Consider the following 225,595-nt stretch of genomic DNA (forward strand, 5'->3'; position numbering starts at 1 on the left):
GGACGAGCTCTCCAAGATCAAGCGCGTCGTCGAGAAGCAGTCGCCGATCGCCGAGGTGCTCCTCGTCCTCGACGCGACCACCGGCCAGAACGGGCTCGCCCAGGCCGAGGCGTTCCTCGAGCACGCGGGCGTCACCGGCCTGGTGCTCACCAAGCTCGACGGCTCGGCGAAGGGCGGCTTCGTGCTCGCGGTGCAGGAGCGCACCGGCATCCCGATCAAGCTGGTCGGCCAGGGCGAGGGCATCAACGACCTGACCGGCTTCACCCCGCACGTCTTCGCGCAGCAGCTGGTCGGATAGGGGCGGCGACATGGCGATCGAGCACGACTTCTTCGGCATCATCGACGAGACCGCGAGCGGCGGCCTCGCCTGGGACGACACCGTGGAGCTGGGCGATCAGGCCGTCGAGGTCGAGCTGCTGGCCGACGACGAGAGCGCCGTGCCGGAGTTCGCGGTGGATGCGGCGGCCGCGCTCATCCAGGCGCTCGAGGGCTTCGATGCCCGCGCCCGGGATGCGCTGGTCGCCGAGCTGAGCTCGCGGCAGTCGGCGACGACCAGCTACATCGACGAGCACGTCGACAAGCTGGGGGAGAGCCTCCTCGACCTGCTGGTCTACAACTCGGGCGACATCGCGATCGACGTGCTGCGTTCGCTCCAGCTGCTCACCGTCGTCATCCAGGTGGACCACTCCGACGAGGACGAGGTCTTCGCGACGTTCGATTACTCGATCGCGCCGGACGAGTCGGATGCGCTGCTCACCGTGTCGTTCGACGTGCGCGGCGACGTCGTCTCGGTCGAGACATCCGGCGACTGAGCACGTTCACGGCGGCCGGCCGACGTCGCCCGATAGAATAAGCGCATCATGGCTACTTTCGGCTCGCTCTCCGACCGTCTTGCGGACACCTTCAAGAACCTGCGCACCAAGGGCAAGCTGTCGCCGGCCGACGTCGACGGCACCGTGCGCGAGATCCGGCGCGCGCTGCTCGACGCCGACGTCGCCCTTCCGGTCGTCAAGGACTTCACCGCGAAGGTGCGCGAGCGCGCGCTCAGCGACGAGGTCAACAAGGCCCTGAACCCGGCTCAGCAGGTCGTGCAGATCGTCAACGAAGAGCTCGTCGCCATCCTGGGCGGCCAGCAGCGCCGTCTGCAGTTCGCGAAGCGCCCGCCGACGGTGATCATGCTCGCGGGCCTGCAGGGCGCCGGAAAGACCACGCTCGCCGGCAAGCTCGGCAAGTGGCTGGTGAAGGACGGCCACACGCCGCTCCTGGTCGCCGCCGACCTCCAGCGCCCGAACGCCGTGACCCAGCTCCAGATCGTCGGTGAGCAGGCCGGTGTCCCGGTGTTCGCGCCGGAGCCCGGCAACGGCGTCGGCAACCCGGTGAAGGTCGCGAAGGATGCGCTGAAATTCGCCGAGACCAAGCAGTACGACACGGTCGTCATCGACACCGCCGGCCGTCTCGGCGTCGACGCCGAGCTGATGAAGCAGGCGGCCGACATCCGCAAGGCGACGGACCCCGACGAGGTGCTGTTCGTCATCGACGCCATGATCGGTCAGGACGCCGTCGCGACCGCCAAGGCGTTCCAGGACGGCGTCGACTTCACCGGTGTGGTCCTCTCCAAGCTCGACGGCGACGCGCGCGGTGGCGCGGCCCTCTCGGTCGCCTCGGTGACCGGCCGCCCGATCATCTTCGCGTCCACCGGTGAGAACCTCGACGACTTCGAGCCGTTTTACCCGGACCGCATGGCGTCGCGCATCCTCGACCTCGGCGACATCCTGACTCTCATCGAGCAGGCCCAGGAGGCCTTCGACGAGGAGGAGGCGCGCAAGGTCGCCGAGAAGTTCGCGACCGACAGCTTCACGCTCGACGACTTCCTCAAGCAGATGCAGCAGCTGCGCAACATGGGCTCCATCAAGAAGATGATGGGCATGCTGCCGGGCGCCGGCCAGATGAAGCAGCAGCTGGACAACTTCGACGAGCGGGAGATCGTCCGCACCGAGGCGATCATCCAGTCGATGACGAAGGCGGAGCGCACCAACCCGAAGCTGCTCAACGGCTCGCGGCGGCTGCGCATCGCCAAGGGCTCCGGCACAACGGTCACCGAGGTGAACCAGCTGGTCACCCGGTTCGAGCAGGCGGCCAAGATGATGAAGACGGTCGCGAAGGGCGGCGTTCCGAACGTGCCAGGGATGGGCCCGATCCCCGGTGCGTCCTACGCCGGCCGCAAGCAGCAGAAGAACAAGAAGAAGAGCGGTTCGCGCTCGGGCAACCCGGCGAAGCGTGCGGCGGAGAACGCCGCCCTCGCCGCGGGGGTCAAGCCCGGCGCCGGCGCGCAGGGGGGCGGCAGCGGCTTCGGTCTCGGCGGGGGAGCTGCAGCTCCCCAGGGCGGGCCCTCCGAGGAGGAGATGGCCGCGCTGCAGAAGCTCCTCGGCCGCTGACGCTCGGCGCCCGCGTTCCTGGAGCGCGGACCGTCGACGTCAGAGGGCGAGGTTGAGCGGGCGCAGCTTCGACTCGATCGTCTGCGCGACGACCTTCTGACCGGCCGCGTTGGGGTGGATGCCGTCCGCCTGGACCAGCTGCGTGCGCCCGACGAGCGGGAAGCCGATGTCCAGCCATGTGCCGCCGACGTCGCGCACGGCGTCGCCGACGATCTCGTCGACGTGCGTCATGGTGGCCGGGGGCTGGTCCGATCCCCAAATGCCCGTGACGCCGATGATAGTGGCGTGCGGGAAGCGCTCGCGCAGCTCGCGCAGCATCCGGTCGGCGTTCGCCGTCACCGCTGCCGGGTCCTGGTCGCGGTCGTTGCGGGTGGCGGCGAGGAGGATGACCTGCGGCTGCAGCCGCAGTGCGGCGTCGACCTGCTGCCGGTACGTGGTGCCGTTCCAGCCGGGCTTCACGAAGCCGGAGCCGGAGACGGCGAGGTCGGTGAGCTTCCAGCCATGCGAGGCGGACACGAGGGCCGGCCACGCCTGATCCGGTGTGACGCCCTTTCCGAAGGCGATGGAGTCACCGATCGCGACGGCATCGACGGTGCCTGTCGTCCCCTGACGGGCGGTCGTCCCGGCCGCCGCGACAGCGGTGGGCCGAGTGCCCTGGGCGGGCTGCACCTGCCCGGCCGCCGGCCGCACGGAGGGGAGCGCGGCGCATCCCGCGAGGGCCAGCAGCGCCGCCGCCACGGCCGCGGGCGCGACGAGCGCGAGGCGGGTGCGGAGGCGTCGGGTGTGGATGCGCACGGGTGCGAGGCTAAACGGTCGAAGCTCCGAACCGGCTGTGAGTCCCTTCCGGGCGTGTCTGCGCAGTGGTAACTCGGGCGCCGGACGACGCGGACTGGCGGTGCCTCAGCGCGGGAACGTCTGCTGGGCGATGCTGTTCGCGATCATCGTGGCGAGCATCCGCTGACCGGCGACGGTGGGGTGGACGTGGTCTGCGAGCACCAGGTCGTCGTGCCCGCTGAACGGCTGGCCCAGCGAGACCCAGGAACCGCCGACGTCGAGCACGGCGTCCCGGACCGTCGCCGAGATGACCGCCACCTGCGCCGGCGCGGGCTCGGCGCCCCACAGCGCGCTGACGCCGATGATCCGGGCGTCCGGGAGCGCGGTGCGCAGCCGCCTCAGGGCCGCCGTGGCATCCGCCTTCAGGGTGGTGGTCGGCGCGAAGAGGTCGTTCCGCGTCGCGCCGATGAGCACCACGTCGGGATGCAGGCGGATGACGGCGCTGACCTGGTCGTCGAAGGTGTGCGTGTTGAGGCCGGGCACGGTGAAGCCCGCTGCGCTCTCGCCGAAGTCGCTCAGCGTCCACCCGAACCGCTGCGCGACCAGCAGCGGCCACGCGTCCTCGGCGGGGACGCCGTTGCCGATCGCGATCGAGTCGCCGATCGCAGCGGCGATCACCGGGCGCGGCGTCGATGTCGGGCTGGGCACGGGGGCGGGCTCGGCCGTCGGCGCGGCCCGCGTCGCGGCCATGCACCCGACGAGTGAGACGCCCAGGAGGGCGGCGGCCAGGAGGGCAGCGAAGGAAGCGAGGAGTGAGCGTCGGGTCGTCACGTGATCAACGATAGGAGAAGCTGCCTGGGCGGAAGCTCACGCCCCGAGCCTGGTCTCGACCACTGCGGCGATCGCCTGCTGGCCGGGAAGGGTCGGGTGCTCGCCGTCGTCCTGCACCAGACCCGCGCCGTCCCGGTACGGCTGGCCGAGGTCGAGCCAGGTGCCGCCGACGCCCTCCACAGCCTTCTGGAGCGCGTCGTCGAAGGGGGCCAGTTCGTCGTCGCCGGCCTCGCCGGAGAGGGCGTTGAACCCGACGATGTGCGCATCCGGGAGCGACGAGTGGAGGCGGTCGACCTGCTTCTCCATCGCGTCCGCGACCTGGGAGACCCCGGTTCCGAGGTCGTTGTCGGAGGCGCCGATCAGCACCAGGTCGGCGTTGGAGGCGATGGCGCCGTCGACCTGGGCGGAGAAGTCCGCGCCGTTGGAGCCCTGCGCGACGAAGCCGGCCCCGGGGACGCTCAGGTTGTCGAGCCGCCAGCCCCGGTCCGCCGCCACGAGGGCCGGCCAGGCCTCCTGGGGCTCGAGCCCGAGACCGGATTCGATCGAGTCGCCGATCACCGCGACATGCGTACCCGACGCCGTCGTCGTGCGGCCGGCGACCGCGCCGGCTCCGCCCGCGCCGGCGGCAGCCCCGATACCGGCGCTCGCGCAACCGGAGAGGGCGCTGAGTGCCAGCAGCGCGGCGGTCAAGGCCGTCGCGGCGGTCGCGAGGGGACGGCGGGCGAGCATGCTCATACGGTACGCGCGCATCCTATGGATGGGCTCTGGCCGCGATGAGGATGAGCCGAGCCGGTCAGCGGCCGAGACCGCTCCGCAGTTCGTGCGTGAGCGAGCTCACGACGGCCTGGAGGCTGCCGCCGTTCGCCTCCGCCACGGCCAGCTGGCGCTGGTAGCTGCCGCCGGTGTCGAGGATGGTGAGCACGGTCGCCAGCTCGTCCGTGCATCCCAGCCGCTCGGCTTCGGGCTGGAGCTCGCCGACCAGCTCGCGCAGGGAGTCGGACACGAGTCGCTCGCTGCCGTCCGGCGCCACGATGATCTCCGCATCCAGCCCGTACCGTGCGGCACGCCACTTGTTCTCGCGCACGAACCACGGCTGCAGCGTCACCGGCTCGGCCCCCTCGTCCAGCTGCCCGGACATCCGGTCGGTGAGGCAGTGGATCAGCGCCGAGACCGCGCCGACCTCGTCCGCCGTCGACAGCCCGTCGCAGGCGCGCATCTCGACCGTTCCCCATTTCGGCGACGGGCGGATGTCCCAGCGCACCTCCGAGTGGTCCTCGACGACGCCCGTGGTCACGAGATCCTGCACGTACTCCTCGTAATTGGCCCAGGTCCCGAACTGCCAGGGCAGCCCCGCCGTCGGGAGCTGCTGGAACATCAGCGCGCGGTTGGAGGCGTAGCCTGTCCGCGCTCCCGCCCAGAACGGGCTGGAGGCGCTGAGGGCCTGAAGGTGCGGGTAATAGGTGAGCAGCCCGTTCACGATCGGCAGCGCCTTGTCGACCGAGTCGATGCCGACGTGGACGTGCACGCCCCAGATCATCATCTGCCGTCCCCACCACTGCGTGCGGTCGAGAAGCCGGTCGTATCGCTCGTTCGGCGTGACCTTCTGGTCGAACCACTGGGCGAAGGGATGCGTCCCCGCGCACATCAGCTCCACGCCGAGCGGGTCCGTCACTCCGCGGACCAGCCCGATCAGCTCCTGCAGGTCGGCGATCGCGGCGGGCACCGTGTTGTGGACGCGGCTGACCAGCTCGACGGTGTTCAGGAGCAGCTCGTGCGTGATCTGCGGATGCTCCCGGCCGTCCGGCGTGCCGAGCTCGCGGAGCACCTCGTCGGCGAGCTGGACCAGGTCGCCGGTGGACGCATCCACGAGCGCGAGCTCCCACTCGATGCCGACAGTGGAGCGCTCGGACTCCGCGAAATCGATCTGCATGCGGTCGTCCCGTCCGTCCGATTGTTCAAAGCAGCGCAGTATCTGACAGAATAGCTAGTTGAGTTCGACGTGCCCGACCCTCTATCCGGTGCGTGGGACGAACATTAGACCTCCTGCCGAGTGTGCCCCCACGCCCACGGCAGTCAGTTCGACACAACTCATCCACTCACACAGGAGAATCGTGGCCGTCAAAATCCGTCTGAAGCGCCTGGGCAAGATCCGCGCTCCGTACTACCGCATCGTCGTCGCCGACTCGCGCACCAAGCGCGATGGTCGCGTCATCGAGGAGATCGGTCTGTACCACCCGACCGAGGAGCCCTCGCGCATCGAGGTCGACTCCGACCGTGCGCAGTACTGGCTCGGCGTCGGCGCCCAGCCGACCGAGCAGGTCCGCGCTCTGCTCAAGCTGACCGGCGACTGGGGTCGCTACAAGGGCGACAAGAACGCCGTGAGCACCGTCAAGGTCGCCGAGGGCAAGGCGGAGTTCGTCGCCGACGACACGAAGAAGCCGGTCCTCAAGCCCAAGGCCGAGAAGCCTGCTGCCGTCGCCGCCGAGGCGGAGGCCGTCGTCGAGGCCGAGGTCGAGCGCGAGGAGGCCGCCGAGGCCAACGTGGTCGCCGAGGCCGAGGCGATCGCCGACGACGCGTCCGACGAGAAGGCCTGACGTCTTGCTCGCACCCGCGCTCACGCACCTGGTCAAGGGGATCGTCGATCACCCTGACGACGTCCACGTCGTGGCCAAGAGCTCCCCGCGTGGCGAGGTCCTCGAGATTCGCGTGAATCCCGAGGACCTCGGCCGGGTGATCGGCCGCTCCGGCCGCACGGCGAAGGCCCTCCGCACGCTCGTGGCCGCGCTGGCCGACGGCCGGCGCGTCCGTGTCGACGTCGTCGACGACTGAGGTGGCCGACCACAAACTGCCCCGCAAGGAGGTCGCCCCCCGGCCCGGTCAGACCGAGCTGCGGGTCGGGCGCCTGACCAAGGCGCACGGCCTCAAGGGCGCGCTCAAGCTGGAACTGTTCACGGACGAGCCGGAGAAGAGGTTCGTCCCGGGCGCGGTGTTCACCCTGCAGGTGCCCACCGCCTCCAAGTGGCACGGCAGGACTCTGGAGCTCCGTGAGCTCCGCTGGTACAACGGCCACCCGGTCGGGTTCTTCGAGGGGGTCGACGACCGCACCGAGGCCGAGACGCTCGTCAAGGCGATCCTCTGGGTCAGCCAGGACCTGAAAGAGCTGCCCGAGGAGGAGGACGCCTGGTACGACCACCAGCTGGTCGGACTCGACGCGGTCCGGGACGGCGTCACGGTCGGGCGGGTCGCCCGCGTCGACCATCTCCCGGCGCAGGATCTGCTGGCCGTGGCCACCGCCGAGGGCGAGGTTCTCGTGCCGTTCGTCAAGGCGATCGTCCCGGAGGTCGACCTCGCCGCGGGGACCGTCACGCTGACGCCCCCGGCCGGCCTCTTCGAGGACCTGCCGGACGACGATCCGGAGCCGGCGGCCGAGACGGAGACGCTGCCGGAACCGGAGTCGGAGACGCAGCCGGAGCCGGGGACGCAGTCGCAGCCGGACGCCGAGACCCCTGCGGCACCCTCCGACGAGGACTGACCGCATCGCTCTATGCGTACGAAGGGCGATCCGATCGGGTCGCCCTTCTCCGCGTCTGCGGACGATTCCGTGCGTCAGGACACGATCGCCAGCCCGCGGCCGCGCAGGCTGCGCGCCTGCGCATCCAGAGCGGTGACCAGGCCGTCGTGGGTCGCGACGATGTGGTGATGGATGAGCTCCGCGGCGTCGTCCGGACGGCGCGCTGCAAGCGCACGCACGATCTCCCGGTGCTCCTGCCACGCCTCCTCGCTCCGGGCGACCAGCCAGCGGGCGCGCGCCAGCCGTGTCATGGCCGCATCCACCGCATCCGCGAAGAAGTGGTTGCCCGACAGCGCGGCGAGGCGCACATGGAAGTCGGTGCCGGCTCGCACCGCCTCGTCGGCGGGGAGGGCGGTGTCGTAGGCGTCGAGCTCGTCCGCGAGCGCGGCGATCTCGTCGTCCGTCGCGCGGGCGCTGCTGAGACGGACAGCACCGGTCTCCAGCGCGTCGCGGAGTTCGCTCAGCCGTGCGATCTCCCCGAGGTCGATGGGGGAGACCTCCCACGCCCGGCCGTCGCGCACGACCAGTCCCTCGGACTCCAGGCGCATGAGCGCTGCTCGGAGCGGGGTCCGGGAGGCGCCGAGTTCCGTCTCGAGGCCGCGCTCGGTGAGGCGCGAGCCGGGGACGCGGTCCAGATCGAGGATCTGCGCGCGCAGTGTGGCGTAGACCTGCGGCTGCTCGGGCATGGATCCTCCTTTGGTATACCGCGGTGGTATACCGCTAGGGTATACCCATGGATCGCCGAATCGCCCGCCGTCCTCATCCGTGGTGGATGCTCAGCTTCGGCGTGCTCGCGCAAGCCAGCTCCACCGTGTTCGTCTCCACCCCGGCGTTCCTCATCCCGCTGCTGCACGCCGAGCGCGGGCTCAGCCTCGCCCAGGCCGGACTTCTCGCTTCCGCGCCGACCCTGGGACTCGTGCTGACCCTGATCGCCTGGGGCGCGCTGAGCGACCGGATCGGGGAGCGCTGGGTGATCGCCTCCGGCCTCGCCGTCACCGCGGCGGCCGCGGTGGGAGCGATGTTCGTCGACTCGTACCTGGCCCTCGGCGCGCTGTTCCTGGTGGGCGGCATGGCCTCGGCCAGCCCCAACGCGGCGAGCGGACGGGTGGTGATCGGCTGGTTCCCTAAGGAGCGTCGCGGTCTGGCCATGGGCATCCGTCAGATGTGCCAGCCGCTCGGCGTGGCGATCGCCGCCCTGAGCATCCCGCTGCTGGCCGCGAACGGGGGAGTGGCCGCGGCCCTCGTCGTGCCCGCTGTGCTGTGCGGCGTGTCCGCCGTCGTCTGCGCGATCGGGATCGTCGATCCTCCGCGTCCGCAGCGCAGCGCGGCCGACGGCGCCGAGGCGCATCCTCAGGCCGTCTGGCGGCCGTACCGCGAGACGTCGCTGCTGTGGCGCATCCACGGCGTCTCGATGCTCCTGGTGGTGCCGCAGTTCACGGTGTCGACGTTCGGGCTGGTGTGGCTCGTGGCCGAACTCCACTTCACGTCGCTAGCCGCCGGGATCGTCATCGGCGTCAGCCAGTTCGCCGGCGCCATCGGACGGATCGGGATCGGCGTGCTCAGCGACCGCGTCGGCAGTCACCTGCGTCCCCTCCGCTGGGTGTCGCTGTGCGCGGTGGGTGTGATGCTGCTGATGGCGGCCGCGTCGGCGCTCGGCTCGGCCGCCGCCGCGGTCATCCTGATCGTCGCGGCGATCGTCACCGTGGCCGACAACGGGCTGGCCTATACCTCGGTCGCCGAGATCGCGGGCCCGTTCTGGTCGGGACGTGCGCTCGGCGCCCAGAACACCGGGCAGTTCCTCGCCGCCTCGGTGGTCGGGCCGGCCGTGGGTGCGCTGATCGGATGGGTCGGATACCCGGCCGCCTTCGCCGTCGTCGCCCTCTGCCCGGCTGTCGCCACGCCGCTGGTGCCCCGCGACCGGGAGCTCGCCGTCGTCCCCGCCTGAGGAGCACCTCCTAGAATTCAGGGATGCGCATCGACATCGTCACGATCTTCCCGACCTTCTTCGATGTGCTCGACATCTCTCTTCTCGGCAAGGCCCGGCAGTCCGGCCTCATCGAGCTGGGCGTGCACGATCTGCGCGCCTTCACCCACGATCGGCACCGGACGGTCGACGACACGCCCTATGGAGGCGGCGCCGGCATGGTCATGAAGCCGGAGCCGTGGGGGAGGCGCTGGACGCCATCCTCGACGGCGCCGACGATCCGGTCGTCGTCTTCCCGTCGCCCGCGGGCGAGGTCTTCACCCAGCGCACGGCTCGCGAGCTCGCGCAGGAGCAGCACCTCGTGTTCGGCTGCGGCCGCTACGAGGGCATCGACCAGCGCGTCTTCGACCACGTGGCGAGCCGCGCGCGTGTGCGCTTGATCAGCATCGGCGACTACGTGCTGAACGGCGGCGAGGTGGCGACGATGGCGATGATCGAGGCGATCGGCCGGCTGATCCCGGGAGTGGTGGGCAATCCGGAGAGCCTGGTGCAGGAGTCCCACGAGGATGGTCTGCTCGAGTACCCGAGCTACACCAAGCCGGCGGTCTGGCGCGGGCTGGAGGTGCCCCCGGTGCTGCTGTCGGGCAACCACGGTGCTGTGGACGCGTGGCGGCACGATCAGCAGCTCGAGCGGACGCGCGCCGTCCGTCCCGACCTGCTGTCCTGAAGGCGTCCGCTACGGGGCGGTGAGGACGAGCGGCCCGTCCTCGGTGATCGCCACGGTGTGCTCGGAGTGCGCGCCGCGCGAGCCGTCCGCGCTGCGCAGCGTCCAGCCGTCCCGGTCGGTGTAGATCTCGTCCGTCGTCTCCAGGAACCACGGCTCGATCGCGATGACGAGTCCCGGTCGCAGGGGGTAGCCGCGTCCGGCGCGCCCGTCGTTCGAGATGTGCGGGTCCCCGTGCATCGTCCGTCCGACGCCGTGCCCGCCGAACTGCGTATTGATCGGGTACCCCTCGGCGTGCGCGACAGCGGCGATCGCGGCCGAGATGTCCCCGATCCTGCCCCCGGGCCGAGCCGCCTGGATGCCCGCCGCCAGCGCCCGGCGGGTCGTGTCGATGAGACGGAGGTCCTCGTCGCGCGGTGTGCCGACCACGAGGCTCACCGCGGAGTCGGCGACCCAGCCGTCCACCGCGGCGGCGAAGTCGAGGGTCAGCAGGTCGCCGTCCTGCAGGCGGTAGTCGTGCGGGAGACCGTGCAGCACGGCGTCGTTCACCGAGGTGCAGATGACCTTGCCGAACGGGCTCGCGCCGAAGGAGGGGTGGTAGTCGATGTAGCAGGATTCGGCGCCCCGGCGGCGGATGAGCTCGTGTGCGAGCGCGTCGAGCTCCAGCAGATTGACGCCGACGCGTGCGGCCGCGGCCGTCGCGGCCAGCACCTCCGCGACGAACGCGCCGGCCGGGCGCATCTGCTCGATCTCGGCGGGCGTCCTCAGCTCGATCACGGGATCTCCTTCCAGGTCGTACCGCTCCAGTCTCGCAGGTGTGTGTGGAGCAAACCCGCAGCCGCGGCACAGGCGCGCGCGAGTACGCTGATGCCGTGATCATCCGCAAGGCGTTCTACTGGTGGCTCTTCCCGTCCGCCGTGGTGCTCCCCGTGTGGGTGCTGATCGGCTGGGCCGCCTTCCACGAGGGCAGCGGCTGGTCGTTCCTCGGCCTGCTGGTGCTCTGCCCCATCCTCTTCATCGCGATGCTCGTCGTCGGCGGTATCGTCATGGCGCGTCGCAGCGTGCGCGAGCGCCGGGCCGTGTCCTGGTGGGATGCGGGGCTCTTCGCCCTCTGGCACCTCTCGATCATCGGTTTCGGCTTCTTCCCGCCCGGCGCCACCGGGTGGCTCGCCGTGCTCGGCGTGCTGCTCTTCCTCGCGATCTTCTGGGTCACGATCTGGGAGCTGCTCACCGAGACTCGTGCGCGGGTGCAGCAGACCTTCGCCGCCTACGAGCGGATCGCGCAGCCGCGCCCGGCCGAGAGCGCGCCGCGCGACGTGGCCGACGACGGCGAGTACATCGTCATCGAGGAGCGCCGCGACCGGGAGTGAACCGGCTGCGGAGGAGGCCGCTTTGGTAAAGCGGGCCGCCGCATGGCAGAATTGATCCTTGTGCCGCGGCCACGCTCTGCCACAGGGGAGCCAGCACTTCTCGCGACACCCACTTATCGAACCCAGACGGCCGACGCTCCGGATCGGAGCCGGCCCCGAGTCCGTTCCCGACCTGTGGCGGGTACAGAGAGCGAACAGCCATGCACATCCTCGACCAGGTCGACGCCGCGTCCCTCAAGCAGGACATCCCCGACTTCCGCGCCGGCGACACCGTCAAGGTGCACGTGAACATCATCGAGGGCAACCGCTCTCGTATCCAGGTCTTCCAGGGCGTCGTGATCGGCCGCTCCGGCGAAGGCGTCCGCGAGACCTTCACAGTCCGCAAGGTCAGCTTCCAGGTCGGCGTCGAGCGCACGTTCCCGGTCCACTCCCCGGTCATCGACAAGATCGAGGTCGTCACCCGCGGTGACGTCCGTCGCGCCAAGCTCTACTACCTGCGCGAACTGCGCGGCAAGAAGGCGAAGATCAAGGAGAAGCGCGAGAGCTGAGCGTCTCCGCGCCCCACGGCTTCACGAGCTCCCGGTCCGTTCTCGGACCGGGAGCTCTGCCGTTTCGTGGACGTCGCGGCGGGTGCGAGCGCTTATCCTGGGACGGTCGGAGAGTTCGGCGCGGAGGAGTGAAGAGCGGATGATGACCCCGGTGTCGCCGTCGCTGCGGTTCGAGAAGGCGCTCTACCGCGAGGGAGTCACCTCCATCGTCGCCGTGGACGAGGTCGGTCGCGGTGCGCTCGCCGGCCCGGTGGCGGTCGGGATGGTCGTGATCGACACCGCCGTGAAGCGCATCCCGCCCGGGCTGCGGGACTCCAAGCTGCTGCCGGAGCCCGTCCGCGAATCCCTCGACCCGCTCTGCCGCAAATGGGCGATGCACCACGCAGTCGGCCTCGCGACCGCCGCAGAGGTCGACTCCTTGGGGATCATGCGCTGCCTCGGACTCGCGGGCGCCCGCGCGCTCGCGCAGCTGGAGGAGCAGGGAGCGCTCGTCCACGAGAGCACCCTCATCCTGGACGGCAACTACGACTACCTGAACCCGGCGCTCATGCGGCCGGCCAAGGTGGTGACGCGGATCAAAGCCGACCGTGACTGCGCCTCGGTCGCCGCGGCGTCGGTCATCGCGAAAGTCCACCGCGACCGGATGATGATCGCGCACGACCTCGAGTACCCGGGATACGGCTGGGCGAGCAACAAGGGCTACTCCTCGCCCGAGCACTTCGCGGCGATCGCGGAGCTCGGGCCGAGCGCCCTGCACCGGCTGACCTGGCTCAAACAGCCCGCCCTGCTCGACCTCGGCGAGTAGGCCGACCGGCCGTCGGTGCGGCCGGGTTCGACCGCACCGGAGCGCGCGCGTCCCATCCGGCATAGACTTGACGGACGATGGATGAAGACGAGTTCGACGACTACGACCGCGAGGTCGAGTTGGCTTTGTATCGCGAGTACCGGGACGTCGTCTCGCAGTTCAAGTACGTGATCGAGACGGAGCGCCGTTTCTATCTCGCGAACGAGGTGGAGTTTCGTGCGCCGGGACACCGAGCACGACTTCTACTTCGAGCTGACGATGAACGACGTCTGGGTGTGGGACGTGTACCGGGCCGACCGGTTCGTGAAGTCCGTGCGCGTCCTGACGTTCAAGGACGTCAACATCGAGGAGCTCTCCTCCAAGGAGTTCGAGCTGCCCAAGGAACTCGCCCTCGACGAATAGCGCGGCCGAATAGCGCGGCCGAGTAGAGCGGCCGAGTGCCCGATCGTCGGAGATTCGCCGCCGATCGACGGAAATTCCCGGGTTTCCGGTCGATATCTCCATCCGCAGAGCGCTGCGTCGGAGATCTGAGGCACGTTCTCCGAAGATAGGAGGAACGACGCCTCACCTCGAGGAGCGCGGCCGACGTTCGCACTCCGGGCGTCGCCGATCCCAGCCGGTGCTCGTCTACGCCGATTCCTTCACAGGGCACGGGCTCTGCTGCTTCTCCACAGATTCGCCGCCCGCCGTCTCTCCGTTGCGCCGCCCCACGAGGCTGGACGCGGAGGTAGACATGGCACTGAAAGACGAATTGGGCAGGCGCGGCGAGCAGGTGGCCGCCGACTGGTTGCAGGAGCGCGGCTACACGCTGGTGGACCGCAACTGGCGGTGCCCGTCGGGTGAACTCGACCTGATCCTGCGGGACGGGTCGACGATGGTCTTCGCCGAGGTGAAGACGCGTTCCTCGCTCGAGTTCGGGCATCCCTTCGAGGCGATCACCGCCCGCAAGGCGGCTCGGCTCCGACGACTCGCTGCGGCCTGGTGCCGAGAACGCGAACCCGGGTCCAGCGGGGTGCGCATCGACGCGGTCGCGGTCACCGACGCGTGGAGCGAGTGCCCGGTGGTCGAGCACCTGACCGGGATCGCCTGATGGCACTCGCGCGCACGTTCGCGATCGCGCTCGACGGAGTCCGCGGCCACGTCGTCGAGGTGGAAGCCGACATCTCGGCGGGATTGCCGTCGTTCGTGCTGATCGGGCTTCCGGACACCGCCCTCGGCGAATCCCGTAAGCGCGTGGGCGCCGCGGCCGTCAACGCCGGGTGCCCGCTGACGCAGAAGAAGCTCACCGTGAACCTGTCGCCCGCGGCGCTGCCGAAGCAGGGCTTCGGCTTCGACCTGGCGATCGCGATCGCCGCGCTCGCTGCGGCAGGCGCGGTCCCTGGCGGCGCGGCAGCGAGCGCCGTGCATCTCGGAGAACTCGGCCTCGACGGCCGCGTCCGTCCGGTCCCCGGCATCCTTCCCGCCGTGCTCGCCGCCCGGGATGCGGGCTTCGCCACCGTGCTGGTGCCCGCGGGCAACCTCGACGAGGCGCGTCTGGTCGACGGCGTGGAGGTGGTCGGTGTCGCGAGCCTGAGGGCCGCGGCGATCCGGCACGGAGCCGACCTCGACCCGGTGGACGAGGAACCGGTGGCCGCGAAGGCTCCCGCCGTGACGGAGGCGCTCGAGCCCGATATGGCCGAGGTGGCCGGCAACGACGAGGCGGTGGAGGCGCTGGTCGCCGCCGCGGCAGGCGGCCATCACCTGTCGATGGTGGGGCCGCCGGGAGCGGGGAAGACCATGCTCGCGAAACGCCTGCCCTCGCTGCTGCCCGACCTCTCGGACGACGCGGCGCTGGAGGCGACCTGCATCCGATCCCTGGCCGGTCCCGGAGCGGCGGGGCGGCTCGTTCGCCGTCCGCCGTTCGAGGCGCCCCATCACACGGCGTCGGCGGTTGCACTGGTGGGCGGCGGGAGCGGCCGGATCACGCCGGGCGCGATCGTCCGGGCCACCCACGGGGTGCTGTTCCTCGACGAGGCGGCCGAGTTCCCGCCCTCGGTGCTCGACGCGCTGCGTCAGCCGCTCGAGAACGGCAGCATCACCATCCACCGGGCGAGCGGCGCGGCGTCCTTTCCGGCGCGGTTCCAGCTCGTCCTGGCGTCGAACCCGTGCCCGTGCGGGCATTACGGATCGTCGGATGCCGAGTGCACGTGTTCGCCGATGGCCCGCCGTCGCTACCTCGCACGGCTGTCCGGTCCGCTGCTCGATCGCGTCGACATCCGGCTCACGGTCCGCACGATGGGGCTGGCAGCGCTGCGGTCGGCGTCCGACGCGCGAGCGACCGGGCGGACGAGTGCCGAGCTGCGAAGACGCGTCGAGTCCGCGCGGGCACGCGCCGCCGAACGGCTGCGCGGGACGGAGTGGTCGCGGAACGCCGAGGTGGCGGGCAGCTGGCTGCGTGCCGGACAGCGCCGGCTCGGCGTCACCGCCATCGCGCCGCTCGACCGCGCCCTGGAACGGGGCGCGATCACGATGCGCGGGTACGACCGAACCCTACGCCTGGCGTGGACGCTGGCCGACCTGGATGCGGCGTCATCGCCCGACGTCGACCACGTCGGGCGGGCGCTCTTCCTGCGACGGGGGATCGGCGCATGAGCGGCGGGTGCGAGGAGTGCGCGGTGGCGGAGCACGTGCACGCAGGTGCTCCGGAAACTCCGCGGGCAGCCGCCCCCGGCGCGGCGTCGGCGGCGCATGCGTCGGCAAAGGCGGTTCGCCGCGACGCCTGGTCCGGCATCCCTGGGATCGGAACCTCGGAGCTCGCGCGCCTGGTGGGTTCCGTGCAAGGCGGACCGGACGCGGACGACGAAGGGCTCGATAGCGGTGCCCTGGTCGAGCGGTTCGCCCGTGCGGCGCTGAGCACGGCGATCGAGCCCGGCGACCTCGACGCGGGACGGGCGATCGACGCGATCGGTGCCCTCGGGCTGCTCCGGGCGATCGTCGACCGGGACGAGGCTCGCACGCTGCTCGACCGAATGCACGGCTCGGGTGCTGCGTCAGTCGGGGGAGGAGCAGAAGACGCCTGGAATGTTCCGTTCGCCGGGGGGCGCGCGTCAGGTGCGACGAGGCTCGACGCTCTCGAACGGCGGATGGCGGAGTCGCTGGAGCGCTGGCGTCCGCGGCTGTCCCTCGACGAAGCCCGGCGGGCGCTGGAGCGCGCACAGCACATCGGTGCTCGACTGGTCACGCCCGGCTCGCCGCTCTGGCCGGACGGCTTCGACGCGCTCGACGACGGACCGCCCATCGCCGTCTGGGTGCGAGGCGACCCCCGGCGGCTGCGGACGCTCGACCGGTCGATCGCCCTGGTGGGCGCTCGCGCCTCCACCCAGTACGGAGAGCATGTCGCCATGGAGAGCGCGTCCGGACTCGCCGACCGCGGGTTCGCCGTCGTCTCGGGCGGCGCCTACGGGATCGACGCCGCCGCGCACCGGGCGGCGCTTCTCAGCGGAGGTGTCACGGTCGCCTTTCTCGCCGGCGGGGCCGATCGGCTCTACCCCGCCGGCAACAGCGAGCTGCTGCGCCGAATCGCAGCGGAGGGACTGCTGATCGCCGAGCTGCCCCCCGGCTCGGCCCCCACCCGCTGGCGGTTCCTGATGCGCAACAGGTTGATCGCCGCCGCAGCCGGGGCGACCGTCGTCGTCGAGGCGGGGCACCGTTCGGGGTCGTTGAACACGGCCGGTCACGCCGCTCAGATGGGAAGGCCGCTCGGAGCTGTTCCGGGCAGCATCCTCTCGCCCGCGTCGGCGGGATGCCACCGGCTGATCCGCGAGTACGCCGCGACCTGCGTGACGACGGTGGAGGAGATGGCCGAACTGACGGACCCACTGGGCACGGGCCTCGACGACCCGGTGGCCGGCCCGTCCGCGGTCGACGATGCATCCGACGGTCAGGAGGGAGCGATCGTCGCGCACCTGTCGCGGACGCGTTGCGCTTCGGCCGACGAGATCGCTGCGCGGGCGTCCCTTCCGTTCACCACGGTTGCCGCGGTCCTCGGCCGCCTGGACCTCGCCGGGCGAGCCCGGGAGAGCGCCGGTGGCTGGATGCTGGTGGGGGAGAGGCGCGGGTGAGGGCGTCGGGGTGCGGGCCGATGAAGGGTCGCGGGTCGGTCGTGAGGCCGTGGAGAGTGTCGAGCGCGTCTGCACCCGGCGGGTCACCGCCCGCGCGTCGCTACCCTGCACCGCGGACGGGAGGGCGAAGCTTGAACGGTGAACCTGTTCGACGCGATCGACGCCTACGAGCGCCACCTCCGGGTGGAGCGCGGCTACTCGCCTCAGACGGTCCGGGCCTATCGCGCCGACCTGACGGCGCTCGCCGGGTTCGCCGGGACGCGGGGCGTCTCCTCGCCGGACGGCCTCACGCTCGACCTCTACCGCGACTGGCTCTGGGAGGGGTCGCAGCGCGGACTGGCCAAGGCGACGCTCGCGCGGCGGTCGGCATCCGCGCGGGGCTTCAGCGCGTGGTTGGCGCGGTTGGGGGGCGATGCCGGGACGACCGAGAGCCCCGCGGGAGCGGACGCCGCGGCGCGGTTGCGGGCGCCGAAAGCGGACAAGACGCTTCCCCGGGTGATCACACGGGAACAGATGGACGGCATCCTCGAACAGCTGGCGGCACGGGCGGACGACGGTGAACCCGGCGCCGTTCGCGACGTCGCCGTGATCGAGCTGCTGTACGCGGCGGGGATCCGCGTGTCCGAGCTGACTGGTCTCGACGTCGACGACGTCGACCTCGAACGGCTGACGCTCCGCGTGGTCGGCAAGGGGTCCAAGGAACGGGTGGTGCCCTTCGGGGTGCCGGCGCTGCGCGCGGTGCGGGCATGGCTCGACGGCGGCCGGCCGCGCCTCGCCGCGCCGGGGTCGGGGCCGGCCCTCTTCCTCGGCAGTCGAGGCTCCCGGCTCGGCAGCCGTGCCGTCTACCAGCTCGTCGCCGGGCTGCTGGCGGACGTACCCGGCAGGGGGCCGTCCGGTCCCCACGCGCTCCGGCACACGGCGGCGACCCACCTGCTGGACGGGGGAGCAGACCTCCGTGCGGTCCAAGAACTCCTCGGCCACGCCAGCCTCGGCACCACCCAGATCTACACGCACGTCTCCACCGAGCGCCTCAAAGAGGCCTACCGCATCGCCCACCCGCGCGCCTGACCACGCTCCCGCGCGCCTGACCACGCTCCCGCGCGCCTGTCCACGCTCCGGCGAGCCTGACCACGCTCCCGCGCGCCTGACCACGCTCCCGTGCGCCTGACCGCCCACCGCGGCGCCTTACCGGCCGGCCCGGGGGTCCGACCACTCACCCGCCCGCGACCACCCGCCGCTCACGGTCCTCCGAGCGGGAGCAGGACGGCGGGCGGAACCCGGGCGAAGAAGAGCAGCGGCGACACGTAGTCGCCGTCCACCCGGACACCGACGTGAAGACACGAGTCGGCACAGTGACCACCCGCCGTCACCCTCCCGACGATCGCACCGCGGGCGACCGTGGTGCCCGCGGCGAGCTCGGAGGCGACGGGCTCGTAGCTGGACAGCACGCCGCCGCCATGGTCCAGCGTCAGCACTGGGCGGTCCACCACGACACCGGAGAACCGCACCACAGCGTCGGCCGGCGCCGTCACCACGACGCCCGCCGACGCTTCCAGGTCGATGCCCCGGTGCCCGGCCGCGTACCGCGAGGCCGGCGCGGCATACGGGCCGGTCACCGCGTGCTCGACGAGCGGCCAGGACCACGCGGCGCCGACGCGCCCCGAGGCACGGCCGGCACCCACGACAGCGTCCGCCGCACCTGCCGCACGATCGACGCCCCCGAGAAGGAGCGCCACCACCACACAACCCAGAGCACCCATCCGCCGCCGCACGCTCGCCCGTCGGCAACGGGCCTGGTCGCCCACCGCATCCCTCTTCCACTCACCGTTCGACATCGCCCCTCCGCGTTCGCGCCGGGCATCTCCCGGCCACCCCGACTCTCCCGGCCCGCGGCGCCCAGGAGCGACGCGCGGACCAGATCTGTGGACAACGCGCACATGCGTGCAGGTGTGGCCGCACGAGACGCCGACGGTTCTGCGCGGGCGATTCGGGGCGTACCGTGAGTTCCGCCCTCGCGCCCTCCCCGGACGGCGCGGACAGCGAGGCCACGACAACCGAAAAGGGATGACATGTCTGAACAACGAAGGAACGCAGGCACCACGAGCGACGAGAACGTGCCGCAGCCCACCGCGAAGATGCGGCGGAGGGTCACCGGTCTGGCCATCGCGGCCGCGGTCGGCGGGTTCCTCTTCGGTTTCGACTCCTCGGTGATCAACGGCGCCGTCGACTCCATCCAGCACAACTTCGCACTCAACGCCTTCATCACCGGCTTCATCGTCGCCATCGCGCTGCTCGGCTGCGCCGTCGGCGCCTTCATCGCGGGCCGGCTCGCCGACCGTTGGGGACGGCTCAAGGTGATGCTGCTGGGCGCCGTCCTCTTCCTCGCCAGCTCGATCGGTGCAGGACTCGCGTTCTCCGCCTGGGATCTGGGCTTCTGGCGGGTGATCGGCGGTCTCGGCATCGGCATCGCCTCCGTCGTGGCCCCGGCGTACATCGCCGAGATCTCGCCGCGCCAGTCGCGAGGCCGCCTGGCGTCGCTGCAGCAGCTCGCCATCACCATCGGCATCTTCGTCGCGCTGCTCTCCGACGCACTGCTCGCCGGCATCGCGGGGTCCGCGTCCAAGGAGCTGTGGCTCGGCCTCGAGGCGTGGCGGTGGATGTTCCTGGTCGGCGTCATCCCGTCGGTCGTCTACGGCGTCCTCGCCCTGACGCTGCCCGAGTCGCCCCGCTACCTGCTGGCGAACGGCCGCCGCGACGAAGCCCGGGCGATCTTCGCGACGCTCGTCCCCGAAGGGGACCTCGACCGTCAGATCGGCGACATCGAGAACGCCATCAAGGAGGACCGCGAAGGCGCGAAGGCGACGCTCGCAGGCAACCGCTTCGGCCTCAAACCGATCGTCTGGATCGGCATCATCCTGTCGGTGTTCCAGCAGTTCGTCGGCATCAACGTGATCTTCTACTACTCGACCACCCTCTGGCAGGCTGTCGGATTCACCGAGAAGAACTCGCTGCTCATCACGGTCATCACCTCGGTCACGAACGTCGTCGTGACCATCGTCGCGATCCTTCTGGTCGATCGGGTGGGCCGTCGGCCGATCCTGCTCACGGGCTCCGTCGGAATGGCGCTGTCGCTCGGGGTGATGGCGCTGGCGTTCACCTTCGCGGTCAAGCACGACGGCGCCGTCAGCCTGCCGAACCCGTGGGGTCCGATCGCCCTTGTCGCCGCGAACATCTTCGTGGTGTGCTTCGGCGCCTCCTGGGGTCCGCTCGTCTGGGTTCTCCTCGGCGAGATCTTCCCGAGCCGGATCCGCGGCAAGGCCCTGGGCGTCGCGGCCGCGGCGCAGTGGATCGCCAACTTCCTGGTGACCATCTCGTTCCCGCCGATGGCCGACTTCTCGCTGCCGTTCACGTACGGTATGTACGCCCTCTTCGCCGCCCTGTCGTTCTTCTTCGTCTTCTTCAAGATCCCGGAGACGAACGGCATGGCGCTCGAGCAGGCGGAGACCCTGTTCAAGAACGCGGGAGGCCGCGGCCGCGGCGTCCAGGTGCGCTCCACCGGAGACTCCGCCTAGTCCCGGTTGCTGCTAGACTCTTTGGAGCACTCCGCTCGTCGGGGTGACTACGCGTGCCCGCAATCCTGAGCAGGAACCAACCCTGCACCGGACGCTCTCGCAGAGGGCGGCACGCGCATCCACTGGTCTCCCATCTCCCTCCACGGCAGCGCCGCGCGAGCGGGACGGGTGCGGATGCGCGCGGGGCACCAGGAGTGGCGGCCGCCGGCCGTCGCAGACAACCGCAACCAAAGGAGAACGGCAATGGCCGTCGTCACCATGCGCCAGCTGCTCGACAGCGGCGTCCACTTCGGACACCAGACCCGTCGCTGGAACCCGAAGATGAAGCGCTTCATCCTCACCGAGCGCTCGGGCAGCTACATCATCGACCTGCAGCAGTCGCTCGCGTACATCGACAAGACGTACGACTTCGTCCGCGAGACCGTCGCCCACGGCGGCACCATCCTCTTCGTCGGCACCAAGAAGCAGGCCCAGCAGGCGATCGCCGAGCAGGCGACCCGCGTCGGCCAGCCCTACGTGAACCAGCGCTGGCTGGGTGGTCTGCTGACCAACTTCCAGACCGTGTCCAAGCGCCTCGCCCGCATGAAGGAGCTCGAGGAGCTCGACTTCGAGGGCACCACCAGTGGCTTCACCAAGAAGGAGCTGCTGATCAAGAAGCGCGAGCTGGACAAGCTCCACAAGTCGCTGGGCGGCATCCGCAACCTGTCGAAGACCCCGAGCGCGCTCTGGGTGGTCGACACCAAGAAGGAGCACCTCGCGATCGACGAGGCCAAGAAGCTGGGCATCCCGGTCATCGGCATCCTCGACACGAACTGCGACCCCGACGAGGTCCAGTACCCGATCCCGGGCAACGACGACGCGATCCGCTCCGTCACGCTGCTGACCCGTATCGTGGCCGACGCGGCCGCCGAGGGCCTGATCCAGCGTCACCAGAAGCCCGAGGAGGGCGCCGAGCCGGCCGAGCCGCTCGCCGAGTGGGAGCAGGAGCTGCTGCAGACCTCGTCCGACGAGGTCCAGTCCAGCGCCGAGACCACCAAGGCCGCTGACGCCGACCTGGCCGACGCCAAGGCCGACTCGGCCGAGGTCGTCGCCGAGGGCGAGTCCGACGCGGAGGCCGCGGAGGCCGCCGCGACGACCGAGTCCGAGTAATCCTCCCCACCAGAAGTCTTCGAGAAGAAGAAGGTTCCAGTCAGAACATGGCAAACATCAGCATCGCCGACATCAAGGCTCTGCGTGAGCAGCTCGGCACCGGCATGGTCGACACCAAGAAGGCGCTCGAGGAGGCCGATGGCGACATCGAGAAGGCCACCGAGATCCTGCGCCTGAAGGGTGCGAAGGGCAACGCCAAGCGCGCCGACCGCTCCACCAGCGAGGGCCTCGTCGCCGCCAAGGAGAACGGCAACGGCACCGCCACGATGATCGAGCTCGCGTGCGAGACCGACTTCGTGGCGAAGGGCGACAAGTTCATCGCCCTCGCCGAGAAGGTGCTCGACGCGGCCGCTGCGGCCGGCGCGACCACCGTCGAGGAGGCCCTCGCGGCCCCCGCCGGCAGCCAGACCGTCGCCGAGCTCATCGGTGACGAGGCCGCCATCCTCGGCGAGAAGGTCGAGCTCCGCCGCATCGCCGTCGTGAACGGCGAGAACTTCGCGATCTACCTGCACAAGACCTCCAAGGACCTGCCCCCGCAGGTCGGTGTCGTGCTCGGCTACGCCGGCGACGACGCGGAGACCGCCCGCAGCATCGCGCAGCACATCTCGTTCGCGAACCCGACCTACCTCGACCGCTCGGACGTCCCGGCCGACGAGGTCGAGAACGAGCGTCGCATCGTCGAGGAGATCTCGCGCAACGAGGGGAAGCCCGAGGCCGCGCTCCCGAAGATCATCGAGGGTCGCCTCGGCGCCTACTTCAAGCAGGTCGCCCTGCTCGAGCAGGAGTACGCCCGCGACAACAAGCTGACCATCAGCCAGGTGCTGAAGGATGCGGGTCTCACCGTGTCCGGCTTCGCCCGGTTCAAGGTCGGCGCGTAGCAGACCATGAAGGAGTCCGGATCGTGACAACGATCCGGACTCCTTTTCTGTGCGCGGCACCCACTAGCTTCAACCAGAACCACAGACGGAAGGACGTTGATCACGCATGTCGGCAGCCACTCAGAGACATCCTTCACAGCGGCGCAGAGTCCTTCTGAAGCTCTCCGGCGAGGCCTTCGGCGGCGGCCAGCTGGGAGTCAACCCGGACATCGTCAGCAGCATCGCGCGTGAGATCGCGCAGGCCGCGGAGGACGTCGAGATCGCGATCGTCGTCGGCGGCGGCAACTTCTTCCGCGGCGCCGAGCTGTCGCAGCGCGGCATGGACCGCGGCCGGGCCGACTACATGGGCATGCTCGGGACGGTCATGAACTCGCTCGCGCTGCAGGACTTCCTGGAGCAGGCGGGCGCCGAGACGCGCGTCCAGTCGGCGATCTCGATGACCCAGGTGGCGGAGCCGTACATCCCGCGCCGGGCGGAGCGGCACCTCGAGAAGGGCCGCGTCGTCATCTTCGGCGCCGGCGCCGGCCTGCCGTACTTCTCCACCGACACCGTGGCCGCCCAGCGGGCGCTGGAGATCAGCGCGGATGTCGTGCTGGTCGCGAAGAACGGCGTCGACGGTATGTACGACGACGACCCGCGCACGAACCCGGACGCGAGGAAGATCGACCAGATCAGCCATCAGGAGGCGCTGCAGCAGAACCTCAAGGCGGTCGACTCGACGGCGCTCAGCCTGTGCATGGACAACGGGATGCCGATGCGCATCTTCGGGATCGAGCCGGCCGGCAACGTGACGGCTGCCCTCCTCGGCGCGGAGATCGGGACACTGCTCGGCTGACGCCGGGTGGCCGCGCAATAGACTAGAGACCGACCCACCTACGTATAAGGAGACACCGTGATCGCGGATGTGATTTCCGATGCCCGCCAGCGCATGAGCAAGACTGTGGACGCGGCGAGGGACGACTTCGGCACGGTGAGCGCGGGGCGCGCCAACCCCGCTCTGTTCCAGAAGGTGCTGGTCGACTACTACGGGTCTCCGACCCCGCTGGCCCAGCTGGCCGGCCTCCAGAACCCCGAGGCCCGCGTCCTGCTGGTCACGCCGTACGACAAGTCGGCGCTCAAGGACATCGAGAAGGCCATCGTCAACATGCCGAACCTGTCGGCCAACGTCGGAAACGACGGCGAGATCGTGCGCGTCACGCTCCCGGAGCTCACCGAGGACCGCCGCAAGGAGTTCGTCAAGATCGTCCGCAGCAAGGGCGAGGACGCCAAGGTCGCGCTCCGCAACATCCGCCGCAAGGCCAAGGACGACCTCGACGCGCTCAAGGGCGAGGTCGGGGACGACGAGGTGGCGCGCGGCGAGAAGGAGCTCGAGTCGCTGACCCGCACGCACGTGGACGCGGTCGACGAGGCTCTGAAGCGCAAGGAAGCCGAGCTGCTCGAGGTCTAGCCGATGAGCGACGACAGCAGTCCCGGCTCGCCGGACCCGGTCCCGCGCGGGAAGGCGCGATCCCGGGAGGAGTTCCGGGCGCAGGTGCAGGCCACCCGCGCCGACTTCGAGCGCCAGGTGCAGGCCCGAAAAGCGCAGCTCGACGCGACCCAGGAGCGGATCGCGGAGCGCACCGGCCGCAACCTGATCCTGGCGATCGTCATCGGCCTGGGCGTGGGCGCGCTCGTCCTCGTCAGCCTGATCTTCATCAAGGAGCTGTTCCTGGTGTTCGGTGTGGCGATGGCCGGCTTCGCCAGCTTCGAACTGGTTCAGGCATTCCGTGTCTCCGGGCGCCGCGTGCCGCGCATCCCCTCGATCGTGGCGGCTGCCGGCATCGTCCCGGTCTCGTTCTTCCTCCACTCGTGGGGCCAGCTGGTGTCGCTGTCCGCGGGCATCATGCTGGTCGTCGTCTGGCGGTTGATCGAGGAGGCCGCTGTCCCCGCCGCGCGACGGGGGTCGGCCGCACTCGGACGTGACCTGCTCTGGTCGGTGTTCGTGCAGCTCTACATCACCCTGCTCGCCAGCTTCGTGATCCTGCTGCTGGCGGAGTCCGGCGGCGAATGGTGGGTGCTGGCCTTCCTGATCCTGGTGGTGTCGGTCGACACGGGCGCCTACGTCAGCGGTCTCTCATGGGGCAAGCACCCGATGGCGCCCACGATCAGCCCGAAGAAGACGTGGGAGGGATTCGCCGGAGCGGCCGCGGCCGCCATCCTCGCCGGCATCCTGCTCTCGGTCTTCATGCTCGGGGAGCCCTGGTGGTTCGGCGTGGTGTTCGGCGTCGTGCTGCTCCTGACGGCGACCGCCGGCGACCTCGCCGAATCCCTGATCAAGCGGGATCTCGGCATCAAGGACATGAGCTCGTGGCTCCCGGGGCACGGCGGGTTCCTCGACCGGCTCGACTCGATCCTCCCGTCCGCAGCGGCCACCTACGTCCTGTTCCTCGTCTTCCGATGACAGAATGGGGGAGTGAGCACCTTCCCCCGCACCCCCAAGTCGAAGCCGGGGTACGACGTCGAGCAGGTGGACGAGTTCCTCGCGACCGCGCGCCGTGCCTACGACGGCGATGCGTCGGCGCCGGACCTGACCGCGGCTGACATCCGGCACACCGCCTTCGCGATGACGAAGGGCGGCTACTCCACGACCCACGTGGATGCGGCGCTCGAGCGGCTCGAGGACGCGTTCTCGGCGCGTGAGCGCGAGGCGGCGCGAGCGCGCCAGGGCGACGCCGCGTGGTTCGAGGAGGCGCGCACGACCGCGCAGGTCGTCCTCAACCGGCTCGACCGGCCCCTCGGGCGCCGTTTCGACCGGGTGAGCCTGCTCACGCTGGGGTACAACCGCAACGACGTCGACCGTTTCGCCAACCGGCTGGTGCGCTATTTCCAGGACGGGCGGCCGATGAGCGTCGAGGAGGTGCGCACCGTGACATTCCGCGAGCAGCGGGGCGGATACCGCGAGGTGCAGGTCGATCTGCTGCTCGACAGCGTGACCGACGTGATGCTGGCGGTTCGCTGAGTGCGGGGGCGGAATCTTGGGTTTTCCGCCGATCTCCGTTATCGTTCTGTGATCGTGGGTAGACGAGAAGCAGCAGCAGCAGAGATCGTGCCGCTGACTCCGGCCAACCCGGTCGGCGTCGCATTCAAGCGGTCCCGCCGTCCGCACATCCGGTCGCGAGCAGCCGTGTGGGGTTTCGCGTTCAGCGCGGCCGTCGGTTTCGCGCTCGTGAACGTGGTCGATCCCTTCTCCGGGGCGACGACGACGCCGGCCTATGCGGAGTCGCTGCAACAGATCCCCACGACCGAGCGCTACGACGGTGCTCCCGCCCAGAACCTCACGGCACCGGATTCCGCGGCCCTCACCATCGTCCGCGACGCGGTGACGGTGAAGGAGAAGCCGAAGCCCGCTCCGACGCCGACCCCGGCGCCCACGGCGTCCAAGAAGTCGTCCAGCGGCGGCGGCGCGCCGTCGGCGCCCATCCCGTCGCCGGGCACCGCCCAGGCGATCGCCTATCAGATGGTGCACGAGCGCGGCTGGGGCGACGACCAGTACGGATGCCTGGTCCAGCTGTGGAACCACGAGTCCGGCTGGCGTGTCAACGCCTCCAACCCGAGCGGCGCGTACGGGATCCCGCAGGCGCTCCCGGGCAGCAAGATGGGGCCGGGCTGGCAGACCGACGCGTCGGTGCAGATCTCGTGGGGCCTCGGCTACGTGTCCGGCCGCTACGGAACCCCCTGCGGCGCGTGGGGCGTCTGGCAGTCCCAGGGCTGGTACTGACCGCACTCCGGGCCGCCCCGCTTAGACTTGTGGCATGCCGCGCTCCAACCGTCCCCGAGGCCGCTCCGGCGGCCGGCCGGCGGAGGAGCCGGACAGCCTGGAGCGTCTGCTCTCCGGCTGGCGGCGGACGGAGACGCGCCGCGGCGTGACCTGGAACGTGCAGCCGGTGTCGGCCGCACAGGCCCAGAAGACGTACGTCTGCCCCGGCTGCGGCCGTGACATCCCGCCGGGGACGTCGCACCTTGTCGCCTGGCGCGCCGACGGCGTGCTCGGCGACGCCGCCGACCTGGCCGCACGACGGCACTGGCACGAGTCCTGCTGGAGGATCGCATGACGAGCGAGGGTACGACCATCGAGATCCGGGGCGGTGTCGAGCTCCCCGCCCGTCGCGAGGACGTCGAGTTCCGGACGCAGGACGGGCTCACACTGGTCGGCGAGCTGGCCACCCCGCTCGACCGTGCGCCGGTGGCGACCCTGGTGACGCTGCACCCGCTGCCCACCGCGGGCGGCTTCATGGATTCGCACATCCTGCGCAAGGCGGCTGCCCGCCTGCCCGCTCTCGCCGGGATCGCCGTGCTGCGGTTCAACACCCGGGGCACCGCGTCGCCGCGCGGACGGAGCGAGGGGTCGTTCGGCGACGGAGTGGGGGAGCGCTACGACCTGGAGGCGGCGATGGCCTTCGTCGGCGACCGCGGCCTGCCGCACCCGTGGCTCGTGGGCTGGTCGTTCGGCACGGAGCTGGCCCTGATGTACGGCCGCTCGTGCCCGGTCGACGGCGTCATCCTGCTCTCGCCGCCTCTCCACCGCGCCAAGCCGGAGCACCTGGAGGCCTGGGCGGGCGACGAACGACCGGTGGTGGCGCTCATCCCGGAGCACGACGACTTCCTCCGGCCGTCCGCGGCGGCGGAGAAGTTCGCCCCGCTGCCGCAGATCGAGCTGGTGACCGTCGAGGGCGGCAAGCACCTCTGGGTGGGGGAGAACCAGACCCGGCGCGTGCTCACGGAGATCGTGCAGCGCGTGAACCCGTCGGCGCTCCCGCTGCCGACGGAGTGGCCCGCGGGGGCTTAGCCAGCCGCTGAGCGCCTCTCAGAGCTCGTTCTGGCGCGGGATGACGACCTGCTTGACGATGAGCAGGATGGCCGCGGCGAACGGGATGGCGACCAGCGCGCCCAGGATGCCGAGCAGCGTGCCGCCGGCGAGAGCGGCGACGACCACGAGAGCCCCCGGGACGGACACGGCCCGGTTCATGATGCGCGGGCTGAGCACGTACGCCTCCACCTGCATGTAGATCAGGTAGTAGATGGCGGCGGCGATGGCCGTCGGCGGTCCGGAGAGGAAGCAGACCGCGACGATGATCACCGAGCCGGTGATCGTGCCGACGAGCGGGATCAGTGAGAAGAAGAAGGCGATCGATGCGAGCAGGATCGGGAACTTCGCCCCGATCACCGTCAGGAAGATCGCGCTGAGGACGCCGTTGACGAGGGCGAGGGACACCTGACCCATGACGTACTTGCCGACCGAGTCGGTGATCTGGTCGCCCAGGTCCGCGAACCGCGCACGGCGTGAGGCAGGGACGAGCTGGTAGGCGGAGCGCTTGATGCTGGGGAGGGACGCCGTGAAGTAGATCGTCAGGATGACGACGATGATCACGCCGAACGCGCCCTGGATGATGCCGACACCGGTCTGCAGCACCTTCGACGTGATGTCGGGGAGGTTCTTCTGCAGCCACTGGGTGACGGCGTCGATGTTCTGCTGGTTGATGATCGACGGGAACTGGTGCTGCAGGCTGAGGAACCACTTCTCGGCGGCGCCGCTGTTCACCCAGGAGATCGTGTTCTGCACGAGCTGCGAGGCCTGGTCGACCGCGATCGGCACGATCGCCCAGATCAGTCCGATGAAGGCGCCGATGATCACGACGAGCGCGACCACCAGGGCCAGCCAGCGCGGGAACCGGCGCCGCTCGAGGAACGAGATGAGGGGTTCGATGCCGAGGGCCAGGAACAGCGCGGCGCCGATGTAGGTGATGATCGTCGCCAGGCTGGTGACGGCGCTGAGGATGAGGATCCCGAGCCCGACGCCCAGGGTGCCGATGAGACCGAGGCGGAACGGATTCTGGATCTTCACGTGTCCCCCTGGGATCAGTCGCGGTCGGCGGTCACCTTCTCGGCCTGCTGGAGGACGCCTCGGAGGTTCTCGAAGTACCCGGCCACGGCCTCGCGCTCAATCCTAATCTGCGCCAGTCGCTGCTCCGCGTCCGCCACGAGCCGTTCCGTGCGCTCCTCGGTCTCGGCCAGGAGGGCGGCTGCGCGCTCCTCGGCGTCGCGGATGACGGCGGAGGCGGTGTCCTCGGCTTCCTTGCGCGCCTCGGTGACGGTGCGGCGCGCCTCCAGCTCGAAGGCCTCCGCCTCGGAGCGCGCCTGGGCGGTGCGCTTGACGGCGTCGGCGAGCTGGAGGTTCGCCTCGTCGAGGTACTTCTGGGTCTGAGCGACCGCCTCCTGATGCCGGGAGAGGTACTCCTTCTCCGCCTCGTCGCGGCGGGCGCGGAGCTCGACGTCGAGGTCGATGCGCGCCTGCTCCACCTCGCGCGTCCGGTTCTCGACCTCCTCGAGCGTGGTGTTGCGCAGTTCGGTGAGCTCCGCCTCCAGTGCCGCGCGGGCGGTCGCCGCCTGCTGTTCGAACGCGGCCAGCTTCTCGGCCAGCTCGGCATCCAGGGCGGTGCGCGCCTCGGCGACCTCGCGGGCGAGCTCGGCGCGCGCCTCCGCGGTCTCCTTCTCCAGCGCGGCACGCGTCTGCTGCGCCTCGTCGGCCAGAGCCACGCGCGTCCGTTCGGCCTCGCGCTCGAGTTCAAGTCGCTGCTGCTCGCGGTGGTCGGCCAGCTCGTTCGCGGTGGACTCCCGCTGGTCCGCGAGTTCGGCCGCGGTGCTGCGGACGTCTTCGGCGAGCCGGCTGCGGGTCTGCTCCTTCTCAGCCGTGAGGGCGCTGGTGGTCTGTTCGACCTCGGCGGCGAGGGCCTTCTTGGTCTGCGCAACTTCTGCCGCGAGAGCGGACTTCGTGGTGGCGACCTCGGTCTCCAGGGCCGATTTCGTCTGCTCGACCTCGGCGGCCAGCTCGCTGGTGGTCTGCTCGACCTCGGCGGCGAGTCCGGCGCGCGTCCGCTCGACCTCGTCGGCCAGGGCGGCCTTCGTGGTGGCGACCTCGGTCTCCAGCTCCTTCTTGGTCTGCTCGACCTCGGCGGCCAGGGAGGCCTTCGTGGTGGTGACCTCGGTCTCGAGGGCCGACTTCGTCTGCTCGACCTCGGCGGCCAGCGCGGATGTCGTGGTCTCGACCTCGGCCGCCAGCCGCGCCCGCTCGGAGGCGAGCTCGGCCTGCTGAGCGCTGCGTTCCCGGCTGAGCTCGTCGGCGAGCGCGGTGCGCGCGGCGTCGACCTCGGCGGCCAGGTCGGCGCGCAGCTCCGCCGCCTCGGCGTCGAGCTCGCGGCGGCGCCGCTCGGTCTCGGCGGCCAGGCGGGCCCGGGTCTGCTCGACCTCGGCGGCCAGCTCGCTGGCGGTCTGCTCGCGGTCCGCCGCGAGACGGGCGGCCGTCTCGGCGCGATCGGCCTCGAGCGCGGCACGGGTCTCGGTGGTCTCCTTCTCGAGGGTGGTGCGGGTCTGCAGCCGATCGTCCTCCAGCTGCTTCGTGGTGCGCTGCACCTCCTCGGCGAGGGCGGACTTCGTGGTCGTGACCTCGTTCTCGAGCGCGGCGCGGGTCGAGGTCACGTCGTTCTCGAGGGTCGAGCGGGTGGTGGTGACCTGCGTCTCGAGCTCCGAGCGGGTGCGCGTGACCTCCTCGTTCAGAGCCGAGCGGGTGCGGGTGACCTCGTCGGCCAGCTCGGCCTTGGTGCGCTCGACCTCGTCGGCGAGAGCGCTGCGGGTGGAGGTGACCTCCGCGTCGAGCGCCGAGCGGGCCTGCTCGAGATCCGCGGCGAGGCCGGCCTTGGTCTGCTCGACCTCGGCGGCGAGGGCCTTCGTCGTCTGCTCCACCTCGGTCGCGAGCGCGAGCCGGCGCGTCTTCTCCTCGTGCTCCAGGTCGGCCCGGGTCTGCGCGACGGACGCGGCGAGCTCGGCGCGCTGCTCCTCGACCTCGCCGGCCAGGTCGGCGCGGGCCTGTGCGGCCTCGGCGGCGAGCGCGTTCCGGGTCTCGGTCTCCTCGGCGGCCAGACGGTCGGCCGTCTCGGCGACGCGGCGGTCGAGCTCCAGGCGGGTCTGGGCGGACTCGCGCTCGAAGGCGGCGCGGTCCTCGGCGAGGGCGGTCTCGAGCTCGGAGCGGCGGGCCGCGATGGTGCGGTCGAGCTCGGCGGCCTCGGCGCGGGCGCGCTCGGCCTCGCGCGAGGCGACGGCCTTGAGCTCCGCGGCCTCCCGGTCGGCTTCTGCGCGCACGGCGGCGGCCTCGCGCTTGCTGGTGGCGCGCAGCTCGGCGGCTTCCGTCGCCACGGCGCCGCGGATCGCCGCAGCCTCGCGCATGGCGTCGTTGAGCAGGGTCTCCTTGTCGGCGCGGGTCTTCGTGAGCAGTTCGCCGGACTCGATCTGGGCGTCCTCGAGCAGCGTTGTCGCCCGGGCCTGGGCGTCGGCCAGGATGCGCTCGGCCTGCGCGGACGCCGCCTTCTTCATCTTGTCGATCTCGGCGGCGACACCCGCACGCAGCTTCTCGGCGTCGATGTCGGCCTGCGCGATCAGCCGCGTGGACTGCTCCTCGGCCACCCGCAGGGTGTTCTCGAGCTTGGTCCCGAGGCCCGAGTACGTCGGGCTGCCCACCTCTTCGATCTCGGCGTTGAGGTCGTCGATGCGCGCCTGGAGCCGCTTGACCTCCTTCGCCGAGTCGGCCGCCTGGGTGTTCGACTTGATCAGTTCGCGCCGCAGCTCCTGGAGTGCCTTGTCGACCTCGTCTTTGTCGTAGCCGCGGAAGACTTGGGTGAAGGTGGAATCGTCGGTGGCCACTGTCATTGCTCCTGGGGGATTCGGGTGGACCCGCTGCGCGCGTGCCGGAACGATCCTACAATTCAGTTGTCTGCGCCCGCACGGGGGGCTGCGCGAGCGTCCAGACAAGGGTTAGCTGCCTTTCAGGCACGTCCGGTATCGTCAGGTCACTGTGCCTGCCCCCGAATCGGCACATGAGGAGCCCTGTTTGCGTTTCGTACTCGCCATCGTCGCGTTCGTCGTCGCCGCGGTCATGATCGTGGCCGGCATCGCGCAGCGGACCGTCTTCGCCCCGCCGAGCCGCATCCAGGCCGCCGCCACCGTGTCCGGCGACCCCCGCTACGTGGTCATCGACGGCTCGGTGCTCAACGCGCATCCCGGACAGCAGACGCTGACCGTGACCGGCGCCCCCGACTCCTCGAAGCAGGTCGTCGCTTACGGCCGGACAGCGGACGTGAAGGCCTGGCTCGGCGGCCAGAAGTACGTCGCGGTCGGTTATCAGAAGGCCACAGGAAAGCTCTCCACCAAGGCCGTCACCGCGAAGCCGGCGATCCCGTCCGGCAGCGGTTCGGGCTCGACGGCGACACCGACCCCGTCGCCCACGCCGTCTCCCGCCGCATCGGGCGAGACCGACTCCACCCAGACCGACTCCACCAAGACCACTGCGTCGCCCACGGGCCCGGATCCGGCGGGCAGCGACCTCTGGCTCGAGGAGTTCGACGGCGACGCCGCCCAGGTCACGCGGATGAACATCCCGGACGACGTGAGCGTCATCGTCGCCTCGGACGGCCAGAAGTCCGCCCCGTCGCGCGTCAGCGTCACCTGGCCGGTCGACTCGAGCACGCCGTGGGCGTTCCCGCTGATCATCGGCGGCCTCGTCCTGCTGGTGATCGGCATCGGCCTCTACCTCTGGGGCCTCTACACCCACCGCCGCTCGCGCGGCCCCCGCCGGAAGAGCGGACCGAAGATGCCCAAGCTGCCCAAGGCGCCGAAGTACAAGCCCACCGCCATGGTCGAGGCCACGCCCCGCGGACGCCGCTCCAGCCGTCGTGCGCGCGTCATCCTCCCCGTCGCCCTGGCAGGAGCCCTGGCCCTGACGGGCTGCACCGCCGGAACGGACGCCGCGACCACGCCGTCCAAGACCGCGACACCGCTGGCCACGGAGGCGCCGGACCCGCAGGACCAGCTCCCGCCCGCCGTGACCGTTCCGCAGCTGGAGCGCATCGTGAAGCGCATCTCCGAGTCGGCCGCCCAGGCGGACGCGAAGGCCAGCGCGGACCTCGCCAAGGTGCGGTTCGTCGGTCCGGCCCTCCAGCTCCGCGAGGCCAACTACGCCATCCGCGCCCACAAGTCGGACGAGCCGGCGCTTCCGGCCATCCCGGCAAGCCCGATCGTGCTCTCGCTGCCGCAGGCGACGGACACCTGGCCGCGGACCGTCGCGGCCGTGATCCAGAGCCCGAAGGATGCGAAGGGCAACGCGCAGGCGCCGATCGCGCTCACGATGGTGCAGGAGACGCCGCGCGACAACTACCAGGTCGAGTACGCGGTCTCGCTGGAGCCCAAGGCGAAGGTCCCGAACCTCGCGCCCGCCAGCATCGGGGCCGCCGTCGTGCCGCCCGACTCGAAGCTGCTCGCGCTCCCGCCGCAGAAGGTGTCCGCCGCCTACGGCGACATCCTGATGAACGGCGACAAGAGCCAGTACGCCTCGCTCTTCAACGCCGACGGCGACACGCTGCGCACCCAGGTGGGGGCGGACTGGAAGGCGAAGCAGAAGGCCGCCGTCCCGGCGACCGCGTCGCTCGCGTTCACGACCGCTCCGGGGAAGGGGGCGGATGTCGCGATGGCGACGAACGACTCGGGCGCCATCGTCTGGACCGACCTCCAGGAGTCGCAGGTGCTCAAGGTCGTGGAGGCCGGCGCCGAGGTCAGCGCGGGCAACACGGCCGCCGCGCTGAGCGGCGTCGCGTCGTCGAAGACGGGTATCGAGTCGACCTTCGGGTATCAGCTCGCGTTCTACGTCCCGCCGGCGGGGTCGAACCAGAAGATCACGCTGCTCGGGTTCGCCCAGGGCATGATCGCCGCCAAGCAGATCCCGTAGTCCCCGGACGCTTCGCGAGTATCCTTGATTCTCGTGCCGCAGCACGCACGTCAGGAGGATCAATGAGCAACGTCCCGCCCCCGCCCACCAACCTGCGCGGGGCCGTCGACCTGAGTTCCCTCGTCAACCGGCCCGCGCCGTCGGCCGACGGAGGCACGTCCGGCCAGCCGGCCGCGGGAGCCGCTCTCACGCTGCCGAGCCTCTACTTCGAGGGGACCGACGCGAACTTCAACGACTTCATCGACCTGTCGATGCGTGTCCCGGTCGTGGTCGACCTCGTCACCGCGCGCGCGGAGCAGTCGGCGCAGTTCTCCGCCGTGATCGACCGCGTCGTGGGCAGCTACGGCGGGAGGCTCGTGGTGGTCCGGATCGACGTGGACGCGAACCCGCAGCTCACCCAGGCGTTCCAGGCGCAGGCCGTGCCGACCGTGGCCGCCCTGATCGCCGGCCGCCCCGTGCAGCTCTTCTCGGGCGCCGTGCCGGAGGAGCAGCTGCGCGACGTGTTCGACCAGCTGCTGCAGTTGGCGGCGCAGAACGGGGTCACCGACACGGTCGCCGTCGAGGGCGGCGCGGACGCCGTCGACCAGCCCGAAGGAGCCGCCGAGCCCGCGCCGGAGCCCCCGCTGCCCCCGCTTCACGCGGAGGCCTACGACGCGATCGACCGCGGCGACTACGAGGGCGCGATCCGCGCCTACCGGACCGCTCTGGCGCAGGACCCGCGCGACACGATGGCGGCCGCAGGGCTGGCGCAGGTCAGCCTGCTCGCACGCCTGAGCGGGCGCACGGCCGACGAGCTGCGGAGCGCGGCCGCCGAGGCGCCCCGCGACGCGGACGCGCAGCTCGGCGTCGCCGACCTCGACATCTCGGGCGGCCACGTCGACGACGCGTTCGACCGTCTGCTCAGCGTGTTCCCGTCGCTCGACGCGGCGGGCAAGGAGGCGGTGCGCACGCGCCTGCTCGAGTATTTCGAGATCGTGGGTGTGGACGACCCCCGCGTGGGCAAGGCGCGGGCTAGGCTGGCTTCGCTGCTGTACTGAGCCCGCTCTCCGGGCGGCGGTCGGCGGTTCCCCACTCGACTCTCGCTCAGGAGTGATCGCGCATGTCCCGTGTGCTCGTCGTCGGAGGCACCGGCCTGGCCGGGCGCGCCGTCACCGCTGAAGCGATCGACCGCGGCCACGAGGTCGTCGTGGCCGCTCGTCGGGTGCCCGACGACGACGCCGACGAGTACGTCCCCGGCGCCGCCTACGTCACGGCCGACCTGGTCACCGGCGACGGTCTGGAGGAGGCGGTCGACGGCGTCGACGTCATCGTGGACACCAGCAACGCGGTCGGCAAGCAGGCCGCGCACGTCTTCGCCACGGGCGCGCAGAACCTCGTCCACACGGCGGCCCGCTTCGGCGTGCACCGTGCGGTGCTCCTGTCCGTCGTCGGTGTCGACCACTCGTCGTACGGCTACTACCGGGCGAAGGCGGCCCAGGAGCGCGCGTACCTGGACTCGGCGCTGGACACGCGGATCGTCCGCGCCACGCAGTTCCACGACTTCGTCACCGCCATCTTCGACCGCGGACGGCCGCTCGGCGCGCTGATCGCGCCGACCCGCACCCGCTTCCAGCCGATCGCGGTGACCGACGTCGCCCGGGTGCTGGTCGACGCGGCCGAAGGCGCCGGGGAGCCGGACAGCGTCATCCACGTCGGTGGTCCGCAGGTGGAGTCGGCGCGCTCGCTCGCCGAGCAGTGGAAGCAGGCCAGCGGCACCCGCCGCTACATCCTCCCCGTCCGCCTGGGCGGCGCGCTCGGGTCCACCTGGCGCGCGGGACGCAACCTGGTGCCCGAGCACGCCGTCGACGGCCTCGGCTACGCGGCCTGGATCGACTCGCGCGCCTGAGGGACCGTCAGCGCGGGACCGTCGGCGCGGCACCGTCGGCGCTGCCGCGCCGGCTCCGCGTCAGCGCCGGGGCTTCAGCCAGAGAGCGCCGAGCGGCGGTAACGTCAGCACGGCCGACGCGGGGCGGCCCATCCACGGCTCGTCCACCGCGGTGACCGCACCGAGATTGCCGACACCCGAACCGCCGTAGGCCTCCGCGTCGGTGTTGAGCAGTTCCTCCCACTCGCCCGCGAACGGCAGCCCCATCCGGTAGCCGCTGTGCGGGTTGCCCGAGAAGTTGAACAGCATCGCGATCGGCTCACCGTCGCGGTCCTTGCGGAGGAAGGCGATGACGTTGCCCTGCGCGTCCGAACCGTCCAGCCACTCGAAGCCGGCCGGGTCGTTGTCGAGGACCCACAGCTGCGGGTGGTCGCGGTAGAGGGCGTTCAGCTGCGAGACCAGGTTCCAGAGGCCCTGGTGCGCCGGCTGGTCGAGGATCCACCAGTCGAGGCCGCGCTCCTCGCTCCACTCGGACGGCTGCCCGAACTCCTGGCCCATGAAGAGCAGCTGCTTGCCGGGATGCGCCCACATGAAGGCCAGGAACGCGCGCACGTTCGCGAGCTGCTGCCAGTGGTCGCCGGGCATCTTGGTCAGCAGCGACCCCTTGCCGTGCACGACCTCGTCGTGACTGATCGGCAGGAGGAAGTTCTCGCTCCACGCGTACACGAACGAGAACGTGATCTCGCTGTGGTGGTAGCCGCGGTACATCGGGTCCTCGTGGATGTACTGCAGCGCGTCGTGCATCCAGCCCATGTTCCACTTGAGGCCGAAGCCGAGGCCGCCGGACGAGGTGGGGGCGGTGACGCCGGCGTAGCTGGTCGACTCCTCGGCGATCATCACGGTGCCCGGGTTGCGCTTGTACGCGGTGGCCGTCACCTCCTGCAGAAAGCCGATCGCCTCGAGGTTCTCGCGGCCGCCATGGATGTTCGGCTCCCACTCGCCGTCGTTGCGCGAGTAGTCGAGGTAGAGCATCGAGGCCACGGCGTCGACCCGGAGGCCGTCGACGTGGAACTCCTCCAGCCAGTACAGCGCGTTGGCGACGAGGAAGTTCCGCACCTGCGAGTTGCCGTAGTCGAAGATGTAGGTTCCCCAGTCCTTGTGCTCGCCGCGGCGCGGGTCCGGGTGCTCGTAGAGCGGCTGCCCGTCGTAGCGGGCGAGCGCCCAGTCGTCCTTCGGGAAGTGGCCGGGCACCCAGTCGAGGATGACGCCGATTCCGGCCTGGTGCAGCCGGTCGATCAGGTACTTGAGGTCGTCGGGAGAGCCGAACCGGCTCGTCGGGGCGTAGTAGCCGGTTACCTGGTAGCCCCACGACCCGCCGAAGGGATGCTCGGCGAGCGGCAGGAACTCGACGTGCGTGTAGCCGAGCGCTCCGACGTAGTCGATCAGCTCGTCGGCGGCCTCCCGGTATCCGAGGCCGGGACGCCAGGAGCCGAAGTGGAGCTCGTAGACGCTCATCGGGCCCGCGTGCGGGTCCGTGTGGGCCCGCTGCTGCATCCACGTGTCGTCCGCCCAGTCGTGGCGGCTCACCGTGATCGTGGAGGCGGTGGCGGGCGGCACCTCGGCGAACCGGGCCAGCGGGTCGACCTTGCGCACCCAGCGGCCGTCCTGCGCGAGCAGGTCGAACTTGTAGATCTCACCCTCGCCGATGCCGGGCACGAACAGCTCCCAGACGCCGGAGGCGCCCATGTTGCGCATCGCGTGCAGCGTGCCGTCCCAGCCGTTGAAGTTGCCGACCACACGCACTGCGCGGGCGTGCGGCGCCCAGACGGTGAAGGAGGTGCCGACCACGCCGCCGAGGTCGCGGACGTGGGCGCCGAGCGCCGTCCAGAGCGTCTCGTGGCGGCCCTCGCCGATCAGGTGCAGGTCGAGCTGCCCGATGGTGGGGAGGAACCGGTACGGGTCGTCCGCCGTCCAGGTGCTGCCGTCGCCGTAGCGGGCCTCGATCTCGTACGCGCCAGGGCCGGTGATGTCGACGCCCTGCCAGACGCCGTGGCCCAGGTGGCCGAGCTCCACGTGCGCGCCGTTCGCCAGCAGGGCGAAGACTTCGGTCGCGAGCGGGCGCAGGGTGCGGATCACGGTGACCGGGTCGGCGACGCCGGGGGCCGCGATCCGGTGCTGACCCAGCACCGAGTGGGGATCGTGGTGGCTGCCCGCGGCGATCGTTGCGAGCAGGGTGTCGTCGAGCGTCGGCAGGTCGACGGCGGCCGCGCCTTCGGGAATGGGGGACATGGTGCTACTCCTCGGTTCTCGTGCGGGCGGTCAGAGCGGGCGGACGGACAGGATGTGGACGGGCTCCGTGAAGGCGTCGAGCCGGACGTAGTTGTCCGTGCCCCATGTCCACCGCTGCCCGGTCACCCGGTCCTTGACCTCGAACCGGGCGCCGGCGGGAATGCCGAACGCGGTCGGGTCGAGGTGGACGATCGTCTCGCGCACCGAGTGCGGGTCGACGTTGGCGACGACGAGCACCGCATCCGCCTTGCCGCTGCGCGTGAAGCGGCCGTCGAGGTACTTCGAGTACACGAGGATGCTGTCGTCGTCGCTCCAGTGGATGCGCAGGTTGCGCAGCTGCCGGAGGGCCGGGTGCTCGCTGCGCGCACTGTTCAGCATGGTCAGGTATCCCGCCAGGGAACGGCCCTGCGACTGGGCGCGGGCGTAGTCGCGGGGGCGGTACTCGTACTTCTCGTTGTCGATGTACTCCTCGGCTCCCGGCCGTGCGACGTTCTCGAACAGCTCGTAACCGGAGTAGACGCCCCAGGTCGGCGCGGCTGTCGCCGCGATGGCCGCGCGCACCTTGAAGGCGGGCTGGCCGCCGAACTGCAGGTACTCGGTGAGGATGTCCGGCGTGTTGACGAACAGGTTCGGCCGCAGGTAATCGGCGGTCTCGTGCGCGAGCGAGTCGAGGAACTCCTCCAGCTCCTCCTTCGTGTTCCGCCAGGTGAAGTACGTGTACGACTGCTGGAACCCGGCCTTGGCCAGAGTGCGGAGGATCGCCGGCCGGGAGAACGCCTCGGCGAGGAAGACCACGTCCGGGTCGGTCGCGTTCACTGTGTGGATCAGCCACTCCCAGAAGGCCAGCGGCTTGGTGTGCGGGTTGTCGACGCGGAAGATGCGGACGCCGAGCGACATCCAGTGCCGGACGATGCGCAGCACCTCCTGCCGCAGCCCGTCGTAGTCGTTGTCGAAGTTGATGGGGTAGATGTCCTGGTACTTCTTCGGCGGGTTCTCCGCGTAGGCGATGGTGCCGTCCGGGAGGGTGGTGAACCACTCCGGGTGCGTCGTCACCCACGGGTGGTCGGGCGACGCCTGCAGCGCCAGGTCGAGCGCGACTTCGAGTCCGGCCTGCTTCGCCTTGCCGAGGAAGAACGTGAAGTCCCTCTCGGTGCCGAGGTCGGGGTGGATCGCGTCGTGGCCGCCCTCGGCGCTGCCGATGGCCCACGGCGATCCCGGGTCGTTCTCGCCGGCGTCGAGCGTGTTGTTCGGTCCCTTGCGGAAGGTGCGGCCGATCGGATGGATCGGGGGCAGGTAGACGACGTCGAAACCCATCGCCGCGACCTCCGGCAGGCGCTTGGCCGCGGTGCGGAAGGTGCCGGATTTCCACGACCCGTCCGGGAGCTTCTTGGCGGCCTCGGAGCGCGGGAAGAACTCGTACCAGCTGCCGACACCGGCGCGGGTGCGCTCGACCTGGATGGCGCGGGTGGGCGACAGGGACGGCAGGCCGACCACGGGGCGCTCGGCGAGCACCTGCTGGATGCGCGCATCCACCGCCGCCTGGAAACGCTCGTCGACCGACCGCTTCTCGTCCGTGACCACCTTGGCGGCCTCCGAGAGGTGGCGCCGCTCGGCGGTGCTCCGGCGCTTGTCCTTGGAGGCGGTCACGAGCAGGTCGTGCCCCATCCGCAGCATGAGGTCCACGTCGATCCCGGCCGGCACCTTCACCTCGGCGTTGTGCCGCCAGGTGGCGTACTCGTCGGCGTAGGCCTGCACGCGGTAGCGCCACAGCCCGGTCTGCTCGAGCTGCACCTCCACCTCCCAGCGGTCGGTGCCGGGGGCGAGTGGATGCATGTGGTGCTCGGTCTGCCGGCCGGAGGGGTCGAGCAGCAGGAGGTCCACGCCGATCTTGTCGTGCCCCTCGCGGAACGCGGTCGCACGGAACGGGATCACCTCCCCGCTGAACGCCGTCGCCGCCCACAGTCCCTCGTCGACCTGGGGGAGAGCTCCAGGATCGGGATGCGGGGAGCAGGGGTTCGTACGGCTCGCCCTCGGCGGGCGCCGCGGCGGCGGGCGCCGCGGCGGCGGGCGCTGCGGAGGCAGGCGGCGCGACGGCAGGCGGCTGGGCCACCGGTGCCGGCGGGGTCGACTGCCTGCCGCGTGACTTCGTGCCCGCCTCCGGCGTTCCGGCCGGGGAGGATGCCGCCGTGGCCGCCTCGGGCGCGGCGGCTGCTGACCTGGTCGCTGCGTTCTTCACCACGCTCCCGAACGTACACTCATTAACACGCCCGTCATGAGGCTCGTTTACAGTGGACCGAGTGAAGGCCATCCGTCGATTTACCGTCCGAGCCGTCCTCCCCGAGAACCTCTCCGCATTGGAGGAGATCGCCGGCAACCTCCGTTGGTCCTGGCACGAGCCCACCAAGGAGCTGTTCGCCCGCATCTCGCCCGAACTGTGGCAGCAGGTCAGACACGATCCGATCGCGCTCCTGGGCGCCGTGGAGCCGTCCCGGCTCGCCGAGCTCGCCGCGGATCCCGGATACGTCGAGTGGGCCAACCACATCCTCGACGACCTGCACTCGTACCTCAGCGAGCCGCGCTGGTACCAGTCGCTGGGCGACGGCGCGCCGCAGACCATCGCCTACTTCTCGCCCGAGTTCGGCATCGCGGCGACCCTGCCGCAGTACTCAGGCGGCCTCGGCATCCTGGCCGGCGACCACCTGAAGGCGGCGAGCGACCTCGGCGTCCCCCTGGTCGCGGCCGGCCTGTTCTACCGCTCCGGCTACTTCTCGCAGGCGATCACGCCCGACGGCTGGCAGCTGGAGAGCTACCCGGTGCTCGACCCGGACGGCCTGCCGCTCAGCGTGCTCCGCAACCCGGACGGCACGCCCGTGCAGATCTCGCTCGCGCTCCCGGACGGCGTGCTGCACGCCCGCATCTGGCAGGCCGCGGTCGGCCGCGTCAAGCTGCTGCTCCTCGACACCGACATCCCCGACAACGAGGAGCGGCTGCGCTCGGTCACCGACCGGCTGTACGGAGGCGGCGGCGAGCACCGCCTGCTTCAGGAGCTGCTGCTCGGCATCGGCGGCGTGCGCGCGGTCAAGGCGTGGACGGACCTCACCGGCGCGCCCGAGGCGGAGGTGTTCCACACCAACGAGGGCCACGCCGGGTTCCTGGGGCTGGAGCGCATCTCCGACCTGATCGGCGAAGGGCTGACCTTCGACCAGGCGCTCCAGGTGGTGCGGGCCGGGACCGTGTTCACGACGCACACGCCGGTGCCCGCGGGCATCGACCGGTTCGACCGGTCGCTGGTCCAGCGGTACTTCTCCACCTCGCTCCTGCCCGGCGTGACACCGGATCAGGTGCTCCCGCTCGGTGCGGAGGACTACCCGGGCGGATCGCCGGACGTCTTCAACATGGCGGTGATGGGACTGCGGCTGGGCCAGCACGCGAACGGCGTATCGAAGCTCCACGGCGACGTCTCCCGGCACATGTTCAACGGACTGTACCCGGGGTTCGACCCGCAGGAGGTGCCGATCGACTCCGTCACCAACGGCGTCCACGCGCCCACCTGGACGGACCCGATGCTCCGGGCGCTCGCGCTCGAGCGGCTCGGCACCGAGGACACCACGCACGCCGACTGGGCGAACTCGTCGGCGGTGACCGACATCGACCTGTGGGGTGTCCGCACCCGGATGCGCGAACAGCTGGTGCTGGATGCGCGCCGCCGGCTGGCCGCGGCGTGGGAGGAGCAGAACCCGGGCGGGATCGCCCCGGCGTGGATGAGCGACCTGCTCGACCCGAACGTCCTCACCATCGGCTTCGCGCGGCGCGTGCCCACCTACAAGCGGCTCACGCTGATGCTGCACGACCCGGACCGGCTGCGGAGGATCCTCACCGACCCCGAGCGTCCCGTCCAGTTCGTGATCGCGGGCAAGTCGCATCCCGCCGACGACGAAGGCAAGCGTCTGATCCAGAAGCTGGTGCAGTTCGCCTCGGAGGCCGACATCCGCGAGCGGATGGTGTTCCTCCCGGACTACGACATCGGCATGGCGCAGCTGCTCTACCCGGGCACGGACGTCTGGCTCAACAACCCGCTGCGGCCGCTGGAGGCGTGCGGCACGTCGGGGATGAAGGCGGCGCTCAACGGGGCGCTCAACCTGTCCATCCTCGACGGCTGGTGGAACGAGTTCTACGACGGCGAGAACGGCTGGGCGATCCCGTCCGCCGACGCCGCAGGCGATGGTGCGGAGCGCGACGCGCTCGAGGCCGAAGCGATGTACGACCTGATCGAGCACCAGATCGCGCCGCGGTTCTACGACCGCGACGGCGACGGCGTGCCGACGGCCTGGGTGTCGCGCATCCGGCACACGCTGTCGACCCTGTCGTCGCCGCTGTCGGCCGAGCGGATGGTGCGCGAGTACGTCGAGCGGCTCTACCTGCCTGCGGCGGGCTACGAGAACCGGCTCAGCGAGAACGACTTCGCCGACGCCCGGTCGCTGGCCGACTGGAAGCGACGGGTGAAGGCGGCCTGGCCCGGCGTCACCGTCGCCCACGTCGACGCGGGCGGGGTGGATGCGGTGCCGCAGGTCGGCGACGAGCTGCACGTGCGCGCCCTCGTCAACCTCAACGGGCTGGAGCCCGGCGACGTCGAGGTGCAGGTCGTCTACGGGCGCAGCCAGGAGGGCGACGAGCTGGTCGACGTGCACCGGCAGGCACTCGCCGTCGACAACAGTGTGCCCGGTACCCACGACGCGTCCGTGCCGCACGAGTTCGTCGGCACGGTGCGGCTCGCCTGGGCGGGCTCGTTCGGCTACACGGTCCGTGTCGTCCCCGTCAACGACCTCCTGCTGACCCCCGCCGAGCTCGGCCTCGTCGCCTCCGCCTCCTGACCCGCGCCCTACCCCCTCCGTCGAGTACACGAAAACTGCACGCCGAACCGGCGTTTTGCGTGCACTATTCGTGTACTCGACGGAGGGGAGTGAGGCGAGAGGAGTCAGCGAGTCAGGCGGACGGTGGGGAGGGTGGCGGAGCCTGCGGGGTGGGAGGCGGTCGCGCCGTCGCGGGAGAAGCCGTTGCGGCGGTAGAAGGCCTCGGCGCGGGGATTGCCGTCGAGCACCCACAGGTAGGCGGGGGAGTCGCCGATGGCCGCGTCCAGCAGCTGCTGGCCTGCGCCCGAGCCGTACGCCTTCGCCAGCACGTAGATGCCCTCGAGTTCGCGGGGGCGCGGCGCGTCGTCGTCGCGGCCGGAGCCGGCGGTCGCCCAGCCGATCACCTCGCCGTCGCGTTCGGCGACGAAGGCATCGGTGTCGCCGCGCTCCAGGATTGCCGTCCAATTGCGGGCGCTGCGCTCCACGTCCATCCGGGCCAGGAATCCGGCGGGCATGCGACCGGCGTAGGCCTCGCGCCAGGCGCCGACGTGCACCACCGCGATGGCGTGCGCGTCCTCGACCGTCGCCGGCCGCACGGTCACCGCGCCCTGCGCCGTCACTTGGTGATGGGCGCGTACGCGGCGCCCGTCGCGGTGAGGAGGTCGGCGGGCGCGAGCTCGATGTCGAAGCCGCGCTTTCCGCCCGAGACGAAGACGGTGTCGAACAGCTGCGCCGTCTCGTCCACCACGGTGACGTGCCGGGTCTTCTGGCCGATCGGGCTGATGCCGCCGACGACGTAGCCGGTGCGGCGCTCCGCGACGGCCGGATCCGCCATGGACGCTCGCTTCGCGCCGATGGATGCGGCGAGCGCTTTGAGGTCGAGCATCCCGGTGACCGGCACGATGCCGACCACGAGCCCGAGGTCCGTGTCGGCGAGCAGCGTCTTGAAGACCCGGTCCGGTTCGACGCCCAGCGCCTCCGCGGCCTCCAGCCCGAACGACGGCGCCGCGGGGTCGTGGTCGTACGGGTGCGCGGTGAACGGGATGCCGGCGGCGGTCAGCGCGACCGTCGCGGGGGTTCCCGCTGCAGCTTTCGCACGCGCCATCAGACCGTCGCCTCCGGCTCCTCCACCCGCGGGCCGTTCGCCCGGTAGAGCTGCATCGACGTGCCGCCGACCAGTCGCGTCGTCCCGGGGCGAACTCGGTCGCCTCCTCCGGGATGGGGACCTCGGTCGCCGAGTCCCAGAGCAGCTGGTACGAGGTGACACCGGGCGCCACCGGCAGCGACACCTCCACGTCATCCTCCACGCCGTGGACGATGAGCAGGATGCGGTTGAACTCCTCGGTGACCGGTGTCGACGCCGCGAGGTACTGCAGGGTGCGGTTCTCCGGCGAGTTCCAGTCCTCGTCGTCCATCCGCTGACCCGTGGCGTCGTACCAGTCCATGTGGCTGGCGTTCGGCGTCGTCTGGCCGGAGACCGCGTAGCGGACGGGCCGCAGCGCAGGGTTCTCGCGGCGCAGCTGCAGCAGCCGTTTGGTGGTCTCGTGCAGCTCCCGCTGCTCCCGTGTGCGTAGCCAGCTCAGCCAGGTCAGCTCGCTGTCCTGGCAGTAGGCGTTGTTGTTGCCGCGCTGACTGCGCCCGTACTCGTCGCCCGCGGTGATCATCGGCACACCGGCCGAGAGCAGCAGGGTGCCCATCAGGTTGCGGATGGCCTTGGCGCGCGCCAGCAGGACGGCCTCGTCGTGCGTCGGGCCCTCGACGCCGTGGTTGAAGGAGCGGTTGTTGTCGGTCCCGTCCCGGTTGCCTTCGCCGTTCCCGAGGTTGTGCTTGACGTCGTACGCGGTGAGGTCTGCCATCGTGAAGCCGTCGTGGGCGGTCACGAAGTTGACCGAGGCGAGCGGGCCGCGCTCCGGCGAGAACGTGTTCGACGATCCGGCGAGCCGGGTGGCGAAGCCGCCGATGCCGACCGGGGCCTGCCCGTTGCGGCGTGCCTCGGCGATGTCCGCCAGCCAGAAGTTGCGGACACGGTCGCGGTAGCGGTCGTTCCACTCGGACCAGCCGGGGTGGTCGTCGGTGGGGCCGGGGAAGTTGCCGGTCTGCCAGCCGCCGAGGCCCACATCCCACGGCTCGGCGATCAGCTTCACGCCCTGCAGGCCCGGGTCCGACTGGGCGGCCACGAGGAGGGGATGGTCGCGATGGAAGGAGGCGTCCGGCCCCCGGCCCAGCGTCGCCGCGAGGTCGAACCGGAAGCCGTCGACCTGCATCTCGTTCGCCCAGTAGCGCAGCGAGTCGAGCACCAGCCGCTGCGGGACGGGGTTCCCGAAGTCGACGGTGTTGCCGCATCCGGTCACGTCGATGTAGGCGCCGGTGGCGTCGTGCCGGTAGTAGGTCGCGTTGTCGATGCCGCGGAAGCTCGTGCGCGGACCCTCCATGCCCTCCTCCGCCGTGTGGTTGTAGACGACATCGAGGATCACCTCGATGCCCGCGAGGTGCAGCAGCTTCACCATGCCCTTGAACTCGGCGAGCACCGCCTCCGGCCCGGCCGATTGCGCGGCGCGCGACGCGTACGGGGTGTGCGGGGTGAAGAAGTTGAGGGTGTTGTAGCCCCAGTAGTTGGTGAGCCCCTCCCGGATGAGACGCTGCTCGGACACGAACGCGTGCACCGGGAGCAGCTCGACGGCGGTCACGCCCAGATCCTTCAGGTAGCGGATCGTGGACTCGTGGGCGAGTCCCGCGTAGCTGCCGCGCAACTCCTCCGGCACGTCCGGATTCACCTTGCTGATGCCCTTGACGTGCGCCTCGTAGATCACGGTCCGGTCGAGCTCGACGCCCGGCTTGCGCGCGTCGCCCCAGTCGAACCCGTCGGCGACGACGACCGAGCGCCAGCCGTCCGACCCGACCCGCACGAGGCCCCGCGCGTACGGGTCGATGAGCAGCGCCTCCGGGTCGAACGAGTTCGCGGGGGCGTTCGGACCCGACACACGCAAGGCGTAGCGGGTGCCGACGGTCAGCGACCGCGAGCGGCCCACCCAGACGCCGTTCGCATCCCGGTTCATCGGCACCGCCTTGACGAGCCAGTTCGGGTCGGCCGCGTCGAAGAGGCACAGCTCCATCGCGTCGGCGTTGGCAGAGAAGACCCGGAGCTCACCCCCGTGCGGCCCGACACGGACGCCCAGGTTGCGCAGGGGATCGGTCGAGGTCATGCGATCTAGAGTAGTGACACACGCTCGGACCCAGCTTCGGAGGACACCGTGCCGGTCTACCTGGACCACGCCGCCACCACGCCGATGCGCCCGGAGGCGATCGCCGCCTACACCGAGGCCATGGGCGTCGTCGGCAACCCTTCCAGCATCCACAGCCAGGGGCAGCAGGCCCGGCGGATGCTCGAGGAGGCGCGCGAGCGGGTCGCCGCGACCCTCGGCGCCGACCCGATCGAGGTCGTCTTCACCTCGGGCGGAACGGAGGCGATCAACCTCGCGGTGAAGGGGATGTTCTGGGCGCGCAACGGCGGCGTGTCGCGCCCGCGCATCCTGGTTCCGGGCGGCGAGCACCACGCGACCGTGGACACGGTGGAGTGGCTGGAGCGCGCGGAAGGGGCGCAGGCGTCCTGGCTGCCCCTCGACCGCGACGGACGCATCGTCGTGCCGGAGCGGGTGCCGCAGGATGCGGCGCTCCTGACGTTCCTCTCGGTCAACAACGAGGTCGGGACCGTTCAGCCCGTGCAGGCGCTCGCCGCGGTGGCGCGGGAGGCGGGCGTACCGGTGCACGTCGACGCGGTCGCGGCCTACGGGCACCTGACGATCGATTTCGCGGCCCTGGGGGTGGATGCGCTGAGCGTCTCGGCCCACAAGATCGGCGGGCCGGTCGGCATCGGCGCGCTCGTGCTCAGCCGTGCATCCACCGTCGTGCCGCTCATCCACGGCGGCGGGCAGCAGCGCCAGGTCCGCAGCGGCACGCAGGACGTGGCGGCCGCGGTGGCGTTCGCGGTCGCCGCGCAGGCAGCTGCGGCCGAGCTGGAGGGAGAGTCCGCTCGGGTGTCCGCGTTGCGCGACCGGCTGATCAGCGGCGTGCGCGCTGCGGTCCCGGAGGCGGTGCTCTCGGGGCCGGAGCCGGGGCCGGACCGCGTGGCCGGGAACGCGCACTTCGTGTTCCCGGGCGCGCAGGGCGACTCGCTGCTGTTCCTGCTCGACATGGCGGGCGTGTCGGTCTCGACGGGTTCGGCGTGCCAGGCGGGCATCCCCGAGCCGTCGCACGTCCTGCTCGCCATGGGCCGCGGCGAGGACGAGGCGCGCGGCGCCCTGCGGTTCACGCTGGGCCGCACCTCCACCGAGGCCGACGTGGATGCGCTGCTCGCGGCGCTGCCCGCCGCCTACGAGCAGGCGTCGCGGGCGGGCCTCGCGGAGCGCGCGCCGCGGCTGGGGCGCTAGCGCCCGCGCATTCGGCACGAATGTCGCCTTCCGCGCGTCCTGAGCCTGCACTCGGCACGAATGTCGCCGGGACGGTGGCGGACATTCGGCACGAATGTCGCCTTCCGCGCGTCCTGAGCCTGCATTCGGCACGAATGTCGCGGGGACGGTGGGCGGACATTCGGCACGAATGTCGCCTCTCGCGCGCGCTGAGCCTGCATTCGGCACGAATGTAGGGCCCGCGGAGCGTCCGGCGAACGCCGGGTAGAATCGCGGGGTGAAGGTTCTGGCGGCGATGAGCGGGGGAGTCGACTCCGCGGTGGCGGCGGCTCGCGCCGTCGAGGCGGGGCACGACGTCGTCGGCGTGCACCTCGCGCTCTCGCGTATGCCGGGGACGCTGCGCACCGGCAGCCGCGGCTGCTGCACGATCGAGGACTCGATGGATGCGCAGCGCGCGGCGAACATCATCGGCATCCCGTACTACGTGTGGGACTTCTCCGAGCGCTTCAAGCTGGACGTGGTCGACGACTTCATCGCCGAGTACTCCGCGGGCCGCACCCCCAACCCGTGCATGCGGTGCAACGAGCGCATCAAGTTCGCCGCGCTGCTCGAGAAGGCGCTCGATCTCGGGTTCGACGCCGTCTGCACGGGCCACTACGCGGCGATCGTCACGGACGCCGTCGGCAACCGCGAACTGCACCGCGCCAGCGCCTGGGCGAAGGACCAGTCGTACGTGCTGGGAGTGCTCACCTCCGAGCAGCTGGCGCACGCGATGTTCCCGCTGGGCGCGACGCCGTCCAAGGCGGAGGTGCGCGCCGAGGCGGCCGCGCGCGGCCTGAGCGTCGCGAACAAGCCCGACTCGCACGACATCTGCTTCATCCCGGACGGCGACACCCGCGGCTGGCTGGCCGAGCGTGTCGGCACGGCGACCGGCGACATCGTCGACCGCGAGGGCAACCGTCTCGGCACCCACGAGGGCGCGCACGCGTACACCGTGGGGCAGCGCAAGGGACTGAACGTGGGATACCCGTCGCCGGACGGTCGTCCCCGGTTCGTGCTCGAGGTGCGGCCGAAGGAGAACGAGGTCGTGGTGGGCCCGCGGGAGGCGCTCGACATCGCCGAGATCGCCGGTTCCCGCTTCACCTGGGCCGGCCTTCCCCCCGCGAGCCCCGAGACGCCGTTCGCGTGCGAGGTGCAGATCCGTGCCCACGCGGACCCGGTGCCCGCGGTCGCGCAGGTGCGCGGCGGCGAACTCGTGGTGCGGCCGGACGTGCCGCTGAACGGCGTCGCGCCCGGTCAGACGGCGGTCGTCTACGTCGGCACCCGCGTGCTGGGCCAGACGACGATCGACCGCACCGTCTCCGCCGTCCCGGTCTGACCTCCCGCAGACCGCCTCACGGTGCACGCGAACTCCTGCCTGCCCATGGGCCGCCCAGGGCTCTAGGCTCCGAACATGCCGGTTGAGAAGGCGATCCGACTGAGGCGCGAGGCGTGGGGCTTCGCCATCGGCTCGCTGTTCTTCCTGGTCGGCGCTGTTCCGGCCTACCAGCTCGCCGTCGGCGCCGTCGCAACGAACCTCACCTTCTTCGTCGGTGCGCTCTTCTTCACGGCGGCCGCCTTCATCCAGCTCGCGCTGAGCGGCCGCCGACCGCCCCGCCGCGGGGGCAGCAGGCCGGACCGGTACGACTGGTGGGCGGCCGCCGTGCAGTTCCTCGGGACGCTGTTCTTCAACGTCAGCACGACCGAGGCGCTGATCGTGGCCGCGAACGGCTCGGCGCGGGTCGGCGACGGCTGGCGCCCCGACGCGTTCGGCTCGGTCTGCTTCCTCATCGCCAGCGGGCTCGCCGTCGCGGCGACCGTCGACCGGGAGCGGCTCTGGGATCCGCGGGCGCGCACCTGGCACGGCACGTGGCTCAACCTGTTCGGTTCGGTGCTCTTCGCCCTGTCCGCTGTCGGCGCGTACACGATCCCGGCCAGCGGGGATCCGGTCAGCCTGCTCTGGGCGAATCTGGGCACGTTCCTCGGCGCCGCCTGCTTCCTCGTGGCGGCGGTGCTCAGCCGGCGGTCGATCCCGGTGCGGGTGCGCACGGCCTGAGGTCCGGCGCCGGAGGCCTCGGCGTCGGGGGTCCCGAATAAGCTGGGGGACGTGGCGATCGAGACGACGACCGACGACCAGTCCGCCGAGGCGCGGGCCGAGGCGCAGCAGCTGACGACGCGCATCCTGGAGTTGCGCGACGCGTACTACGAGCGCGACACGGTGCTCGTCAGCGACGAGGAGTACGACCGGATGATGCGGCGGCTCGAAGAGCTGGAGCGGCTGTATCCCGAGCTCCAGTCGCAGGACAGCCCCACCCAGACCGTGGGCGGCCGGGCGCAGACGACGCTGTTCGCGCCGGTGGAGCACGCCGAGCGGATGCTGAGCCTCGACAACGTCTTCTCGCTGGAGGAGTTCGAGGCGTGGGCGGCGCGCGTCGAACGCGACGCCGGGCGCCGTGTCGACTACCTCTGCGAGCTGAAGATCGACGGCCTCGCCATCAATCTCCGCTACGAGAACGGCGTGCTGGTCTCGGCGGCCACCCGGGGCGACGGTGTCGTGGGGGAGGACGTGACGGAGAACATCCGCTGGATCCCCGCCATCCCGAATCGGCTGGCCACCGACGAGCCGCCCGCGCTCGTCGAGGTCCGCGGGGAGGTGTTCTTCCCGGTGGCGGAGTTCGAGGAGCTCAACGCGCACCAGCAGGAGGCGGGCGAGCGCGTGTTCGCGAACGCGCGCAACGCGGCCAGCGGCTCGCTGCGGCAGAAGGCCGAGGGCAAGAACCCGGCGCAACTCGAGCTGATGCGCGACCGGCTGCGCCGCCTCCACATGCTGGTGCACGGCATCGGGGCGTGGCAGAACCCGCCCGTCGACGCGCAGTCGAAGATCTACGAGCTGCTGAAAGGCTGGGGGCTCCCGACCTCCACGCACTACCGGGTCGTCGACGACGTGAAGAAGGTCGACGAGTTCATCGAGTACTACGGCGCGCATCGCGGAGCGGTCGAGCACGAGATCGACGGCATCGTCATCAAGGTGGACGAGCTGGCGCTGCACGACGAGCTCGGCGCCACCAGCCGCGCGCCCCGCTGGGCCATCGCCTACAAGTACCCGCCGGAGCAGGTCAACACGAAGCTCCTCGACATCGTCGTCAGCGTGGGCCGCACAGGTCGTGCGACACCGTTCGCGGTGATGGAGAAGGTGCGGGTCGCCGGCTCCGAGGTGCGGCAGGCCACCCTCCACAATCAGGAGGTGGTCAAGGCCAAGGGCGTGCTGATCGGCGACACCGTGGTGCTGCGCAAGGCAGGTGACGTGATCCCGGAGGTGCTGGGTCCGGTGGTCGAGCTCCGCGACGGGACGGAGCGCGAGTTCGTCATGCCCGAGAACTGCCCGGAGTGCGGCACCCGGCTCGCGCCGGCGAAGGAGGGCGACATCGACCTGCGCTGCCCGAACGCGGAGTTCTGCCCGGCGCAGGTGCGCGGGAGGGTCGAGCACATCGGTTCGCGCGGCGCACTCGACATCGAGGCCCTCGGCGAGGTCGCGGCTGCGGCGCTCACGCAGCCGCGGTTCCCGGAGGCCCCGCCGCTGCCGACGGAGGCGGGGCTGTTCGGGCTGACCCTCGCCGACCTGTTCCCGATCGAGGTCGTGGTGCGGGATTCGGAGACGGGCCTGCCGAAACTGACCGACTCGGGGGAGGAGAAGGTAGACACTCCGTTCCGCCGCCGGCGGCAGAAGAAGGACGGCCCCTTCGAGCCCGGCAGCGAGGAGTTCGCCGGGAACGAGCTGTACGTCCCCTCGAAGAGTGCCGTCGAGCTGTTGAGCAACCTCTCGGCCGCGCGCGAGAAGCCGCTGTGGCGCATCCTGGTCGCGCTGAACATCCGCCACGTCGGCCCGGTGGCGGCTCGGGCCCTCGCCAACCACTTCGGGTCGCTGGATGCGATCCGATCCGCGTCCCGCGACGAGCTGGCCGCGGTGGATGGTGTCGGCGGCATCATCGCGGACGCCGTCCTGGCCTGGTTCGAGGTCGACTGGCACCGCGAGATCGTGGAGAGATGGGCGGCGGACGGCGTGCAGTTCACGACGCCGGGCCATCCGGGGCCGGGTCATGCCGACGAGGCCGGGGGAGTGCTCGCCGGCCTCACGGTCGTGGCGACGGGGTCGCTCGACGGCTACACGCGGGAGGGCGCTCAGGAGGCGATCATCGCGGCGGGCGGAAAGGCGGCATCCAGCGTGTCGAAGAAGACGGACTTCGTCGCCGCCGGTCCGGGTGCGGGCTCAAAGCTGGCCAAGGCCGAGGAGCTCGGGGTGCGCGTGATCGATGCCGCCCAGTTCCGCATTCTCGTCGAGCAGGGGCCCTCAGCGCTCGCCAAGTGACTGATTCGGTCCGTCATCCTGTGGACAGGATTCGAATTCTCCCCCTGAATCGGGGGTAGAACGGCCCGCCGTCCGCCACCCATTCATGGGTAGAGTCGAGACGTGCGCTCCCCCGGGCGCACGCGCCGCACATGCATAGGGCTTAGCTCGCTCGCTCTCGGAGGGACCCGGACGGAGTGCTAGTCGGCTTTGCAGCTGTACTCACTGTCACCTCGGCGGTCTCCGGACTGACCGGGGCCTTCGTGTTGCCTGCGGACGCCGCCCCTGCACCCTCGATGTCGGTCACCGCGGCGGTGTCCTCGGCTCCCGCCCTCGTCTCCGGTCCCGTCTCCGACGTGCCGACGGCGCCCACCGGCGGTGGCGCGTCCGCCTCGGTGCTCTCCGCCGTCAGCGGCGTCGACGCCTCGGCCCTGCCGTCGTTCCTCGACGCCAACCGCGCGAAGCTCGAGAACCTGTTGAAGCAGCATCCGGCCCCCGCCGACGTCAGCAGGCTGTGGAAGCTCATCGACCCGGCGAAGCAGAAGATGCTCGTGCAGGCCGCGCCGCATGTCGTGGGCAACCTCGAGGGGGTCCCGTACGACGTCCGCGGCCGGGCCAACACGATCGACCTCGCCCAGACCATCTCACGGGTGACGTCGACGCTGAAGTCGGAGCACGGCCGCACCGAGCGCGTCGCGCTGCAGCGCCAGCTGAAGACGCTCGACAACGTCTCGAAGTCCCTCTCGAAGCACGACGGCGTGAAGCGGACGCTGGTCTCCCTCGACCCGTCGCCCGAGGCCAAGGCGGCCATCGTCGTCGGCGATCTCAGCACGGCGCACTACGTCAGTGTGCTCGTGCCCGGCATGTACATGTCGGTCGGGGAGCAGATCGAGGCCTGGGCGCAGGTGGCCCAGGAGCAGTACGACCTGCAGACCGGCTTCCTGCGCCGGGTGCTCGGCCCGCGCGGCAACGGCGGTGCTCCCGGCGTCGCGGTCGTCGCCTGGATCGGCTACCAGACACCCGTTCTCACCAACATCGGCGGGACGGCCCTGGCCACCCAGGGCGCCGACAGCCTGGAGCGCACTCTCGAAGGCATCCGTGCCCTTCGCGACGGCGACCAGCCGTATCTGAGCGTCTTCGCCCACTCGTACGGCTCCACTGCCGCTCTGATGGCCCTCGAACGGCACACCGTGTCGGTGGATGCGCTGGCGCTCATGGGCTCGCCCGGCAGCGCCGCGCAGTCGGTCGCCGGGCTGTCCGTCTCCGGAGGGAACGTCTTCGTCGGCGAGGCTCCGCTCGACCCGATCGTCGACAGCGCGTTCTTCGGAAGCGACCCCGGGTCACCGGCTTACGGCGCGAAGCGGATGGGCGTGGACGGCGCGACCGACCCCCTCACCGGTGCCTCTCTCGCCGGATCGTCCGGCCACAACGAGTACTTCACGGCAGGCACGGAGTGCATGCGCAACCTCGCGATGATCGGCATCGACCGCGGCGACCTCGTGCTCTCGGGCGGCGGATCGGACGGCTCGACCTCCCAGACCGCGTCCGCGCGCTGAACCCGCCGCGCGGGCGCCGGAGGCGGCGTCGGCGCCTCGTCCCATAATGGAGGGGATGCGACAGGACGACGACCGGAGCGCTCAGCTGGGCGGCGGGCACGATGACGTCGACGTCGACGTCGCCGACGGCGCCGCGGGGCGTGGCGCCAGCCGCCGTGCGTTCCTGAAAGGCGCCGGTCTCGTGGCGGCCGGAGCCGTCGCGGGCGGCGCGGCCGGGGGTGCGGCCGGCGCCGCGTTCGGCGCGGCCGCCGGCTCGTCCTCGGCGACGGCGGACGAGTCCGGCGAGGAGTACCCGCCGCTCCCTCCACGCGGCGGCGGACCGGGCTTCGACCACCTGGTCGTGCTCATGTACGAGAACCGTTCGTTCGACAACCTGCTCGGTCGCCTCTACGACGAGGAGACGCTGCCGAAAGGCGCCCGGTTCGAGGGCCTGGCCTTCGGCGACCACAGCAACCCCGACCCGGCCGGTGGGCCCGACATCCCGGCGCACGTGTATCAGGGGACGACGGACTTCGTGATGCGGCAGCCGTCGCCGGATCCCGGCGAGGTGTATCCGCGGGTCAACACGCAGCTCTACGAGGTCGTCGATCCGCCGTCGAACGCCGACGAGCGCCTGCGCGAGCTGCAACCGCCGTACAACGCGCCGGAGCCGGGCGCCCGGCCCACCATGCGCGGGTTCGTGCGCGACTACGTCGGCGTGCTGCGCAAGGACACCGGCCGCGAGCCGGTGCTCGACGACTACCGCCGGGTGATGGGCGGGTTCAGCCCGGAGATGCTGCCCGTCTTCTCCACGCTGGCGCGCCAGTTCGCCGTGTACGACGACTGGCACTGCGCCGTCCCGTCGCAGACGTTCTGCAACCGCTCGTTCTTCAACGCCTCCACCTCGCACGGGTACGTCGACAACGGGGGCGCGGAGGGCCTCGGCAAGTGGTTCGACCCGAAGAACGACGCGCCCACGATCTTCAACCGGCTGGAGGAGGCGGGGCGCAGCTGGCGCGTCTACTACGACGACCGTCAGCTCATCTCGCTGACCGGCTTCATCCATGCGCCGGCGCTGCAGCCGTACTGGAAGACCCGATTCCGCACCATGTCGCAGTTCTACGTGGATGTGGCCGAGGGCACCCTCCCGGACTACGCGTTCGTCGAGCCGCGACTGCTCTACGACCACAACGACATGCACCCGCCGGGCGGCCCCAAGACGGCCGAGGACGTCGGCGGCGGGGTCGTCGTCGGCGGGGCGATCTCGGACGTCCGGGCCGGCGACCTGCTGCTCCACCGCGTCTACTCGGCCATCCGGTCCTCCCGCAGCGCTAAGGGGTCGAACGCGCTCAACACGTTGCTGCTGGTCACGTTCGACGAGCACGGCGGCACGTACGACCACGTCCCGCCCGGTCCTGCCGCGCCGCCCGACGACAGCGGACCGGGCGAGAACGGGTTCGCGTTCGACCGGCTCGGCGTCCGCGTGCCCGCGATCGCGATCTCGGCCTACACCGAGCGCAACACGATCATCCACGAGGAGATGCACCACGGCGCCGTCATCGCGACGCTGTGCCGGAAGTTCCGGATGAAGCACCTCACCGAGCGCGACCGGGGCGCGCGCACCATCGACAACGCGATCAACCGCACCGCCCCGCGGCAGCCCGGCACGTGGCCGGACACGCATCCGCAGTACCTTCCCGCGAACCCGGAGGCGGACGCACCGGCGCCCGAGGACGAGGACCGCCCGCTCAGTCCTCCCGGTGTCGGCCTCGTCGGTCTGCTGACGGCCCGCTACGGCGAGCCCGGCGCCGCCGTGCCGCGCACGTACAAGGAGGCGTACCAGGCGGTGGCGCGGCTGGGACACGGACTGTTCGGCTCGTCGTAGAGTCCTCGCCCTAGAATCGATACGGCGGCCTCGCGTTCGCGAGCGCGCCCCCATTTTCACCGAATCCACGGAGACGCACCTTGTCTGAAACCAGCGCAGGCGACATCAGCGCCGAACAGGTCGCGCACCTGGCGAATCTCGCCAGGATCGACCTCAGCCCGGAAGAGCTCGAGAGCCTCACGAAGGAGCTCGGCCAGATCGTCGAGTCCGTCGCCAAGGTTCAGGAGGTGGCCGGACCGGACGTGCCCGCGACCAGCCACCCGCTGCCGCTCACGAATGTCTTCCGCAGCGACGAGGTGCGCCCGTCGCTGACCGTCGAGCAGGCGCTGTCCGGTGCTCCGGACCGCGAGGGCGACCGCTTCAAGGTCGCGACCATCCTGGACGAGGAGTAACGCCCGATGACCGACCTCACCCGTCTCGCCGCCGCCGAGCTGGCGACCCGCCTCGCTGCCGGCGAGGTCTCCTCCGTGGAGGCCGTCCGCGCGCACCTCGACCGCATCGAGTCCGTCGACGCCGACGTGCACGCGTTCCTGCACGTGGCCGGCGACGCCGCGCTCCGCACCGCCGCCGATGTCGATGCCCGCCGCGCGGCGGGGGAGCGGCTCGGCCCGCTCGCGGGCGTCCCGATCGCGATCAAGGACGTGCTCGCCACCCAGGATATGCCGTCCACCGCCGGCTCGAAGATCCTCGAGGGCTGGCTGCCGCCGTACGACGCGACCGTCGTCCGCAAGCTGCGCGAGGCCGACCTCGTGCCGCTCGGCAAGACCAACATGGACGAGTTCGCCATGGGCTCCTCCACCGAGCACTCCGCGTACGGTCCGACGCGCAACCCGTGGGACCTCGAGCGCATCCCCGGCGGCTCCGGCGGCGGCTCGGCCGCTGCGGTGTCCGCCTTCGAGGCGCCGCTGGCGCTCGGCTCCGACACCGGCGGCTCCATCCGCCAGCCCGCCGCGGTGACCGGCTCGGTCGGGGTGAAGCCGACCTACGGCGGCGTCAGCCGCTACGGCGCGATCGCGCTGGCGAGCTCGCTCGACCAGGTGGGACCGGTGTCCCGGTCGGTGCTCGACGCCGGCCTCCTCCACGACGTGATCGCCGGGCACGACCCCTTCGACTCGACGTCGCTCTCGGACACCTGGCCGTCGATGGCGGACGCCGCCCGCGCCGGCGTTCGTGACGGAGCCCTCTCGGGCGTCCGCGTCGGCGTCATCCGCGAGATCGCGGGCGACGGCTTCCAGGCCGGGGTGAAGCAGCGCTTCGACGAGGCGCTGGCCCTGCTGGAGTCCGCCGGCGCCGAGATCGTCGAGGTGAGCGCCCCCAGCTTCGAGTACGCCGTGTCGGCCTATTACCTGATCCTGCCGGCCGAGGCGTCCAGCAACCTGGCGCGCTTCGACTCGGTCCGCTTCGGCCTCCGCGTCGACCCCTCCGACCCGCCGGTCACGGTCGAGCGGGTCATGGCGGCCACACGCGACGCGGGCTTCGGCCCCGAGGTCAAGCGCCGCATCATCCTGGGCACCTACGCGCTGAGCGCCGGCTACTACGACGCCTACTACGGCAGCGCCCAGAAGGTGCGCACGCTCATCCAGCGCGACTTCCAGGCCGCGTTCGAGAAGGTGGATGTGCTGGTCAGCCCGAGCGCGCCCACCACGGCGTTCAAGCTGGGCGAGAAGATCGACGACCCGATGGCGATGTACCTCAACGACATCACCACCATCCCGGCGAACCTCGCCGGGGTCCCGGGCATGGGCCTGCCGATCGGGCTGGCGCCCGAGGACGGCCTGCCCGTCGGCATGCAGCTGATGGCGCCCGCCCGTGCGGACGCCCGCCTCTACACGTACGGCGCGGCGCTGGAGCGCCTGCTGGAGGAGAAGTGGGGCGGCACGCTGCTCAGCCAGGCGCCCGATCTGAGCGCCACCGAGATGTTCGCGAGCGAAGAGGGAGCGGTCTGATGGCGAACGCCACCGCGCAGAAGCTGATGGACTACGACAAGGCTCTGGAGCTGTTCGAGCCCGTCCTCGGGTTCGAGGTCCACGTCGAGCTGAACACCAAGACCAAGATGTTCTGCGGCTGCGCCAACGAGTTCGGCTCCGGCGCCAACACGAACACCTGCCCGACCTGCCTCGGCCTCCCCGGCGGCATGCCGCAGGTGAACGAGAAGGCCATCGAGTCGAGCATCCGCCTCGGTCTCGCCCTCGGCTGCGACATCGCCGAGTCGAGCCGGTTCGCGCGCAAGAACTACTTCTACCCGGACCTCGCGAAGGACTTCCAGACCTCTCAGTACGACGAGCCGATCGCCCACGACGGCGCGATCACGATCGAGCTGGAGAACGGGCGCGAGCTCACCATCGACATCGAGCGCGCGCACATGGAGGAGGACGCGGGCAAGCTGACGCACGTCGGCGGCGCCACCGGCCGCATCCAGGGCGCCGACTACTCGCTGGTGGACTTCAACCGCGGCGGCGTGCCGCTGGTCGAGATCGTCACCAAGATCATCGAGGGCGCCGAGGCGGACGCTCCGGAGGTGGGCCGCACCTACGTGCGCGCCATCCGCGACATCGTGAAGGCGCTCGGCGTCTCGAACGCGCGCATGGAGGAGGGCAACGTGCGCTGCGACGCGAACGTCTCGCTCCGGCGCCGCGGCTCGACCGAGCTCGGCACCCGCACGGAGACCAAGAACGTCAACTCGCTCCGCTCGATCGAGCGCGCCGTCCGGTACGAGATCCAGCGTCAGGCGGCGATCCTGGACGCCGGCGGCACGATCGTGCAGGAGACCCGGCACTGGCACGAGGACACCGGCACCACGAGCGCCGGACGCCCCAAGTCGGACGCCGACGACTACCGGTACTTCCCGGAGCCCGACCTCGTGCCGGTCGCCCCGAGCCGGGAGTGGGTCGAGGAGCTGCGCGGCACGCTCCCCGAGCAGCCGTCGCTGCGCCGCAAGCGGCTGACCGCCGACTGGGGCTTCACCGCCCTCGAGTTCCAGGACGTCGCCAACGCGGATCTGCTCGACGAGGTGGAGGCGACGATCGCCGCCGGCGCGTCGCCCGCTGCCGCCCGCAAGTGGTGGACCGGCGAGATCGCCCGCCTGGCCAACGCGCAGAACGTGCCGGCCGGCACGCTGGTCAGCCCCCGGCATGTCGCCGAGCTGGCGGCGCTGATCGACGCGGGCACGCTCACCGACCGGCTCGCCCGGCAGGTGCTGGAGGGCGTGATCGCCGGCGAGGGCAACCCTCAGCAGGTCGTCGATTCCCGCGGCCTGGCCGTGGTCTCCGACGACGGCGCCCTCATCGCGGCGATCGACGAGGCGCTGGCCGCCCAGCCGGACGTGCTCGCGAAGATCCGCGACGGCAAGGTCCAGGCAGCCGGTGCGGTCATCGGAGCGGTGATGAAGGCGATGCGCGGCCAGGCGGACGCGGCCCGCGTCCGCGAGCTGGTGCTGGAGCGCGCGAGCGCGACCCCCGCCGAGTAGGCATGAGCGGTCTCGTCGTCGAACGGGTGACGGAGGAGAGCGCGGCGGATCATGCCGCCGCGCTCGCCTCCGTGCTGATCGCCACCGTCGCAGGCGGGGCGAGCGTCGGGTGGATCGAGCCTCCCTCGGTCGCGGAGGCGCGCGACTGGTGGGCTGCCCTCTTCGCCGACCCTTCCGCGACGACGTGGGTCGCCCGGGAGCGCGATCGCGCCGCCGTGCTCGGCACCGTGACCCTCCTGCGCGCGCTCAAGCCGAACGGCCCGCACCGCGGCGAGGTGGTCAAGCTGATGGTCGCCCCGGATGCTCGTGGCCGCGGTGTCGCGCCGGCCCTGCTCTGGGCCTTGGAGGAGCACGCACGCCGCACCGGCCTCACGCTGCTCGTGCTCGACACGGAGACGGGCAGCGTGGCCGAGACCCTCTACCGCCGGTGGGGCTGGCAGGCCGCGGGCGTCATCCCGGACTTCGCCGTCCGGCCCTCCGGAACGCTCGGCGGCACCACGATCATGTACAAGCGGCTGGCCGGCACCGAAGGCCCTCCGTTCTTGCCCGACTCCCAGCCGGCCCGGGCAGAGTAGGGCCATGGGCGTCTTCACTCTCGGCGGGCTCACCACCGCTCCGGCATCCTCCCGTCCCGACCTCCTCGCATCCTCGACGCTGGCGGCGCTCGACGTGCTCGGCCGCCTGGACGAGGTGGGCGTCGTGGAGATCGACCCGGACGTGTCGGACACGGCGGCGACGAGGGACCGCTTCGGCCTCCACCCCGCGGACCTCGCCAACTGCGTCGTCGTCGGCGGCAAGCGCGAAGGCGTCGAGCGGATCGCCGCCTGCGTCGTGCTCTCCACGACCCGCGCCGACGTGAACAACACCGTGAAGCGGATGCTCGACGTGCGCAAGGCGTCCTTCCTCCCGATGGACCGCGCCGTCGAGCTGACCGGGATGGAGTACGGCGGCATCACGCCGATCGGACTGCCCGACGGCTGGCCGGTGCTGGTGGACTCGCGCGTCGCCGAGCGCGACATCGTGATCATCGGCTCGGGCGTGCGGCGCTCGAAGATCCTGCTGCCCGGCCGTCTGCTCGCCGACCTTCCCGGCGCGCAGCTGATCGACGGGCTCGGCCTGGAGGCGGCCGGATGAGCCGGACCGCGGAGCGTTCGCGGCGATGACCGGGACGGCCGTCGACCGGGTGCTCACCCCGTTGCGCTCCCGGCTGATCGAGACGCTCGCCGGCCGCTCCGACGAGGTGCCCCCGTGGATCCTCCGGCTGGAGGAGGGGGAGGATGCGGGCTTCTTCGGCCCGGGGAGCGCATCCTGGGCCGTGCACGGCGGCATGCCCACGCTCGTGGCCGGTGTCCGGGCCCTGCTGCTGCAGGCGCTGCATCCCGGGGCTCTCGCCGGCGTCCGCGACTTCTCCCGCTATCGCGAAGACCCGCTGGGGCGCCTGGCCGGAACGATCCAGTGGATCCACACCGTCACCTTCGGCAGTCGCGACCAGGCCGTCGCCGGTTCCGAGATGGTCCGCGCGCTGCATCGCCGGGTCACCGGCACGTTCGTCGACGGCCACGGCGTGACGCGTCCGTACTCCGCCAACGACCCGGAGCTGGCCCGCTGGGTGCACCTTGCATTCACCGACGCCTTCCTCACCGCGCACGAGCAGTGGGGCGGCGAGCTGCCCGGCGGAGCCGACCGCTACGTCGACGAGTGGGCGACGGCCGCCGAGCTGATGGGAGTCGAGGATGCGCCGCGCACGGCCGCCGCGCTCCGCGGTCAGATCGACGCGATCACGGACGCGGGGGAGCTGCGGGGCGGACCCGAGGTGGAGGAGATCGTGCGCTTCATCCGGCGGGCGCCGCTCCGCCGCATGCTGCGGCCGTCGTACGGCATCCTGTTCCGCGCGGCGGTGTCGACGCTGGAGCCGCGGCACCGCGCCCTGCTGGGGCTGCCGTCCACCCCGGCCGAGCGGATGCTGCCGCTGCACTCGGCGACGGGCGCCGTGCTCGGCGGTGCGCGGGTGCTGCTCGGCCCGCAGACGCAGGCGGAGCTGGCGGCGCGCCGACGGCTCGCGCGGCTCGCCGGACGCTGACCGCGTGCGACAGGATGTCCTCATGCAGGAAGACCTGACCGAACGCACCCGCACCGTCGTCTGGGAGGACCCGGCGCCCGGCGTCGCCGTGATGCCCACGATGAGCGGACTCGACTACCTCCGGGCGATGATCCGCGGCGAGTTGCCGCCGCCTCCCATCGCGGAGCTCATGCACATGACGCTGGTCGCCGCCGAACCCGGCACGGCGACGTTCGTGTGCGACCCCGACGAGTCGCACTACAACCCGATCGGCACGGTGCACGGGGGACTGATGTGCACGCTGCTCGACTCCGCGCTCGGCTGCGCCGTGCAGACGACGCTGCCCCAGGGACAGGGGTACACCTCCATCGAGATCAAGGTCAACTACCTGCGCCCGGTGTACGCGCACACCGGACAACTCACCTGCACGGCGACGGTCACCAAGCCCGGCAACCGGGTCGCCTTCGCCGACGGCGTCATCACCGACGGCTCCGGCAAGACCGTCGCGACCGCGACCGGCTCGCTGCTGGTGTTCCCGATCGGCGGCTGAGCGCCCGGTCCCGGCAGGTGTCAGCTCGCCTGCATCGCGAGCAGCTGGTCGCGGACCTTGCGGCGGATCACCTTGCCGACGATCGAGCGGGGGAGCTCATCCACCGGCACGACGTGCTTCGGCACCTTGTAGGGCGTGAGGCAGTCCCGGCCGAAGGCCCGGATGGCCTCCTCGTCGAATGAGGCGCCCTTCTCCATGACGACCGCGGCCACGACGTCCTCGCCGCCGCGGCGGTGCGGGAGCCCGACCACGGCGACGTCCTCGACGCCGGGGAAGGAGCGCAGGGCGTCCTCCACCTCGGTCGGGGAGACGTTGAAGCCGCCCGTGACGATCAGCTCCTTGATGCGGTCGACGATCCGGACGAAGCCGTCCTCATCCATCGTCACGATGTCGCCGGTGCGGAACCAGCCGTCCGAGGTGAGCACCTGCGCTGTCTCGTCCGGCTTGCGCCAGTAGCCGCTGAAGACCTGCGGCCCGCGCGCCAGCAGCTCGCCCTCCTCGCCGAAAGGGCGGTCGGAGGACGGGTCGTCCGGATCGGCCACACGCAGTTCGGTGCTCGGCAGCGGCAGCCCCACGGTGCCCTCGCGCCGGGTGGCGCCGACCGGGTTCGCCATCAGGACGGGGGAGCACTCGGACAGGCCGTACCCCTCCACCAGGTACCCGCCGGTCTTGTCCTCCCAGAGGTCCACGATGCCCTGCGGCAGGCTCATCGCGCCGGAGATGGCGATCTCGATGCCCGACAGCGACACCTTCCGCTTGTCGGCCGCCTGAACCAGCCGCTCGTAGATCGGCGGCACCGCGGGCAGGAAGGTCGCCGGATGCTTCTTCACCACATCCAGTACCAGATCCGGGTCGAACTTGGGGAACAGCACGAGCCGCGCGCCCATGCTCATCGCGAAGGTGAGGCAGAGGGTCAGTCCGTAGGCGTGGAAAAGGGGGAGCACGGCGTACACCACGGAGGTGCCCCGCTCGATGGTGGGCACCCAGGCCCGCGACTGCGCTGCGTTCACCGTGAGGTTGCCGTGGCTCAGCATGGCGCCCTTCGGGCGTCCCGTCGTGCCGGAGGTGTACTGGATGAGCGCGAGATCGTCGCGCTCGGGGCGCGGCACCGACGCCTTGATGCGGCGGGAGGCGACCAGCGAGTCCCAGGTGATGGTTCCGGACACCTTCGCGGTCAGCTGTTCGCGCGCCTTCCGCGCCGCCGGCACCGGCAGCCGCAGGGCGAACCGCTTGGAGGCGGGCATCGCGCGCGTCAGATCCACCGAGACGATCGTGGTGACGCCGAGATCGGCGGGGAGCTCCTGCACGGTCGCTGCGACCTTGTCCCAGACGATCGCGACCGTCGCGCCGTGGTCCTCGAACTGGTGCCGCAGCTCCCGCGGCGTGTACAGGGGGTTGTGCTCCACGACGACCGCGCCGAGACGGAGTACGGCGTAGAACGCGGCGACGTGCTGCGGGCAGTTCGGCAGCACGAGGGCGACCCGGTCGCCCTTCGACACGCCGAGCTTGCGGAGACCCTCCGCCGCGCGGGCGATCTGGTCGCCCAGCTCGGCGTACGTGGTGGTCGCGCCGAAGAACTCCAGCGCGACGTGCCGCCCGTAGGTGCCCACCGACTCCTCGATGAGGTGCGAGAGGGAGCCCTCCGGCACCTCCACCTCGGCGGGGACGCCGGGCGCATAGCCCGACAGCCACGGCTTCGCGCTGTACGGGGACGGATCGCTCGTCACGCTGTCGCTCGTCACGCCCGCAAGCCTACGCGGAGGCGACCAGCGCCCGCACCGCATCCTCGATGGGGGTGTCGCCGGCGACGACCTCCCACTGGTGGCCGATCGTGGCCGGCTCGTGGAGTGCGAGGGCGATCAGGCGGGCGACGTCCTCGCGGGCGATACTCCCGCGCGGGACGCTGTCGCCGAGGGTGATGCGGCCCGTGCCCTCCTCGGTCGTCAGGCCGCCCGGGCGCAGGATGGTCCAGTCGAGTCCCGAGTCGCGGAGCGCCGCGTCGGCGTCGCGCTTGGCCTCGACGTAGGCCTTCCACACCGGGTCGGTGTCGTCCACCGGTGCGTCGACGCCCCAGGCGGAGACCTGCACGAAACGGCGGACACCCGCCTGGCGCGCGGCCTCCTGGGCGAGGACCGACCCGCCGTAGTCGACCGTGCGCTTGCGCTCGATGCCGGAGCCCGGTCCCGCGCCCGCCGAGAACACGACGGCGTCGCAGCCGTCGATCGCGCCGGCGAGAGCAGCGGCGTCCGACGTCTCGATGTCGAGCAGCACACCCTCGCCGCCGAGGCGGTAGACGTCGTCGGCGTGCTCGTCGTTCCGGACGATGCCGACGAAGTCGTCGCCGAGGTCGTAGAGCACCCGCATCAGCTGCTGGGCGACTTTTCCATGGGCACCGATGATCGCGACTCGAGTCATGGCTCCATCCTTCCACCGCTGCGGTCGCCGGCGGTGCGCTGGCCGCTCCCGGGCGGGCTGCGACGTGCACGTTCGTCGGAGAATGGGGTCGGAATCTCCGTCGCAACGCGCTCTGGATGGAGATATCGCGCCGGGTCGGCCAGATCTCCGGCGCACGCACGCGGATCTCCGACGCACGCACGGGATCTCCGGCGCACGCACGCGGATCTCGGACGCACGCACGCGGATCTCCGACGCACGCACGGGATCTCCGGCGCACGCACGCGGATCTCGGACGCACGCACGCGGATCTCGGACGTGCGTGGATGCGCGGCTCACCGTCGGTGGCGCGACACGCGTCCGCCGGGCGCGAACGCTCTGGGCTGCGGGCCCGCGCTCTGTTACGGTCGTGACCATGACAGCCCTGCTCGAACTCCTCGGACGCGCCTTCGCGTCCGGCGCGGGTTCGCTCGGCCTCGGGCACGTCGGCGGCAGCACGGCCGGCTTCGTGGCCCTGGCCGGTGTCGCGGGTGCGCTCGGCCTCGTCGCGGTGCTCGCCGCGGCCGCGGTGCGGTCGGTGGCGGCCCTCGCCGCCTCCCTGCGCGTGCGGCCGGTGTGGTCGCGTCCCGTGGAGCCTGCGGCGGGCTGGCTCGCCGAAGGGCCCTCGGATCCGGCGGCCGACGGACGGCCGCGTCCCCGAGCACCCGGCTCCTCCCTGCCGGTCGCGTAACGCGCCGGGCCCATCCGGGTCTGCAACGCTCACGTGACCACACGCGTCCTCACTCCGACGACACGCAGGGATCACTCACACCATGGACTTCTTCTCCTGGCCGCCGATCGCGGCCATCCTCGACGGCGCCTACGGCCTCGTCACCGGCCTCTCGGCCACTGTCGCGCCGTTCGCGGGCACGCTCTCCGGACTCGTCGCGGTCGCGATGCTGACCGTCCTCGTCCGCGTCCTCCTCATCCCGGTCGGTGTCAGCCAGGTGCGCGCCGAGTACGCGCGGCGCCGGCTCGCACCGCAGCTCGCCGAACTGCAGCGGCGGCACGCGGGCGACCGCGAGACGCTCGCCCGGAAGACGATGGAGCTCTACCGGGCCGAGCAGGTCTCCCCGTTCGCCGGGATGCTGCCGCTGCTCGCGCAGATCCCGGTCGTCACGCTCGTCTATGCGATCTTCACGCACGCCACCATCGCAGGGCACGCCAATGCCCTGCTCGGCGAGCACGCGTTCGGGGCGCCCCTCGGCACGAGCTTCGTCGGGCTGACGGGAGCGGGGACGGGCGTGTGGCCCGCGATGCTCGTGTACGTCGGCGTCCTCGCGCTGATCGCGGTCGTGACCACGGTGTCGCGCCGCGTGCTCACCCTGCCGCAACCCGAAGGCTCGACGGCGCCGGCCGGGATGCTGCGCGCGCTGTCCTTCCTGCCGTACGTGACCGTGCTGTTCGCCGCGTTCGTCCCGCTGGCGGCGGCGATGTACATCCTCACCTCGACCGCGTGGACGGTCGCCGAGCGGTGGACGCTGCGCCGCCTGCTCGATCCGGCCCGCGGCGCGGGCGGCAGCGCGCGGCCGACGACGTCGCACTGACCTTCGCCCGCTGACGCGCCCGCGCACTGGGTTCCCGGTCCGCTCACCGGGCGGGGTATTCTCGGAGCTTCCCCAGTCGCCGGGGTGCGAGCATGGACACATGCGGAAGCGTGGAGCGAAGGAGGGACGGCCCGCCGGCGGGCCGTCGGCGGACGGCATCCCGGGCCTCGGTGTTGGCGTGCAGGTGTACGTGCGCGAGCGGGAGCAGCCCGCGGCCGACGACTGGGTGGGGGAGCCCACCGGGGTCATCGTGGCGCCGGGCGACCGCAGCCTCCGCAACGTGTACGGTCCGGCGGACGGCTTCACGACCTGGACGGTCTCGTTCTTCGAACCGCAGCGGCGGCGCGACGGCCGTGGTCCGTTCGAGCGCGCCGTGATCCCGGCCGCGCTGCTGGTGGCGGAGGAGCCGCTGACCGACTGACGGCCCCGGCGGGGCCCTTCCGGGACTGAACCGGTTCGGCTGCCTCTACCTGCGCCGCCCCGGCGAACCTAGAATGTCGGCATGTTCGTCGAGGGCACCCTTCGATGGCAGGTCACGGAGGACTGCCCGTGGGACCTGCTGATGGCCCTCGCGGTGCGCGACCTCGCGGGACTGGCCGACCGGGTCCGCCCGACGCTTCCGGCCCTCGCCCCGGCGGTCTCGCCGGCGCTCCGCCCCCAGCGCACGGGAGGCGCCGACCGCCGGATGCGCACCCGTCCGGTGCCGCTGGGCGGCCCCGCGCGCTCCCAGCCGCACGGCGACGAGCCCGCGGCCGGGACGGACGAGTCGGACCCGCTCGCCCGCCAGTGGCAGGCCTGGTTCGAGGTGGCCGCCGACCGTCACCGCCGGCTCACCGCGCCGCTGCTGCAGCCTCCCCACTTCGAGGCGTTCGACCGGGCGATCGACCTGCAGGATGCGATCATCGCCCACTTCGACGCCGCCGCCGGCTGGGCGGCAGAGCGGCACGCCGAGTACGTGCGGTCGAGCGCGGCGAACCATGCGCAGCGGGCGGCGGACATCGTCGACGTGGTGCACGAGCGCGAGCACGAGCTGCGGCGGCAGGCCGGCTACTTCCGGCTCGACATCGATGTGCTTCCGCTCGCCGAGAAGGGCGCGTGGATCGTCGGCCCGCACACGGTCGTGATCAGCGCCACCATGCGCGACGACTCGGTCGCCTTCCGCGACTGGCTGCGCCCCCTCGTCGCTGCCCTGGTCTAGCTCGCGAGCGCCGCTCGCGTTCTCAGGAGCGCATCGCGACGCGTCCGATGCGCGTGCTTTTGCGCCGGCGATCCGCACACTTCCGTCGGAGATCCGGCCGACCCGACGCGATTTCTCCATCCAGAACGCCGTGCGTCCAGGTCTCGAGCGTTTGCGTCGGAGATTCGGTCACGTAAGTCGGAGATCCGGCCGACCCGACGCGATTTCTCCATCCAGAACGCCGTGCGTCCAGGTCTCGAGCGCTGCGTCGGAGATTCGGTCACGTAAGTCGGAGATCCGGCCGAATCGGCCCGAAATCTCCATCCAGAACGCGCTGCGTCGGAGATTTGGGCCCCATTCTCCGACGATAGTGCGCGCCGTCGCTCACCCAGCGAGCCGTGAGCGGTGAGCAGCTGCCCGAATCCGGCGCGGATTCGCGCATCCACTCACCACTTGATGCCAGCGGGGCCTCGCGACCCGCGGCCCGCGCGACCCCCGCCGCGCGCGACCCGCGACCCGCGCCGCGCGTGGCGCGCGACCCGCGCCGCGCGCCACGCGCGACCCGCGCCACGCGTGGTCAGCGACACGCGCCGCGCCACCCGCCCCACGCGCCCCACAGCCCCCTCAGGCGGGCCGCTTCTCCGGCGACACCGTGAGCGCCGGGTCCGTCTCCGCGACGTCGCCGACCGCCTCGTCGATGCGCGCGAGCACGTCGCCGCTGAGGGTGATGCCGGCGGCCTCCGCGTTCGACTTCACCTGCTCCGGGCGGGATGCGCCCACGATGGCGCCAGCGACGTTCGGGTTCTGCAGCACCCAGGCGACGGCGAGCTGCGCCATCGTGATGCCGAGCTCGTCCGCGATCGGCTGCAGGCCCTGCACGGCGGTGAGCACGTCCTCACGCAGGAAGCCCCGGATCGCGTTCGCCCCGCCCTTCTCGTCGGCGGCGCGGCTGCCCTCCGGCGCCTCCTGGCCGGGCTTGTACTTGCCCGTCAGCACGCCCTGGGCGACCGGCGACCAGACGATCTGCGAGATCCCGAGCTCGGCCGACGTGGGGACGACCTGCTTCTCGATGACGCGCCACAGCATCGAGTACTGCGGCTGGTTCGAGATGAGCTGGATGCCGAGGTCCTGCGCGAGCGCGTGGCCGGCGCGCAGCTGGTCGGCCGTCCACTCGCTGACACCGATGTAGAGCGCCTTGCCCTGGCGGACGACGTCCGCGAAGGCCTGCATCGTCTCCTCGAGCGGCGTCTCCGCGTCGTAGCGGTGCGCCTGGTACAGGTCGACGTAGTCGGTTCCGAGCCGCTGCAGCGAGCCGTCGATCGACTCCAGGATGTGCTTGCGCGACAGCCCGACGTCGTTGTGGCCCTTGGGGCCGGTCGGCCAGTAGACCTTGGTGAAGATCTCGAGCGACTGCCGGCGCTCGCTCTTCAGCGCGTCCCCGAGCACCTGCTCGGCGGCCGTGTTCGCGTACGCGTCGGCCGTGTCGAAGGTCGTGATGCCGGCGTCGAGGGCCGCGCGCACCGACTGCGTCGCGATGTCGTTCTCGACCTGGGATCCGTGGGTGAGCCAGTTGCCGTAGATGATCTCGGAGATCTTGAGTCCGCTGTTGCCGAGGTACCTGAATTCCATGGCTCAAACGTATCCCGTTCCGCGCCATGTCGGTCGCGGGTGAGAAGCTGGGGGTGTGGGACGAGCGGACGGCAGCCAGCGGCAGGTGAGCGCGGCGGACGTCGACGACTCGGAGTCCGCCATCCTGCACGTCGACATGGATGCGTTCTTCGCCTCGGTCGAGTTGCTGGAGCGTCCGGATGCGCGTGGCAAACCAGCGATCGTCGGGCACGCGGGCGGCCGGGGTGTGGTCACGAGCGCGACGTACGAGGCGCGGCGGTACGGCGTGCGCAGCGCCATGCCGATGTCGCAGGCGCTGCGGCTCTGCCCGAATGCGATCATCCTGCCGCCGCACTACGAGCGGTACACCGAGTACTCCGCGAAGGTGATGGACATCTTCCACGAGGTGACCCCGCTCGTGGAGCCGTTGAGCATCGACGAGGCGTTCCTCGATGTATCGGGGGCGCGCCGCCTGCTGGGCTCGCCGCGGCGGATCGCGGAGCTCATCCGCTCGCGCGTGCAGGAGGAGACGGGTCTGACGTGCTCGGTCGGCGTCGCCGCCACCAAGTTCATGGCGAAGCTGGCCTCGGGCCGCGCCAAGCCGGACGGCCTGCTGGTGGTCCCGCGGGCCGAGACGCTGAGCTTCTTGCGTCCGCTGCCGGTCGGCGCCCTGTGGGGCGTCGGGGCGAGCACCCAGTCGTCGCTGGAGCGGATGGGGCTGCTGACCGTCGCCGACCTCGCCGACGCGCCGCTGCACGTGCTCCAGAAGGCGGTGGGGGACGCGAGCGGCCGGCGCCTGCACGACCTCGCGAACGGCCGCGACCCGCGGCGGGTCGTCACCGAGTCGCGCGAGAAGAGCATCGGGCACGAGAACACCTTCGGCACCGATGTCGGCGACGTGGATGTGCTGCGCCGGGAGTTCCTGCGGCTCTCCGGCCGCGTCGGCGAGCGGCTGCGCCAGCACGGGATGGTGGCGCGGACGGTGTCGATCAAGGTGCGGTTCTCCGACTTCCGCACCATCACGCGCTCCCGCACGCTCGCGGAGCCGACGAATGTGGGCCGGCGGCTGTTCGAGGAGGCCTGGGACGTCTTCGACCTCCTCGGGCTGGATGTGCGGCAGACGCCGTTGCGGCTCATCGGCGTGCGCGCGGAACAGCTGCTCGACGCCGGCGGCGACGCGATCGCCCTGTGGGACCCGGACGAGGAGTGGCGGGAGACCGAACGGACGCTGGATGCGGTGAGCGCCCGCTTCGGCCGCGGCGCCATCGGCCCGGCTTCGCTGGTGCGGCGCTCGCGCGACGCGGACGAGGAGGAGCGCGACGGCCGCAACCCCAAGTACGTGAGCGACTGAGTCCGCGCCCTGTTCACCCGGGCGGCGGAGCGCTACCGTGGCCTCATGACGAACTTCTCGCTGAAACTCGCCGAGACCGTGAGCGGCTCCGGCATCAAGTCGGTCTACGGCGAGCCCGTCGTCGTCGACGGCACAACGATCGTGCCCGTCGCCGCGGTGCAGTTCGGCTTCGGAGCGGGCGGGGCCGGGGATGAGGACGCTCCCGGCGGAGCCGGTGGTGGCGGTATCGCGATCCCGTTCGGCGCGTACATCTCGGACGAGGTCGGCGTGCGCTTCCGTCCGAACCTGATCACGCTGCTCGCGGTCGGCATCCCCTTCGTCTGGGTGGCCGGTCACGCGTGGTCGCGCGTGATCCGCGCCCTCAAGAAGTAGCGAGCGGTTCCGCTGCCGGCCGGGGACGTGCGATGTCCCGGCTGGGGCTACACTGAGTGCGAACACGGGAGTCCGGTGAGCCGGGCTGAGAGGAGACTTCTCCAAGTCTCGACCGTCGAACCTGATCTGGGTCATGCCAGCGCAGGGAGGCAATTTCTCACATCCCGTGCCCTGTTCCATTTCGACTGAAAGGGCACGAACAGTGCACGCAACCATCTCCACTGTGGGCGCACGCCCGCACACCCTCCGCTGGCGAGTCGTCGACATCGTCGTCGCCAGTGTCGTCGCCGTCGCATCCGGTGTCGTCTTCTGGGTCTGGGGCGTCGCCCAGAACCCGATCTCGGGGCCGATCGGCGCCGTCCTTCCCGGCTTCCAGGGCATCCTGAACGGTCCGTGGCTGTTCGCCGGGGTGCTCGTCGCCCTGATCGTGCGGAAGCCCGGCGCCGCGCTGTACGGCGAGCTGGTCGCCGCGATCGTGTCGGCACTCATCGGCACCCAGTGGGGCTTCGCCACGCTCCTCTCCGGCGTGGTGCAGGGACTGGGCGCCGAGATCGTCTTCGCGCTCTTCCTCTATGCCAACTGGCGGCTGGTTCCCGCGCTGCTGGCGGGCGCAGGTGCGGGCGTCGCGGAGTCGATCCTCGACCTCCTCTACTGGTATCCCGGCTCCAAGCCCGAGTTCGCGATCGTCTACACGATCACCACGACGATCTCGGGGATCGTGGTCGCGGGCCTCGGCTCGTGGCTGGTCGTCCGCGCCCTGGCGCGTACCGGAGCGCTGAGCCGCTTCGCCGCAGGCCGCGAGGCGCAGAAGGCCGCCCGGGTCTGACGACCGTGGCTGACGGACTGCCGGTCCCGGCCGCCGTTCGGGTCGACGGCTGGGGCTGGCGCTACGCGGGACGCAGCGGCTGGGCCGCGCGCGGTGTCGATCTGCGCATCGAGCCGGGCGAGCGCGTGCTGCTGCTCGGCGCGTCCGGCGCGGGCAAGAGCACACTGCTCGCGGGTCTCGCCGGGGTGCTGGGCGGCGAGGACGACGGCGAGTCGGAGGGCGTGCTGACCGTCGCCGGACGGCCGCCCGCCGAGGCGCGGGGGACCGCCGGGCTGCTGCTGCAGGATCCGGACGCCCAGGTCATCCTCGCCCGAGTGGGCGACGACGTCGCCTTCGCCGGGGAGAACCTCGGCGTGCCGCGCGACGAGCTCTGGGCGCGCGTGCGCGACTCGCTCGTCCAGGTCGGGCTCGACCTCGCGCTCGACACGCCGACCGCGCACCTGTCCGGCGGTCAGAAGCAGCGGCTGGCCCTGGCCGGCCTGCTGGCGATGCGCCCGGGCCTGCTGCTGCTCGACGAGCCGACCGCGAACCTCGACCCCGAGGGTGTGCTGGAGGTCCGGGATGCGGTGCGCGCGGTGCTCGACGCGGGCGGCGCGACCCTCGTCGTCGTCGAGCACCGGGTCGCCGTCTGGCGGGACCTGGTCACGCGCGTCGTCGTGCTCGGCGCCGACGGCGGGGTCCTCGCCGACGGGTCGCCGGATGCGGTGCTCCGGGACACGGCCGGCGAGTTGCGGCGGGCCGGTGTCTGGCTGCCGGACACGCCGGTCCCGGAGGCGCCCGACGTCCGCGAGGGGGATGCGCTGCTCACGGCGCGCTCCCTCGTGGTGGGCCGCGGACCGGCCGTCACGCGCGGCAGGCGGCGGAGCCGGCGATCCGGCCGTGCCGATACCGGCGCCCATGCCCTTCGGGTGGGTCCGGCGATCGAGCTGGCGCTGCGCGAGGGATCCGCCGTGGCGCTGGTCGGTCGCAACGGCGCAGGCAAGTCGACGCTCGCCCTCACCCTCGGCGGTCTGCTTCCCCCGGTGGCGGGCGACCTGACGGCGGAAGCGGCTCTCGCTGCCGGCGCGTCGCCGCATCCGGCCGACTGGCGGTCGCGGGACCTGCTGACCCGCATCGGGAGCGTGTTCCAGAACCCGGAGCACCAGTTCATCGCCTCCACGGTGCGCGACGAGCTCGCCGCCGGACCCCGGGCGCTCGGACTCGCGTCCGGCGAAGTCGATGCCCGAGTGGGGGAGCTGCTCGTCCGGCTGGCGCTGGACGACCTCGCCGACGCGAACCCGTTCACGCTCTCCGGGGGCCAGAAGCGGCGGCTCTCCGTCGGAACCGCTCTGGCCACGCGCCCCCGGCTGCTGCTGCTCGACGAGCCGACGTTCGGTCAGGATGCGCGGACCTGGCGCGATCTCGTCGCCCTGATCGCGGCCCTGCGTGCCGAGGGGCACGCCGTGGTCGCCGTGACCCACGACGCCGAGTTCGTCGAGGCGATGGGAGCCGCGCCGCTCCGGATGGACGCCGCGGAGGTGCGCGCATGACGCTCGTGGAGCCGCTGCGCACCGGACCGCTCGCGACCCTCAACCCCGTCGCCAAGCTCGGCGCGGCCCTCGTGGTGACCGTCGCGCTGCTGTTGTCCATCGACCCGGTGTCCGCCGGTGTGGCCCTTGTTCTCGAGCTCGTGCTGCTCGCCTTCGCCGGCATCCCGCTCGGCACGGTGCTGGCGCGCACGGCTCCGGTGTGGGTGGCGGCGCCGCTCGCCGGCCTCACGACACTGCTCTACGGCCAGACCTCCGGCACGGTGTTCGTGCAGTGGTGGGCGGTCGAGATCAGCGACGGCTCCATCGCGCTCGCCCTGGCGACGACGCTGCGGGTGCTGGCGATCGGCCTCCCGGCCGTGCTGCTGTTCGTCACGATCGACCCGACCGACCTGGCCGACGGTCTGGGGCAGCTGCTGCGCCTGCCCGCGCGTTTCGTGATCGGCGCTCTCGCCGGGCTCCGCCTCGTCGGCCTCTTCGCCGAGGACTGGCGCGCGCTCACCCTGGCTCGGCGGGCGCGGGGAGTGGCCGAATCGGGGCGCTCCGCCGCTTCCTCGGTCAGTCGTTCGCGCTGTTCGTGCTCTCGCTCCGCCGAGGCACCAAGCTGGCGACCGCGATGGAGGCGCGCGGCTTCGGTGCGCCCGGGCGGCGCACCTGGGCGCGCCCGTCGGTGTTCCGGGCGCGCGACTGGGCGGCGCTGGCCGTCGCGGTGGTCGTCGCCGTCTGCGCCGTGGGCGCCGCCGTCGCGACCGGGAGCTGGAATGCCCCGCTCGGCTGAGCTGGCGGCGCTGGATGCTGCGGTGGCCGCCGCGGTGGACGCCGCAGCCGCGGCGGGACGGACGCCGGTCGTGCTCATCGACGGCCCGAGCGGCGCGGGAAAGAGCTCGCTGGCGGATGCCCTGCTGGCCGGGTGGCCCGCGGCCGGCACTCCGCGGTTGGTGCGGATGGACGACCTCTACCCCGGATGGGACGGCCTGGATGCGGGGAGCGAAGCGGTCGGTCGCGATCTGCTGGAACCGCTGCGCGCCTCCGGCTCGGGCTTCTGGACCCGGTGGGACTGGAATGAGAGCCGCCCCTCCGGCCGAGTCGCGGTGGAGGACTGGGAGCCGCTCGTCGTCGAAGGCTGCGGCGCCCTGTCCCGCCGGAACGCGGCGGCGGCGGACCTCACCGTCTGGCTGCGGGCCGACGACGCGCTGCGCAAGCAGCGTGCCCTGGCCCGCGACGGGGAGACGTTCGCGGTCGAGTGGGACCGCTGGCAGCGTCAGTTCGACCGCTTCGTCGCGCGCGAGCATCCCGTCGAGCACGCCGGACTGGTGCTGGATGTGACGGGCGTCGACCTCACGGAGGGCCGGGCGGGGACTACGGTGGAGTCATGAGCGACGCACGACAGGACCCCGAGTACATCGTCGAATACGCCGACGGACCACTCGTCGGACAGACCGACCGCCGCTTCCTGGTGGACGGGAAGCCGGATGAGCGGATCGGCGTCATCGCCGCCGTCGAGGGCCTCGAGTCGACCTTCTGGTACGTCGCGAGCGACCAGCGCGAGGTCGAGGGCCAGCTGCTGGTGACCTACCGCTTCGACCAGCCCGACTCCGACCCCGTGGAGGCCGACCAGGAGGACGAGTCGATCTTCGGCTACGGGGCCTGAGCAGGCTTTCCGCCTTCGGGCGCGAGGCGCCGGCCTGCCGGGCTAGGCCCAGCCGAGTTCGTGCAGCCGGTCGTCGTCGATACCGTAGAAGTGCGCGATCTCGTGCACGAGAGTGATGTGCACCTCGTCGCGGAGTTCGTCCTCGTCCGCGCTGATCGCCAGCAGCGGCTCGCGGTACAGCACGATGCGGTCGGGCATCTCGCCGAACCCGTACTCGCCGCGTTCGGTGAGCGCGACGCCGTCGTAGAGGCCGAGCAGATCGAGGGAGCCGTCCTCCGGACGGTCCTCGACCACGAACACGACGTTGTCGAGCCCGTCGACCATCTCGTCCGGCAGGCGGTCGAGCTCGTCGGCGACCAGCGCCTCGAACGCGTCCGCGTCCAGTTCCAGGCTCATCGGATCGCCGCCTTCATCGGATCGCCACGCTCATCGGTGCGCTCGCTCTCAGCTCACCACGCCGCCGCGACGACGGCGTGCAGGACGAGCAGACCGTCGGTGCGCTCGCTCGGTCCACGGCCGAAGCCGCACTCCGTGCCGACCCCGAACGTCGTGACGGCGGTCGCGGCGGCCTCAGCGCGGCGCCGGGCGCCCTCCACGCCATCCTCGTGGTGCAGCAGGCCAAGGTAGAGCTCCGTCCCGGCAGGGATAGCGATCGCGGCGAGTGGCGCGAAGTACGTCTCGTCGTCCCGCTCGATCGGAACGGGCAGGTGCACCCAGGTGACCGGTCGCGGAGCACGGCTCAGGATGCCGCCCAGCACGTCGGCGAGCCGGCCGGCGTCGGCGGGCTGCACGAAGTGCTGCTCCTCGACGTCGCCGTAGCAGAGGTGGTAGCCCAGTTCCACGTCGGCTGGGACGGCCGCGGCCTGGCGTCCGGCCCGCTCGAGCACCCCGGCGAGCACGTCCTCGCCGAACCACGACGGCATCCGGACCTCGAGGAGGGCGAACTCGACCGCGGTGTCCCACTGGATCGCGAGGTCGTCATGCGGGATTCCGGCCAGAATACGGTCCAGCTCGCCGAAGAGCGCGCGCTCGTACGCCGGTTCGATCGCCGCCCGGTCCTCCGGCACGATGAAGGGCCCGACGACGCCCGCCGGCGTCGGCAACGACACCTGGAACCGCGTGCCGGGAGCGATGACGCCCTCCGAACGCAGCCGGTCGAAGACGGCATAGGAGTCGAGCGCCGCGTCGGCGTAACCCAGGTTCGGGAACACCAGGTCGTCGGCGCTGACGCCCGCGTCGAGCCGGAAGGGTCGCCCGTCGAACCGTCCGCGCAGCAGCGACAGCGGCACGTCGACGCGGGAGATCCCCGCCATCGTGTCGAGGCGTGCGGTCTGGAACTGAATCCAGTAGAACCGTTCGCCGACCTCGCCGTCCGGGATGCGGCGCATCCGGTCGCCGAGATGCCCGCTCACAGTGCGGAACACGGTCTCGGCGTCGGGCAGGTTGACGCTGCCGACGAGGTGCGCTCCACGGATGGTGGGGAGGGCGGTCGGACGTTCGGGGGTGCTCGTGCTCACCCGCGGAGTCTATCGGCGGGCGCAGACAGCACGACGCCTGCATGAAAGAACGGCGGCCGGGGAGTCCGCGGCCGCCGTTCGGCGTCAGCTCAGCGGATCAATACCAGTTGAACGACTCCGAGTGGCCCCACGCGCCGCACGGCGTCCCGTAGCCGCGGGCGATGTAGTCGAGGCCCCACTTGATCTGCGTCGTCGCGTTGGTCGCCCAGTCCGAACCGGCCGAGGCCATCTTGCTGCCCGGCAGCGCCTGCGGGATGCCGGTGGCGCCGCTGCCGGAGTTGGACGCCTGGTAGTTCCACTGCGACTCGCGCTGCCACAGCTTCTCGAGGCACCCGAACTGGTCGGCGCCCCAGCCGTACGTGCTGGCGGCCAGGCTCGCGGCCGTCGCCTTCGCACCGGCCGGGGTGTTGGCGTTCGCCTGCGCGGCGGCTGCTGCGGCCGCGGCGGCTGCGGCAGCGGCGGCCGCCTTGCGGTCTGCCTCCGCGCCCGCGGCGGCGAGCGCGTCCGACGCGGCCTTCGTCTTGTCGATGGTGCTGCGGAGCTTCGTGTCGTCGAGCTTGGTGAACCCGCTCAGGCCGGCGATCGCCGTCTTCGCGGCCGTCGGGTCGGCCTTCGCCTGGTTGGCGGCGACCGTCGCCTGGGCGCCCGCGAGCGTGGTCTTGGCCTCGGCCTCGAGCCGCTCGCGGACGATCGAGCCGTAGACGCCGAGCTGATCTCGGTGCATCCCGGTCGCCTCGGAGAGCTCACGGGTCTGGCGCTCGGCGGCCTGCTGCTGCGCCATGACGGGGGCGATCAGGCTGGCGCTCATGATCACGGCGGCCGCGCCGGTCACGATGCGGCTGAAGGGGATGGGACTGTTCTTGACGGTGGAACGGAGGGTACTCAGCATTGTCTTCCTGGATCGGGTTGTCCCGGCTGCAGCGCGCGGACGCCGGGGCGAGCGCGGAGGGACCAGGGCTCATCGGGAGCGGTCCAGCGGGCGACCGCGGAGCACGCGCGGAAGCGCCTCGTGGACCCGTGGTCCGGAAGGCGCGGCGTGCTGCGCGGGTGTGCCGGGCGTTCGGAAGGCTCGAGCATCCAGGAGCGGGCGCGGGGGCGCCTCAGGGGTTGGGGGGCTGGATGCCGCCTGCGCGGCACGGACGGCGCTCACGGCCGTCGCTCAACGACCCTAGGCCCCGATTCTGGACGGTTCGGGCATAGAGCCTGGCAAAGTCGTGTACGCGTCACCGACCTCGGGGGTCGTCCGCGCTCTCCGCCTCCTCGACCTCCTCGGCCTCGACGGCCGCTTCGGCAGCATCCATCCGCCGGTCCGTGACCCACAGCATCGGGATGAGCTGCAGCACGACGAGCCCGCCCATGATCCAGAACACCGACTGGACGCCGAACGCCTGGCCGAGGAGTCCGCCGGCCGCCGCGCCGAGCGGCATGGTGCCCCAGGCGAGCAGCCGGTAGGCGCTGTTGAGCCGCCCGAGGAGCCGGGTCGGCGTGACGCGCTGGCGGAGGGAGACGGTGATGACGTTCCACACGGAGACGGTGATGCCGCCGAGCAGCATCCCGGCGCCGATCACGAACGGGTTCGCCGTGAGCCCGGGCGTCGCCACGGTCAGCAGGGACCCGGCGATCGTGAGGACCAGAGCGCGCGCCCGCCCGAGCAGGCGCTCGGCCGGCTCCGCGAGGAATGTCCCGAGCACGCTGCCGATCGCCGAGCAGGTGAGCAGCAGCCCGTATGCGGGATCGCTCAGCTTCATCGTCGAGGAGGGGCCCGCCGCATACAGCACGAACACCGTGAAGACGGCCGAAGCGGCGAAGTTGAAGATGCCGACCATGATGGCGAGCGTCCGGAGCAGAGTGCTGCCCGCGAGGAAGCGCAGGCCCTCGGCGATGTCGGCACGGATCGTCGTCGGCTCCGTGCGCCCCGCGACGAAACGGCCGCGCACCAGCAGCAGCACCCCGATCGCCGCCACCCAGAGCAGCACCGGCGTGCCGAACGCCACCCCGACGCCGACGGCGACCAGGAAGCCGCCGAGCGGCGGACCCACGAAATCGTTCGCGGTGAGTTCGGCGGCGTAGAGGCGGCCGTTCGCCCGCGAGAGACGATCGCGCGGGACCAGCTGCGGCAGGATCGACTGCGACGACGTGTCGTAGACCGTCTCCGCCACGCCGATGCACAGCGCGGCCGCGTACAGCAGCCAGATCGATCCGGCGCCGGCGATGGTCGCGACAGTGAGGCAGGCGAGGAACAGCGCGCGGGCGCCGTTGGCCACGAGCATCAGCCGGCGGCGGTCGCGCCGGTCGGCGAGCGCTCCCGCGGTGAGGGCGAAGAGCAGCCACGGAAGCGTGAACGCGAAGGTGAGCCCGGCGATGATCGCGGGGGAGTCGGTGTAGCGGATCGCGACGAGCGGGAGCGCGACCTTCATCGCGCCGTCGGCCAGGTTGGAGAGCCCGGCCGATGTCCAGAGCCTCCAGTAGCGCGTGCCGAGCCCATCCATCGTCATGTGCCCAGGTTCGCACACTGATTGAGAAAGTTCAATCGATGGGAGTTCACTCAATCATTGATAGTCTGGGGGCCGTGACCGACGATCTTCCGCTCGCGAGCGGCTCCGACCCGGATGCCAAGCGCCGGCCGGCGACCCCGGAGGAGCTCAAGGCGCTCTCGCATCCGCTCCGGGTGCGGATCGTGCGCTTGTGCGGCGACCGCGACTGGACGAACAAGCAGCTGGCGGACCGTCTGGGAATCGACCCCGGCACCGTGTACTACCACGTGCGGCAGCTGGTCCGCACGGGATTCCTCGAGTCCGCCGACGTAAGGACGGGGGAGTCCGGCGCGCTCGAGAAGCCCTACCGCTCGACCGGCAAGAGCTGGTGGCTCACCGTCTCCCTCGACGACCTCGACCTGAGCCAGGGCCTCGCCCCAGTGGATGCGTTCCAGCAGGAGCTCGCGGAGGCGGGTCCCACATCCATCGCCACCTACGCGCGCTTCTCGCTGCACCTCTCGCCCGAGGATGTCGCCGAGCTCGACCGCCGCATCGTCGCGGTGCTCGACGAGTTCATCGAAACCGACGCCGAGCGCGCACAGCATCCCGCGCACGGCGGCATCTTCCTGGTCCACCGGGCCGTCGACTCCGGCCCCGCCCGGCCCGCCTCGGCCGCCGACTGACGGCGAGTGCGCCCGCTCGGAACGTCTGCGCCGCGGCGAGCGGTCGCGGACGTTCCGAGACACCGCAGTGGCAGCCGGGGACGTTCCGAGACACCGTGGTCGCAGCCGCGGTCGGGTCAGAGCGCCTTCGCGGCGGCGGCCAGCACCTGGGTGAGCGTCGGGACGCCCTCCGCGCGGAACACCTCGGCGCCGTCCTGGCCTTCGACGATCACGGTCGGAGTCGAACGGATGCCGTCGCGCTCGGCGCGGTCGATGTTGCGGGCGACGTCCAGCTCGGTCACCGCGATGCGGGGAGCGAGCCGCGCGGCCTCGGCGAGCACGGCGCGCGTCTGCATGCACGGTTCGCAGAAGGCCGACGTGTACAGGGTCAGGCGGGCGCGGGTCTGCGCGGCCCCGGTGACCTCCGGGACAACGGCCGGTGTCGAATCCACCCTGCCAGTGTACGTCCGGCGAAATCGCGGCGACGATCCTGCAGAACCGGGCGTCGCGACGCGCCGCGGCGGGTCGGTGCCACCCACAATCGTCCCGTGAGCCGAACGACCTTTACGCGCTACGTCGCCCTCGGAGACTCGCTCACCGAAGGGCTCTGCGACAGCGCGCCCGGCGCACCGGACGCGTTCCTCGGCTGGGCGGACCGCCTCGCCGGCATCCTCGACGGCGACGCGCGTCTGGCCGGCGACTCGGTCGAGTTCGCCAACCTGGCCGTGCGCGGGCGCCGGATCTCCGACGTGGTGGAGGCTCAGATCCCGCAGGCGCTGGAGCTGCGCCCCGACCTGGTCTCGGTGATGATCGGCGGAAACGATCTGATGAGTCCCTCCGCCGACCCGGATGCGCTGGCCGCTCGACTCGAGACCGGCATCCGCACCCTTCGCGACTCGGGGGCGACGGTGCTGCTGGCCAACATCTTCGACCCGCAGTTCGCGTTCTTCCTCAAGCCGTTCCGCGGCCGCGCCGCCGTCTTCAACGCGAACATCTGGAGCATCGCCCGGGATCAGCGCGCCGTCGTGCTGGATGTGTGGGGCGTGCGCGAGTTCCGCGACCCGGCGATGTGGGCATCCGACCGCGTGCACCTCAGCACGCGCGGGCACCGCCTGCTGGCCGCCCACGCGGCGCACGCCCTCGGCGTCCCGTACGCCGAGGTGAGCGGACCCGACGCGGCCGCCGTCCCGGAGCCGTCGGCGCCTCCCGACGGACTGCCCTTGCGCACGTGGCTCCGGGTCTACGCCATCCCGTGGGTGGCGCGCCGTCTGCGGCACGTCTCGACCGGTGACGGCCGCGGGCCCAAGCTGCCCGTCCCGCAGCGCGTCGGACTCAGTGGCCACACGATTCCAGGGACCGTCGGAGGCCCGCACTAGACTCGCTGTTATGGCTACCTCCTCGGATCGACTGGTCTGGATCGACTGCGAGATGACCGGCCTCGACCTCGAGGTCGACGAGCTCGTCGAGATCGCGGTGGTGATCACCGACTTCGAGCTGAACGTGCTCGACCCGGGCCTCAGCATCGTCATCAAGCCCGATGACTCGGCGCTCGAGCACATGGGCGAATTCGTGCGGCAGATGCACACCACCTCCGGGCTCATCGACGAGATCCCGAACGGCAAGAGCCTCGCCGAGGCCGAGTACGAGGTGCTGGAGTACGTGCTGAAGTTCGCGCCGACGGCACGCACCGCACCGCTCGCCGGCAACACCATCGGCACCGACCGGATGTTCCTCGCGAAGTACATGCCGCGGCTCGACAACCACCTCCACTACCGGAACGTCGACGTCTCCTCGATCAAAGAGCTCGCGCGGCGGTGGTTCCCCCGCATCTACTTCAACGCTCCGGAGAAGAACGGCGGGCACCGCGCGCTGGCGGACATCCTGGAGTCGATCCGCGAGCTCGACTACTACCGTTCCGCCGCGTTCGTCACGCCTCCCGGCCCGAGCACGGAGGACACCCAGGCGCTGGCGGCCGGCGTCGTGGAAAAATGGGCTCCCCGCATGTACTAGAATCGATGAGTTGCTTGCGCCGCCCACTCGGTTCGGCGCGACACATGGTGGGTATAGCTCAGTTGGTAGAGCGCCTGGTTGTGGTCCAGGAGGTCGCGGGTTCAAGCCCCGTTACTCACCCCACCAAGAAGGGCCGGACTCCACGAGTCCGGCCCTTCTTCACGTCTGCGTCCCTCTGCGTCCCTCTGCGCCCTCCTCCGTCGAGTACACGAAAACTGCACGCGACACACCGGATTCGCGTGCACTTTTCGTGTACTCGACGGGGGATGGGATGCGTGCACACGAGGGTGCCCCCGGCAGGAATCGAACCTGCGACCAAGAGATTAGAAGGCTCCTGCTCTATCCGCTGAGCTACGAGGGCGACGTTTGAAGGATACCGGAGCGCGCCGGGCTCAGAGCGTCGCGCCCGACTTGCCCGCGCGGTTGACGATCGCGATGACCGGGCGACGTCCGCGCAGCCCGAACCGCAGCCGCAGCCGGGCCTGGCGGGCGATCAGCACGGCGACGACCGCGGCCGCAGCGGCGGGGACCAGTCCGGAGATCGCCATCGCGATGTGCGGCCCGACCTGCTCGACGATGAAGCCCATCAGCGGCCCGCCGAGCGCCTGCCCGCCGAGCAGCACCAGGATGTACAGCGAGATCACCCGGCCGCGGATCTGCACGTTCGACGACATCTGCACCAGCGAGTTCGCCGCGGTGACGAAGAGCAGGTTGCCCACGCCGACGCAGATCAGCAGCATCCCGAACGCCAGCTCGCCCGGGGCGAAGCCCGCGAGCGCTTGCACGACCCCGAGGGCGGCCGCGGTCCCGACGACCATGGACAGCCGCACACTGGTGCGCCGGGTGGATGCGAGTGCCCCGGTGAGCGCGCCGGCGGCGACGAGCGCGTTGAACATCCCGTAGCCCCGGGCGCCCACGTGGTAGACGTTGTTCGCGTAGGCGGCGAGGAACACCGGCATGTTGAAGGCGAAGACCGCGATGACAGCGACCATGACGACGGTCCAGAAGATCACCGGCTTGCGACGTACGTAGCGCATCCCTTCGGCGAGCTGGCCCTTGGTGCGCGGCGCCGCCGGCGACGCGTGAAGCTCCGACCGCTTCAGGGTCGCGACCGCGAAGACTACAGCCAGGCACGCGACGGCGTTGATCGCGAACGACCACCCGCCGCCGACCGCGGTGATGAGGATGCCGCCCAGCGCCGGTCCGATGAGGCCGCCCAGCTGGAAGATCGAGGAGTTCATGCTGATGGCGTTCCGGAGGTATTTCGGCCCGACCAGTTCGTTCACGAACACCTGGCGCGCCGGGTTGTCGACGACGGTGACGAGGCCGAGAACGAACGAGATCGCGTAGACGTGCCACACCTCGATGACGCCGCTCAGGGTCAGCACCGCGAGGAGCGCCGCAAGCGTCGCTGCACAGGACTGGGTGACGACGAGGAGGCGCTGCTTGGAGTAGCGGTCGGTGATCACCCCGCCCCAGAGGCCGAACAGCAGCATGGGGGTGAACTGCATGAAGACGGTCACACCGACCGCGGCGACGCTGCCGGAGAGCTGGAGCACCAGCCAGTCCATCGCGATGCGCTGCATCCACACCGCCGTGTTGGCGACCAGGTTGCTCGCGGCGAAGCGACGGTAGTTCGGCACGCGCAGGGAGGCGAAGGTCTCCTTCCACGGCGGGCGGGTGGAGAGGACCGGCATGGGTCCGGTGGGCGGGGCCGCTGCGGGGGAGTGCGCCACGTGCGTGTTACCTCGATGTCGTCGCTGGTTCCGTATGTCGGTTCCTTATCGACATTACGCAGAACCGACTATTCTTGTTCCCGATCCGAGCAATAACTCCTATTGGCTTTTCGAATGGATGCGCACCATGTTCGATCCGGTCCTGCTGCAGACCTTCCTGGCCGTCGCCGACACGAGGAGCTTCACGCGTGCCGCCGCCCGGCTGGGGATCAGCCAGCCGACGGTGAGCCAGCACATCCGGAAGCTGGAGCAGTCCGCGAAACGGCAGCTGATCGCGCGGGACACCCGCGAGGTGCGGCTGACCGACAACGGGGATGCGATGGCCGGTTTCGCGCGGACGATCCTCGCCGCCCTCGCGGAGGCGGACAGCTACTTCAGCGGTTCGGCCATGCGCGGCCGGCTGCGCTTCGGCGCCGCGGACGACCTGGCGATCACGACGCTGCCGCGCATCCTGCGCCACTTCCGGCAGCAGAATCCGCAGATCAATCTGGAGCTGACCGTCGACCAGTCCGGTCCGCTGCACCGCAAGCTCAAAGGCGGTCAGCTCGACCTCATCTTCATCAAGCAGACGCCGGGCACGACCGAGGGCACGGTCGTGGCGACCGACGAGCTCGTCTGGATGGGGCAGGAGAAGACCATCCTCGACTCCGACGGCCCGGTGCCGTTGATCTCGTACCAGGGCCCGAGCCTGAGCCGGCAGGCGGCGATCGACGCGCTGGAGTCCGCGGGACGCACCTGGCGGATCACCTGCAACACCCGTGAGGTGAACGGCGTGCTCGCCGCTGTGCGTGCGGGGATCGGGGTGGCCGTGTTCCCGCGGTCGCTCATCCCGACGGACCTGATCAAGGTCACCAACCGCTTCGGCCTGCCGGAGCTCGGGCACGTCGACTTCACGCTGCTGTCGAACCCGTCCGCCGCACGGGAGCCGGTGGAGGCGCTGACGACGGCGATCCTCGCCCGTGCCGTCAGCCGCGTGGCCTGAGCGGGTCGTTCAGCCTTCGATCGGCACCGCGTCCGGGTCGGCCGGTCGCACCCCGCCGTCCGCCGAGCGGCGGCGCAGGAGCAGCGCGACCAGCGGGAAGATCAGCACCGACAGCATCCCCGCACCGACCAGCGCCGTCGCGGTCCCGCTCTGCAGGTCGTGCTCGCGCACCCCGATGGCGGTCACCGCGACGATGATCGGGAGTCCGGTCGCGGTGAAGAGGGTCAGCGCGACGCGGTCCCGTCCGGTCGAGCCCGGCGGTGCCGCGAAGGAGCCCGGGATACCGCGCACCACGACGAGCAGCACCAGGAAGATCGGGAGCAGGAGCAGTGCCCGCGGGTCGCCGAGGAGGGCCTTCAGGTCGAAGCCGATCCCCGTGTTGATGAAGAAGACCGGCACCAGGACGCCGAACGCCACCGCCTCCAGCTTGCTCTCGATGTGGTGCGCGTCCTCGGGAGCCGCCCCGCCGAGCAGGATGCGGCACAGCACTCCCGCGGCGAACGCGCCGAGCAGCATGTCGAGCCCCAGGGCGATGCTCAGGCCGACGAGAGCCGCGATCACGAGCACAACGAAGCGCACCGCGAACTGTCCGCTGGTGTGCAGCGTGGCACGGACGAGGCCCTGGAAGCGTTCGTGGCCGCCGCGCGACGCGATCCAGATCGCCGCGCCCGCGATGATGGCGAAGCCGATCAGCACCAGCGCGGCCGCCAGCGGTTTGCGGCCGCTGAGGAACAGCGAGATGGCGATCAGCGGCCCGAACTCGCCGACGGCGCCCACCGCGATGACGACGCGGCCGAACGGCGTCCGCAGCTCGCCCGCATCCCGGAGCACCGGCATCAGGGTGCCGAGTGCGGTCGAGGTCAGCGCGATCCCCAGGTAGACACCGGTGATCAGCTCGCCGACGATCAGCGTCGCCAGCGCGATCCCGGCGATCAGGGAGATGATCCAGGTCAGGGAGGCGCGGCGGATCGGGCGGCCGGCGATCGCGGCGAAGTCGATCTTGTTGCCGGCCATGAAGAAGAGGAACGCCAGGCCGAAGTTCGACACCGCTGTGAGCGCATCCGTCTCGGGCACCCAGCCGAGCACGCTGGGGCCCGCGATCAGCCCGAGCACGATCTCGAACACGACCAGCGGGATCTTGACGAACCGGCCGACGGCGGTGGTCAGCAGCGCCGCGGCGACGGCGATCAGCGGGACGAGCACGACGGTGGACACGGCGGGAGCCATGGGCGCATGCTAGCGACGACCGCGGTGGTCGCGGCAGACCGTGCCGGGCGTTCACACGGACGAAATCCGGCGGGACTATCGTGTCGTCATGCGTGAACTCCAGGCGAAGATCATCGAGGACCTGCACGTCCGCCCCGAGGTGGACCCGGCCGAGGAGGTCGACCGTCGCGTCGGCTTCCTGGTCGACTACCTGCGCGCCACCGGCGCGAAGGGGTACGTGCTGGGCATCAGCGGCGGGCAGGACTCGTCGCTGGCCGGTCGGCTCACCCAGCTCGCGGTCGAGCGGCTCGCGGCGGAAGGCATCGAGGCCGACTTCGTGGCCGTCCGGCTGCCGTACGCCGTGCAGCGGGACGAGGACGACGCGAAGCTGGCGCTGTCGTTCATCCGGCCGAAGAGCTCGGTCGTGTTCAACATCCAGCGTGGCACCGACGGCGTGGAGGACGAGTTCGCGGACGCTGTCGGCGAGCCCATGTCCGACTTCGTCAAGGGCAATGTCAAGGCGCGCATCCGCATGGTCGCCCAGTACGCGATCGCCGGACAGCGCGCGCTGCTCGTGGTCGGCACGGACCACGCGGCGGAGGCGGTGACCGGGTTCTTCACCAAGTACGGCGACGGCGGCACCGACATCCTGCCGCTCACCGGGCTCACGAAGCGGCAGGGCAAGCAGCTGCTGCGGTACCTGGATGCGCCGGCGCGTCTCTACGAGAAGGCGCCGACAGCCGACCTCCTGGACCTGAACCCGGGCCAGACCGACGAGGACAACCTGGGACTGACCTACAGCGACATCGACGACTTCCTCGAGGGCAAGGATGTCAGCGACGAGATCGCGGAGGCGCTCGAAGCCCGGTACCAGGCCACCGAGCACAAGCGGCAGCCTCCCGCAAGCATGTTCGACGAGTGGTGGGCCGAAGGGTCGTACAGCCGCTGAGAGCAGCGACGAGCGACGACGAAGGGCGCCGGCTTCTCAGCCGGCGCCCTTCGTATCGGGTGGAGTGTGCCGCCGTCGTGTGTGGCAGGGACGGTCAGACGGGCTGGCCCAGGCGCGTGGTCGGGGAGGTGTCGGCCGTCGCGTTCGACTCGGCGGCCGCCACCGCGAACGGGTTGGCGGCCGTGCGCTCGGGCTCCGTGGTCGGCGCGGTCGCCGTGGTGTCGCCTGCCTGCGTGGCAGCGGCGGGAGCGGAGTACTGCTCGTGGTGCTGCTGGGCGACCCACGCATCCTGCTGGGCGATCAGCGACCGCTCGCTGTCGGTGTTCTCGAAGCGCCACCGCTCGAGGTCGCTCTGGAAGATCTTGCGAGCGCGCCGCGGGTTGTTCTGCCACTCGATCAGCCGGTCGCGGAACTCGGCGATCGCCGGGTCGAGCTGGTAGCCGAAGGTCGCAGACGCGCGCTTCATCTCCGCCAGCTGGTGGCCCGCCCACGTGGCGGCGAGGCCGGAGTTCCGGATGGGGAGCAGGCGCACCATGATGTCGGCCTGCCCGACGGCCCGGTCGGAGAGCACCTGCTCGGCCGGGGTGAGGGAGTTCCAGACCGACGCCTCGGTCGCGGCGTCGACGAGCGCGGCGATCGCGGACGCCTTCTGCTGGCGGTCGGTGCGGGACAGGAGGCCCTTGATGGCGCCTCGGGCGATCCAGGCGGCGATGAGGCCGGAGAGGATCACGGCGATCGCGAGGACCACCGCATAGAAGATCACCGGACGCGCTGCCGGCGATGAGAGCCAATCGACGAAGTCATTCCACCACTGCATGCCGTGATGGTAACGGGGCTGCGGTCGGCGGCCCGGGAGCCCGCCCGTCGTGTCGCCAACACCGGGGCGCCGACGTGCTCAGGGCGCGGGCACGGCAGAATGGGTGTGCGTGACGAAAGGGGAACCCCATGCAGACCTTCGTAGTGGCCGGCGGATGCTTCTGGTGCCTGGATGCGGTGTACCGCGTCCTGCGCGGAGTCGAGGATGTGGTGTCCGGGTACACCGGCGGAACCGTGGTCGATCCCACGTATGAGGACGTGTGCACCGGCCGGACCGGGCACGCCGAGGCAGTCGCGGTGACCTTCGACCCGGAGGTGATCCCGCCGAGCGTCATCCTCGACGTTTTCTTCACCCTGCACGACCCGCGCCAGTTGAACCGCCAGGGAAACGACATCGGCACGCAGTACCGCTCGGCCATGTTCTACGACGGCGAGCACCAGCGCGAGCTGTTCGAGGCGGCGCGCGACCGTGCGTCCGGGTACTGGGACGGCGGGATCGTCACCACCATCGAGCCGCTCGGGCCGTTCTACCGCGCCGAGGAGTACCACCAGGACTTCTTCGCCAAGAACCCGGGCCAGGGCTACTGCCTCGCGGTCGCGCTGCCGAAGGTGAACAAGATCCGCGCGTCCTACGCGGACTACGTCGCGGCCTGAGGGTCGCTCGCCCGCAGATCTGTTCACAGGTCGGCCGCTCGCCGAATTCTCCACCGATGCGGCGGCCGCGTTTCCGCGGCGCCGCCCCTCCGCGAGAGTGGTCTCGGGGCCGCCGCCGGGGCGGTCCCGGTTAGGAGAGATCATGTCCGAGACCGTCGCCGTCCGCGGCTTCGTCGCCACCGAGCCGCGCCACCTCGTCACGGAGGGCGGGTTGCCGATCACGAGCTTCCGGCTCGTCACGACACGGCGCCGCTACAACCGCCAGGCTGCATCGTGGGAGGACGGCGGAAGCAACTGGTACACCGTGAGCGCCTTCCGCAGGCTGGCGCTGAGCACGGCGGACTGCGTCTCGAAGGGCGATCCGGTCCTCGTCTCCGGGCGCCTGTGCCTGCGCGAGTGGACCGGCGAGAAGCAGGGGATGACGGTGGAGATCGAAGCGGACTCGATCGGGCACGACCTCAGCTGGGGCCGGTCGCAGTTCACGAAGTCGGCCGGTGGCGAGCCGACCTCCGGTGCGCCGGAGGAGGCACCGGAGCCTCACGACGGAATCCCAGCGGGCGCGCCCTAAGATCAGGCATATGACGCCACCCGTGGTCCGCCGGACCGGTTCGTTCGCCGTGTCCACCGTGATGGCGGCGGCCGTCGCGTCGCTCGCCTTCGCGCTCGTCGGATGCACCGGCGCGCCTGCCCCGACCGCATCCCCGGTGGCGTCCACACCGGTCGCGGTGCCGACCCCGGCGGCCAGCACACCGGCGGCCATCGCGCTCGTTCCGGGTGGAACGGCCGAGCAGAACCTGCCGTACTTCGACCAGGTGAACCACGCGACGCTCGCGGCGAACCCAAACGCTCAGGGGCGCGACTTCATCGACGCACTCGTCGCGGCTGGGTTCCAGAAGAGCGACATGCAGGTGACCGTCGACACGACCACCATCGGTCTGAAGGCCAACAGCATCCAGTTCTCGGTGCGGATGGGTGACACCTGCCTGATCGGCCAGAACGGCGCGGACGCGGGCGGCTACTGGAGCGAGGCCGTGCCCGTGCTGCCCACGGGTACCTGCCTCATCGGGCAGACGCGCGCGATCGACTGGTGACCTGAGCACGACCGCCCGACGGGCGGCGCTATCCCGGTATCCTCGAATACGGCAAACAGCCGACGACAGGGAGTTTGAGAAGAAGAGTGGCCGAATACATTTACTCGATGGTGCGGGCCCGCAAGGCGGTCGGCGACAAGGTGATCCTCGACGACGTGACGATGGCGTTCCTCCCCGGAGCCAAGATCGGTGTCGTCGGTCCCAACGGCGCCGGTAAGTCCACCATCCTGAAGATCATGGCCGGCCTGGACACGCCGTCCAACGGCGACGCCAAGCTCTCCCCGGGATACACCGTCGGCATCCTGATGCAGGAGCCCGAGCTCGACGAGAACAAGACGGTGCTCGAGAACGTGCAGGAAGGCGTCGGCGAGATCAAGGACAAGGTCGACCGCTTCAACGAGATCTCGGGCCTGCTGGCCGACCCGAACGCCGACTTCGACACGCTGCTCGCCGAGATGGGAACGCTGCAGGAGCAGATCGACGCCGCCGACGCGTGGGACCTCGACTCCCAGCTGGAGCAGGCGATGGATGCGCTGCGCTGCCCGCCGGGCGACTGGCCGGTGAACACGCTGTCCGGTGGTGAGAAGCGTCGCGTCGCACTCTGCCGCCTGTTGCTGCAGAAGCCCGACCTGCTGCTCCTCGACGAGCCGACCAACCACCTCGACGCCGAGAGCGTGCTCTGGCTCGAGCAGCACCTGGCCAAGTACCACGGCGCCGTGCTCGCCGTGACCCACGACCGGTACTTCCTCGACCACGTCGCCGAGTGGATCGCCGAGGTCGACCGCGGTCACCTGTACCCGTACGAGGGCAACTACTCGACCTACCTCGAGAAGAAGCGCGAGCGCCTCGAGATCCAGGGCAAGAAGGACGCGAAGCTCGCCAAGCGCCTCTCCGAGGAGCTCGACTGGGTGCGCAGCAACGCGAAGGGCCGCCAGGCGAAGTCCAAGGCGCGTCTCGCCCGCTACGAGGAGATGGCGGCGGAGGCCGAGCGCACCAGGAAGCTCGACTTCGAGGAGATCCAGATCCCGCCGGGGCCGCGCCTCGGCCAGGTCGTCATCGAGGCGAAGGACCTGGAGAAGGGCTTCGGTGACCGCATGCTCATCGACGGCCTCAGCTTCACGCTCCCGCGCAACGGCATCGTCGGCGTCATCGGCCCCAACGGCGTCGGAAAGACGACCCTGTTCAAGACGATCGTCGGACTCGAGCCGCTCGACGCCGGCGACCTGAAGGTCGGCGAGACGGTCAAGATCTCGTACGTGGATCAGACCCGTGGCGGCATCGACCCCAACAAGAACGTCTGGGAGGTCGTCTCGGACGGCCTCGACTACATCCAGGTCGGCAAGACAGAGGTGCCGTCGCGTGCCTACGTCTCCACGTTCGGCTTCAAGGGACCGGACCAGCAGAAGAAGTCCGGCGTGCTCTCCGGCGGTGAGCGCAACCGTCTCAACCTCGCGCTCACCCTCAAGCAGGGCGGCAACCTGCTGCTCCTCGACGAGCCGACCAACGACCTCGACGTCGAGACGCTGTCCAGCCTCGAGAACGCGCTGCTCGAGTTCCCCGGCTGCGCCGTGGTCATCACCCACGACCGGTGGTTCCTCGACCGCATCGCGACTCACATCCTCGCCTACGAGGGCACCGACGAGAACCCGGCCGACTGGTACTGGTTCGAGGGCAACTTCGAGGCGTACGAGGAGAACAAGGTCGAGCGTCTGGGCCCGGACGCGGCCAAGCCGCACCGGTCCGCGTACCGCAAGCTCACCCGCGACTGAGCCGGGCGACCCCATGCGACTGCACGTCCCGATCAAGCTCCGCTGGAGCGACCTCGACGCCTACGGGCACGTCAACAACGCCGAGATGCTGCGCCTCCTCGAGGAGGCGCGCATCGAGGCGTTCTGGGTGACCGGCGACAGCGCTGAGGCCGGAGGAACGGACAGCGAGCCGGTGCAGGGCAGCGGCGAAGCGGTCGGAGCCTCCACGGCGGTCCTCGACGGACGCCCCGGCGCGGACACGCTCACGCTGATCGCCCGCCAGGAGATCGAGTACGTCGCGCCCATCCCGTACCTCCGGCAGCCGCTCGACGTGCAGCTGTGGCTCGGGCGGCTCGGCGGCGCGAGCCTCGAGGTCTGCTACGAGGTCTGGTCGCCGGAAGGCACCGAGCCCCGGACGCTGTTCTCACGGGCCGCGACCACGATCGTCCTCGTCGACGCCACCACCCAGCGCCCGCGGCGCATCAACGACCGCGAGCGCGACGCGTGGACGCCCTACCTCGACGAGCCGGTCGCCTTCGCGAAGCGCGCCTGACCGAGAGCCCGCCTGACGTGCTGTCTGATCGGCGCCAGGCGGGCAGCCCGCTCAGGGCGACGGCGACGGTGCGGTCGGCAGCGGCGTCGGGCTGAACGAGTTCTCCCAGATCGCCCGCGACCCCGCCTCGCCGATCAGGACGACCTCCACGATCGTGCCCACGGCGAGCACCAGGGCGATCACCGTCAGCACGATGAGCACGACCCGGTGCACCACCGGTGACGGCTGGCGCCGCGAGCCGGGCCGGTCGATGAAGAAGAACCACGCCCACTGCAGCAGCGAGAACACGAACAGCGCGATCACCCACGGCAGCAGCGTGCGCCCCAGGGCGGCGTGCTGCAGGATGAGCGGTGTCGACGGCACGCGCGCCTGCAACCACTCGCCGGCCTCGGTGACCACAGGGACCAGCACCAGATCCGCCAGAGCCAGCAACGGCACCACGATCCCCAGACGCCTGCGCGCCGCGGGCCAGATCGGCACGAGCAGCGCCGCGATCGCCGTCAGCGGAACCAGCACGACCACGAAGTGGACGAGCAGGACGTGCAGCGGCAGCCCGTTGACCTCCATGACGGCGCCTACTCGGTCACGGTCACGGAGTCGCCCGAGACCTGCGCCTTCAGCTTCGGCAGCGGATCGCGCGCCGGACCGCTCAGCACGTCACCGGTCGTCCCGTCGAACCGGGAGCCGTGGCACGGGCAGTCGAACTCCTTGCCCTGGGGCGCCACCGTGCATCCCTGGTGCGTGCACACCGCGCTGAACGCGACCACCTGGCCGGCACTCGGCTGCGAGACCACGATGGGCTGGCCGCCGAGTGTCGCCGACACCGCACCGCCCACCGGGATGGACGCCAGCGACACCTGGGCGGTACCCGAACCGCCGCCGGAGCCTCCGGAGCCCCCGGGACCGCCCGAGCCCTCGCCGGAGCCGCTGGAGCCGTCCGCACCACCCGGAGTGCAGGCGGCGAGCAGCAGCGCGCCGGCGGAGACTCCGCCGATCGACACGAGCGTTCGGCGGGTGAGCGGTGCGTGGTCGTTCATGCGGGTTCCTCCCGTTCGGTGGATTCGTCTCTTACGGTATTCACGAGACGATGCAGCGGTCGGTTCAACCGTGGCGTGTGAACCTTTCCGCCGGCTGCATCGTGTACAGGGTGGAGGTGAACATGCCGGAGGAGGACGCCCGCTTGCTGCGCGAGCTGCACGATCAGCACGCGCAGGCGGTCTGGCGCTACGTCGTGCACCTCACCGGCGACCGGGCGATGGCCGACGACATCGTGCAGGAGACGCTGCTGCGCGCCTGGAGGAAGCCGACCGTGCTGGACCAGTCTCAGCAGTCCGCCCGCACCTGGCTGTTCACCGTGGCGCGCAACCTCGTCATCGATGGACGCCGCAGCGCGCAGCACCGACACGAGTACGGCACCGACGAGGTGCCGGAGCGTCCGTCCCCCGACAGCGAAGCGGATGCGGTGCTCGACGCGTGGCTGGTCGCCGACGCCCTCGCCGAGCTGTCGGTCGAGCACCGGGCAGTCATCGTCCACGCCTACTACGGCGGACGGTCGGTGGCCCAGATCGCCCGCGAACTCGACATCCCCGAGGGCACCGTCAAATCACGCCTCCACTACGGACTGCGGGCCCTCCGGCTCGCCCTTCAGGAGAGAGGGGTGACGGAACGATGACCACGCACGACGAGTTCGCCGGCTGGGACGCCGCCTACGTGCTCGGCGCGCTCTCACCGGCCGAGCGCCGCGACTTCGAGTCGCACCTGCGTGACTGCGAGCGCTGCTCGGAGGCCGTCTCCGAGCTGGCGGGCATGCCGGGCATCCTGAGCCGGGTGCTCCGCGAGCAGGCGTTCGCGCTGCTCGACGAGGAGGCGCCCGAGGCTGCGCCCGCCGATGACCTCGGCCCGTCTCCCGAGCTGCTCCCGTCGCTCCTGCACCGCGTCCGGCGGCGCCGGGTCCGGGCGCGCTGGCTGATCGCCGGGCTCTCCACCGTCGCCGCCGCGCTGCTCATCGGCATCGCCGCGCTCGTGCTGCCGACCGTGCTCAACCCGGCGGCAGCGCCGCAGACGGCCGTCGCCATGCACCAGGTCGAGCCGAGCCCGCTCACGGCGGACGTCCGGCTGACCCCCGAGCCGTGGGGCACGCGCATCGACTCCACCTGCCGGTACGCGCACGTCGGCGGCGAGGAGGGCTCGCACACGTGGACCTACGCGATGGTCGTCACGGACCGTGCCGGTCACCAGTACACGATCTCCACTTGGACGGCCGACGAGGGGACGACCGCGCGGCCGATCGCGACGACCAGCGTGCCGCTGAAGGACATCGCGAGCGTGGACATCCGGGCCGCCGGCGCCGGGACCGTCCTGCTCCGCAGCACCTTCGACTGATCGCCGGGCCGCCCCGGGGCCCCCTGCTTCCGGCTCAGTCGGTCCGGGGGAGGCGGATCGTCGCCTCCTGCGCGACACTCGCCACCAGGCGTCCGTCGCGGGTGAAGATGCGCCCCTGCGAGAGGCCGCGGCCGCCGCCGGCGGTCGGCGACTCCTGGACGTAGAGCAGCCACTCGTCGACCCGCGCCGGGCGGTGCCACCACATGGCGTGGTCGAGGCTCGCCGCCTTCAGGCCCGGCGTCCCCCAGGCGATGCCGTGCCGCCGCATCACGGACTCCATGATCGTGTAGTCGCTCGCGTACGCCAGGGCCGCCCGGTGGAGCGCCATGTCGTCCGGCATGTCTCCGATCGTCCGGAACCACACCGCCTGGTGCGCGACACGGTCGCCCTCCACCGACAGGTAGATCGGCGACGTGACGTGCCGCATGTCGAACGGCCGCTGGCTCGCCCAGTACTGCGCGACCGGGTGCCGGACATCCTCGAGGGTGGACGCGGTGGAGGGCAGCTCCTCCGGCCCGGGGAGGCCGTCGGGCATCGCATCCTGGTGCTCGAAGCCCTCGTCCTCGGTCTGGTACGACGCGATCATCGACAGGATGGGCAGCCCGTTCTGGTGCGCCTGCGTGCGCCGGGTGGAGAACGAACGGCCGTCGTGGATCCGGTCGACCGAGAAGGTGATCGGGAAGTTCACGTCTCCGGGCCGCAGGAAGTACCCGTGCATCGAGTGGATGCTGCGGCCGTCCTCGACGGTGCGGGTCGCCGCGACGATGGACTGCGCGAGCACCTGGCCGCCGAAGACGCGGCCCAGCGGCATCCACTGTGAGGGGCCGGTGAAGATGTCCTCGCTGGTGCGGGCACCGGTGTCGGTGAGATCGAGCGCAGTCAGAAGGGAAGCCAGGGGCTCGGTCACAGTGCCTCCAAGTCGGTGGTCTGTTGGTAGTTTAGACACCCGATGAACCAGTCGTTTTCCCTGATGGATGCCCTCGCCGTCGCCGACCTGCAGACGTATCTGTCTCGGGCGGCCCGCGTCGAGGAAGGTTCCGTGCGCCTGATCGCCGGTTCGGGCGTGCTCGCCGTCTACACCGCGATCCTGTACCCGCGCGGGCTGCTCGACACCACGCCGACGGTGCTGGGTCTGCGGACGTTCGCCATCGGGAACGATGCCGAGTTCGACGCCGTCGTGCCGATCCGTTCGCTCCTCGACCGGGTGGCGCGCGTGCGCGAGAGCGCTGAGGCGGCCGCGGAGTCGGGGGACGCACCCGACGGTCCGATCGAGATCCGGCTGCCGCTGGAGGTGTCGACGGTCACCTGGGCGGGCATCTCCCCGCCGCGCGGCGGCTGGCACAAGGTCGGCGAGACCGACCCCGGTCGCCTGCGTACGGTGGCGCGCGACGGCATCGCCGAGGTCGCCGACGCGGTCCCGACGGGTACCGGCGAGCAGCTGGTGCAGCGCGTCCGCGCCGAGGTGTGGGGCCGCGAGATCGAGGGCCTGGAGTACGTCCCGGCGGGCGCCGGCTTCGCCGCCGAGAGCCTCGGCTTCCTCGGCGACGACGAGCCGGTCACCATCCATGAGACCGGCACCTGGACGCGCCTCACCACCCGCCGCGGCCACACCCTGGTCCGCCGAGCCTCCTGGACCCTCCGCCGCTAACCCCCCACCCCCCGTCGAGCCGAGCCCCTCCGTCGAGTCCTCAAAAAGTGCACGCGACACGCCGCAAAGGCGTTCACTTTTCGAGGACTCGACGGAGGGGGAGGGGGCGCAGGTCAGGCGAGGGCGGCGGCGCGGCCGGCCTGGCGGCCGGAGAAGAGGCAGCCGCCGAGGAACGTGCCCTCCAGGGCGCGGTAGCCGTGCATCCCGCCGCCGCCGAAGCCGGCGACCTCGCCGACCGCGTAGAGTCCCGGCACCGGACGGCCGCCCGGGCCGATCACGCGCCCGTCGAGGTCGGTCTCGATCCCGCCCAGGCTCTTGCGGGTCAGGATGTGCAGCTTGACCGCGATGAGCGGTCCCGCCGACGGGTCGAGCAGCTTGTGCGGCGGAGCGACGCGGATGAGCCGGTCGCCCCGGTACTTCCGCGCCGCGCGGACCGCTGCGAGCTGGAGGTCCTTGCCGAACTCGTTGTCGAGCTGCCGGTCGCGTTCGTGCACGTGCCGGGTGACCAGTTCGGTGTCGAGGGGGACGTCCGCGATGCGCTGCATGCCCGCGAGCAGGTCGTCCAGGGTGTCCGCCACCACGAAGTCCTCGCCGTGCTCCTTGAACGCCTCCACGGGGCCGGGGGCGCCGGGTCCGACGCGGCTGGCGAGCAGGCGCAGGTCCTTGCCGGTGAGGTCGGGGTTCTGCTCGCTGCCGCTCAGGGCGAACTCCTTCTCGATGATCCGCTGCGTCAGCACGAACCAGCTGTAGTCCGAGCCGGTCCGGCGCAGGTGCTCCAGCGTCCCGAGCGTGTCGAACCCCGGGAACAGCGGCGACGGGAGCCGGTCGCCGTGCGCGTCGAGCCACAGCGACGACGGGCCCGGCAGGATGCGGATGCCATGCCGTTCCCACACCGGGTCCCAGTTGGTGATGCCCTCGGTGTAGTGCCACATGCGGTCGCCGTTGATGAGGTGCGCACCGGCGGTCTCCGCGATTCCGAGCATCCGCCCGTCGACGTGCGCGGGCACGCCGGAGAGCATGTGCGAGGGCGGTTCGCCGAGGCGTGCGGGCCAGGATGCACGGACCAGGTCGTGGTTGCCGCCGATGCCGCCGGAGGCGACGATCACCACCGGGGCGCGGAACTCGAAGTCCCCGGTGACCTCGCGGTTGCTCGGCGCGCCGCGCTCGGCCCGGTCGGGCGCCAGCACGGCGCCGCGCACGCCGACGACGCGGCCGTCTTCGACGATCAGCTCGTCGACCCGGTGGCGGTTGCGGAGGGATGCGCGTCCGCTGGCGGCAGCCGACTGCACCCGCCGGGCGAAGGGTTCGACCACGCCTGGCCCGGTGCCCCACGTGATGTGGAATCGCGGCACCGAGTTGCCGTGGCCTCCCGCCGAGCCGCTGCCGCGCTCCGCCCATCCCACGACGGGGAAGAACCGGACGCCCTTCTCGTGCAGCCAGGCGCGCTTCTCGCCGGCGGCGAACTGCAGGTACGCCTCGGCCCAGCGGCGCGGCCAGTGGTCCTCCGCCCGGTCGAAGCCGGCCGAGCCGAACCAGTCGTCACGGGCGAGGGCGAGCGAGTCGTGCACGCCCATCCGCCGCTGCTCGGGCGAGTCGATGAGGAACAGCCCGCCGAACGACCACCACGCCTGTCCGCCGAACGACGCCGACGGCTCCTGTTCGACGATCGTGACGCGGCGTCCCGCATCGAGGAGCTCGGAAGCGGCGACCAACCCGGAGAGGCCGGCGCCGACGACGATCGCGTCGGTTTCGTGTGTCATCCGTGACTCCTTCGGCACCGGGATGGCGGGGGGAGGGCTACTCCTCGAATGTGTTGACCATAGCGAAGGCCGCCCGCTCCAGGTAGCTCCAGAGGGTCTCCTCCTGCAACGGCGGCAGCTCGAGCCCGTCGACCGCGGCGCGCATGTGGGCGAGCCAGCGGTCGCGCGCGTCCGGGTTGACCGTGAACGGGTTGTGCCGCATCCGGAGCCGAGGGTGGCCGCGGTGCTGACTGTAGGTGGTGGGACCGCCCCAGTACTGCTCCAGGAAGAGGAGCAGGCGCTCCTTGGCCGGGCCGAGGTCCTCCTCCGGGTACATCGGGCGCAGCACCGGGTCGTCCGCGACGCCGTCGTAGAACGCGTCGACCAGGCGCTGGAAGGTCGGATGGCCGCCGACCTCGTCGTAGAAGGACTTCTGCGGGCCGGTGGGGATGAGGGGCAGGCTCACGTCGGGCCTCCGTCCTTACGCTGCTCGGGTGCGGCCTTCGGAGCGGCGCCGCCCGGCTTGTTCTCGATCGCCGGGGTGACCCGGATGGCGCCCGGATCGGCCGGACGCGTTCCCTGCGCCGCGCCGCGCTTGGCCGCAGCGCGGGCCTTTCGGCCCTTCAGCGGCGGCTCGGGCGTGACCGTCGGGCTGGGCCGCGTGCGCGGCGGCTTCGCACCCATGACGCTGGCGGCGCTGTCGAAGCCGGTGAGCACGACGGCCGAGAGGGAGGGAAGCTTCACGTCGAGTTCGTCCAGGGCCTGCTTGATGCGGAGGCGCAGCTCGCGCGACACGTCGTCCTTGGCGGTCGTGCGCGTCTTCAGCACCAGGCGGATGACCATCGCGTCGGCCGAGATCGACTCCAGCCCCCACAGCTCCGGCTTCTCCAGGATGCGCGAGCGCCACTTGGTGCTCGACGCCAGCGCGTTGGCGGCCTCGAGCAGCTTCGCCTGCACGGCCTCCATGTCGACGTCGTACGGGACGGCGACGTCGATGATGACGCGGGCCCAGCCCTGAGACATGTTCCCGACGCGCAGGATCTCGCCGTTGCGGACGAACCAGAGGGTCCCGTTGACGTCGCGCACCTGGGTGACGCGGATGCCGACCGCCTCCACGACGCCGGTCGCCGACCCGAGGTCGACGACGTCGCCCACGCCGAGCTGGTCCTCCATCACCATGAACAGGCCGTTGAGCACATCCTTGACGATGTTCTGGGCGCCGAAACCGAGGCCGGCGCCGATCGCGGCCGTGAGGAGCGCGAAGGAGCCCAGGGCGTTCGGCACGAACACGTTCAGGATGAGGATGATCGCGATGATGCCGATCGTCACGTTGATGATGTTGGTGAGCACCGAGCCGAGCGTCCGGGTGCGCTGGACGAGGCGCACGGCCGCGAGCGGCGAGGCGACCAGCGCCTGCGTGTCGCTGACGTTCTGCCCCTTCTTCACTCCGCTGACGATGCGCTGCACGACCTTGCGGATGACCACTCGCAGGATCCAGCTCAGCAGGAAGGCGCCGCCGACGATGCAGGCGGCGCTCAGGATGTTCCAGCCCGCCGCCGCGGCCCACGACCCGAGTTCGGTCCAGAAGGTTGCTTTCAGGATCTCCATACCGCTCCGAGCCTAGCGAGCCGTGCCTTGGCGGTCGCTGGACCGCACGGGCGGTTCACGGTTCGCGCAGCCCGTTCTCGTAGGCGAAGATCACCGCGTGCACCCGGTCGCGAAGGTGCAGCTTCGAGAGCACGCGGCCGACGTGCGTCTTGACCGTCGACTCGGTGAGGTAGAAGCGCGCGCCGATCTCGCCGTTGCTGAGGCCCTGGCCCATGGCGACGAGGATCTCGCGCTCCCGCGGCGTCAGCGCGGCCACCGGGTCGTGGCCGGGGCGAGAGGATGCGCCGGCCGCCGGCAGCCGGTCGGCGAACAGCTCGAGCATCGCCCGGGTCACGCGACCCGAGACCGCCGCATCCCCGGCGGCGACGCCGCGCACCGCCGAGACGAGTTCGTCCGGCCGGACGTCCTTGAGCAGGAAGCCGCTCGCCCCGGCGCGCAGACCGCCGAAGGCGTACTCGTCCAGGTCGAACGTGGTCAGCACGATGACCCGCGCCGCCGGCTCGGCGGCGACGATCCGGCGGGTGGCCTCGATGCCGTCGAGCACCGGCATGCGCACATCCATCAGGACCACGTCGGGCCGGAGCTCCGCCGCGAGCCGCACCGCTTCAGCGCCGTCGGAGGCCTCACCGACCACGGCCAGGCCGGGCTCCGCCTCCAGCACCATCCGGAAGCCGAGGCGGACGAGCTGTTGGTCGTCGACGAGCAGGAGGCGGAGGGGGCCGTCGCTCACGGCGTCTCCTTCCGGGTCGGGGCGGATGCGGGGGTAGCGGTGGATGCGGGGGTAGCGGTGGATGGGGGGCTCGCGGCGGATGTGGGGGCGAGCCGCGCCGAGGCGCCGATGTCGGCCGCCGGCGTGCCCCGCAGCGCCGGGAACACCGCCCGCAGCCGCCAGCCGCCGCCCGGCCGCGGTCCGGCCTCGATCGTGCCGCCGTACAGCCCGACGCGCTCCCGCAGCCCGAGCAGCCCGCGTCCGGACCCCTGATGCGGCGGACCGTGCACAGTCGCATCGTCGTCCACCGTCAGGATGACGCTGCCGGGCTGGAACACGATCACCACGCGGACGGCGGTCGCCGTCGCCGCGTAGCGGAGCACGTTCGTGAGCCCCTCCTGCACCACCCGGTACACCGTGAGCTGCTGCCCGGCGTCCTCCGGCGGCACTCCCGACACGGTGATCCGCACCGGCAGACCGGCCGCGCGGAAGGTCTCGATGAGGCCGCCCAGGTCGGCGACGGCGGGCTGGGGAGCGCGGGCGGCCGGCTCGCCGTCGTCGTCCCCGAGTACCCCGAGCAGGCGTCGCATGTCGGCGAGAGCCCCGCGGCCGGTCTCGGCGACCAGCCGCATGGTCTCGGCCGAACGGTCGGGAGCCGTCGCGGCGAGCCGGCCGGAACCGTCGGCGAGCGTGATCATCACCGTGAGGCTGTGCGACACGATGTCGTGCAGCTCTCCCGCGATGCGGCTGCGCTCCGCCGCCGTCGCGATCTCGGCCTGCTGGTCGCGCTCGCGCGCGAGCTGCCGGGCGCGATCGATGAGCGCATCAAGGTACCGCCGGCGGTTGCCGACGTTGCTGCCGATCAGCACCGCCACCGCCGAGAAGAGCAGGACGATGATCCCGGCCGGGAGCGCGGCCGTCCGCAGCTGTGTGAACACCTGGGCCTGCTGGAGCAGCACCTCGGTGGTGAGCGTGGCGATCGTGACGGCGGCGGTGGCGGCGTAGGCGATCCAGGCGGAGCGGATGGAGCGGTACACCGCCAGGGCGTAGAGCGCGAACAGCGTCGGCAGCACATCCACGTCGCGGCCCAGGAACACGCTGGCGCCGAGCACGGCCGTGGCGAGCGAGAACACGACGAGCGGACGGTGCCGTCGCGCCAGCAGCGAGACGCCCGCCGCCGCCGAGAGCACCAGGAGCACGGCCTCCTGAACGCTCGGCCGGATCGAGAAGCCGACGAGCGACACGATGACCGACGGCACCAGGTAGACGGCAGCGACCAGCACATCCACGATGAGGGGATGCGACGTCAGGTAGCGACGGATCGCCCCGGGCGGTCTCGGCAGTTCGAGGCCGTCCGGGGCGTCCGGCGCGCGGGAGGGAGCGGTCACGTCAGCGGTCAGACGTCCCTGCGCTGCAGGAGGATCGCGCCGCCCACGAGGGCGACGGCGGCCCAGACGAGGGCGGTGACCACGTTCGCCCAGGGCTCGAGGTCGCCGTTGGCGAGACCCGCCATGCCGGAGCCCGCGTTGCTGATCAGGTAGTGCTGGGCGTCCTTGACCCACTGCGTCCGCGTCAGGCCGCCGACCAGGCTGGCGACGATCGGGAGCACGAGCAGCACGCCGAGCGCGCCCGCGATCCCGCCGGCGGTCGACTTCAGGATGGCGCCGACCCCGAGGGCGAACACGGCCACCAGGCCCAGATACGTGCCGGCTCCGAGGATCGCCCAGAGGGTGTCGCCCGAGAACAAGTCGCCCGTGTAGCCCTTGGCTTTCAGGATGGGCACGGCGACGGCCCACGACGCGGCCGAGCTGATCAGCCCGGCGACGAACGCGACGACGAACAGCACCAGCGTCTTGGCGGCGATCACCGGGAACCGGCGCGGCACCGCCGTGAACGACGAGCGGATCATGCCGGTCGAGAACTCTCCGCTGATGACGAGCACGCCGAGCACGGCGATGACCAGGGAGGCGAACGTGAGACCCGCGGTCGCCGCGCTCTGGGCGAAGTTCGCCGCCTGCGCCTCGACCGTGGCGCGCTGTGCGGCGGAGACCCGGTCGACCAGCGTCGACTTGTCGGGGATCGCGACGGCCACCAGGGAGGCGATGCCGACGACGAGCACGACAGCGCTGATCAGCGTCCAGAAGGTCGAACGCACCGTGAGCAGCTTGATCCACTCCGAGCGGACCACCCGCGCGAAGTTGAGGTGGCCGAGCGAGGTGTGGGGGTGGACGGTGCCCTGCTGGGCGGTGGTGGCGGTGCTCATCGGCTGACCTCCGTGCGGTATTCGACGTCGTCCTGGGTGAGTTCGAGGTAGGCCTCCTCGAGGGAGGCGCTGATCGGTGTCAGTTCGTGCAGCACGATGCCGTCGCGGGCGGCGGTCTCGCCGATCTGCGCCGCGGTGAGCCCGGTGACCTCCAGCAGTTCCGCCTCCACGCCGGTGACGGTGACGTCTGCGCCGGCCACTGCGCGGGCGAGCTGCTCGGGCTGCGGTGTGCGAACACGCACGGCATGCCGGGTGGCTCCGGCGAGGATGGTGTCGACCGGTGCGTCCGCGAGCACACGACCACGCCCCAGCACGACGATGTGGTCGGCCGTCTGCGCCATCTCGCTCATCAGGTGCGACGAGAGGAAGACGGTGCGGCCCTGCGATGCCAGGTGACGGGCGAACTGACGCACCCAGAGCACGCCCTCGGGGTCGAGACCGTTGACCGGCTCGTCCAGGATGAGCGTGGCGGGGTCGCCGAGCATGGCGGCGGCGATGCCCAGCCGCTGCCCCATCCCGAGCGAGAAGCCGCCGACGCGCTTGCTCGCGACCGTCTCCAGTCCCGTCATGCCGATGACCTCGTGAACGCGGGACTTCGGGATGCCGTGCGTCGCGGCGAGCGCGAGCAGGTGAGCGTATGCGGTGCGCCCGGTGTGGACGGCCTTGGCGTCGAGCAGGGCTCCCACTTCGGTGAGCGGGGAGCGGAACTCGGCGTAGCGCTTGCCGTTGATGAGCGCGCGTCCGCGGGTGGGCCGGTCGAGTCCCACGATCATCCGCATGGTCGTGGACTTCCCGGCGCCGTTCGGGCCGAGGAAGCCGGTGACCTTGCCCGGCTGGATGGTCACGGTGATGTCGTCGACGGCGGTCTTCTCGCCGAAGCGCTTGGTGAGGTGATCGAGCTGGATCATACGTCCGAGACTAGGGGCGCGGCTCGCGTCGCGGCATCCTCCCGCGGTACCACCCTGGAGCGCCGCCCGGTACGACGGAGGGGCCGCGCACTCGCGCGGCCCCTCCGGGATGCTGATCGAGCACCCGGCTCGTTCAGGCGGCGGCGTCCCGCTTCTGGGCCGCCAGCGCGCGCTCGACGCCCGCCAGGTTCTCGACCACCATGCGGCGCAGGGCGGCCGGCTCCTGATTCGCGTCGAGCCAGGCGCGGGTCGCATCCCGCAGCTCCTCGTTCGCGAGCGGCGCCGGGTACATGCCCTCGACCAGGTACTCCGCGATCTTGTAGGTGCGCGACGTCCAGATGCCCTGCAGCGCGGCGAAGTACGGCTCGACGAACTGCGCGAGCACGGCCTTGTCCTTGGCGCGCTGGAACCCGATGCCGGTGTACCGGACGATCGTGTTCGGCAGGGCGTCCGAGCCGAACACCGAGTCCCAGGCCGCCTGCTTGCCCTCGAGCGTCGGGATGCTCGCGCGGGCCTGCGCGGCGAACTGGCCGCCGTTCGCGGTGTTGTCCGCCGCCAGGGCAGCGTCGATCTCGGCAGTTCCCGCCGCGCCTCCGGCGACCAGGGCGATCAGCAGCTCCCACGACAGGTCTGTGTCGACGGTCAGGCCGTCGAGGGTGACCGAGCCGTCGCGGAGCGCAGCGATGGTCGACAGCTGCTCGTCGGTGGAGGCGAGCGCGGCGAAGAACTTCACGAACTGGAACTGCGCGTCGCTGCCCGCCTCGGCGCCCTTCGCCAGCTCCCACAGCGCGTCGGCCGCGCTCTGGGCGGTCTCCGTCTGGCGCTCCGGCGCGACGTAGGCGTTCGCTGCGAGCACGAGCTGGTTCAGCGTGGTTCGGATGGTGGTCGACTCGGTCTCCGACGCGATGTTGCCGAGCACCAGGCGCACGTAGTCGCTCGCGCTCGTCTCGGCGTCGCGGGTCGCATCCCACACCGCGCCCCAGACCAGGGAGCGCGCGAGCGGGCTCTCGATGTCGGACAGGTGCTCGATCGCGACCGCCAGCGACTGCTCGTCGAGGCGGATCTTCGCGTAGGCGAGGTCGTCGTCGTTGATGAGCACGAGGTCGGGGCGGCGGGTGCCGGCCAGGTCGGCGACCTCGGTGCGCTCACCGTCGACGTCGAGCTCGAAGCGCTCGTCCCGCGTCAACTTGCCGTCGCGCAGGTTGTAGAGGCCGATCGCGAGGCGGTGCGGGCGGATGGTCGGGTAGCCGGCCGGCGCCGATTGCAGCACGGCGAACGAGGTGATCGTGCCGTCCGCATCCACCGTCAGCTCGGGACGCAGGGTGTTGACGCCCGCGGTCTCCAGCCACTTCTCCGACCATCCGGTCAGGTCGCGGCCACTGGTGGCCTCGAGCTCGACCAGGAGGTCCTTCAGTTCGGTGTTGGAGTGGGCGTGCTTCTTGAAGTACTGCGCGACGCCCGCGAGGAAGTCGTCCTGGCCGACCCAGGCCACCAGCTGCTTGAGCACCGAGGCGCCCTTCGCGTAGGTGATGCCGTCGAAGTTGACCTGCACATCCTCGAGGTCGTTGATCGTCGCGACGATCGGGTGCGTCGAGGGAAGCTGGTCCTGGCGGTACGCCCAGCTCTTCTCCATCGCGGCGAACGTCGTCCACGCCTCGGACCACTCGGTGGCCTCCGCGGTCGCGAGCGTCGACGCGTACTCGGCGAACGACTCGTTCAGCCACAGGTCGTTCCACCACTTCATGGTGACCAGGTCGCCGAACCACATGTGCGCCAGCTCGTGCAGGATCGTGACGACGCGTCGCTCCTTGATGGCGTCGGTGACCTTCGACCGGAAGACGTAGGTCTCGGTGAAGGTCACCGCGCCGGCGTTCTCCATCGCGCCCGCGTTGAACTCCGGCACGAACAGCTGGTCGTACTTCTCGAACGGGTACGCGTAGTCGAAGCGCTCCTCGTAGAACGCGAAGCCCTCGCGTGTCTTGTCGAAGATGTAGTCGGCGTCGAGGAACTCGGCCAGGCTCTTGCGCGCGTAGACCCCGAGCGGGATGGTGCGGCCGTCACGGCTGGTGAGCTCGCTGTGCACCGACTCGTACGGGCCCGCGATGAGCGCGGTGATGTAGGAGGAGATGACCGGGGTCGGGGCGAACGACCAGAACTTCTTTCCGTCGCCCGCATCCTGCGGTTCGGGCGTGGGGGAGTTGCTGACGACCGCCCAGTGCTCCGGCGCGGTGATGGTGAAGGTGAACTCGGCCTTGAGGTCGGGCTGCTCGAACACCGCGAACATGCGCCGCGAGTCGGGCACCTCGAACTGGCTGTAGAGGTACACCTCGCCGTCGACCGGGTCGACGAAGCGGTGCAGGCCCTCGCCGGTGTTGGTGTAGACGGCGTCGGAGTCGACGGTCAGCTCGTTCTCGTCCTCGAGACCGTCGAGCCGGATGCGCACGCCGTCGCTCACCGCGGCCGGGTCGAGCTCGACGCCGTTCAGGGTGACGGCATGCACCGTCCGCGTGATCGCGTCGATGAAGGTCGACGCCCCCTCCTTCGCAGAGAAGCGCACCGTCGTGGTGCTGCGGAACGTCTCCGGCCCGGTGGTCAGGTCGAGCCTGACGTCGTAGCTGTGGGTGCGGATGAGCGACGCGCGCTCCTGCGCTTCGACGCGGGTGAGGTTTTCTCCGGGCAACGCTGGCTCCTTCGAGGGGATGACTAAAGAGGTCGAACGTGTGGATCGTGTCCACCGCACCCACCTTAGCCACCGAGCCGTCGAGGGTCGGCGGTCCTCCCTAAACTGTGGATATGCGCATCCACATCGCCACCGACCACGCCGGCCTCGACTTCAGCACGCATCTGCAGGAGCACCTGAGCGCGGCGGGTCACGAGGTGATCGATCACGGTCCGACGGAGTACGACCCGATCGACGACTACCCGGCGTTCTGCATCAACGCGGCGGCCGCGGTGGTCCGCGACCAGCAGGCGGGCGTCGAGGCGCTCGGTATCGTCTTCGGCGGCTCGGGCAACGGCGAGCAGATCGCGGCGAACAAGGTGCACGGCGTGCGCGCGGCGCTGGTGTGGAGCCACTCGACCGCCGTGCTCGCCCGGCAGCACAACGACGCGAACGTCATCGCCATCGGCGCCCGGCAGCACACGGTCGAGGAGGCCACCGGGTTCATCGACGCCTTCATCGCCGAGCCGTTCTCGTTCGAGGAGCGGCACGTGCGCCGCATCGCCCAGCTGGCGGAGTACGAGGCTACCGGCGACATCGCGGGCAAGAACGTGGAGCGCTGATGCCCGAAGGCCACTCCGTCCACCGCATCGCGCGGCAGTTCGCGGTCAACTTCGTCGGCCACCGCGTGGCCGTGTCGTCCCCGCAGGGCCGGTTCGCGGCCGACGCGACGCGCATCGACGGGCATGTCATGACGGATGCGCGCGCGGTCGGCAAGCAGATGTTCCTCGAGTTCGACAACGCGTTGTGGCTGCGCGTGCACCTCGGTCTCTACGGCGCGTGGGACTTCGCGGGCGACATCAGCATCGATCCGACCATCGCGAGCGCGAACGGGCGGATGGGCCAGACCAACCAGCGCGGCACCGACCTGGGGGAGCCGATCCTCGACGCTGCGGGCGAGAACTCCCTCCACTCGATCGGCGCGCCCCGGCGCACGCGCCTCCGTATGGCCGAGTCCGAGAAGGTGGAGGCGGAGATCACGTCGTTCCCGCCCGAGCCGATCGGCCAGGTGCGGGTCCGCCTCCTCACCGACAGCGCGGTCGCCGACCTGCGCGGACCGACCGCCTGCGAGGTGCTCGACCCGGCCCAGGTGGATGCTGTGATCGCGAAGCTCGGGCCCGACCCGCAGGTCGACGCCGGCCAGGAGGCGGAGGACCGCTTCGTCTCGATCGTGCGCCGCAAGCCCACCTCGATCGCCCTGCTGCTGATGGATCAGAGCGTCGTCAGCGGCATCGGCAACGTCTACCGCGCCGAGCTGCTGTTCCGGGCCCGGCAGAACCCGCACACGCCCGGCAAGAAGGTTCCGGAGGAGACGGTGCGTGCGCTGTGGCGCGACTGGGTGCACCTGCTGCGCATCGGTGTCGAGACCGGGCAGATGATGACGATGGACGACCTCGACGAGGCGTCCTACCGCAAGGCGATGGCGAGCCGTGACGACCGGCACTGGGTCTACAAGCGCGAAGGTCTGCCGTGCCGGGTGTGCGGCACGAACATCGTCATGGAGGAGCTGGGCGGCCGCAAGCTGTACTGGTGCCCCGTGGACCAGGCGTAGGAGGCGGGATGCGACAGAATCCGAGCTTCATCCTCGGCGACCCCGACGAGCTGCGACGCCTCGTGCGCGAGAACCCGTGGGCCACGTTCGTCAGCGCCGCCTCGACGGGACTCGTCGCCTCCCACTACCCGGTCATCCTCGACGAGACGCGGGAGGAGCTGAGCCTGCTCGCCCACGTCGGCCGGCCCGACGAGCAGCTGCACGAGCTCGGGCAGCACGAGCTGCTGATCATCGTGCAGGGCCCGCACGGGTACATCTCCTCGGGCTGGTACGACGAGAAGCCCGCAGTTCCGACCTGGAACTTCATCGCCGCGCACTTCTCCGGCATCCCGGAGATCCTGAGCGACGCCGAGAACCTCGAGGTGCTGGAGCGCCTGGTGGACCACTTCGAGGATGCGCTCCCATCGCCCCGCCGCATGCGCGGCGCCGTGCAGGATTCGGAGTACGCCGACCGCATCGCCTCCGGAACGGTCGGCCTGCGGCTGACGCCCACGCGCGTCGTGGCCAAGCAGAAGATGAGCCAGAACCGCCCGGACCACATCGTCGACGCGATCATGTCCGAGCTCGGCGGCGACAGCCCCTACGCGAGCGAGGGGCTGCTCCGCGAGATGCGGATCGTGCACGAGCGGCGACGCGCGGCACGATGACGGTGGTGCTCACCGGCGGCCGGGTCCCCGGGGTGGTGGCGTCTGGTGCGGGTGCCCTGGTGGATGTGGTGCTCGACGAGGGCAGGATCGCCGCGCTGCTTCCCGCCGGGACGACGCCGGACGCCGGGGCCGTGGAGCGCATCCCGCTCGACGGCCGGTGGATCGTGCCGGGACTGTGGGACCAGCACGTCCACTTCACCCAGTGGGCGCAGACCGCTCGTCGCCTCGACGTGTCCCGGGCGGCCTCCGCGGCCGAGGCCGCCGCGCTGGTGCGCGAGCGCGCGTCGCGCGAGTCCGGCGACGACGTGCTGGTCGGATTCGGCTTCCACGACGCACTGTGGCCGGACGAGCCGACGCGCGAGCTGCTGGACGCGGCGACGGACCGCCCGGTCGTCCTGATCGCGGGCGACCTGCACTGCTCGTGGCTCAACAGCGCGGCGGCGCGCCGCTTCGCTCCCGGCTCCACGGAGGCCGTGCTGCGCGAGGACGCCAGCTTCGCCGTCACCAGCCTGCTGACCGCGGCCGACGACGCGACGCTCGACCTCTGGGCGGCCGACGCGGCTCGCGCGGCGGCGGCGCGCGGGGCGGTCGGCATCGTCGACCTCGAGTACGGCTGGAACCTCGACGTGTGGGTGCGGCGGATGGGCGTCGGCGGAGGCGATGGTGACGGCGCCGCGGGCGCTCCGGGAGCGGGTGCGGCGGCCGGTGCGGGCCTACGCGTCGAGTTCGGTGTCTACGGCGAGCACCTCGAGCGCGCTGCCGGGCTCGGCCTGCGCACGGGCGCATCCATCCCCGGCACCGGCGGCCTGCTGACCGTCGGTCCGTTCAAGGTCATCTCCGACGGCTCGCTCAACACCCGCACCGCCTTGTGCGAGCATGCGTACCCGGACGGCGGCCACGGCGTCGCCAACCTCACGCCCGCGGAGCTCGTCGAGCGGATGCGCTTCGCCGTCGACCACGGCCTGGAGCCCGCCGTCCACGCGATCGGCGACGAGGCGAACCGCCGGGCGCTGGACGCCTTCGCTGCGATCGGCGCAGGCGGACGCATCGAGCACGCCCAGCTGATCGACCCCGTCGACGTCCCGCGCTTTGCCCGCCTCGGCGTGACGGCGAGCGTGCAGCCCGAGCACGCCATGGACGACCGGGATGTCGCCGACCGCCTCTGGCGGGGACGCACCGACCGCGCCTTCCCGCTCGCCGACCTGCACGCCGCCGGCGCGCGCCTGGCGTTCGGCTCCGACGCTCCCGTCGCCCCGCTCGACCCCTGGGCGGCGATCGCCTCCGCCGTCGGCCGCACGCGGGACGGCCGTGAGCCGTGGCACCCCGAGCAGGCGATCCCGGCGGACGTCGCGTTGCGCGCATCCACCCGCTCCACGCTGTCGCCCGGTCAGCCCGCCGACCTCGCGGTGCTCGACCGCGACCCGCTCGCCGCGTCGCCCGACGACCTCCGCGCGATGCCGGTCGCCGCGACCCTGGTCGCTGGCCGCTTCACCCACGACACGCTGCGCTGACCCCCGCGCCCGGCGTCCCTCCTGCGCCAGCTATCCCGGCACCATTCGTGCCGAATGTGGCTTCCCGCCCCGCCAATCCCGCCATTCGTGACGAATGTGGCTTCCCGCCCCGCCAATCCCGCCATTCGTGACGAATGTCAGCGCCGGACGCCGCAGCGCTCTCACCCTGACGCCCCTTGGGGGGCACGATTTGTGCCAAATCGTGGTTCTGACGTCGCCAAAACCGCGATTTGGCACAAATCTCGAGCTCGCCTGCTCGACGCGATCCCCGCGCAAGCCCCCTCGACGGTCCCCGTTCGTCACGATTCGTGCCAAATCGTGGTTTTCGCGGCGCTATAACCGCGATATGGCACAAATCTCCGCCCACACAGACGACGCCGCTGGCCAGCCGCCGCCTCAGTGCCCGCGCAGCAGCAGCCGGTCCGCGCCGGGCGTCGTCGCGACCGCGGTGTTGCGCAGCGACTCGGTGTACGCGTCCAGGTAGCCGTAGTGGGCGAGGTGCTCGGCGAACTTCTTCTCGAACAGCACCGTGTCGGTGATGCCCGACCACGCCGACGAGAGCGGGTCGTCGTTCCACGGCGAGTGCAGCACCGGCGCGTGCCCGGTCACCGCCAGCAGGTCGGCCTCCACGTCCCCGTCGACACTGATCACGGTCGCGCCGAACGACGGCGACCGTGGGTCGCGGCGGGTGATCCGCCCGAACCGCGCCTCGCCATCGGCCTCGGCTTCGCCGGCGTAGCTGTGCTGCACGTGCAGGGCGGCGGCGTTCGGGATGCGGCTCTCGATGCCCGCCGACCCGAGCATCACGAACGCGTACACGCCGAGGTCCGACGCGTCGGCGAGGGCGTTGGCGCTGGTCGTCGTCCCGTACGAGTGCGCCACCACGTTGACGGAGCGCGGCCGGCTGGCCACGCGCACGGCGTTCACGCCGCGCAGGTCGTCGGTGAGCAGCGGAGCACCGCGGGCAGCGTAGTCGCCGAGGGCCGCATCCAGCCCGGGCGGGGGAGTGACGTAACCGATCCACGAGACGACCGCCCGCCGTTTCGGTGCGCCCACCTGGCCCTGCTCGTCGTACAGGTTCTGGGCGGACTGCGTCCACAGCTGCATGTCGTCGGTGTAGGTGCCAATCCCGGGCACGACGAACGTGATGTCGGAGGCCGTGTCCAGGTCGCCCAGCGCGATCGCCGCGAGCGGTGGCCGGTCGAGGCTCAGCGTGATCAGGCGCCGCGCGGGCGTGCGTTTGCCCTGGAGGGCCTTCTGGATGGCCGTCATCGCCCCGAGCACCCGTTTCGTCAGCTCGTCGTCGGGGTGCGCGCGCACCTGCCGCTTCGCTTTCGCGACAGCCTGCCGCAGCGCCCGGCGGTTGGCGCGATCCCGGTCGCGGTAGTCGACGCCGTCGAGGTTGCCGATGATCTCGGGGAGCGTCTCCACCGCGTCCTCGCGATCGGTCGCATCCATCGACGCCCAGTCGTCGTGCACGGCGTCGGGGTCGGTGTTGGCGAGCCGGATGAGCAGCTCCGGATGCTTCCGGAGGTACGCCTCCTGCTGCTCGTCGTTCATCGCCTTGAGCACGTCGAACGTGGTGATCGGCGCTGCGCCGGCGGCGGGAGCGACCAGCAGCCCGATCACCGCGACGGCGACCAGCCCGCCCGCGACGAGGACCCGGCGCATCATGGCGCGAGCGTAGTGCTGCCGTGCTCCGCGTGTCCATGGCCCCGGCGAGGAGGCGGCCCACGGCCCGCCGCGATTCGTGCCGAATGTCCGCTTCGCCTCCGCTGAGGCCGCCATTCGTCACGAATGTCTTGGCTGACGCCGCCGTGACGCGTCGCAGGGAGCCGCTCGCCACGTCGTCGCCGCGCGGGAGGTGCCACGAGGGGATGCGTACCGAAGCCCCCAACGTGAAAAGGGCCGCCGCTTTCGCGGACGGCCCCTTTCGAAGCGCGCGACCTACTCGCTGATGTGGGCGAACAGGAACCAGCGGTCCTTGTCGAGCCCACGGGCGATCTCGATCGCGACGTCCTGACTGGTCTGGTCGAGCTCCGCGAGCTCGCGCACGGCCGTGTTCACCCCGGCGAGGGCGGCGTCGAGCTGCGCGATGACCTCGGCGATGGTCTCGTTCGACGGGCGGAAGCCCGCGGTGAGCTCGCCCGTGGTGGTCTTCGCCGCCACGGTGCCGAGGCGCGCGTCGACCGGGAGGCCGAGGGCGACGATCCGCTCCGCGGCGAGATCGGCCCACTCCTGCGCGTGGTCGACGATCGTGTCGAGCAGCTCGTGCACCCCGATGAAGTTGGCGCCGCGCACGTGCCAGTGCGCCTGCTTGCCGTTGACCACGATCGCAGTCAGGTCGATGACGACAGGGGTGAGGAACTGCGCGACTCCGGCTGCGACGTCGGGGTTCGAGACACTCTGGGTTGCGGCGATGTCCGTCATGGGTGGCGTCCTTTCTTCTGCCTGTGATGAACGCTAGCGAGCCGACGGAATTCCGACAACGAAGCGAAGGCTGCGCTTACCAGGTCGGGTTAACCCCCGCACGGTTCCGGAGGCGCGCGGGATGGGGTGCACGCGCCGATCCCGGAAGGCTGGGGTCATGTCCACTGAACCCGCCGCCGTCTCTGCCACTCTGGATGCCGTGACACCCACCCAGCCCCGTCCCGACCGAGCGAACTACGGCTCGCTGTGGCGGGGCGTCCCGCGCGAGCTGGGCTTCCTGCTGCTGACCATGCCGATCGCGATCATCGGCCTCTCCGTGCTCATGTCGCTGTTCTGGACGGGCGTCGGCACCATCGTCATCTACGTCGGCTTCTTCATCATCGTCGCCGCCTTCTACACCGCGCGGGGTTTCGGCGCGGTGGAGCTGACCCGGCTGGACTGGGCCGGGCGGCCGTCCATCCCGCGCCCGGTGTGGGAGAAGCCCGGCACGCCGCGCACGTTCCTGCGCTCCGTCTTCGGCCCCTTCGCCAACGGCCACTACTGGCTGTACCTGCTGCACGGCATCCTGATCAACCCGATCCTGAGCATCGTGTCGTGGACGCTGACGATCGTGTGGGTATCGGTCGCGCTGGGCGGGCTGACCGGGTGGATCTGGGAGCCGTTCATCCCGCAGGGCGACCGCTCCTTCTTCCTGTCGCCCACGATCGTGGATGCGGTGTTCCGCACGCACTCGACCTTCGATCCGATCGTGGGCGACCGCATCCTGTACGTGATCGCCGGCATCCTGTTCGCCGTGACCCTGCCCTTCGTGACCCGCGGGCTGACCCTGGCGCATGAGGCCGTGGCGCGCGGACTGCTCGGCCGGTGGCCGTCGGAGGCGCTGCAGCGCGAGGTCGCCGACTTGTCCGCCTCCCGCGGCGCCGCCGTCGCCGCCGAGGACCAGGCGCTGCGCAGGCTGGAGCGCGACCTGCACGACGGCCCGCAGCAGCGCCTGATCCGCCTGCAGATGGACATCGCAGCCGCCGAGCGGAAGCTGGCCGACGATCCGGAGGCCGCCGCCACTCTGCTCGCGGAGGCGCGGCAGCAGGCCGGTGACACCCTGGAGGAGCTGCGAGCTCTGTCGCGTGGCTTCGCCCCGCCCATCCTGCAGGACAGGGGCCTCGTGGCCGCCGCCGAGTCGCTGGCCGCGCGCAGCCCCATCCCGGTGACCGTGGAGTCGTCGCTGCAGCCGGGGGAGCGGTTCAGCCCCGAGATCGAGCGGAACGCCTACTACGTCCTGGCGGAGCTCGCCGCGAACCTGGCGAAGCACTCGGCTGCGCAGGCGGGCCGCCTGTTCCTGGAGCGGTCGGTGGATGTGTCGGGCGCCGCCTGGCTGAGCGTCTGGCTGACCGACAACGGCCGTGGCGGCGCTGCGCTCGTCGAGGGCCACGGGCTGCGCGGACTGGAGGAGCGGGTGCGCGGCCTGCGCGGCGAGCTGGTCGTCGACAGCCCGGCCGGCGGCCCCACCCGGATCGGGGCGCGCATTCCGCTCGGCTGATCGCGGTCGCGCCCTAGGCTGGGTGCGTGCCGAGCGAATCCGTCCCCCTCCGCGTGGTCGTCGCAGACGACTCCGTCCTCCTCCGCGAGGGGCTGATCCGGCTCTTCGACGAGGCCGGGTTCGACACCGTCGGGGCGTTCGGCGACGCCGACACGCTGCTGGAGGCGGTGCCCGACCTGATGCCGGATGTGGCGGTGCTGGACGTGCGGATGCCCCCGACGTTCCGCGACGAGGGCGTGCGGGCGGCTCTGCGCATCCGGAGGGAGCATCCCTCGATCGCGGTCCTGCTGCTGTCGCAGTACGTCGAGGGCACCTACGCTCAGGAGCTGCTGGCCGGCGGCGAGGGCGGCACCGGCTACCTGCTGAAGGACCGGATCGCGTCGCTCGATGAGCTGCGGGATGCGGTCTCCCGGGTGGCGGCGGGCGGCACAGTGCTCGACCCGCAGGTGGTCCGCGAGCTGCTGACCCGGCGCACGGACCCCCTCGCGACGCTCACGCCGCGCGAGCGGGAGGTGCTGGAGCTGATGGCCGAGGGCCGCACCAACGCCGCGATCGCCGCCCGCATGGTGGTCGGCGTCGGCGCGGTGGAGAAGAACGTGACGTCGATCTTCCAGAAGCTGGGCCTGGAGGATTCCGGCGACGACCACCGTCGGGTGCTCGCGGTTCTGGCCTTCCTGCAGCGCTGAGCGTTGGATGGCCGCATGGCCGGATTCCGCGACATCACCAAGAAGGCGCAGGTGTTTCTGAACGACCCGACGGTCGAGTACGTGCTGAGCTCCGATCACGCGGAGAATGTCAGCGACATGCTGCTCGACGGTGTCGCCGGCGCCGCCACGAAGGTCACCGGCGGCACGTTCGACGACAGGATCGAGCGCGCACGCGACGACGCCGGCAAGCGCGTCGTCAACGAATAGCGGTCAGTCGCTCGGCCGCAGCGGCCGATGGGCGCGGAACGCCTTCTTGTACGTGCGCATGCCCCAGAGCAGCGACAGGACGACGACCGCCAAGGCGACCAGTCCGCCGAGCACAGCGGCGACGACGGGATGCGCGCCCAGTGCCCACGACGCCCCGCCGACGAGCAGGCCGACGACGATCGCCTCCACGATGGTGATGATCATCATGGAGCTTCCGAGCACCGGACTGGGCCCCCGCGGGTAGAAGAAGTGGTAGGTGAGCCGTGCCCCGGCCTCGTCGTCGTGAGCGGACGCCATCAGGAACTGCTCGATCCCGGGGTCGAGTTCGACGTACGCCGCCCGGAGCCGGTTCATGGCGACGACGTACATCAGGTCCTCGCTGGCCGTGTTGAACGCCCGTACCTCCGTGACGAGCCCGAGCAGCGCCAGCGCGAGCAGCACCCCCAGCGCGGCCACGCCGAACCACCCGCGGAACCCGCTCGCCTGCCCGATGAACCCGAGCGTCACCAGTCCCGCCGACACGAGCGTCAGGAAGATCGCGATCCGCGTCAGCACCTCGCTCTGCGTCGTCGACCGCGACGCGAGCAGCCCCCAGTGCTCGGTCGCGAGCAGCTGCGCGCGCAGGCTGCGCTGCGCATCCGTGAGCCCGTCCTCCGGCGGTGGAGTGGCCGTCATGCGGCCATTGTGGCGCGCGGCCGCGCCCTTGGCACCAGCGACTGCGGTGCTGCGTCGCGACTGCGGTTGCTCGCGCGGCCGCAGACGTTACGAACGACGGCAGACACGCCCGACGGGCGAAAACGGAGGGGATGACGGGAATCGAACCCGCGTAATCAGTTTGGAAGACTGAGGCTCTACCATTGAGCTACATCCCCGAGCGCCGCGATTGCGGCACCGTGGCCGCCTTCTGTGCGACGGCCGGAGACCATCGTAGTACACGCGGGGGATGCGGGCGTGCAGTAGACTCGACCACGGTCTTTCGCACCGCTTCAAGCCGGGGCGTAGCTCAGCTTGGCTAGAGCGCCCGCTTTGGGAGCGGGAGGTCGCAGGTTCGAATCCTGTCGCCCCGACGAGGACCTCGTTCCTTGCGAGAAGACCACCGTTCGAACATTCAGGAGAACCCAGACATCGTGAAGACCACGGTCGAGAAGCTCAGCCCCACCCGCACCAAGCTCACCATCTCGGTGACGCCGGAGGAGCTGCAGCCGTCCATCAAGCACGCGTACGAGCACATCGCCGAGCAGGTGACCATCCCCGGTTTCCGCAAGGGCAAGGTGCCGCCGCCCATCATCGACCAGCGGGTCGGCAAGGCCGCCGTCCTGGAGCACGCGGTCAACGAGGGTCTCGACGGGTTCTACCGCCGTGCCATCGAGGAGAACGACGTGCGTCCGCTCGGGCGGCCGGAGGCCGACATCACCGAGTGGCCGAACGAGAAGGACTTCTCGGGCGACCTGCTCCTCACCATCGAGGTGGATGTGCGCCCCGAGGTGAAGCTGCCCGACTTCGACGACATCACCATCACGGTGGATGCGGCCGAGGTGGGCGTGGACGACGTGGAGGAGGAGCTCGACCGGCTGCGCAGCCGCTTCGGCACCCTCGTGACCGTCGACCGCCCGGCCAAGACCGGTGACTTCGCGCAGATCGACCTGACCGCCGAGATCGGCGGCGAGGAGGTCGACACCGCGGCCAACATCTCGTACGAGATCGGCTCCGGCGAGCTCATCGACGGCATCGACGAGGCGCTCGACACGCTGACCGCCGGCGAGACCACCACCTTCGAGGCCCCGCTCATGGGCGGCGACCACGAGGGTGAGAACGCGCAGATCACCGTCACGCTGAACGCCGTCAAGGAGCGCGAGCTCCCGGAGGCCGACGACGATTTCGCCCAGATCGCCAGCGAGTTCGACACCATCGGCGAGCTGCGCCAGAGCCTGCGTGCGCAGGTCGAGCGCGCCAAGGTGTTCGGCCAGGGCACGGCCGCCCGCGACCAGCTGGTCGACAAGCTCCTCGAGCTGGTCGAGATCCCGGTTCCGGAGCAGCTCGTCGAGGACGAGGTGCACCGTCACCTGGAGCAGGAGAACCGCCTCGAGGACGACGTGCACCGCGCCGAGGTCACGGAGTCCAGCGAGAAGACCTTCCGCACGCAGATCCTCCTCGACGAGGTCGCGCAGGAGAACGACGTCAAGGTCAGCCAGGACGAGCTCACCCAGTACCTCGTGCAGGGCGCCGCGCAGTACGGCATGGACCCGAACGAGTTCGTGAAGATCCTCAGCGAGAACGGCCAGATCCCGTCGATGGTCGGCGAGGTCGCCCGCAACAAGGCGCTCGCGATCATCCTCGGCAAGGTGAAGGTCGTCGACAGCAACGGCAAGCCGGTCGACCTGGCCGAGTTCACCTCGATCGCAGACGGGGACGACACCGACGACGCGGCCGCCGACGAGGCCCCTGCGGCCGACGAGGCCACCGCCGAGGAGCCCGCCGCCGAGGAGCCCGCCGCCGAGAAGCCGAAGAAGCGCTCCACCAAGAGGAAGGCCGACGACAAGTAAGCCTCCCTCGCTCCCGAAGCCGGGCCGCGTCTCCGCGGCCCGGCTTCGCTGCATCCAGGGGTCGCAACACGCCGTTACGACCCGGCGATGACGGCGTGTTGCGACCCATGGATGCCGGGCTCGCGATCTGCCACGATGGGCACGGGCACGGGCACGGGCACGGGCACGGGCACGGGCACGGGCACGGGCACCGGACGAAGGGGACGCGGATGGACGACTGGCGGCAGCGGGTGGATGCGGTGTGGGCGGCGGCCGACGACGCGGGGGAGGACGCGACCCTTGCGGCGATCGACGCCCTCGTCGCCTCGCGTCCCGCCAGCGATCCCGAGGCACTGTTCGAGTCCGCGAGCGCGCGCGACTTCGCCGGTCGCGAGGCGGACGCGGAGCCGTTCTACCGTGCGGCGCTCGCTCACGGACTCGCCGAGCCGTACCGCGGGCAGGCGATCGTTCAGCTCGCCAGCACGCTGCGCAACCTCGACCGGTCGCCGGAGGCGCTGGCCCTGCTGCGCGACTTCCTCGCGGCCGAGCCGCAGCATCCCCTCGCCGACGCCGCACGGGCGTTCGCGGCGCTCGCACTGTTCGATGACGGGCTGGCGGCCGACGCCCTCCGCGAGGCGCTGGAGGCACTGGTTCCGCACCTGCCGCGCTACGGTCGCGCCGTGACCGCGTACGCCGCCGCGCTCGACGACGACTAGGCCCGCGGCGCACCCGCCGCGACACCGCTCTCTGCCGAGGGCGAACAGCACGGAAACCGGCTCGGCGCTCCGATAGATTCGATGCCAAGCGACAAAGGAAATGGAGCGAACATGGCCGACATGGGTATCCAGCCCAGTGTTTTCGACAGACTGCTGAAGGACCGCATCATCTGGCTCGGCTCCGAGGTCCGGGACGAGAACGCGAACGAGATCGCCGCGAAGCTGCTGCTCCTGGCCGCGGAGGACCCGAAGCGGGACATCTACCTCTACATCAACTCCCCGGGCGGTTCGATCACCGCCGGTATGGCCATCTACGACACGATGCAGTTCGTGCCGAACGACATCGTCACCGTCGGCATCGGCATGGCCGCGTCGATGGGACAGCTGCTGCTCACCGCGGGCACCAAGGGCAAGCGGTACATCACCCCGAACGCGCGCGTGCTGCTCCACCAGCCGCACGGCGGCTTCGGCGGCACCGCGAGCGACATCCAGACGCAGGCGCAGCTGATCATCGACATGAAGAACCGCCTCGCGGAGATCACCGCGGCCGCGACCGGCAAGACCGTCGAGCAGATCAACGCCGACGGCGACCGCGACCGCTGGTTCACCGCGCAGCAGGCACTGGAGTACGGCTTCGTCGACCACATCCGCGAGTCGGCGCTCGACGTCGCCGGCGGCGGCGGCACCGAGCCGGAGAAGAACTGAACGACCGCGGAAGGACAAGGACAACGTCAATGAACATCCCCATGCTCGGCGGGGCCTCCCAGGGCGGCGTGCAGGCCCCCGGCGCCCGCTACATCCTCCCCAGCTTCGAGGAGCGCACGGCCTACGGCTACAAGCGCCAGGACCCGTACGCGAAGCTCTTCGAGGACCGCATCATCTTCCTCGGCGTGCAGGTCGACGACGCCTCGGCCGACGACATCATGGCCCAGCTCCTCGTGCTCGAGAGCCAGGACCCGGACCGCGACATCGTCATGTACATCAACTCGCCCGGTGGCTCGTTCACCGCGATGACGGCGATCTACGACACGATGCAGTACATCCGTCCGCAGATCCAGACGGTCGTGCTCGGCCAGGCCGCTTCGGCCGCGGCCGTGCTCACCGCCGCCGGCACCCCGGGCAAGCGCCTGGCGCTGCCGAACGCGCGCATCCTGATCCACCAGCCCGCCGTGGGCGAGGCCGGTCAGGGGCAGGCGTCCGACATCGAGATCCAGGCGAACGAGATCATGCGCATGCGCACCTGGCTGGAGGAGACGCTCTCGAAGCACTCCAAGCGCTCGGTGGAGCAGGTCAACAAGGACATCGACCGCGACAAGATCCTGTCGGCCGAGGAGGCCCTGGAGTACGGCCTGATCGACCAGGTGCTCACCAGCCGCAAGACGCTTCCGGCACTCGTCAAGTAGCAGTCTTCGCCGCACGACGGAGGGGGCGATCGTTTCGACGATCGCCCCGTCCGTCGTTTCCGGGGTCGGCGGAACCCATCTGCTGTGGGCAGAACCGCCGCGAGACGCAAAACGGCCGACATGCGCGCCAATGTCGGCTCCACGGGTTAGGCTCGACAGAAGACACCCGAAGAAGGAGGGGGAGGGATGGCACGCATCGGGGAAAGCGCCGATCTGCTCAAGTGTTCCTTCTGTGGAAAGAGCCAGAAGCAGGTGCAGCAGCTGATCGCCGGTCCCGGCGTGTACATCTGCGACGAGTGCGTCGAGCTCTGCAACGAGATCATCGAGGAGCGACTCGCCGAGGCGGGCGAGGAGACGTCGAGCGAGTTCGACCTCCCCAAGCCGAAGGAGATCTTCGGCTTCCTCGAGGAGTACGTCATCGGCCAGGAGCAGGCGAAGCGCGCTCTGGCCGTCGCGGTCTACAACCACTACAAGCGCGTCCGCGCCAAGCAGACCATCACGTCCGCCGACTCGATCGACGACGTCGAGATCGCGAAGTCGAACATCCTGCTGATCGGCCCGACCGGCTGCGGCAAGACGTACCTCGCGCAGACGCTGGCCCGGCGGCTCAACGTGCCGTTCGCGGTCGCCGACGCCACCGCGCTGACGGAGGCCGGCTACGTCGGTGAAGACGTCGAGAACATCCTGCTGAAGCTCATCCAGGCCGCCGACTACGACGTCAAGCGGGCCGAGACGGGCATCATCTACATCGACGAGGTCGACAAGATCGCCCGCAAGGCCGAGAACCCGTCGATCACGCGCGACGTCTCCGGCGAGGGCGTGCAGCAGGCGCTGCTCAAGATCCTCGAGGGCACGGTCGCCTCCGTCCCGCCGCAGGGCGGCCGCAAGCACCCTCACCAGGAGTTCATCCAGATCGACACGACGAACGTGCTGTTCATCGTGGCCGGCGCGTTCGCGGGGCTGGAGGAGATCATCTCCTCACGTGCGGGCAAGAAGGGCATCGGCTTCGGCGCCCCGCTGCACTCCAAGGGCGACGACATCAACCTCTTCAGCGAGGTGCTGCCGGAAGACCTGCACAAGTTCGGTCTCATCCCCGAGTTCATCGGCCGCCTTCCGGTCGTGACGACGGTGACGCCGCTCGACCAGGATGCGCTGATGCAGATCCTCACCGAGCCGAAGAACGCGCTGGTGCGCCAGTATCAGCGCATGTTCGAGCTCGACGGCGTTCAGCTGGAGTTCGAGCACGCGGCGCTGGAGTCCATCGCCGACCTGGCGGTGCTCCGCAAGACGGGCGCCCGCGGCCTCCGCGCGATCATGGAGGAGGTGCTCGGCCCGATCATGTTCGAGGTGCCGTCCAGCTCCGAGGTGGCTCGTGTGGTCGTGACGAAGGAGGCGGTGCTGGAGAACGCGGCGCCGACTATCGTGCCGCACCGCCCGCGGCGCGAGGAGAAGTCGGCGTAAGCACCGGCTGCTTGATCAGCATCTCGGGCGCCTTCGACACCATCAGCCAGGCCGGAAGGATGGCCAGGCACAGGATGGGCAGGATCAGCAGGTTCTGTGTGACGGCGACGCCGATGAAGATGGCGATCCAGCCGTCCCGTGCGACCGCCAGCGTGAGCCCCATCACGCCGGCGGCGACCGCGATCTGAATCGGGATGCCCGGCACCAGCGCATTCGCGAGCGTGCCGATGGCCGCCCCGATGAACACGGCGGGGAAGATCCTGCCGCCGCGGAACCCTGCGCCGGCTGCGACCAGCAGGGCCGCCAGCTTGACCACGACGATGAGTGCCAGCTGTCCGGCCGAATAGTCGGCACGGGATGTGACAAGCTGCCCCATCTGCGTCAGCCCCTTGAACAGGGTGATCGGGCCGCCGAGGGCTCCCAGGCCGCCGAGCACCGCGCCGCCCAGGACGGTCATCAGCAGCGGGTGCCGCAGCGCGTGGAAGGCCCGGTGGACGAACGGGAACAGGGTGACACCCGCGAGCCCCACAGCGGTGGCGATCACCCCGAGGACGATCGCGGCGAGCACATCCCAGCCGGTGATCGTCGTGTAGGCGGGCATCGGGATGCCGAAGTGCGGATGCGCGAGGAACGTCATCGTCAGCGACCCCGCGGCGGCCGCGACCAGCGGCAGGAACAGCTTGTCCCACAGCGCGCCGCCGCCTTTGATGGCCGCGACCATCCCGGTGAAGACCAGAGCGGCGGCGACCGGAGTGCCGAACAGGGCGCCGATGGTGCCCGAGGCGGCCATCATCAGCACCAGCTGCATGGGGACGGCCTTCCAGAGGCGCCCCACCAGCGCGACCATCAGGCTGATGTTGATCGCGATGATCGGGTTCTCCGGTCCCAGGCTCACCCCGCCGGCGAGGCCCAGGACGGCGGCCAGCGCCAGCGACGGCACGATCGCCGGCCGCAGCGGCGGCGCGACGAGCTCCGTCGTCGCCGAGTCCGGGCCCGCGTGACCGGGGACCAGCCAGACGGTCAGTCCCACCGCGGCGCCGGTCACGGTCAGGACCGCGAAGATCCACCACCCCGAGGACGGGTCGATGCCGAGCGCTTTCGGCAGGTTCGTCCACACGCCGTCCTCGATCAGGCCGGCCAGTGCCTCGATCGCCCACAGGGCGAGGGCGCTGACCACGCCGACGACGACGGCCGGGATGCTGAGGAGGACCAGCTGGCGAACCGACGGCGCGGCGAGCTCCGGCTGCGTGGCGGTCATGGCCACCCCCTCTCGACTGGGCTCAGCGTAGAGGGTGGCCGGTGAGGCGGGCTAGGCTCAGTTGTCCAGCCCGCGGCGCTTCAGCAGCGGCTCGATCTCGGCGTCCCGGCCGCGGAAGTCGCGGTACGCCTCCAGCGGATCCTTCGACCCGCCGACGCCCAGCAGGCGGTTGCGGAAGCGGTCGCCGTTCTCGCGCAGCAGGCCGCCGTTCTCGCGGAACCACTCCACCGTGTCGGCATCCAGCACCTCGCTCCAGATGTAGGAGTAGTAGCCGGCGTCGTACCCGCCCGAGAACGTGTGCGCGAAGTAGGTGCTCGCGTAGCGGGGAGGGACGGCCGGGTTGTCGAGCCCGACGGCGGCCAGGGCGTCCGCCTCGAACGAGGCGACGTCGGTCACCTCGTCGTCGGCGGTGATCCGGTGCCACGCCTGGTCGAGCAGCGCGGCCGCGAGGTACTCGCTGGTGGCGAAGCCCTCGTTGAAGCCCTCCGCGGCGTGCAGCCGGTCGACGAGCTCCTGCGGCATCCGCTCGCCGGTGACGTGGTGCACCGCGTAGTTCTCGAGGATCTCGGGCCACAGCATCCACATCTCGTTCACCTGGCTGGGGAACTCGACGAAGTCGCGGAACACGTTGGTGCCCGCGAACTTCGGGTAGGTGACGCGGGCGAACAAGCCGTGCAGCGCGTGGCCGAACTCGTGGAAGAGGGTGTGCGTCTCGTCATAGGTGAGCAGGGTCGGCTCGCCTGCCGCAGGCTTCGGCACGTTGAGGTTGTTCACGACGACCGTGGGGGTTCCGAGCAGGTCGGACTGCGCGATCAGCGGGTTCATCCACGCGCCGCCGCGCTTGGAGTCGCGCGTGTACAGGTCGAGGATGTAGAGCCCGAGACCGCTGCCGTCCTCGTTGCGCACCTCGAAGACGCGCGCGTCGGGGTGGTAGGCCACCAGGTCCGGACGCTCGGTGAAGCTGATGCCGTAGAGACGGTTCGCGGCAGAGAAGACACCGTCGTGCAGCACTCGCTCGGCCTCGAAGTACGGCCGCATCGCTGCGAAGTCGACGTCGAACTTCTCGGCGCGCACCTTGCCGGTCAGGTGCGCCCAGTCCCAGGCTTCGACGGTCTCGCCGTCGGGCAGCTGGCGCTGCAGGTCCGCCTGCTCCGCGCGCGCGTTGCGGGCCGCTGCCGGTGCGAGACGCCCCAGCATGTCGGCGACGGCCTCCGGGGTGCGGGCGGTCTCGTCGGCGGTGACATAGGCGGCGTGCGTGTCGAAGCCCAGCAGCCGGGCGCGCTCGGCGCGCAGCCGGGTGATCTGGAGCACGAGGTCGCGGTTGTCGTTGTCGCCCCCGCGGATGCCGCGCGAGCGCGAGGCCGCCATGATCCGCTCCCGGGACGGGCGGTTCGTCAGGTCGGCGAGCCACGGGTGTCCCGTCGGCAGCACGAGGGTGACCACGAACTTGCCCTCGAGTCCGCGCTCCGCCGCGGCCTGCGCGGCGGCGGAGAGCTCGCTCTCACCGAGACCGGCCAGTTCTTCGGCGGTGTCGAACACCACGGCGAGGTCGTTCGTGTCGGCGAGGAGGTTCTTCTCGAAACGGGTCGTGAGGGTCGAGAGCTGCTGGTTGTACGCCCGGAGCCGCTCCTTGCCGGCCTCGTCGAGCCCGGCGCCGGCCAGGGTGAACTCGGCGTAGTAGCGCTCGACCAGGTACCGCGACTCCGCATCCAGGCCCAGCTCGTCCAGCCGCGCGTGCAGGTCGGCGATGCGCTCGTACAGCCGCTGGTTCAGCCGGATGGCGTCGCTGTGCGCGGCGAGCTGGGGCGCGATCTCCTCTTCAAGGGCGTTGGTGAAGTCGGTGCTGTCGGACGAGCTCTTGTTGAAGAAGACCTCGGCGACGCGCTGCAGCACCTGGCCCGACCGTTCCAGCGGCACCATGGTGTTCTCGAAGGTGGGGGAGTCGTCGGTCGCGACGATCGCATCCACTTCGGCCAGCTGCTCCGCGAAACCGCGCTCGAACGCGGGACGGTAGTGCTCGTCGCGGATCTCGGCGAAGGGCGGGAGCCCGTACGGCAGGGTGCTGGGTGCGAAGAAGGGGTTCGACGTGTCGGCCATGCTCCCAGCCTAGACAGCCGCCACCGGATGACGCAAAGGATTCGTTGCAAACGAATGAATGCAAAGGGAAGCTTGCAAAGAAACCTTTGCGGTTCTACGATGGAGCCATGACGAACGAAGAGCTGCCGGCACAGCCCGCGGCGAGCGCGGCACCCGCGGCCGGCGGCGTGGCCGGCGGCCGGTGGCCCCATGAGGATGCGCTGGGCATGGCCGCGCTGCGGGCCCTCGCGCACCCGCTGCGGGTCGAGCTCATGAACGAGCTGTCCGACTTCGGGCCGGCGACCGCGAGCATGCTGGCGGAACGCCTGGGGGAGTCGAGCGGTGCGACGAGCTACCACCTCCGCCAGCTGGCCAAGCACGACATCATCGTCGAGGACACGGAGCGCGGCTCCGGACGTGAGCGCTGGTGGCGCATGGCCCCGGGCGGCGTGACCATCGGCTCCGCGGAGACGCTGGACACCCCCGCCGGGCGAGAAGCCAACGAGCTGATCTCGCTCGGCTGGCAGCAGAACAACGAGCGCCGTCTCTCCACCTACTTGCGGCGCGGTCTGGACACGTTCGGGTTCGAGTGGATGGAGTCGAGCACGCTCTCGACGTCCCACCTGGAGCTCACCCGCGAGCAGCTCGCGGAGCTCGGCCGGGAGTACTACGCGCTGCAGGACCGGCTGAAGCAGAAGTGGAAGGCGCAGCAGGCGGAGGCCGAGGCGGCCGCCGCCGAGGGAGGGGCGGCCCCGGCGGAGCGCAAGCGCGTCCAGGTGCAGTTCAACGCCTTCCCGCTCGTGGAGCAGGAGGAGCGCTGATGGGCGGCACGGCGGCCACTTCTCTCGGGCGCGGTTTCGCCCGCCTGTGGACCGCGGCCATCGCGAGCAACCTCGCCGACGGTCTCGGGCGCACCGCCGTGCCGCTCATCGCGACGACGCTCACCCGGGACCCGGCGCTCATCGCCGGCGTCAGCGCGGTGACGTTCCTGCCCTGGCTGCTCTTCGGCATCCCTGCCGGGATGCTGCTCGACCGGGTCGACCGCAGGATCGCGATGGCCGTCGCGAACTCGCTCCGCTTCGCGGTCGCCGCTCTGCTCGCGGTGCTGATCACCACGGATGCGCTCACCATCTGGCTGCTCTACGCCTGTGTTCTGGCGTTCGGCCTGGGGGAGACCGTCTTCGACAACGCGACGACCACCGTGGTGCCCGCCCTGGTGTCCCGTCACCAGCTGGACCGCGCGAACGGGCGGATGCAGTCGGCCGAGATCACCATCCAGAACTTCATCGCGACGCCCGTCGCCGGGTTCCTGTTCGCCGTGGCCGTCGTGCTGCCGATCTGGCTGACCGGTGCGGGGTTCCTCGTCGCGGGTCTCCTGGCCCTGACGATCCCGGCGGCCGCCGCCCATGCCGCGCCCCGCGCGGGCGGCGCCGCGGAGGACGCCGTCGAACGGCCGCCGCTGTCCGCTGTCATCCGCTTCCTGTGGGAGTACCGCTTCCTGCGCTGGATGATCGTGCTCACGTCGATCACCGCGTCCGCCCTCGCGTTCGCGCAGGGGAGCGTCGTGCTCCTCCTGCTGCAGACCTTCGACGTCCCGGCCGCGCTGATCGGCGTGGTCACCGCGGCCATCGGGGTGGGCGCGCTCGTCGGCGCGCTCGTCTCCAGCCGCTTCGTCGTCCGCTTCGGTCGCGGCCGGGTGATGTTCTGGGCCATCCTCATCAGCGGGGTCGGCATCCTGGGCGTCGGCCTCACCGCGAACGTCGGCATCGCGATCGCCGCCTACGCGATCGGCGCCTTCGGCGTGGCCGTGTGGAACGTGCCATGGGGCGCGCTCCGCCAGGCCGTCATCCCCGGCGACATGCTCGGCCGTGCGCTCGGCATCGTGCGCACCATCGGGTGGGGGCTCACCCCGATCGCCACCGTCCTGGGCGGCTTCGTCGCCCGCATCGACCTCCGGCTGCCGTTCGTCATCGGCGGCGGGCTGGTGGTCGTCCTGACGCTCATCGCGTCCCGTCTCATCCTGTCGGCGTCCGCTCAGGCGCCCGCCGTCGCCGAACCCGTTCCGGAAGGGCAACCGTCATGACCGCCGTCCTCGTCCCCGTGCACCGTCCGCTCACCCACCGCGTCGCCGTCCGCCTCGGCCGGGCGCTGACCGCCTGGGGCGACCGCCCGCTCGCCCGCGACCTGGGTCACGCCGAGCGCGTCGCCAGGGTCGAGGGCACGCGCGACACCGCCGCACGGATGCTGCCCCAGCTCCCGCGGTGACCGTGTCGCCGCGAGGGTGCTACGCCTCGTCCTCGTCGTAGTCCGACGTGTCGACCTCGACCTGCTGCGTGATCGTGGCCGAGTCCTCCTGCGGGTTGTAGCGGATCTCGGTGCCGTCATCGAGCGTGACGACCGGCTTCCCCTCCAGCCAGGTGAGCGTCCAGCTCCAGCCGGTGGTCGCAACGTCGGTGGCGACGAGCTCCTCCTCGACGGTCTGCACCGCATAGGCGACGACCTCGGGCAGGGAGGCGGGCGCTGCCTCGCCGACGGCCCAGCGCGTGCCGAGCTGCATCAGGCGCGTCCCGCCTCGGTCGTGGCCGTCGCCGTAGCCGTGGCCTTGGCGAGGTCGATCTCGTAGGTCACCCAGGAGGTGCGTTCCGCGACCGAGTCGTAGAGCTGCTGGGCGGTCTGGTTGTCGTGGGCGGTGATCCACTGCACGACCCCGAGCCCGCGCTCCTCGGCGATCGAGCGCGCCTTCTGCAGCAGTGCGCCGCCGACGCCCTTCGTGCGCTCCTCCTCGACGACGAACAGATCGTCGATGAAGAGGCCGCGGTCGCCCTCGAGCGGGCGGGCGAACTCGCGCACGTGGGCGAGGCCCACGATGCGGTCGCCGTCGACGGCGACGTAGCCGCTCTCCTCGTGCTCGGGAGCCGTCAGCCACGACCACAGGACGAGCGCCTTCTGGTCGGTCAGCTGGGTGTCGTAGAACTCCGCGTACTTGGCGTACACGTCGAGCCAGGCGAAGAAATCGCCGTCCTTGACCGGTCGAACCTCGATCGACATGGATTCCTCCGTTCGCGTTTCGCGCCCGGCTGTGAGTCCGGTGCGTGTTCCGACCATATAACGCTCCCGTTCAGGGGACGAGATCGTAGGTGACCCACGTGGTCTTCTCGGCGAACCTGTCGTAGAGGCGCCGCGCGGTCTCGTTGTCCTTCGCCGTGATCCACCGGACGACCGACAGGCCGCGCTCCTTTGCGCTGTCGCGCAGGGCCTCCAGCAGGGCGGAGCCGGCTCCGGCGCCACGCGCGTCGGGGCTCACGAACAGGTCGTCGAGGTACAGGCCCTTGCTGCCGTCGAGGGGACGGACGAACTCGCGCACGTGCGCCAGCCCGATCGGGGCGTCCTCCTCGTCGACGGCGAAATACGCCTTCGAGCTCGTTCTCCGGGTCGGAGATCCAGCTCCAGACCAGCAGAGCCTTCTCGTCGGTGACCGGCCTCTCGTAGAACTCGCCGTAGCCGACGTAGAGGTCGAGCCAGGTGAAGAACTCGTTGTCCTGGACGCCTCGGACGGTGATGGTCATCGTTCCTCCTCGGTCGGGGCCGCGGCGAGCAGGATATCGGTCACCTGCAGCTCGTCGGCGGAGGCGAACCGCAGGTCGGCGATTCTGCCCACCGAGCGGAGGTCGCCCGCGGCCGACTCGACGGCGGCGATCTCCGCGGCCGGACCGGCGATGACGGCCGAGTCGACGGGGGTGCGCTGTGACGCTTTGGCGGCGGTCTTCGCGCCGCGGATGCCGGTCAGCGCGCGACCGACGATCGCGAGGACGTCGCCGTCGGCGCTCCAGTCCAGGGCGACCTCGGTCGCCGCCGGCCACGGCGCCACGTGCACCGAGCCCTCCTCGGACCAGCTCCAGGCCTCCTCGGCCGCGAACGGCAGCACCGGCGCGAACAGGCGGAGGAACGTGGAGAGCGCGACACGGAGCGCCACGACCGCCGAGGCCTGCTCCTCGCCGGCCTCGCCGTAGGCACGCTCCTTCACGAGCTCCAGGTAGTCGTCGCAGAACGTCCAGAAGAACGGCTCGACGATCTCCAGCGCCCGGGAGTGCTCGTAGTTCTCCAGAGCCGTGGTCGCGTCGGCCACGACACCGGCGAGGTTCTGCAGCATGCTGCGGTCGAGCGGGCTGGTGACCCGGTCGAGGTCGAGCGAGGCGGGGGCGTCGAAGCCGAGGATGAACTTCGCTGCGTTGAGCAGCTTGATCGCCAGACGGCGGCCGATCTTGATCTGCGTCGGGTTCTGCGGGTCGAACGCCGCGTCCGTGCCGAGCTTGCTCGACGCGGCCCAGTAGCGCACCGCGTCCGATCCGTGGCGTTCCAGGATGTCGGCGGGCGTCACCACGTTGCCCTTCGACTTCGACATCTTCTTGCGGTCGGGGTCGACGATGAAGCCGGAGAGGGCTGCGTTGCGCCAGGGGGCCGCATCCGCCTCGAGCTTCGCCCGCAGGAGGGTCGAGAACAGCCAGGTGCGGATGATGTCCTGACCCTGCGGGCGCAGGTCGTACGGGAAGACGGCGTCGAACAATTCGTCGTCACGCATCCACCCGCCGGCCAGCTGCGGGGTGAGGGAGGACGTCATCCACGTGTCCATCACGTCGTGCTCGCCGACGAAGCCGCCGGCCTGACCGCGCTGCACCTCCTCGAACCCGGGCGCGGTGTCGGACGACGGGTCGACCGGCAGCATCTCCTCCGTCGGGAGGATCGGCTCGTCGAACAGCGGGTTGCCGACCGCGTCGAGCGGGTACCAGACCGGGATCGGCACGCCGAAGAAGCGCTGGCGCGAGATGAGCCAGTCGCCGGTGAGCCCGTTCACCCAGTTCTCGTAGCGGATGCGCATGAAGTCGGGGTGCCAGTCGATCTCGCGGCCGAGCTCGATGAGCCGCGCGCGCAGGTCCTCGTCGCGGGCGCCGTTCTTCACGTACCACTGGCGGGTGGAGACGATCTCGAGCGGCTTGTCGCCCTTCTCGAAGAACTTCACCGGGTGCTGGATGGGCTTGGGCTCGCCGTCGAGGTCGCCGGACGCGCGCAGCAGCTCCACCACCGCCTGCTTCGCCGAGAACACGGTCTTGCCAGCCAGCTGGGCGTACGCCTCCCGGCCGGTCTCCGAACTGATCACCGCGGGCGGCTCGGGCAGGATGCGGCCGTCGAAGCCGATGATCGCGCGGTTCGGGAGGTCGAGCTCGCGCCACCAGGTGACGTCGGTGATGTCGCCGAAGGTGCAGATCATGGCGATGCCCGATCCCTTGTCCGGCTGTGCCAGGTGGTGCGCCACCACGGGGACCTCGACGTCGAAGAGCGGCGTGCGGACCGTCGTGCCGAACAGCGGCTGGTACCGCTCGTCGTCGGGATGCGCGACCAGCGCCACGCAGGCGGGCAGCAGCTCCGGACGGGTGGTCTCGATGTACACGGGCCCGTCGGCGGTGTGGAAGGCGACGCGGTGATACGCGCTCGGCTGCTCGCGGTCCTCCAGCTCGGCCTGGGCGACGGCGGTGCGGAAGGTGATGTCCCACAGCGTCGGCGCCTGCGCCTGGTACGCCTCGCCGCGCGCGATGTTGCGCAGGAACGCCAGCTGGGAGGTGCGGATCGAGTCGCGTCCGATGGTCCGGTACGTCTGCGACCAGTCCACCGAGAGGCCGAGCGTGCGCCAGAGCGCCTCGAACTGCTTCTTGTCCTCCTCGGTCAGCCGCTCGCACAGCTCGATGAAGTTGCGGCGCGAGATCGGCTTCTGGTCCGCCGCCTTGGTGCTCTTGTTGTCGCCGCCTTCGAACGGAGGTGTGAAGTCCGGGTCGTAGGGGAGCGACGGGTCGCAGCGAACGCCGTAGTAGTTCTGCACGCGGCGTTCGGTCGGCAGGCCGTTGTCGTCCCACCCCATCGGGTAGAACACCTTCTGTCCGCGCATGCGGTGGAAGCGGGCGATCACGTCGGTGTGCGTGTAGCTGAAGACGTGGCCGATGTGCAGAGACCCGGAGGCGGTCGGCGGCGGGGTGTCGATCGAGTACACGCTGTCACGGCCGGCGGCGAGAGCGCCCTCACGGTCGAACAGGAAGGTGCCGTCCTGCTGCCAGCGGTCACCCCACTTCGACTCGAGGCCCTCCAGTGCGGGCTTGTCCGGAACGCGAGCGGCGGGCGTGTTCTCGCTCATAGGGGTCCTCCGAGTCGATATGTGCGGCACCGTGTCCACGGGGTGCCTGAGTGTAGGGGTCCCCTCCAGCGTATCGAAACTCGGCTGCGGACGCGTCCGGGAACGCGTCCGCAGCCGCGTCCGCAGCCGACGTCAGACCTCGTCGATGATCGGCTTCCGGCGTGCGGCGAACACGGCGGCGACCAGGGTGATCAGCGACATGACGGCCAGCACGATGCCCGGATGCCACCAGGCGTTCCCGGTCGCCTGGCCGAAGATCAGCGTGAGCGCAGGGACGAACGAGGTGAGCAGCGCCGCGATGCTGTACGCGACGGAGAGGCCGCTGTACCGGACGTCGCTCGGGAACAGATCGGACATCAGCCCGCCGAGTCCCGCCCACGAGAGGGTGGGCAGGATGCCGCCGATGATCATGCTGCCGACGAGCACCGCGAAGGAGGCGGACTGCAGCAGGAAGTACATCGGGAACGCGACCAGCAGCGTCCCCACCGCACCGATCGCGACGACGCGCGCCGACCCGATCCGGTTGGCCCACAGCCCGAACAGCGGGATGGTGACGAGCTGCAGCAGGCCGCCGATGGTCGTCGCGACGAGCAGGTCCTGGTACTTGAAGCCCAGCACCGCGGTGCCGTAGTCGACCATGTAGGTGTTCATCAGCGAGTAGGAGCCGATGCCGAGGACGGCCGCGCCGATCCCGATGATGAAGCCGGTCGGCGCCTTGCGGAACACGTCGACGACGGGGAAGCGGTCGCGCTGCCCGGTCTCCAGCAGCTTCCGGAAGACGGGCGTCTCGTCGATGGACCACCGCAGGTACAGCGAGACGAGGAGCAGCGGGAACGCGGTCAGGAACGGGATGCGCCATCCCCACGCCGCGATGTCGGCCGACGACATGCTCAGGGTGAGCACGATGAAGACGACGGCGCTCAGGATGGAGCCCACCGGCGAGCCCAGCTGGGGGAGTGCCGCGTAGAAGCCGCGGCGCTTCGGGTTGGCGTACTCGGTCGCGAGAAGGATCGAGCCGCCCCACTCGCCGCCGACCGAGAAGCCCTGCACGAGACGGAGGAGGACGATCGCGATCGCGCCGAACCATCCGGCCGCCTGGTAGGTGGGCAGCACGCCGACGAGACCGGTGCTGAGCCCCATCAGCAGGATGGTGATGAGCAGCGTCGGGCGTCGCCCGATCCGGTCCCCGAGGTTGCCGAACACGACCGCGCCGATCGGGCGGATGACGAAGCCCGCGGCGATCGCCAGGAACCCGGCCAGCGCCCCGCCGAACGATCCGAGCGGCGCGAAGAAGAGGGGACCGACGAAGAACGCCGCGAAGTACGCGTAGAGGTAGAAGTCGTACGATTCGAGCGCCGTCCCGACGAACGACGCGATGGTGACGCGCCGGGCGGTGCCCGGGGTGATGCCCGGGCGATCGGTCTCGCTGCGGACGGGGGCTGTGGTGGTAGTCACGGGAGTCCTTCGAAGGTGAATAGTATGTGGACCGGGTCCAATAATGGCACGAGGGGGAACGCCGCATGCCGCAGCCGCATTCCCCGAGTACGTCCTCCGGGTCGGGTTCCCGCGCGTCCGGCAGCGGGCGGCCCCGCTCGTCCTCGCGGGCGATGCTCGCCGAGGCGGCGGCGGAGCTGTTCCTCGAGCAGACCTACGCGGGAACCACGGTCGACGACATCGCGCGGCGGGCCGGGGTGAGCCGGGCCACCTTCTTCAACTACGTGGGCTCGAAGAGCGACCTGCTCTGGCTCGAGGTCGACGAGGCGCTCGCCGCCTTCGACACCACCGTCGCCTCCGTGGCCGCCGACCTGGCGCCGATGGATGCGGTGCTCGACGCGGTCACCCGCCTCGCGGACGCGTTCGGCCCGGGCCGCCTCCCCCTCGCCGTCACGCAGGTCGACCTCATGGGCACGGATGCGGAACTGCAGGCCTCCGCCCTTCCCCGCTTCGTAGCACTGGTGCGCCGGCTGGAGGCGTTCGTCGCCGCACGCGCCGGCCTGCCCTCCGACGCCCTCCTCCCGCGCGCCGCCGCGACCGCGGTCGTCGGCGCCGCCGTCTCGGCCGCAGCCGCCTGGGCGCGCGCCGGCGTCCGCCGCGGCCCGCTCACCCCCCTCGTGCGCACCGCCGTCGCCCCGGTCTGCGCCGGCTACGCCCCCCTCCTCTGACCCCGTCTCCCCATCATCGAGTCCTCACTTAACGCACGCTCGCATGGCGTGTCGCGTGCATTAAGTGAGGACTCGATGGCGGAGGCGCGGGGAGCCGGTAGGATGGACGGCACAGACAGCGACCCGGGCATCGCCGGCGAGTCTTCGGAAGAACGGCGCGCAGCGCTCAGTAGAACCGAACGGGTACGGCCCGTCACAGCCGCGAGATGAGTGGCCCTCCCCGGCGACGGAGGCGGAGCGGGCAAGCGGGGTGGTACCGCGACGGGCGTGAGAGCGTCCGGCGTCCTCGTGCAGCACGTGAGAATCTGCCAGGAGAGAGATGCCGTACCCCAAGTCCGCGCCGGACTCGTCGCGCGACGACGACTCAGAGCGCCCCGACGCACAGCGCCCCGAAGCACGGCGCCCCCACGTTCAGCGCCAGGAAGTCGTGGCCAGCCCGGTCTTCCCCGAGATCGAGACCGACGTCCTCGCGTTCTGGGAGAAGGACGGGACCTTCCGCGCCTCCATCGACAACCGTGACGGCGCCGAGGAGTGGGTCTTCTACGACGGGCCGCCGTTCGCCAACGGCCTCCCGCATTACGGCCACCTGCTGACCGGCTACGCGAAGGACGTCTTCCCGCGCTTCCAGACCATGCGCGGCAAGAAGGTGGAGCGCCGCTTCGGGTGGGACACCCACGGCCTTCCCGCCGAGCTGGAGGCCGAGCGGCAGCTCGGCATCACCGACAAGAGCCAGATCGAGGAGATGGGTCTCGCCGCCTTCAACCAGGCGGCGAAGGACTCGGTGCTCCGCTACACCCGCGAGTGGCGCGAGTACGTCACCCGCCAGGCGCGCTGGGTCGACTTCGACAACGACTACAAGACGCTCGACACCAGCTATATGGAGTCGGTGATCTGGGCCTTCAAGCAGCTGCACGAGAAGGGCCTCGCCTACGAGGGCTACCGCGTGCTTCCCTACTGCTGGCGCGACCAGACCCCGCTGTCCAACCACGAGCTGCGGATGGACGACGACGTCTACAAGATGCGGCAGGACCAGACCGTCACGGTCACCTTCCCGCTGGTCGGCGAGAAGGCCGAGGTGCTCGGGCTCACCGGCACGCGCGCCCTCGCCTGGACGACGACCCCGTGGACCCTCCCGACGAACCTCGCCCTCGCAGTCGGACCCGACATCGAGTACGCGGTGCTGCCCGCAGGCCCGCACGGAGCCGCCGACTCGCACGGCGACCCCGACCAGCAGGTGCTGAGCGGCCGCTACCTGCTCGCCCGGGACCTCGTGGGCAACTACGCGAAGGACCTCGGCTACGACTCGCCCGCGGATGCGCTGGCGGCGGTCACCGGCACGCTGCGGGGCTCCGAGCTCGACGGCGTCGAGTACGACCGGCTCTGGGACTACTACGCCGACACCGAGAAGTGGGGCACGCAGAACGCGTGGCGCATCCTGGTCGACGACTATGTGACCGTCGAGGACGGCACCGGCATCGTCCATCAGGCGCCCGCCTACGGCGAGGACGACCAGCGCGTCACCGAGGCCGCGGGCATCCCCGTGATCATCTCGGTGGACGACGGCGGCCGCTTCCTGCCCGACGTGCCGGAGGTCGCCGGGGTGCAGGTGTTCGAGGCGAACAAGACTCTGACCCGCCTGCTCAAGGAGCAGGGCCGGCTGCTGCGCCAGGCGAGCTACGAGCACTCGTATCCGCACTGCTGGCGCTGCCGCAACCCGCTCATCTACAAGGCCGTCTCCAGCTGGTTCGTGCGTGTCACCGACTTCCGCGACCGGATGGGCGAGCTCAACCAGCAGATCACCTGGGTGCCCGAGAACGTCAAGGACGGCCAGTTCGGCAAGTGGCTGGCCGGCGCCCGCGACTGGTCGGTGTCGCGCAACCGGTACTTCGGCTCGCCGATCCCGGTGTGGAAGAGCGACGACCCGTCCTATCCGCGCGTGGATGTGTACGGCTCGCTGGAGGAGCTGGAGCGCGACTTCGGTCGTCTTCCGCTGAACGCGGCCGGCGAGCCCGACCTGCACCGCCCGTTCATCGACGAGCTCACCCGCCCGAACCCGGACGACCCGACCGGCCGCTCGACGATGCGCCGCATCCCGGACGTGCTCGACGTCTGGTTCGACTCCGGGTCGATGCCGTTCGCCCAGGTGCACTACCCGTTCGAGAACCGCGACTGGTTCGACACCCACAACCCGGCCGACTTCATCGTCGAGTACATCGGGCAGACCCGCGGCTGGTTCTATCTGCTGCACACGCTCGCGACGGCGCTGTTCGACCGTCCGGCGTTCAAGAACGTGATCAGCCACGGCATCGTGCTGGGCAGCGACGGGCAGAAAATGTCCAAGTCGCTCCGCAACTACCCGGACGTGAACGAGGTCTTCGACCGCGACGGGTCGGATGCGATGCGCTGGTTCCTGATGTCGAGCCCCGTGCTGCGCGGCGGCAACCTGGTGGTCACCGAGGAGGGCATCCGCGAGGGCGTCCGCCAGGTGCTGCTCCCGCTGTGGAACACCTGGTACTTCTTCTCGCTGTACGCCAACGCGGCGGGCTACGAGGCCAAGCGCTCGACCGCGTCCAGCGACGTGCTCGACCGGTACCTCCTGGCCAAGACCCGCGACCTGGTGGAGGCCGTGACGGCCGACCTGGAGGGACTCGACTCGACGCTCGCCGCCGCCAAGCTGCGCGACTTCGCCGACGTGCTCACCAACTGGTACGTGCGTCGCTCCCGCGACCGGTTCTGGGAGGGTGTGGGCGAGGACGGCACGGGTTCCGAAGCCTTCGACACGCTCTACACGGTGCTGGAGACCTTCACCCGGGTCGCCGCGCCGCTGCTGCCGCTCGTCGCCGAGCGCATCTGGAAGGACCTCACCGGCGGCCGCTCCGTGCACCTCACGGACTGGCCGGAGGCCGGCGAGTTCCCCGCCGACGACGCGCTGGTGGACGCGATGGACCGCATCCGCGCGATCAGCTCGACAGCCCTATCCCTGCGCAAGCAGGCGGGCCGCCGGGTGCGGCTGCCGCTGGCGTCGCTGACCGTGGTGGCGCAGAACGCGGGGGCGCTGCGTCCGTTCGAGGGCATCCTGCGCGACGAGCTCAACGTCAAGGCGGTCGAGCTGGTCGAGCTGCGCGACGAGAGTGCGGCGGAGTACGGCATCACGAGCCGCCTCACGGTCAACGCCCGCGCCGCCGGGCCGCGCCTCGGCAAGCAGGTGCAGCAGGTCATCCAGGCCGCCCGCGCCGGCGACTGGAGCGAGACGGACGGAGTGGTGACGGTCGGCGGCATCGAGCTGATCGAGGGCGAGTACGACCTGGTGCTCGAGACCGCATCGGGCGGCGACGACTCGTCGGCGCTCGCGCTGCTCACCGGCGGCGGCTTCGTGCTGCTCGACACCGCGACCACGCCGGAGCTGGAGGCCGAGGGTCTCGCGCGGGACATCATCCGGGCCGTGCAGGACACGCGCAAGGCGGCGGGGCTCGACGTGAGCGACCGCATCCGGCTCAGTCTGGCGTTCGACCACGAGGACGACGCCCGCGCGCTCGATCTCGCGGGCGATGTCGATATCGCGACCGAGACGCTCGCGCTGGCGATGGAGATCGCCGCGGCGGACGGCGCGTTCCAGAAGCGGTTCGAGGCGGGGCAGTTCGCCAACGCCGGCGCGTTCACCGTCGGCGTGACCAAGGTGGAGGTGGAGTCGTGACCGACGAGGAGGACTTCCGCGAGCGCGCGGACGAGGTCTACCAGGCACTCCTGGCGCGGGTCGGGGAGGGCGCCCCCGAGCGCCGGCTCGACGCGACACGGCGGGCCGTCGAGCTGCTCGGCGATCCGCAGCGGGCGTACCCGATCATCCACGTGACGGGCACCAACGGGAAGACCTCGACCAGCCGCATCGCCGAGAGCCTGCTGCGCGCCTACGGCTTGCGCACGGGCCTCCTGACGAGCCCGCACCTGGTCCGCTTCAACGAGCGCATCGTCATCGACGGGCAGCCGATCGACGACGAGTCGCTGGTGCGCAACTGGGAGGACATCAGCCCGTACCTGGAGATCGTGGATGCGGAGCTGACGGAGGCGGGCAAGCAGCCGCTGACGTTCTTCGAGGCGCTCACCGCGCTCGCCTATGCGGCCTTCGCGGACGCCCCGGTGGATGTGGCGGTGATCGAGGTCGGCATGGGCGGCGAGTGGGACTCGACCAACGTCGGCGATGGCCAGGTGGCCGTGTTCACGCCGATTGCGCTCGACCACACGAAGGCGCTGGGCGACACCATCGAAGAGATCGCGCGCACCAAGTCCGGCATCATCAAGCCGTCCGCCGATGTCGTCTCGTCGGCGCAGACCCCCGAGGCCGACCGCGTGCTGCGGGAGGCGTCGGAGCTCACCGAGTCGACCTTCGCCGAGCAGCCCGCCGACTTCGGCGTCGACAGCACGCGCGTGGCGGTCGGCGGCCAGCTGGTGACGGTGCGCGGACGCGCGGCGACCTATGAGGACGTCTTCCTTCCGCTGTACGGCGACCACCAGGCGCAGAACGCCGCCGTCGCGGTCGCCGCGGTCGAGACGTTCCTCGGCCGGGGCACGCAGCCGCTCAAGACGGACCTCGTCGAGGAGGGCTTCGCGACGGCCACCTCTCCCGGCCGCCTGCAGCTGATCGGCATCGAGCCGAGCATCCTGGTGGATGCCGCGCACAACCCCGCGGGCGCCGAGACGCTGGCCGACGCGCTCCGCAGCTACTTCGACTTCGACGAGATCACGTTCGTCATCGGCATCCTGGGCGACAAGGATGCGCGCGGCGTCATCCGCGCGCTCGCCCCGGTCGCCACGCAGTTCTTCGTGACGCAGCCCGACTCCGAGCGGGCGCGGGACGCGGAGGACTTCGGCGACCTGGTGCGCGAGGAGGTCGGCGACGAGGCGACGATCGTCTACTCGGATCCGATCGACGCGCTCGAGTCGGCCCGGGAGTGGGCCGGCGAGGAGCCGCGGCGCGCGGTCGTCGTCGCAGGGAGCATCGTGCTCGTCGGCCAGGCGATGGCCTACGCCGAGGAGCAGGAGTGGAAGCAGGCCGCGTCGTGACCGACGCGCCGCAGGGCCGGGTGCGGCGTCAGCGCTCCCTGCGCGAGCTGCTCGGCTCGATCGTGCTCGGTTTCGAGCTGGTCGTGGTGTTCCTCGGCGCGCTCGTGCTGTTCGGCCTGCACGCGCTGCCGGCCTGGCTGGCGCTCGGCGGGGGAACGGCGCTGATCGCGCTCATGATCGTCGCGATCGGGCTGCTGCGGTACACCGCAGGCGTCGTGCTCGGCTGGATCGTTCAGCTGATCGTGGTGGCCGCCGGCATCCTCGTGCCCGCCTTCTTCATCGTCGGCGCGATCTTCACCGCCATGTGGGCGTACTGCATGATCGCCGCCGCACGCATCGACCGCAACAATCGAGCGGCCGCATCCGCGGCCGACAACGGAACGGAGAATCCATGACCACCGCCGTCGAAGAGACCCTCGTCCTCATCAAGCCCGACGGGGTCGCCCGCAACCTGACCGGCGAGATCCTGCGCCGGATCGAGGCGAAGGGCTACTCGCTCGTCGACCTCCGGATGCTGCAGGCCGACCGCGACCTGCTCGCTCAGCACTACGCCGAGCACAAGGGCAAGCCTTTCTACGAGCCGCTGGTGGAGTTCATGGAGTCGGGACCGATCGTCGCCATCCGGCTGGCCGGGAACCGCGTCATCGAGGGCTTCCGCTCGCTCGCCGGCGCGACCGACCCGACGACCGCCCTCCCGGGCACCATCCGCGGCGACCTCGCCCGCGACTGGGGTCTCAAGGTGCAGCAGAACCTCGTGCACGGCTCCGATTCGCCCGAGTCCGCGCAGCGCGAGCTGGCCCTCTGGTTCGACTGACCCGCACCGCGCATCCCGCGCGCGCCACATTCGTGCCGAATGTCGCCTCCTGCCCGCTGAGAGGGGACATTCGGCACGAATGTCTGCCGAGCGGGTCGCGTCGCGTCAGACGAAGGCGCGGTGGATCCAGTCCAGCTGCAGCTGCGCCAGCACCGCGACGATCGCGTAGCAGACGATCGTGATCAGCGGCACCCAGCCGTACAGCGTGCGGAAGAACGCGCGAGCGCGCTCCGGCAGCGGGATGTTGCCCTCCTTGAGGTTGTAGAGGGTCACCGCCCAGAAGGTCGGGATGGTCACGACCCACGTCACCATGCACCAGGGGCACAGCACGTTCAGCACGGTGAGCGACTGGGTGATCAGGAAGATGACCAGCACCAGCGCCAGCACGACGCCCACGTTGAACGCGATCCAGTACCAGCGGGCGAAACGCGCCCGGGTCGCCAGGAGGCCGACGCCGACGGCGATCGTGGCGGTCCACCCGCCGATCCCCAGGAGCGGGTTCGGGAAGCCGAGCAGCGATCCCTGCCAGGAGTTCAGGTTCTTCGAGCAGCCGACCAGCACCGAGAAGTTGCAGGACAGCTGGGCGTCCGGGTTCTCGAGCAGGTGGAACTTGTCCACCGTCAGCATGAAGGCGGCCCAGAGGCCGATCAGTCCGGCGATGATCAGGAAGACGGCGAGAGCGGTCGGGCGGCGGTAGGCGACCTCGGCGGGACTGGCTGACACCCTCGGATTATGGCATGCCCCCTGCGTGTCGTCCTGGGAGGCGACCGCCGGGAGGCGCAGGCGTGCGATAATCGTTGCAGCAGTCGTCCCGGCTCCGGCCGGGAACAGCGACAGAAGGCTTGCGGGCGCCTGGAGTGCCCGGGAAATGCCGGCCCTGGAGGCCGGCGCGAACAGTGAACCGGATGCAGACGGCGCCACGAGCCCGGCGGCATCCGAACAGGATTGAGGGAGGCGCCGCACGCGCCGCCTCCCGACGGAGAGTACCCGGCGAGCGGGGAACCGCCGACCGGTCGAGGAGTGCACCAGCGATGGTGGATAACGAGAATATCGACAACACGGACAACAACGAGACGGAGACAGGAGGACGGAAGCGCAAAGGGCTCTTCGGCACGCGACGCGTGGTGAGGAAGGCCTCGCCCGCGTTCGGTGACGAACCGCCCGCATCCGCTTCCGAGCCTGAGGCCTCCGAGACGGCGCAGGAGGCTACGGCACCGGCCGAGGCAGGAGCACCCGCCGCGCACGAGCCGCCCGCCCTCCCGGAGAAGCACGGAGAGGACGAGCCGCCGGTCGTCGCCGCAGCAGCGCCCGGCCTGCCGCCGACCACCCTGCTGTTCCAGGCGCCCGACATCCTGCCGCTCCCGCCGCTGCCCGACGCCGACGAGGAGCCGGCCGGCGGAGTGCGCCGCCGCTCGCGCCGCCGCGCGGGAGAGACCGGACGCGAGGGCGCGAACGACCCCGCGAACACGGTGGTCAAGGTGCGGACCCCGCGCGAGCCCGAGCTGATCACCGAGCCGCAGAAGGTCAAGGGCTCCACCCGCCTCGAGGCCAAGAAGCAGCGCCGCCGCGACGGCCGCGACGCCGGTCGACGCCGTCCGGTCATCACCGAGGCCGAGTTCCTGGCGCGCCGCGAGTCGGTCGACCGGCAGATGATCGTGCGCTCGAAGGGCGGCCGCATCCAGATCGGCGTCCTGGAGGACAAGGTGCTCGTCGAGCACTACGTCGCCCGCTCGCAGGAGGCGTCCCTCATCGGCAACGTGTACCTCGGTCGCGTGCAGAACGTCCTCCCCAGCATGGAGGCCGCGTTCGTCGACATCGGCCGCGGCCGCAACGCCGTGCTGTACTCCGGCGAGGTCGACTGGGATGCCGTCGAGACCGGCAACCAGCCGCGACGTATCGAGCTCGCGCTGAAGGGCGGCGACCGCGTCCTCGTGCAGGTCACCAAGGACCCGGTCGGCCACAAGGGCGCCCGCCTCACCAGCCAGATCTCGCTGCCGGGCCGCTACCTCGTGTACGTGCCCAACGGCTCCATGAACGGCATCAGCCGCAAGCTGCCGGACACCGAGCGGTCGAGGCTGAAGAAGATCCTCAAGGAGGTGCTCCCGGAGAGCGCCGGCGTGATCGTGCGCACGGCCGCCGAGGGCGCCACGGAGGAGCAGCTGACGCTCGACGTCAACCGCCTCACCGCGCAGTGGGCCGACATCAGCTCGCGCGTGGAGACGCAGCAGGCGCCCGCGCTCCTGCACAGCGAGCCGGACCTCCTGATCAAGATCATCCGCGACGTCTTCAACGAGGACTTCCAGAAGCTCGTCATCGCGGGCGACGACGCGCGTCAGACGATCGAGAACTACCTCCGTCAGGTCGCGCCGGACCTCCTCGACCGCGTCGAGGCCTACACCGGCGAGCGGGACGCGTTCGACGAGTTCCGCATCACGGAGCAGATCGAGAAGGCGCTCGAGCGCAAGGTGTGGCTGCCTTCGGGCGGTTCGCTCGTCATCGACCGCACCGAGGCGATGACGGTCGTGGACGTCAACACCGGCAAGTTCGTCGGCTCGGGCGGCAACCTCGAGGAGACCGTCACCAAGAACAACCTGGAGGCGGCCGAGGAGATCGTGCGCCAGCTGCGCCTGCGCGACATCGGCGGCATCATCGTCGTCGACTTCATCGACATGGTGCTGGAGTCGAACCGCGACCTCGTGCTCCGCCGCCTGGTCGAGTGCCTGAGCCGCGACCGGACGAAGCACCAGGTCGCCGAGGTCACCTCGCTCGGCCTCGTGCAGATGACCCGCAAGAAGCTGGGGCTCGGCCTGCTCGAGACGTTCAGCGAAGCGTGCGAGGTCTGCGCGGGACGCGGCGTCATCGTCCACCACGACCCGGTGGTCAAGCACCGCCAGCCGCAGCAGCAGCCGCAGAACGAGCGCCGTCGCGGCCGTGGAGCCACCGGCGGCGGCAACGGGGCAGCGAACGGCGTCCCCGTCGCGAACGGCCACACCGGCACCCACGCCATCACCGACGACGCCAAGAACGCGCTGGCGCAGATCGCCGCATCGACCATCCACCACCACGAGGACGGCACGAAGCCCGCGGAGGCCGGCGAGGTCTCCGAGGTCGCCATCGCCGAGGTGACGGTGACCGAGGTCACGGCCACCAAGAAGCGCCGCCGCAAGGGCAAGGGCGACCGGCAGCGTCCGGCCGCCGAGCAGGTCGGCGACGCCGCATCCGAGCAGTCGCAGCCGGCCGGGGCCGAGTGGGCCGCCGACGAGCGGACTGCTGACGAAGATGGGCTGGCCGCGGTCGAGGCCACCGAGCTGGACGTGGCGGAGATCGACGTCGAGACCGCCGAGGCCGGCGTTCCGCTGATCGAACTGCCGGAGCCGGCTCCGACCCACACGCCGGCCCGCCGTTCGCCCGAGGAGACCGAGCACCTGCTCGACTCCGTGCTGGATGCGCTGCCGCAGCCGAAGGAGCCGGGCCAGGGCCGCAGCCGCAGCCGTCGCGCCAGCACCGCGGTCATCGCGGGCGGCGAGAAGCTCCCCACGTCCGACTGACGTCAGGGTACGTCGCCGCCCGGGTCAGTGACCCGGGCGGTCGCGTGCGCGCACCCGCAGGCCGCTGGCGATGAGCCGCGCGACGAGCTCCTTGCCCGGCACGGGATGCGCCCCCGCCGCCACGAGCTCTGCGTAGCGCCGGTCGGGCACGTCGTAGTGGTCGAGATCGAACGCCCGGCGCTGGATGCCGTTGGCCTCCGCGAAGGCGTGCAGCTCGTCCAGTGATGCGTCGCTGACCAGATGCGACCACAACATGCCGTGCGCCGGCCATGCCGGGGGATCGATCAGGACCGTCATAGAATGATTGTAGGAACCGGTTCCACTGGCGGAGCCGTGCGGTCCCGACGGCCCTCTGCGGGCCGTTCGCCGCGGTGGTGCCGAATTGACGGCATCCTGGGCGTCGGGTAAAGTTGACCGTTGGTGTGTGTCGGGCGTGGCCCGCATCGCCATCATGGTTTTCTGAGAGCCGCCGGGTGTGAAAGCTCCCGGGCGGACTCGCCAGTGCCTTGCGATCAAGGCGAATTCCAGAAAAGTTGAAGAGCAGGACCAGATCCGCGGCTGCGCCGGGAGCTGTTCCCCGACGAAAAGGTACTGACAAGTGGTTTACGCAGTTGTGCGCGCCGGTGGCCGGCAGGAGAAGGTCGAGGTCGGCACCATCGTGACGATGGACCGCATCAAGGCCGACGAGAACGGCACGGTCGAGCTCGCACCGGTGCTGCTCGTCGACGGTGACAAGATCACCTCCGATGCCGCGTCGCTCGCGAAGGTCACCGTGACCGCAGAGGTCCTGGGCGACCTCCGTGGCCCGAAGATCGTCATCCAGAAGTTCAAGAACAAGACCGGTTACAAGAAGCGCCAGGGCCACCGTCAGGAGCTCACGCGCGTCAAGATCACCGGCATCAAGTAACCGACGGCCACGTAGCCCGACAGCCTCGAGGAGAAGACACCATGGCACACAAAAAGGGAGCGAGCTCCACTCGCAACGGCCGCGACTCCAACGCCCAGCGCCTCGGCGTGAAGCGCTTCGGCGGCCAGACCGTCAACGCGGGTGAAATCCTGGTCCGCCAGCGCGGCACCCACTTCCACCCCGGCGTGAACGTCGGCCGTGGCGGCGACGACACCCTCTTCGCCCTCGCCGCCGGTGCGGTCGAGTTCGGCACCAAGGGCGGCCGCAAGGTCGTCAACATCGTGGAAGCCTCGGCCTGAGCCTCACCACGAGCAACACCTTCCGGATGGGCGGGCTTCGGCCCGCCCATCCGCCGTTTGAGCAGTAATAGGAGAGCACCATGGCGACGTTCGTTGATCGCGTGACGTTGCATCTGCGCGCCGGAAACGGCGGCAACGGGTGCGTCTCGGTCCGGCGCGAGAAGTTCAAGCCGCTGGCCGGTCCCGACGGCGGGAACGGCGGCAACGGCGGCGACATCGTGCTGGTCGCCGACCCCCAGGTCACCACGCTGCTCGGCTATCACCGTCATCCGCACCGTTCCAGCGAGAACGGCGGCTTCGGGATGGGCGACCATCGCAGCGGCCACACGGGCGAAGACCTCGAGCTGGCCGTCCCGGTCGGCACGGTCGTCAAGGACGAGGCCGGCAACGAGCTGGCCGACCTCACCGAGCCGGGGATGCGCTTCGTCGCCGCCCCCGGCGGCGTCGGAGGCCTCGGCAACGCGGCCTTGGCCAACCCGAAGCGCAAGGCGCCGGGCTTCGCGCTGCTCGGCACTCCCGGGTGGGAGGGCGACATCCGGCTCGAGCTGAAGACGGTCGCCGACATCGCCCTGGTCGGCTACCCGTCCGCCGGCAAGTCGAGCCTCATCGCCGCGCTCTCTGCCGCGAAGCCCAAGATCGCGGACTATCCGTTCACCACACTCCACCCCAATCTCGGCGTCGTGCAGGCCGGCGACGTGCGCTACACCGTGGCCGACGTGCCCGGCCTCATCGAGGGCGCGAGCGAGGGTCGCGGCCTCGGGCTGGAGTTCCTCCGTCACGTCGAACGCTGCTCGGCGCTCCTGCACGTGCTCGACTGCGCCACGCTGGAGCCCGGCCGCGATCCGCTGAGCGACCTGGACGTCATCCTCGCCGAGCTCGCCGCGTACCCGGTCCCCGAGGGTCAGACGCCGCTCCTGGAGCGGCCGCAGCTGGTCGCGCTCAACAAGATCGACGTGCCGGATGCGCGTGAGCTGGCCGAATTCGTCCGTCCGGAGCTCGAGCAGCGCGGGTACCGCGTCTTCGAGATCTCCACGGTCAGCCACGAGGGCCTCCGCCCGCTCTCCTTCGCGCTCGGCGAGATCGTCGAGAAGGCGCGCGCCGAGCAGGCGGCGCTCGAGGAGGCGCGCCCGCGCATCGTCATGCGCCCGAAGGCCGTGGACGACTCCGGGTTCGTGGTCAAGGTCGAGGGCGGCACGGACGGACCGGTGTACCGCATCCTGGGCGCCAAGCCCGAGCGCTGGGTCGCGCAGACCGACTTCGCCAACGACGAGGCCGTCGGCTACCTCGCCGACCGCCTGGCCAAGCTGGGCGTGGAGGACGAGCTGGTCCGCGCCGGGGCCGTCGCCGGCTCGACCGTGGTCATCGGCCGGAACAACGGCGTCGTCTTCGACTGGGAGCCGACCCTCACCTCCACCGCCGAACTGATCACTGCGCCCCGAGGAACGGACACGCGGCTCGACACCAACCAGCGCCCGACCCGTGCGCAGCGTCGCGAGGACTACTTCGAGCGCATGGACGCCAAGGCCGAAGCCCGCGAAGAGCTCCAGCGCGACCGCGCCGCGGGCCTCTGGGCGGACGACAGCTACGACGAGAACGCGGTCCGCGAGGCGGACGCGAGCCCGGAAGACGCACGCGCAGACAGGGAGACCAGCGAGGGATGACGATCGACGACCGCAGCCAGATCCCCTCCGCCCGCCGGATCGTCGTCAAGGTGGGCTCCTCGTCCATCAGCGGCGAGAACGCGGGCCAGATCGCCCCGCTGGTCGACGCCCTCGCCGAGGCCCACGGCCGCGGCACGCAGGTGGTCCTGGTGTCGTCGGGCGCGATCGCCACGGGCATCCCGTACCTGTCGCTCACCGAGCGTCCCACCGACCTGCCGACGCAGCAGGCCGCGGCTGCCGTGGGCCAGAACGTCTTGATCTACCGGTACCAGGACAGCTTCGACCGCTACGACATCGTGGCGGGCCAGGTGCTCCTCACGGCCGGCGACATGGAGAATCCGACGCACCGCAGCAACGCCAAGCGGGCGATGGAGCGGCTGCTCGACCTCCGCATCCTGCCGATCGTCAACGAGAACGACACGGTCGCGACCCACGAGATCCGGTTCGGCGACAACGACCGGCTCGCCGCGCTGGTCGCGCTGCTCATCGACGCCGACCTGCTGGTGCTGCTGTCGGATGTCGACGCCCTGTACACGCGGCCGCCGCACGAGCCGGGCGCCGAGCGCATCGAGCACGTCGGCTGGGACGACGAGCTCGACGGTGTGGAGATCGGCTCGACCGGTCTCTCGGGCGTCGGCAGCGGGGGAGCGGTCACCAAGGTCTCCGCCGCCCGGCAGGCGGCCGAGCGCGGGACCGCCGTCGTGCTGACGGCGACCTCCCTGGTGTCCCGCGCGCTGCGGGGCGAGCGGGTGGGTACGTGGTTCGCGCCCGCGCCCGTCTCGTCGGCGCCGCTCGCGCCCGGCGCGGTCTCGTCCGACGTCGCCGCGTCCTAGAATCGACGCATGTCCTCGATCACCGATTCGGCGCCCGCCGCGACCCTGTCGCTGCGGGAGCGCCTCGAGGCCGCGAAGACGGCGTCCCGCTCTCTCGCGACGGCCAACACGGACCAGAAGAACCGTGCCCTCCGTGCCATCGCCGACGGCGTGCTCGCGGCGTCCGCCGACGTCCTCGCCGCCAACGAGCTCGACCTGGCCAACGGCCGTGAGAACGGTCTGACGACCGGCCTGCTCGATCGGCTGACGCTGAGCCCGGCGCGACTGCAGGGGCTGGCGGATGCGGTTCTCGAGATCGTGGGGCTCACCGATCCGGTCGGCCAGGCCGTCCGCGGCAGCGCGCTCCCCAACGGCATCCAGATCACGCAGGTGAGGGTCCCGTTCGGTGTCGTCGGCGTCATCTACGAGGCACGGCCGAACGTGACCATCGACATCGCGGCCCTCGCCGTCAAGAGCGGGAACGCGGCGGTCCTGCGCGGCGGGAGCGCCGCGATCGAGACCAACCGCGTGCTCGTCCGCGTCATCCAGCAGGCGCTGGAGTCGGCGGGGCTCCCCGCCGATGCGGTGCAGACCATCGACGACTTCGGCCGGGAGGGCGCCGCGGAGCTCATGACGGCCCGCGGCTACGTGGACGTGCTGATCCCGCGTGGCAGCGCCGAGCTCATCCAGGCGGTCGTCACGCAGTCCACGGTCCCGGTCATCGAGACGGGCGCCGGCGTGGTGCACGTAGTGCTCGACGAGTCCGCGCGGGAGGACTGGGCGGTCGACATCGTCCGGAACGCCAAGGTGCAGCGTCCCAGCGTCTGCAACGCGGTCGAGACGCTGCTGGTGCACCGCGCCGCCGCCGACCGGCTGCTGCCGCCCGTGCTGGGCGCCCTGCGCGACGCCGGGGTGGCCATCCACGCCGACGAGCGTGCGCTGCCGTTCGCGGCGGACGCCGTGCCGGTCACCGAGGAGGACTACGCGACGGAGCACATGAGCCTCGACATCTCGGTGAAGGTCGTGGACGACCTCGACGAGGCGATCGAGCACATCCGGCGCTACTCGACGCAGCACACCGAGTCCATCGTGACGAACGACCTGGCGAACGCCGAGCGGTTCCTGGCCGAGGTCGACTCGGCGGTCGTGATGGTGAACGCGTCCACCCGGTTCACCGACGGGGGCGAGTTCGGTTTCGGCGCCGAAGTCGGCATCTCGACCCAGAAGCTGCACGCACGCGGGCCGATGGGGCTCCCCGAGCTCACGAGCACGAAGTGGATCGTCCGCGGGTCCGGGCAGATCCGGGCGTAGGCGACCGCTAGACTCGACAGCGGGCCTCGCGGCCCGGAGAAAGGATTACGCACGATGTCATTTCTGACGACCGTCCTCGCCGAGGCGGAGACCCACGTCGAGCTGCCGATGCCCACCTGGGCGTTCGGGGCGATCGCCATCGCGCTGTTCATCGCTCTCGCCTTCGTCGCGTGGAGCTTCAAGGACGTCGCCAACCGGCACAGCCACCGGTCGGCCCCCGACGCGGCGGCCCACGCGGGCGCCCCGGGCGCCACGCACCACGGCACCGGCCACCCGACCCAGGGGCACTGAGCCACCCGGGCATGGAGCTGACGGAGACGGGCCGGCCGCGCATCGGCGTGATGGGCGGCACTTTCGACCCCATCCACCACGGCCACCTCGTCGCCGCCAGCGAAGTCGCGCAGTCCTTCGACCTGGACGAGGTGGTCTTCGTCCCGACGGGCCAGCCGTGGCAGAAGGGGCCGGTCACGGAGGCGGAGCACCGCTACCTGATGACGGTGATCGCGACGGCATCCAACCCGCGCTTCACCGTGAGCCGGGTGGACATCGACCGCGAGGGCCCCACGTACACGATCGACACGCTGCGCGACCTCCACCGCGAGCGTCCGGAGGCCGAGCTCTTCTTCATCACGGGCGCCGACGCGATCGCACAGATCCTCAGCTGGCGCGATGTGCGCGAGCTCTGGGAGCTCGCCCACTTCGTTGCTGTGAGTCGCCCGGGACACGACTTGAGTATTTCTGGATTGCCGGAGCAAGACGTAAGCTTGTTGGAAGTTCCGGCCCTGGCGATCTCGTCGACCGATTGCCGGAGCCGGGTGAGCAGGGGATTCCCGGTCTGGTACTTGGTGCCCGACGGGGTCGTTCAGTACATCTCCAAACACCATCTGTATCGGAGCGTGGCATGACATCGTGGCCTGAACAGCCGCCGACGGGCCAGCCGCAGGCGCAGACGCGGCGACAGGCGAGGGAGTTCGAGCGCTCTGCAGCGCGCCGCGCGGGAACCTCCGAGCCGACGCCCGGCGGCCAGATCCCCGAGATGACCACCACCGCACCACCCCGCGACGAGCAGCCCGCCGAGACCGGTGTCGATGAGGCCCGTGTAGACGAGGCCCGTGCCGATGAGGCCCGTGCGGATGAGGCCAGTGCCGATGAGGCCAGCGCCGACGACGCTCCCGCCACGGCGTCCGCCGAGGCCCCGGCCGCTGCGGACGAGCGTCCGGCCATCCCGGCCAGCGCCTTCGCCGAGCCCGGCGTCACGTCGCCCTCGCGCGACGCCTTCGACTTCTTCCGCCAGTCGCCCGATCCGTCGCAGCCGGAGCCGGTGACCCAGCCCATGGCGATCCTGCAGCCGGCGCAGCCGGTCCAGGCCCCGGCCGCTCCGGCCGCCGCCTCCCCGGCGACTCCGGCGGGCGAGCGGACGCTCACCCGGCGCGAGCTGCGCGCGATGCTTCAGGCCCAGGAGGCGAACGCCCAGGCCAACCACGCGCCGACGAACGGCGAGGCCGTCTTCCCCGTCTCCTTCACCTCCGACTCCGCAGGCGGTTCGTCGGAGGCCGCGGCCGAGACGACGGTCGAGGGCACCGCGACCGCGGCGACCTCGATCCCCGCCCCCGCCGGAACACCCTCGAGCGAGAAGTCGTCCTGGCCGTTCGCATCGTTCGCCCCGTCGGCCGCGTCGGCGGCGCCCACCGCGCCGGCCTCGTCGCGCTCCGCGCAGGACGAGCCGACGGTCACGCAGAGCCCGACCTCGCCGTTCGCCGCCTTCGGGGCCCCGGTCGCGGCGAAGCCCGCGTCCGAAGCGCCGGAGGAGCCCCCCGCCGTCGCCGCACCGCAGGAGGCCGCCGAGGACACGTCGACGCAGGAGCGCCGGCCGTTCACACCGCCGACCGGCCACTGGTCGACCGCCGCAGAGCTGGAAGACCAGAAGCAGCCGATCACGACGCGCAACGTCGCGCAGTCGACCGCGGCGACCACGACCAACGCGCTCATCCTGCCCGTCATCCCGCAGCCGGACACCAACGCACCGCTCACCAGCACGGGGGAGATCCTGGTGACGGGGTCCATCGACCTGCCCCGGGGCATGGGCGCGACCGGCGCTCATCCCGACCGCATCGACTCGTCCGACATCGACCGGCTGCTCGACGGCGAGGAGAACGAGTTCAACACGTCCGAGGTGCAGCCCGTCCGCGCCTCGCGCGCGATCAGCACGCACACGTCGACGCGCGGTGTCATCGCCCCGCCGAAGAAGCGCGGCAACGCCCTCCCCGTCATCCTCATGGTGACCGCGGGAGTGCTCGCCGTCGGTGTCATCGGGCTGCTCGTCGCGGCCTACGTCCTGAAGGTGTTCTGATCATCCGCGCTCTCGCAACCCTTTCCACCCTGACGCACCGAACGCGACCGGAGGACCGTCCGTGACCGCATCCCCGCACGCCCGCGAGATCCTGCAGGTGGCAGCAGCCGCCGCCGACTCGAAGGGCGGCCAGGATCTCGTCGCCCTCGACGTCTCCGGGCCGCTGCCGCTGACCGACGCCTTCCTGCTGGTCAGCGGGCGTGTCGAGCGGAACGTGCTGGCCATCGCGTCCGAGGTGGAGGACAAGCTCAACGAGGCCGGCGTCAAGACGCTGCGCCGCGAGGGCAAGGCCGAGGGCCGCTGGGTGCTTCTGGACTTCGGCGACCTGGTGGTCCACGTCTTCCACGAGGAGGACCGGATGTACTACGCGCTCGAACGCCTGTGGAAGGACTGCCCCGTGCTTCCGATCGAGCTCCCCGTCCACGAGACGGCGGAGTAGAGGACGCGCGGGAACTGGCGCAGCGAGCTGTTCGACCGACGCGAGCCCGGCTCAGTTTTTTCTGAAGGCCCCGATGTAGTAGGCTGGACGAGTTGTTCCGGCCGGTCCGAAAGGTCCGGACGAGCAGCGTCCGGGTCTGTGGCGCAGCTGGTAGCGCACCTGCATGGCATGCAGGGGGTCAGGGGTTCGAGTCCCCTCAGATCCACCGAAACCCCCGGTCAGAAGCTCTTCCGCTTCCGGCCGGGGGTTCTTTTCGTTTGGAGTCTGCGTTGTGCGGCCTCGGGGCGCTGCGTTAGCCTCCGACCGGGTGGATGCGGCCATGACCATGCAGAACGGATCCGAGTCCCGCGGCCCGCGCGCGATCGGCAGCGGCGGCTGACGGGCGATGGATGCGGACGAGCGGACGTGGATGCGCGACCTCGGCGCGCTCCTGGCCCTGCCGTCCCTGTGGGTCGACCACACGCCGCCCGAGATCGCGGACGGCCTGCTGAGCGTCGTCACCGGGATGCTGCGCCTGGAGGCGGCGTACGCGCGCTTCCACGGGTTCGACGGTGGGCCGGCCCTGGAGTCGTGGCGTCCCACCGGTGCCGAGCCGCCCGTGCGGCTCGTGCGCGCGGTCGACGGGTCGGGCGTGACTGCGGCGGCCGTCGACAGCGGCATCGAGACGGCGGCCGTCCGGGCGGGAGGCGGACCATCGGAGCCGCCGCTCCTCGCCCGGGTCACCACGCTGGCGCTCACGCTCCCATGGGGGACCGGGCTCATCGCCGTCTCTGCAGTGCGGCCCGGCTTCCCGACGGAGCGGGAGACCCACCTGCTCCGGGTGGCGGTCGGGCAGGCGGCGATCGCCCTGCACACCGCACGCCGGCTGGCGGGGGAGCAGCGTGCGCGACGGGAGGCGGAGCGAGCGCTCGAGCGCCAGAACCGGGTGCTGCGGTCGCTGGTGGAGGAGGTCGGTCCGGCGCTCGGCGCCGCCTCCCGACGCGTGGAGGAGGCCTCGCGTGAGGCGGCGCGCGAGGCGGCGCGCGAGGCGGTGCATCCGGCCGGCGCGCCGAACCTGACACGCCGCGAGCTGGAGGTGCTCGGCCTGCTCGCCCAGGGGCTCAGCAACAAGGAGATGGCCGCGGTCATGTGGCTGAGCGATCGGACGGTGGAGCGGCACATCACCGGGCTCTACCGCAAGATCGGCGTGGCCCGGCGCAGCGAGGCGACCGCGTACGCGCTGCGGCACGGGATCGCCTGAGGTCGGGGCCGGCGCCTCCGGCCGGGCGGATGTCACGCAGGGGGTGCGCCGCTACTCCCCGTGAGCGCGATCGCGCGTACAGTGCATGAGGCCCGCATGGCGGGTCGCCTGTGCCGCCCTCCCGAAAGGCCCGAATCCTGTGCCCACAGCCGTTGACGCTCGTCCGAGCCGCCTGTCCGACTGGAACCGGCGGTTCGTCGTCGAGGAACGGTACCTCCCCGCGGAGAACCGGCGACGCCTGTACGTGACGTCCGTCGTCCTGGCGGCCGTCGGTCTGACGGCGTTCGTGATCCTCGCGATCAACGTCATGACGCACACCGGCTTCGAACGGCTGGACGTGCCGGTCGAGCGCTGGTTCAACGCCCAGCGCTCCGCGGAGACGACCGGCTTCATGACCGTCCTGGCGATCATCTTCGGTCCCGTGGCCATGCCGTTCATCGTGGGGATCACCGTGGTCGTGTGGTCGGTGACGGCCCGGCACATCTGGCGCCCGCTCCTGCTGGGCGCCGGGATGCTGACCGGTGTCGTGCTGGCGCAGATCCTGGCGCCGCTGATCCGCCACCCCCGGCCGCCGCTGTCGCTCATGCTGATGCAGCCCGACCACACCTTCTCGTTCCCCTCCGGGCATGTGCTCGGGGCTTCCGACTTCTTCCTCCTCCTCGCCTTCCTGCTGGCCAGCCGCATGCAGAAACGCTGGTTCACCGTCGTCGCGTTCGTCGTCGCGGCGGCCCTGACCGTGCTGCAGGTCGCGAGCCGGCTGTACCTCGGCTACCACTGGATCAGCGACACGACGAGCTCTGTCGCCCTGTCGCTCGCGGTCGTGGGAGGCGTGATCGCCCTCGACACCCGGCGCACCGTGCGCGTCGAGGGCGAGAAGATCGAGGGCGAGCTCTCGCAGCCGCAGGTGGACGGAACATGAGCGGCGGCGGCTCGACGGGTGCGGATGCGGGCGAACGCGTCCGCGAGGTCGCCCGTGACGCGCGCGACAGCGCGATCTTCCACGCCCTCGCCCGGGTGGGCTTCGCCGCGAGCGGACTGGTGCAGGTGCTGCTCGGTGCGCTCGCGATACAGCTCGGGGTCAACCATTTCGCCGACGCCGACCAGTCCGGCGCGATGGAGCAGCTCGCGCAGCTGCCAGGGGGCGTCGTGCTTCTCTGGGTGAGCGTGATCGGCTTGTTCTCCCTCGCGGCGTGGCTGGTGATCGAGGCGACCGCGATGCGCGCCGGGAAGCCGTCGGTGCGCTGGGCCCGTCGGCTGCAGAATGTGGGCAAGGCGCTGGCCTACGCCGCACTGGCCCTGACAGCGCTGGGGGTCGCGCAGGGGCATCACGACGACGCCAGCTCGTCGACACGGGTGATGAGCGTGCACATCCTGGCACTGCCGGGGGGCGCCGCTCTGCTCGTGCTGGCGGGGCTGGGGATCGTCGGGATCGGCGGCTACCTGGTCGTCAAGGGTGTCCGCCGTCGCTTCCTGCGTGACATCGACCTCCCTGGCCTGGCGGGGATGGCGACGGTCGTCTCCGTCCTCGGCGTCGCCGGCTACATCGCGAAAGGCTTCGTGCTCGCGGTCGCCGGCGTGCTGTTCGTCGTCGCCGCGGTCACCGTCCACCCCGACGCGGCCTCGGGACTCTACGGCGCGTTCGCGTCGCTGCTGACGCTGCCGCTCGGGAACGTGCTGCTGATCGCCACCGGCGCCGGCCTGATCGCGTCCGGCGCGTACAACGCGCTGCGGGCGTGGATCGCGCGCTTCTGACGACGGGCGGGGACCCGTTCCGCGTCACCCGAACGTGAAGCAGTACGCCTCTGCGCCCGCCCGGTCGAACCGCACCTCCATCACCCGCTCGGCGATGGGGCCGGTCTGCCGGATGAGCTGGAAGGTGTCCTGGTGGTCGAGCGTCCCGCGCCCGTCCGCATCCACGTCGCTGCCGTGCGCGTCGCCGGGCGGGTGCCCGTCCAGCAGCACCTGGAAGGGGATACCGGGCTCGCCCGCGGCCGGGCCCATCACGAGGTTCGCGTCGCGTGCGTGGAAGGCGTAGGCCAGCTCGCCGCCCGCCTCGTCGAGCACGGCCGCCGTGCGGGTCTGCGTCCACCGCCCGGACAGCGCCCAGCCGTTGAGCGGCAGCTCGCGCGGCGCCTCGTAGGGCCACGGGCGGTCGTAACGGTCGGGCGACTCCGCGACGAAGCCGCTGCTCTGCCCGTACCCGAGGTAAGTCTCCGGAGACCGCAGGTCGCGCCAGTCCGCGGCGACCTCCAGGCCCACCGGCTCCACCATGACCAGGTCGAGGTCGAGGTCGGGCGCGCCGGCATCCGACAGCAGCCGCTGGACCATCATCTCGGTGCCGGCGTACTCGCCCTCTCCGAAGTGGTGGTAGCGCAGCCGCCCGTCGGCATCGGCGAGGTAGAGGGCCGGCCAGTAGTGGTTGGCGAAGTCCTCCCACACCCCGTAGTCGTCGTCGACCGCGACCGGGTAGCGGATGCCGAGCGCGGCGGTCCGCGCGGTCACGTTGGACCGGTCGTGCTCGAACCCGAACTCGGGGGTGTGGACGCCGACGATGGTGAGCCCGGACGCCGCGTACTTCTCGTGCCAGGCCCGCAGGTAGGGCAGTGTCCGCAGCCAGTTGACGCACGTGTACGTCCAGAAGTCGACCAGCACGACGCGGCCGCGGAGTCCCTCCGGGGTGAGGGGTTCGCTGTTCAGCCACCCGGTCGCCCGGGTGAAGCCGGGGAGGCGTCCCTCGTCGGGGAGACGCTCGGGGTCGCCCGCCAGCCGGTGGGCCAGGGACCGGAACGGCCGGCGTTCGCGCTCATCCGCCATGACGCACCGCGCCCGCGGTCACGCTGTCGTGCCCGTCCGCCATCCGTGCTGCGTCGATCATCGCCTGCGCGAAGATCTCCGGCCTCTCCTGCGGGAGGTTGTGTCCGGCGCCGCCGCCGACCTCGCGGTGCTCGTACGGTCCGGTGAAGTCGGACCGGTAGGCGGACGACGGCGGGTGCGCCGCACCGTTCGCGTCGCCCTCGAGCGTGATGGAGGGCACCGCGATGGGCGGCCGGGCGGCGAGCCGGTCCTCCAGTTCGTCGTAGGCGGGGTCGCCTTCCGCGAGCCCGAGCCGCCACCGGTAGTTGTGGATCACGATGTCGACGTGGTCGGGGTTCGCGAACGACTCCGCCGAGCGGGCGAACGTGTCGTCGTCGAAGTCCCACCCCGGGGACGCGGTGTGCCAGATCAGGCGCGCGAACTCGTCGCGGTTCTGCCCGTAGCCGAGGCGGCCGCGCTCGGTCGCGAAATAGAACTGGTACCACCACGCGAGCTCGGCCGCCGGCGGGAGCGGCTGCGCGTTCACGGCCCGGCTGCCGATGAGATAGCCGCTGGCGGTCACCTGGGCGCGGCAGCGGTCCGGCCAGAGCGCCGCGAGGATGTTGGCGGTGCGCGCCCCCCAGTCGAAGCCGCCGACCACCGCCGACCGGATGCTCAGCGCATCCAAGAGGGCCAGGGCGTCCAGGGCGAAGACCGCCTGCTGCGCGTTGCGCGGCGCGGACGGATCCCGGAAGGTCGTCGTCCCGTACCCGCGCAGGGACGGGACGACGACACGGAACCCGGCCTCCACGAGCAGGGGCACCACGGCGTCGAAGCTGTGGAGGTCGTAGGGCCAGCCGTGCAGCAGCAGCGCCACCGGGCCGTCGGCCGGTCCGCTGTCCGTGTAGCCGACGTTCAGGTCGCCGGCGTCCACCTGTAGGAGTCCTGGCATGTCCGCGCCGCCTCAGCGCAACGACCGGAAGGTGGCGCGCATCTCCTGCGTGAACAGCTCCGGCTGCTCCCAGGCCGCGAAGTGCCCGCCCCGGTCGAGCCGGTTGAAGTGGATGAGGTGCGGGTACGCCGCCGTCGCCCAGCTCCGTGGCGCGGCGTAGATCTCGTCCGGGAAGACGCTGACCCCGGTCGGGAGAGGCACGCCCTTCGGGGCGAAGAACGCGAGTTTGCTCTCCCAGTACAGCCGCGCGGACGAGACCGCGGTGTTCGTGAGCCAGTACAGGGTCACGTTGTCGAGCACGTCGTCCCGGCTCAGCCCCTCCGAACCGCCGGCGAAGACGCGGGCGATTAGGTCGTAGCTGCGGGCGTCGTGGTCGAGCATCCAGGCGGCCAGGCCGACGGGGGAGTCGGCGAGCGCGTACAGGGTCTGCGGGCGGTTGCCCATCTCCTGCGCGTAGGCGAGGCCGTGCGCGGAGAAGAAGGCGAGCTGGTCCCAGGCGCCGCGCTCCTCCTCGTTCAGGTCGGCGGGCGGCTGCTCCTTCGCGTCCAGAGCGTTCTGGATCGCATCGGGCACGGTGGCCGGCATGTTGGTGTGGATGCCGATCAGCCCGGGCGGGGTGAGCAGCGCCAGCTGCTCGGTCACCGCATTGCCCCAGTCGCCGCCCTGCGCGACGTACCGGTCGTAACCGAGCCGGGTCATGAGCGTCGCCCAGGCCCTGGCGATACGGATGGGGTCCCACCCGGTCGCGGTCGGCTTGCCGGAGAAGCCGTGCCCCGGAAGGGACGGGATGACCAGGTCAAACGCGTCGGCGGCGTCGGCGCCGTGCGCCGTGGGGTCGGTCAACGGTCCGATGATCTTGAGCTGCTCGATGATGGAGCCCGGCCACCCGTGGGTGACGATCATCGGCAGCGCGTCCTCGTGCGGGGAGCGCACGTGGATGAAGTGGATGTCGAGCCCGTCGATCTCCGTCGTGAACTGGGGGAGGGCGGCGAGCCGGGCTTCGACGCCGCGCCAGTCGTAGTCCTCGGCCCAGTACCGGGCGAGGGCGCGCATCGTCTCGAGTCGGACGCCCTGCGACGTGTCGTCGACCGTTTCGCGCTCCGGCCAGCGGGTGGTGCGGATGCGGCGGCGGAGGTCGTCGAGGTCGTCCTGCGAGGCGGTGTACGAGAACGGACGGACGGCGGCAGGCGTGCTGTCTGCGTCCGGCCGGGGTTCGGCGATGGTCATGTCGTGCCTCCTGGGATGCGTCACCGGCGGTCGGGCGGCCGCCGCAGTCCGAGGCTGGACCGCGCGGTGCCGCTGCGGCATCCGGGAAACCCCCACCGCCGTCCCGGCGGGCGGCGGAATTGGGGGAACCACGCACCGCGGCCGATCCGTGTGAACCCGTTCATCCGCGGAGCGCGTCTCGCAGCCGACGGAAAGCGCCGCCGACTAGGATTTCGTCAACGACCGACGACCCGAGGGATGCCGATGACCGATCTGCCGCGACGTCACCAGCGCGCCCGCGGACCGGAGGGCATCCGTCACGGCCGGCTGCCCCGGCGGCGCGGCAGCGTGGCGGTGCTCAAGCTCCTGGCCGCCCTCGTCGCGGTGGTCGTCGTGAGCGTCGGCTCCATCGCGGCGTACGCCGTCTGGGATGTCGCGCACTCGATCAAGACCGGCGTGCACCTCCAGGCCCTCCCCGGGCACTCGGCGATCCCGCAGGACATCCCGAACGTGTCCGCGATCCCTGGCGGCGTGAACCTGCTGCTCGCGGGGACCGACAGCCGCAGCGACTTGGGCGGGGTCTACAGCAGCGCCGCCGAGCAGGATGCGAGCAGCGGCGCCGGCAACAACGACGTGACGATGCTGCTGCACATCGCGCAGGACCACAAGAGCATGGTCGTGGTCAGCTTCCCGCGCGACCTGATGGTCGCGATCCCGGACTGCCCGTCCCCCGACGGCACGGGCACGGTCGACGGCAGCTCCTACGCCCAGTTCAACTCCGCGCTCTCCCGCGGCGGGCTCAACTGCGTCGTGGCCACCGTGTCCAAGATGACGGGTCTGACCATCCCGTTCGCGGCCGTCATCAACTTCAACGGCGTGAGCGCCATGTCGAACGCGGTCGGCGGCGTCACGGTGTGCCTCGCCAGCCCGGTCACGGACGACTACACCAACCCGCCGCTCGACCTGCCCGCCGGGGAGAACACGATCGTCGGGGATATGGCCCTGTCGTTCCTGCGCAGCAGGCACGGCGTCGGCGACGGCAGCGATCTGGGCCGCATCTCCAACCAACAGGTGTTCCTCTCGGCGCTCGCCCGCAAGGTCGTGAGCGGAGGCGTGCTGTCCAACCCGGTGGAGCTCTACGCCCTGGCGAAGGCCGCCGTCAACAACATCACGCCGTCCGAGACGCTCACCAACCCCACGACCCTCGTCCAGATCGCCCTCGCGCTCAAGGACACCGGACTCGGCAACATGGTGTTCGTGCAGTACCCGGCCGTGACGGATCCCGACAACCCGAACCGCGTCATCCCGCAGGACTCGGCGGCGGATGCGCTCGATGAGGCCCTGGTGAACGACCAGCCGGTCAAGCTCACCGGCTCCACCGGCCGGGCCGCCGAGGATCCGACCGCGACGGCCTCTCCGGCGCCCGACGCCGGCGCGGGTGGAGAACCGTCCCCGGTGACGCCCGCGACGCCGGCGGCGCCTGCGGCTCCCGCGCCGGGCGCGACCCCGGCGCCCACGGACAGCGGCGGCGCGCCGGTCGATCTTCCCTCGACCATCACCGGTCAGACCGCGGCGCAGCAGACGTGCACCAAGGGCAACGACTGAGCGAACGCCGACCGACCGGTCACGTCTAAGGTTGGGGCGGCACGGCGAGGAAGTGCCAGCCGAGCCACCACCAGAACAGCAGGATGACCACGCGCGCCGCGCGGTCGGCCATCACCCGGTCGAGCAGCACGCTGAGCCGTGCGAGCCGCAGTGGCGCGGCACGCGCCTCGACGACCAGGGCGGCGAAGAGCAGTCCGCAGACGACGAAGCCGGCGATCGTGACGTCTCTCACCGGCGCCACCCCCTTCGCACCAGCGCATACCCGCCGACGAGCCATAGAGCAACCAGGGCGGCTCGCGCCGGCGGCCACGCGACCACCGGATCGAGCAGATCGGAGAGCGCCGGGAACTGCGTCTCCTCGGCGGGGATGCCGCGACCGAGGAAGAAGGCGCCGATCTCCCAGACGCATCCCGCTGCGATGACGACGGACCAGAGGACGGCCGCCCGGCGCAGCGCTCTGCGCTCGGCCGCGACCTCGACCGCCATGTCCGCGGGCGGCGCACCGGCCAGGTCGCGCGGCGGTCCGTCGCGGTCCGCCCACGCGACCGGCAGCACGAGCAGGCCGATCCCGATCACGACGGCGGTGTCCACCGCTCCGTACAGCGGGCTGAGCGCCATCGTCAGCGCGGCGACGGCGATGAGCACGCCGACGACGAGCCGGCGGGAGGCGAGGCCGCCGCCGTCCGCGCGCACATGCAGCGGAACGCGCAGCCAGCCCAGCAGATCCAGCACCAGCAGTGCGGCTCCGACCGCGTAGATCGCCGCATCGACCGGGGCGCCCCGGATGACGTGGAAGACGGCGGTCAGCGCGAGCACGCCCACCCAGGCGAGCCGGGTCAGCAGTCCGGCCCGGTCGGTTCCTGTCGAAGGTCTCAGCGATGCGGAGCGCTCCTCCTCGGACATGGCGGCACTCTACGCCGGAACCGGCGCATCCTGCGGCGCAGCGCGCTTGCAACCACAGGGGCCGGACACGTTTACTGAGGACATGACCAACACACGGATCGAGCCGATGACGTCGCTCCAGCTGCGGGTGCTCATCATCGCGATCCTGTCGAGCTTCGTCGCCTTCCTCGACGGCGCCGTCATCAACGTCGCGCTCCCGGCGATCTCACGCGACCTGGGCGGCGGCCTGCCGCTCCAGCAGTGGGTGGTGGATGCGTACCTCGTCACCCTGGGGTCGCTCATCCTCATCGCCGGGTCGCTGTCCGACGTGTTCGGCCGCAAGCGCGTGCTCTACGCCGGGCTGATCGGGTTCGGCGCGACCTCGCTGCTGTGCGCGTTCGCGCCGACCGGCGTCTTCCTGGTGCTCGCACGGGCCCTGCAGGGTGTCGCCGGAGCGCTGCTGGTGCCCAGCTCGCTCGCGATCATCATCTCGCGCTTCGAGGGACCGGCTCAGGCGAAGGCGATCGGCCGCTGGACGGCATGGACGGGCGTGGCGATGATCGCCGGCCCGGTCGTCGGCGGGGTGTTCGTCGACACCCTGGGGTGGCGGTGGGTGTTCGTCATCAATGTGATCCCGATCGCGATCACACTCGTCCTGATGATGACGCTCGGCACCACGGACACAGGGATGGGCGGCCGCGTCGACTACGTCGGAGCCGTCCTCGGTTCCGTCGGTCTCGCCGGCACGGTGTTCGCGCTCATCGAGCAGGGGACGTACGGCTGGTCGAACCCACGGGTGTGGATTCCGCTCGTGCTCGGCCTGCTCTGTCTCGCCACGTTCTTCGTGGTCGAGACCCGCGTGAAGCAGCCGATGCTGCCATTGGGCCTGTTCCGGGTGCACAACTTCTGGGTCGGGAACATCGCCACGTTCTTCGTCTACGCCGCCCTCTCGTTCGGCCCGCTGATCGTGACGCTGTACCTGCAGCAGGTCGCCGGGTTCTCCGCCATCGCCGCCGGGTTCGTCTTCATCCCGTCGACGTTGTGCATGCTTCTGCTGTCCGGCCTGTTCGGCGGGCTGGCCGGGCGGTTCGGGCCCCGCCTGTTCATGGCGATCGGCCCGATGATCGCGGCGGCCGGTTTCGTCTGGCTGCTGATGATGGGCAGCAACGTCGACTACTGGACGTCGCTCCTTCCGGCTGTCCTCCTGTTCGGCGTCGGTCTCTCGATCACCGTCGCGCCGCTCACCAGCGCGATCCTCGGCGCGATCCACCCGGAGCAGGCGGGAATCGCCTCCGCCGTCAACAACGCGGTCTCCCGCATCGCCGGCCTGCTCGCGATCGCGGCGGCGGGCATGATCATCGGCGGGACGCTCGACACGGCCGGCCTGCACCGCGCGATGCTGGCCGCGGCTCTGCTGCTGCTGGTCGGCGGCGTCGTCTCGGCCGTCGGCATCCAGAACCGCGCCAGGGCGGCGGCGAAGGTTCAGACCGTGACGGACTGACCGGAGAGCGCGAGCATCGCGACGTCGACGATCGCGCAGGTCATGATGAGCTGCATCAGCAGGCGCGTCGGGCTGCGGCGCAGCAGGAGGACGACACCGGCGACGGTGGCCGCCAGGCCGATGACGAGGCCGACGATCAGCAGCGGCCGGACGGGAAGGCCCGGACCGAAGGTGATCAGCAGAGTGGCGACGGCGAGCGCCGCGAAGGCGAGCAGCCCGCTGACCCGCGCCCCCAGGCGGTGAGGCAGGCCCCGGATGCCGGTGCGGGCGTCGTCGTCGAGGTCCGGGAGCACGTTGGTCACGTGCGCCGCGACGCCGAGGAGGGCGCCCGCGGCGAACACCCACCACTGGGGGAGCGCGGGCGTCTGCTGGCCGAGCGTCACGATGGCGGGCAGCACTCCGAAGGCGACGGCGAACGGAAGCCAGGACCAGGCGGTCGCCTTGAGCCCGAGGTTGTACGCCCATCCGCTCGCGATCGCGATGACGTGCGCGGCGAGCGCTGCGTACCCCAGCGGCAACGTGAGGAAGACGGCGGCGACGAGCGCCACGAAGGCGGAGGTGCGCACAGTGCCGACGGACACGTCCCCTCGCGCCGCCGGCTTGTCGGTCCGGGCGACCTCGCGGTCCCGAGCGGCGTCGAGCCAGTCGTTGCACCAGCCGATGGAGAGCTGGCCGAGCAGGACGGCCAGGGCGAGCACGGCGAGCCGGAGAGGCGGATAGCCGAGGCCGAGTCCGAGGCCCGTCGCGATCACCGTCACGACGACTGTGGGCCCGGGGTGGCTGGCGAGCAGGAGGGAGAGCACCTTCTTCGCCATGCCGGTCATCGTATCCCGATCCCTCACTGCAAAGATCTTGCGCAGATCTGCAAGCACTTGCGTACACTGTCGGCATGTCGAAACGTCTGGCCGAGGTGGCCCGCAAGGTCGGTGTGAGCGAGGCGACCGTGAGCCGGGTGCTCAACGACAAGCCCGGGGTCTCGGAGGCGACTCGGCGCGCGGTGCTCACCGCGCTCGACGTGCTCGGGTACGAGCGGCCGACCAAGCTCCGCGGGGAACGCGCGCGCCTGGTGGGGCTCGTGCTGCCCGAACTGCAGAACCCGATCTTCCCGGCCTTCGCCGAGATCATCGGAGGCGCGCTCGCCCAGAACGGCTACACACCGGTGCTCTGCACGCAGACGGCCGGAGGGATCACCGAGTCCGATTACGTCGACCTGCTGCTGCAGCAACAGGTCTCCGGAGTCGTCTTCGTCGGCGGCGCCTATGCGCAGCAGGATGCGGACCACTCGCACTACGGGCGCCTGGCCGACCTCAACCTGCCGACCGTGCTCGTCAATGCGCCCGTCGACTCCCTGAACTTCGCCACGGTCTCCTGCGACGACACCGTCGCAACGCACCAGGCGCTGAGCCACCTCCGCTCCCTGGGCCACGAACGGATCGGGCTCCTGCTCGGGCCGCGCGACCACGTGCCGTCCCAGCGCAAGCTGGAGGCGGCCCGCCGTCTGGCGGAGGGCTGGGGTGCGCCCCTCGACGAGTCCCTCGTCGTGCACTCGCTCTACTCGCTGGAGGCCGGCCAGGCCGCCGCCACCCGCCTGCTCTCCGCGGGTGTGACGGCGATCCTGTGCGCGAGCGATCCGATGGCGCTCGGGGCGATCCGGGCGGCGCGCCGAGCGGGGCTCTCGGTGCCGGCGGACGTGTCGATCGTCGGCTACGACGACTCCGCGCTGATGAACTGCACCGAGCCTCCGCTGACCACGATCCGGCAGCCGATCGAGCCTATGGGGCGCACGGTGATCGAGCTCCTCCTGCGGCAGATCTCGAGCGATTCGGCGCTCCGCGACGAGCTGCTGTTCGAGCCGGAGCTGGTGGTCCGCGGGTCCACGGGCCCGGCCCCGCACGTGGCCTGAGCACGCAATCGAGCGCAAGAGTACGCAAACCAATTGCGTATTGTTGAGTTCTTGCATCAATCTGTCGCCTTAGCTACATTTCGGTGAACGACGACGGCGCCGCACGGTCCGTCGGCTCGGACGACCGAAAGGCTCAGCGTGGATCTCTCCGTGATGGACGGCGACGGCACCGCGACCGCGGCGCGCGGCACGGGCTTCCCCACGCCTCCCGACGACGATCCCGACTGGTGGCGCAGCGCCGTCATCTACCAGATCTACCCGCGCAGCTTCGCCGACGGGAACGGCGACGGCATCGGCGATCTCGCCGGCGTCCGCCAGCACCTGCCGTACCTGGCCGACCTCGGCGTCGACGCGCTCTGGTTCACCCCCTGGTACGCATCGCCCCTCGCCGACGGAGGGTACGACGTCGCGGACTACCGCCGCATCCACCCCGCCTTCGGAGACCTCGACGAGGCCGAGGCGCTCATCCGCGACGCGCTCGCGCTCGGCATCCGCACCATCGTGGACGTCGTCCCCAACCATGTCTCCGACCGCCACCCCTGGTTCCAGCGGGCCCTCGCGGCGGGACCGGGCTCGCCGGAACGGGAGCGCTTCTGGTTCCGGCGCGGCCTCGGACCCGGCGGAGACCGGATGCCGACCGCGTGGCGCTCGAACTTCTCCGGAGACACGTGGACGCGGACCACCGACCCGGACGGCACGCCCGGCGAGTGGTACCTGCACCTGTTCAGCCCGCAGCAGCCCGACCTCAACTGGAACCACCCGGACGTGCGCCGCGAGCACGAGGACATCCTGCGCTTCTGGTTCGACCGGGGCGTCGCCGGCGTCCGGATCGACTCGGCGGCCCTGCTGGTCAAGGACCCGTCGCTGCCCGAGGTGCCGGACGAGCCGGCGGCGGGCGCGCATCCCACGCAGGACCGGGACGAACTGCACGAGATCTACCGGGGCTGGCGCGCCCTCGCCGACGGCTACCCGGGCTCTCGCGTCCTGGTGGGGGAGCTGTGGCTGCCGGACATCGAGCGGTTCGCCGCGTACCTGCGACCGGACGAGCTGCACACCGCGTTCAACTTCGACTTCCTCGCGCGGCCCTGGGACGCTCGCGAGCTCCGCGCCTCCATCGATGAGACGCTGCGCGCCCACGCTCCCGTTCGCGCGCCGAGCACCTGGGTGCTCTCCAACCACGACGTCACCCGCGCGGTGACCCGCTACGGCCGGGAGGACTCGTCGTTCGCCTTCGCCACCAAGCGCAAGGGCACCCCTACCGATCCGGAGCTCGGCCGCCGCCGGGCCCGCGCCGCGGCCCTGCTCACGGCAGCGCTGCCCGGGTCGCTCTACATCTACCAGGGCGACGAGCTCGGGCTGCCCGAGGTCGAGGACCTGCCCGACGAGGTGCGGGAGGACCCGATGCACGAGCGCTCCGGCGGGGTCGACCCCGGGCGCGACGGGTGCCGGGTGCCCCTGCCATGGCGGGGGACCGCCGCACCCTTCGGGTTCAGCCCCGACGGCGCGACAGCCCCGCCGTGGCTGCCGCAGCCGGCCGACTGGGCCGGGCTGACCGTCCAGGCGCAGCAGAGCGATCCCTCGTCGATGCTGTGGCTCTACCGGCAGGCGCTGCGCATCCGCCGCGCCGAGCCGGGACTCGGCGACGGCACGCTGCAGTGGCTGGACGCGCCCGACGGCGTGCTCGCCTTCGTGCGCGGGCCGGTCTTCACCAGTGTCACGAACCTCTCCGCCGTGCCGGTGCCCCTCCCGGAGCACCAGGCGATCCTCCTCAGCAGCAGCCCGCTCGTCGGCGGGCTGCTCCCTCCCGACTCCACGGCCTGGCTGCGCACGCACGCCCGGCCCGCGGGGCACCTCACCACCTGAAACGCACCATCCACGCAACACATCGCACTCGAAAGGGTCAAGACAATGAAGTCACCACGCACGATCGCGGCCGTCGCCGCGGTCACCCTCGCCGGAGCGGGTCTCCTGGCCGGATGCTCGTCCGCCGCCGGCGACTCGGCCGACGGGAAGGTCCACATCACGGTCGCCAGCCTCATCCCGGGCAGCGACAAGGCCGCCTTCAAGGCCTTCGACGACCGGGTGAAGGAGTTCGAGAAGGCCAACCCGGACATCGTGATCAAATCCGAGGAGTACCAGTGGACGGGGCCGACCTTCGCGACGCAGCTCGCCGGCGGAACCCTCCCGGACGTGTTCAACGTCCCCTTCACCGACTCGCAGTCGCTGCTGCAGGCCGGCCAGCTCGCGGACATCACCGCCGAGGTGAAGAAGCTCCCCTACGCCGACAAGTTCAACGAGAACGTGCTGGCGGTCGCCAAGTCGGGCGACAAGATCTACGGGATCCCGTACGGGCCGTACGCCATGGGGCTCTCGTACAACCGCGAGATCTTCCAGAAGGCCGGTCTCGACCCGGACAAGCCGCCCACCACCTGGGACGAGGTGCGCGCCGACGCGAAGACGATCGCCGAGAAGGTGCCGGGCGTCGCCGGCTACATGCAGATGACCCAGGGCAACACCGGCGGCTGGGAGCTGACCACCACGGTGTACTCGCGCGGCGGCCGGATGGAGACCACCGACGGCGGGAAGACGAAGGTCACCACGAACAACCCGGTCACCAAGGAGGCGCTGCAGTGGCTGCACGACCTCCGTTGGAAGGACGATTCGGTCGGCAGCAACTTCCTGCTCGACTGGAGCGGCATCAACCAGGCGTTCGGCGCCGGCCAGATCGCGATGTACCCCTCCGGCTCGGACGTGCTCACTTCGCTGGTGCAGCAGAACAACGTCGACCCGAAGGACTACGGCCTGACGATGCTGCCGATCGACAGCTCGAACAGCGACGCCGGAGTGCTCGTCGGCGGCAACGTGGCGGCGGTCAGTCCCAAGTCGTCGCAGGCGCAGAAGGAGGCCGCCGTGAAGTGGATCGACTTCTACTACATGCAGAAGCTGCTCAACAAGGAGCAGGCCATCGCCGACGCCAAGGTGCTGGTGAAGTCGAACCAGCCGGTCGGCGTCCCCACGCTCCCGGTCTTCGACAAGGCCACCTACGACCAGAACATGGAGTGGATCACGGACGAGGTGAACGTGCCGCAGGAGAACGTGGCGCCGTTCACGGACAAGATCTTCGACGCCTCCCTGGTGCCTGAGCCGAACAAGCACACGCAGGAGCTGTACGGCGCGCTCGACTCGGTCGTCCAGGCCGTGCTGACGGACAAGAACGCGAACATCGACCAGCTGCTCACCAAGGTCGACGGCGACATCCAGAAGCTCGTCGACGCCGATAAGTGACGAACACAGACAAGTGACGACACACGATCGACAGCTGAGCCGTCCCCGCCGCACGCCCTTCACCTGGGTGCGCGGCGGGGGCCTCAGCTCGCTGCTGTTCCTCCTGCCGATGCTGGTGATCTTCGGGATATTCTCGTGGTGGCCCATCGTCCGCAGCGTGGTGATGAGCTTCCAGCACACCAACCTCGTCAGCGCGCCGACGTGGGTGGGCTGGGACAACTTCGTGCAGGTGGTGAACGACCCGCTGTTCTGGACGGCGGTCGGCAACACCGCCTGGTTCGCCCTCCTGGCACTCGTACTCGGCTACCCGGTCCCGCTGATCGCGGCGGTGCTGATGAGCGAGGTCAAGCGGGCGCGGGGACTGTACAGCGCGCTCGCGTACCTGCCCGTCGTCGTTCCGCCGGTCGTGGCGGTGCTGCTCTGGAAGTTCTTCTACGACGCCCGACCCGACGGCGTGTTCAACACCATCCTCGGCTGGGTGGGCATCCCGCCGCAGCCGTGGATCCAGTCGGCGGCGCAGGCCATGCCGTCCCTCGTCGTCGAGGCGACCTGGGCGGCGGCCGGCGGCACGATCATCATCTACCTGGCCGCGATCACCGGTGTGGCGCCCGAACTCTACGACGCGGCCGAGGTGGATGGCGCGGGCATCTGGCACAAGATCTGGCACGTCACCCTTCCCCAGCTGCGCAGCATCCTGCTCATCACCCTGATCCTGCAGATCATCGGCACGGCGCAGGTGTTCCTCGAGCCGTTCCTCTTCACCGGCGGCGGGCCGGTCGATTCGACGGTGACCATCCTGCTGCTGATCTACCGCTACGCGTTCCAGAACTCGCTCGGCGGCGACTACGGCGCGGCCACGGCGCTCAGCCTGATGCTCGCCGCCTTCCTCGCCGTGCTCTCGCTCGTGTACTTCCGCCTCACCAAGTCCTGGAGCCAGAATTGACCACCACGACGTCCCTCCCGCCCGAAGTCCGCACCATCCTGACCGGCGTCATCGAGGACGGTGCGTCGCCCGAGCCTCCCCGTCGGCGGCGGCGGCGCCGCCGCGCAGCGGGGTCCGCCGACCGTGGCATCCTCTCGGTGTCGGACCGCCGCAAGCCCGGGGTGCGCTGGAGCACGCGCGTCGTCCACGGCGTCCTCCTCGTGGTGCTGGTGATCGTGGGTCTCGGGCCGCTGCTGTGGCTGGCGAAGTCGGCGATCACGCCGACCGAGGACACGCTCCGGACGCCGATGGCCCTGTTCCCGCACGGCGTGGACTGGGCGAACCTCTCGACCGCGTGGTCGACCGTCCACATCGACGTGCAGTTCATGAACACGATCTGGGTGGCCGCGGGGTCGTGGGCCGCGCAGCTGATCGTCGCGACGACGGCGGGCTACGCGCTCAGCGTGCTGCGGCCCGCTTACGGGAAGGTCCTCTACGGGCTCATCCTCACGACGCTGTTCGTGCCGTCGGTGGTGCTGCTGGTGCCGCTCTACCTGACGATCCTGAACCCGCCGCTGCTCGGGCAGTCGCTCATCAACACCTTCTGGGCTGTCTGGCTGCCCGCGGGAGCGAGCGCGTTCAACGTCGTGCTGGTGAAGCGGTTCTTCGACAACCTGCCGCGCGAGGTGTTCGAGGCGGCGCGGACGGACGGTGCGGGTCCGTTCCGCCTGTTCTGGTCGATCGTGCTGCCGATGTCGAAGCCCATCCTGGGCGTCGTGTCGGTGTTCGCGATCATCGCGGCCTGGAAGGACTACCTCTGGCCGCTGCTCGTGCTCCGGGACCCGGGCATGCAGCCGCTGTCGGTGCGGCTGCCCACCCTGCAGGCGGCCATCCAGCTCGACGTCTACCTGGCGGCGCTCGCGATCTCGACGCTCATCCCGATCGCGCTGTTCCTCGTCTTCCAGGGGCTGTTCCTGCGCAGCGCGGGACTCGGAGGCGCCGTCAAGGGCTGACGGCTAGCATCGAGGGATGCGCAGAGCCGGGCGGAGGACGACCGCGATCGCGGCCGCCGCCGTGACGGCGGTGCTCGCCGCGAGCGTGGCGGGGTGCGCCTCGGCGGCGCCGGCCGCGCGGCCGAGCACGAGTACGGCGTCCCCTTCCCCCTCGGCGCGTGCCACCGCTGCACCCGCGCCCGACCCCGTCGCCGCCTACGCCCGGCAGCGGCTGTCGAACATGACGCTGCGCCAGAAAGCGGCGAGCCTGTTCATGCTGCACCTGCCGGGCACCGACCCGGCGGCACTGCGCGGCTTCGTCGACCGGTACGGCGTCGGCGGCGTGATTGTGATGGGCGACAACATCCCTGCGACGCCGGCCGCCCTGGCCGCGGAGACGGCGGCGATGGGCGCCTCGGACCCCGGACTGCCCCCGCTCATAGGGATCGACGAGGAGGGCGGCGACGTCACCCGGCTGCCGTGGGACGACCAGCCGGGCGCCGAGGCCCTCCGCGGCGAGGCCCCGGCCGCGACCCAGGCCGCCTTCGCCCGCCGGGCGCAGCTACTCAAGCAGGCGGGTGTCTCGGTGAACTTCGGGACGGTCGCGGACGTCACCGCCGATCCGGGCTCCTTCATCGCGGACCGGGTCCTCGGGACGGACCCCGCAGCATCCTCCGCCCGCGTCGCCGCGTCGGTCGCGGGGGAGCGCGGCACCGTCCTCAGCACCCTGAAGCACTTCCCTGGTCACGGCGAGAGCGAGGCCGACTCGCACCACGCCATCCCCTCGACCGGTGTGAGCGAGGCCGAGTGGGCCGCGCGTGATGCGCCGAGCTTCCGCGCCGGGGTGGATGCGGGCGCCGAGCTGGTGATGTTCGGCCACCTCGCCTACACCCAGGTGGATGCGGCCCCCGCGTCCCTCTCCGCCGCCTGGCACCGCGTGCTCACCGACAAGCTCGGCTTCCGCGGCGCCTCCATCACCGACGATCTGCGGATGCTGCAGGACTCCGGTCTCCCGCAGTACCAGGATCCGGGCGAGAACGCCGTGCAGGCGATCGCCGCGGGCAACACCATGGTGCTGGATGTGATCCCCGCCGGCTCCGATCCGGCGGCCCTGGTGGATGCGGTGGTCGCCGCCGTGCAGCAGGGCCGCATCCCCGCCGCTCAGCTCGACGCCGACGCGCTGAAGCTGCTCCAGCTGCGCCGCTCGCTCGCGCCCGAAGAGTGACGCGTCAACTTTTTTTTCCGGAATCGGGAATGAAGCGACGATCGATGCGCTTGCATGTATTCGACGCAGGGTGGAAGGGCCGCCCGCGCACGACTTCGAGGAGACAACCGTGACCATCGAGATCCCCGGCTACAAAGCAGGCACCTGGACCATCGACCCCGCCCACAGCGAGGTCGGCTTCAGCATCCGCCACCTGATGATCAGCAAGGTCAAGGGCGTGTTCGAGAACTTCGACGCCACCTTCGTGACCGCGGAGAACCCGCTCGAGTCGAAGGTCACCGCCAAGGCCGACGTCGCCTCCATCAACACCAAGGACAAGAACCGCGACGCGCACCTCCGCACCGGCGACTTCTTCCTCGCCGACGAGCACCCGACGATCGACTTCGTGTCGACCGGTGTTCGCCACGAGGACGGCGAGTTCCTCGTCGACGGCGACCTCACCATCAAGGGCGTGACCAAGCCCGTCACCTTCGAGTTCGACTTCGGCGGCTTCGGTCAGGACCCGTACGGCAACTACAAGGCCGGCGCGACCGCGAAGACCACGATCAACCGCGAGGACTTCGGCCTCACCTACAACGCCGCGCTCGAGACCGGCGGCATGCTCCTCGGCGACGAGGTCACCATCACGCTCGAGCTCCAGGCCGTCCTCGCTCAGGCTTGATCGCAGCCGCCTGAGCCTCCGCGCTCCCTCGACGACGCCCCGCCGTCGAGTCCGCACTTTCTGCACGCGAATCGCCCCGCGAGCGTGCAGAAATCGTGGACTCGACGGCGGGGCGTCGTCGTTCAGTGGCCGATGAGCGGGCCGAGGGCGCGGGAGACGACGGAGGGGTGGCGGGTGACCGACTCCTCGAGGTCGGCGGACTCCATCGCGACGAGGCCGGCGTTCGCGCCGGCGAAGCGGAGCGGCTCCGGCTCCCACCGCGGGGAGCGGTGCCCCACCCACGGCAGCGCGGTGAGCTCGGAGCGGGTGCCGGTCAGCAGGTCGGCGAGGGTGCGGCCGGCCAGGTTGGTCGTGCTCAGTCCGTCGCCGACATAGCCGCCGGCCCACGCCTCCCGGGCCTCGATGTCGTAGCCGACGCTCGCGTGCCAGTCGCGCGGCACGCCGAGCGGACCGCCCCAGTGGTGCGTCACCCGGGCGCCCGCCGCATCCGGGAACAGGTCGAACAGCGTGCGGATGAGGTGCTCGCGGACGCGCGGCGACCGGTCGTACTCGGGCCGGATGGCGCTGCCCAGGTGGTACCGCGCGCCGCGGCCGCCGAACGCGAACCGGTTGTCGGCGGTGCGCTGCCCGTAGACGATGAGGTTCCGGAAGTCGGTGAATGTCTGGCCGTGCTCGATGCCGATGCGCTCCCACGTCGCGTCGGGCAGCGGCTCCGTCGCGATCATCAGGGAGTAGAGCGGCAGGATGCGCCGGCCCACCTGCGGAAGCTGGGAGCCGTAACCCTCGGTCGCGTTCACCACCGTTCCCGCCCGGACGATGCGGTCCGCACCTCCCGAGCGCACCCGGACGGTCCCACCCTCCCAGGACTGCACGGTGCTGCCCTCGGCGATCGTGGCGCCCCGCCGTTCCACGACGCGGGCGAGGCCCCGCACCAGCTTCGCCGGGTGGATGCGCGCGCACGCGGGCGTGAAGGTCGCGGCGACCGCATCCGCCGCCCGGAACCGGCCGCGCACCGTCTCGGTGCCCCACAGGGACACCCGGTCGACGCCGAAACGCTCGGACTCCTCGAACTCGGCGCGGGCGGCGGCCAGCTGCGGGGCGGACCGCGCGAACGTGACCGTCCCTCCGCGCGCGTAGTCGATGTCGATGCCCTCGGCCTCGGCGACCCGGCCCACCTCGTCCACCGTCCCGACCATCGCGCGCCGCGTGGCCACGGCGGCATCGAAACCGTACCGCTGCTCGAGCTTCGACGCCGACCACGGGAACAGGGAGGAGCACCAGCCGCCGTTGCGGCCGGAGGCACCGAAGCCGGCGACCTCCTTCTCCAGCAGCAGGATGCGGAGCGCCGGGTCGCGTTCGAGCAGATAGTACGCGGTCCACAGGCCGGTCAGCCCGGCGCCGACGACGGCGACGTCCGCCTCTGTGTCCGCGTCGAGGCCGGGCCGGGGACGGAAGCCGTCCTCGGCCTCGGCGATGGAGTCGAACCAGAAGCCGACGCTGCGGTAATCCATTGCGCTCCTCCTCTCTTAAGAGACGAGTCCGGGACCGCGTGCGCGATCCCGGACTCGTCCCTCGGGTGGCCTACAGGTGGTTCGACGCCTCGGTGAGCACCGACTCCAGGATCTGGCGGATCTCGACGAACTCGCTCGGCCCGATCGTGAGCGGCGGGGCGAGCTGGACGACGGGGTCGCCACGGTCGTCGGCGCGGCAGTAGAGGCCCGCGTCGAAGAGGGCCTTCGACAGGAACCCGCGGAGCAGGCGCTCCGACTCGTCGTCGTCGAAGGTCTCCTTGGTGTTCTTGTCCTTCACCAGCTCGATGCCGAAGAAGTACCCGGCGCCGCGCACGTCGCCGACGATCGGCAGGTCGAGCAGCTTCTCGAGCTCGGCCCGGAACAGCGGCGAGTTCTCGCGGACGCGCTCGTTGAGGCGCTCCTCCTCGAAGATGTCCAGGTTGTCGAGCGCCACCGCGGCGGAGACCGGGTGACCGCCGAAGGTGTAGCCGTGGTAGAACGACGTGTTGCCGTGCTTGAAGGGCTCGTAGATCCGGTCGCTGATGATGGTCGCGCCGATGGGGGAGTAGCCGCTGGTCATGCCCTTGGCACAGGTGATCATGTCGGGCACGTAGCCGTACTCGTCGCACGCGAACATGTGGCCGATGCGGCCGAAGGCGCAGATGACCTCGTCGCTCACCATGAGCACGTCGTACTTGTCGCAGATCTCGCGCACCCGCTGGAAGTAGCCGGGAGGCGGCGGGAAGCAGCCCCCGGAGTTCTGCACCGGCTCGAGGAAGATCGCGGCGACGGTCTCCGGACCCTCGAACTGGATCATCTCCTCGATGCGGTTCGCCGCCCAGACGCCGAAGGCCTCGATGTCGTCGCTCGGAGCGCCCATCTCGTCGGCACGGTAGAAGTTGGTGTTCGGCACGCGGAACCCGCCCGGCGTCAGCGGCTCGAACATCTCCTTCATGGCGGGGATGCCGGTGATGGCGAGAGCGCCGTGGGGAGTGCCGTGGTAGGCGACGGCGCGGGAGAGCACCTTGTGCTTGGTGGGGCGCCCCTGCAGCTTCCAGTAGTACTTGGCCAGCTTGAAGGCGGTCTCGACCGCCTCGCCACCGCCGGTGGAGAAGAAGACCCGGTTCAGGTCGCCAGGAGCGTAGGAGGCCAGCCGGTCGGCCAGCTCGATGGCGTTGGGGTGCGCGTACGACCAGATGGGGAAGAACGCGAGCTGCTCGGCCTGCTTGGCCGCCGTCTCGGCGAGGCGCTTGCGGCCGTGGCCTGCGTTCACGACGAACAGACCGGAGAGACCGTCGATGTACTGCTTGCCGTGCGAGTCCCAGATGTGGTGGCCCTCGCCGCGCGTGATGATCGGGACGCCGTGGCCCTCCTCCATCACCGACTGACGGGCGAAGTGCATCCAGAGGTGATCGCGCGCCTTGGCCTGCAGCGCCGCCTCCTCGGCCGCGATGGGTTCGCCGAACGTTTCTACGGTTGTCGTCATGGTTATCGCGTTCCCCAGTTGTAGAACTGCTTGTGGAGTTTCAGATACACGAACGTCTCGGTGGAGAGCACGCCCTCCAGCGTCCGGATCTCGGAATTGAGCATCGTGATGAGGTCGAGGTCGTTCTCGCACACCACCTCGGCGAGGATGTCGAAGGTGCCGGCAGTCAGCACCACGTAGTCCACGTCCGGCATGGCCGCCAGCTTGTCGGCGACCGCCCGCGTGTCGCCCGTGCAGCGCACGCCGATCATCGCCTGCCGGTAGAAGCCGAGCTGCATCGGGTCCGTCACGGCCACGATCTGCATCACACCCGACTCGGTGAGCTTCTGCACGCGCTGGCGCACAGCGGCCTCGCTGAGACCGACGGCCTTGCCGATCTCCGCGTACGACTTGCGGCCGTCCACCTGCAGCTGCTCGATGATCGCCTTCGAGACGTCATCGATGGTCGCAGCCTTCTGGCCGTTCGTTGCCCGAGGGGTACTCATGGACCGATTCTGTCAGCGGATGAGGGACGTGGCAAGCGATTCCGCACGTATGTGGCCATTCCGGTGACGAAATCAGTAGGCTCCGGGGCATGACGGCACCCGAAGTGCGGAACTTCGTCGCCGGCGGCACCGCGCCCGTGCCGACGGCCGCGGATGTGGCCGACGCCTATCGTGCGCCGGAGCGCGCCTTCGGCGTGCGGGGCCGGACGACCCCTCCCGAACGGCGGTTCGAGTGAATCATCCTGTCCTATAGGTATCGGGCTCCGGTCTCCGCTACGCTGCCTCCACACACATCGTCGTGTGGAACAGAAGCGAAAGGCAGTCGATGTCTGCAGAGCACCCGTCCGCGCACCTCGAGGACGGCGAGCACCTCGCCGTCCTGGGTTACGAGGACTCCTTCAACCGCTCGATGACCTTCTGGGCGAACTTCGCCCTCGGGTTCACCTATCTGTCGCCCCTGGTCGGCGTGTACTCGCTGTTCGCCGTGGCGATGGCGACCGGCGGACCGCCCTCCATCTGGTGGATCGTGATCGTCGGCGCCGGGCAGCTCCTGGTGTCGCTCGTCTTCGGCGAGGTGGTCTCGCAGTACCCCATCCACGGCGGCATCTACCCGTGGGCGAGGCGGCTGTGGGGCCGGAGGTACGCCTGGATGGCGGCCTGGATCTACATCTGGGCGATGATCGTCACCATCACCGCGGTCGCAGGGTACGGGAGCGGCTTCCTCGCCAGCCTGTTCGGGCTGGAGCCGACCAAGGAGGTCACGCTGGGGCTCACCGTGCTGCTGCTCGTGGTGGCGCTGGCCCTCAACTTCACGGGGACGAAGACGCTGGCGACCGTCGCCCGCATCGGGCTGGCCGCGGAGCTGATCGGCGTGATCGCGGTCGGGCTGTACCTGCTGATCTTCCAGCGCAAGCACCCGTTCTCGGTGTTCTTCGACACCATGGGCGTGCAGGGCGACGGGTCGTACCTCGTGGCGTTCCTCGGCGCGGCCCTGGCCGGCCTGTTCCTGTTCTACGGGTTCGAGGCCTGCGGGGATGTGGCGGAGGAGGTCGCGGACCCGGCGCGTCGCATCCCGAAGGCCATGTCGATGACGATCCTCGTCGGCGGCGTCTCGGCGCTGTTCGCGTTCGGCGGCTACGTGCTCGCCGCCCCCGACCTCGAGAAGATCGTCGCGGGCAAGGACGTCGACCCGATCCCCGAGATCCTGCAGTCGGCGCTCGGCACGGTGGGCGCGAAGATCTTCCTCGTGGTCGCCGTGACGGCGTTCCTGTCGTGCGTGCTGAGCCTGCAGGCGGCGGCGAGCCGGCTGCTGTTCTCGTTCGCCCGCGACGGGATGATCCCGGCGCACCGGTGGCTGGCGAAGGTCTCGCCGCGGACGAAGGTCCCCGTCAACGCGCTGATCGTGGCGTGCAGCATCCCCGTGCTCATCACGCTGATCGTCTATGTCGGGCCCGACGGCCTGATCACGCAGGTGACCGCCTTCGCGGTGCTCGGCATCTACGTGGCGTTCCAGTCGGTGGTGCTGGCGTCGCTCCGGCAGCGGGTGAAGGGGTGGCGTCCTGCCGGGCCGTTCAGCCTGGGCGGCGCGGGGCTGCTGATCAACATCCTGGCGCTCGCCTACGGAGTCTTCGCGATGGTGCTGCTGGCGTGGCCGACGGCGACGGGGAGCGTGTTCAACGACTGGATCGTGCTCATCGGCTTCGGGATCGTCGCCGCCGCCGGGCTGATCTACCTGTTCGTCGCGCGGCCCGACCGGCACTCGGATGCGCCGGAGGGCGACGCGATCCGGGTCGCCGAGCTGCTGCGCGCGCGGCGTGCGGCACCGGCGGCGACGGCGCCCGCTGCGCCCGCTCCCGACGCGGCCGTCTGAGCGCACGATGTGTGCCGAATCGCGGTTCTCACCTCCGTGAGACCGCGATTCGGCGCACATCTCAGCCCCGGGTCAGGACTCGCGGCGGGGATCCCGAGGGGGTTGCCGTCGCGGAACTCGGACGGGAGCACCTCCTGGGGAGCGTCCTGGTAGGCGATCGGCGCGGCCGGTGCGTCCGATGCCGGACCGTGCGGCTGCGGCGACGGCAGCATCCACCGCCGTCGCCGAGGCCGTTTGCTGCGCCGCCGCGCCGCTCATGCGAACGCCGCCAGCCCGGTGAGCGCCCGGCCGAGCACCAGGGTGTGGATCTCGTCGGTGCCCTCGTAGGTGCGCACCGACTCCAGATTGGCCATGTGCCGCATCACCGGGAACGCGTTCGTGACACCGTCGCCGCCGAGGATGGTGCGGGCCTCGCGCGCGATCGCGAGCGCCTCGCGCACGCTGTTCAGCTTCCCGACGCTGATCTGGGTGGGGTCGAGCTTTCCCGCCTCCTTGAGGCGACCGAGGTGCAGGGCGAGGAGCACGCCCTTCTCGTATTCGACGAGCATGTTCGCCAGCTTCTCCTGGATGAGCTGGTTGGCTCCGATCGGACGGCCGAACACCTCCCGGGTCGTCGCCCGGCGGATGGACACCTCCAGGCAGTCCCGCGCGGCGCCCATGGCTCCCCAGACGATCCCGTACCGGGCCTCGTTGAGGCAGGAGAACGGCCCGGAGAGCCCGCGTGCTCCGGGCAGCTGGGCCGAGCCGGGGACGCGCACCTCGTCGAGCACGATGTCGCACTGCACCGACGCGCGCATCGAGAGCTTGCCGTCGATCGCGGTCGCGGTGAAGCCCGGGGAGGATGTCGGCACGAGGAAGCCGCGGACGCCGTCGTCGGTGGCGGCCCACACGACGGCGATGTCCGCGAGCGCGGCGAGCCCGATCCACCGCTTGGTCCCGGTGATGACCCAGCCGTCGCCGTCGCGTCGCGCGCGGGTGCGCATGGCCGCCGGATCGCTGCCGCCGTCGGGCTCGGTGAGGGCGAAGCAGCCGATCCGCTCGCCGCGCGCCATCGGCGGGAGCCACTCGGCCTTCTGCTCGTCGGAGCCGAACTTCGAGATCGCGCTCATCGCGAGCGACCCCTGCACCGAGACGAAGGTCCGCCAGCCGCTGTCGGCCGCTTCGAGCTCGTGGCAGACGAGGCCGTAGCTGACGGCTCCCGCGCCCGCGCATCCCTCATCCTTCAGGTGCATGCCGAGCACGCCGAGCGCGCCCAGCTCGGCGACCAGTTCGCGGCGGAAGTGCTTGTCCTCGAAGTCCTGCTCGATCACCGGCCGGATGCGCTCCGTGGCGAATGTGCGCGCGCGGTCGCGCCAGCCGCGCTCCTCGTCGCTGAGCAGGTGGTCGATGCTGAACGCCTCATCGAGCGTCGTCGTCACGGTCGGTCCTCTCGCCGGTGGTCAGTTCTCGTCGGCCCAGCGCGCATCGTGCGCTCCGAGCAGCGGGGCGGGTGTACGGTGCACGGCCGGTGCCGTGTCCAGGTGGATGGGCGTCGCCGGCTGCCGGGAGCGGCGGCCGGTGGCGGGGTCGGTGGTCTCGACGACCGGGTCGAGGCCGAGCGACGCCGCGAACGCGAAGGCCTCGGCGACGCCGTTGACGAGACCCGTCGGCACACGCTCGCGGGTCAGGGTCGCGACCCAGTCCGCGGCGGGGCGGGCCGCGAGAAGCGGCGCGAGCGTCTCGCGCAGTTCCGCCCGGTGGCCGACGCGCGCCTCGTTCGTCGCGAAGCGCGGGTCCCCCGCCAGCGCGGGGCGGCCGAGCGCGGCGGCGAACGCGGCGAACTGACGATCGTTGCCGACGGCGACCACCAGTTCGCGGTCGGCGGCGTGGAACAGCTCGTACGGCGCGATGCTGGGGTGCGCGTTCCCGAGCCGCTCGGGCGATCGTCCGGTGGCCAGAGTGCCCGACGCCTGGTTGGTGAGGGCGGCGAGCAGCGAGCCGAGGAGGTCGACGTCCACACGCGAGCCGCGCCCGGTGGCATCCCGTTGCCGGAGGGCGAGCAGGATGCCGGAGAACGCGTTCAGGCCGGTGAGCACATCCACCAGAGCGACGCCGACCTTGGTGGGCTCGCCGCCGGGGGATCCCGTGATGCTCATGAGACCACCGACCGCCTGGACGAGCAGGTCGTAGCCGGGCAGGTCCGCGCCGGCGTCGCGGCCGAAACCGGTGATCGAGCAGTACACCAGCCGGGGGTTGACGGCCCGGAGGGACGCCTCGTCGAGGCCGAAGGCCTCCATCACGCCCGGGCGGAAGTTCTCGACGACGATGTCGGCGGTCTGGGCCAGCCGGCGCGCGGCGGCGAGACCGTCGGACGTCCGGAGGTCGCAGACGACGGACCGCTTGTTCCGGTTGACGGCGCCGAAGTACGTGGACTCGCCCGCCTCGTCCGCAGGAGGTCGCCAGGCGCGCGTGTCGTCGCCTGTCGGGCTCTCGATCTTCACCACGTCCGCGCCGAAGTCGGCGAGCATCATCGTGGCGTAGGGCCCGGCCAGGACGCGCGAGAAGTCCGCGACCCTGACCCCTGCGAGGATGCCGGCAGCGAGGCCCTCCGGGGTCTGCTCCGCCATCCGCGCTCCCTTGCTCGACGTCGATTCATCCTATATCGAATGAATGAGGCGGGATATCGTGGTCCCGTGACCAGCGAGCCCCGCACCGTGCCGCAGACGACCCGCGCTGTCCCCGGTGCCCGGGACGCCGTCTTCGCCCAGCTCGCCGAGGCCGGCCGGGCCGAACAGGTCGCCCGGCGGCTCGCCGATGCGATCGTGCTCGGCGTGCTGGCGCCGGGGGAGCGGCTGCCCAGCGAAGCGGAGCTCGCCCGCCGCTTCGGCGTCGCACTGGTGACCACCCGTGAGGGCTTGGGGATGCTGCGCCAGGAGGGACTGCTGGAGACCCGCCGCGGGCGCGACGGCGGGAGCTTCGTCGTGCGCCCCGGCGATCCGGACGACGCCCTGCTCACCACGCGGCTGCGCGGACTCTCGCAGGTCGAGCTGGGCGACCTCGCCGTGTACGTGACCGCGATCGCGGCGGGCTGCGCCGACCGTGCCGCGGAGCGCGCGACCTCCGACGACGACGCGCGGCTGCGCGCCTGGCTCGCCGCGGCGGACTTCTCGGCGGCTCCGGAGGCGCGGCGCAGCGCCGGCGGCTTCCTGCTCGAGCTCGCGGTGCTGAGCCAGTCCACCCGGCTGGTGCGCGAGCAGCTGCGGCTGCAGGCCGAGTTCGGGCCGCTGCTCTGGTTGGGGATGCGCGACGCGGCCCTGCGCGAGGCGACCCGGGATGCGGTGCACGGCACCGCGGACGCGGTCGCGGCACGCGATGCGGAGCGCGCCCGGACCGGCGTGAGCGCACTGCTGGACGCGGTCGCCCGGTGGCTGCTCGCCGCGAAGGCGCGGATCGAGACCGGGGGTGCGATCGGTGGGTGAGAGCCGGGAGGCGGTCGACGCGGCGGCGGCCCAGGTGGAGGGGCTGTTCGCGCGCATCCACGCGTCCCTCGACGGCTGGCGCGAGGCGCTGCCCGGCCCGGGCGACGGGACCGTGGACGACCGTGTCGCCGCTCTGGTGCTGCCGGCGCTCAACGAAGACGACCCGCTGCTCATCGGTGCGGGCTACATCGCCGCGCCGGAGGGGCCGGACGGCGACCTGCGGTTCGCCTGGTGGCTGGGCGCTCGACGACAATCCCGTGTTCGGCGCCACCTCCGGGCCGTCGAAGCTCGACCTCGCGTCGCGTGCGTACTCCGAGTACCTCCGGGACCTCGGCTCGATGGAGTGGTACCGCATCCCGCAGTCCACCCACCGCACCCACGTCACCGGCCCGTACGTCGACCACCTCTGCGCATGCGACTACATCGTCACCGTGACCTCCCCGGTGGAGCGCGCGGGCGGGATGGTCGGCGTGGTGGGGGTCGACGTGTACGTCAAGCGGCTGGAGCGCGAGCTGCTCCCCGCGATGCTCGCCGCCGGGCGGCCGCTCGCCCTGGTGAACGCGGCGGGGCGCGTCACGGTCTCCACCGACCCGGCGATCGCGGTCGGGACGATCGTCGCGGTGCCGGACGACGCGCGTCGCTGCGCGGGGACGGCGTTCCGCCTGGTCGAGCATCCCGTCGCTCGGTGACAGCGCCCGTACCCCGCTACACTCGCATCGACCACGAGAGGAGCCGACGATGACTGGCGGCTTCATCCGTTATGCCCCGACGGCCGGGCCCTCCCGGTGGCTGCTCGTCGCCGGGCGCCGGTTCGTCGCCGCCGTCGAGAGCACCGTCTCCGACGAGATCGTCGACGCCGTGTACTGGCTCGCCGACTCGGACCTCGCGACGATCGAGTCCGTGGTGGGCGCGTTCCCGCTCGCAGGGCCCGACAGCGTGCGGTCGTTCGCCGTCGCCGAGCTCGCGGAACCGAACGCCGCGGGCGAGGTCACAGTGACGGCCGTGGTCCGGGGCTCCGCGGCGATCGACGTGTTCTCCGTCGGGGGAGCGCGCCGGTTCTCCGCCGGCGGCGTCCAGCCCTGGGTGCTGGCCGAGTTCCGCACCGTGACGGGCCTCGTGCTGCAGGGCGACGACGCCGCGACCGGGCCGGTCGCGCGACTGGCCATCGGCTCCCTGCCGCTCGGCATCGGCGTCGCCGACGGCGAACTCCTCACCTGGACGCTGACCCCCATCGAGCGCGCCGGGCGGAGCGTTGCGCCCGCCCAGCAGGGCGCGACGGCCGCGCAGGCGGGCGACGGCTCCGAGGACGCTTCCGCCGGACCGGCGGCCGAAGAGACGATCATCCGGGACCGCAACCGGAGCTCGAGCCTGTTCGGCCGGGGTGCGGGCGACCTGGCCGGCGCTCCGGCGAACGACCCGGAGGTGGTCCCGCCCGCCGTGCATCCGGCCGCCCACGAACTGCCGGGCGCGGTCGACATCGTGGAGCCGACCGCGGTCCCGGCGCCGGGACCCGCGAGTGCCGCGCCGCGCATCCCGCCGCCGCCCGCTGGGCCGCTGCCCGCTGGGCCGCTGCCCGCTGGGCCGCTGCCCGCTGGGCCGTCGGAGCGCGACACGCCGTCCGCTCCGCTCGCCGTCGTCCCCACCGGTGAGCTGCCCGTCACCGAGCCGGTCGTCGCTCCTCCGCCCCGGGCGTCCTTCGCGGTACGCCTTCCGTCGGGGGACACCGTCGCCCTCGACACTCCGCTCCTGGTGGGACGGCGTCCCACCCTGCAACGCGTCGAATCCGGCGTGACGCCGCGGCTGGCGACGGTCGTCTCGCCCACGCAGGAGGTGTCGTCGACCCACGCCCGCATCGAGCAGTCGGGGGACGCCGTCGTGGTCACCGACCTCCGTTCGACGAACGGCACCGTCGTGACCGGTCCCGGAGGCGCCCGCCGGCTGCGTCCGGGGGAGTCGGTGGTCGTGCTCGCAGGAGCGAGGGTCGAGATCGGCGACGGTAATATCATCGAGATCACCGCCCGACGAGACGAAGGACGCGAGTGACCCAGATCGGTCGCAGCAGCAGACGCCACACGGTGGCCGTCCCCGGCGATCCCGACGCGCGGATCAGTCTCTCGTGGGCGGCGCTGAGCGACACGGGCTACCGGCGCAGCGTCAACGAGGACAGCCTCCTCGCGCGGTCGCCGATCTTCGCCGTCGCCGACGGGATGGGCGGTCACACCGCGGGCGACTTCGCCAGCACGGCGGTGGTCACCCGCCTCGCGGAGAAGGTGAAGGCCGACTTCGTCGGGGAGGTGTCGCTCACCGAGGCCCTGCGCGCGGCGGTGGACGACATGAGCCGCGGCGTCGGGCACACCGATCTCGGCACCGGGACGACGGTGACCGGGATCGCCCTGACCCTGGTCGACGGCTCGCCCTACTGGCTGGTGTTCAACATCGGCGACTCCCGGGTCTACAGCTACCGCGACGGCACGCTGGAGCAGCTGACGGTCGACCACTCGATCGTGCAGGAGCTGCTCGACGCGGGCGCCATCACCCCGGCCGAGGCCGAGGTCCATCCGCACAGCAACGTGATCACCCGGGCCGTCGGCTTCAACGAGGACCCGGTCCCGGACTACTTCCTGCTGCCGATCGTCGCCGGCTCCCGGCTGCTGGTCTGTTCGGACGGCCTGACGAAGGAGCTCACCGAGCACGGCATCCGCTACTTCCTCGGCGAAGGCTCGTCCCCGCTCGACGCGGCGCAGCAGCTGATGGATGCGGCGCTCGGCAACGGCGGCCGCGACAACGTCACCGTGGTGGTGGTGGACGTGCTGGCGACCCCGGAGTCGGGAGCGCACCGGGACGGCGAATCCCGCAAACCCGCCCGCAGGCACTGAAATCTGTCCCCCGACTTGGGGGTAATCGAGTTGTCCCCAGTGCGGGTCCGGCCCGGCTGCGGCTCAGGAGCGGCTGCCTACAATTGTCAAACGCTTTGCAGCCGCGAACGCGTTTCGTCGACGAACCGGAGGAGCCATGGCCCGGCGTTTGCCGTCCCAGCCGCCGAACCTCCCCGGTTTCTCGTACGTGCGCGTGCTCGGGTCCGGCGGGTTCGCCGACGTGTTCCTCTACGAGCAGAACCTGCCACGCCGCCAGGTCGCGGTCAAGGTGATGCTGGCCGAGGTGGTCACCAGCCAGGTCAAGCAGATGTTCCAGGCCGAGGCCAACCTGATGGCCCAGCTGAGCACGCATCCCTCGATCCTCACGGTCTACCAGGCGAGCGTGTCGTCGGATGGGCGTCCGTACCTGGTCATGGAGCTGTGCTCCGCGGCGATCGGCCAGCGCTACCGGTCCGAGCCGCTGTCCGTGCCCGAGGTGCTCAGCATCGGGGTGCGGATCGCCAGCGCGGTCGAGACGGCCCACCGCGCGGGGGTGCTGCACCGCGACATCAAGCCCTCCAACATCCTGAGCACCGCCTACGGGCACCCGGTGCTCAGCGACTTCGGCATCGCGGCGACGCTCAGCGAGGCCGACGTCACCGAGGCGATCGGGCTCTCGATCCCGTGGTCGGCGCCCGAGGTGCTGCTGGATGAGACCAGCGGCACGATCGCCAGCGAGGTGTGGTCGCTCGGCGCGACGATGTACTCGCTGCTGGCCGGGCGCTCCCCGTTCGAGGTGCCGGGCAAGGAGAACACCTCCGCCGAGCTGATCCAGCGCATCACCAAGAGCCGTCCGCTGCCGATCGGCCGGGCCGACGTGCCGCCGCGGCTCGAGCAGGTGCTGCTGCGGTCGATGTCGCGCAAGCCGGGCCAGCGTCAGCGCAGCGCCCTCGAGTTCATCCGCGAGCTGCAGGCCGTGGAGGCCGAGCTCGAGCTGCCGCAGACGCCGATCGAGGTCGCCATGGACGACTGGGCGCTCGCCACGGCGGGCGACCCGGAGGACCGCACCCGCGTGAAAGGCGTCGTCGTCGTCGATCCCGGGGCGCGCCGCCGGCGTCGCCGTGCGGCGCCCGCGTCGGCGACGGTCACCCGGGCCGCCACGCGCACCGTGGTGCGGGAGAGCGCCGGCAGCGCGCAGACCCCCCAGCAGGCCCCGCCGTCGAAGGCCTCCCGCGCCCTCGTCGCGTCGCTGATCGCCTGCGCGGCGCTGGTCGTGGTGCTGGCCGTCACGGCCTCCATCGTCCTGGTGCGAGCTGGAGCGAGCGGCGACATCCCCACAGTGCGCGACCTCAGCGGCCGGGTCACCGGGAGCACGATCGTATTCAGCTGGAGCGACCCCGGGCTGCAGAACGGCGACACCTACCAGGTGACCGTGCAGGACCAGCCGCCGAGCAGTCAGCACGCCACCGAGTTCCGGGTGGATGCGAAGCCCGGCGAGACGGTGTGCGTGACGGTCACAGTGAACCGCGACGGCAAGACCGGCACGCCCAGCGGGCAGAAGTGCGTCGAGAGGACGGACGGGACGTGACCCCGCTCGCGCGCCTCGGGTCCTGGCTGGCCGCACACAAGTCCGTCGCGGCGACGGCTGTCAGCGGCACGGCCATCGCGGCGCTCGTGACCACGCTGGCGGTCGTCTCCGGGGGTACAGCGCGCAGCACCTCCACCTCGACGACGCGGCGGTGTGGGTGGCCAGCGACGCCAAGAAGTCGTTGGGACGCGCCAACACCGTGATCGACAAGCTCAACTCGGTGGTGCCGGGCACCGGCGAGGCGCTCGACGTCGTCCAGGACGGCACCGACGTGCTGCTGATCGACCGCGAGGCCAACACCGTCGCGGTCGTCGACCCCGCGAAGGCGGAGGCGGGCAAGTCGGTCGCCCTCCCTCCTCGGTCGCCGCAGGTGTCGCTCGCGGGCGGTCATGTGGCCTTGCTGTCGCAGGCGACCGGTCAGCTGTGGCTGACATCGGTCCCGCAGCTCGATCAGTTCAACTCGGGCTCGGCGGCCACGGTCGACCTGGGCGGCCGCGCCGTCTCGGCGATGGATCCCTCCGGCGTCCTCTTCGCCTACCAGCCGGGCACGCGGTCGCTGCTGCGCGTCGACCTCAACGCGGCCGAGCCGTCCACCACCACCACCCCCGTCGCGACGCGCGGCGACGGCGCGAACGTGTCGCTCACCGCAGTGGGAGGGCACTGGGCGCTGCTCGACCCGGACCAGCGCACGATCTGGGTGGACGGTCGCGCCGTCGACCTGAGCGCACTCCTGCCGCAGGGAGCCGACGTGGCGCTCCAGCAGCCGTCCGCCGACGGCGACGCGGTCTGGATCGCCACGGATACGGGTCTCGTGCGGGTGCCGCTCGACGGCGGACGGGCGACCCGTCCTGTCACGCAGGTCAGCGGCACGCCGGCCGCGCCAGTGACGGTGGCGGGCTGCACCTACGCGGCCTGGAGCGCCGGGACGGCCTGGCGCTCCTGCTCGAGCACCGGCGCGGGGGAGCGCTCGACGCTCGACCAGGTCCCGGCCGGCGCCACGCTCGCGTTCCGCGTGAACGGCGACCGGGCGGTGCTCAACGACGGGCGCTCCGGTGTCGCGTGGGCGGTGCAGAGCGGCAACGCGCGCATCGACAACTGGGACGAGCTCGTCTCCAAGAAGACCACGCAGGAGCTGGTCAACCAGACCAAGCAGGACACGGCGCCCCAGTACGAGAAGCAGGAGCAGCCTCCCGTCGCCGTCGCCGACAGCTTCGGGGCCCGCCCGGGCCGCGTCACGCCGCTGCCGGTGCTGCTCAACGACTACGACCCCAACGGCGACGTGCTGACGATCGACTCGTTCACCGCGGTGCCCGCCACGCAGGGAACGCTGCAGCTCACCAACGCCGACCAGCAGCTGCAGCTCTCCCTGCCGGACACCGCCACCGGCTCGATCGGCTTCGACTACACGATCTCCGACGGGCGCGGCGGCACGGCGAGCGCTCACGTCACCGTGACGGTCCGGACCGCAGCCGAGAACGCGCCGCCGGTGTGCGTGCGGAACGCCAAGGCGGTCGTCCAGGCCGGCGGACGCGTGACCTCTGCGGTGCTGGGCGACTGCTACGACCCCGACGGCGATTCGTTCTACCTGTCGGCGGCGTCCATCCCGGCCCCCGACACGGTCACGTTCACCCCGCAGGGCCAGGTGGCGTACTCGGACCACGGCGACGGCTCCGGCGTGAAGGATGTGGCGCTCACCCTCTCCGACGGCCGGGCCGAATCCGCCGGGCTGCTCGCCGTGACCGTCCGGCCTCCCGGGCAGGTTCCGATCATCGCCGACCCGTTCGCCGTCCTGGCGTACCAGGGCCAGGAGGTCACGGTGTCGCCGCTCGACCACGTGAGGGGAGGCAACGGGACGGTGCGGCTGAGCACGGTGCCCACCAAGGCCGACGCAACGATCACCCCCGACTACCAGGGCGGCACGTTCCGCTTCGAGTCGGACCAGGCGGGCACGCACAATATCGAGTACTCGGTGACCGACGGCATCGTCACGTCCACCGGCGTGGTGCGCGTCGAGGTGAAGGCGCCGCCAGGGGCGAAGACCGCGCCGATCGCGGTGCCGCACACCGCGTTCATCCGCGAGCAGTCGTCGCAGGACGTCGACGTGCTGTCGACCGACATCGACCCCTCGGGGGGCGTGCTGCTCGTGACCGGGGCGACAGAGCCGGAGGCGTCGACGGGGGTGCGCGTGCAGGTGCTGCAGCAGCGCACCCTGAGGGTGACGCTCAGCCGGCCGCTCGACGGACCGGTCGACTTCCACTACCGCCTCAGCAACGGCCTGGCGGACACGGTCGGAACGGTCACGGTCGTCCAGCTGCCCCCGCTGACGGTGCACCAGCCGCCGATCGCGGCACCCGACTCGGTGTCGGTGCGCGTGCGCGACGTGGTCGACATCCCCGTGCTGGCCAACGACGTGCAGCCCGACGGCGACACCCTGACCCTCGACCCGACGCTGGCGACACCGCTGCCGAGCGGAGCGGGCCTGCTCTTCGTCAGCGGCGACCACCTCCGCTACCTGGCGCCCTCGAAGCCCGGCAATTACACGGCGGCGTACAAGGTCTACGGAGCCGACGGCCAGTGGGCGACCGCCGAGGTGACCATCGCGGTGCGCGAGCGCGATGCCGCGAGCAACAATCCACCGGTGCCGAAGACCGTCACCGCACGCGTGCTCGCCGGGGACACCGTCCGCATCACCATCCCGCTCTCCGGCATCGACCCGGACGGCGACTCCGTGCAGTTCATCGGCCAGGAGACCAACCCGCAGAAGGGCGCCGTGATCGCCTCGGGGCCCGACTGGATGGACTTCCAGGCCGGCGACTACTCCGCCGGCACCGACACCTTCACCTACGCAGTGGTGGATGCGCTGGGCGCCCGAGCCACCGGAACCGTCCGCGTCGGCATCGCCGCCAGGGCGGAGGGCGCGCGCAACCCGATCGCGGTGGAGGACGACGTGACCGCCCGCCCGGGGCGCACCCTCACGGTCCAGGTCCTCGCCAACGACAGCGACCCCGACGGCAGCCCGCTGAGCGTCACGGCGGTCGCCTCGCTCGACGGCAAGGCGAAGGCGAAGGTGAGCGACGACCTCGTGACGGTCACGGCGCCCAAGACGCCGGGCGCCTACGGCTTCCTGTACACGATCCAGAACGAGCGCGGCGGCACCAGCCAGGCGTTCCTCCGGCTGACCGTCGACCCGAACGCGCCGCCCGCCCGGCCCGTCGTCTCGGACACCACACTCGGGCTCTCCGACATCCTGGGCAAGCAGCGGGTCGACGTCAACGTGCTCGCCAACGTGTTCTTCGCCGACGGCCCGGTCTCGACCCTCAAGCTCTCCCTCGTGCCCGGCTACAGCGCGGACGCCCAGGTCACCTCCTCGAAGCGGCTGCGGATCGGCATCGGGGCGAAGAGCCAGATCGTCCCGTTCCGGGTCGCCAACCCGGAGGACGAGTCCGTCGTCGCCTACGGCTTCGTCCACGTCCCCGGCTACGACGACGCCCTGCCGCAGCTCAAGCGCGGGGCCCCGAAGCTGACGGTGATGAGCGAGAAGACGCTCACCATCCACCTCAACGACTACATCGTCGCGGTCGGCGACCGGAAGGTGCGGCTCACCGACGCGGCCACTGTGCGGGCGACCCACGCGAACGGCGACGACCTCGTCGTCGGCAACGACACTCTCCAGTTCACGTCGTCCCCGCGGTACTTCGGCCCGGCGTCGATCTCGTTCCAGGTGACCGACGGCGCCAGCGCCACCGACCCCGCCGGGAACGTGGCGACGATCGTGCTGCCCATCGAGGTGACGCCCCGGCAGAACCAGCCGCCGGTGTTCACCGGCGCGCTCATCGACTTCGAGCCGGGCCAGACCAAGACGATCGACCTCACCAAGATCACCAGCTACCCCTACGCCAAAGACCAGGACGAGCTGGTGTACTCCATCCAGAACCCGCGGCCCGACGGGGTGAGCGCCTCGCTCGACGGGCAGAAGCTGACGGTGACCGTCGCCACGGGAACGGAGAAGGGATCGACGCTCTCGCTGTCGATCGGCGTGAAGGATGCGGTGAACGCCGGTCAGGCGGGGCGCATCGACATCTCGGTCGTTCCGTCGACCCGGCCGCTGGCGAGCCCGCAACCCGACCGCGTGATCGCGCCGCGGGGGCAGACGACCACCGTCGACGTGCTGGCCAACGATGGCGCCACCAACCCGTTCCCGGGCAAGCCGCTGACCGTCGTCGCGGTCCGCGGGATCGGCAGCGGACTGCCGGACGGCCTGACCATCACCCCGAGCGCCGACAATTCGCAGCTCGAGGTGTCGGTCTCGTCGACCGCCGCCGCCGCCGACACCACGCTCCAGTACGAGGTCGCGGACGCCACCGGCGACCCGGACCGCTACACCTGGGGCACGGTCACCGTGTCGGTCCAGGACCGCCCTGCGCCTGTGTCGAACGTGCAGATCGGCACCATCGCCGACCGCAGCCTGACGCTCAGCTGGATCCCCGGCGCGTTCAACAACTCGCCGATCACCGGGTTCGAGGTCACGATGGCGAACGCCTCGACCGGGCAGGTGCTCTCCACGACCCCGTGCGCCACCACCACCTGCGCGATCACGACTCCCGGCAACGGCCCGGCGAACGCGGTCACGCTGAGCGTCCGCGCCCGTAACGCGCTCGGGCTCTCCGACCCGACCTCCTACGCCGAGCCGGTCTGGTCCGACGTCATCCCGAACGCGCCGGCGTCGCTCTCCTCGACTCCGCTCGACCAGGGTCTGCGCATCACCTGGACGAAGCCGGCCGACGCACCGGGCGCCAGCCCGATCACCTCCTATGTCGTGTCGGTCGGCGGCGTGACGAACGCGCTGCAGGTCTCCGGCTCCGATCCGGTCGGGACCTCCTACGCCCTCAACATCACCGACCCGGGCATCGCGAACGGCGCTGCCATCGGGTACACCGTGTCGTCGCGGAACGAGTTCTACCAGGGCCGCACCACGTGGAACCAGAGCCAGGGGAGCGGCGTCCCGGCCGGCGCGCCCACCACGACCGGCATCGCCCCGGTGGCGACCCCGGACACCAAGGACGGCACCAGCGCGACGCTCAGCTGGTCGAGCGTGTTCGGCGACAACGGCAAGGCGATCACCGACTACTACGTCGCCGTGTTCCAGGGCGGCAACCCGACCAGCTGCCAGGTGACGGGCGTCCAGTCCGGCCAGCCCACGCTGTCCGCCAGCGGCCTCCGCCGGGTGCAGGGCGGCAGCACCGTCTTCACCGGGCTGAGCCCCAACCAGAGCTACAACTTCATCGTCTATGCCTACAACGGCCAGGGCTGCACGCCGGCCGCCATCGTGAGCGCCACGCCGCGCCAGTCGCCCGGAGACGTGACCGGGATCGCGGTGGGGGCGCGGCAGCAGGACGGCACGACCGTCGACTTCCCGGTCACGGTCTCCTACAACGCCGGCGGCGGGTCGAACCCGCGGTTCGACTACCAGCTCGTCAGCGGAGGCGCGGTCGTCGACTCCGGCACGCTCGCGGGCACGAGCGGGGTGCTCACCGGCTCGGGCAACCACTACGGCGTGCCGCTCTCCGTGCGCATCACCCGCGTGTGCGAGGGATACCCGGACGGCTCCTCGCTGTGCACCGACCAGAACGCGACCCAAGACCTCGGCGTCGCCGTGAGCCTGGCCATCGACGGCCAGCGCTACGACCCCGCTAGCCACGTGTTCACCTGGACCGGCTGGCCGACCGGCGCGTACGACGCGGTCACGTACAGCTGCGACGGCACGACGCAGCTGCCGATGCCGCCCGCCGGGCAGACCGCGTCGTGCACAGCGCCGGCGAACGATCCGTCGCCAACGCTGGTGGTCAGGGTGGTCTCCGGCAGCGACACGTACTCCGCGGCCTACCCGGGATCGGAGATGCAATGAGCAGCGGACGCCATACTGGGGTGAGCCGCATCCCGCGGCACACCATCCCATCCCTGCGGCCCCTGCGGCCGCGCCCCGAACCGAAAGAGGCCGGAGCATGACGATGACCCCCGAGCAGGCCGGCTGGTTCTCCGGAGTGTTCGAGCGCCTCGTCGCGAACATCGACCGCGTGCTGCTCGGCAAGACGCACGTGATCCGACTGGCGCTCACCGCACTGTTCAGCGAGGGGCACCTGCTCCTCGAGGACTACCCGGGCACCGGCAAGACATCCCTCGCGCGTGCGATCGCCGAGAGCGTGCGCGGCACGACGAACCGCGTCCAGTTCACCCCCGACCTCCTGCCCGGCGACATCACCGGCGTGAACATCTACGACCAGCGCACCGGCGCCTTCGAGTTCCACCGGGGGCCGGTCTTCGCCAACATCGTCCTGGCCGACGAGATCAACCGCGCCAGCCCGAAGACCCAGTCCGCGCTGCTCGAAGTCATGGAGGAGCAGCAGGTCACCGTGGACGGCGTCCGCCACTCGGTCGGCGCACCCTTCATGGTCATCGCCACCCAGAACCCGATCGAGCAGGCGGGCACGTACCGCCTGCCGGAGGCGCAGCTCGACCGCTTCCTGATGAAGGCGTCCATCGGCTACCCCGACCACGAGGCGACCCTGCGCATCCTGGAGGGTTCGGAGCGGAAGGCGCACGAGGTCGTCGTCCCCGAGGTGATCTCCGCCGCGACCGTCGTCGAGATGGGCACCATGGCGCGCGGAGTCCACGTGGACCCGACGATCAACGACTACGTCTCCCGCCTGGTGGAGGCGAGCCGTACCGCCGACGAGATCCGTCTGGGCGTCAGCGTGCGCGGTGCGCTGGCGCTGCTGCGCGCCTCCAAGACGCTGGCCGCCGCGTCGGGCCGCTACTACGTGACCCCCGACGACGTGAAGGCACTCGCCGAGCCCGTCCTCGCCCACCGCCTTGTGCTCGACCCGGAGGCCGAGTTCGAGGGCGTCAGCGCGTCCAGCCTCATCGGCCAGCTCCTCATCGAGACCCCGCCGCCGAGCGATCGGGCCGCCGTGTGACCACCGTCACCCGTTCGCAGACCGAGCTGACCAACGCGCGCGCCCGGATCGTCGGCGAGCGTGAGGGGTTCCTCGCCGACGCGATCGTGTGGGTCGTTCGCAACTCCGCCGCCGCCGGCCGCGCGATCGGCGCGGTGGCGCGCCGGGTCGGCGCGGTGGTCACGGCACTGGGCTGGTCCATGCTCCTCCTCGCGGTGCTCGCCCTCACCGCGGGCTACGTGTGGGGATGGGTGGAGGCCGTCGTCGCCGGCTGGACGGCGCTCGTGCTGCTCGTCGTCGCCTCGGGCTACCTGATCGGACGTACGGCCTACGAGGTCGGGCTGTCGCTCCCCGCCAACCGGGTGGTCGTCGGCGACCGTGCGCCCGGCGAGGTGGCCGTGCGCAATCCGTTGCGGCGGAGGCTGCCGGGCGTCCGGGTGGAGGTGCCGGTCGGCCACGGCCTGGCGGAGTTCGCAGCGCCGTCGCTCGCGCCGTCCGAGGAGCACTCGGACGTCTTCGTCGTCCCGACCACGCGCCGGGGGATCGTGCCGATCGGACCGGTGCGCACCGTTCGCGCCGACCCGATCGGGCTGCTGCGGCGCGAGGTCGTCTGGGCGGACTCGCTCGACCTGTTCGTGCATCCCCGAACGATCGCCATCCCGAGCATGAGCACCGGGTTCGTCCGCGACCTGGAGGGCTCGCCGACGCGCGACCTGACCTCGAGCGACATCGCCTTCCACGCACTGCGGGAGTACGTCCCCGGCGACGAGCGCCGCTACATCCACTGGAAGTCGACGGCGAAGACCGGCAGCTACATGGTGCGACAGTTCGAGGAGACTCGGCGCAGCCACCTGCTCGTGGCGCTGAGCCTCTCGGCGGCCGACTACGCCACCGACGACGAGTTCGAGCTCGCCGTGAGCGTCACCGGCTCCCTCGGCGTACGGGCCATGCTCGACTCGCGCACGGTGTCGGTGGTGGCCAGCGCCGAGACGCCCGAATTCGCCAAGCGGATGGTGTTCAGCGCCCGCAGGCTGAGCACCGTCAATCGCGGCCGCCTGCTCGACGACCTCGCCGGGGTGGAGACGGCGGAATCCGCCCTGCGTCTCGCGGAGCTCGCCCAGGTGGCGTCCGACGACTCCGCCGGCATCTCCATCGCGTTCCTCGTCTGCGGGTCCACCCCGACGGCGGCGCAGCTGCGCGGTGCCGCCGCGCACTTCCCGCTGGGCGTGGACGTCGTGGCGATCGTGTGCGACGAGGGCGCCGTGCCGTCGCTGCGCCGGGTCGCCGACCTCAGCGTCCTCACCATCGGCTACCTGGAGGATCTCCAGCGCAGCCTCGCGAAACGACTGGCCACCTGATGCCCGCCCGTCGTTCCCCACGCGCGCTCGTCGACGTCGTGTTCGCCCTCGGGGCGGTCGCGCTCGGCGCCTGGTCGTTCTGGCCGGTGTACCAGTCGAGCGCTTTCGTGATCATGCTGGTCGCAACACTCCTGCTCGGCACGGCGATCGGCGTCGTCGGATGGGCGTGGCGGCTTCCCAGCATCGCGATCGCGGGCCTGATCGTCCTCGTCTACCTCGGCACCGGCGTTCAGCTGGCCGTGCCGTCGGAGGCGTCGGCCGGCGGTCTGCTCCCCACCCTCCCCGGTTTCGTGGACCTGGTGCAGGGCACCTGGCTGAGCTGGAAGCAGCTGGTGACCATCAGCGTCCCGGTCGGCTCCTACCAGGCGTTGCTCGTCCCGGCCTTCCTCCTCACACTGTTGGCGACCGTGGTGACGGTGTCGACGGCGCTCCGCTCGTCCCGCCCGGAGCTGGCGGCCCTGCCCCCGGTGCTGCTGCTCGTCGCGGGCATCCTGCTCGGCTCCTCGGTCGCGCCCGTCCCGTTGCTGCTGCTGTTCGCCCTGTTCGCCGTGCTGCTGGCGTGGCTCATCCGCTTCCGGCTGCTGCGGCGATCGGCGGCCGTCCGCTCGCTGCGCGAGCAGAGCGGGCAACTGGTCGAGTCGCGCCGCGAGCGGCGCTCGACCGCGCTGCTGACCACCACCGGCGCGACGGTCATGCTCGTGGCGGCGTCCGCGGGAGGCATCGCCGCTGCGGCGCTGCTGCCTCCGCCGGGGGACCGCGAGGTCGTCCGGACCGCCGTCGAGCAGCCGTTCGACCCGAGGCACTATCCCAGCCCGCTGAGCGGCTTCCGGTCGTACCTGGAGCCCGCGGAGGCGGAGAAGACGATGCTCACGGTGGCCGGCCTCCCCGCAGACCGGCGCCTGCGCATCGCGACCCTGGACACCTACGACGGCGTCACCTACTCGGTGGGGAGCGGCGACGTCACCAGCGCATCCGGCTCGTTCGCCCGCGTCCCGTACCGGCTCGACCAGGGCGCGACGAAAGGGAAGCGCACCACGACGACCGTGGTGGTCGGCGCCTACCGCGGACCCTGGCTGCCCGGCAGCGGTCAGCTCGAGCAGGTGGAGTTCCGGGGCGCCGATCCCGGGCGACTCGCGGACTCGTTCTTCTACAACGACGTGACCGGCACGGGCGCCGTCACCGCTCCGCTCCGCACCGGCGACATCTACACGGAGCAGTCCGTGGTGAAGCCGATCCTCACCGCCGGCCAGCTCGAGAAGGTGCAGCCGGGGACCGACTCCGTCCCCCGCCCCTCGGTGATCCCCGACGAGCTGCAGTCGGTGCTGCAGAAGTACACCGCGGGAGTGTCGGGCGCCGGCCCGAAACTGGCCGCCGCCCTGCGCGGGCTGGCGCAAGACGGCTACATCAGTCACGGCATCGGCCCCAAGGAGCCGGCCAGCCGGTCCGGTCACGGCGCCGACCGGATCACCGAGCTGCTGACCGACGTTCCCATGCTGGGCGATCAGGAGCAGTACGCGGTCACCGCTGCGCTGATGGCCCGGCAGCTCGGCTTCCCCGCCCGGGTGGTGATGGGCTTCGTCGCTCCGAAGGACGTGACCTCTCCGATGGTCGCCTTGACCGGGTCGGACATCTCGGCCTGGATCGAGGTGCAGACGACCGCGGGCTGGGTGACCGTGGACCCCACTCCGCCGCTCCGGCCGGTGCCTCCGAAGCAGCCGCAGCAGCCCACGCAGATCTCGCGGCCGCAGACGAACGTGCAGCCGCCGGTGGACGACAACCCGCAGCGCAACGACGAGCCGCCGCAGGCCCAGGTCGACCCGTCGAACCAGCCCAAGCCCAACCCGGTGCTCGAGACCCTGCTCGCGGTGCTCGTGGTGGCGGGATGGACGCTGCTGGTGCTCGCGCTCGTCGCCTCCCCGTTCCTGGCCGTGCTCGCGGCGAAGTGGCGGCGGCGCGTCCTGCGGCGGTCCGCGCCGACGGCCCGCGAGCGCATCGTCGGCGGCTGGCGGGAGTTCGCCGATGCCGCCGTCGATCACGGCTACGACCCGCCGCCCGCGGCCACCCGGGTGGAGTTCGCGGGAACCATCGGAGGATCGCGGGCAGCGGCCCTGGCGAAGGTGGCCGACCGGGCCACCTTCAGCGGCGTCGCTCCGACGCCCGCGGAGGCCGAATCGGTCTGGAAGGCGGTCGACGACCTGCGCGGCCAGCTCGCGAAGCGCGACACGCGCTGGAAGCGGCTGCTCGCGGCGGTCTCGCTGCGATCGCTCGGCTACCGTGGGAGACGAAGCGGGAAGGGACGGAACCGATGAACTGTCGCGTGTGCGGAGCGGAGCTGGCCGACGGCACGCTGTTCTGCCCGATGTGCGGCAGCTCGGTCACCTCGTCGCGGCTGCGGCCCCCGGAGATCGCCGACCAGCGCCCCTCCGACACGTCGATCATCTCCGACCGCCTCGCCGAGCGTCCGCCAGCGCCCGCGGTCGCCGGGCGTTTCCCGGACGAGCTCGAGCTCGACGAGGACGGCCTCCCGCCGACGCAGGCGATGACGATCATCCCCGTGGAGGAGGCCCCGCCGCTCCACCCGGTGGTGCACCGCTCCTACACGCTCAGCTTCTCGACCGGCGATGTCGTCGAGGTGTCCGGCGCCGGGCTGATCGGGCGTCGCCCGATCACGCAGCCGGGGGAGCACGTCGACCAGCTCGTGGTGCTGTCCGACCCGACGCGCAGCGTCTCCAAGACGCACCTGGAGTTCGGGCTCGAGGGCGACGAGCTGTGGATCTGCGACCGCTACTCCGGCAACGGGACGGTCGCGCATCCACTGGGCGGGGTCGCCCGGCAGTGCGAGGCGGGCCGCCGCTACCGCGTCACGCGCGGCACCCGCGTGGAGATCGGCGACCAGTGGTTCGACGTCTCCTGAGTGCGGGCGCCGCGCGGCGCCGCTGAGAGCAGCGGTTACGCCAGGGCGTCCCCCACGGCGACGGCCTCGAGGCCGTGCGCGGAGGCCACGCCCTCGTTGGTGACGCGTCCGTCGTGCACGTTGAGACCGAGCGCGAGGGAGGCGTCCGCGCGGAGCGCCTCCTGCCAGCCGCGGTTGGCGATGGCGCGGGCGTACGGGAGCGTCGCGTTGGTGAGCGCGTAGGTGGAGGTGTGGGGGACCGCTCCCGGCATGTTGGCGACGCAGTAGAACACCGACTGGTGCACCGTGAAGGTGGGGTCGGCGTGCGTGGTCGGGTGGGAGTCCTCGAAACAGCCGCCCTGGTCCACCGCGATGTCGACGAGCACACTGCCCGCCTTCATCCGGGACACCATCTCGTTGGTGACGAGCTTCGGCGCCTTCGCACCCGGGACGAGAACCGAGCCGATGACGAGGTCCGAGGCCACGACGGCCTTGTCGATCTCGAAGCTGTTCGACGCGATGGTCTTGATGCGTCCCGCGTAGAGGGCGTCGAGCTCCCGCAGGCGCTGGATGTTCGTGTCGAGCACGGTGACCTCGGCGCCCAGCCCGACGGCGACGGAGATCGCGTTCGTGCCGGCGACGCCGCCGCCGAGCACGGTGACGACGGCCGGGTGCGTGCCGGGGACGCCCGGCACCAGCAGGCCGGGGCCGCCGTTGGGCTTCAGCATCGTGTTGGCGCCGACGATGGGGGCGAGCCGGCCGGCCACCTCGCTCATCGGGGCGAGGAGCGGCAGGGCGCGGGTCGGCAGCTGGACCGTCTCGTAGGCGATCGCGGTGACACCGCTCTCGACCAGGGCGCGGGTAAGCGCCTCGTCGGCAGCCAGGTGCAGGTAGGTGAAGAGGACGAGGCCGCGGCGGAAGTACCCGTACTCGCTCTCGATCGGCTCCTTCACCTTCAGGATGAGGTCGCCGGCCTCCCAGGTGGCACGGGCGTCGGGCAGGATTGTCGCTCCGGCTCCGGCGTAGAGCTCGTCGGGGATGGAGGAGCCGACGCCGGCCCCGGTCTCGACGAACACCTCGTGCCCCGCGCCGACCAGGTCGTGGACTCCAGCCGGCGTGATCGCCACCCGGAACTCGTTGTTCTTGATCTCGCGGGGGATCGCGACCTTCATGGGGCTCCTTCGACACTCGACGTGGGTTCGCATTCACCATAGCCGGGTTCACGGAGGATTTCGATGGATATCTCGGCACCGCGGTGCTGATTTCGCGGGACGACCCGGCCGTGGCAGACGATTTCCGCACTCGGCCGGGTGCGCGATGCCGCGTGGGGGCCGGGCCTCCTGGCAGAACAGCCGGTCTGCGGTTTCCCGGGCGATTCGACCGATCCGGCACGGATTTCGTAAAGATTGTGTTTCCGAATGGACGATCCGACCACTTTTTGCTGCGAATCTCGACGGTTCTATGTCAGGATCGGTCCACCGCGACGGCACGACGACGTGCCGCCGAAGCGCCGTCGCCCGTGGTCCGTGTTCGATCCCCGAGGAGCACCGAAGTGAAACCGAGCAACCTCCCGCAAGACCCGATGATCCGCCAGCTCGTGCAGTCGGCGCGCGCCTCCCGGTGGACGCGCCGCGGCCTCCTGGCCGGCGCGGGAGCCGGCGCCGCCGCACTCGCCCTCGCAGCGTGCTCGACCGGTGGAGCGTCCAGCAAGCCGACCGCCGCCAAGGACCAGTCCGCCTCCGACAAGACGCTGACCTGGGCCAACTGGCAGGCGTACCTCGACCAGGACGACGCCGGCAAGTACCCGACGCTGGAGGCGTTCGAGAAGCAGAGCGGCATCCAGGTCAAGTACGACGTGGCCGTCGACGACAACAACACCTACTACGCCAAGGTGAAGGACCAGCTCGCGCTCGGCAAGGACATCGGCGCCGACACCGTGTGCCTGACCGACTGGATGATCGCGCGCTGGATCCGCCTCGGCTACGTCCAGCCCTTCGACGAGTCGGCCATCCCGAACAAGAAGAACCTCGTCGCCAACCTGCGGGACGTGGACTTCGATCCGGGCCGCAAGAAATCCCTCCCGTGGCAGAGCGGCTTCGCCGGCATCTGCTGGAACAAGGAGAAGCTGCCCGGCGGCCTGAAGTCGGTGGATGACCTGTGGAAGCCCGAGCTCAAGGGCAAGGTCGGCGTGCTCAGCGAGATGCGCGACACCATGGGCCTGATCATGCTGCAGCAGGGCGTGGACATCTCCAAGGACTTCAGCGACGCCGAGTACGAGAAGGCGATCGAGAAGATCACCAAGGAGGTGAACGACGGCCAGGTCCGCAACATCAAGGGCAATTCGTACCTCAACGACCTGAAGTCCGGCGACACGCTCGCCGCGATCTGCTGGTCCGGCGACATCACCCAGCTGAACGCCGAGGCGGGGGACAACTGGCAGTTCGCCATTCCCGAGGCGGGCGGCACGCTGTGGAGCGACAACTTCGTCATCCCCATCGGCTCGTCCCGCAAGGCCAACGCCGAGAAGCTGATCGACTACTACTACCAGCCCGAGGTCGCCGCCGAGGTCGCCGCCTGGGTGAACTACATCACCCCGGTGCAGGGCGCCAAGGAGGCAGCGACGAAGATCGACCCGTCGCTCGCCGACAACCAGCTGATCTTCCCGGACGACGAGACCCTGTCCAAGGTGAAGATCTTCCGTTCGCTGACCCCGGCAGAGGAGCAGAAGTACCAGGCGTCGTTCCAGAAAGTGATCCTGGGGGCCTGATGGCCAAGGGAGTCTTCGCCGAGTCCGGCGCCGACCTGAGGCTGGACGGCATCACCAAGCGGTTCCCCGGGTTCACCGCCATCGAGGACCTCAGCCTCACCATCCCGGCCGGCTCGTTCTTCGCACTGCTGGGGCCGAGCGGATGCGGCAAGACGACCACGCTCCGCCTGGTGGCGGGGCTCGAAGAGCCGACCGCCGGCCGGATCGTGATCGGCGGCGAGGATGTGACGCGCACCAAGCCGTTCCAGCGTCCCGTCAACACGGTGTTCCAGAGCTATGCGCTGTTCCCGCACATGACGATCCTCGAGAACGTCGCCTTCGGGCTGCGACGCCGCCGCATCGGCGACCCGATCGGGAAGGCGCACGAGGCGCTGCGACTCGTGGAGCTGGACCACCTGGCCGCGCGGCGTCCCGCGCAACTCTCCGGCGGCCAGCAGCAGCGCGTCGCGCTCGCGCGCGCGATCGTCAACCGCCCCGCGCTTCTCCTGCTGGACGAGCCGCTCGGCGCGCTCGACCTGAAGCTCCGGCGGCAGATGCAGCTGGAGCTGAAGTCGATCCAGACCGAGGTCGGGCTGACCTTCGTGCACGTCACCCACGACCAGGAGGAGGCCATGACCATGGCCGACACCGTCGCCGTGATGAACAAGGGCCGGATCGAGCAGATGGGCTCGCCCGAGATCCTCTACGAGCTGCCGTCGACAGTGTTCGTCGCCAACTTCCTGGGACAGTCGAACCTGTTCGCCGGGCCGGTCCGCGACACGTCGGGCGACCTGCTCGGCGTTGACGTCGGGGGAGAGCGCATCCAGGTGCCCCGTGCCCGCGCGCAGCGCACCAGCGGCTTCGTCACCGTCGGTGTGCGGCCGGAGAAGCTGACCCTGCACGAGACGCCGGAGGCGATCCCCTCCGGGGCGAACCGTCTGGGGCCCGGTCGGGTGACGGACGTGTCGTTCAGCGGTGTGAGCACGCAGTACCTGGTGGATGTTCCGGGCCTCGGCACCATCGTGGTGTTCGCGCAGAACACGGCCAGCGGACCGATCGCCGGGCTCGGCGCCGAGGTGTGGGTGGCCTGGGACGCGGGGCACACGTTCGTGCTCGCCGACGAGCCGCCCGCGGATGGGCGCTTCTCGGACGACGCCGACACCCAAGCGATCGCGGCGCAGGCCCGGGAGCGGATGCTCACGGAGCTGGAGGAGGCGTAATGGCTCTCGCCGCGTTCACGGGGGCGCCCCCTGTCCAGGACCAGGAGCCCGCGGTCCGCCGCAAGAGCGGGATCGCGCTCGTCCTGCTGCTGCCGGGCGTGCTGTACCTCGTGCTGTTCTTCCTCACGCCGCTTGTCTCGCTGATCATCACGTCGTTCCAGGCGCCGGTGGTCGACGGCGACATCGGGCAGTACCAGACGGCGTTCCAGTGGCAGAACTACGTCGACTCGTTCACGGAGTACTGGCCGCAGATCCTGCGGTCGTTCGCCTACGCCCTGATTGCGACCGCCGCGGCGCTCCTCATCAGCTACCCGCTCGCGTACTTCATCGGCGTGACGATGCGGGGACGGCCACTGGTGCAGAACCTGCTGATGACCCTGGTGATCGCACCGTTCTTCATCAGCTTCCTGCTGCGCACGCTGGCCTGGAAGGCGCTGCTCAGCGACGACGGCTGGATCGCCAGCTCGCTGAAGGCCCTGTCCATCCTTCCGCCGGATGCGCACATCACCGGGACTCCGTTCTCGGTGATCTTCGGGCTCACGTACAACTTCATCCCGTTCATGTGCCTGCCGTTGTACTCCACGCTCGAGCGGCTGGACACCCGGCTGCTGGAGGCCGGCCAGGATCTCTACGCCAGCCCGTGGACCACGTTCCGCAAGGTCACCGTGCCGCTGTCGATGCCGGGCATCGTCTCGGGGACGCTGCTCACGTTCATCCCCGCCGCCGGCGACTACATCAACGCGTCGCAGGACTTCCTCGGGGCCGCCGACACCTCGATGATGGGCAACGTCATCGAGAGCAACTTCCTGGTGCTGCAGAACTACCCGGCCGCCGCGTCCATGTCCGTGATCCTGATGGCGGTCATCCTCGTCATCGTCGGGTTCTACGTGCGGCGGAGCGGGACGGAGGAGCTGCTGTGACGACCATGATGACGCCCACCGACACCACGACGCCGCCCAGCGCCGCGCGCGGGCGGCGGCGCTACAAGGGTCTCGGCCTCGGCGTCTACGCCTTCCTCGCGCTGGCCTTCCTGCTGATCCCGATCGTCTACACGTTCATCTTCTCGTTCAACGACGCGATCAAGAACAACATCGCCTGGCGCGGGTTCACCTTGCGCAACTGGACGAACGTCTGCGACGCCGCGGGCATCTGCGACGCGTTCATGGCGAGCATCATCATCGGCATCATCTCGACGGTCGTCGCGACCGTGCTCGGCACGATGATCGCCATCGCCCTGATGCGGTACCGGTTCCGCTTCCGCTCGCAGACCAGCCTGCTGCTGTTCCTGCCGATGGCGAGCCCGGAGGTGGTGCTCGGTGCGGGTCTCGCCGCCCAGTTCCTGAGCCTCGGCGTCAACAAGGGCTTCGGGACGATCATCATCGCCCACGTGATGTTCTGCATCAGCTTCGTGGTGGTGACGGTCAAGGCGCGCGTAGCATCCCTCGACCCGGCGCTGGAGGAGGCCGGGCGCGACCTCTACGGGTCGCCCAACGCCGTGTTCTGGCGGATCACGTTCCCGCTGCTGCTCCCGGGCATCCTGTCGGCGGCGCTGCTGTCGTTCTCGCTGAGCTTCGACGACTTCATCATCACGAACTTCAACGCCGGCGCGGTGACCACCTTCCCGATGTACATCTACATCGCGGCGTCGCGCGGCATCCCCGCGCAGGCCAACGTGATCGCCTCGGCCGTCTTCATCCTGACGCTGCTCGTGGTGCTCGTCTCGCAGCTCACCGCCGCCGCGCGCGCCCGCCGCCTCGCCCGCCAGTAGCCTCCCGCTCGCGCCCCTGCGCCCTGCGCCCCTCCGTCGAGTACACGAAAAGTGCACGCTTTCTCACTGAGAAGCGTGCACTTTTCGTGCACTCGACGGGGTGGTCGGTGGGGTCAGATGTAGGAGGCGCGGATGGCTCCGACGGGCTCGCCGCGGCCGAGGACCGCGAGGTCGAGCTTCGGGGCGACCCGGTCCACGTCCTCGTGGCTGAGGGCGCCGGCGTCCGCCAGGAGCCGCAAGGCCACGATCGAGGCCGCGCGCAGGCTGCCGTCGAGCACCTTGAGCGTCACGGTCGTCCCGTCGGGGGCGGCCATGACCATCACGCCCTCCGCCCCGCCCTTGGCGAAGACGCCGAGCTCGTCGATCACGACGGTGTTCGCGCGTCCCGGGCCGTCGATCGCCCAGCCGTCGGCGAGCACCGCGTTCTTGAGCAGGGCCGCGTTGCGGAACAGCGCGAACGGCGAGCCGTCCGACGCGGTGGCGATGCGCTGGATGCCGCGCGCGAGCGCGACGAGCGACATCGCGTGGACGGGAGCGCCGCATCCATCGACGCCGGTGGCGACGACCTTCTCACCCGTGAGGCGCTCGATGGTGTCGCGGATGTGCTGCTGCACGGGATGCTGCGGGTCCAGGTAGCTCTCGGTCGGCCAGCCGTTCACCCGGCAGGCGAGCAGCATGGCGGCGTGCTTGCCCGAGCAGTTCATGAACACCGGGTGCTTGTGCTCCCCGGCGCGCACCAGCTCGTCGCGGGCGGCCGTGTCGAGCGGCCAGTCGGCCGGGCAGCGCAGTGCGTCCTCGGTGAGCTGCGCCTGCGCGAGCAGACCCCGCACGATCGAGAGGTGCGCGGGCGTCCCGGCGTGGCTGGCGGTCGCGAGGACGGCATTCGCGCCCTCCAGCGGCACGCCGGCGCCCATCACGGCGACCGCCTGGAACGGCTTCATGCTCGACCGCGGGAACACCGGCCGCTCCGGTGCGCCGAGGGTCCGCACGATCGTCCCGTCCGCGCCGAGCACGACCGCGGAGCCGGCGTGCCGGGACTCCACGAAGCCGTTGCGCTCCACCACGGCCAGCTCGACGGACTCGTCGACGGAGAACACCTCGGCGCCCACGGGGACCTCGGGGCTCACAGGTCCGAGATGGCGTCGTCGATCACCGAGACGGCGTCGGCGATCAGCTCGTCCGAGACGGCCAGGCTGGGCAGGAAGCGCAGCACGTTGCCCCAGGTGCCGGCGTTCAGGAACAGGATGCCCTGCTGCGCCGCGGCGGCGACGATCGCGTTGACCGCCTCCGGGTTCGGCTCCTTGGTGGTCTGCGCGGTGCCCGGCTTGACCAGCTCGATCGCGATCATGGCGCCGATGCCTCGGACGTCGCCGATGATGTCGTGCTTCCGCTGCAGCGCCTCCAGGGCCGGCTTCAGCGCCTTCTCGATGCGCTGCCCCTCGGCGAGCAGGTCGTTGCGCTCGATCGTCTCGAACACGGCGATCGCAGCCGCGGCGGCGACCGGGTTGCCGCCGAATGTGCCGCCGAGGCCGCCCGGCTGCGCGGAGTCCATGATCTCGGCGCGGCCGGTGACGGCCGCGAGCGGCAGTCCGCCGGCGATGCCCTTGGCGCTCAGCACGATGTCGGGGACGACGCCGAAGTGCTCGCTGGCGTAGTACGCGCCGGTGCGGGCCACCCCGCTCTGGATCTCGTCGGCGATGAACACGACACCGTTGGCCGTGCACCACTCCTGCAGCGCGGCCAGGTAGCCCTCGGCCGGGACGATGAAGCCGCCCTCGCCCTGGATGGGCTCGGCGACGAGGCAGGCCAGGTCGGTGGCTCCGACGACCTTCTCGAGGTACGCGATGGTGCGGGCGGCCGCTTCGGCGCCGCTGAGACCGTCGCGGTACGGGTAGGAGTTGGGCGCGTGGTAGACGTCGCCGGCCAGAGGGCCGAAGCCGGTCGCGTACGGCATGGCCTTGTAGTTCATGGCCATCGTCAGGTTCGTGCGGCCGTGGTAGGCGTGGTCCAGCACCGCGACCGCGCGGCGGCCGGTGTGCTTGCGGGCGATCTTCACGCCGTTCTCGACGGCCTCGGCGCCCGAGTTGACGAGCACCGTCTTCTTGGCGTGATCGCCGGGGGTGTGCGCAGCGAGGAGCTCGGCGACGCGCACGTACTCCTCGTACGGGGTGATGGTGAAGAGCGTGTGGATGACGTCCTGCAGCTGCCCGGCGGCGGCCTCCACGACCGCGGTCTCGGTGTGGCCGACGGTCGTGACGCCGATGCCCGCGCCGAAGTCGATGAACTGGTTGCCGTCCACATCCACGAGGATCGCGCCGTTGGCCCGGGCGATGTACACGGGCAGTGCGGAGGAGACGCCGGTCGGCACGACGGCCAGCCGGCGCTCGTGCAGCGCCTGCGACTTGGGGCCGGGGATGGCGGTCACGATGCGGCGTTCTTGTGGAACGGAGAAGACGGGCGCGGGGGTGCTCACGGTGTCAGTCATGGTCATCCGAGTCTAGCCGCGGTGCGAGAATCGGAGGATGAAGCTCGAGCACTCGTATGCGATCGACCTGCAGTGGACCGGCAACCGCGGGACGGGCACCAGCGGATACAAGGAGTACGGTCGCGACCACGTGGTGAGCACCGAGGGCAAGCACTCGATCGAGGGCTCGGCGGACCGCGTCTTCTTCGGCGACCGCGACCGCTGGAACCCCGAGGAGCTGCTGCTCGCGGCGCTCTCGCAGTGCCACATGCTGAGCTACCTCGCGGAGGCGGCCGGGGCCGGCGTCGTCGTGGTCGGCTACACGGATGCGGCGACCGGCACCATGGCGCAGACGGGCGACGGGGGCGGCCACTTCACCGAGGTGACCCTGCGCCCGCGGGTCACGATCGCCGACCCGGCGCAGGCCGAGCTGGCCGCATCGCTGCACGCCCCCGCCTCGCGCAAGTGCTTCATCGCCGCGAGCGTCAACTTCCCCGTCCACCACGCGCCCGAGCTCCTGACCCTCGCCTGACCGCCGGCTCGCCCCGGAGGGCGCGAGAGCGGAGGGCGCGAGGGCAGCGGGCTAGAGGCGCTCGGGGCGGAGGGCGCGCTTGACGCGCTCGACGGTGTTGGCGGGCGGCGCCTCGTTGTAGACGCCGGCGAGCTCCTGGCCTGTGAGGCCGTGGATCGCGGCCATGATGGCGTCCGTCGCCTGACGCCGCGCGCGGCCCGATTCGGCGGGCCCGAAGGTCGAGACGTCGATCGGTTCGCCGAAGCGGACGGTGATGCGGTGGATCTTCGGGATGCGCGCACCGACCGGCTGCATCTGGTCCGTCCCGATCAGTCCGACGGGCACGACGACCGCACCGGTCGTCAGCGCCAGCCAGCCGATGCCCGTCCGACCTTTGTAGAGGCGCCCGTCGAGCGACCGCGTCCCCTCGGGGTAGATGGCGAACGCCGCTCCGGTGTCGATGATGCGCTTCGCCTGGTCGAGCGCCTCCTGAGCTGCCGCCCCGGCGCCCCGCTTGACGCCGACCGCGCCGATGGCCGTGAAGAACGCGCGCGACACGCGGCCCTTCATCCCGGTGCCCTCGAAATAGCTCGACTTCGCGAGGAACTGCACCCGGCGCGGCGCCGTCATCGGGATCACCACGGAGTCGATGAACGACAGGTGGTTGCTGGCGAGGATGACCTTGCCGTGCTTGGGCACGTTGCGCTTGCCGATCACGCGCGGCCGGTACACCAGCTTCAGCAACGGCGCCATGAGGATGCGGCCGGCGAAGTACAGCGCGCCGGGCCTCTTCACCTCGGCGACGCCATCGTCGGGTTCGTCGATGCTCATCCCTCCGAGGGTAGGCGCGGGCGTATGCCGCGGGCGGCATGCGCCCCGGTTCGGCGCGTCACGGCTCGAGCGGCGTTCCGAGGGTGCAGCCGAACCCGCCCTGGTAGATGAGGCAGCCGTCCACGAACCCCGTATAGCGGACCGCGAGCGGCGAGCCGAACCAGGCGCTGTAGAGCCGCGAGAAATTCAGGTTGCCGTACGCGGAGCACGCCCCGCCTGGACCCTTCGGCGCCTTCAGCGTCTCGCCGTTCGGCTGGTAGGGCGTGTAGTTGTAGAGGTTCGCGGTGGCCTGGTTGAGGATGGTCACCCTGCTCGACCCGCAGGCGGCATCCGGGTGGTACTGGATGGTGTTGCCGCCGACCCTGTACCGCCAGTCGCCGGGGTGGACGGTGTATTCGCGGAACTGCCAGGCCGCCCGGTACACCTGGTTGAAGAACCCGAAGTAGCGCGTGTCGCAGGCGGCCGTGTCCGGGCAGGCGTAGCCGGTCGCCCGCTGATACCCGTAGGCGCTGGGAGCGGTGAGCAGCGACTGCTCCTTCTGCAGCAGCACCAGCAGCACGCGCGGGCTGATCGTGCAGGCGTGGGCGACCCGGGCGATGATGCTGCTCGCACGCTCGTCCCGCTTCGCCGGGATCGCCGTGCACCGGTCGGCGGACGCGGGCTGGGCGGGCACGTCCATCCGGAAGTCGGACAGGCAGGGCGACGCGTCCTTGGGATGGCACGAGCGCTGCTCCAGGAAGTGCTGGATCTGCGCGGCGGTCATCGCGTCCGGGTTGAAGAAGCTGTCATCGCTGATGATGTAGCCCGGATAGAACGGCGCGGGGGGATCCGCGACGGCGGCCGCGGGCACCAGCGCGAGCGCCGCCGCCGCGGCGCACGCGGCGGCGATCAGCCGCAGGCGGGGGAGCCGCACCGGTCGGGCCTCAGCGCGTGGTCTTCAGGATGTCGATCACGAACACCATGGTGTCGGTCGCCGTGATCTCGCCCGAGCCGGCCGAGCCGTAGCCGTCGGCGGGCGGGACGATCGCGATCACCTGCGAGCCGACCTTCTGGCCTTCGAGCGCCTTCTTGAAGCCGGGGACGACGCCGGTCGTCTGGAAGGAGGCGGGGGCGCCGCGGCTCCAGCTGGAGTCGAACATCTCGCCGTTGCGCCACAGGACGCCCTTGTACTGCACCGTCACCGTGTCGCCGGGCTGCACCGTCTCGCCGTCGCCCTGCTTGAGCAGCGCGATCTTGGTCTCGGTCGGCGGGTCGGACTTGGGGATGGTGATGGTCGGCTCGCCGGTCTTGGCGTTGAGCTTCACCGTCGGGAACCCGGCGGTCGGGGCGACCGGCGTCCCGTCGGCGCGCGTCGGGGTCAGCGCGACCACGTCCGCGACGAAGACGACGCTGTCCTTGGCGGTGAGGCCCAGCTGCGAGAGGTCCTGGTTGCCGAAGGCGTCCTTGGCCGGCGCGGTCAGCACCACGCGCGACCCGGTCGGCAGGCACTCGACCGCGCGGACCAGGCCGGGCACGTACGCCTTGTCGTTCACCTGGATGGTCGCCGCAGCCGAACCGTCGAAGCCCTGCGAGGCCGTCAGCTCCTTGCCGGTGGTCCCGTTGTAGGCGGCCAGTGCGACGTCGACGCTGGAGCCGCCCTTCGCCTCGGCGCCGTGGCCCCTGATCACGACCGTGCGCTCCACGTCGGTGGCCTTGAGCGGCGCGTCGAACGTGACCTTGGGGGTCGCGCGGTAGTCGCCGGTCACCGTCACGGACTTCGACGTCTTGCCGGAGGCGACGTTCTGGCACGCGTTCGCGGCGGGGGTCGCGGTGGCGGCGGGAGCGGCGGAGCTGCAGGCCGCGAGTCCGGCGACGAGGAGGGCGGCCGTCGCAGTCGCGGTCAGGGCCTTGAGAGAGGTACGCACGGTCGTCCATCCTGCCCTATCAGCCTCCGCCGAACCTGACAGGCGGGAATGGGTCGGCTGGACGCGCCGCCTACGATGGTTCCATGACCCGTGAATTCACCGTGCCCCAGTCCCGTCACCTGGTCACCGAGCTGCCCGGCCCGCGCTCGGTCGAGCTGCAGCAGCGGCGGGTCGCGTCTGTAAGCCGCGGCGCCGGCACACTGGCGAACATCTACATGGAGTCCGGCTCCGGCGCGATCCTCGTGGACGTGGACGGCAACCGCCTGATCGACCTGGGATGCGGGATCGGCGTCACCACCATCGGCCACGCGCACCCGGCAGTGGCGGCGGCGGCCGCCGAGCAGGCGTCGAAGCTCACGCACACCCTGTTCACGGTGACGCCGTACGAGAACTACGTCGCCGTCGCCGAGAAGCTCGCCGAGATCACGCCCGGCGACTTCGAGAAGCACAGCATCCTGGTCAACTCGGGAGCGGAGGCGGTGGAGAACGCGGTGAAGATCGCCCGCAAGTTCACCGGCCGCCGCGCGATCGCGACGCTCGACCACGCCTTCCACGGCAGGACCAACCTGACGATGGCGATGACGTACCGCCCGTGGCCGGAGCGCGCCGGCATGGGGCCCTTCCCGGGCGAGATCTACAGCGTCCCGATCAGCTACCCGTTCCGCGACCCCGAGGGGATGACGGGGGAGGATGCCGCGGAGCGCACCATCGACTACATCCGCACCCACATCGGGGCGACCGAGCTCGCCGCCCTCTTCGTCGAGCCGATCCAGGGCGACGGCGGCATCATCATCCCGGCGCCCGGCTACTTCGCCCGGCTCGCCGAGTTCTGCGCCGAGAACGGCATCGTGTTCGTCGCCGACGAGATCCAGGCCGGCATCGGCCGCACCGGATCGTGGTACTCGATCGAGCACCACGGTGTCGTCCCCGACCTCGTCACGAGCGCGAAGGGCATCGCCGGCGGCTTCCCGCTCGCGGCGGTGACCGGCCGTGCGGAGATCATGGATGCGGTGCAGCCCGGCGGAATCGGCGGCACGTTCGGCGGCAACCCGGTGTCGACGGCTGCGGCCCTCGCAGTGTTCCAGGCGTTCGAGGACGAGGACCTGCTCGCCGAGGCGCGGCGCGTCGAGAAGGCGCTGTGGGCGCGCATCGGCGACTGGGCCGAGCGCTTCCCGGTGGTCGGCGAGGTGCGCGGCAAGGGCGCGATGTTCGGTGTGGAGCTGGTCCAGCCGGGTACGAAGACCCCGAACCCGGAGGCGCTGAAGGACGTACTCGCGCACGCCACCCGCAACGGCGTCATCCCGCTCGACGCGGGCAGCTGGGACAGCGTGCTCCGGCTCCTGCCGTCGGTGGTCATCAGCGAGGAGCTGATCGACGACGCGGCCACGGTGCTGGAGGAGGCGCTGGGGCGCCTGGGCTGAGCAGTCCCGCCGGGCGACCGCTCTCGTACGATGGCCTCGTGCGCAGAGTCATCATCCTCGGGTCCACCGGCTCCATCGGAACGCAGGCGCTCGACGTCATCGCGGCGAATCCGGACCGTTTCCGCGTCGTCGGTCTGAGCGCCGGCCGGAGCGCGGACGAGCTGGCCGCCCAGGCGGAGCGCTTCGGCGTGGTCGACACGGCGCTCGGCGCCGCCGACTCCGAACTGCTGGTGCGATCCGTGGAGGCGGACGTAGTGCTCAACGGCATCACCGGCTCCGTGGGCCTCGGCCCGACGCTCGCCGCGCTCGAGACCGGCGCGATGCTGGCGCTGGCGAACAAGGAGTCGCTGATCGTCGGCGGCGGACTGGTGAAGCGTGCCGCCGCCCCCGGTCAGCTGGTGCCGGTCGACTCGGAGCACTCCGCCATCGCGCAGGCTCTCCGCGCAGGGTCCGCCGGTGAGGTGCGGCGTCTCGTTCTGACCGCGTCGGGCGGCCCGTTCCGCGGGCGCTCCCGCGATTCGCTGCGCGACGTCACCCCCCAGCAGGCGCTGGCGCATCCCACCTGGGACATGGGGCTCGTGGTGACCACCAACTCCTCGACCCTGGTGAACAAGGGCCTGGAGGTGATCGAGGCGCACCTGCTCTTCGACGTGCCCTACGACCGGATCGACGTCACCGTGCATCCGCAGTCCGTCATCCACTCGATGGTGGAGTTCGTGGACGGCTCGACCATCGCGCAGGCGTCCCCGCCGGACATGCGCCTGCCGATCTCGCTCGGCCTCGGCTGGCCGGACCGCGTTCCCGACGTCGGCGTACCGCTCGACTGGACCGCGTCCCACACCTGGACCTTCGAGCCGCTCGACGACGAGGCGTTCCCCGCGGTCGCGCTGGCGAAGCGCGTCGGGATGGCCGCGGGCACGTACCCGGCCGTCTTCAACGCAGCCAACGAGCAGGCGGTCGCGGCCTTCCACGCCGGGGCGATCGGCTACCTCGACATCCTCGGGACGGTGGAGCGCGTCGTCGACGCCCACGTGCCAGCGGGGGAGCTCACCCGCGAGTCGCTGGCCGAGTCGGAGCGCTGGGCGCGGGCGAAGGCCGACGCGCTGATCGCGGCGCGCTGAGTGCGGCGCGGTGGGTGCGGCGCGGTGGGTGCGGCGTAGCGGCTATCGTCGGAAAATCGGCTCCAAATCTCCGTCACAACGCTCTGGGGATGGAGATCCGCGCGGATTCGCCCGGTATCTCCGATGGTCGTGCGCAGAACTCCGACGATAGGGACGGAAAGGGTGGGTGCGGCGCCCGGACGCCCGCGATCCTGTACCCCGCAGCCTCGCCACGAAGCGATCGTCGGAGAAACGGCTCCGGATCTCCGTCACAACACTCTGGGGATGGAGATCCGCGCGGATTCACCCGGAATCTCCGATGGTCGTGCGCAGAACTCCGACGATAGGGACGGGACTGGAGGGTGCGGCGCCCGGACGCCCGCGATCCTGTACCCCGCAGCCTCGCCACGAAGCGATCGTCGGGAAAAGGGCTCCGAATCTCCGTCACAACGCTCTGGGGATGGAGATCCGCGCGGATTCGCCCGGTATCTCCGATGGTCGTGCGCAGAACTCCGACGATAGGGACGGAAAGGGTGGGTGCGGCGCCCGGACCCCCGCGATCCTGTACCCCGCAGCCTCGCCACGAAGCGATCGTCGGAGAAACGGCTCCGGATCTCCGTCACAACACTCTGGGGATGGAGATCCGCGCGGATTCACCCGGAATCTCCGATGGTCGTGCGCAGAACTCCGCCGATAGGGACGGGAAGGGAGGGTGCGGCGAAGAGCATCCGCGGCGGAAGCACGGGGCACCCGGGACTTCCCAGCCCCGGCATAGCGCTCACCGGGCGGCTTCGCGGCCAGCTCCAAGGCGCACGCCGCTAGCCTGAACCCGTGGATTCCGTGCTCCTGTTCGTCCTCGGCGTCGTCATCATCCTGGTCGGCGTCGCCCTGTCGATCGCGCTGCACGAGATCGGGCACCTGGTCCCCGCCAAGCTGTTCGGCGTCAAGGTGACCCAGTACATGATCGGCTTCGGCAAGACGCTGTTCTCGTTCCGCCGCGGCGAGACCGAGTACGGCCTCAAGGCCATCCCGCTCGGCGGCTACATCTCGATGATCGGGATGTTCCCCCGGGCAAGGAGGGCGGCCGCGGGCGCAACGCGACCACCGGCTTCATGCAGCAGATGGTGCAGGATGCGCGCGTCGCGAGCTCCGAGACGGTCGCGGTCGGCGAGGAGGAGCGCACTTTCTACCGCCTCTCCGTCTGGAAGCGCATCGTCATCATGTTCGGCGGCCCGTTCATGAACCTCCTCATCGGCGTTCTGCTGTTCGGCGTGCTCCTGATGGGGTTCGGCGCGCCGCAGAGCTCCACGACCGTCGCGACGGTCAGCCAGTGCGTGCTGCCCGCCGGGAGCACCGCGAAGTCGTGCCCCGCCGACGCGACCCAGGGGCCGGCCGCCGCCGCCGGGCTCAAGCCCGGCGACACGATCGTGAGCATCGACGGCACCCGCATCACCAGCTGGGACCAGTCCACCGCGATCATCCGGAAGTCGGCAGGGCAGACCCTCACAGTCGTGCTCAGCCGCGACGGCGAGCAGCGGACCGTGCAGGTCACGCCCGTCGTGAACAAGGTCGCCAAGACCGACGCGAACGGCGCGGTCGTCAAGAACGCGGCGGGCGGCATCGAGACGCTGACGGTCGGGTTCGTAGGGATCGGGCCGGTCGCCAAGCTCGTGCCGCAGCCCGTCACGGCGGTCCTCCCCGCGGTGGGCGCGCAGACGGGAGCCGTCGTCAACGTCTTCGTCCACCTGCCGCAGCGGATGGTCGACGTCTGGAACGCCGCCTTCGGCTCCGCGCCGCGCGACCCGAACGGCCCGATCAGCGTGGTCGGCATCGGCCGCGCGGCGGGCGAGCTTACCGCGCTGGACGGCGTCCCGGTGGTGGACAAGGTCTACACGATGATCGGGATGCTCGCCTCGCTGAACATCGCGCTGTTCGTCTTCAACCTGGTCCCGCTGCTCCCGCTCGACGGCGGCCACATCGCGGGCGCCCTGTGGGAGGGACTCCGGCGGACGTTCGCGAAGCTGTTCCGGCGTCGCGACCCGGGTCCCGTCGACATGGCCAAGTTGATGCCGCTGACCTTCGCCGTGGTGATCGTGCTGGGCGGGATGAGCGTGCTGCTGATGTACGCCGACATCGTGAAGCCGGTCAATCTGTTCGGCTGACCTGCCGTCCGGCCGACCCGCAGTTCGGCTGTCCCGCCGCACGGGTCGCGCGCACCGAGCCCCCAGCCGACTCCCACGCACCCGCGTAGGATTGGGGACGTGGCAGCAATCAATCTGGGGATGCCCAAGGTCCCCGAAACCCTCGCCCCCCGTCGCAAGTCCCGCCAGATCCGCGTGGGCAAAGTGCTGGTCGGCGGCGACGCCCCGATCAGCGTGCAGTCGATGACCACCACGCCGACGACCAACATCAACGCCACGCTGCAGCAGATCGCCGAGCTCACGGCATCGGGCTGCGACATCGTCCGTGTGGCCGTCCCGAGCCGCGACGACGCCGAGGCGCTGCCGATCATCGCGAAAAAGAGCCAGATCCCGGTCATCGCGGACATCCACTTCCAGCCCAACTACGTCTACGCGGCGATCGACGCCGGATGCGCGGCCGTCCGCGTCAACCCGGGCAACATCCGCAAGTTCGACGACCAGGTGGGGGAGATCGCACGCCGCGCCAAGGCGGCGGGTGTCTCGCTGCGCATCGGCGTGAACGCTGGGTCCCTCGACCGCCGCCTGCTCGAGAAGTACGGCAAGGCCACCCCCGAGGCGCTCGTCGAGTCGGCGGTCTGGGAGGCCAGCCTGTTCGAGGAGCACGACTTCCACGACTTCAAGATCTCGGTCAAGCACAACGACCCCATCGTGATGGTGAAGGCGTACCGGATGCTCGCCGAGCGCGGCGACTGGCCCCTCCACCTCGGTGTGACGGAGGCCGGACCCGCGTTCCAGGGCACCATCAAGTCGGCCACGGCGTTCGGCATCCTGCTGGGCGAGGGCATCGGCGACACCATCCGCGTCTCACTCTCGGCCCCGCCCGCCGAAGAGGTGAAAGTGGGCCTGCAGATCCTGCAGTCGCTGAACCTCCGCGAGCGCAAGCTCGAGATCGTCTCCTGCCCCAGCTGCGGCCGCGCGCAGGTCGACGTCTACTCTCTGGCCGACAGCGTCACGGAGGGCCTCCAGGGCATGAGCGTTCCGCTGCGCGTCGCCGTGATGGGCTGCGTCGTGAACGGCCCCGGCGAGGCCCGCGAGGCCGACCTCGGTGTCGCGAGCGGCAACGGCAAGGGCCAGATCTTCGTCAAGGGCGAGGTCATCAAGACCGTGCCCGAGTCCGAGATCGTGGCGACGCTCATCCAGGAGGCCAACCGTCTCGCCGACGAGATGGCCGACCGCCCGTCGGGCGAGCCGACGGTCAGCGTCGGGGCGCACTGATCCGTCAGGGCTGACGGACCGCGTCGGACGGTACCGGCTCGAAGGCCACCCGTCCGGTCCCGATGTCGGCCGCCATCACGCGGAGACGGATCCGGTCGCCCGGCTCGACGCTGTCCCAGCGCGGCGTCGACGCGGTGACGGCGGGCTCGTCGAGCTGCACCAGCACGGTCCCGTTGCGCACCGCGAGCACCGTCGCGCCGAGTTCGGCGCCGATGCGTGAGCTGAGCAGCGCAGCCTCCACCCGATCCACCGCGCCCGCCTCCACCTGAGCGGCGAGGCGGCTGGAGGCGCCCATGATCGACGGGAGGGTGCCGAGCGACGTCCGCGCCCATTCGGGCACCGGACGTCCGGCGCAGAGCGCCTCGCAGACGACGAGCCCCCAGCGGTCGACGAGCCTCCGCAGGGGCGCGGTGACGTGCGCGTACGGCGCCGCGATCGCCGCCTGCTGCGGGTCGTGCGGGGGCTCGCCGTCGAACGCCACGTAACCGGCGCCCCGGAAGAGCGCCGTGGCCGCCTGCAGCACCGCAGCCGCCAGCGGGTGCGCCGGGTCGAGCGTGCGCAGGTAGGCGCCGTACGGCATCCCCTCGCGCCACGGCAGACCCAGTGCTACCGTCTGGGCGCGGAAGGTCTGGAACGCCTCGTCGGTCGGCGCGGGCATGGTCCGCAGGATGCCGACGCGGCCGTCGATCATCAGCTGCGCCGCCGCCATCCCGGTCAGCAGCGACAGCTGCGCGTTCCACTCCTCGACGGGCAGTGGGGCGCGGCGTTGCAGCGCGTACGTCCCGTCTCGCACGACGACCTCCTCGTCGGGCGTGTTGAGGCTCGCGCCCCCGCGCTCGCGCTCGCACGCGATCCTGGCGCGCCCGATCTCCCTGAGCAGCGCGAGCTCCGGCGGTGCGGTCCCGTCGTCGAGCGCGGCCTGCGCCTCCTCGTAGCTCCAACGGCGGCGCGACCGGATGCGCGCCCGCGACACGTGCGCGGACGTCTGGTGACCGTCGGCGTCGAGGCCGATCTCCCAGACGAACGCTCCGCGCACGACGTCGGGGAGGAGCGACCCGGCGTCCTCGCCGATGACGTCGGGGTGCAGCGGCACGCGCCCGTCGGGAGCGTAGATCGTCTGCCCGCGGCTGCGCGCCTCCGCATCGACGGCGCCGCCGGGCGCGACCAGGGCGGGGACGTCGGCTATCGCGTAGCGCACCAGGAAGCCGTCGCCCGCGCGCGAGAGGTGCATCGCCTGGTCGAGATCGGTGGACCCCGCCGGGTCGATGGTGAGGAACGGCACGTCCGTCGCGTCGGTCTCGGGCAGCGGACGGGCGGCCGCCGCCTCCCGCGCTTCGGCTTCGACTTCGGGTGGGAAGGCCTCCGGCAGCCCGAGCTCCTGCTGGAAGGCGGCGAGCGATGCGGCGAGCGGTGCGGCCGCGGGGGAGGCGGCGACGCGGGTCCTGCGGTCGGGCATGCCGCCACCCTAGTCTCCGGAACGGCGGGCCCTCCGGCTCCCCTTAACATGGAACGGTGCCTACACGCCTGAGCAACTACTTCCTCCGCACCCTCCGTGAAGACCCCTCGGACGCCGAGGTCACCAGCCACCGCCTGCTGGTGCGCGCCGGCTACATCCGCCGCCAGGCGCCGGGCATCTTCGCGTGGCTGCCGCTGGGGCTGCGCGTGAAGGAGAAGATCGAGCGGATCATCCGCGAGGAGATGGCGGCCGCCGGCGCCCACGAGGTGCACTTCCCCGCGCTGCTGCCGCGCGAGCCCTACGAGGCCACCGGGCGGTGGGAGGAGTACGGCGACGGCCTGTTCCGCCTGCAGGACCGCAAGGGCGCCGACTACCTGCTCGCGCCGACGCACGAGGAGGTCTTCACGCTGCTCGTCAAGGACCTCTATTCGTCCTATAAGGACCTGCCGCTGACCATCTTCCAGATCCAGGACAAGTACCGCGACGAGGCCCGTCCGCGTGCCGGCCTCCTGCGCGGCCGCGAGTTCACGATGAAGGACGCCTACTCGTTCGACGCCACGGATGAGGGGCTCGACGCGAGCTACATGGCGCAGCGCGACGCCTACGAGCGGATCTTCACCCGGCTCGGCCTGTCGTACGTCATCGTGCAGGCGGACGCCGGAGCGATGGGCGGCTCGCGGTCGGAGGAGTTCCTGCACCCGACCCCCGTCGGCGAGGACACCTTCGTGCGCTCGCCCGGCGGGTACGCCGCCAACGTCGAGGCCTTCACGACCATCGCGCCGCCCGCGCGCTCCTACGAGAAGCTGACGCCGCAGGAGGTGCTCGACACCCCCGGGTCGCCGACGATCCAGACGCTGGTCGAGGTGGCGAACGAGAAGCACCCGCGGCCGGACGGGCGCGCCTGGACGGCGGCGGACACGCTGAAGAACGTGGTCCTGGCCCTGACGAACCTCGACGGCACCCGCGAGCTGGTCGTCGTCGGCCTGCCGGGCGACCGCGAGGTCGACCTCAAGCGCGCCGAGGTGGCCTTCGCGCCCGCCGAGGTGGATGCCGCGACCGACGACGACTTCGCCAAGAACCCCGGTCTCGTGAAGGGCTACATCGGCCCGTGGTCGGCCGACGGACCCGTGCTGGGCGAGAAGTCGGCCACGGGCATCCGCTACGTGGTCGACCCGCGTGTGGTCGACGGCTCGGGCTGGATCACCGGCGCCAACATCGAGGGCAAGCACGTCTTCGGGCTGGTCGCGGGCCGTGACTTCTCGTGGGACGGCGTCGTCGAGGTCGCCGAGGTCAAGCCCGGCGACCCCGCGCCCGACGGGTCCGGACCGGTGGAGCTCGCGCGTGGCATGGAGATCGGTCACGTCTTCCAGCTCGGCCGCAAGTACGCGGAGGCGCTCGGCCTCAAGGTGCTCGACGAGAACGGCAAGCTCGTCACGGTCACGATGGGGTCGTACGGCATCGGCGTGACGCGCATCCTCGCCATCCTCGCCGAGGAGAACAACGACGACCGCGGGCTGGTCTGGCCCGAGTCGATCGCACCGTTCGACGTGCACGTCGTCGCGACCGGCCGTGACCAGGTCGCCTACGACCTGGCCGAGGAGATCATCGGCCAGCTCGAGGACGCGCGGCTCGACGTGCTCTACGACGACCGGCCCAAGGTGTCGCCCGGTGTGAAGTTCGGCGACGCCGAGCTGATCGGCGTGCCGCGCGTGCTCGTGGTGGGTCGCGGCGCGGCCGACGGCGAGGTCGAGCTCTGGAACCGTCGCACCGGCGACCGGCGCACCCTGCCGGTGGCCGAGGCTGTCGCCGAGCTGACGGCGTAGCCCGGGACCGCGGGCACGGCCCTGCCGGCTCGGCGCCTCAGCCGGACGCGGCGTCGTCGCCGGCGATCTCGACGTGGATGCGCCGCAGGTCCTCCACCAGGGAGCCGATCAGCACCCAGTGGCGCGGATCGGGCGTCGCGACCGTCAGGGGCGCGGTGAGGACGGGGATGCCCGCGGTCTCCGTGCCGGGCTCGACGATCGGCTCGTCCGGGTCGCGCGCCAGCAGCCGCAGGTCGTGCGCGGCGCGGTGCAGCTCGTCGGCGATGGCGTGGATGGTCGGTTCGGCGGCGAGGCTGTCGTCGTAGTGGTCGTGGTAGGCGCGAGTCATCCCGAGCGTGCGGTTGATCAGCGGGCGGAGGCTGTCGAACAGCTGCTGGTCGTGCTCCAGGTAGACGCGGTGCTTGCGCTGGCGCGGGTTGAGCGACAGGCTCTCGTCCGCCGCGGTGATCGCGCTCTGCGCCTTCGCCTCCATCGGCCGCAGCAGGCGCGCTTCGATGAGCAGCGCATCCAATTCGCCCCGGGTGTGCCGGGTGGTGAGCGCGTCGGCGAGCCGGTCGAGCGTGGAGGCGATCTCCGCGCCGAGCGCGACCACCGCCTCCCGGGCCGGGGCGGTGAGCACCGGTGGCACGATCGCGACGTTGACGATCACGCCGACGGCCGCGCCCAGTACGGTCTCCACGATCCGGGCCAGGGCGTACTCGGGATCGGAGGCGCCGATGGCGAGTACCAGCATGGCGGTGATCGGCACCTGGTTCGCCGTGCCGGGGGTGAGCTTCAGCGCCCAGGCGAGCAGAACGGACACGACGACCGCCAGCAGCACGATCCAGCTGTTGGTGCCGAAGGCCAGTCCGATCAGGTATGCGACGACGACACCGCCGATGACGCCGAGTGAGCGCTCGATCGCGCGCCCCACCGACTGGTTCACGCTCGGCTGCACCACGAGGAGGGCCGCGATGGTGGCGAAGATCGGCAGCTCGCCGTGCACGAAGACGCTCGCCACCGCCCACGCGACGATCATCGCGACGGCCGTCTTGACGACCTGGAGGAACGGGGCGCGAGTGGAGGTGCGGATGGTGGCGGGGAGCGCGATGCCGGGCGGGAGCCTGCGAGGGGTCGAGCGGGTGCGTGCCACCCTCCAACGCTACCCGGCGTACCGGGCGTAGGCCGAAGCGGCCCTCTCGAGGCGGGTCCGGCGGGCGCTGCTCAGCTCGCCGAACGGCGCGGGGACGACGCGGACTCCGTCGCGGCGCCACGTGCCGATGATGCGGCCGCCGGCGACGATGATGGGCTGGAAGATGCCGTTGCCGCCCGGGACGATGAGGTCGGCGTGCTCGTCGTCGAGAATCGGCGAGCGGTCCTGGTAGCCGAGCAGGTACTCGTCGAAGGCGGGCAGGAGGTGCACCGCCTCCTTCTCGGCGCGCGTCGCCGGGGTGGCTGCCGCCCGGTCGGCGAGCTCGGTGGTGACCAGGTACTCGATGCCGTCGCATTCGACCGCTGTCAGGGCATCCCCGAGTTCTGTGCGGGCGGCCTTCGCCGCGCCCATCGTGCCCTTCGTCCACCAGACGAAGTCGCGGATCGTCGCCGGGCCGTGGCCGGTCAGGTAGCGGAGCAGGAACCGCGTGTTCGCCTCGTCCACGCCGAGCGGCGGCGGGGCGGGCGCCCACTCGTCCAGCAGGACCAGAGCCTGCGCGAGCGTGCCGTTCGGACCGCGGACCACCGGACCCCAGCAGAGCAGGCCGGTCTGCGCGAGGAAGTAGATCAGGTGATAGCCGCGCTGGCCCGAGGTGCTGAGCCCGGCTGACTCCCACAGCTCCATCAGCTCCGCGCGCCCGATGCGGCCGCCGCCCTCCAGCGCGGCGGCGACGACATCGGCCCCGCGCACGAAGTCGGCGGCGGTCAGCGAGAGCCGCTCCTGGCGGCGCGTCAGACCCGCGACCATCCGGTCGGTCGTGACGGAAAGCATCCAGCGCAGGTCGCCCGGCGGCACGAAGTGCAGCGTCCCTCGCATCGGCCAGGAGCGGATGATGCGGCCTGCGTCCAGGTCGGCGAGGACGTCCTCACGGGTGGCTCCGTCGGTGCGCACGGCCAGTGCCCAGCATCCCGCCGCGAAGTCCTGGCCCTGCAGAGCGAGCAACCGTTGGGCCACCGCCGCAGGACCGGGCTCGCGGGGACCGTCGATCGCCTGCGCGATCCGGCGCATCCGGAGCAGGTCGGCGCGGTTCGCGTGGGCGACGGGACCGGAGGACATGGCCCCAGCCTGGCAGACGCCACCGACACGACGCCGCCGGCTACGGCAGGAGGCCGAGCTCCGTCAGCTGCTCGCTGAGACCGGCGCCGTCCGGCGCGTACACCCAGGGGGTGCCCGAGAGCTCCCGGTGCTTGTCCGCCTTGGAACGGCCACCGGCGAGCACCGCCTCGCCACTGGACAGCTGGCGGATCGCGACGGCGGCGACGTTGTCGGGGTGCGCGACCGTGAACTCGCCGTACAGGTCTTCGTCGTGCTGCCCGTCGTCGCCGATCAGCAGCCACTTGAGCCCCGGGAACTCCTGCGCCAGCCGCTCGAGGCTGGTGCGCTTGTGCTCCCGGCCGCTGCGGAACCAGCGATCGTGCGTGGGCCCCCAGTCGGTCAGCAGAAGGGGCCCGGCGGGGAAGAGATTGCGCGACAGGAATCGCGTGAGGGTCGGCGCCACGTTCCAGGCCCCCGTCGACAGGTAGACGACGGGCGCACCGGGATGCGCGGCGGAGAGCCGCTCCAGGAGGACGGACATGCCCGGGGTGGGGACGCGCGCGTGCTCGTCGAGCACGAACGTGTTCCAGGCGGCGAGCAGCGGCCGGGGGAGCGCCGTCACCATGACGGTGTCGTCCACATCCGAGATCACGCCGAAGGTGGACGCGGGGTCGAGCACGAAGACCGGCGCCTCGAACACGCGTGTCGACTCCGCTGTGGACAGTCGCACGGTGTGCCAGCCGGGGGAGAGCTGCACCGGTACGACCGTGTCGATCACGCCGCCGCGGTCGGTCGTCACCTCATGCCGGTCGCCCTCGATCTCGACCGTGACCGTCGTCTCCGCGAGCGGCACGCTGATGAACGAGCGCCAGCCGCGGATCGACTCCTCGCGTCTGCGGTGCAGCCGCTCGGCGCGGCTTCCCGGGCGCGGCTCCTTGGCGAGCACGACGCGGCCAAGGATGCGCACCCAGGAGGGCGACCCGTAGCCGGTGTACGGCACCACGGTCGCCAGGAAACCGCGCTTCCTGGCGCGGCGGGCGCGGAACTCGTGGAAGGCGTCCTCGACGCGGGCGGCGCGGTGCATGATCGGCTCGACCGCCGCGCCGCGACGGACGATGGGGTCGCCGGAGACCTTGTCATGGCGCGAGTCGGAAGAGGGCATCTAAGGCATTTTCTCACGGAGTGAACGTGCACACGAATGCATCCCCCAGATCTGGGGGACTGTTTCTGCGGCGCGTCGAAGGGTATTCCACAGCGGAAATGAGGTTTCCACGAATATGATCGTCTGAGTGCGACGGTGATCCCGTCGCCGGGCTGGGGACCCGAAACACCGCCTTGTTCGACTGAGAAAAGGAGTCGCCCTCGTGCCCATCAACGATCTGGTGGCCGGACAGAGCACGGTCGGAGCACCGCTCGTCCGCACGGAGCCCATCCAGGAGCGCAGCGCTGCGCGAATCGACGCGCTGCTCGACGCGGCCGCGGCCGTCGTGGATGAGATCGGATTCGACCGGCTGACCACCGCCATGGTGGCGGAGCGGGCCGGAGCCTCCATCGGAACCGTCTACCGATACTTCCCGGACCGCATCGTGCTGTTGCAGGCCCTTCGCGACCGCGCTCTCCTGCGCTATCGGCACTCCGTCGTGCAGGCGATCGACGCGCAGTCCCCGGAGCACTGGTGGAACGCGGTCGAAGCCGCGATCGACGCGTTCGTCGACATGTTCCGCACCGAGCCGGGCTTCCGGATCATCCGCTTCGCCGACGCCGAGCGGGCGGGCGTTTCGGAGGAGGAGGTCGTGCGCGACGCCGGCTTCGCCGGCCAGTTCGCCCGGATCCTGTCCGACGAGTACGGGCTGCCCGCCGGCGACGACCTGGCGTTCCGTCTCGACGTCGTCGTCGAGATCATGGACTCCCTGATCAACCGGGCCTTCGTGGAGGACCCGAACGGCGACGAGCGCTACATCTCCGAGGCGAGGACCGTGGCGAAGGAGTATCTCGAGCGGCGCTTCGATCCGCAGCACTGATTCCGCCCGGGCGGGAATGTCGGTGGTGGGTGGCAAGTTGCCATCCATACAGGTGAGCGCTCCGAACAGAGCGCGCACGCCGAACGGCCACATCACCGAACGAAGGGGGGCCGGAATGCGACCGACCCTGGACGTCACGATTCGTCTCTTTTCATTGCCAAAACCGCACGGTTTTGTTTGGGTGGAGGAGATGGCCGCACACGCCCCCGCCCCCAGGAGCGATTCCGATCGCGTAGCGACCCCGATCCGGGGAGAGCTCTCGTGATCGAGTTCCGCGACGTGACGAAGCGCTTCCCGGACGGCACGCTCGCCGTCGACGACTTCTCGCTCGTCATCCCGTCGCGGCGGATCACCGTTCTGGTGGGCTCCTCCGGAAGCGGTAAGACGACCATCCTGCGGATGATCAACCGCATGGTGGATCCGACGTCCGGGTCCATCGAGATCGACGGTCAGGACGTGCTCTCGCTCAAACCGGTCGCTCTGCGCCGCTCCATCGGGTACGTCATGCAGAACTCGGGGCTGCTCCCTCACCGCAAGGTCGTCGACAACATCGCGACCGTGCCGCTGCTCAAGGGCGTCAAGAAGAAGGAGGCGCGGGAGCACGCGCTGGAGCTCATGGACACGGTGGGCCTCGAACGGTCGCTCGCCGACCGGTACCCCAGTCAGCTCTCCGGTGGCCAGCAGCAGCGCGTGGGCGTCGCCCGCGGGCTGGCGGTCGACCCGAACATCCTGCTCATGGACGAGCCGTTCGGCGCCGTCGACCCGATCGTCCGCGACGACCTGCAGAACGAGCTGCTGCACCTGCAGCGCGACCTCGACAAGACGGTGGTCTTCGTGACCCACGACATCGACGAGGCCTTCAAGCTGGGCGACCAGGTCGTGATCTTCCGCAAGGGCGGCATCGTCGCCCAGAAGGGCACGCCCGCCGAGATCCTCGCCGACCCGGCCGACGACTTCGTCGCGTCGTTCGTCGGCGCGGACCGCGGCCGGCGCGCACTGCACGTCGAGGAGACCCCGACCGGTTCGGTGCTCGTCGACAGCGATGGGCGTGCCGCAGGCGTGCTCGCCGGCTCGCCGCAGGGCGCAGCCGTCCCCTCCGAGGCAAAGGCCGCGACCGTCTCGGTCGCGGGTGCTCCGGCGCAGGGTGAGGACGCGTCGTGAGTTTTCTGTGGTCGAACCTCGGCCAGGTCTGGAATCTCACGGTCTCCCACGTGTGGCTCGCCGCTCTACCGATCGTCATCGGATTCGTGGTGTCGCTGCCCATCGGGTGGGTGGCGAACCGCTTCCGCTGGAGCCGCGGCGTGCTGCTGACGATCGGCGGCATCCTCTACACGATCCCGTCGCTGCCGCTGTTCTTCGCGATGCCCGCGCTGATCGGCACCCAGATCCTGTCGCCGCTCAACGTCGTGGTGGCCTTGAGCATCTATGCGCTCGCTCTGATGGTGCGCACGACGGCCGACGCGCTGGGCTCCGTGCCTGGCGATGTGCTGCAGTCGGCGACCGCCGTCGGATTCTCGGCCTGGCGCCGCTTCTGGTCCGTCGAGCTTCCGCTGGCCGGTCCGGTGCTGCTCGCGGGCCTCCGCGTCGTGTCGGTCAGCACGGTCAGCCTCGTCAGTGTCGGAGCGCTTCTCGGCGTCCCGAACCTCGGCTATCTGTTCACGGACGGCCTCAACCGGTCGTACACCGAGGAGGTGGCGGTCGGCATCATCCTCATCATGGTGGTGGCGCTCGTCTTCGACCTGATCCTCGTGGGACTCGGCCGCCTGCTGCTGCCGTGGACGCGATCCGACCGGCGCGCCGCCCGCCTCAGCCGGCGCGCGGCGATGAGGGCGGTGACCGGCGCATGACCGACATCCTGGCCGCCTTCGGGTGGATCGGCGACCCGGCCAACTGGTCCGGGCCGAGCGGCATCCCCGCGCGCCTGGGCGAGCACATCGTGTACTCGCTGCTCACGCTGTTGCTCGCCGCGATCATCGCCCTGCCGATCGGGTTCGCGATCGGCCACACGGGCCGGTTCCGCGGGCTCGCGGTCGGCGTCTCCGGAGCCCTGCGGGCCCTGCCGACGCTGGGTCTCGTCATCTACCTGGCGCTGCTCACGACCAACCTGACCATCGTCCCGCCGCTGATCGCGCTGACGATCCTCGCGATCCCGCCCATCCTGGCCGGGGCCTACTCGGGGCTGGAGTCGGTGGACCGCGCCCCGATCGACGCGGCGCGCGCGATCGGGATGACCGGGTGGCAGGTCTTCACGAAGGTCGAGCTGCCGCTGTCACTGCCGCTCGTGATCGGAGGCATCCGCTCGGGCGGGCTGCAGGTGATCGCCACCTGGACGGTCGCGGCCATCCTGCCGGTCGGCGGCCTCGGCCGATTCCTCTTCGACGGCATCGCCGTGCAGAACTACCCGGAGATCCTGGGCGGCTCCATCATCGTGGTCGCCCTCGCCCTCGTGGCGGACGGCCTGTTCGCCATCGTCCAGCGTCTCGTCGTGCCGCGCGGGGTCACCGCCGGACGCGTCCGCGACAGCGCAGAAGGCGGCCGCCCGGCCGCCCGCCCGGTGCCGGAAGGCGCCCCAACGACCTGAACCCGTCCTGTCCGAACCCAGCACACCAGCCTCCCCGACCGGGAGCACCCAAGAGAAGAGAAGATCATGTTCGCATCGAAGAAGAGCCGCCTCGCGGCCGGCGTGCTCGCCGCCGGGGCGCTGCTCGCCCTCAGCGCCTGCTCCTCCGGGGGCGGCGCGTTCAGCACCGGTTCCGCCTCATCGTCCAGTGACACCGTCACGGTCGGCTCCGCCGCGTTCGGCGAGTCCGAGATCCTCATGCAGATCTACGGCCAGGCCCTCGCCGCCAACGGCGTGAAGGTCGCGTACAAGCCGAGCATCGGCCAGCGTGACGTCTACCTGAAGGCGCTGCAGGACGGTTCCATCGACCTCATCCCGGAGTACAGCGGCAACCTGCTGCAGTTCTACGACAAGAACAGCACCGCCACCTCCAGCGACGACGTCTACGCCGCCCTCAACGACGCCCTGCCCAAGGGGTACGAGGTGCTCGACCAGTCGGAGGCGCAGGACGCCGACTCGTACAACGTCACCAAGGAGTTCTCCGAGAAGTACGGCGTCACGAGCCTCGACGACCTCAAGAAGGTCACCGACCCGCTCACCGTCGGTGCGAACCCCGAGTTCGCGACGCGCCCGTACGGCATCCCGGGGCTGAAGTCGGCGTACGGCGTCACCGCGACGCTCAAGCCGATCAGCGACTCGGGCGGCCCGCTGACCGTGGCCGCGCTGAAGAACGGCGACGTGCAGCTCGCCGACATCTACACGACCACACCGGCCATCAAGGACAACGGCTTCGTGACCCTGAAGGACCCGAAGAACCTGATCGCGGCCCAGAACATCGTGCCGCTGATCAACAGTTCGAAGGCGTCGGCGAAGGTCAAGGATGTCCTGAACAAGGTCTCCAAGGAACTCACCACCTCCGACCTGATCGACCTGAACGGCGAGAACCAGGGCTCCAGCAAGACGCAGCCCGACGTGCTCGCCAAGAAGTGGCTGCAGGAGCACCCGATCAAGTAGCAGAAGGCTATTCGGCCTCATCGAGCGGCGGTCCGGGTTCCCGGGCCGCCGCTTCCATGTGCCGCGCCTCGCGCGCGGACAGCACCTTCTTGACCACGAACACCACCACCAGGAAGGCGGCGATCACCGCCACGAACACGTAGCCGGCGCCGTGGAGGTCCTGAGACAGCTCGCGGTAGCTCCCCGCCGCCGCGGAGCCGACGCTGACGTAGGCGAACGCCCACAGCACGCACGCGGGCGCCGTCCACGCGAGGAACGTGCGGTACCGCATCGGGCTCATCCCGACGGTCAGCGGGATGAGCGAGTGCAGCACCGGCAGGAAGCGCGAGAGGAACACCGCGACGCCTCCCCGGCGGGCCAGGTAGGCCTCGGCACGGTCGAAGTTGCGCACGCCGACCCGCCGACCGAGGGCGCCGACCCGGATGCGCGGCCCGAACCACCGGCCCAACGCGAAGCCGATCGACTCCCCGCAGAGCGCGCCGACGATCACGGCGGCCACCAGGGCCGCGTACTCCACGGGGCCGCCGACGCCGGTGGCAGCCACCAGGACGATGGTGTCGCCGGGAACGACCAGCCCGACCAGGATGGACGTCTCGAACAGGATGCCGAGCCCGGCGAGCAGCGTCCGCAGCGACGGGTCCACGCTCTGCACCAGGTCGAGTACCCAGGTCAGTGCATCGTTCATGTCGACGGCTCACGTCTCGGCATACCCGCAGCGTAGCGGCGCGCGCTGGCCGCACGCTGGCCGCACGCTGGCCGGCGCCTGAGCCGCCGCTGGGCTTTCGCGCGTCTGCGAGCTACATTCGCCACGAATGGCGGCTCCGGCGAGGCAAAAGACCACATTCGTCACGAATGGCGGCTCCGGCGAGGCAATAGGCCACATTCGTCACGAATGTCGCTTCACTCGCGTTCCGCGATGTGGCACAAATCGCGGCATCGGGCGCGACGAGAGCGCGCGAGGCGTCAGCTCAGCAGGATCACGAGGGGCGGCACGACGACGAGGAGCACCGTCGCCGTCACGACGCCCGCACGGAGCACCGGGCCGACGGTCCGCCGGCCGTCCGTCAGGCGCTCCTCGCGCGCGACGAGGGCCGCGCGCCGCTGCTCCGGCGTGCGCCGGTCCTTAGGGGCGCCGAGCGCGGCGCCGGCAGGACCGGTCGCGTCCACGAGCCGGATCGCCTGGGCGAGCACCGCATCCCCGGAGGTGCGGCGCGCCGTGTCGTCGGCCAGCATCTCGAGCAGCAGGGCCACCGCATCCTGCGCCCGGGTGGCGATCGGGAACCAGGGGAGCGAGCGCTTCCAGGAGCGGAACGCGTCCAGCAGCAGGTGGTGCTTCTGCCGCAGGTGGGCGCGCTCGTGCGCGACCACGGCATCCAGCTCGGCGGGGGAGAGCAGCTCGATCATGCCCTCCGACAGCACGGTCACGCTGCGTGCGCCGGGCAGGCAGTAGGCGGCGGGTGCGGGATGGTCGATGACCCTGGTGCTCGGAACGTCGGGCAGCGGGGAGGAGAGCAGGCGCAGCAGCTCCATGTGGCGGTGCCGTTGGTTGCGGCTGCGCACCGAGGTGAGTGCCAGGTTGAGCACGAGGTGCGCGGTCAGGAGCACCGCCGCGCTGAGCAGGAACGCGTTCAGGAGGCTGACCCCCGGCGGGAGCGGACCGTGGAAGAGGGAGGCTGCGGCTCCGGCGATCCGGCTCCACAGGTCGTCGCCGAACGGCTCGAGCCCGGCCAGCAGCAGGGAGCCGATCATCGCGATGCCCCCGGCGAGGGCGATCGACTGCCAGAGCGCCACGGCGAGCGTCGGCGCGGCGGACGGCCACTTCGCGCGGGCGAGGAGCAGCGGCACGGGCCAGGCCAGTGCGACGGCCAGCGCGCCGAGGAAGATCGCGCCGGCGAGCGGCGCGGCCGGGTCGGTGCTCACACGCTGCGGTCGGCCAGGAGGCGCCGCAGCACCTCGGCCTCGGATTCGTCGACCGAGCCGACGAAGTAGGCGAGCGCCTCGGTGCGGTCGGAGGACGACTCCAGCACTTCGCGCATCAGATCGGCGACGTGCCCGGCGCGCGACAGGGCCGCATAGTAGAGGTGCGGGCGGGCGTCGCGGTCGCGGCCGACGAATCCTTTCGCCTCGAGGCGGGAGAGCACAGTGAGCACCGTGGTCAGCGCCGGTGCCTTTCCGGTGTCTCGCGCCGCCGCTAGCCTGTCGCGGAGGTCGCCTGCGCTGAGGGGGGCGTCACCGTCCCACAGGGCGTCCATCACCGCCCGTTCGAGTTCACCCAGATTGGCCACGTCTCCAGGGTAGCGCGAACCGGCTGAGAATGTTCTACACTCTGTAGAAGTCGAAGTTCTACGTTGTGTAGAACAATCGGAGGGATGCACGTGAACGAACTGCTGGACCCGCTCCTGCTGTCGCGCTGGCAGTTCGGGCTCACCACCATCTACCACTTCCTCTTCGTGCCGCTGACCATCGGCCTGGTCACCTGCACCGCCGTCTTCCAGACCGCCTGGTACCGCACCGGCAAGCCGCACTACCTGCAGCTGACCCACTTCTTCGGCAAGATCTTCCTGATCAATTTCGCCATGGGCGTCGTCACCGGCATCGTGCAGGAGTTCCAGTTCGGCATGAACTGGTCGAACTACTCCCGCTTCGTCGGCGACATCTTCGGCGCACCGCTCGCGCTGGAGGGACTGCTGGCGTTCTTCCTGGAGGCGACCTTCATCGGCCTCTGGATCTTCGGGTGGGACCGATTGCCCAAGGGTCTGCACCTCGCCACGATCTGGGTGGTCTCGGTGGGCAGCATCCTGTCGGCGTACTTCATCCTGGCGGCGAACGCCTTCATGCAGAACCCGGTGGGCTACCGCCTCGACCCCGCCAAGGGCCGGGCAGAGCTCACCGACCTCTGGGCAGTGCTCACCAACAAGGTGGCGCTGGCGGCGTTCCCGCACACGATCTTCGGCTGCTTCATGGTGTCGGCCGGCCTGATCATCGCGGTGGCCGCCTGGCACCTGTCGCGCAACCGGCACCTCGACACGATGCGCCCCGCCCTCACGTTCGGCCTGTGGCTGATGGTCGGCGCCGCGATCGGCACCGTCCTGAGCGGCGACCAGCTGGGCCTCGCCATGGTCGAGACGCAGCCGATGAAGATGGCGGCCGCCGAGGCGCTCTACAAGACGTCGACCGGCGCGGACGCATCCTTCTCGATCTTCACGCTGGGCACGCCGGACGGGGTGCACGAGCTGTTCTCGATCCGCATCCCGTACCTGCTGTCGTTCCTGTCCACGCACAGCCTCAACGGCACCGTCGAGGGCATCAACGACCTGCAGGCCCAGTACACGCAGCTCTACGGCCCCGGCGACTACACACCGGTCATCTGGGTCACGTACTGGGCGTTCCGCTGGATGATCGGGCTCGGGATGCTGCACGTCCTGATCGCCGTGGTCGGCCTGTGGCTGACGCGGAAGGGCCGCAGCCCGGCCCGCGCCTGGATGTGGAAAATCGCGATCTGGGCGATGCCGCTCTCCCTCCTGGCCATGATCGTCGGCTGGATCTTCACCGAGATGGGCCGTCAACCGTGGATCGTGTTCAGCCTGATGAAGACCGCCGACGGCGTCTCGCCCGGCACGACGGGTCTGGAGGTGCTGATCTCGCTGATCGCGTTCACCGCCGTCTACGGCACGCTCGCGGTCGTCGAGTTCCTGCTCATCAAGCGGGCGGCGCAGAAGGGCCCGCAGGACATCGACCAGCATCTCGACGAGGCCGGCGAGCCCATCCCGGTCGCGACGGTCTACTAGGAGGAGCACGGCAATGGATCTCGCAGTTCTCTGGTTCGGCATCGTCGCGTTCTTCTTCGTCGGCTACTTCGTGCTCGACGGCTTCGACTTCGGGGTCGGGATGGCGCTGCCGTTCCTCGGCCGCGACGACGTCGATCGCCGCGTGATGATCAACACCATCGGCCCGGTCTGGGACCTCAACGAGACGTGGGTCATCGTGGCCGGCGCCGCACTCTTCGCGGCGTTCCCGGAGTGGTACGCCACGCTGTTCAGCGGCTTCTATCTGGCGCTCCTGCTCATCCTGCTCGCCCTCATCGTGCGCGGGGTGTCGTTCGAGTACCGGCACCAGCGCGCCGGCGAGCGCTGGAAGAGGTGGTTCGACGGGATGATCGTGGTCGGCTCCGCGCTTCCGGCCTTCCTGTGGGGCGTCGCCTTCGCGAACATCGTGCAGGGCGTCGCCCTGAACGCGCACCACGACTACACGGGCACGTTCTTCGACCTGCTCAACGGCTACGCCCTGCTCGGCGGCCTGACGACGCTGCTGCTGTTCTTCACCCACGGCGCCGTCTTCCTGTCGCTGAAGACCGACGGCGACCTGCGCCGGAGGGCGCGGCGCCTCGCCACCGTCTCCGGCGCCCTCGCGGTGGTCGTGGCCGCGGCCTTCCTGGGCTGGACCGCGGTGACCCACTTCTCGCCGGTGTTCCTGGCCCTGGCACTCTTCGCGGCGATCGCGCTCGTCGCATCCTGGATCGCGAACCTGCGCGGCGCCGAGGGCTGGTCGTTCGGCTTCATGGCGGCGACCATCGCCCTCGCGGTGGTGTCGCTGTTCGCGGCGCTGTTCCCGGACGTGATGCCATCGTCGCCGAACCCGGAGAACAGCCTGACGATCGCGAACGCGTCGAGCTCCGACACGACGCTGTCGATCATGACGTGGGTGGCGGCGATCTCGCTGCCGCTGATCCTCGTGTACCAGGGCTGGACCTACTGGATCTTCCGCAAGCGGGTGACGCGCGACCACATCCCGCAGGAACCGGCCGAGCCCGTCGGTCCCAGCGTGACGGTCTGACATGCGCCCGCTCGACCCGCGTCTGCTCCGCTACGCGTCCGCCACGCGCGGCACGCTGGCGGCCGGCGCCGTGCTCGCGGCGCTGCAGACCGCATCCATCATCGCGTTCGCGTGGCTGGTGACCGACGTGGTGGTCCGTGCGATCGCGGGGGAGCAGCTGCCCGAATTGAGCGGGACTCTGGTGCTGCTCGGAGTCGTCGTCGCCGTCCGCGCGGTGCTGCTGTGGGCGGTCGACGCGGTGGCGTCCCGCGGAGGGGCGCGAGCGGTCGGCCAGTTGCGCCACCGGCTGGTCACGGCCGTCGGCCGGCTGGGTCCGGGATGGACTTCCCGCCGCAACAGCGCCGATCTCACCCTGATCGCGGGTCGGGGCATGGACGCGCTCGACGGCTACTTCGCGAAGTACCTGCCGCAGCTGATCGGCACGGCGGTCGCGACCCCGCTGCTGGTGCTGACGATCGGCTGGAGGGACCTGACCAGCGCGATCCTCCTGATGGTGACGCTCCCGCTCATCCCGGTCTTCATGGTGCTGGTCGGATGGGCGACGCAGGCGGCGCAGCAGCGGCAGTGGACGGCGCTCTCGCGATTGTCGCGCGGGTTCCTCGACGTCGTCGCGGGGCTGCCGACCCTCAAGCTGTTCGGGCGGCAGCACCGCCAGGAGGCGCGCATCCGCGAGGTGAGCGAGCAGTACCGCGTGCACACCATGCGGGTGCTGCGGATGTCGTTCCTCTCGGGTTTCGTCCTGGAGCTGGCGGCGAGCCTGTCGGTCGCGGTGATCGCGGTGACGATCGGCCTGCGGCTGCTGGGCGGCTCCCTCGACCTGTCGGTGGGCCTGTTCGTGCTGCTCCTGGCGCCGGAGGCGTTCCTGCCGCTCCGCAACGTCGGCGCGTCGTACCACGCGGCCGCGGAGGGGATCGAGGCGGCGGCGCGGGCCTTCGCGGTGATCGAGGAAGCGGAGACGGCGGCGCAAGCGGAGGCGCCGGATGACGCCGTGACACGGCGCGACGGCGCCGCCCGGAGCGCCGTGGCCCCGGGAAGCGCGGGACTGGTATTCGATCAAGTGAGCGTCGGCTACGACGGGCGGACGGTGCTCGAGGGGTTCTCCGCGACCTCGCTGCCGGGCGAGCTGACGGTGCTGCGCGCGCCGAGCGGCGCCGGCAAGTCGACGCTGCTCGCGGCGGCGCTGGGCTTCGCGCCCTTCGCGGGCAGCATCGTCGCGGACGGGCGCGTGGATGCCGACGGACGTCGCGAGGCGGTGGCCTGGGCCGGTCAGCGTCCCCGGCTCCTCGCCGGAACGATCGCGCAGAACGTCGCGCTCGGCGACGCTCAGCCGGACGCCGAGCTGGTGGCCTGCGCGCTCGTCGACGCCGCTGCGGACGAGCTCGACCCGGAGACGACCGTCGGCGCGGGCGGCAGCGGGCTGTCGGGCGGGCAGGCGCAGCGGGTGGC

At 70.9% G+C, this 225,595-nt stretch carries 204 protein-coding genes, 5 tRNA genes, 7 pseudogenes and 1 riboswitch (2 of these 217 only partly in view); of the genes and pseudogenes, 142 read left to right on the plus strand and 74 right to left on the minus strand.

The window, feature by feature from the left end:
* The 3 genes in view from ftsY to ffh are tightly spaced (at most 48 nt apart) and all read left to right on the plus strand, a layout consistent with a single transcriptional unit that may run on beyond the window.
* Positions 1–298: the 3' end of a signal recognition particle-docking protein FtsY gene (gene ftsY, locus ACR9Y5_RS08445; RefSeq protein WP_310128818.1), read on the plus strand. It extends 578 nt beyond the left edge of the window; only the last 298 of its 876 coding nucleotides appear in the window; the start codon falls outside the window, past its left edge; its stop codon occupies positions 296–298.
* Positions 299–308: 10 nt separating this feature from the next.
* Positions 309–812 (plus strand): DUF2004 domain-containing protein, encoded by a 504-nt coding sequence (locus tag ACR9Y5_RS08450; RefSeq protein WP_481297548.1) that lies wholly within the window; start codon positions 309–311, stop codon positions 810–812.
* 48 nt (positions 813–860) lie between these two features.
* Positions 861–2,435 carry a signal recognition particle protein gene (gene ffh, locus ACR9Y5_RS08455; RefSeq protein WP_481297549.1) on the plus strand — a complete coding sequence of 525 codons (1,575 nt, stop codon included), beginning with the start codon at positions 861–863 and terminating at the stop codon, positions 2,433–2,435.
* A 39-nt stretch (positions 2,436–2,474) separates the two neighbouring features.
* On the opposite strand, the gene ACR9Y5_RS08460 is transcribed toward ffh, so the two are convergent.
* The 4 genes from ACR9Y5_RS08460 to ACR9Y5_RS08475 form a co-directional block, all read right to left on the minus strand.
* Entirely contained in the window at positions 2,475–3,230 is a 756-nt protein-coding gene (locus ACR9Y5_RS08460) for an SGNH/GDSL hydrolase family protein (RefSeq protein WP_481297550.1), read from the minus strand.
* 105 nt (positions 3,231–3,335) lie between these two features.
* Positions 3,336–4,040: an SGNH/GDSL hydrolase family protein gene (locus ACR9Y5_RS08465; protein WP_481297551.1), complete on the minus strand. Its 705-nt coding sequence runs from the start codon at positions 4,038–4,040 to the stop codon at positions 3,336–3,338.
* A gap of 36 nt (positions 4,041–4,076) precedes the next feature.
* Positions 4,077–4,769 (minus strand): SGNH/GDSL hydrolase family protein, encoded by a 693-nt coding sequence (locus tag ACR9Y5_RS08470; RefSeq protein WP_481297552.1) that lies wholly within the window; start codon positions 4,767–4,769, stop codon positions 4,077–4,079.
* Between the two features lie 64 nt (positions 4,770–4,833).
* Positions 4,834–5,970: a glutamate--cysteine ligase gene (locus ACR9Y5_RS08475; protein WP_481297553.1), complete on the minus strand. Its 1,137-nt coding sequence runs from the start codon at positions 5,968–5,970 to the stop codon at positions 4,834–4,836.
* A gap of 181 nt (positions 5,971–6,151) precedes the next feature.
* On the opposite strand from ACR9Y5_RS08475, the gene rpsP reads away from it, so the two are divergent.
* The 3 genes from rpsP to rimM are packed head-to-tail and all read left to right on the plus strand — an operon-like array spanning position 6,152 to position 7,572.
* Complete coding sequence (rpsP, locus tag ACR9Y5_RS08480; protein WP_481297554.1) at positions 6,152–6,634, plus strand: 30S ribosomal protein S16; 483 nt, start codon at positions 6,152–6,154, stop codon at positions 6,632–6,634.
* Between the two features lie 4 nt (positions 6,635–6,638).
* A complete protein-coding gene (locus ACR9Y5_RS08485; protein WP_090042196.1) occupies positions 6,639–6,869 on the plus strand; it encodes an RNA-binding protein in 231 nt (76 codons plus the stop codon).
* 1 nt (position 6,870) lies between these two features.
* Entirely contained in the window at positions 6,871–7,572 is a 702-nt protein-coding gene (rimM, locus tag ACR9Y5_RS08490) for a ribosome maturation factor RimM (RefSeq protein WP_481297555.1), read from the plus strand.
* 74 nt (positions 7,573–7,646) lie between these two features.
* On the opposite strand, the gene ACR9Y5_RS08495 is transcribed toward rimM, so the two are convergent.
* Positions 7,647–8,297 carry a GntR family transcriptional regulator gene (locus ACR9Y5_RS08495; RefSeq protein WP_481297556.1) on the minus strand — a complete coding sequence of 217 codons (651 nt, stop codon included), beginning with the start codon at positions 8,295–8,297 and terminating at the stop codon, positions 7,647–7,649.
* A gap of 47 nt (positions 8,298–8,344) precedes the next feature.
* Between ACR9Y5_RS08495 and ACR9Y5_RS08500 the strand changes: the two genes are divergently transcribed.
* Together ACR9Y5_RS08500 and trmD are read left to right on the plus strand one after the other, a co-directional pair.
* Complete coding sequence (locus tag ACR9Y5_RS08500) at positions 8,345–9,556, plus strand: MFS transporter (RefSeq protein ID WP_481297557.1); 1,212 nt, start codon at positions 8,345–8,347, stop codon at positions 9,554–9,556.
* Between the two features lie 23 nt (positions 9,557–9,579).
* Positions 9,580–10,262 (plus strand): annotated as a pseudogene (trmD, locus tag ACR9Y5_RS08505) (tRNA (guanosine(37)-N1)-methyltransferase TrmD).
* Positions 10,263–10,271: 9 nt separating this feature from the next.
* Here trmD and map read toward each other — a convergent pair.
* Entirely contained in the window at positions 10,272–11,036 is a 765-nt protein-coding gene (map, locus tag ACR9Y5_RS08510; RefSeq protein WP_481297558.1) for a type I methionyl aminopeptidase, read from the minus strand.
* Positions 11,037–11,131: 95 nt separating this feature from the next.
* Between map and ACR9Y5_RS08515 the strand changes: the two genes are divergently transcribed.
* The 8 genes and pseudogenes from ACR9Y5_RS08515 (at position 11,132) to ACR9Y5_RS08550 (ending at position 18,150) form a co-directional block, all read left to right on the plus strand.
* Positions 11,132–11,629: a hypothetical protein gene (locus ACR9Y5_RS08515; protein WP_481297559.1), complete on the plus strand. Its 498-nt coding sequence runs from the start codon at positions 11,132–11,134 to the stop codon at positions 11,627–11,629.
* A 200-nt stretch (positions 11,630–11,829) separates the two neighbouring features.
* Positions 11,830–12,177, plus strand: coding sequence for a 50S ribosomal protein L19 (rplS, locus tag ACR9Y5_RS08520; RefSeq protein WP_481297560.1), 348 nt, complete (start codon positions 11,830–11,832; stop codon positions 12,175–12,177).
* 142 nt (positions 12,178–12,319) lie between these two features.
* Positions 12,320–12,982 (plus strand): ribonuclease HII, encoded by a 663-nt coding sequence (locus ACR9Y5_RS08525; protein ID WP_481299543.1) that lies wholly within the window; start codon positions 12,320–12,322, stop codon positions 12,980–12,982.
* Between the two features lie 77 nt (positions 12,983–13,059).
* Positions 13,060–13,384, plus strand: a pseudogene (locus tag ACR9Y5_RS08530) (DUF2469 family protein).
* Positions 13,385–13,715: 331 nt separating this feature from the next.
* Positions 13,716–14,072 (plus strand): YraN family protein, encoded by a 357-nt coding sequence (locus ACR9Y5_RS08535; RefSeq protein ID WP_481297561.1) that lies wholly within the window; start codon positions 13,716–13,718, stop codon positions 14,070–14,072.
* The gene (locus ACR9Y5_RS08540; RefSeq protein ID WP_481297562.1) at positions 14,072–15,613 is read left to right on the plus strand and encodes a YifB family Mg chelatase-like AAA ATPase; all 1,542 of its coding nucleotides are present in this window, start codon (positions 14,072–14,074) and stop codon (positions 15,611–15,613) included. Before ACR9Y5_RS08535 ends, ACR9Y5_RS08540 begins: the two co-directional genes overlap by 1 nt.
* Before the next feature lie 173 nt (positions 15,614–15,786).
* On the plus strand, positions 15,787–17,082 hold the full coding sequence (gene dprA / locus ACR9Y5_RS08545) for a DNA-processing protein DprA (RefSeq protein ID WP_481297563.1): 1,296 nt from the start codon (positions 15,787–15,789) through the stop codon (positions 17,080–17,082).
* A 138-nt stretch (positions 17,083–17,220) separates the two neighbouring features.
* The gene (locus ACR9Y5_RS08550; protein ID WP_481297564.1) at positions 17,221–18,150 is read left to right on the plus strand and encodes a tyrosine recombinase XerC; all 930 of its coding nucleotides are present in this window, start codon (positions 17,221–17,223) and stop codon (positions 18,148–18,150) included.
* Between the two features lie 170 nt (positions 18,151–18,320).
* Here the strand turns inward: ACR9Y5_RS08550 and ACR9Y5_RS08555 are convergent, their stop codons facing one another.
* Positions 18,321–18,917: a murein hydrolase activator EnvC family protein gene (locus ACR9Y5_RS08555; protein WP_481297565.1), complete on the minus strand. Its 597-nt coding sequence runs from the start codon at positions 18,915–18,917 to the stop codon at positions 18,321–18,323.
* Between the two features lie 234 nt (positions 18,918–19,151).
* Here ACR9Y5_RS08555 and ACR9Y5_RS08560 point away from each other — a divergent pair, with 234 nt between their 5' ends.
* The 10 genes from ACR9Y5_RS08560 to ACR9Y5_RS08605 all read left to right on the plus strand — a co-directional run bounded on the left by ACR9Y5_RS08560 (position 19,152) and on the right by ACR9Y5_RS08605 (position 27,506).
* On the plus strand, positions 19,152–20,654 hold the full coding sequence (locus ACR9Y5_RS08560) for a sugar porter family MFS transporter (RefSeq protein WP_481297566.1): 1,503 nt from the start codon (positions 19,152–19,154) through the stop codon (positions 20,652–20,654).
* A 243-nt stretch (positions 20,655–20,897) separates the two neighbouring features.
* Positions 20,898–21,803 carry a 30S ribosomal protein S2 gene (gene rpsB, locus ACR9Y5_RS08565; RefSeq protein ID WP_481297567.1) on the plus strand — a complete coding sequence of 302 codons (906 nt, stop codon included), beginning with the start codon at positions 20,898–20,900 and terminating at the stop codon, positions 21,801–21,803.
* Between the two features lie 47 nt (positions 21,804–21,850).
* The gene (tsf, locus tag ACR9Y5_RS08570) at positions 21,851–22,681 is read left to right on the plus strand and encodes a translation elongation factor Ts (RefSeq protein ID WP_481297568.1); all 831 of its coding nucleotides are present in this window, start codon (positions 21,851–21,853) and stop codon (positions 22,679–22,681) included.
* Positions 22,682–22,787: 106 nt separating this feature from the next.
* Positions 22,788–23,516, plus strand: a complete 729-nt coding sequence (pyrH, locus tag ACR9Y5_RS08575) for a UMP kinase (RefSeq protein ID WP_481297569.1) — start codon at positions 22,788–22,790, stop codon at positions 23,514–23,516.
* A 57-nt stretch (positions 23,517–23,573) separates the two neighbouring features.
* Positions 23,574–24,128: a ribosome recycling factor gene (gene frr / locus ACR9Y5_RS08580; RefSeq protein ID WP_481297570.1), complete on the plus strand. Its 555-nt coding sequence runs from the start codon at positions 23,574–23,576 to the stop codon at positions 24,126–24,128.
* Between the two features lie 3 nt (positions 24,129–24,131).
* Entirely contained in the window at positions 24,132–25,121 is a 990-nt protein-coding gene (locus ACR9Y5_RS08585; protein WP_481297571.1) for a phosphatidate cytidylyltransferase, read from the plus strand.
* 12 nt (positions 25,122–25,133) lie between these two features.
* Complete coding sequence (locus ACR9Y5_RS08590) at positions 25,134–25,679, plus strand: DivIVA domain-containing protein (RefSeq protein WP_481297572.1); 546 nt, start codon at positions 25,134–25,136, stop codon at positions 25,677–25,679.
* A 54-nt stretch (positions 25,680–25,733) separates the two neighbouring features.
* A complete protein-coding gene (locus ACR9Y5_RS08595; protein WP_481297573.1) occupies positions 25,734–26,438 on the plus strand; it encodes an aggregation-promoting factor C-terminal-like domain-containing protein in 705 nt (234 codons plus the stop codon).
* A 34-nt stretch (positions 26,439–26,472) separates the two neighbouring features.
* On the plus strand, positions 26,473–26,772 hold the full coding sequence (locus ACR9Y5_RS08600; RefSeq protein ID WP_481297574.1) for a hypothetical protein: 300 nt from the start codon (positions 26,473–26,475) through the stop codon (positions 26,770–26,772).
* Entirely contained in the window at positions 26,769–27,506 is a 738-nt protein-coding gene (locus ACR9Y5_RS08605; RefSeq protein WP_481297575.1) for an alpha/beta hydrolase, read from the plus strand. The genes ACR9Y5_RS08600 and ACR9Y5_RS08605 overlap by 4 nt, the downstream gene beginning before the upstream one ends.
* A gap of 18 nt (positions 27,507–27,524) precedes the next feature.
* Here ACR9Y5_RS08605 and ACR9Y5_RS08610 read toward each other — a convergent pair whose 3' ends face one another.
* Together ACR9Y5_RS08610 and ACR9Y5_RS08615 are read right to left on the minus strand one after the other, a co-directional pair.
* A complete protein-coding gene (locus ACR9Y5_RS08610) occupies positions 27,525–28,562 on the minus strand; it encodes an AI-2E family transporter (protein ID WP_481297576.1) in 1,038 nt (345 codons plus the stop codon).
* Between the two features lie 14 nt (positions 28,563–28,576).
* Complete coding sequence (locus ACR9Y5_RS08615; protein ID WP_481297577.1) at positions 28,577–31,411, minus strand: DivIVA domain-containing protein; 2,835 nt, start codon at positions 31,409–31,411, stop codon at positions 28,577–28,579.
* 187 nt (positions 31,412–31,598) lie between these two features.
* Between ACR9Y5_RS08615 and ACR9Y5_RS08620 the strand changes: the two genes are divergently transcribed.
* The 3 genes from ACR9Y5_RS08620 to ACR9Y5_RS08630 all read left to right on the plus strand — a co-directional run bounded on the left by ACR9Y5_RS08620 (position 31,599) and on the right by ACR9Y5_RS08630 (position 35,373).
* Positions 31,599–33,488, plus strand: a complete 1,890-nt coding sequence (locus ACR9Y5_RS08620) for a hypothetical protein (protein ID WP_481297578.1) — start codon at positions 31,599–31,601, stop codon at positions 33,486–33,488.
* Between the two features lie 62 nt (positions 33,489–33,550).
* The gene (locus ACR9Y5_RS08625) at positions 33,551–34,525 is read left to right on the plus strand and encodes a tetratricopeptide repeat protein (protein ID WP_481297579.1); all 975 of its coding nucleotides are present in this window, start codon (positions 33,551–33,553) and stop codon (positions 34,523–34,525) included.
* Between the two features lie 62 nt (positions 34,526–34,587).
* Positions 34,588–35,373: an SDR family oxidoreductase gene (locus ACR9Y5_RS08630; RefSeq protein ID WP_481297580.1), complete on the plus strand. Its 786-nt coding sequence runs from the start codon at positions 34,588–34,590 to the stop codon at positions 35,371–35,373.
* Between the two features lie 60 nt (positions 35,374–35,433).
* Here the strand turns inward: ACR9Y5_RS08630 and glgB are convergent, their stop codons facing one another.
* Together glgB and ACR9Y5_RS08640 are read right to left on the minus strand one after the other, a co-directional pair.
* Positions 35,434–37,641, minus strand: coding sequence for a 1,4-alpha-glucan branching protein GlgB (gene glgB, locus ACR9Y5_RS08635; RefSeq protein ID WP_481297581.1), 2,208 nt, complete (start codon positions 37,639–37,641; stop codon positions 35,434–35,436).
* 30 nt (positions 37,642–37,671) lie between these two features.
* On the minus strand, positions 37,672–39,573 hold the full coding sequence (locus tag ACR9Y5_RS08640) for an alpha-1,4-glucan--maltose-1-phosphate maltosyltransferase (protein ID WP_481297582.1): 1,902 nt from the start codon (positions 39,571–39,573) through the stop codon (positions 37,672–37,674).
* Between the two features lie 365 nt (positions 39,574–39,938).
* Between ACR9Y5_RS08640 and glgP the strand changes: the two genes are divergently transcribed.
* Positions 39,939–42,512: an alpha-glucan family phosphorylase gene (gene glgP, locus ACR9Y5_RS08645; RefSeq protein WP_481297583.1), complete on the plus strand. Its 2,574-nt coding sequence runs from the start codon at positions 39,939–39,941 to the stop codon at positions 42,510–42,512.
* A 104-nt stretch (positions 42,513–42,616) separates the two neighbouring features.
* Here glgP and ACR9Y5_RS08650 read toward each other — a convergent pair whose 3' ends face one another.
* From ACR9Y5_RS08650 to glgX, 3 genes and pseudogenes are all read right to left on the minus strand, one after another.
* Complete coding sequence (locus ACR9Y5_RS08650; protein WP_481299544.1) at positions 42,617–43,006, minus strand: N-acetyltransferase family protein; 390 nt, start codon at positions 43,004–43,006, stop codon at positions 42,617–42,619.
* Positions 43,007–43,107: 101 nt separating this feature from the next.
* Entirely contained in the window at positions 43,108–43,596 is a 489-nt protein-coding gene (gene ybaK, locus ACR9Y5_RS08655) for a Cys-tRNA(Pro) deacylase (protein ID WP_481297584.1), read from the minus strand.
* Positions 43,596–45,694 (minus strand): annotated as a pseudogene (gene glgX, locus ACR9Y5_RS08660) (glycogen debranching protein GlgX). The gene ybaK and the pseudogene glgX overlap by 1 nt, the downstream one beginning before the upstream one ends.
* A 48-nt stretch (positions 45,695–45,742) precedes the next feature.
* Between glgX and ACR9Y5_RS08665 the strand changes: the two are divergent.
* From ACR9Y5_RS08665 to ACR9Y5_RS08725, 13 genes are all read left to right on the plus strand, one after another.
* Positions 45,743–46,918, plus strand: a complete 1,176-nt coding sequence (locus ACR9Y5_RS08665; RefSeq protein WP_481297585.1) for a cysteine desulfurase family protein — start codon at positions 45,743–45,745, stop codon at positions 46,916–46,918.
* 256 nt (positions 46,919–47,174) lie between these two features.
* On the plus strand, positions 47,175–48,275 hold the full coding sequence (gene mnmA, locus ACR9Y5_RS08670; protein ID WP_481297586.1) for a tRNA 2-thiouridine(34) synthase MnmA: 1,101 nt from the start codon (positions 47,175–47,177) through the stop codon (positions 48,273–48,275).
* A 75-nt stretch (positions 48,276–48,350) separates the two neighbouring features.
* Positions 48,351–48,992 carry a hypothetical protein gene (locus ACR9Y5_RS08675; RefSeq protein ID WP_481297587.1) on the plus strand — a complete coding sequence of 214 codons (642 nt, stop codon included), beginning with the start codon at positions 48,351–48,353 and terminating at the stop codon, positions 48,990–48,992.
* A gap of 51 nt (positions 48,993–49,043) precedes the next feature.
* Complete coding sequence (ligA, locus tag ACR9Y5_RS08680; protein ID WP_481297588.1) at positions 49,044–51,302, plus strand: NAD-dependent DNA ligase LigA; 2,259 nt, start codon at positions 49,044–49,046, stop codon at positions 51,300–51,302.
* A gap of 275 nt (positions 51,303–51,577) precedes the next feature.
* On the plus strand, positions 51,578–52,837 hold the full coding sequence (locus ACR9Y5_RS08685) for an alpha/beta hydrolase (protein ID WP_481297589.1): 1,260 nt from the start codon (positions 51,578–51,580) through the stop codon (positions 52,835–52,837).
* A 55-nt stretch (positions 52,838–52,892) separates the two neighbouring features.
* Positions 52,893–54,701 carry an alkaline phosphatase family protein gene (locus ACR9Y5_RS08690; protein ID WP_481297590.1) on the plus strand — a complete coding sequence of 603 codons (1,809 nt, stop codon included), beginning with the start codon at positions 52,893–52,895 and terminating at the stop codon, positions 54,699–54,701.
* Between the two features lie 80 nt (positions 54,702–54,781).
* On the plus strand, positions 54,782–55,093 hold the full coding sequence (gene gatC / locus ACR9Y5_RS08695) for an Asp-tRNA(Asn)/Glu-tRNA(Gln) amidotransferase subunit GatC (protein ID WP_481297591.1): 312 nt from the start codon (positions 54,782–54,784) through the stop codon (positions 55,091–55,093).
* A gap of 6 nt (positions 55,094–55,099) precedes the next feature.
* Positions 55,100–56,647 (plus strand): Asp-tRNA(Asn)/Glu-tRNA(Gln) amidotransferase subunit GatA, encoded by a 1,548-nt coding sequence (gatA, locus tag ACR9Y5_RS08700; protein ID WP_481297592.1) that lies wholly within the window; start codon positions 55,100–55,102, stop codon positions 56,645–56,647.
* Positions 56,647–58,167 (plus strand): Asp-tRNA(Asn)/Glu-tRNA(Gln) amidotransferase subunit GatB, encoded by a 1,521-nt coding sequence (gene gatB, locus ACR9Y5_RS08705; RefSeq protein ID WP_481297593.1) that lies wholly within the window; start codon positions 56,647–56,649, stop codon positions 58,165–58,167. The genes gatA and gatB overlap by 1 nt, the downstream gene beginning before the upstream one ends.
* A 2-nt stretch (positions 58,168–58,169) precedes the next feature.
* Positions 58,170–58,742, plus strand: a complete 573-nt coding sequence (locus ACR9Y5_RS08710) for an N-acetyltransferase family protein (RefSeq protein ID WP_481297594.1) — start codon at positions 58,170–58,172, stop codon at positions 58,740–58,742.
* A 4-nt stretch (positions 58,743–58,746) separates the two neighbouring features.
* On the plus strand, positions 58,747–59,301 hold the full coding sequence (locus tag ACR9Y5_RS08715; RefSeq protein ID WP_481297595.1) for a YbaK/EbsC family protein: 555 nt from the start codon (positions 58,747–58,749) through the stop codon (positions 59,299–59,301).
* Between the two features lie 25 nt (positions 59,302–59,326).
* Positions 59,327–60,247 carry an oxygenase MpaB family protein gene (locus ACR9Y5_RS08720; RefSeq protein WP_481297596.1) on the plus strand — a complete coding sequence of 307 codons (921 nt, stop codon included), beginning with the start codon at positions 59,327–59,329 and terminating at the stop codon, positions 60,245–60,247.
* Positions 60,248–60,269: 22 nt separating this feature from the next.
* Positions 60,270–60,776, plus strand: coding sequence for a PaaI family thioesterase (locus ACR9Y5_RS08725; protein WP_481297597.1), 507 nt, complete (start codon positions 60,270–60,272; stop codon positions 60,774–60,776).
* Between the two features lie 20 nt (positions 60,777–60,796).
* On the opposite strand, the gene ACR9Y5_RS08730 is transcribed toward ACR9Y5_RS08725, so the two are convergent.
* Entirely contained in the window at positions 60,797–62,518 is a 1,722-nt protein-coding gene (locus ACR9Y5_RS08730; RefSeq protein WP_481297598.1) for a long-chain-fatty-acid--CoA ligase, read from the minus strand.
* Positions 62,519–62,528: 10 nt separating this feature from the next.
* Positions 62,529–63,191: an SDR family oxidoreductase gene (locus ACR9Y5_RS08735; RefSeq protein ID WP_481297599.1), complete on the minus strand. Its 663-nt coding sequence runs from the start codon at positions 63,189–63,191 to the stop codon at positions 62,529–62,531.
* Between the two features lie 394 nt (positions 63,192–63,585).
* Between ACR9Y5_RS08735 and ACR9Y5_RS08740 the strand changes: the two genes are divergently transcribed.
* The 4 genes from ACR9Y5_RS08740 (at position 63,586) to ACR9Y5_RS08755 (ending at position 65,954) form a co-directional block, all read left to right on the plus strand.
* Positions 63,586–63,900 (plus strand): DUF6412 domain-containing protein, encoded by a 315-nt coding sequence (locus tag ACR9Y5_RS08740; RefSeq protein ID WP_481297600.1) that lies wholly within the window; start codon positions 63,586–63,588, stop codon positions 63,898–63,900.
* 82 nt (positions 63,901–63,982) lie between these two features.
* Complete coding sequence (locus ACR9Y5_RS08745) at positions 63,983–64,756, plus strand: YidC/Oxa1 family membrane protein insertase (RefSeq protein WP_481297601.1); 774 nt, start codon at positions 63,983–63,985, stop codon at positions 64,754–64,756.
* 100 nt (positions 64,757–64,856) lie between these two features.
* Positions 64,857–65,177 carry a hypothetical protein gene (locus tag ACR9Y5_RS08750; protein ID WP_481297602.1) on the plus strand — a complete coding sequence of 107 codons (321 nt, stop codon included), beginning with the start codon at positions 64,857–64,859 and terminating at the stop codon, positions 65,175–65,177.
* Positions 65,178–65,258: 81 nt separating this feature from the next.
* Positions 65,259–65,954, plus strand: coding sequence for a hypothetical protein (locus ACR9Y5_RS08755; RefSeq protein WP_481297603.1), 696 nt, complete (start codon positions 65,259–65,261; stop codon positions 65,952–65,954).
* 603 nt (positions 65,955–66,557) lie between these two features.
* On the opposite strand, the gene ACR9Y5_RS08760 is transcribed toward ACR9Y5_RS08755, so the two are convergent.
* Complete coding sequence (locus tag ACR9Y5_RS08760; RefSeq protein ID WP_481297604.1) at positions 66,558–67,562, minus strand: aldo/keto reductase family protein; 1,005 nt, start codon at positions 67,560–67,562, stop codon at positions 66,558–66,560.
* A gap of 55 nt (positions 67,563–67,617) precedes the next feature.
* On the opposite strand from ACR9Y5_RS08760, the gene ACR9Y5_RS08765 reads away from it, so the two are divergent.
* The 7 genes and pseudogenes from ACR9Y5_RS08765 to ACR9Y5_RS08795 all read left to right on the plus strand — a co-directional run bounded on the left by ACR9Y5_RS08765 (position 67,618) and on the right by ACR9Y5_RS08795 (position 73,267).
* Positions 67,618–68,892, plus strand: coding sequence for a DNA polymerase IV (locus ACR9Y5_RS08765; protein ID WP_481297605.1), 1,275 nt, complete (start codon positions 67,618–67,620; stop codon positions 68,890–68,892).
* Positions 68,893–68,937: 45 nt separating this feature from the next.
* Positions 68,938–69,264 (plus strand): spore germination protein GerW family protein, encoded by a 327-nt coding sequence (locus ACR9Y5_RS08770; protein ID WP_481297606.1) that lies wholly within the window; start codon positions 68,938–68,940, stop codon positions 69,262–69,264.
* A 54-nt stretch (positions 69,265–69,318) separates the two neighbouring features.
* A riboswitch (TPP riboswitch) is annotated at positions 69,319–69,426 on the plus strand.
* A gap of 40 nt (positions 69,427–69,466) precedes the next feature.
* Positions 69,467–70,090: an ECF transporter S component gene (locus tag ACR9Y5_RS08775; RefSeq protein WP_481297607.1), complete on the plus strand. Its 624-nt coding sequence runs from the start codon at positions 69,467–69,469 to the stop codon at positions 70,088–70,090.
* A gap of 5 nt (positions 70,091–70,095) precedes the next feature.
* The gene (locus tag ACR9Y5_RS08780) at positions 70,096–71,619 is read left to right on the plus strand and encodes an ABC transporter ATP-binding protein (protein ID WP_481297608.1); all 1,524 of its coding nucleotides are present in this window, start codon (positions 70,096–70,098) and stop codon (positions 71,617–71,619) included.
* Positions 71,616–72,394: pseudogene (locus ACR9Y5_RS08785) on the plus strand (energy-coupling factor transporter transmembrane component T family protein). Before ACR9Y5_RS08780 ends, ACR9Y5_RS08785 begins: the two are co-directional and overlap by 4 nt.
* 40 nt (positions 72,395–72,434) lie before the next feature.
* Positions 72,435–72,992: pseudogene (locus tag ACR9Y5_RS08790) on the plus strand (nucleoside/nucleotide kinase family protein); the annotation flags it as partial.
* Positions 72,989–73,267, plus strand: coding sequence for a hypothetical protein (locus tag ACR9Y5_RS08795; RefSeq protein ID WP_481297609.1), 279 nt, complete (start codon positions 72,989–72,991; stop codon positions 73,265–73,267). The pseudogene ACR9Y5_RS08790 and the gene ACR9Y5_RS08795, both read left to right, overlap by 4 nt.
* A gap of 42 nt (positions 73,268–73,309) precedes the next feature.
* On the opposite strand, the gene ACR9Y5_RS08800 is transcribed toward ACR9Y5_RS08795, so the two are convergent.
* From ACR9Y5_RS08800 to ACR9Y5_RS08815, 4 genes are all read right to left on the minus strand, one after another.
* Positions 73,310–73,663 carry a metallopeptidase family protein gene (locus ACR9Y5_RS08800; protein WP_481297610.1) on the minus strand — a complete coding sequence of 118 codons (354 nt, stop codon included), beginning with the start codon at positions 73,661–73,663 and terminating at the stop codon, positions 73,310–73,312.
* Between the two features lie 53 nt (positions 73,664–73,716).
* Positions 73,717–74,784 (minus strand): hypothetical protein, encoded by a 1,068-nt coding sequence (locus tag ACR9Y5_RS08805; protein WP_481297611.1) that lies wholly within the window; start codon positions 74,782–74,784, stop codon positions 73,717–73,719.
* A 97-nt stretch (positions 74,785–74,881) separates the two neighbouring features.
* Positions 74,882–75,673, minus strand: a complete 792-nt coding sequence (locus ACR9Y5_RS08810; RefSeq protein WP_481297612.1) for an aggregation-promoting factor C-terminal-like domain-containing protein — start codon at positions 75,671–75,673, stop codon at positions 74,882–74,884.
* A 334-nt stretch (positions 75,674–76,007) separates the two neighbouring features.
* On the minus strand, positions 76,008–77,279 hold the full coding sequence (locus ACR9Y5_RS08815; RefSeq protein WP_481297613.1) for an MFS transporter: 1,272 nt from the start codon (positions 77,277–77,279) through the stop codon (positions 76,008–76,010).
* A 74-nt stretch (positions 77,280–77,353) separates the two neighbouring features.
* On the opposite strand from ACR9Y5_RS08815, the gene ACR9Y5_RS08820 reads away from it, so the two are divergent.
* Positions 77,354–77,941: an ArsR/SmtB family transcription factor gene (locus tag ACR9Y5_RS08820; RefSeq protein ID WP_481297614.1), complete on the plus strand. Its 588-nt coding sequence runs from the start codon at positions 77,354–77,356 to the stop codon at positions 77,939–77,941.
* Between the two features lie 116 nt (positions 77,942–78,057).
* Here ACR9Y5_RS08820 and ACR9Y5_RS08825 read toward each other — a convergent pair whose 3' ends face one another.
* Entirely contained in the window at positions 78,058–78,372 is a 315-nt protein-coding gene (locus ACR9Y5_RS08825; RefSeq protein ID WP_481297615.1) for a thioredoxin family protein, read from the minus strand.
* Between the two features lie 96 nt (positions 78,373–78,468).
* On the opposite strand from ACR9Y5_RS08825, the gene ACR9Y5_RS08830 reads away from it, so the two are divergent.
* From ACR9Y5_RS08830 to ACR9Y5_RS08840, 3 genes are all read left to right on the plus strand, one after another.
* The gene (locus tag ACR9Y5_RS08830) at positions 78,469–79,296 is read left to right on the plus strand and encodes an SGNH/GDSL hydrolase family protein (protein ID WP_481297616.1); all 828 of its coding nucleotides are present in this window, start codon (positions 78,469–78,471) and stop codon (positions 79,294–79,296) included.
* A 10-nt stretch (positions 79,297–79,306) separates the two neighbouring features.
* A complete protein-coding gene (gene orn, locus ACR9Y5_RS08835) occupies positions 79,307–79,930 on the plus strand; it encodes an oligoribonuclease (RefSeq protein WP_481297617.1) in 624 nt (207 codons plus the stop codon).
* Positions 79,931–79,977: 47 nt separating this feature from the next.
* Positions 79,978–80,053: transfer RNA gene (locus ACR9Y5_RS08840), tRNA-His, on the plus strand.
* Between the two features lie 165 nt (positions 80,054–80,218).
* Here the strand turns inward: ACR9Y5_RS08840 and ACR9Y5_RS08845 are convergent.
* Both ACR9Y5_RS08845 and ACR9Y5_RS08850 read right to left on the minus strand, forming a co-directional pair.
* Positions 80,219–80,291, minus strand: a tRNA-Arg gene (locus ACR9Y5_RS08845).
* 31 nt (positions 80,292–80,322) lie between these two features.
* Positions 80,323–81,627, minus strand: a complete 1,305-nt coding sequence (locus ACR9Y5_RS08850; RefSeq protein WP_481299545.1) for an MFS transporter — start codon at positions 81,625–81,627, stop codon at positions 80,323–80,325.
* Between the two features lie 166 nt (positions 81,628–81,793).
* Here ACR9Y5_RS08850 and ACR9Y5_RS08855 point away from each other — a divergent pair, with 166 nt between their 5' ends.
* On the plus strand, positions 81,794–82,648 hold the full coding sequence (locus ACR9Y5_RS08855; protein WP_481297618.1) for a LysR substrate-binding domain-containing protein: 855 nt from the start codon (positions 81,794–81,796) through the stop codon (positions 82,646–82,648).
* A 9-nt stretch (positions 82,649–82,657) separates the two neighbouring features.
* Here ACR9Y5_RS08855 and ACR9Y5_RS08860 read toward each other — a convergent pair whose 3' ends face one another.
* Positions 82,658–83,875 carry a cation:proton antiporter gene (locus tag ACR9Y5_RS08860; RefSeq protein ID WP_481297619.1) on the minus strand — a complete coding sequence of 406 codons (1,218 nt, stop codon included), beginning with the start codon at positions 83,873–83,875 and terminating at the stop codon, positions 82,658–82,660.
* An 88-nt stretch (positions 83,876–83,963) separates the two neighbouring features.
* On the opposite strand from ACR9Y5_RS08860, the gene nadE reads away from it, so the two are divergent.
* Positions 83,964–84,803 (plus strand): ammonia-dependent NAD(+) synthetase, encoded by an 840-nt coding sequence (gene nadE / locus ACR9Y5_RS08865; RefSeq protein ID WP_481297620.1) that lies wholly within the window; start codon positions 83,964–83,966, stop codon positions 84,801–84,803.
* A 94-nt stretch (positions 84,804–84,897) separates the two neighbouring features.
* Here the strand turns inward: nadE and ACR9Y5_RS08870 are convergent, their stop codons facing one another.
* The gene (locus tag ACR9Y5_RS08870; protein WP_481297621.1) at positions 84,898–85,620 is read right to left on the minus strand and encodes a hypothetical protein; all 723 of its coding nucleotides are present in this window, start codon (positions 85,618–85,620) and stop codon (positions 84,898–84,900) included.
* Positions 85,621–85,748: 128 nt separating this feature from the next.
* Between ACR9Y5_RS08870 and msrA the strand changes: the two genes are divergently transcribed.
* From msrA to ACR9Y5_RS08895, 5 genes are all read left to right on the plus strand, one after another.
* Positions 85,749–86,273, plus strand: coding sequence for a peptide-methionine (S)-S-oxide reductase MsrA (msrA, locus tag ACR9Y5_RS08875; protein ID WP_481297622.1), 525 nt, complete (start codon positions 85,749–85,751; stop codon positions 86,271–86,273).
* Positions 86,274–86,415: 142 nt separating this feature from the next.
* Complete coding sequence (locus ACR9Y5_RS08880) at positions 86,416–86,841, plus strand: single-stranded DNA-binding protein (protein WP_481297623.1); 426 nt, start codon at positions 86,416–86,418, stop codon at positions 86,839–86,841.
* 10 nt (positions 86,842–86,851) lie between these two features.
* On the plus strand, positions 86,852–87,364 hold the full coding sequence (locus ACR9Y5_RS08885; RefSeq protein WP_481297624.1) for a DUF6993 domain-containing protein: 513 nt from the start codon (positions 86,852–86,854) through the stop codon (positions 87,362–87,364).
* Between the two features lie 86 nt (positions 87,365–87,450).
* Entirely contained in the window at positions 87,451–89,133 is a 1,683-nt protein-coding gene (ettA, locus tag ACR9Y5_RS08890) for an energy-dependent translational throttle protein EttA (protein WP_481297625.1), read from the plus strand.
* 13 nt (positions 89,134–89,146) lie between these two features.
* Positions 89,147–89,665, plus strand: coding sequence for an acyl-CoA thioesterase (locus ACR9Y5_RS08895; protein WP_481297626.1), 519 nt, complete (start codon positions 89,147–89,149; stop codon positions 89,663–89,665).
* A gap of 51 nt (positions 89,666–89,716) precedes the next feature.
* On the opposite strand, the gene ACR9Y5_RS08900 is transcribed toward ACR9Y5_RS08895, so the two are convergent.
* Positions 89,717–90,232 carry a hypothetical protein gene (locus ACR9Y5_RS08900; protein WP_481297627.1) on the minus strand — a complete coding sequence of 172 codons (516 nt, stop codon included), beginning with the start codon at positions 90,230–90,232 and terminating at the stop codon, positions 89,717–89,719.
* An 8-nt stretch (positions 90,233–90,240) separates the two neighbouring features.
* On the minus strand, positions 90,241–90,702 hold the full coding sequence (locus ACR9Y5_RS08905) for a QcrA and Rieske domain-containing protein (protein ID WP_481297628.1): 462 nt from the start codon (positions 90,700–90,702) through the stop codon (positions 90,241–90,243).
* A gap of 122 nt (positions 90,703–90,824) precedes the next feature.
* Here ACR9Y5_RS08905 and ACR9Y5_RS08910 point away from each other — a divergent pair, with 122 nt between their 5' ends.
* Together ACR9Y5_RS08910 and ACR9Y5_RS08915 are read left to right on the plus strand one after the other, a co-directional pair.
* Complete coding sequence (locus ACR9Y5_RS08910) at positions 90,825–91,337, plus strand: sigma-70 family RNA polymerase sigma factor (protein WP_481299546.1); 513 nt, start codon at positions 90,825–90,827, stop codon at positions 91,335–91,337.
* Entirely contained in the window at positions 91,334–92,047 is a 714-nt protein-coding gene (locus tag ACR9Y5_RS08915) for a zf-HC2 domain-containing protein (protein WP_481297629.1), read from the plus strand. Before ACR9Y5_RS08910 ends, ACR9Y5_RS08915 begins: the two co-directional genes overlap by 4 nt.
* Before the next feature lie 34 nt (positions 92,048–92,081).
* Here the strand turns inward: ACR9Y5_RS08915 and ACR9Y5_RS08920 are convergent, their stop codons facing one another.
* Entirely contained in the window at positions 92,082–92,954 is an 873-nt protein-coding gene (locus ACR9Y5_RS08920) for an acyl-CoA thioesterase (protein ID WP_481297630.1), read from the minus strand.
* A gap of 42 nt (positions 92,955–92,996) precedes the next feature.
* Here ACR9Y5_RS08920 and ACR9Y5_RS08925 point away from each other — a divergent pair, with 42 nt between their 5' ends.
* On the plus strand, positions 92,997–93,695 hold the full coding sequence (locus ACR9Y5_RS08925) for a DUF8185 domain-containing protein (protein ID WP_481297631.1): 699 nt from the start codon (positions 92,997–92,999) through the stop codon (positions 93,693–93,695).
* Positions 93,696–93,808: 113 nt separating this feature from the next.
* On the opposite strand, the gene ACR9Y5_RS08930 is transcribed toward ACR9Y5_RS08925, so the two are convergent.
* From ACR9Y5_RS08930 to pepN, 8 genes are all read right to left on the minus strand, one after another.
* Complete coding sequence (locus tag ACR9Y5_RS08930) at positions 93,809–95,455, minus strand: FAD-binding dehydrogenase (RefSeq protein WP_481297632.1); 1,647 nt, start codon at positions 95,453–95,455, stop codon at positions 93,809–93,811.
* 37 nt (positions 95,456–95,492) lie between these two features.
* Complete coding sequence (locus ACR9Y5_RS08935) at positions 95,493–95,900, minus strand: globin (protein WP_481297633.1); 408 nt, start codon at positions 95,898–95,900, stop codon at positions 95,493–95,495.
* The gene (locus ACR9Y5_RS08940; protein ID WP_481297634.1) at positions 95,897–97,042 is read right to left on the minus strand and encodes a mechanosensitive ion channel family protein; all 1,146 of its coding nucleotides are present in this window, start codon (positions 97,040–97,042) and stop codon (positions 95,897–95,899) included. The genes ACR9Y5_RS08935 and ACR9Y5_RS08940 overlap by 4 nt, the downstream gene beginning before the upstream one ends.
* A 55-nt stretch (positions 97,043–97,097) precedes the next feature.
* Positions 97,098–97,772, minus strand: a complete 675-nt coding sequence (locus ACR9Y5_RS08945) for a response regulator (RefSeq protein ID WP_481297635.1) — start codon at positions 97,770–97,772, stop codon at positions 97,098–97,100.
* Positions 97,769–99,139, minus strand: coding sequence for a sensor histidine kinase (locus tag ACR9Y5_RS08950; RefSeq protein WP_481297636.1), 1,371 nt, complete (start codon positions 99,137–99,139; stop codon positions 97,769–97,771). Before ACR9Y5_RS08950 ends, ACR9Y5_RS08945 begins: the two co-directional genes overlap by 4 nt.
* 8 nt (positions 99,140–99,147) lie before the next feature.
* Positions 99,148–100,014, minus strand: coding sequence for an ABC transporter permease subunit (locus tag ACR9Y5_RS08955; RefSeq protein WP_481297637.1), 867 nt, complete (start codon positions 100,012–100,014; stop codon positions 99,148–99,150).
* Positions 100,011–100,922: an ATP-binding cassette domain-containing protein gene (locus ACR9Y5_RS08960; protein ID WP_481297638.1), complete on the minus strand. Its 912-nt coding sequence runs from the start codon at positions 100,920–100,922 to the stop codon at positions 100,011–100,013. Before ACR9Y5_RS08960 ends, ACR9Y5_RS08955 begins: the two co-directional genes overlap by 4 nt.
* Before the next feature lie 133 nt (positions 100,923–101,055).
* Complete coding sequence (gene pepN / locus ACR9Y5_RS08965; protein WP_481297639.1) at positions 101,056–103,602, minus strand: aminopeptidase N; 2,547 nt, start codon at positions 103,600–103,602, stop codon at positions 101,056–101,058.
* A 113-nt stretch (positions 103,603–103,715) separates the two neighbouring features.
* On the opposite strand from pepN, the gene ACR9Y5_RS08970 reads away from it, so the two are divergent.
* The 4 genes from ACR9Y5_RS08970 to ACR9Y5_RS08985 are packed head-to-tail and all read left to right on the plus strand — an operon-like array spanning position 103,716 to position 107,351.
* Entirely contained in the window at positions 103,716–104,204 is a 489-nt protein-coding gene (locus ACR9Y5_RS08970) for a ribose-5-phosphate isomerase (protein ID WP_481297640.1), read from the plus strand.
* Complete coding sequence (locus ACR9Y5_RS08975; RefSeq protein WP_481297641.1) at positions 104,204–105,193, plus strand: Fpg/Nei family DNA glycosylase; 990 nt, start codon at positions 104,204–104,206, stop codon at positions 105,191–105,193. The genes ACR9Y5_RS08970 and ACR9Y5_RS08975 overlap by 1 nt, the downstream gene beginning before the upstream one ends.
* Before the next feature lie 8 nt (positions 105,194–105,201).
* Entirely contained in the window at positions 105,202–105,840 is a 639-nt protein-coding gene (locus ACR9Y5_RS08980) for an FMN-binding negative transcriptional regulator (protein WP_481297642.1), read from the plus strand.
* The gene (locus ACR9Y5_RS08985) at positions 105,837–107,351 is read left to right on the plus strand and encodes an amidohydrolase (protein ID WP_481297643.1); all 1,515 of its coding nucleotides are present in this window, start codon (positions 105,837–105,839) and stop codon (positions 107,349–107,351) included. Before ACR9Y5_RS08980 ends, ACR9Y5_RS08985 begins: the two co-directional genes overlap by 4 nt.
* A 396-nt stretch (positions 107,352–107,747) precedes the next feature.
* Here ACR9Y5_RS08985 and ACR9Y5_RS08990 read toward each other — a convergent pair whose 3' ends face one another.
* On the minus strand, positions 107,748–109,025 hold the full coding sequence (locus ACR9Y5_RS08990) for an alpha/beta hydrolase (protein WP_481297644.1): 1,278 nt from the start codon (positions 109,023–109,025) through the stop codon (positions 107,748–107,750).
* A gap of 273 nt (positions 109,026–109,298) precedes the next feature.
* Positions 109,299–109,781 (minus strand): Dps family protein, encoded by a 483-nt coding sequence (locus tag ACR9Y5_RS08995; protein WP_020074922.1) that lies wholly within the window; start codon positions 109,779–109,781, stop codon positions 109,299–109,301.
* Positions 109,782–109,938: 157 nt separating this feature from the next.
* On the opposite strand from ACR9Y5_RS08995, the gene ACR9Y5_RS09000 reads away from it, so the two are divergent.
* The 3 genes from ACR9Y5_RS09000 to ACR9Y5_RS09010 are packed head-to-tail and all read left to right on the plus strand — an operon-like array spanning position 109,939 to position 112,232.
* On the plus strand, positions 109,939–111,318 hold the full coding sequence (locus ACR9Y5_RS09000) for a sensor histidine kinase (RefSeq protein ID WP_481297645.1): 1,380 nt from the start codon (positions 109,939–109,941) through the stop codon (positions 111,316–111,318).
* 26 nt (positions 111,319–111,344) lie between these two features.
* Positions 111,345–112,004 carry a response regulator transcription factor gene (locus tag ACR9Y5_RS09005; RefSeq protein ID WP_481297646.1) on the plus strand — a complete coding sequence of 220 codons (660 nt, stop codon included), beginning with the start codon at positions 111,345–111,347 and terminating at the stop codon, positions 112,002–112,004.
* 15 nt (positions 112,005–112,019) lie between these two features.
* Positions 112,020–112,232: an antitoxin gene (locus ACR9Y5_RS09010; protein ID WP_481297647.1), complete on the plus strand. Its 213-nt coding sequence runs from the start codon at positions 112,020–112,022 to the stop codon at positions 112,230–112,232.
* Positions 112,233–112,235: 3 nt separating this feature from the next.
* On the opposite strand, the gene ACR9Y5_RS09015 is transcribed toward ACR9Y5_RS09010, so the two are convergent.
* Together ACR9Y5_RS09015 and ACR9Y5_RS09020 are read right to left on the minus strand one after the other, a co-directional pair.
* On the minus strand, positions 112,236–112,907 hold the full coding sequence (locus ACR9Y5_RS09015) for a hypothetical protein (RefSeq protein WP_481297648.1): 672 nt from the start codon (positions 112,905–112,907) through the stop codon (positions 112,236–112,238).
* A 126-nt stretch (positions 112,908–113,033) separates the two neighbouring features.
* A tRNA-Gly gene (locus ACR9Y5_RS09020) sits at positions 113,034–113,104 on the minus strand.
* 120 nt (positions 113,105–113,224) lie between these two features.
* Here ACR9Y5_RS09020 and ACR9Y5_RS09025 point away from each other — a divergent pair.
* The 6 genes from ACR9Y5_RS09025 to clpX all read left to right on the plus strand — a co-directional run bounded on the left by ACR9Y5_RS09025 (position 113,225) and on the right by clpX (position 118,334).
* Positions 113,225–113,299, plus strand: a tRNA-Pro gene (locus ACR9Y5_RS09025).
* 60 nt (positions 113,300–113,359) lie between these two features.
* Entirely contained in the window at positions 113,360–114,775 is a 1,416-nt protein-coding gene (gene tig / locus ACR9Y5_RS09030) for a trigger factor (protein ID WP_481297649.1), read from the plus strand.
* Positions 114,776–114,984: 209 nt separating this feature from the next.
* The gene (locus ACR9Y5_RS09035) at positions 114,985–115,470 is read left to right on the plus strand and encodes a tetratricopeptide repeat protein (RefSeq protein WP_481297650.1); all 486 of its coding nucleotides are present in this window, start codon (positions 114,985–114,987) and stop codon (positions 115,468–115,470) included.
* Positions 115,471–115,581: 111 nt separating this feature from the next.
* Positions 115,582–116,175, plus strand: a complete 594-nt coding sequence (locus tag ACR9Y5_RS09040; RefSeq protein ID WP_481297651.1) for an ATP-dependent Clp protease proteolytic subunit — start codon at positions 115,582–115,584, stop codon at positions 116,173–116,175.
* Between the two features lie 29 nt (positions 116,176–116,204).
* On the plus strand, positions 116,205–116,873 hold the full coding sequence (locus ACR9Y5_RS09045; RefSeq protein ID WP_481297652.1) for an ATP-dependent Clp protease proteolytic subunit: 669 nt from the start codon (positions 116,205–116,207) through the stop codon (positions 116,871–116,873).
* A 186-nt stretch (positions 116,874–117,059) separates the two neighbouring features.
* The gene (gene clpX / locus ACR9Y5_RS09050) at positions 117,060–118,334 is read left to right on the plus strand and encodes an ATP-dependent Clp protease ATP-binding subunit ClpX (RefSeq protein WP_481297653.1); all 1,275 of its coding nucleotides are present in this window, start codon (positions 117,060–117,062) and stop codon (positions 118,332–118,334) included.
* Here clpX and ACR9Y5_RS09055 read toward each other — a convergent pair.
* Together ACR9Y5_RS09055 and ACR9Y5_RS09060 are read right to left on the minus strand one after the other, a co-directional pair.
* Entirely contained in the window at positions 118,291–119,592 is a 1,302-nt protein-coding gene (locus ACR9Y5_RS09055; protein ID WP_481297654.1) for an ion channel protein, read from the minus strand. The genes clpX and ACR9Y5_RS09055 overlap by 44 nt on opposite strands.
* A 57-nt stretch (positions 119,593–119,649) precedes the next feature.
* On the minus strand, positions 119,650–121,689 hold the full coding sequence (locus tag ACR9Y5_RS09060; protein WP_481297655.1) for a M3 family metallopeptidase: 2,040 nt from the start codon (positions 121,687–121,689) through the stop codon (positions 119,650–119,652).
* 107 nt (positions 121,690–121,796) lie between these two features.
* On the opposite strand from ACR9Y5_RS09060, the gene ACR9Y5_RS09065 reads away from it, so the two are divergent.
* Genes ACR9Y5_RS09065 through ACR9Y5_RS09075 form a run of 3 tightly spaced genes read left to right on the plus strand, consistent with a single transcriptional unit; the run spans position 121,797 to position 123,933 of the window.
* Entirely contained in the window at positions 121,797–122,489 is a 693-nt protein-coding gene (locus tag ACR9Y5_RS09065; protein ID WP_481297656.1) for a helix-turn-helix domain-containing protein, read from the plus strand.
* Complete coding sequence (locus ACR9Y5_RS09070) at positions 122,489–123,751, plus strand: MFS transporter (protein WP_481297657.1); 1,263 nt, start codon at positions 122,489–122,491, stop codon at positions 123,749–123,751. Before ACR9Y5_RS09065 ends, ACR9Y5_RS09070 begins: the two co-directional genes overlap by 1 nt.
* A complete protein-coding gene (locus tag ACR9Y5_RS09075; protein WP_481297658.1) occupies positions 123,748–123,933 on the plus strand; it encodes a hypothetical protein in 186 nt (61 codons plus the stop codon). Before ACR9Y5_RS09070 ends, ACR9Y5_RS09075 begins: the two co-directional genes overlap by 4 nt.
* 19 nt (positions 123,934–123,952) lie before the next feature.
* Here ACR9Y5_RS09075 and ACR9Y5_RS09080 read toward each other — a convergent pair whose 3' ends face one another.
* From ACR9Y5_RS09080 to ACR9Y5_RS09100, 5 genes and pseudogenes are all read right to left on the minus strand, one after another.
* Entirely contained in the window at positions 123,953–124,225 is a 273-nt protein-coding gene (locus ACR9Y5_RS09080) for a hypothetical protein (RefSeq protein ID WP_481297659.1), read from the minus strand.
* Positions 124,225–124,716 carry an N-acetyltransferase family protein gene (locus tag ACR9Y5_RS09085; protein ID WP_481297660.1) on the minus strand — a complete coding sequence of 164 codons (492 nt, stop codon included), beginning with the start codon at positions 124,714–124,716 and terminating at the stop codon, positions 124,225–124,227. Before ACR9Y5_RS09085 ends, ACR9Y5_RS09080 begins: the two co-directional genes overlap by 1 nt.
* A gap of 70 nt (positions 124,717–124,786) precedes the next feature.
* A pseudogene (locus ACR9Y5_RS09090) lies at positions 124,787–125,071 on the minus strand (GNAT family N-acetyltransferase); the annotation flags it as partial.
* Positions 125,072–125,230: 159 nt separating this feature from the next.
* Positions 125,231–127,849 (minus strand): valine--tRNA ligase, encoded by a 2,619-nt coding sequence (valS, locus tag ACR9Y5_RS09095; RefSeq protein WP_481297661.1) that lies wholly within the window; start codon positions 127,847–127,849, stop codon positions 125,231–125,233.
* Positions 127,850–127,981: 132 nt separating this feature from the next.
* A complete protein-coding gene (locus tag ACR9Y5_RS09100) occupies positions 127,982–129,304 on the minus strand; it encodes an MFS transporter (protein WP_481297662.1) in 1,323 nt (440 codons plus the stop codon).
* Between the two features lie 65 nt (positions 129,305–129,369).
* On the opposite strand from ACR9Y5_RS09100, the gene ACR9Y5_RS09105 reads away from it, so the two are divergent.
* The 5 genes from ACR9Y5_RS09105 to ndk all read left to right on the plus strand — a co-directional run bounded on the left by ACR9Y5_RS09105 (position 129,370) and on the right by ndk (position 135,883).
* A complete protein-coding gene (locus tag ACR9Y5_RS09105) occupies positions 129,370–130,011 on the plus strand; it encodes a TetR/AcrR family transcriptional regulator (RefSeq protein WP_481297663.1) in 642 nt (213 codons plus the stop codon).
* Between the two features lie 319 nt (positions 130,012–130,330).
* Positions 130,331–133,705 (plus strand): isoleucine--tRNA ligase, encoded by a 3,375-nt coding sequence (gene ileS, locus ACR9Y5_RS09110; protein ID WP_481297664.1) that lies wholly within the window; start codon positions 130,331–130,333, stop codon positions 133,703–133,705.
* Entirely contained in the window at positions 133,702–135,069 is a 1,368-nt protein-coding gene (locus tag ACR9Y5_RS09115) for a bifunctional folylpolyglutamate synthase/dihydrofolate synthase (RefSeq protein ID WP_481297665.1), read from the plus strand. Before ileS ends, ACR9Y5_RS09115 begins: the two co-directional genes overlap by 4 nt.
* Entirely contained in the window at positions 135,048–135,464 is a 417-nt protein-coding gene (locus ACR9Y5_RS09120; protein ID WP_481297666.1) for a DUF4233 domain-containing protein, read from the plus strand. Before ACR9Y5_RS09115 ends, ACR9Y5_RS09120 begins: the two co-directional genes overlap by 22 nt.
* Complete coding sequence (ndk, locus tag ACR9Y5_RS09125; RefSeq protein WP_481297667.1) at positions 135,461–135,883, plus strand: nucleoside-diphosphate kinase; 423 nt, start codon at positions 135,461–135,463, stop codon at positions 135,881–135,883. The genes ACR9Y5_RS09120 and ndk overlap by 4 nt, the downstream gene beginning before the upstream one ends.
* 105 nt (positions 135,884–135,988) lie before the next feature.
* On the opposite strand, the gene ACR9Y5_RS09130 is transcribed toward ndk, so the two are convergent.
* Positions 135,989–136,606 (minus strand): vitamin K epoxide reductase family protein, encoded by a 618-nt coding sequence (locus ACR9Y5_RS09130; protein WP_481297668.1) that lies wholly within the window; start codon positions 136,604–136,606, stop codon positions 135,989–135,991.
* Between the two features lie 308 nt (positions 136,607–136,914).
* On the opposite strand from ACR9Y5_RS09130, the gene ACR9Y5_RS09135 reads away from it, so the two are divergent.
* Positions 136,915–139,431 carry an Rne/Rng family ribonuclease gene (locus tag ACR9Y5_RS09135; protein WP_481297669.1) on the plus strand — a complete coding sequence of 839 codons (2,517 nt, stop codon included), beginning with the start codon at positions 136,915–136,917 and terminating at the stop codon, positions 139,429–139,431.
* Between the two features lie 24 nt (positions 139,432–139,455).
* Here the strand turns inward: ACR9Y5_RS09135 and ACR9Y5_RS09140 are convergent, their stop codons facing one another.
* The gene (locus ACR9Y5_RS09140) at positions 139,456–139,728 is read right to left on the minus strand and encodes a DUF4031 domain-containing protein (RefSeq protein WP_481297670.1); all 273 of its coding nucleotides are present in this window, start codon (positions 139,726–139,728) and stop codon (positions 139,456–139,458) included.
* Positions 139,729–140,029: 301 nt separating this feature from the next.
* Here ACR9Y5_RS09140 and rplU point away from each other — a divergent pair, with 301 nt between their 5' ends.
* From rplU to ACR9Y5_RS09205, 13 genes are all read left to right on the plus strand, one after another.
* A complete protein-coding gene (rplU, locus tag ACR9Y5_RS09145) occupies positions 140,030–140,338 on the plus strand; it encodes a 50S ribosomal protein L21 (RefSeq protein WP_310129035.1) in 309 nt (102 codons plus the stop codon).
* Between the two features lie 41 nt (positions 140,339–140,379).
* Positions 140,380–140,637 carry a 50S ribosomal protein L27 gene (gene rpmA / locus ACR9Y5_RS09150; RefSeq protein ID WP_064108854.1) on the plus strand — a complete coding sequence of 86 codons (258 nt, stop codon included), beginning with the start codon at positions 140,380–140,382 and terminating at the stop codon, positions 140,635–140,637.
* An 80-nt stretch (positions 140,638–140,717) separates the two neighbouring features.
* Positions 140,718–142,298: a GTPase ObgE gene (gene obgE / locus ACR9Y5_RS09155; RefSeq protein WP_481297671.1), complete on the plus strand. Its 1,581-nt coding sequence runs from the start codon at positions 140,718–140,720 to the stop codon at positions 142,296–142,298.
* On the plus strand, positions 142,295–143,131 hold the full coding sequence (gene proB / locus ACR9Y5_RS09160; RefSeq protein WP_481297672.1) for a glutamate 5-kinase: 837 nt from the start codon (positions 142,295–142,297) through the stop codon (positions 143,129–143,131). The genes obgE and proB overlap by 4 nt, the downstream gene beginning before the upstream one ends.
* A gap of 9 nt (positions 143,132–143,140) precedes the next feature.
* Positions 143,141–144,421 (plus strand): glutamate-5-semialdehyde dehydrogenase, encoded by a 1,281-nt coding sequence (locus ACR9Y5_RS09165; RefSeq protein ID WP_481297673.1) that lies wholly within the window; start codon positions 143,141–143,143, stop codon positions 144,419–144,421.
* Between the two features lie 54 nt (positions 144,422–144,475).
* Complete coding sequence (locus ACR9Y5_RS09170; RefSeq protein ID WP_310129043.1) at positions 144,476–144,712, plus strand: hypothetical protein; 237 nt, start codon at positions 144,476–144,478, stop codon at positions 144,710–144,712.
* Positions 144,713–144,723: 11 nt separating this feature from the next.
* Positions 144,724–145,326 carry a nicotinate-nucleotide adenylyltransferase gene (gene nadD / locus ACR9Y5_RS09175; RefSeq protein WP_481297674.1) on the plus strand — a complete coding sequence of 201 codons (603 nt, stop codon included), beginning with the start codon at positions 144,724–144,726 and terminating at the stop codon, positions 145,324–145,326.
* Positions 145,323–146,771 (plus strand): hypothetical protein, encoded by a 1,449-nt coding sequence (locus ACR9Y5_RS09180; protein ID WP_481297675.1) that lies wholly within the window; start codon positions 145,323–145,325, stop codon positions 146,769–146,771. The genes nadD and ACR9Y5_RS09180 overlap by 4 nt, the downstream gene beginning before the upstream one ends.
* Before the next feature lie 61 nt (positions 146,772–146,832).
* Positions 146,833–147,210, plus strand: coding sequence for a ribosome silencing factor (gene rsfS / locus ACR9Y5_RS09185; RefSeq protein WP_310129048.1), 378 nt, complete (start codon positions 146,833–146,835; stop codon positions 147,208–147,210).
* Positions 147,211–147,342: 132 nt separating this feature from the next.
* Positions 147,343–147,415, plus strand: a tRNA-Ala gene (locus tag ACR9Y5_RS09190).
* 180 nt (positions 147,416–147,595) lie between these two features.
* Positions 147,596–148,450, plus strand: coding sequence for a helix-turn-helix transcriptional regulator (locus tag ACR9Y5_RS09195; RefSeq protein WP_481297676.1), 855 nt, complete (start codon positions 147,596–147,598; stop codon positions 148,448–148,450).
* 139 nt (positions 148,451–148,589) lie between these two features.
* Positions 148,590–149,369, plus strand: coding sequence for a phosphatase PAP2 family protein (locus ACR9Y5_RS09200; RefSeq protein ID WP_481297677.1), 780 nt, complete (start codon positions 148,590–148,592; stop codon positions 149,367–149,369).
* Complete coding sequence (locus ACR9Y5_RS09205; RefSeq protein ID WP_481297678.1) at positions 149,366–150,202, plus strand: DUF1206 domain-containing protein; 837 nt, start codon at positions 149,366–149,368, stop codon at positions 150,200–150,202. Before ACR9Y5_RS09200 ends, ACR9Y5_RS09205 begins: the two co-directional genes overlap by 4 nt.
* Before the next feature lie 24 nt (positions 150,203–150,226).
* Here ACR9Y5_RS09205 and ACR9Y5_RS09210 read toward each other — a convergent pair whose 3' ends face one another.
* Genes ACR9Y5_RS09210 through ACR9Y5_RS09220 form a run of 3 tightly spaced genes read right to left on the minus strand, consistent with a single transcriptional unit; the run spans position 150,227 to position 153,422 of the window.
* Positions 150,227–151,264, minus strand: a complete 1,038-nt coding sequence (locus ACR9Y5_RS09210) for a redoxin domain-containing protein (RefSeq protein WP_481297679.1) — start codon at positions 151,262–151,264, stop codon at positions 150,227–150,229.
* Positions 151,254–152,195: an alpha/beta hydrolase gene (locus ACR9Y5_RS09215; protein ID WP_481297680.1), complete on the minus strand. Its 942-nt coding sequence runs from the start codon at positions 152,193–152,195 to the stop codon at positions 151,254–151,256. The genes ACR9Y5_RS09210 and ACR9Y5_RS09215 overlap by 11 nt, the downstream gene beginning before the upstream one ends.
* 12 nt (positions 152,196–152,207) lie before the next feature.
* Positions 152,208–153,422 carry an epoxide hydrolase family protein gene (locus tag ACR9Y5_RS09220; protein WP_481297681.1) on the minus strand — a complete coding sequence of 405 codons (1,215 nt, stop codon included), beginning with the start codon at positions 153,420–153,422 and terminating at the stop codon, positions 152,208–152,210.
* Between the two features lie 243 nt (positions 153,423–153,665).
* On the opposite strand from ACR9Y5_RS09220, the gene ACR9Y5_RS09225 reads away from it, so the two are divergent.
* A complete protein-coding gene (locus tag ACR9Y5_RS09225; protein WP_481297682.1) occupies positions 153,666–155,006 on the plus strand; it encodes an LCP family protein in 1,341 nt (446 codons plus the stop codon).
* A 25-nt stretch (positions 155,007–155,031) separates the two neighbouring features.
* Here ACR9Y5_RS09225 and ACR9Y5_RS09230 read toward each other — a convergent pair whose 3' ends face one another.
* Together ACR9Y5_RS09230 and ACR9Y5_RS09235 are read right to left on the minus strand one after the other, a co-directional pair.
* A complete protein-coding gene (locus ACR9Y5_RS09230; protein WP_481297683.1) occupies positions 155,032–155,238 on the minus strand; it encodes a DUF6186 family protein in 207 nt (68 codons plus the stop codon).
* On the minus strand, positions 155,235–155,909 hold the full coding sequence (locus ACR9Y5_RS09235; RefSeq protein WP_481297684.1) for a hypothetical protein: 675 nt from the start codon (positions 155,907–155,909) through the stop codon (positions 155,235–155,237). The genes ACR9Y5_RS09230 and ACR9Y5_RS09235 overlap by 4 nt, the downstream gene beginning before the upstream one ends.
* Positions 155,910–155,991: 82 nt before the next feature.
* Between ACR9Y5_RS09235 and ACR9Y5_RS09240 the strand changes: the two genes are divergently transcribed.
* A complete protein-coding gene (locus ACR9Y5_RS09240; protein ID WP_481297685.1) occupies positions 155,992–157,389 on the plus strand; it encodes an MFS transporter in 1,398 nt (465 codons plus the stop codon).
* Here ACR9Y5_RS09240 and ACR9Y5_RS09245 read toward each other — a convergent pair.
* Entirely contained in the window at positions 157,371–158,204 is an 834-nt protein-coding gene (locus ACR9Y5_RS09245) for a UbiA family prenyltransferase (protein ID WP_481297686.1), read from the minus strand. The two genes, ACR9Y5_RS09240 and ACR9Y5_RS09245, sit on opposite strands and share 19 nt — an antisense overlap.
* Before the next feature lie 74 nt (positions 158,205–158,278).
* On the opposite strand from ACR9Y5_RS09245, the gene ACR9Y5_RS09250 reads away from it, so the two are divergent.
* The 7 genes from ACR9Y5_RS09250 to ACR9Y5_RS09280 all read left to right on the plus strand — a co-directional run bounded on the left by ACR9Y5_RS09250 (position 158,279) and on the right by ACR9Y5_RS09280 (position 166,377).
* Positions 158,279–159,292: a LacI family DNA-binding transcriptional regulator gene (locus ACR9Y5_RS09250; protein WP_481297687.1), complete on the plus strand. Its 1,014-nt coding sequence runs from the start codon at positions 158,279–158,281 to the stop codon at positions 159,290–159,292.
* 153 nt (positions 159,293–159,445) lie between these two features.
* On the plus strand, positions 159,446–161,155 hold the full coding sequence (locus ACR9Y5_RS09255) for a glycoside hydrolase family 13 protein (RefSeq protein WP_481299547.1): 1,710 nt from the start codon (positions 159,446–159,448) through the stop codon (positions 161,153–161,155).
* A 45-nt stretch (positions 161,156–161,200) separates the two neighbouring features.
* The gene (locus ACR9Y5_RS09260; RefSeq protein WP_481297688.1) at positions 161,201–162,577 is read left to right on the plus strand and encodes an ABC transporter substrate-binding protein; all 1,377 of its coding nucleotides are present in this window, start codon (positions 161,201–161,203) and stop codon (positions 162,575–162,577) included.
* A gap of 13 nt (positions 162,578–162,590) precedes the next feature.
* A complete protein-coding gene (locus ACR9Y5_RS09265; RefSeq protein WP_481297689.1) occupies positions 162,591–163,520 on the plus strand; it encodes a carbohydrate ABC transporter permease in 930 nt (309 codons plus the stop codon).
* Entirely contained in the window at positions 163,517–164,512 is a 996-nt protein-coding gene (locus ACR9Y5_RS09270; protein WP_481297690.1) for a carbohydrate ABC transporter permease, read from the plus strand. Before ACR9Y5_RS09265 ends, ACR9Y5_RS09270 begins: the two co-directional genes overlap by 4 nt.
* 16 nt (positions 164,513–164,528) lie before the next feature.
* A complete protein-coding gene (locus tag ACR9Y5_RS09275) occupies positions 164,529–165,716 on the plus strand; it encodes a glycoside hydrolase family 3 N-terminal domain-containing protein (RefSeq protein ID WP_481297691.1) in 1,188 nt (395 codons plus the stop codon).
* A 109-nt stretch (positions 165,717–165,825) separates the two neighbouring features.
* Positions 165,826–166,377, plus strand: coding sequence for a YceI family protein (locus ACR9Y5_RS09280; RefSeq protein WP_481297692.1), 552 nt, complete (start codon positions 165,826–165,828; stop codon positions 166,375–166,377).
* A 122-nt stretch (positions 166,378–166,499) separates the two neighbouring features.
* Here the strand turns inward: ACR9Y5_RS09280 and ACR9Y5_RS09285 are convergent, their stop codons facing one another.
* The 3 genes from ACR9Y5_RS09285 to ACR9Y5_RS09295 form a co-directional block, all read right to left on the minus strand.
* Positions 166,500–167,888 (minus strand): NAD(P)/FAD-dependent oxidoreductase, encoded by a 1,389-nt coding sequence (locus ACR9Y5_RS09285; RefSeq protein WP_481297693.1) that lies wholly within the window; start codon positions 167,886–167,888, stop codon positions 166,500–166,502.
* A 70-nt stretch (positions 167,889–167,958) separates the two neighbouring features.
* Positions 167,959–169,374 carry an aspartate aminotransferase family protein gene (locus tag ACR9Y5_RS09290; RefSeq protein ID WP_481297694.1) on the minus strand — a complete coding sequence of 472 codons (1,416 nt, stop codon included), beginning with the start codon at positions 169,372–169,374 and terminating at the stop codon, positions 167,959–167,961.
* Positions 169,375–169,376: 2 nt separating this feature from the next.
* Positions 169,377–169,859, minus strand: coding sequence for an Lrp/AsnC family transcriptional regulator (locus ACR9Y5_RS09295; RefSeq protein ID WP_310129075.1), 483 nt, complete (start codon positions 169,857–169,859; stop codon positions 169,377–169,379).
* A gap of 89 nt (positions 169,860–169,948) precedes the next feature.
* Between ACR9Y5_RS09295 and ACR9Y5_RS09300 the strand changes: the two genes are divergently transcribed.
* Complete coding sequence (locus ACR9Y5_RS09300) at positions 169,949–170,095, plus strand: hypothetical protein (protein WP_481297695.1); 147 nt, start codon at positions 169,949–169,951, stop codon at positions 170,093–170,095.
* An 89-nt stretch (positions 170,096–170,184) separates the two neighbouring features.
* Complete coding sequence (locus tag ACR9Y5_RS09305; RefSeq protein WP_481297696.1) at positions 170,185–171,729, plus strand: APC family permease; 1,545 nt, start codon at positions 170,185–170,187, stop codon at positions 171,727–171,729.
* A gap of 254 nt (positions 171,730–171,983) precedes the next feature.
* On the opposite strand, the gene ACR9Y5_RS09310 is transcribed toward ACR9Y5_RS09305, so the two are convergent.
* Together ACR9Y5_RS09310 and ACR9Y5_RS09315 are read right to left on the minus strand one after the other, a co-directional pair.
* On the minus strand, positions 171,984–173,147 hold the full coding sequence (locus ACR9Y5_RS09310; RefSeq protein WP_481297697.1) for an acyl-CoA dehydrogenase family protein: 1,164 nt from the start codon (positions 173,145–173,147) through the stop codon (positions 171,984–171,986).
* 21 nt (positions 173,148–173,168) lie between these two features.
* Positions 173,169–174,335: a CaiB/BaiF CoA transferase family protein gene (locus ACR9Y5_RS09315; protein ID WP_481297698.1), complete on the minus strand. Its 1,167-nt coding sequence runs from the start codon at positions 174,333–174,335 to the stop codon at positions 173,169–173,171.
* A 66-nt stretch (positions 174,336–174,401) separates the two neighbouring features.
* Between ACR9Y5_RS09315 and ACR9Y5_RS09320 the strand changes: the two genes are divergently transcribed.
* The 10 genes from ACR9Y5_RS09320 (at position 174,402) to ACR9Y5_RS09365 (ending at position 190,855) form a co-directional block, all read left to right on the plus strand.
* On the plus strand, positions 174,402–175,187 hold the full coding sequence (locus ACR9Y5_RS09320) for a FadR/GntR family transcriptional regulator (protein ID WP_481297699.1): 786 nt from the start codon (positions 174,402–174,404) through the stop codon (positions 175,185–175,187).
* Between the two features lie 257 nt (positions 175,188–175,444).
* Complete coding sequence (locus ACR9Y5_RS09325) at positions 175,445–175,876, plus strand: PDC sensor domain-containing protein (protein ID WP_481297700.1); 432 nt, start codon at positions 175,445–175,447, stop codon at positions 175,874–175,876.
* A gap of 49 nt (positions 175,877–175,925) precedes the next feature.
* On the plus strand, positions 175,926–177,230 hold the full coding sequence (locus ACR9Y5_RS09330; protein ID WP_481297701.1) for an FHA domain-containing protein: 1,305 nt from the start codon (positions 175,926–175,928) through the stop codon (positions 177,228–177,230).
* Positions 177,227–178,063 (plus strand): PP2C family protein-serine/threonine phosphatase, encoded by an 837-nt coding sequence (locus tag ACR9Y5_RS09335; protein WP_481297702.1) that lies wholly within the window; start codon positions 177,227–177,229, stop codon positions 178,061–178,063. Before ACR9Y5_RS09330 ends, ACR9Y5_RS09335 begins: the two co-directional genes overlap by 4 nt.
* 136 nt (positions 178,064–178,199) lie before the next feature.
* Complete coding sequence (locus ACR9Y5_RS09340) at positions 178,200–179,630, plus strand: serine/threonine-protein kinase (RefSeq protein WP_481297703.1); 1,431 nt, start codon at positions 178,200–178,202, stop codon at positions 179,628–179,630.
* 157 nt (positions 179,631–179,787) lie between these two features.
* A complete protein-coding gene (locus ACR9Y5_RS09345; RefSeq protein ID WP_481297704.1) occupies positions 179,788–185,535 on the plus strand; it encodes an Ig-like domain-containing protein in 5,748 nt (1,915 codons plus the stop codon).
* A gap of 97 nt (positions 185,536–185,632) precedes the next feature.
* Positions 185,633–186,604, plus strand: coding sequence for an AAA family ATPase (locus ACR9Y5_RS09350; RefSeq protein ID WP_310129088.1), 972 nt, complete (start codon positions 185,633–185,635; stop codon positions 186,602–186,604).
* The gene (locus ACR9Y5_RS09355; RefSeq protein ID WP_481297705.1) at positions 186,601–187,941 is read left to right on the plus strand and encodes a DUF58 domain-containing protein; all 1,341 of its coding nucleotides are present in this window, start codon (positions 186,601–186,603) and stop codon (positions 187,939–187,941) included. Before ACR9Y5_RS09350 ends, ACR9Y5_RS09355 begins: the two co-directional genes overlap by 4 nt.
* Positions 187,941–190,250, plus strand: a complete 2,310-nt coding sequence (locus ACR9Y5_RS09360; protein WP_481297706.1) for a transglutaminase-like domain-containing protein — start codon at positions 187,941–187,943, stop codon at positions 190,248–190,250. Before ACR9Y5_RS09355 ends, ACR9Y5_RS09360 begins: the two co-directional genes overlap by 1 nt.
* A complete protein-coding gene (locus tag ACR9Y5_RS09365; RefSeq protein ID WP_481297707.1) occupies positions 190,247–190,855 on the plus strand; it encodes a zinc ribbon domain-containing protein in 609 nt (202 codons plus the stop codon). The genes ACR9Y5_RS09360 and ACR9Y5_RS09365 overlap by 4 nt, the downstream gene beginning before the upstream one ends.
* A gap of 35 nt (positions 190,856–190,890) precedes the next feature.
* Here the strand turns inward: ACR9Y5_RS09365 and ald are convergent, their stop codons facing one another.
* Entirely contained in the window at positions 190,891–192,006 is a 1,116-nt protein-coding gene (gene ald / locus ACR9Y5_RS09370; protein WP_481297708.1) for an alanine dehydrogenase, read from the minus strand.
* Between the two features lie 380 nt (positions 192,007–192,386).
* Here ald and ACR9Y5_RS09375 point away from each other — a divergent pair, with 380 nt between their 5' ends.
* From ACR9Y5_RS09375 to ACR9Y5_RS09390, 4 genes are read left to right on the plus strand one after another with little or no spacing between them, the layout of a single operon-like run.
* Positions 192,387–193,601, plus strand: a complete 1,215-nt coding sequence (locus ACR9Y5_RS09375) for an ABC transporter substrate-binding protein (RefSeq protein ID WP_481297709.1) — start codon at positions 192,387–192,389, stop codon at positions 193,599–193,601.
* Positions 193,601–194,800: an ABC transporter ATP-binding protein gene (locus ACR9Y5_RS09380; RefSeq protein WP_481297710.1), complete on the plus strand. Its 1,200-nt coding sequence runs from the start codon at positions 193,601–193,603 to the stop codon at positions 194,798–194,800. Before ACR9Y5_RS09375 ends, ACR9Y5_RS09380 begins: the two co-directional genes overlap by 1 nt.
* The gene (locus tag ACR9Y5_RS09385) at positions 194,800–195,720 is read left to right on the plus strand and encodes an ABC transporter permease (RefSeq protein ID WP_481297711.1); all 921 of its coding nucleotides are present in this window, start codon (positions 194,800–194,802) and stop codon (positions 195,718–195,720) included. Before ACR9Y5_RS09380 ends, ACR9Y5_RS09385 begins: the two co-directional genes overlap by 1 nt.
* Positions 195,717–196,568, plus strand: coding sequence for an ABC transporter permease (locus tag ACR9Y5_RS09390; RefSeq protein ID WP_481297712.1), 852 nt, complete (start codon positions 195,717–195,719; stop codon positions 196,566–196,568). Before ACR9Y5_RS09385 ends, ACR9Y5_RS09390 begins: the two co-directional genes overlap by 4 nt.
* A 113-nt stretch (positions 196,569–196,681) precedes the next feature.
* On the opposite strand, the gene ACR9Y5_RS09395 is transcribed toward ACR9Y5_RS09390, so the two are convergent.
* Together ACR9Y5_RS09395 and gabT are read right to left on the minus strand one after the other, a co-directional pair.
* Entirely contained in the window at positions 196,682–197,695 is a 1,014-nt protein-coding gene (locus tag ACR9Y5_RS09395; protein ID WP_481297713.1) for an asparaginase, read from the minus strand.
* Positions 197,692–199,053: a 4-aminobutyrate--2-oxoglutarate transaminase gene (gene gabT, locus ACR9Y5_RS09400; RefSeq protein WP_481297714.1), complete on the minus strand. Its 1,362-nt coding sequence runs from the start codon at positions 199,051–199,053 to the stop codon at positions 197,692–197,694. The genes ACR9Y5_RS09395 and gabT overlap by 4 nt, the downstream gene beginning before the upstream one ends.
* Positions 199,054–199,090: 37 nt before the next feature.
* On the opposite strand from gabT, the gene ACR9Y5_RS09405 reads away from it, so the two are divergent.
* Positions 199,091–199,564 (plus strand): OsmC family protein, encoded by a 474-nt coding sequence (locus ACR9Y5_RS09405; protein ID WP_481297715.1) that lies wholly within the window; start codon positions 199,091–199,093, stop codon positions 199,562–199,564.
* A 51-nt stretch (positions 199,565–199,615) separates the two neighbouring features.
* Here ACR9Y5_RS09405 and ACR9Y5_RS09410 read toward each other — a convergent pair whose 3' ends face one another.
* Genes ACR9Y5_RS09410 through ACR9Y5_RS09420 form a run of 3 tightly spaced genes read right to left on the minus strand, consistent with a single transcriptional unit; the run spans position 199,616 to position 202,278 of the window.
* Positions 199,616–200,374 carry a lysophospholipid acyltransferase family protein gene (locus tag ACR9Y5_RS09410; RefSeq protein WP_481297716.1) on the minus strand — a complete coding sequence of 253 codons (759 nt, stop codon included), beginning with the start codon at positions 200,372–200,374 and terminating at the stop codon, positions 199,616–199,618.
* A gap of 58 nt (positions 200,375–200,432) precedes the next feature.
* Complete coding sequence (locus tag ACR9Y5_RS09415; RefSeq protein ID WP_481297717.1) at positions 200,433–201,287, minus strand: hypothetical protein; 855 nt, start codon at positions 201,285–201,287, stop codon at positions 200,433–200,435.
* Positions 201,288–201,297: 10 nt separating this feature from the next.
* Positions 201,298–202,278 carry an FKBP-type peptidyl-prolyl cis-trans isomerase gene (locus ACR9Y5_RS09420; RefSeq protein ID WP_481297718.1) on the minus strand — a complete coding sequence of 327 codons (981 nt, stop codon included), beginning with the start codon at positions 202,276–202,278 and terminating at the stop codon, positions 201,298–201,300.
* Between the two features lie 83 nt (positions 202,279–202,361).
* On the opposite strand from ACR9Y5_RS09420, the gene ACR9Y5_RS09425 reads away from it, so the two are divergent.
* The 4 genes and pseudogenes from ACR9Y5_RS09425 (at position 202,362) to ispG (ending at position 208,215) form a co-directional block, all read left to right on the plus strand.
* The gene (locus ACR9Y5_RS09425; RefSeq protein WP_481297719.1) at positions 202,362–203,699 is read left to right on the plus strand and encodes an aminotransferase class III-fold pyridoxal phosphate-dependent enzyme; all 1,338 of its coding nucleotides are present in this window, start codon (positions 202,362–202,364) and stop codon (positions 203,697–203,699) included.
* A 38-nt stretch (positions 203,700–203,737) separates the two neighbouring features.
* Positions 203,738–204,820, plus strand: a complete 1,083-nt coding sequence (locus ACR9Y5_RS09430; protein ID WP_481297720.1) for a 1-deoxy-D-xylulose-5-phosphate reductoisomerase — start codon at positions 203,738–203,740, stop codon at positions 204,818–204,820.
* Between the two features lie 819 nt (positions 204,821–205,639).
* Positions 205,640–206,961 (plus strand): annotated as a pseudogene (locus ACR9Y5_RS09435) (M50 family metallopeptidase).
* Positions 206,962–207,081: 120 nt separating this feature from the next.
* Entirely contained in the window at positions 207,082–208,215 is a 1,134-nt protein-coding gene (gene ispG, locus ACR9Y5_RS09440; RefSeq protein ID WP_310134900.1) for a flavodoxin-dependent (E)-4-hydroxy-3-methylbut-2-enyl-diphosphate synthase, read from the plus strand.
* Positions 208,216–208,219: 4 nt separating this feature from the next.
* Here ispG and ACR9Y5_RS09445 read toward each other — a convergent pair whose 3' ends face one another.
* Positions 208,220–209,671: an RNB domain-containing ribonuclease gene (locus ACR9Y5_RS09445; RefSeq protein WP_481297721.1), complete on the minus strand. Its 1,452-nt coding sequence runs from the start codon at positions 209,669–209,671 to the stop codon at positions 208,220–208,222.
* A 56-nt stretch (positions 209,672–209,727) separates the two neighbouring features.
* On the opposite strand from ACR9Y5_RS09445, the gene ACR9Y5_RS09450 reads away from it, so the two are divergent.
* The gene (locus ACR9Y5_RS09450) at positions 209,728–211,494 is read left to right on the plus strand and encodes a proline--tRNA ligase (RefSeq protein WP_481297722.1); all 1,767 of its coding nucleotides are present in this window, start codon (positions 209,728–209,730) and stop codon (positions 211,492–211,494) included.
* Between the two features lie 37 nt (positions 211,495–211,531).
* Here the strand turns inward: ACR9Y5_RS09450 and ACR9Y5_RS09455 are convergent, their stop codons facing one another.
* The 3 genes from ACR9Y5_RS09455 to ACR9Y5_RS09465 are packed head-to-tail and all read right to left on the minus strand — an operon-like array spanning position 211,532 to position 214,883.
* Complete coding sequence (locus ACR9Y5_RS09455; protein WP_481297723.1) at positions 211,532–212,626, minus strand: FUSC family protein; 1,095 nt, start codon at positions 212,624–212,626, stop codon at positions 211,532–211,534.
* A gap of 9 nt (positions 212,627–212,635) precedes the next feature.
* The gene (locus ACR9Y5_RS09460; protein ID WP_481297724.1) at positions 212,636–213,742 is read right to left on the minus strand and encodes a winged helix DNA-binding domain-containing protein; all 1,107 of its coding nucleotides are present in this window, start codon (positions 213,740–213,742) and stop codon (positions 212,636–212,638) included.
* A gap of 40 nt (positions 213,743–213,782) precedes the next feature.
* Positions 213,783–214,883, minus strand: coding sequence for an App1 family protein (locus tag ACR9Y5_RS09465; protein ID WP_481297725.1), 1,101 nt, complete (start codon positions 214,881–214,883; stop codon positions 213,783–213,785).
* Positions 214,884–215,085: 202 nt separating this feature from the next.
* Between ACR9Y5_RS09465 and ACR9Y5_RS09470 the strand changes: the two genes are divergently transcribed.
* The 5 genes from ACR9Y5_RS09470 to ACR9Y5_RS09490 all read left to right on the plus strand — a co-directional run bounded on the left by ACR9Y5_RS09470 (position 215,086) and on the right by ACR9Y5_RS09490 (position 219,316).
* On the plus strand, positions 215,086–215,742 hold the full coding sequence (locus ACR9Y5_RS09470) for a TetR/AcrR family transcriptional regulator (RefSeq protein WP_481297726.1): 657 nt from the start codon (positions 215,086–215,088) through the stop codon (positions 215,740–215,742).
* Between the two features lie 261 nt (positions 215,743–216,003).
* Positions 216,004–216,903 carry an ABC transporter ATP-binding protein gene (locus ACR9Y5_RS09475; RefSeq protein ID WP_481297727.1) on the plus strand — a complete coding sequence of 300 codons (900 nt, stop codon included), beginning with the start codon at positions 216,004–216,006 and terminating at the stop codon, positions 216,901–216,903.
* A complete protein-coding gene (locus ACR9Y5_RS09480; protein WP_481297728.1) occupies positions 216,900–217,589 on the plus strand; it encodes an ABC transporter permease in 690 nt (229 codons plus the stop codon). Before ACR9Y5_RS09475 ends, ACR9Y5_RS09480 begins: the two co-directional genes overlap by 4 nt.
* A complete protein-coding gene (locus ACR9Y5_RS09485; RefSeq protein WP_481297729.1) occupies positions 217,586–218,323 on the plus strand; it encodes an ABC transporter permease in 738 nt (245 codons plus the stop codon). The genes ACR9Y5_RS09480 and ACR9Y5_RS09485 overlap by 4 nt, the downstream gene beginning before the upstream one ends.
* A 66-nt stretch (positions 218,324–218,389) precedes the next feature.
* On the plus strand, positions 218,390–219,316 hold the full coding sequence (locus ACR9Y5_RS09490) for an ABC transporter substrate-binding protein (RefSeq protein WP_481297730.1): 927 nt from the start codon (positions 218,390–218,392) through the stop codon (positions 219,314–219,316).
* A gap of 7 nt (positions 219,317–219,323) precedes the next feature.
* On the opposite strand, the gene ACR9Y5_RS09495 is transcribed toward ACR9Y5_RS09490, so the two are convergent.
* From ACR9Y5_RS09495 to ACR9Y5_RS09505, 3 genes are all read right to left on the minus strand, one after another.
* Complete coding sequence (locus ACR9Y5_RS09495) at positions 219,324–220,001, minus strand: DedA family protein (RefSeq protein WP_481297731.1); 678 nt, start codon at positions 219,999–220,001, stop codon at positions 219,324–219,326.
* 278 nt (positions 220,002–220,279) lie between these two features.
* Positions 220,280–221,236 (minus strand): M56 family metallopeptidase, encoded by a 957-nt coding sequence (locus tag ACR9Y5_RS09500; RefSeq protein ID WP_481297732.1) that lies wholly within the window; start codon positions 221,234–221,236, stop codon positions 220,280–220,282.
* On the minus strand, positions 221,233–221,601 hold the full coding sequence (locus ACR9Y5_RS09505; protein ID WP_481297733.1) for a BlaI/MecI/CopY family transcriptional regulator: 369 nt from the start codon (positions 221,599–221,601) through the stop codon (positions 221,233–221,235). Before ACR9Y5_RS09505 ends, ACR9Y5_RS09500 begins: the two co-directional genes overlap by 4 nt.
* Before the next feature lie 90 nt (positions 221,602–221,691).
* Between ACR9Y5_RS09505 and ACR9Y5_RS09510 the strand changes: the two genes are divergently transcribed.
* The 3 genes in view from ACR9Y5_RS09510 to cydD are tightly spaced (at most 13 nt apart) and all read left to right on the plus strand, a layout consistent with a single transcriptional unit that may run on beyond the window.
* The gene (locus ACR9Y5_RS09510; RefSeq protein WP_481299548.1) at positions 221,692–223,104 is read left to right on the plus strand and encodes a cytochrome ubiquinol oxidase subunit I; all 1,413 of its coding nucleotides are present in this window, start codon (positions 221,692–221,694) and stop codon (positions 223,102–223,104) included.
* A 13-nt stretch (positions 223,105–223,117) separates the two neighbouring features.
* Entirely contained in the window at positions 223,118–224,149 is a 1,032-nt protein-coding gene (gene cydB / locus ACR9Y5_RS09515; RefSeq protein WP_481297734.1) for a cytochrome d ubiquinol oxidase subunit II, read from the plus strand.
* Position 224,150: 1 nt separating this feature from the next.
* Positions 224,151–225,595: the 5' portion of a thiol reductant ABC exporter subunit CydD gene (cydD, locus tag ACR9Y5_RS09520; RefSeq protein WP_481297735.1), read on the plus strand. Its footprint extends 235 nt past the window's final position; only the first 1,445 of its 1,680 coding nucleotides appear in the window; its start codon is at positions 224,151–224,153; its stop codon lies beyond the right edge, outside the window.

It is taken from the genome of Leifsonia sp. KNZ13-11D (assembly GCF_056754895.1).

Excerpts from the sequence above, each read along its gene's own strand:
- ACR9Y5_RS09080 (WP_481297659.1), bottom strand. The coding sequence starts at position 124,225 with ATGCAGCTCGGCACGCGCTGGGCCGTCGGCGAGGCAGCGCCCGCCTCC.
- ACR9Y5_RS09385 (WP_481297711.1), top strand. The coding sequence starts at position 194,800 with ATGGCTCTCGCCGCGTTCACGGGGGCGCCCCCTGTCCAGGACCAGGAG.
- ACR9Y5_RS09380 (WP_481297710.1), top strand. The coding sequence starts at position 193,601 with ATGGCCAAGGGAGTCTTCGCCGAGTCCGGCGCCGACCTGAGGCTGGAC.
- ACR9Y5_RS08960 (WP_481297638.1), bottom strand. The coding sequence starts at position 100,922 with ATGATCCAGCTCGATCACCTCACCAAGCGCTTCGGCGAGAAGACCGCC.
- ACR9Y5_RS09350 (WP_310129088.1), top strand. The coding sequence starts at position 185,633 with ATGACGATGACCCCCGAGCAGGCCGGCTGGTTCTCCGGAGTGTTCGAG.
- ACR9Y5_RS08955 (WP_481297637.1), bottom strand. The coding sequence starts at position 100,014 with ATGAGCACCGCCACCACCGCCCAGCAGGGCACCGTCCACCCCCACACC.
- ACR9Y5_RS08685 (WP_481297589.1), top strand. The coding sequence starts at position 51,578 with ATGTCGGTCACCGCGGCGGTGTCCTCGGCTCCCGCCCTCGTCTCCGGT.
- ACR9Y5_RS09210 (WP_481297679.1), bottom strand. The coding sequence starts at position 151,264 with ATGGCGGATGAGCGCGAACGCCGGCCGTTCCGGTCCCTGGCCCACCGG.
- cydB (WP_481297734.1), top strand. The coding sequence starts at position 223,118 with ATGGATCTCGCAGTTCTCTGGTTCGGCATCGTCGCGTTCTTCTTCGTC.
- orn (WP_481297617.1), top strand. The coding sequence starts at position 79,307 with ATGGCTACCTCCTCGGATCGACTGGTCTGGATCGACTGCGAGATGACC.
- ACR9Y5_RS09165 (WP_481297673.1), top strand. The coding sequence starts at position 143,141 with ATGTCCTCGATCACCGATTCGGCGCCCGCCGCGACCCTGTCGCTGCGG.
- ACR9Y5_RS09485 (WP_481297729.1), top strand. The coding sequence starts at position 217,586 with ATGACCGACATCCTGGCCGCCTTCGGGTGGATCGGCGACCCGGCCAAC.
- ACR9Y5_RS09300 (WP_481297695.1), top strand. The coding sequence starts at position 169,949 with ATGACGGCACCCGAAGTGCGGAACTTCGTCGCCGGCGGCACCGCGCCC.
- ACR9Y5_RS09495 (WP_481297731.1), bottom strand. The coding sequence starts at position 220,001 with ATGAACGATGCACTGACCTGGGTACTCGACCTGGTGCAGAGCGTGGAC.
- ACR9Y5_RS08740 (WP_481297600.1), top strand. The coding sequence starts at position 63,586 with ATGACAGCCCTGCTCGAACTCCTCGGACGCGCCTTCGCGTCCGGCGCG.
- ACR9Y5_RS08690 (WP_481297590.1), top strand. The coding sequence starts at position 52,893 with ATGCGACAGGACGACGACCGGAGCGCTCAGCTGGGCGGCGGGCACGAT.
- ACR9Y5_RS09240 (WP_481297685.1), top strand. The coding sequence starts at position 155,992 with ATGACCAACACACGGATCGAGCCGATGACGTCGCTCCAGCTGCGGGTG.
- ACR9Y5_RS09460 (WP_481297724.1), bottom strand. The coding sequence starts at position 213,742 with ATGTCCTCCGGTCCCGTCGCCCACGCGAACCGCGCCGACCTGCTCCGG.
- ACR9Y5_RS09205 (WP_481297678.1), top strand. The coding sequence starts at position 149,366 with ATGAGCGGCGGCGGCTCGACGGGTGCGGATGCGGGCGAACGCGTCCGC.
- ACR9Y5_RS08555 (WP_481297565.1), bottom strand. The coding sequence starts at position 18,917 with ATGTCGAACGGTGAGTGGAAGAGGGATGCGGTGGGCGACCAGGCCCGT.
- ACR9Y5_RS09140 (WP_481297670.1), bottom strand. The coding sequence starts at position 139,728 with ATGACGGTCCTGATCGATCCCCCGGCATGGCCGGCGCACGGCATGTTG.
- ACR9Y5_RS09330 (WP_481297701.1), top strand. The coding sequence starts at position 175,926 with ATGACTGGCGGCTTCATCCGTTATGCCCCGACGGCCGGGCCCTCCCGG.
- ACR9Y5_RS08675 (WP_481297587.1), top strand. The coding sequence starts at position 48,351 with ATGCCGGTTGAGAAGGCGATCCGACTGAGGCGCGAGGCGTGGGGCTTC.
- ACR9Y5_RS09315 (WP_481297698.1), bottom strand. The coding sequence starts at position 174,335 with ATGGCGGAGCAGACCCCGGAGGGCCTCGCTGCCGGCATCCTCGCAGGG.
- ACR9Y5_RS08870 (WP_481297621.1), bottom strand. The coding sequence starts at position 85,620 with ATGCAGTGGTGGAATGACTTCGTCGATTGGCTCTCATCGCCGGCAGCG.
- ACR9Y5_RS09235 (WP_481297684.1), bottom strand. The coding sequence starts at position 155,909 with ATGTCCGAGGAGGAGCGCTCCGCATCGCTGAGACCTTCGACAGGAACC.
- msrA (WP_481297622.1), top strand. The coding sequence starts at position 85,749 with ATGCAGACCTTCGTAGTGGCCGGCGGATGCTTCTGGTGCCTGGATGCG.
- ACR9Y5_RS09180 (WP_481297675.1), top strand. The coding sequence starts at position 145,323 with ATGACATCGTGGCCTGAACAGCCGCCGACGGGCCAGCCGCAGGCGCAG.
- ACR9Y5_RS08995 (WP_020074922.1), bottom strand. The coding sequence starts at position 109,781 with ATGACGGACATCGCCGCAACCCAGAGTGTCTCGAACCCCGACGTCGCA.
- ACR9Y5_RS09015 (WP_481297648.1), bottom strand. The coding sequence starts at position 112,907 with ATGACGGCCACTCCACCGCCGGAGGACGGGCTCACGGATGCGCAGCGC.
- ACR9Y5_RS08525 (WP_481299543.1), top strand. The coding sequence starts at position 12,320 with ATGACCCCGGTGTCGCCGTCGCTGCGGTTCGAGAAGGCGCTCTACCGC.
- ACR9Y5_RS08895 (WP_481297626.1), top strand. The coding sequence starts at position 89,147 with ATGCGACTGCACGTCCCGATCAAGCTCCGCTGGAGCGACCTCGACGCC.
- ACR9Y5_RS09340 (WP_481297703.1), top strand. The coding sequence starts at position 178,200 with ATGGCCCGGCGTTTGCCGTCCCAGCCGCCGAACCTCCCCGGTTTCTCG.
- ACR9Y5_RS09045 (WP_481297652.1), top strand. The coding sequence starts at position 116,205 with ATGAACATCCCCATGCTCGGCGGGGCCTCCCAGGGCGGCGTGCAGGCC.
- ACR9Y5_RS09365 (WP_481297707.1), top strand. The coding sequence starts at position 190,247 with ATGAACTGTCGCGTGTGCGGAGCGGAGCTGGCCGACGGCACGCTGTTC.
- ACR9Y5_RS09010 (WP_481297647.1), top strand. The coding sequence starts at position 112,020 with ATGGCCGGATTCCGCGACATCACCAAGAAGGCGCAGGTGTTTCTGAAC.
- ACR9Y5_RS08880 (WP_481297623.1), top strand. The coding sequence starts at position 86,416 with ATGTCCGAGACCGTCGCCGTCCGCGGCTTCGTCGCCACCGAGCCGCGC.
- ffh (WP_481297549.1), top strand. The coding sequence starts at position 861 with ATGGCTACTTTCGGCTCGCTCTCCGACCGTCTTGCGGACACCTTCAAG.
- ACR9Y5_RS09275 (WP_481297691.1), top strand. The coding sequence starts at position 164,529 with ATGCGCAGAGCCGGGCGGAGGACGACCGCGATCGCGGCCGCCGCCGTG.
- clpX (WP_481297653.1), top strand. The coding sequence starts at position 117,060 with ATGGCACGCATCGGGGAAAGCGCCGATCTGCTCAAGTGTTCCTTCTGT.
- ACR9Y5_RS09250 (WP_481297687.1), top strand. The coding sequence starts at position 158,279 with ATGTCGAAACGTCTGGCCGAGGTGGCCCGCAAGGTCGGTGTGAGCGAG.
- ACR9Y5_RS09405 (WP_481297715.1), top strand. The coding sequence starts at position 199,091 with ATGAAGCTCGAGCACTCGTATGCGATCGACCTGCAGTGGACCGGCAAC.
- ACR9Y5_RS08885 (WP_481297624.1), top strand. The coding sequence starts at position 86,852 with ATGACGCCACCCGTGGTCCGCCGGACCGGTTCGTTCGCCGTGTCCACC.
- ACR9Y5_RS09075 (WP_481297658.1), top strand. The coding sequence starts at position 123,748 with ATGACCGCCGTCCTCGTCCCCGTGCACCGTCCGCTCACCCACCGCGTC.
- ACR9Y5_RS08710 (WP_481297594.1), top strand. The coding sequence starts at position 58,170 with ATGAGCGGTCTCGTCGTCGAACGGGTGACGGAGGAGAGCGCGGCGGAT.
- ACR9Y5_RS09220 (WP_481297681.1), bottom strand. The coding sequence starts at position 153,422 with ATGACCATCGCCGAACCCCGGCCGGACGCAGACAGCACGCCTGCCGCC.
- ACR9Y5_RS08535 (WP_481297561.1), top strand. The coding sequence starts at position 13,716 with ATGGCACTGAAAGACGAATTGGGCAGGCGCGGCGAGCAGGTGGCCGCC.
- ACR9Y5_RS08910 (WP_481299546.1), top strand. The coding sequence starts at position 90,825 with ATGCCGGAGGAGGACGCCCGCTTGCTGCGCGAGCTGCACGATCAGCAC.
- ACR9Y5_RS08725 (WP_481297597.1), top strand. The coding sequence starts at position 60,270 with ATGCAGGAAGACCTGACCGAACGCACCCGCACCGTCGTCTGGGAGGAC.
- pyrH (WP_481297569.1), top strand. The coding sequence starts at position 22,788 with ATGTCGGCAGCCACTCAGAGACATCCTTCACAGCGGCGCAGAGTCCTT.
- ACR9Y5_RS09085 (WP_481297660.1), bottom strand. The coding sequence starts at position 124,716 with ATGTCGATCGAGGTTCGACCGGTCAAGGACGGCGATTTCTTCGCCTGG.
- ACR9Y5_RS08585 (WP_481297571.1), top strand. The coding sequence starts at position 24,132 with ATGAGCGACGACAGCAGTCCCGGCTCGCCGGACCCGGTCCCGCGCGGG.
- tsf (WP_481297568.1), top strand. The coding sequence starts at position 21,851 with ATGGCAAACATCAGCATCGCCGACATCAAGGCTCTGCGTGAGCAGCTC.
- ACR9Y5_RS09000 (WP_481297645.1), top strand. The coding sequence starts at position 109,939 with ATGTCCACTGAACCCGCCGCCGTCTCTGCCACTCTGGATGCCGTGACA.
- glgB (WP_481297581.1), bottom strand. The coding sequence starts at position 37,641 with ATGTCCCCCATTCCCGAAGGCGCGGCCGCCGTCGACCTGCCGACGCTC.
- ACR9Y5_RS08500 (WP_481297557.1), top strand. The coding sequence starts at position 8,345 with ATGGATCGCCGAATCGCCCGCCGTCCTCATCCGTGGTGGATGCTCAGC.
- ndk (WP_481297667.1), top strand. The coding sequence starts at position 135,461 with ATGACCACCGCCGTCGAAGAGACCCTCGTCCTCATCAAGCCCGACGGG.
- ACR9Y5_RS08495 (WP_481297556.1), bottom strand. The coding sequence starts at position 8,297 with ATGCCCGAGCAGCCGCAGGTCTACGCCACACTGCGCGCGCAGATCCTC.
- ACR9Y5_RS09070 (WP_481297657.1), top strand. The coding sequence starts at position 122,489 with ATGGGCGGCACGGCGGCCACTTCTCTCGGGCGCGGTTTCGCCCGCCTG.
- gabT (WP_481297714.1), bottom strand. The coding sequence starts at position 199,053 with ATGACTGACACCGTGAGCACCCCCGCGCCCGTCTTCTCCGTTCCACAA.
- ACR9Y5_RS08810 (WP_481297612.1), bottom strand. The coding sequence starts at position 75,673 with ATGCTGAGTACCCTCCGTTCCACCGTCAAGAACAGTCCCATCCCCTTC.
- ACR9Y5_RS09065 (WP_481297656.1), top strand. The coding sequence starts at position 121,797 with ATGACGAACGAAGAGCTGCCGGCACAGCCCGCGGCGAGCGCGGCACCC.
- ACR9Y5_RS08625 (WP_481297579.1), top strand. The coding sequence starts at position 33,551 with ATGAGCAACGTCCCGCCCCCGCCCACCAACCTGCGCGGGGCCGTCGAC.
- ACR9Y5_RS09245 (WP_481297686.1), bottom strand. The coding sequence starts at position 158,204 with ATGGCGAAGAAGGTGCTCTCCCTCCTGCTCGCCAGCCACCCCGGGCCC.
- ACR9Y5_RS08900 (WP_481297627.1), bottom strand. The coding sequence starts at position 90,232 with ATGGAGGTCAACGGGCTGCCGCTGCACGTCCTGCTCGTCCACTTCGTG.
- rpsB (WP_481297567.1), top strand. The coding sequence starts at position 20,898 with ATGGCCGTCGTCACCATGCGCCAGCTGCTCGACAGCGGCGTCCACTTC.
- ACR9Y5_RS08475 (WP_481297553.1), bottom strand. The coding sequence starts at position 5,970 with ATGCAGATCGATTTCGCGGAGTCCGAGCGCTCCACTGTCGGCATCGAG.
- ACR9Y5_RS08750 (WP_481297602.1), top strand. The coding sequence starts at position 64,857 with ATGCGGAAGCGTGGAGCGAAGGAGGGACGGCCCGCCGGCGGGCCGTCG.
- ACR9Y5_RS08770 (WP_481297606.1), top strand. The coding sequence starts at position 68,938 with ATGACGAACTTCTCGCTGAAACTCGCCGAGACCGTGAGCGGCTCCGGC.
- proB (WP_481297672.1), top strand. The coding sequence starts at position 142,295 with ATGACGATCGACGACCGCAGCCAGATCCCCTCCGCCCGCCGGATCGTC.
- ACR9Y5_RS08795 (WP_481297609.1), top strand. The coding sequence starts at position 72,989 with ATGAGCGACGCACGACAGGACCCCGAGTACATCGTCGAATACGCCGAC.
- ACR9Y5_RS09170 (WP_310129043.1), top strand. The coding sequence starts at position 144,476 with ATGTCATTTCTGACGACCGTCCTCGCCGAGGCGGAGACCCACGTCGAG.
- ACR9Y5_RS09135 (WP_481297669.1), top strand. The coding sequence starts at position 136,915 with ATGGTGGATAACGAGAATATCGACAACACGGACAACAACGAGACGGAG.
- ACR9Y5_RS09035 (WP_481297650.1), top strand. The coding sequence starts at position 114,985 with ATGGACGACTGGCGGCAGCGGGTGGATGCGGTGTGGGCGGCGGCCGAC.
- ACR9Y5_RS08930 (WP_481297632.1), bottom strand. The coding sequence starts at position 95,455 with ATGACACACGAAACCGACGCGATCGTCGTCGGCGCCGGCCTCTCCGGG.
- ACR9Y5_RS08800 (WP_481297610.1), bottom strand. The coding sequence starts at position 73,663 with ATGAGCCTGGAACTGGACGCGGACGCGTTCGAGGCGCTGGTCGCCGAC.
- ACR9Y5_RS09255 (WP_481299547.1), top strand. The coding sequence starts at position 159,446 with ATGGACGGCGACGGCACCGCGACCGCGGCGCGCGGCACGGGCTTCCCC.
- ACR9Y5_RS09055 (WP_481297654.1), bottom strand. The coding sequence starts at position 119,592 with ATGACCGCCACGCAGCCGGAGCTCGCCGCGCCGTCGGTTCGCCAGCTG.
- ACR9Y5_RS08600 (WP_481297574.1), top strand. The coding sequence starts at position 26,473 with ATGCCGCGCTCCAACCGTCCCCGAGGCCGCTCCGGCGGCCGGCCGGCG.
- gatB (WP_481297593.1), top strand. The coding sequence starts at position 56,647 with ATGGCGAACGCCACCGCGCAGAAGCTGATGGACTACGACAAGGCTCTG.
- ispG (WP_310134900.1), top strand. The coding sequence starts at position 207,082 with ATGCCCAAGGTCCCCGAAACCCTCGCCCCCCGTCGCAAGTCCCGCCAG.
- ACR9Y5_RS09410 (WP_481297716.1), bottom strand. The coding sequence starts at position 200,374 with ATGAGCATCGACGAACCCGACGATGGCGTCGCCGAGGTGAAGAGGCCC.
- rplS (WP_481297560.1), top strand. The coding sequence starts at position 11,830 with ATGCACATCCTCGACCAGGTCGACGCCGCGTCCCTCAAGCAGGACATC.
- ACR9Y5_RS08940 (WP_481297634.1), bottom strand. The coding sequence starts at position 97,042 with ATGGAGATCCTGAAAGCAACCTTCTGGACCGAACTCGGGTCGTGGGCC.
- ACR9Y5_RS08755 (WP_481297603.1), top strand. The coding sequence starts at position 65,259 with ATGTTCGTCGAGGGCACCCTTCGATGGCAGGTCACGGAGGACTGCCCG.
- ACR9Y5_RS09195 (WP_481297676.1), top strand. The coding sequence starts at position 147,596 with ATGGATGCGGACGAGCGGACGTGGATGCGCGACCTCGGCGCGCTCCTG.
- ACR9Y5_RS08860 (WP_481297619.1), bottom strand. The coding sequence starts at position 83,875 with ATGGCTCCCGCCGTGTCCACCGTCGTGCTCGTCCCGCTGATCGCCGTC.
- ACR9Y5_RS08915 (WP_481297629.1), top strand. The coding sequence starts at position 91,334 with ATGACCACGCACGACGAGTTCGCCGGCTGGGACGCCGCCTACGTGCTC.
- ACR9Y5_RS08970 (WP_481297640.1), top strand. The coding sequence starts at position 103,716 with ATGCGCATCCACATCGCCACCGACCACGCCGGCCTCGACTTCAGCACG.
- ACR9Y5_RS08985 (WP_481297643.1), top strand. The coding sequence starts at position 105,837 with ATGACGGTGGTGCTCACCGGCGGCCGGGTCCCCGGGGTGGTGGCGTCT.
- nadD (WP_481297674.1), top strand. The coding sequence starts at position 144,724 with ATGGAGCTGACGGAGACGGGCCGGCCGCGCATCGGCGTGATGGGCGGC.
- nadE (WP_481297620.1), top strand. The coding sequence starts at position 83,964 with ATGCGTGAACTCCAGGCGAAGATCATCGAGGACCTGCACGTCCGCCCC.
- ACR9Y5_RS08980 (WP_481297642.1), top strand. The coding sequence starts at position 105,202 with ATGCGACAGAATCCGAGCTTCATCCTCGGCGACCCCGACGAGCTGCGA.
- obgE (WP_481297671.1), top strand. The coding sequence starts at position 140,718 with ATGGCGACGTTCGTTGATCGCGTGACGTTGCATCTGCGCGCCGGAAAC.
- ACR9Y5_RS08815 (WP_481297613.1), bottom strand. The coding sequence starts at position 77,279 with ATGACGATGGATGGGCTCGGCACGCGCTACTGGAGGCTCTGGACATCG.
- ACR9Y5_RS08630 (WP_481297580.1), top strand. The coding sequence starts at position 34,588 with ATGTCCCGTGTGCTCGTCGTCGGAGGCACCGGCCTGGCCGGGCGCGCC.
- ACR9Y5_RS08470 (WP_481297552.1), bottom strand. The coding sequence starts at position 4,769 with ATGCTCGCCCGCCGTCCCCTCGCGACCGCCGCGACGGCCTTGACCGCC.
- ACR9Y5_RS08450 (WP_481297548.1), top strand. The coding sequence starts at position 309 with ATGGCGATCGAGCACGACTTCTTCGGCATCATCGACGAGACCGCGAGC.
- ACR9Y5_RS09290 (WP_481297694.1), bottom strand. The coding sequence starts at position 169,374 with ATGACGACAACCGTAGAAACGTTCGGCGAACCCATCGCGGCCGAGGAG.
- ACR9Y5_RS08760 (WP_481297604.1), bottom strand. The coding sequence starts at position 67,562 with ATGGAATTCAGGTACCTCGGCAACAGCGGACTCAAGATCTCCGAGATC.
- ileS (WP_481297664.1), top strand. The coding sequence starts at position 130,331 with ATGCCGTACCCCAAGTCCGCGCCGGACTCGTCGCGCGACGACGACTCA.
- ACR9Y5_RS08850 (WP_481299545.1), bottom strand. The coding sequence starts at position 81,627 with ATGCCGGTCCTCTCCACCCGCCCGCCGTGGAAGGAGACCTTCGCCTCC.
- ACR9Y5_RS08855 (WP_481297618.1), top strand. The coding sequence starts at position 81,794 with ATGTTCGATCCGGTCCTGCTGCAGACCTTCCTGGCCGTCGCCGACACG.
- ACR9Y5_RS08720 (WP_481297596.1), top strand. The coding sequence starts at position 59,327 with ATGACCGGGACGGCCGTCGACCGGGTGCTCACCCCGTTGCGCTCCCGG.
- ACR9Y5_RS08650 (WP_481299544.1), bottom strand. The coding sequence starts at position 43,006 with ATGCCCGCCGGATTCCTGGCCCGGATGGACGTGGAGCGCAGCGCCCGC.
- ACR9Y5_RS09040 (WP_481297651.1), top strand. The coding sequence starts at position 115,582 with ATGGCCGACATGGGTATCCAGCCCAGTGTTTTCGACAGACTGCTGAAG.
- ACR9Y5_RS08735 (WP_481297599.1), bottom strand. The coding sequence starts at position 63,191 with ATGACTCGAGTCGCGATCATCGGTGCCCATGGAAAAGTCGCCCAGCAG.
- valS (WP_481297661.1), bottom strand. The coding sequence starts at position 127,849 with ATGAGCGAGAACACGCCCGCCGCTCGCGTTCCGGACAAGCCCGCACTG.
- ACR9Y5_RS09465 (WP_481297725.1), bottom strand. The coding sequence starts at position 214,883 with ATGCCCTCTTCCGACTCGCGCCATGACAAGGTCTCCGGCGACCCCATC.
- ACR9Y5_RS09105 (WP_481297663.1), top strand. The coding sequence starts at position 129,370 with ATGCCGCAGCCGCATTCCCCGAGTACGTCCTCCGGGTCGGGTTCCCGC.
- ACR9Y5_RS09360 (WP_481297706.1), top strand. The coding sequence starts at position 187,941 with ATGCCCGCCCGTCGTTCCCCACGCGCGCTCGTCGACGTCGTGTTCGCC.
- gatA (WP_481297592.1), top strand. The coding sequence starts at position 55,100 with ATGACCGACCTCACCCGTCTCGCCGCCGCCGAGCTGGCGACCCGCCTC.
- ACR9Y5_RS09305 (WP_481297696.1), top strand. The coding sequence starts at position 170,185 with ATGTCTGCAGAGCACCCGTCCGCGCACCTCGAGGACGGCGAGCACCTC.
- ACR9Y5_RS08990 (WP_481297644.1), bottom strand. The coding sequence starts at position 109,025 with ATGATGCGCCGGGTCCTCGTCGCGGGCGGGCTGGTCGCCGTCGCGGTG.
- ACR9Y5_RS09425 (WP_481297719.1), top strand. The coding sequence starts at position 202,362 with ATGACCCGTGAATTCACCGTGCCCCAGTCCCGTCACCTGGTCACCGAG.
- ACR9Y5_RS09285 (WP_481297693.1), bottom strand. The coding sequence starts at position 167,888 with ATGGATTACCGCAGCGTCGGCTTCTGGTTCGACTCCATCGCCGAGGCC.
- ACR9Y5_RS08715 (WP_481297595.1), top strand. The coding sequence starts at position 58,747 with ATGGGCGTCTTCACTCTCGGCGGGCTCACCACCGCTCCGGCATCCTCC.
- ACR9Y5_RS09490 (WP_481297730.1), top strand. The coding sequence starts at position 218,390 with ATGTTCGCATCGAAGAAGAGCCGCCTCGCGGCCGGCGTGCTCGCCGCC.
- ald (WP_481297708.1), bottom strand. The coding sequence starts at position 192,006 with ATGAAGGTCGCGATCCCCCGCGAGATCAAGAACAACGAGTTCCGGGTG.
- rpmA (WP_064108854.1), top strand. The coding sequence starts at position 140,380 with ATGGCACACAAAAAGGGAGCGAGCTCCACTCGCAACGGCCGCGACTCC.
- ACR9Y5_RS09260 (WP_481297688.1), top strand. The coding sequence starts at position 161,201 with ATGAAGTCACCACGCACGATCGCGGCCGTCGCCGCGGTCACCCTCGCC.
- ACR9Y5_RS08605 (WP_481297575.1), top strand. The coding sequence starts at position 26,769 with ATGACGAGCGAGGGTACGACCATCGAGATCCGGGGCGGTGTCGAGCTC.
- ACR9Y5_RS08905 (WP_481297628.1), bottom strand. The coding sequence starts at position 90,702 with ATGAACGACCACGCACCGCTCACCCGCCGAACGCTCGTGTCGATCGGC.
- ACR9Y5_RS08540 (WP_481297562.1), top strand. The coding sequence starts at position 14,072 with ATGGCACTCGCGCGCACGTTCGCGATCGCGCTCGACGGAGTCCGCGGC.
- ACR9Y5_RS09295 (WP_310129075.1), bottom strand. The coding sequence starts at position 169,859 with ATGAGTACCCCTCGGGCAACGAACGGCCAGAAGGCTGCGACCATCGAT.
- ACR9Y5_RS09445 (WP_481297721.1), bottom strand. The coding sequence starts at position 209,671 with ATGCCCGACCGCAGGACCCGCGTCGCCGCCTCCCCCGCGGCCGCACCG.
- ACR9Y5_RS09060 (WP_481297655.1), bottom strand. The coding sequence starts at position 121,689 with ATGGCCGACACGTCGAACCCCTTCTTCGCACCCAGCACCCTGCCGTAC.
- ACR9Y5_RS09215 (WP_481297680.1), bottom strand. The coding sequence starts at position 152,195 with ATGCCAGGACTCCTACAGGTGGACGCCGGCGACCTGAACGTCGGCTAC.
- ACR9Y5_RS09225 (WP_481297682.1), top strand. The coding sequence starts at position 153,666 with ATGACCGATCTGCCGCGACGTCACCAGCGCGCCCGCGGACCGGAGGGC.
- ACR9Y5_RS08745 (WP_481297601.1), top strand. The coding sequence starts at position 63,983 with ATGGACTTCTTCTCCTGGCCGCCGATCGCGGCCATCCTCGACGGCGCC.
- ACR9Y5_RS08560 (WP_481297566.1), top strand. The coding sequence starts at position 19,152 with ATGTCTGAACAACGAAGGAACGCAGGCACCACGAGCGACGAGAACGTG.
- ACR9Y5_RS08925 (WP_481297631.1), top strand. The coding sequence starts at position 92,997 with ATGAACCAGTCGTTTTCCCTGATGGATGCCCTCGCCGTCGCCGACCTG.
- ybaK (WP_481297584.1), bottom strand. The coding sequence starts at position 43,596 with ATGGCGCGTGCGAAAGCTGCAGCGGGAACCCCCGCGACGGTCGCGCTG.
- ACR9Y5_RS08975 (WP_481297641.1), top strand. The coding sequence starts at position 104,204 with ATGCCCGAAGGCCACTCCGTCCACCGCATCGCGCGGCAGTTCGCGGTC.